Origin of the sequence: Priestia aryabhattai (assembly GCF_023715685.1) — a bacterium.
GTDB classification, from domain to species: Bacteria; Bacillota; Bacilli; order Bacillales; family Bacillaceae_H; genus Priestia; species Priestia aryabhattai_B.
In genome coordinates this window covers 519,045-749,730 of the sequence record NZ_JAMBOQ010000001.1, presented here as the reverse complement: position 1 = coordinate 749,730, position 230,686 = coordinate 519,045, and the positions used below count along the sequence as shown (strand labels likewise).

237 protein-coding genes, 2 pseudogenes and 1 other annotated feature (2 of these 240 only partly in view) are annotated in these 230,686 nt (G+C 38.8%); of the genes and pseudogenes, 221 read left to right on the top strand and 18 right to left on the bottom strand.

What is annotated here, in order from left to right:
* From M3225_RS03845 to M3225_RS03810, 8 genes are all read left to right on the top strand, one after another.
* Window positions 1-122, top strand: the final stretch of a protein-coding gene (locus M3225_RS03845) for a CPBP family intramembrane glutamic endopeptidase (RefSeq protein WP_251391234.1). The gene continues 484 nt to the left of window position 1, outside the view; 122 of the gene's 606 nt are visible here — the last part of the coding sequence; the start codon falls outside the window, past its left edge; its stop codon occupies window positions 120-122.
* A gap of 92 nt (window positions 123-214) precedes the next feature.
* Window positions 215-667, top strand: coding sequence for a DUF2663 family protein (locus tag M3225_RS03840; RefSeq protein ID WP_251391232.1), 453 nt, complete (start codon window positions 215-217; stop codon window positions 665-667).
* Between the two features lie 54 nt (window positions 668-721).
* A complete protein-coding gene (locus M3225_RS03835) occupies window positions 722-1,096 on the top strand; it encodes a hypothetical protein (protein ID WP_251391230.1) in 375 nt (124 codons plus the stop codon).
* A gap of 20 nt (window positions 1,097-1,116) precedes the next feature.
* Window positions 1,117-1,884 carry a metallophosphoesterase gene (locus tag M3225_RS03830; RefSeq protein WP_251391227.1) on the top strand — a complete coding sequence of 256 codons (768 nt, stop codon included), beginning with the start codon at window positions 1,117-1,119 and terminating at the stop codon, window positions 1,882-1,884.
* Between the two features lie 107 nt (window positions 1,885-1,991).
* On the top strand, window positions 1,992-2,903 hold the full coding sequence (locus M3225_RS03825; RefSeq protein ID WP_251391226.1) for a MerR family transcriptional regulator: 912 nt from the start codon (window positions 1,992-1,994) through the stop codon (window positions 2,901-2,903).
* A gap of 127 nt (window positions 2,904-3,030) precedes the next feature.
* Window positions 3,031-3,633, top strand: coding sequence for a genetic competence negative regulator (locus M3225_RS03820; protein WP_251391225.1), 603 nt, complete (start codon window positions 3,031-3,033; stop codon window positions 3,631-3,633).
* A gap of 356 nt (window positions 3,634-3,989) precedes the next feature.
* A complete protein-coding gene (locus M3225_RS03815; protein ID WP_373921271.1) occupies window positions 3,990-5,255 on the top strand; it encodes a Glu/Leu/Phe/Val family dehydrogenase in 1,266 nt (421 codons plus the stop codon).
* Window positions 5,256-5,379: 124 nt separating this feature from the next.
* Window positions 5,380-6,351, top strand: coding sequence for a YpdA family putative bacillithiol disulfide reductase (locus M3225_RS03810; protein WP_251391224.1), 972 nt, complete (start codon window positions 5,380-5,382; stop codon window positions 6,349-6,351).
* Window positions 6,352-6,370: 19 nt separating this feature from the next.
* Here M3225_RS03810 and M3225_RS03805 read toward each other — a convergent pair whose 3' ends face one another.
* The gene (locus M3225_RS03805; protein ID WP_251391223.1) at window positions 6,371-7,342 is read right to left on the bottom strand and encodes an asparaginase; all 972 of its coding nucleotides are present in this window, start codon (window positions 7,340-7,342) and stop codon (window positions 6,371-6,373) included.
* A gap of 198 nt (window positions 7,343-7,540) precedes the next feature.
* Between M3225_RS03805 and prsW the strand changes: the two genes are divergently transcribed.
* From prsW to M3225_RS03750, 11 genes are all read left to right on the top strand, one after another.
* Window positions 7,541-8,191 (top strand): glutamic-type intramembrane protease PrsW, encoded by a 651-nt coding sequence (prsW, locus tag M3225_RS03800; RefSeq protein ID WP_116073497.1) that lies wholly within the window; start codon window positions 7,541-7,543, stop codon window positions 8,189-8,191.
* Between the two features lie 146 nt (window positions 8,192-8,337).
* On the top strand, window positions 8,338-9,270 hold the full coding sequence (gene sleB / locus M3225_RS03795) for a spore cortex-lytic enzyme (RefSeq protein WP_251391222.1): 933 nt from the start codon (window positions 8,338-8,340) through the stop codon (window positions 9,268-9,270).
* Window positions 9,271-9,287: 17 nt separating this feature from the next.
* Entirely contained in the window at window positions 9,288-10,637 is a 1,350-nt protein-coding gene (gene ypeB / locus M3225_RS03790; protein ID WP_251391221.1) for a germination protein YpeB, read from the top strand.
* 155 nt (window positions 10,638-10,792) lie between these two features.
* Entirely contained in the window at window positions 10,793-10,948 is a 156-nt protein-coding gene (locus M3225_RS03785) for a flagellar brake domain-containing protein (protein WP_251391219.1), read from the top strand.
* A gap of 11 nt (window positions 10,949-10,959) precedes the next feature.
* Window positions 10,960-11,457, top strand: coding sequence for a flagellar brake protein (locus M3225_RS03780; protein WP_251391217.1), 498 nt, complete (start codon window positions 10,960-10,962; stop codon window positions 11,455-11,457).
* Between the two features lie 69 nt (window positions 11,458-11,526).
* Window positions 11,527-11,703 carry a YpfB family protein gene (locus M3225_RS03775; RefSeq protein ID WP_013059030.1) on the top strand — a complete coding sequence of 59 codons (177 nt, stop codon included), beginning with the start codon at window positions 11,527-11,529 and terminating at the stop codon, window positions 11,701-11,703.
* 162 nt (window positions 11,704-11,865) lie between these two features.
* Window positions 11,866-12,540, top strand: coding sequence for a (d)CMP kinase (gene cmk, locus M3225_RS03770; RefSeq protein ID WP_013059029.1), 675 nt, complete (start codon window positions 11,866-11,868; stop codon window positions 12,538-12,540).
* Window positions 12,537-13,124, top strand: a complete 588-nt coding sequence (locus M3225_RS03765; RefSeq protein WP_251391215.1) for a lysophospholipid acyltransferase family protein — start codon at window positions 12,537-12,539, stop codon at window positions 13,122-13,124. Before cmk ends, M3225_RS03765 begins: the two co-directional genes overlap by 4 nt.
* A 162-nt stretch (window positions 13,125-13,286) precedes the next feature.
* On the top strand, window positions 13,287-14,423 hold the full coding sequence (rpsA, locus tag M3225_RS03760; protein ID WP_251391213.1) for a 30S ribosomal protein S1: 1,137 nt from the start codon (window positions 13,287-13,289) through the stop codon (window positions 14,421-14,423).
* Between the two features lie 16 nt (window positions 14,424-14,439).
* Window positions 14,440-15,489: a type 2 isopentenyl-diphosphate Delta-isomerase gene (gene fni / locus M3225_RS03755; protein ID WP_251391211.1), complete on the top strand. Its 1,050-nt coding sequence runs from the start codon at window positions 14,440-14,442 to the stop codon at window positions 15,487-15,489.
* 178 nt (window positions 15,490-15,667) lie between these two features.
* Window positions 15,668-16,882 (top strand): MFS transporter, encoded by a 1,215-nt coding sequence (locus M3225_RS03750; RefSeq protein ID WP_251391209.1) that lies wholly within the window; start codon window positions 15,668-15,670, stop codon window positions 16,880-16,882.
* A 30-nt stretch (window positions 16,883-16,912) separates the two neighbouring features.
* Here M3225_RS03750 and M3225_RS03745 read toward each other — a convergent pair whose 3' ends face one another.
* On the bottom strand, window positions 16,913-17,050 hold the full coding sequence (locus M3225_RS03745; protein ID WP_013059024.1) for a YpzI family protein: 138 nt from the start codon (window positions 17,048-17,050) through the stop codon (window positions 16,913-16,915).
* Between the two features lie 119 nt (window positions 17,051-17,169).
* On the opposite strand from M3225_RS03745, the gene M3225_RS03740 reads away from it, so the two are divergent.
* The 7 genes from M3225_RS03740 (at window position 17,170) to M3225_RS03710 (ending at window position 24,051) form a co-directional block, all read left to right on the top strand.
* A complete protein-coding gene (locus tag M3225_RS03740) occupies window positions 17,170-17,775 on the top strand; it encodes a YphA family membrane protein (protein ID WP_251391207.1) in 606 nt (201 codons plus the stop codon).
* Between the two features lie 297 nt (window positions 17,776-18,072).
* Window positions 18,073-19,383: a ribosome biogenesis GTPase Der gene (gene der / locus M3225_RS03735; RefSeq protein ID WP_251391205.1), complete on the top strand. Its 1,311-nt coding sequence runs from the start codon at window positions 18,073-18,075 to the stop codon at window positions 19,381-19,383.
* 17 nt (window positions 19,384-19,400) lie between these two features.
* The gene (locus M3225_RS03730) at window positions 19,401-20,432 is read left to right on the top strand and encodes an NAD(P)H-dependent glycerol-3-phosphate dehydrogenase (protein WP_251391203.1); all 1,032 of its coding nucleotides are present in this window, start codon (window positions 19,401-19,403) and stop codon (window positions 20,430-20,432) included.
* A gap of 314 nt (window positions 20,433-20,746) precedes the next feature.
* Window positions 20,747-20,950: a DUF2768 domain-containing protein gene (locus M3225_RS03725; protein ID WP_251391201.1), complete on the top strand. Its 204-nt coding sequence runs from the start codon at window positions 20,747-20,749 to the stop codon at window positions 20,948-20,950.
* Between the two features lie 24 nt (window positions 20,951-20,974).
* Entirely contained in the window at window positions 20,975-21,697 is a 723-nt protein-coding gene (locus M3225_RS03720; protein WP_251391199.1) for a hypothetical protein, read from the top strand.
* 228 nt (window positions 21,698-21,925) lie between these two features.
* Window positions 21,926-23,404 (top strand): stage IV sporulation protein A, encoded by a 1,479-nt coding sequence (gene spoIVA / locus M3225_RS03715; RefSeq protein ID WP_013059017.1) that lies wholly within the window; start codon window positions 21,926-21,928, stop codon window positions 23,402-23,404.
* 374 nt (window positions 23,405-23,778) lie between these two features.
* Window positions 23,779-24,051, top strand: a complete 273-nt coding sequence (locus tag M3225_RS03710) for an HU family DNA-binding protein (RefSeq protein ID WP_013059016.1) — start codon at window positions 23,779-23,781, stop codon at window positions 24,049-24,051.
* A gap of 179 nt (window positions 24,052-24,230) precedes the next feature.
* Here the strand turns inward: M3225_RS03710 and M3225_RS03705 are convergent, their stop codons facing one another.
* From M3225_RS03705 to M3225_RS03685, 5 genes are read right to left on the bottom strand one after another with little or no spacing between them, the layout of a single operon-like run.
* Window positions 24,231-24,680 carry a hypothetical protein gene (locus tag M3225_RS03705; RefSeq protein ID WP_251391197.1) on the bottom strand — a complete coding sequence of 150 codons (450 nt, stop codon included), beginning with the start codon at window positions 24,678-24,680 and terminating at the stop codon, window positions 24,231-24,233.
* Complete coding sequence (locus tag M3225_RS03700; RefSeq protein WP_251391195.1) at window positions 24,673-26,988, bottom strand: site-specific integrase; 2,316 nt, start codon at window positions 26,986-26,988, stop codon at window positions 24,673-24,675. The genes M3225_RS03705 and M3225_RS03700 overlap by 8 nt, the downstream gene beginning before the upstream one ends.
* Window positions 26,989-27,005: 17 nt before the next feature.
* Entirely contained in the window at window positions 27,006-29,024 is a 2,019-nt protein-coding gene (locus M3225_RS03695) for a hypothetical protein (protein WP_251391193.1), read from the bottom strand.
* 4 nt (window positions 29,025-29,028) lie between these two features.
* Entirely contained in the window at window positions 29,029-30,534 is a 1,506-nt protein-coding gene (locus M3225_RS03690) for a tyrosine-type recombinase/integrase (protein ID WP_251391191.1), read from the bottom strand.
* A gap of 4 nt (window positions 30,535-30,538) precedes the next feature.
* Complete coding sequence (locus tag M3225_RS03685; RefSeq protein WP_251391189.1) at window positions 30,539-30,874, bottom strand: hypothetical protein; 336 nt, start codon at window positions 30,872-30,874, stop codon at window positions 30,539-30,541.
* Between the two features lie 297 nt (window positions 30,875-31,171).
* On the opposite strand from M3225_RS03685, the gene M3225_RS03680 reads away from it, so the two are divergent.
* Both M3225_RS03680 and M3225_RS03675 read left to right on the top strand, forming a co-directional pair.
* On the top strand, window positions 31,172-31,624 hold the full coding sequence (locus tag M3225_RS03680) for a hypothetical protein (RefSeq protein ID WP_251391187.1): 453 nt from the start codon (window positions 31,172-31,174) through the stop codon (window positions 31,622-31,624).
* 71 nt (window positions 31,625-31,695) lie between these two features.
* On the top strand, window positions 31,696-32,130 hold the full coding sequence (locus tag M3225_RS03675; protein ID WP_251391185.1) for a DUF3888 domain-containing protein: 435 nt from the start codon (window positions 31,696-31,698) through the stop codon (window positions 32,128-32,130).
* Window positions 32,131-32,258: 128 nt separating this feature from the next.
* Here the strand turns inward: M3225_RS03675 and M3225_RS03670 are convergent, their stop codons facing one another.
* Window positions 32,259-32,636, bottom strand: coding sequence for a hypothetical protein (locus M3225_RS03670; protein ID WP_251391183.1), 378 nt, complete (start codon window positions 32,634-32,636; stop codon window positions 32,259-32,261).
* Window positions 32,637-32,788: 152 nt separating this feature from the next.
* A complete protein-coding gene (locus M3225_RS03665; protein ID WP_251391181.1) occupies window positions 32,789-33,208 on the bottom strand; it encodes a hypothetical protein in 420 nt (139 codons plus the stop codon).
* A 131-nt stretch (window positions 33,209-33,339) separates the two neighbouring features.
* Between M3225_RS03665 and M3225_RS03660 the strand changes: the two genes are divergently transcribed.
* Window positions 33,340-33,963: a hypothetical protein gene (locus tag M3225_RS03660; RefSeq protein WP_251391180.1), complete on the top strand. Its 624-nt coding sequence runs from the start codon at window positions 33,340-33,342 to the stop codon at window positions 33,961-33,963.
* Window positions 33,964-33,969: 6 nt separating this feature from the next.
* Window positions 33,970-34,677 carry a cytochrome c biogenesis CcdA family protein gene (locus M3225_RS03655; RefSeq protein WP_251391179.1) on the top strand — a complete coding sequence of 236 codons (708 nt, stop codon included), beginning with the start codon at window positions 33,970-33,972 and terminating at the stop codon, window positions 34,675-34,677.
* Window positions 34,678-34,742: 65 nt separating this feature from the next.
* Here M3225_RS03655 and M3225_RS03650 read toward each other — a convergent pair whose 3' ends face one another.
* Together M3225_RS03650 and M3225_RS03645 are read right to left on the bottom strand one after the other, a co-directional pair.
* A complete protein-coding gene (locus M3225_RS03650) occupies window positions 34,743-35,198 on the bottom strand; it encodes a hypothetical protein (RefSeq protein WP_251391178.1) in 456 nt (151 codons plus the stop codon).
* Between the two features lie 125 nt (window positions 35,199-35,323).
* The gene (locus M3225_RS03645) at window positions 35,324-35,905 is read right to left on the bottom strand and encodes a hypothetical protein (protein ID WP_251391177.1); all 582 of its coding nucleotides are present in this window, start codon (window positions 35,903-35,905) and stop codon (window positions 35,324-35,326) included.
* Window positions 35,906-36,482: 577 nt separating this feature from the next.
* Here M3225_RS03645 and folE point away from each other — a divergent pair.
* The 29 genes from folE (at window position 36,483) to M3225_RS03500 (ending at window position 61,319) form a co-directional block, all read left to right on the top strand.
* The gene (folE, locus tag M3225_RS03640) at window positions 36,483-37,049 is read left to right on the top strand and encodes a GTP cyclohydrolase I FolE (protein ID WP_013059015.1); all 567 of its coding nucleotides are present in this window, start codon (window positions 36,483-36,485) and stop codon (window positions 37,047-37,049) included.
* A 25-nt stretch (window positions 37,050-37,074) separates the two neighbouring features.
* Window positions 37,075-37,305 carry a trp RNA-binding attenuation protein MtrB gene (mtrB, locus tag M3225_RS03635; protein WP_013059014.1) on the top strand — a complete coding sequence of 77 codons (231 nt, stop codon included), beginning with the start codon at window positions 37,075-37,077 and terminating at the stop codon, window positions 37,303-37,305.
* A gap of 281 nt (window positions 37,306-37,586) precedes the next feature.
* Window positions 37,587-38,378 carry a heptaprenyl diphosphate synthase component 1 gene (locus M3225_RS03630; protein ID WP_251391176.1) on the top strand — a complete coding sequence of 264 codons (792 nt, stop codon included), beginning with the start codon at window positions 37,587-37,589 and terminating at the stop codon, window positions 38,376-38,378.
* A 4-nt stretch (window positions 38,379-38,382) separates the two neighbouring features.
* On the top strand, window positions 38,383-39,087 hold the full coding sequence (locus tag M3225_RS03625) for a demethylmenaquinone methyltransferase (RefSeq protein ID WP_114896687.1): 705 nt from the start codon (window positions 38,383-38,385) through the stop codon (window positions 39,085-39,087).
* An 81-nt stretch (window positions 39,088-39,168) separates the two neighbouring features.
* Window positions 39,169-40,134: a heptaprenyl diphosphate synthase component II gene (hepT, locus tag M3225_RS03620; RefSeq protein WP_251391175.1), complete on the top strand. Its 966-nt coding sequence runs from the start codon at window positions 39,169-39,171 to the stop codon at window positions 40,132-40,134.
* A gap of 115 nt (window positions 40,135-40,249) precedes the next feature.
* Entirely contained in the window at window positions 40,250-40,699 is a 450-nt protein-coding gene (gene ndk / locus M3225_RS03615; protein ID WP_251391174.1) for a nucleoside-diphosphate kinase, read from the top strand.
* Between the two features lie 211 nt (window positions 40,700-40,910).
* Window positions 40,911-41,693: a CheR family methyltransferase gene (locus M3225_RS03610; RefSeq protein ID WP_251391172.1), complete on the top strand. Its 783-nt coding sequence runs from the start codon at window positions 40,911-40,913 to the stop codon at window positions 41,691-41,693.
* Window positions 41,694-41,827: 134 nt separating this feature from the next.
* Complete coding sequence (aroC, locus tag M3225_RS03605) at window positions 41,828-43,000, top strand: chorismate synthase (protein WP_251391171.1); 1,173 nt, start codon at window positions 41,828-41,830, stop codon at window positions 42,998-43,000.
* Window positions 43,000-44,082 carry a 3-dehydroquinate synthase gene (gene aroB, locus M3225_RS03600; RefSeq protein ID WP_251391169.1) on the top strand — a complete coding sequence of 361 codons (1,083 nt, stop codon included), beginning with the start codon at window positions 43,000-43,002 and terminating at the stop codon, window positions 44,080-44,082. Before aroC ends, aroB begins: the two co-directional genes overlap by 1 nt.
* Before the next feature lie 283 nt (window positions 44,083-44,365).
* Entirely contained in the window at window positions 44,366-45,880 is a 1,515-nt protein-coding gene (trpE, locus tag M3225_RS03595; protein ID WP_251391167.1) for an anthranilate synthase component I, read from the top strand.
* Window positions 45,873-46,898 (top strand): anthranilate phosphoribosyltransferase, encoded by a 1,026-nt coding sequence (trpD, locus tag M3225_RS03590; RefSeq protein WP_251391166.1) that lies wholly within the window; start codon window positions 45,873-45,875, stop codon window positions 46,896-46,898. Before trpE ends, trpD begins: the two co-directional genes overlap by 8 nt.
* Window positions 46,888-47,655, top strand: a complete 768-nt coding sequence (gene trpC, locus M3225_RS03585; RefSeq protein ID WP_251391165.1) for an indole-3-glycerol phosphate synthase TrpC — start codon at window positions 46,888-46,890, stop codon at window positions 47,653-47,655. The genes trpD and trpC overlap by 11 nt, the downstream gene beginning before the upstream one ends.
* A complete protein-coding gene (locus tag M3225_RS03580) occupies window positions 47,645-48,271 on the top strand; it encodes a phosphoribosylanthranilate isomerase (protein WP_251391164.1) in 627 nt (208 codons plus the stop codon). The genes trpC and M3225_RS03580 overlap by 11 nt, the downstream gene beginning before the upstream one ends.
* Window positions 48,268-49,482, top strand: coding sequence for a tryptophan synthase subunit beta (trpB, locus tag M3225_RS03575; protein ID WP_045292887.1), 1,215 nt, complete (start codon window positions 48,268-48,270; stop codon window positions 49,480-49,482). The genes M3225_RS03580 and trpB overlap by 4 nt, the downstream gene beginning before the upstream one ends.
* Window positions 49,469-50,284, top strand: a complete 816-nt coding sequence (trpA, locus tag M3225_RS03570; protein ID WP_251391163.1) for a tryptophan synthase subunit alpha — start codon at window positions 49,469-49,471, stop codon at window positions 50,282-50,284. The genes trpB and trpA overlap by 14 nt, the downstream gene beginning before the upstream one ends.
* 4 nt (window positions 50,285-50,288) lie before the next feature.
* Window positions 50,289-51,392, top strand: a complete 1,104-nt coding sequence (hisC, locus tag M3225_RS03565; protein WP_251391162.1) for a histidinol-phosphate transaminase — start codon at window positions 50,289-50,291, stop codon at window positions 51,390-51,392.
* Between the two features lie 72 nt (window positions 51,393-51,464).
* Window positions 51,465-52,565: a prephenate dehydrogenase gene (locus M3225_RS03560; protein WP_251391161.1), complete on the top strand. Its 1,101-nt coding sequence runs from the start codon at window positions 51,465-51,467 to the stop codon at window positions 52,563-52,565.
* Window positions 52,566-52,593: 28 nt separating this feature from the next.
* Window positions 52,594-53,883: a 3-phosphoshikimate 1-carboxyvinyltransferase gene (gene aroA / locus M3225_RS03555; RefSeq protein ID WP_251391160.1), complete on the top strand. Its 1,290-nt coding sequence runs from the start codon at window positions 52,594-52,596 to the stop codon at window positions 53,881-53,883.
* 192 nt (window positions 53,884-54,075) lie between these two features.
* Window positions 54,076-55,338, top strand: coding sequence for a tetratricopeptide repeat protein (locus M3225_RS03550; RefSeq protein ID WP_285885222.1), 1,263 nt, complete (start codon window positions 54,076-54,078; stop codon window positions 55,336-55,338).
* A gap of 97 nt (window positions 55,339-55,435) precedes the next feature.
* The gene (locus tag M3225_RS03545; RefSeq protein WP_013058996.1) at window positions 55,436-55,981 is read left to right on the top strand and encodes a ReoY family proteolytic degradation factor; all 546 of its coding nucleotides are present in this window, start codon (window positions 55,436-55,438) and stop codon (window positions 55,979-55,981) included.
* 117 nt (window positions 55,982-56,098) lie between these two features.
* Window positions 56,099-56,557: a YpiF family protein gene (locus tag M3225_RS03540; protein ID WP_251391158.1), complete on the top strand. Its 459-nt coding sequence runs from the start codon at window positions 56,099-56,101 to the stop codon at window positions 56,555-56,557.
* Window positions 56,558-56,762: 205 nt separating this feature from the next.
* On the top strand, window positions 56,763-57,263 hold the full coding sequence (locus tag M3225_RS03535; RefSeq protein ID WP_013058993.1) for a QcrA and Rieske domain-containing protein: 501 nt from the start codon (window positions 56,763-56,765) through the stop codon (window positions 57,261-57,263).
* A 3-nt stretch (window positions 57,264-57,266) separates the two neighbouring features.
* Window positions 57,267-57,941, top strand: a complete 675-nt coding sequence (gene qcrB / locus M3225_RS03530; RefSeq protein WP_013058992.1) for a menaquinol-cytochrome c reductase cytochrome b subunit — start codon at window positions 57,267-57,269, stop codon at window positions 57,939-57,941.
* A gap of 110 nt (window positions 57,942-58,051) precedes the next feature.
* Window positions 58,052-58,819 carry a menaquinol-cytochrome c reductase cytochrome b/c subunit gene (locus M3225_RS03525; protein ID WP_251391156.1) on the top strand — a complete coding sequence of 256 codons (768 nt, stop codon included), beginning with the start codon at window positions 58,052-58,054 and terminating at the stop codon, window positions 58,817-58,819.
* 135 nt (window positions 58,820-58,954) lie between these two features.
* Entirely contained in the window at window positions 58,955-59,542 is a 588-nt protein-coding gene (locus M3225_RS03520; protein ID WP_251391155.1) for a DUF1405 domain-containing protein, read from the top strand.
* 82 nt (window positions 59,543-59,624) lie between these two features.
* Complete coding sequence (locus M3225_RS03515) at window positions 59,625-60,044, top strand: YlbD family protein (protein WP_251391153.1); 420 nt, start codon at window positions 59,625-59,627, stop codon at window positions 60,042-60,044.
* A 5-nt stretch (window positions 60,045-60,049) separates the two neighbouring features.
* Window positions 60,050-60,286, top strand: a complete 237-nt coding sequence (locus tag M3225_RS03510) for a YlbE-like family protein (protein WP_013058988.1) — start codon at window positions 60,050-60,052, stop codon at window positions 60,284-60,286.
* 99 nt (window positions 60,287-60,385) lie between these two features.
* Entirely contained in the window at window positions 60,386-60,772 is a 387-nt protein-coding gene (locus M3225_RS03505; RefSeq protein ID WP_251391151.1) for a hypothetical protein, read from the top strand.
* Between the two features lie 100 nt (window positions 60,773-60,872).
* Window positions 60,873-61,319: a YlbF family regulator gene (locus M3225_RS03500; RefSeq protein ID WP_251391149.1), complete on the top strand. Its 447-nt coding sequence runs from the start codon at window positions 60,873-60,875 to the stop codon at window positions 61,317-61,319.
* Between the two features lie 5 nt (window positions 61,320-61,324).
* Here M3225_RS03500 and M3225_RS03495 read toward each other — a convergent pair whose 3' ends face one another.
* Window positions 61,325-61,639, bottom strand: a complete 315-nt coding sequence (locus M3225_RS03495) for a hypothetical protein (protein ID WP_251391147.1) — start codon at window positions 61,637-61,639, stop codon at window positions 61,325-61,327.
* Window positions 61,640-61,716: 77 nt separating this feature from the next.
* Between M3225_RS03495 and M3225_RS03490 the strand changes: the two genes are divergently transcribed.
* Entirely contained in the window at window positions 61,717-61,992 is a 276-nt protein-coding gene (locus M3225_RS03490) for a YlbG family protein (RefSeq protein ID WP_013058985.1), read from the top strand.
* Between the two features lie 79 nt (window positions 61,993-62,071).
* Here M3225_RS03490 and M3225_RS03485 read toward each other — a convergent pair whose 3' ends face one another.
* Window positions 62,072-62,458: a DUF7147 family protein gene (locus M3225_RS03485; RefSeq protein ID WP_251391145.1), complete on the bottom strand. Its 387-nt coding sequence runs from the start codon at window positions 62,456-62,458 to the stop codon at window positions 62,072-62,074.
* Between the two features lie 612 nt (window positions 62,459-63,070).
* On the opposite strand from M3225_RS03485, the gene rsmD reads away from it, so the two are divergent.
* Entirely contained in the window at window positions 63,071-63,640 is a 570-nt protein-coding gene (gene rsmD, locus M3225_RS03480) for a 16S rRNA (guanine(966)-N(2))-methyltransferase RsmD (protein ID WP_251391143.1), read from the top strand.
* A gap of 35 nt (window positions 63,641-63,675) precedes the next feature.
* Complete coding sequence (gene coaD, locus M3225_RS03475) at window positions 63,676-64,170, top strand: pantetheine-phosphate adenylyltransferase (protein WP_251391140.1); 495 nt, start codon at window positions 63,676-63,678, stop codon at window positions 64,168-64,170.
* Window positions 64,171-64,229: 59 nt separating this feature from the next.
* Here the strand turns inward: coaD and ylbJ are convergent, their stop codons facing one another.
* Window positions 64,230-65,438: a sporulation integral membrane protein YlbJ gene (gene ylbJ / locus M3225_RS03470; RefSeq protein WP_251391138.1), complete on the bottom strand. Its 1,209-nt coding sequence runs from the start codon at window positions 65,436-65,438 to the stop codon at window positions 64,230-64,232.
* A 443-nt stretch (window positions 65,439-65,881) separates the two neighbouring features.
* Here ylbJ and M3225_RS03465 point away from each other — a divergent pair, with 443 nt between their 5' ends.
* Both M3225_RS03465 and M3225_RS03460 read left to right on the top strand, forming a co-directional pair.
* Window positions 65,882-66,679: a patatin-like phospholipase family protein gene (locus tag M3225_RS03465; RefSeq protein WP_251391136.1), complete on the top strand. Its 798-nt coding sequence runs from the start codon at window positions 65,882-65,884 to the stop codon at window positions 66,677-66,679.
* On the top strand, window positions 66,669-67,685 hold the full coding sequence (locus M3225_RS03460) for a SepM family pheromone-processing serine protease (protein ID WP_308215716.1): 1,017 nt from the start codon (window positions 66,669-66,671) through the stop codon (window positions 67,683-67,685). The genes M3225_RS03465 and M3225_RS03460 overlap by 11 nt, the downstream gene beginning before the upstream one ends.
* A 27-nt stretch (window positions 67,686-67,712) precedes the next feature.
* On the opposite strand, the gene M3225_RS03455 is transcribed toward M3225_RS03460, so the two are convergent.
* Complete coding sequence (locus tag M3225_RS03455) at window positions 67,713-68,912, bottom strand: nucleotidyltransferase (RefSeq protein WP_251391134.1); 1,200 nt, start codon at window positions 68,910-68,912, stop codon at window positions 67,713-67,715.
* Between the two features lie 179 nt (window positions 68,913-69,091).
* Between M3225_RS03455 and M3225_RS03450 the strand changes: the two genes are divergently transcribed.
* The 4 genes from M3225_RS03450 to M3225_RS03435 all read left to right on the top strand — a co-directional run bounded on the left by M3225_RS03450 (window position 69,092) and on the right by M3225_RS03435 (window position 71,566).
* Window positions 69,092-69,610: a YceD family protein gene (locus tag M3225_RS03450; protein ID WP_045290236.1), complete on the top strand. Its 519-nt coding sequence runs from the start codon at window positions 69,092-69,094 to the stop codon at window positions 69,608-69,610.
* Window positions 69,611-69,675: 65 nt separating this feature from the next.
* A complete protein-coding gene (rpmF, locus tag M3225_RS03445; protein ID WP_013058976.1) occupies window positions 69,676-69,849 on the top strand; it encodes a 50S ribosomal protein L32 in 174 nt (57 codons plus the stop codon).
* Window positions 69,850-70,017: 168 nt separating this feature from the next.
* Window positions 70,018-70,785, top strand: coding sequence for an enoyl-CoA hydratase/isomerase family protein (locus tag M3225_RS03440; RefSeq protein ID WP_251391131.1), 768 nt, complete (start codon window positions 70,018-70,020; stop codon window positions 70,783-70,785).
* A 178-nt stretch (window positions 70,786-70,963) separates the two neighbouring features.
* A complete protein-coding gene (locus tag M3225_RS03435; protein ID WP_251391129.1) occupies window positions 70,964-71,566 on the top strand; it encodes an RsfA family transcriptional regulator in 603 nt (200 codons plus the stop codon).
* 81 nt (window positions 71,567-71,647) lie between these two features.
* Here the strand turns inward: M3225_RS03435 and M3225_RS03430 are convergent, their stop codons facing one another.
* Entirely contained in the window at window positions 71,648-72,118 is a 471-nt protein-coding gene (locus tag M3225_RS03430) for an N-acetyltransferase (protein ID WP_013058973.1), read from the bottom strand.
* 313 nt (window positions 72,119-72,431) lie between these two features.
* On the opposite strand from M3225_RS03430, the gene M3225_RS03425 reads away from it, so the two are divergent.
* From M3225_RS03425 to pyrE, 42 genes are all read left to right on the top strand, one after another.
* On the top strand, window positions 72,432-73,784 hold the full coding sequence (locus M3225_RS03425) for an acetyl-CoA carboxylase biotin carboxylase subunit (RefSeq protein ID WP_251391127.1): 1,353 nt from the start codon (window positions 72,432-72,434) through the stop codon (window positions 73,782-73,784).
* The gene (locus M3225_RS03420) at window positions 73,781-73,993 is read left to right on the top strand and encodes a biotin/lipoyl-containing protein (protein WP_013058971.1); all 213 of its coding nucleotides are present in this window, start codon (window positions 73,781-73,783) and stop codon (window positions 73,991-73,993) included. The genes M3225_RS03425 and M3225_RS03420 overlap by 4 nt, the downstream gene beginning before the upstream one ends.
* 19 nt (window positions 73,994-74,012) lie before the next feature.
* The gene (locus M3225_RS03415; RefSeq protein ID WP_251391125.1) at window positions 74,013-75,554 is read left to right on the top strand and encodes an acyl-CoA carboxylase subunit beta; all 1,542 of its coding nucleotides are present in this window, start codon (window positions 74,013-74,015) and stop codon (window positions 75,552-75,554) included.
* 157 nt (window positions 75,555-75,711) lie between these two features.
* Window positions 75,712-76,593, top strand: coding sequence for a 2-dehydropantoate 2-reductase (locus tag M3225_RS03410; protein ID WP_251391123.1), 882 nt, complete (start codon window positions 75,712-75,714; stop codon window positions 76,591-76,593).
* Window position 76,594: 1 nt separating this feature from the next.
* The gene (locus tag M3225_RS03405) at window positions 76,595-76,978 is read left to right on the top strand and encodes a DUF3397 domain-containing protein (RefSeq protein WP_013058968.1); all 384 of its coding nucleotides are present in this window, start codon (window positions 76,595-76,597) and stop codon (window positions 76,976-76,978) included.
* Between the two features lie 90 nt (window positions 76,979-77,068).
* Window positions 77,069-78,694, top strand: coding sequence for a bacillithiol biosynthesis cysteine-adding enzyme BshC (gene bshC, locus M3225_RS03400; RefSeq protein ID WP_251391121.1), 1,626 nt, complete (start codon window positions 77,069-77,071; stop codon window positions 78,692-78,694).
* A gap of 334 nt (window positions 78,695-79,028) precedes the next feature.
* Window positions 79,029-79,964, top strand: a complete 936-nt coding sequence (gene rsmH / locus M3225_RS03395) for a 16S rRNA (cytosine(1402)-N(4))-methyltransferase RsmH (protein WP_251391119.1) — start codon at window positions 79,029-79,031, stop codon at window positions 79,962-79,964.
* A 33-nt stretch (window positions 79,965-79,997) separates the two neighbouring features.
* Complete coding sequence (gene ftsL / locus M3225_RS03390) at window positions 79,998-80,357, top strand: cell division protein FtsL (RefSeq protein ID WP_013058965.1); 360 nt, start codon at window positions 79,998-80,000, stop codon at window positions 80,355-80,357.
* Between the two features lie 5 nt (window positions 80,358-80,362).
* Window positions 80,363-82,621: a penicillin-binding protein gene (locus M3225_RS03385; protein ID WP_251391118.1), complete on the top strand. Its 2,259-nt coding sequence runs from the start codon at window positions 80,363-80,365 to the stop codon at window positions 82,619-82,621.
* A 69-nt stretch (window positions 82,622-82,690) separates the two neighbouring features.
* Window positions 82,691-84,607 carry a stage V sporulation protein D gene (locus M3225_RS03380; RefSeq protein WP_251391117.1) on the top strand — a complete coding sequence of 639 codons (1,917 nt, stop codon included), beginning with the start codon at window positions 82,691-82,693 and terminating at the stop codon, window positions 84,605-84,607.
* 211 nt (window positions 84,608-84,818) lie between these two features.
* On the top strand, window positions 84,819-86,282 hold the full coding sequence (locus M3225_RS03375) for a UDP-N-acetylmuramoyl-L-alanyl-D-glutamate--2,6-diaminopimelate ligase (protein ID WP_251391116.1): 1,464 nt from the start codon (window positions 84,819-84,821) through the stop codon (window positions 86,280-86,282).
* 61 nt (window positions 86,283-86,343) lie between these two features.
* Window positions 86,344-87,318 (top strand): phospho-N-acetylmuramoyl-pentapeptide-transferase, encoded by a 975-nt coding sequence (gene mraY, locus M3225_RS03370; RefSeq protein ID WP_013058961.1) that lies wholly within the window; start codon window positions 86,344-86,346, stop codon window positions 87,316-87,318.
* Window positions 87,319-88,668, top strand: coding sequence for a UDP-N-acetylmuramoyl-L-alanine--D-glutamate ligase (gene murD / locus M3225_RS03365; RefSeq protein ID WP_251391115.1), 1,350 nt, complete (start codon window positions 87,319-87,321; stop codon window positions 88,666-88,668). It begins immediately after the preceding gene.
* 61 nt (window positions 88,669-88,729) lie between these two features.
* On the top strand, window positions 88,730-89,830 hold the full coding sequence (gene spoVE / locus M3225_RS03360; protein ID WP_251391114.1) for a stage V sporulation protein E: 1,101 nt from the start codon (window positions 88,730-88,732) through the stop codon (window positions 89,828-89,830).
* Window positions 89,831-90,371: 541 nt separating this feature from the next.
* Window positions 90,372-91,277, top strand: a complete 906-nt coding sequence (gene murB / locus M3225_RS03355; RefSeq protein ID WP_013058958.1) for a UDP-N-acetylmuramate dehydrogenase — start codon at window positions 90,372-90,374, stop codon at window positions 91,275-91,277.
* Window positions 91,278-91,430: 153 nt separating this feature from the next.
* Entirely contained in the window at window positions 91,431-92,189 is a 759-nt protein-coding gene (locus tag M3225_RS03350) for a cell division protein FtsQ/DivIB (RefSeq protein ID WP_251391113.1), read from the top strand.
* Between the two features lie 425 nt (window positions 92,190-92,614).
* Complete coding sequence (gene ftsA, locus M3225_RS03345; protein ID WP_251391112.1) at window positions 92,615-93,910, top strand: cell division protein FtsA; 1,296 nt, start codon at window positions 92,615-92,617, stop codon at window positions 93,908-93,910.
* Window positions 93,911-93,951: 41 nt separating this feature from the next.
* Entirely contained in the window at window positions 93,952-95,109 is a 1,158-nt protein-coding gene (gene ftsZ, locus M3225_RS03340) for a cell division protein FtsZ (RefSeq protein ID WP_013058955.1), read from the top strand.
* A gap of 276 nt (window positions 95,110-95,385) precedes the next feature.
* Window positions 95,386-96,309, top strand: coding sequence for a sigma-E processing peptidase SpoIIGA (gene spoIIGA, locus M3225_RS03335; protein ID WP_251391110.1), 924 nt, complete (start codon window positions 95,386-95,388; stop codon window positions 96,307-96,309).
* Between the two features lie 30 nt (window positions 96,310-96,339).
* Window positions 96,340-97,059, top strand: a complete 720-nt coding sequence (gene sigE, locus M3225_RS03330; RefSeq protein ID WP_013058953.1) for an RNA polymerase sporulation sigma factor SigE — start codon at window positions 96,340-96,342, stop codon at window positions 97,057-97,059.
* A 148-nt stretch (window positions 97,060-97,207) separates the two neighbouring features.
* Complete coding sequence (gene sigG / locus M3225_RS03325) at window positions 97,208-97,987, top strand: RNA polymerase sporulation sigma factor SigG (RefSeq protein WP_013058952.1); 780 nt, start codon at window positions 97,208-97,210, stop codon at window positions 97,985-97,987.
* 348 nt (window positions 97,988-98,335) lie between these two features.
* On the top strand, window positions 98,336-98,590 hold the full coding sequence (locus tag M3225_RS03320) for a YlmC/YmxH family sporulation protein (RefSeq protein WP_013058951.1): 255 nt from the start codon (window positions 98,336-98,338) through the stop codon (window positions 98,588-98,590).
* Between the two features lie 74 nt (window positions 98,591-98,664).
* Complete coding sequence (gene pgeF / locus M3225_RS03315; RefSeq protein WP_251391108.1) at window positions 98,665-99,486, top strand: peptidoglycan editing factor PgeF; 822 nt, start codon at window positions 98,665-98,667, stop codon at window positions 99,484-99,486.
* A gap of 7 nt (window positions 99,487-99,493) precedes the next feature.
* Window positions 99,494-100,177, top strand: coding sequence for a YggS family pyridoxal phosphate-dependent enzyme (locus M3225_RS03310; RefSeq protein WP_251391106.1), 684 nt, complete (start codon window positions 99,494-99,496; stop codon window positions 100,175-100,177).
* A 16-nt stretch (window positions 100,178-100,193) separates the two neighbouring features.
* Window positions 100,194-100,658: a cell division protein SepF gene (locus M3225_RS03305; RefSeq protein ID WP_251391105.1), complete on the top strand. Its 465-nt coding sequence runs from the start codon at window positions 100,194-100,196 to the stop codon at window positions 100,656-100,658.
* A gap of 3 nt (window positions 100,659-100,661) precedes the next feature.
* Window positions 100,662-100,931 (top strand): YggT family protein, encoded by a 270-nt coding sequence (locus M3225_RS03300; protein ID WP_251391103.1) that lies wholly within the window; start codon window positions 100,662-100,664, stop codon window positions 100,929-100,931.
* A gap of 51 nt (window positions 100,932-100,982) precedes the next feature.
* Window positions 100,983-101,756 carry a YlmH family RNA-binding protein gene (locus M3225_RS03295; RefSeq protein ID WP_251391102.1) on the top strand — a complete coding sequence of 258 codons (774 nt, stop codon included), beginning with the start codon at window positions 100,983-100,985 and terminating at the stop codon, window positions 101,754-101,756.
* Between the two features lie 83 nt (window positions 101,757-101,839).
* Complete coding sequence (locus M3225_RS03290; RefSeq protein WP_013058945.1) at window positions 101,840-102,334, top strand: DivIVA domain-containing protein; 495 nt, start codon at window positions 101,840-101,842, stop codon at window positions 102,332-102,334.
* 69 nt (window positions 102,335-102,403) lie between these two features.
* Window positions 102,404-102,624: a binding site (T-box leader), on the top strand.
* A 71-nt stretch (window positions 102,625-102,695) separates the two neighbouring features.
* Window positions 102,696-105,461 carry an isoleucine--tRNA ligase gene (ileS, locus tag M3225_RS03285; RefSeq protein WP_251391100.1) on the top strand — a complete coding sequence of 922 codons (2,766 nt, stop codon included), beginning with the start codon at window positions 102,696-102,698 and terminating at the stop codon, window positions 105,459-105,461.
* A 171-nt stretch (window positions 105,462-105,632) separates the two neighbouring features.
* A complete protein-coding gene (locus tag M3225_RS03280; RefSeq protein ID WP_013058943.1) occupies window positions 105,633-105,920 on the top strand; it encodes a conjugal transfer protein TraR in 288 nt (95 codons plus the stop codon).
* A gap of 80 nt (window positions 105,921-106,000) precedes the next feature.
* Window positions 106,001-106,468 carry a signal peptidase II gene (gene lspA, locus M3225_RS03275; RefSeq protein WP_013084844.1) on the top strand — a complete coding sequence of 156 codons (468 nt, stop codon included), beginning with the start codon at window positions 106,001-106,003 and terminating at the stop codon, window positions 106,466-106,468.
* The gene (locus M3225_RS03270) at window positions 106,465-107,379 is read left to right on the top strand and encodes an RluA family pseudouridine synthase (RefSeq protein WP_013058941.1); all 915 of its coding nucleotides are present in this window, start codon (window positions 106,465-106,467) and stop codon (window positions 107,377-107,379) included. The genes lspA and M3225_RS03270 overlap by 4 nt, the downstream gene beginning before the upstream one ends.
* Before the next feature lie 191 nt (window positions 107,380-107,570).
* Window positions 107,571-108,113 (top strand): bifunctional pyr operon transcriptional regulator/uracil phosphoribosyltransferase PyrR, encoded by a 543-nt coding sequence (gene pyrR, locus M3225_RS03265; RefSeq protein WP_013058940.1) that lies wholly within the window; start codon window positions 107,571-107,573, stop codon window positions 108,111-108,113.
* A 156-nt stretch (window positions 108,114-108,269) separates the two neighbouring features.
* Window positions 108,270-109,577 (top strand): uracil-xanthine permease family protein, encoded by a 1,308-nt coding sequence (locus tag M3225_RS03260; RefSeq protein ID WP_251391098.1) that lies wholly within the window; start codon window positions 108,270-108,272, stop codon window positions 109,575-109,577.
* 148 nt (window positions 109,578-109,725) lie between these two features.
* Window positions 109,726-110,664, top strand: coding sequence for an aspartate carbamoyltransferase catalytic subunit (locus tag M3225_RS03255; RefSeq protein ID WP_251391095.1), 939 nt, complete (start codon window positions 109,726-109,728; stop codon window positions 110,662-110,664).
* Window positions 110,627-111,916, top strand: a complete 1,290-nt coding sequence (locus M3225_RS03250; protein WP_251391092.1) for a dihydroorotase — start codon at window positions 110,627-110,629, stop codon at window positions 111,914-111,916. Before M3225_RS03255 ends, M3225_RS03250 begins: the two co-directional genes overlap by 38 nt.
* Window positions 111,901-112,986 (top strand): carbamoyl phosphate synthase small subunit, encoded by a 1,086-nt coding sequence (locus M3225_RS03245; protein WP_251391090.1) that lies wholly within the window; start codon window positions 111,901-111,903, stop codon window positions 112,984-112,986. Before M3225_RS03250 ends, M3225_RS03245 begins: the two co-directional genes overlap by 16 nt.
* The gene (gene carB, locus M3225_RS03240) at window positions 112,986-116,198 is read left to right on the top strand and encodes a carbamoyl-phosphate synthase large subunit (protein WP_251391087.1); all 3,213 of its coding nucleotides are present in this window, start codon (window positions 112,986-112,988) and stop codon (window positions 116,196-116,198) included. Before M3225_RS03245 ends, carB begins: the two co-directional genes overlap by 1 nt.
* Window positions 116,195-116,968, top strand: a complete 774-nt coding sequence (locus M3225_RS03235) for a dihydroorotate dehydrogenase electron transfer subunit (protein ID WP_251391078.1) — start codon at window positions 116,195-116,197, stop codon at window positions 116,966-116,968. Before carB ends, M3225_RS03235 begins: the two co-directional genes overlap by 4 nt.
* Window positions 116,965-117,906, top strand: coding sequence for a dihydroorotate dehydrogenase (locus M3225_RS03230; RefSeq protein WP_251391075.1), 942 nt, complete (start codon window positions 116,965-116,967; stop codon window positions 117,904-117,906). The genes M3225_RS03235 and M3225_RS03230 overlap by 4 nt, the downstream gene beginning before the upstream one ends.
* Window positions 117,878-118,600 (top strand): orotidine-5'-phosphate decarboxylase, encoded by a 723-nt coding sequence (pyrF, locus tag M3225_RS03225; RefSeq protein WP_251391073.1) that lies wholly within the window; start codon window positions 117,878-117,880, stop codon window positions 118,598-118,600. Before M3225_RS03230 ends, pyrF begins: the two co-directional genes overlap by 29 nt.
* Window positions 118,597-119,235, top strand: a complete 639-nt coding sequence (pyrE, locus tag M3225_RS03220) for an orotate phosphoribosyltransferase (protein WP_013058931.1) — start codon at window positions 118,597-118,599, stop codon at window positions 119,233-119,235. Before pyrF ends, pyrE begins: the two co-directional genes overlap by 4 nt.
* A gap of 39 nt (window positions 119,236-119,274) precedes the next feature.
* Here pyrE and M3225_RS03215 read toward each other — a convergent pair whose 3' ends face one another.
* Window positions 119,275-120,987 carry an Rqc2 family fibronectin-binding protein gene (locus tag M3225_RS03215; protein WP_251391071.1) on the bottom strand — a complete coding sequence of 571 codons (1,713 nt, stop codon included), beginning with the start codon at window positions 120,985-120,987 and terminating at the stop codon, window positions 119,275-119,277.
* A 141-nt stretch (window positions 120,988-121,128) separates the two neighbouring features.
* Here M3225_RS03215 and M3225_RS03210 point away from each other — a divergent pair, with 141 nt between their 5' ends.
* The 17 genes from M3225_RS03210 to spoVM all read left to right on the top strand — a co-directional run bounded on the left by M3225_RS03210 (window position 121,129) and on the right by spoVM (window position 139,001).
* On the top strand, window positions 121,129-123,807 hold the full coding sequence (locus tag M3225_RS03210) for a cation-translocating P-type ATPase (protein ID WP_251391070.1): 2,679 nt from the start codon (window positions 121,129-121,131) through the stop codon (window positions 123,805-123,807).
* Window positions 123,808-123,960: 153 nt separating this feature from the next.
* Window positions 123,961-124,836 (top strand): YicC/YloC family endoribonuclease, encoded by an 876-nt coding sequence (locus M3225_RS03205; RefSeq protein WP_251391068.1) that lies wholly within the window; start codon window positions 123,961-123,963, stop codon window positions 124,834-124,836.
* Window positions 124,837-124,882: 46 nt separating this feature from the next.
* Window positions 124,883-125,143, top strand: coding sequence for a DUF370 domain-containing protein (locus M3225_RS03200; protein ID WP_013084831.1), 261 nt, complete (start codon window positions 124,883-124,885; stop codon window positions 125,141-125,143).
* A 13-nt stretch (window positions 125,144-125,156) separates the two neighbouring features.
* Window positions 125,157-125,771, top strand: a complete 615-nt coding sequence (gene gmk / locus M3225_RS03195) for a guanylate kinase (RefSeq protein ID WP_251391067.1) — start codon at window positions 125,157-125,159, stop codon at window positions 125,769-125,771.
* 2 nt (window positions 125,772-125,773) lie between these two features.
* A complete protein-coding gene (gene rpoZ / locus M3225_RS03190; protein WP_013058926.1) occupies window positions 125,774-125,995 on the top strand; it encodes a DNA-directed RNA polymerase subunit omega in 222 nt (73 codons plus the stop codon).
* Between the two features lie 180 nt (window positions 125,996-126,175).
* On the top strand, window positions 126,176-127,393 hold the full coding sequence (gene coaBC / locus M3225_RS03185; RefSeq protein ID WP_251391066.1) for a bifunctional phosphopantothenoylcysteine decarboxylase/phosphopantothenate--cysteine ligase CoaBC: 1,218 nt from the start codon (window positions 126,176-126,178) through the stop codon (window positions 127,391-127,393).
* The gene (gene priA, locus M3225_RS03180) at window positions 127,390-129,804 is read left to right on the top strand and encodes a primosomal protein N' (RefSeq protein ID WP_251391065.1); all 2,415 of its coding nucleotides are present in this window, start codon (window positions 127,390-127,392) and stop codon (window positions 129,802-129,804) included. Before coaBC ends, priA begins: the two co-directional genes overlap by 4 nt.
* Before the next feature lie 70 nt (window positions 129,805-129,874).
* The gene (def, locus tag M3225_RS03175) at window positions 129,875-130,348 is read left to right on the top strand and encodes a peptide deformylase (protein WP_251391064.1); all 474 of its coding nucleotides are present in this window, start codon (window positions 129,875-129,877) and stop codon (window positions 130,346-130,348) included.
* Between the two features lie 10 nt (window positions 130,349-130,358).
* On the top strand, window positions 130,359-131,297 hold the full coding sequence (gene fmt / locus M3225_RS03170; RefSeq protein WP_251391063.1) for a methionyl-tRNA formyltransferase: 939 nt from the start codon (window positions 130,359-130,361) through the stop codon (window positions 131,295-131,297).
* On the top strand, window positions 131,290-132,630 hold the full coding sequence (gene rsmB / locus M3225_RS03165; protein ID WP_251391062.1) for a 16S rRNA (cytosine(967)-C(5))-methyltransferase RsmB: 1,341 nt from the start codon (window positions 131,290-131,292) through the stop codon (window positions 132,628-132,630). Before fmt ends, rsmB begins: the two co-directional genes overlap by 8 nt.
* Window positions 132,631-132,632: 2 nt before the next feature.
* On the top strand, window positions 132,633-133,724 hold the full coding sequence (gene rlmN / locus M3225_RS03160; RefSeq protein WP_251391061.1) for a 23S rRNA (adenine(2503)-C(2))-methyltransferase RlmN: 1,092 nt from the start codon (window positions 132,633-132,635) through the stop codon (window positions 133,722-133,724).
* 4 nt (window positions 133,725-133,728) lie between these two features.
* A complete protein-coding gene (locus M3225_RS03155; RefSeq protein WP_251391059.1) occupies window positions 133,729-134,472 on the top strand; it encodes a Stp1/IreP family PP2C-type Ser/Thr phosphatase in 744 nt (247 codons plus the stop codon).
* 5 nt (window positions 134,473-134,477) lie between these two features.
* Complete coding sequence (pknB, locus tag M3225_RS03150; protein ID WP_251391853.1) at window positions 134,478-136,523, top strand: Stk1 family PASTA domain-containing Ser/Thr kinase; 2,046 nt, start codon at window positions 134,478-134,480, stop codon at window positions 136,521-136,523.
* Between the two features lie 13 nt (window positions 136,524-136,536).
* Window positions 136,537-137,418, top strand: a complete 882-nt coding sequence (gene rsgA, locus M3225_RS03145; protein WP_013058917.1) for a ribosome small subunit-dependent GTPase A — start codon at window positions 136,537-136,539, stop codon at window positions 137,416-137,418.
* Window positions 137,419-137,420: 2 nt separating this feature from the next.
* On the top strand, window positions 137,421-138,077 hold the full coding sequence (gene rpe / locus M3225_RS03140) for a ribulose-phosphate 3-epimerase (protein WP_251391058.1): 657 nt from the start codon (window positions 137,421-137,423) through the stop codon (window positions 138,075-138,077).
* A gap of 116 nt (window positions 138,078-138,193) precedes the next feature.
* On the top strand, window positions 138,194-138,841 hold the full coding sequence (locus M3225_RS03135) for a thiamine diphosphokinase (RefSeq protein ID WP_251391056.1): 648 nt from the start codon (window positions 138,194-138,196) through the stop codon (window positions 138,839-138,841).
* A 79-nt stretch (window positions 138,842-138,920) separates the two neighbouring features.
* On the top strand, window positions 138,921-139,001 hold the full coding sequence (gene spoVM / locus M3225_RS03130) for a stage V sporulation protein SpoVM (RefSeq protein ID WP_016765421.1): 81 nt from the start codon (window positions 138,921-138,923) through the stop codon (window positions 138,999-139,001).
* Between the two features lie 57 nt (window positions 139,002-139,058).
* On the opposite strand, the gene rpmB is transcribed toward spoVM, so the two are convergent.
* A complete protein-coding gene (gene rpmB, locus M3225_RS03125; RefSeq protein ID WP_013058914.1) occupies window positions 139,059-139,247 on the bottom strand; it encodes a 50S ribosomal protein L28 in 189 nt (62 codons plus the stop codon).
* A 314-nt stretch (window positions 139,248-139,561) separates the two neighbouring features.
* Between rpmB and M3225_RS03120 the strand changes: the two genes are divergently transcribed.
* The 94 genes and pseudogenes from M3225_RS03120 to dapG form a co-directional block, all read left to right on the top strand.
* A complete protein-coding gene (locus M3225_RS03120; RefSeq protein WP_013058913.1) occupies window positions 139,562-139,924 on the top strand; it encodes an Asp23/Gls24 family envelope stress response protein in 363 nt (120 codons plus the stop codon).
* Between the two features lie 16 nt (window positions 139,925-139,940).
* Complete coding sequence (locus M3225_RS03115) at window positions 139,941-141,608, top strand: DAK2 domain-containing protein (RefSeq protein WP_251391054.1); 1,668 nt, start codon at window positions 139,941-139,943, stop codon at window positions 141,606-141,608.
* Window positions 141,609-141,803: 195 nt separating this feature from the next.
* Entirely contained in the window at window positions 141,804-142,832 is a 1,029-nt protein-coding gene (locus M3225_RS03110) for a PTS sugar transporter subunit IIC (protein ID WP_251391053.1), read from the top strand.
* A 212-nt stretch (window positions 142,833-143,044) separates the two neighbouring features.
* The gene (sdaAB, locus tag M3225_RS03105; protein ID WP_251391051.1) at window positions 143,045-143,707 is read left to right on the top strand and encodes an L-serine ammonia-lyase, iron-sulfur-dependent subunit beta; all 663 of its coding nucleotides are present in this window, start codon (window positions 143,045-143,047) and stop codon (window positions 143,705-143,707) included.
* Window positions 143,708-143,805: 98 nt separating this feature from the next.
* Complete coding sequence (gene sdaAA / locus M3225_RS03100; RefSeq protein ID WP_053487702.1) at window positions 143,806-144,693, top strand: L-serine ammonia-lyase, iron-sulfur-dependent, subunit alpha; 888 nt, start codon at window positions 143,806-143,808, stop codon at window positions 144,691-144,693.
* Window positions 144,686-146,734, top strand: a complete 2,049-nt coding sequence (gene recG, locus M3225_RS03095; RefSeq protein ID WP_251391049.1) for an ATP-dependent DNA helicase RecG — start codon at window positions 144,686-144,688, stop codon at window positions 146,732-146,734. Before sdaAA ends, recG begins: the two co-directional genes overlap by 8 nt.
* Before the next feature lie 201 nt (window positions 146,735-146,935).
* A complete protein-coding gene (gene fapR / locus M3225_RS03090; RefSeq protein WP_251391047.1) occupies window positions 146,936-147,499 on the top strand; it encodes a transcription factor FapR in 564 nt (187 codons plus the stop codon).
* A gap of 20 nt (window positions 147,500-147,519) precedes the next feature.
* On the top strand, window positions 147,520-148,524 hold the full coding sequence (plsX, locus tag M3225_RS03085) for a phosphate acyltransferase PlsX (protein WP_251391045.1): 1,005 nt from the start codon (window positions 147,520-147,522) through the stop codon (window positions 148,522-148,524).
* A gap of 3 nt (window positions 148,525-148,527) precedes the next feature.
* The gene (fabD, locus tag M3225_RS03080; protein WP_251391043.1) at window positions 148,528-149,472 is read left to right on the top strand and encodes an ACP S-malonyltransferase; all 945 of its coding nucleotides are present in this window, start codon (window positions 148,528-148,530) and stop codon (window positions 149,470-149,472) included.
* 1 nt (window position 149,473) lies between these two features.
* Window positions 149,474-150,214, top strand: a complete 741-nt coding sequence (gene fabG / locus M3225_RS03075) for a 3-oxoacyl-[acyl-carrier-protein] reductase (RefSeq protein ID WP_013058906.1) — start codon at window positions 149,474-149,476, stop codon at window positions 150,212-150,214.
* A 138-nt stretch (window positions 150,215-150,352) separates the two neighbouring features.
* Window positions 150,353-150,586 (top strand): acyl carrier protein, encoded by a 234-nt coding sequence (gene acpP / locus M3225_RS03070; RefSeq protein WP_013058905.1) that lies wholly within the window; start codon window positions 150,353-150,355, stop codon window positions 150,584-150,586.
* Window positions 150,587-150,766: 180 nt separating this feature from the next.
* A complete protein-coding gene (gene rnc, locus M3225_RS03065; protein WP_013058904.1) occupies window positions 150,767-151,513 on the top strand; it encodes a ribonuclease III in 747 nt (248 codons plus the stop codon).
* A 77-nt stretch (window positions 151,514-151,590) separates the two neighbouring features.
* Window positions 151,591-155,151: a chromosome segregation protein SMC gene (gene smc / locus M3225_RS03060; protein ID WP_251391042.1), complete on the top strand. Its 3,561-nt coding sequence runs from the start codon at window positions 151,591-151,593 to the stop codon at window positions 155,149-155,151.
* Between the two features lie 25 nt (window positions 155,152-155,176).
* Window positions 155,177-156,175 carry a signal recognition particle-docking protein FtsY gene (gene ftsY, locus M3225_RS03055; RefSeq protein ID WP_251391041.1) on the top strand — a complete coding sequence of 333 codons (999 nt, stop codon included), beginning with the start codon at window positions 155,177-155,179 and terminating at the stop codon, window positions 156,173-156,175.
* Window positions 156,176-156,320: 145 nt separating this feature from the next.
* A complete protein-coding gene (locus M3225_RS29435; RefSeq protein WP_285885212.1) occupies window positions 156,321-156,455 on the top strand; it encodes a hypothetical protein in 135 nt (44 codons plus the stop codon).
* Window positions 156,456-156,659: 204 nt separating this feature from the next.
* Entirely contained in the window at window positions 156,660-156,992 is a 333-nt protein-coding gene (locus M3225_RS03050) for a putative DNA-binding protein (protein WP_013058901.1), read from the top strand.
* 12 nt (window positions 156,993-157,004) lie between these two features.
* Window positions 157,005-158,348, top strand: a complete 1,344-nt coding sequence (ffh, locus tag M3225_RS03045; protein ID WP_013058900.1) for a signal recognition particle protein — start codon at window positions 157,005-157,007, stop codon at window positions 158,346-158,348.
* A 136-nt stretch (window positions 158,349-158,484) separates the two neighbouring features.
* Complete coding sequence (gene rpsP / locus M3225_RS03040) at window positions 158,485-158,757, top strand: 30S ribosomal protein S16 (protein WP_013058899.1); 273 nt, start codon at window positions 158,485-158,487, stop codon at window positions 158,755-158,757.
* An 11-nt stretch (window positions 158,758-158,768) separates the two neighbouring features.
* A complete protein-coding gene (locus M3225_RS03035; RefSeq protein ID WP_047930789.1) occupies window positions 158,769-158,999 on the top strand; it encodes a KH domain-containing protein in 231 nt (76 codons plus the stop codon).
* A 150-nt stretch (window positions 159,000-159,149) separates the two neighbouring features.
* Window positions 159,150-159,533, top strand: coding sequence for a YlqD family protein (locus M3225_RS03030; RefSeq protein WP_014458417.1), 384 nt, complete (start codon window positions 159,150-159,152; stop codon window positions 159,531-159,533).
* A gap of 12 nt (window positions 159,534-159,545) precedes the next feature.
* Window positions 159,546-160,058, top strand: a complete 513-nt coding sequence (gene rimM, locus M3225_RS03025) for a ribosome maturation factor RimM (protein WP_251391040.1) — start codon at window positions 159,546-159,548, stop codon at window positions 160,056-160,058.
* A complete protein-coding gene (gene trmD / locus M3225_RS03020) occupies window positions 160,058-160,798 on the top strand; it encodes a tRNA (guanosine(37)-N1)-methyltransferase TrmD (RefSeq protein WP_057243091.1) in 741 nt (246 codons plus the stop codon). The genes rimM and trmD overlap by 1 nt, the downstream gene beginning before the upstream one ends.
* Before the next feature lie 161 nt (window positions 160,799-160,959).
* Window positions 160,960-161,304: a 50S ribosomal protein L19 gene (rplS, locus tag M3225_RS03015; RefSeq protein WP_013084808.1), complete on the top strand. Its 345-nt coding sequence runs from the start codon at window positions 160,960-160,962 to the stop codon at window positions 161,302-161,304.
* 180 nt (window positions 161,305-161,484) lie between these two features.
* Complete coding sequence (lepB, locus tag M3225_RS03010; protein ID WP_014458421.1) at window positions 161,485-162,036, top strand: signal peptidase I; 552 nt, start codon at window positions 161,485-161,487, stop codon at window positions 162,034-162,036.
* 21 nt (window positions 162,037-162,057) lie between these two features.
* Window positions 162,058-162,924 (top strand): ribosome biogenesis GTPase YlqF, encoded by an 867-nt coding sequence (ylqF, locus tag M3225_RS03005; RefSeq protein WP_251391039.1) that lies wholly within the window; start codon window positions 162,058-162,060, stop codon window positions 162,922-162,924.
* Window positions 162,925-163,031: 107 nt separating this feature from the next.
* Complete coding sequence (locus tag M3225_RS03000; RefSeq protein WP_251391038.1) at window positions 163,032-163,799, top strand: ribonuclease HII; 768 nt, start codon at window positions 163,032-163,034, stop codon at window positions 163,797-163,799.
* A 369-nt stretch (window positions 163,800-164,168) separates the two neighbouring features.
* Complete coding sequence (sucC, locus tag M3225_RS02995) at window positions 164,169-165,329, top strand: ADP-forming succinate--CoA ligase subunit beta (RefSeq protein ID WP_251391036.1); 1,161 nt, start codon at window positions 164,169-164,171, stop codon at window positions 165,327-165,329.
* A gap of 18 nt (window positions 165,330-165,347) precedes the next feature.
* Window positions 165,348-166,250 carry a succinate--CoA ligase subunit alpha gene (sucD, locus tag M3225_RS02990; protein ID WP_013058889.1) on the top strand — a complete coding sequence of 301 codons (903 nt, stop codon included), beginning with the start codon at window positions 165,348-165,350 and terminating at the stop codon, window positions 166,248-166,250.
* Between the two features lie 63 nt (window positions 166,251-166,313).
* Window positions 166,314-167,195 carry a DNA-processing protein DprA gene (gene dprA, locus M3225_RS02985; RefSeq protein WP_251391034.1) on the top strand — a complete coding sequence of 294 codons (882 nt, stop codon included), beginning with the start codon at window positions 166,314-166,316 and terminating at the stop codon, window positions 167,193-167,195.
* Between the two features lie 154 nt (window positions 167,196-167,349).
* Window positions 167,350-169,425 carry a type I DNA topoisomerase gene (gene topA / locus M3225_RS02980; protein ID WP_013058887.1) on the top strand — a complete coding sequence of 692 codons (2,076 nt, stop codon included), beginning with the start codon at window positions 167,350-167,352 and terminating at the stop codon, window positions 169,423-169,425.
* Between the two features lie 206 nt (window positions 169,426-169,631).
* Window positions 169,632-170,936 (top strand): FADH(2)-oxidizing methylenetetrahydrofolate--tRNA-(uracil(54)-C(5))-methyltransferase TrmFO, encoded by a 1,305-nt coding sequence (gene trmFO / locus M3225_RS02975; RefSeq protein ID WP_107918103.1) that lies wholly within the window; start codon window positions 169,632-169,634, stop codon window positions 170,934-170,936.
* A 65-nt stretch (window positions 170,937-171,001) separates the two neighbouring features.
* Entirely contained in the window at window positions 171,002-171,904 is a 903-nt protein-coding gene (gene xerC / locus M3225_RS02970; RefSeq protein WP_057243087.1) for a tyrosine recombinase XerC, read from the top strand.
* 14 nt (window positions 171,905-171,918) lie between these two features.
* On the top strand, window positions 171,919-172,461 hold the full coding sequence (gene hslV / locus M3225_RS02965; RefSeq protein WP_013058884.1) for an ATP-dependent protease subunit HslV: 543 nt from the start codon (window positions 171,919-171,921) through the stop codon (window positions 172,459-172,461).
* A gap of 16 nt (window positions 172,462-172,477) precedes the next feature.
* Window positions 172,478-173,878 (top strand): HslU--HslV peptidase ATPase subunit, encoded by a 1,401-nt coding sequence (gene hslU, locus M3225_RS02960; protein WP_251391032.1) that lies wholly within the window; start codon window positions 172,478-172,480, stop codon window positions 173,876-173,878.
* Window positions 173,879-173,906: 28 nt separating this feature from the next.
* A complete protein-coding gene (gene codY / locus M3225_RS02955) occupies window positions 173,907-174,686 on the top strand; it encodes a GTP-sensing pleiotropic transcriptional regulator CodY (RefSeq protein WP_013058882.1) in 780 nt (259 codons plus the stop codon).
* A gap of 436 nt (window positions 174,687-175,122) precedes the next feature.
* Entirely contained in the window at window positions 175,123-175,512 is a 390-nt protein-coding gene (flgB, locus tag M3225_RS02950) for a flagellar basal body rod protein FlgB (RefSeq protein WP_251391031.1), read from the top strand.
* Window positions 175,513-175,514: 2 nt separating this feature from the next.
* On the top strand, window positions 175,515-175,964 hold the full coding sequence (gene flgC / locus M3225_RS02945; RefSeq protein WP_154973144.1) for a flagellar basal body rod protein FlgC: 450 nt from the start codon (window positions 175,515-175,517) through the stop codon (window positions 175,962-175,964).
* 12 nt (window positions 175,965-175,976) lie between these two features.
* Complete coding sequence (fliE, locus tag M3225_RS02940) at window positions 175,977-176,267, top strand: flagellar hook-basal body complex protein FliE (protein WP_251391030.1); 291 nt, start codon at window positions 175,977-175,979, stop codon at window positions 176,265-176,267.
* A gap of 49 nt (window positions 176,268-176,316) precedes the next feature.
* Complete coding sequence (gene fliF, locus M3225_RS02935; protein ID WP_251391029.1) at window positions 176,317-177,897, top strand: flagellar basal-body MS-ring/collar protein FliF; 1,581 nt, start codon at window positions 176,317-176,319, stop codon at window positions 177,895-177,897.
* Between the two features lie 11 nt (window positions 177,898-177,908).
* A complete protein-coding gene (fliG, locus tag M3225_RS02930; RefSeq protein ID WP_251391028.1) occupies window positions 177,909-178,928 on the top strand; it encodes a flagellar motor switch protein FliG in 1,020 nt (339 codons plus the stop codon).
* On the top strand, window positions 178,921-179,709 hold the full coding sequence (gene fliH / locus M3225_RS02925) for a flagellar assembly protein FliH (protein WP_251391027.1): 789 nt from the start codon (window positions 178,921-178,923) through the stop codon (window positions 179,707-179,709). The genes fliG and fliH overlap by 8 nt, the downstream gene beginning before the upstream one ends.
* Window positions 179,684-180,997 carry a flagellar protein export ATPase FliI gene (gene fliI, locus M3225_RS02920; RefSeq protein ID WP_251391026.1) on the top strand — a complete coding sequence of 438 codons (1,314 nt, stop codon included), beginning with the start codon at window positions 179,684-179,686 and terminating at the stop codon, window positions 180,995-180,997. Before fliH ends, fliI begins: the two co-directional genes overlap by 26 nt.
* 2 nt (window positions 180,998-180,999) lie before the next feature.
* Entirely contained in the window at window positions 181,000-181,443 is a 444-nt protein-coding gene (fliJ, locus tag M3225_RS02915) for a flagellar export protein FliJ (protein WP_251391024.1), read from the top strand.
* Between the two features lie 9 nt (window positions 181,444-181,452).
* Complete coding sequence (locus M3225_RS02910) at window positions 181,453-182,070, top strand: MotE family protein (RefSeq protein WP_251391022.1); 618 nt, start codon at window positions 181,453-181,455, stop codon at window positions 182,068-182,070.
* Between the two features lie 17 nt (window positions 182,071-182,087).
* Entirely contained in the window at window positions 182,088-183,968 is a 1,881-nt protein-coding gene (locus tag M3225_RS29790; RefSeq protein ID WP_251391020.1) for a flagellar hook-length control protein FliK, read from the top strand.
* A gap of 9 nt (window positions 183,969-183,977) precedes the next feature.
* Entirely contained in the window at window positions 183,978-184,406 is a 429-nt protein-coding gene (flgD, locus tag M3225_RS02900) for a flagellar hook assembly protein FlgD (RefSeq protein WP_251391018.1), read from the top strand.
* 25 nt (window positions 184,407-184,431) lie between these two features.
* The gene (gene flgG / locus M3225_RS02895; RefSeq protein WP_251391016.1) at window positions 184,432-185,232 is read left to right on the top strand and encodes a flagellar basal body rod protein FlgG; all 801 of its coding nucleotides are present in this window, start codon (window positions 184,432-184,434) and stop codon (window positions 185,230-185,232) included.
* Window positions 185,233-185,267: 35 nt separating this feature from the next.
* Window positions 185,268-185,477, top strand: a complete 210-nt coding sequence (locus M3225_RS02890) for a flagellar FlbD family protein (RefSeq protein WP_221779301.1) — start codon at window positions 185,268-185,270, stop codon at window positions 185,475-185,477.
* Window positions 185,478-185,480: 3 nt separating this feature from the next.
* Complete coding sequence (gene fliL, locus M3225_RS02885; RefSeq protein WP_251391014.1) at window positions 185,481-185,912, top strand: flagellar basal body-associated protein FliL; 432 nt, start codon at window positions 185,481-185,483, stop codon at window positions 185,910-185,912.
* 20 nt (window positions 185,913-185,932) lie between these two features.
* Window positions 185,933-186,919 carry a flagellar motor switch protein FliM gene (gene fliM / locus M3225_RS02880; RefSeq protein ID WP_251391012.1) on the top strand — a complete coding sequence of 329 codons (987 nt, stop codon included), beginning with the start codon at window positions 185,933-185,935 and terminating at the stop codon, window positions 186,917-186,919.
* Between the two features lie 4 nt (window positions 186,920-186,923).
* Window positions 186,924-188,054 (top strand): flagellar motor switch phosphatase FliY, encoded by a 1,131-nt coding sequence (gene fliY, locus M3225_RS02875; protein ID WP_251391010.1) that lies wholly within the window; start codon window positions 186,924-186,926, stop codon window positions 188,052-188,054.
* A gap of 21 nt (window positions 188,055-188,075) precedes the next feature.
* A complete protein-coding gene (locus M3225_RS02870; protein WP_251391008.1) occupies window positions 188,076-188,438 on the top strand; it encodes a response regulator in 363 nt (120 codons plus the stop codon).
* A gap of 63 nt (window positions 188,439-188,501) precedes the next feature.
* Complete coding sequence (locus tag M3225_RS02865; protein WP_251391006.1) at window positions 188,502-189,143, top strand: flagellar biosynthetic protein FliO; 642 nt, start codon at window positions 188,502-188,504, stop codon at window positions 189,141-189,143.
* Window positions 189,136-189,804 carry a flagellar type III secretion system pore protein FliP gene (fliP, locus tag M3225_RS02860; RefSeq protein ID WP_014458448.1) on the top strand — a complete coding sequence of 223 codons (669 nt, stop codon included), beginning with the start codon at window positions 189,136-189,138 and terminating at the stop codon, window positions 189,802-189,804. The genes M3225_RS02865 and fliP overlap by 8 nt, the downstream gene beginning before the upstream one ends.
* A 10-nt stretch (window positions 189,805-189,814) precedes the next feature.
* Window positions 189,815-190,084 carry a flagellar biosynthesis protein FliQ gene (fliQ, locus tag M3225_RS02855; protein ID WP_016765390.1) on the top strand — a complete coding sequence of 90 codons (270 nt, stop codon included), beginning with the start codon at window positions 189,815-189,817 and terminating at the stop codon, window positions 190,082-190,084.
* A 2-nt stretch (window positions 190,085-190,086) separates the two neighbouring features.
* Window positions 190,087-190,863: a flagellar biosynthetic protein FliR gene (fliR, locus tag M3225_RS02850; RefSeq protein ID WP_251391004.1), complete on the top strand. Its 777-nt coding sequence runs from the start codon at window positions 190,087-190,089 to the stop codon at window positions 190,861-190,863.
* A gap of 2 nt (window positions 190,864-190,865) precedes the next feature.
* Window positions 190,866-191,947 (top strand): annotated as a pseudogene (gene flhB / locus M3225_RS02845) (flagellar biosynthesis protein FlhB).
* A 30-nt stretch (window positions 191,948-191,977) separates the two neighbouring features.
* Window positions 191,978-194,014 carry a flagellar biosynthesis protein FlhA gene (gene flhA, locus M3225_RS02840; protein WP_251391002.1) on the top strand — a complete coding sequence of 679 codons (2,037 nt, stop codon included), beginning with the start codon at window positions 191,978-191,980 and terminating at the stop codon, window positions 194,012-194,014.
* Window positions 194,014-195,111, top strand: a complete 1,098-nt coding sequence (gene flhF / locus M3225_RS02835; RefSeq protein ID WP_251391000.1) for a flagellar biosynthesis protein FlhF — start codon at window positions 194,014-194,016, stop codon at window positions 195,109-195,111. The genes flhA and flhF overlap by 1 nt, the downstream gene beginning before the upstream one ends.
* Window positions 195,104-195,973 carry a MinD/ParA family protein gene (locus M3225_RS02830; protein WP_251390999.1) on the top strand — a complete coding sequence of 290 codons (870 nt, stop codon included), beginning with the start codon at window positions 195,104-195,106 and terminating at the stop codon, window positions 195,971-195,973. The genes flhF and M3225_RS02830 overlap by 8 nt, the downstream gene beginning before the upstream one ends.
* A 9-nt stretch (window positions 195,974-195,982) precedes the next feature.
* Window positions 195,983-197,026, top strand: a complete 1,044-nt coding sequence (locus M3225_RS02825; RefSeq protein WP_251390997.1) for a protein-glutamate methylesterase/protein-glutamine glutaminase — start codon at window positions 195,983-195,985, stop codon at window positions 197,024-197,026.
* A 14-nt stretch (window positions 197,027-197,040) separates the two neighbouring features.
* Entirely contained in the window at window positions 197,041-199,020 is a 1,980-nt protein-coding gene (locus tag M3225_RS02820) for a chemotaxis protein CheA (RefSeq protein ID WP_251390995.1), read from the top strand.
* Between the two features lie 31 nt (window positions 199,021-199,051).
* Window positions 199,052-199,480 carry a chemotaxis protein CheW gene (locus M3225_RS02815; RefSeq protein ID WP_251390993.1) on the top strand — a complete coding sequence of 143 codons (429 nt, stop codon included), beginning with the start codon at window positions 199,052-199,054 and terminating at the stop codon, window positions 199,478-199,480.
* Between the two features lie 50 nt (window positions 199,481-199,530).
* Window positions 199,531-200,025: a chemotaxis protein CheD gene (locus M3225_RS02810; protein ID WP_308215715.1), complete on the top strand. Its 495-nt coding sequence runs from the start codon at window positions 199,531-199,533 to the stop codon at window positions 200,023-200,025.
* 49 nt (window positions 200,026-200,074) lie between these two features.
* Window positions 200,075-200,836 (top strand): FliA/WhiG family RNA polymerase sigma factor, encoded by a 762-nt coding sequence (locus tag M3225_RS02805; protein ID WP_251390991.1) that lies wholly within the window; start codon window positions 200,075-200,077, stop codon window positions 200,834-200,836.
* A gap of 15 nt (window positions 200,837-200,851) precedes the next feature.
* Window positions 200,852-201,379 carry a hypothetical protein gene (locus M3225_RS02800; protein WP_251390990.1) on the top strand — a complete coding sequence of 176 codons (528 nt, stop codon included), beginning with the start codon at window positions 200,852-200,854 and terminating at the stop codon, window positions 201,377-201,379.
* A gap of 158 nt (window positions 201,380-201,537) precedes the next feature.
* A complete protein-coding gene (gene rpsB / locus M3225_RS02795; protein WP_013058850.1) occupies window positions 201,538-202,257 on the top strand; it encodes a 30S ribosomal protein S2 in 720 nt (239 codons plus the stop codon).
* Window positions 202,258-202,364: 107 nt separating this feature from the next.
* Window positions 202,365-203,246, top strand: coding sequence for a translation elongation factor Ts (gene tsf, locus M3225_RS02790; RefSeq protein ID WP_013058849.1), 882 nt, complete (start codon window positions 202,365-202,367; stop codon window positions 203,244-203,246).
* A 76-nt stretch (window positions 203,247-203,322) separates the two neighbouring features.
* The gene (pyrH, locus tag M3225_RS02785; RefSeq protein ID WP_028411409.1) at window positions 203,323-204,045 is read left to right on the top strand and encodes a UMP kinase; all 723 of its coding nucleotides are present in this window, start codon (window positions 203,323-203,325) and stop codon (window positions 204,043-204,045) included.
* 2 nt (window positions 204,046-204,047) lie between these two features.
* Window positions 204,048-204,605 (top strand): ribosome recycling factor, encoded by a 558-nt coding sequence (gene frr, locus M3225_RS02780; RefSeq protein WP_013058847.1) that lies wholly within the window; start codon window positions 204,048-204,050, stop codon window positions 204,603-204,605.
* Between the two features lie 134 nt (window positions 204,606-204,739).
* Window positions 204,740-205,522 (top strand): isoprenyl transferase, encoded by a 783-nt coding sequence (locus M3225_RS02775; protein WP_028410833.1) that lies wholly within the window; start codon window positions 204,740-204,742, stop codon window positions 205,520-205,522.
* Window positions 205,523-205,540: 18 nt separating this feature from the next.
* Entirely contained in the window at window positions 205,541-206,332 is a 792-nt protein-coding gene (locus M3225_RS02770) for a phosphatidate cytidylyltransferase (RefSeq protein ID WP_251390989.1), read from the top strand.
* A gap of 35 nt (window positions 206,333-206,367) precedes the next feature.
* Window positions 206,368-207,516: a 1-deoxy-D-xylulose-5-phosphate reductoisomerase gene (gene dxr / locus M3225_RS02765; RefSeq protein WP_251390988.1), complete on the top strand. Its 1,149-nt coding sequence runs from the start codon at window positions 206,368-206,370 to the stop codon at window positions 207,514-207,516.
* 78 nt (window positions 207,517-207,594) lie between these two features.
* Window positions 207,595-208,854: an RIP metalloprotease RseP gene (gene rseP, locus M3225_RS02760; RefSeq protein ID WP_251390987.1), complete on the top strand. Its 1,260-nt coding sequence runs from the start codon at window positions 207,595-207,597 to the stop codon at window positions 208,852-208,854.
* A 104-nt stretch (window positions 208,855-208,958) separates the two neighbouring features.
* Complete coding sequence (locus tag M3225_RS02755; RefSeq protein ID WP_251390986.1) at window positions 208,959-210,656, top strand: proline--tRNA ligase; 1,698 nt, start codon at window positions 208,959-208,961, stop codon at window positions 210,654-210,656.
* 118 nt (window positions 210,657-210,774) lie between these two features.
* Window positions 210,775-215,085, top strand: coding sequence for a PolC-type DNA polymerase III (locus M3225_RS02750; RefSeq protein ID WP_251390985.1), 4,311 nt, complete (start codon window positions 210,775-210,777; stop codon window positions 215,083-215,085).
* A 365-nt stretch (window positions 215,086-215,450) separates the two neighbouring features.
* Window positions 215,451-215,921: a ribosome maturation factor RimP gene (rimP, locus tag M3225_RS02745; protein ID WP_013084764.1), complete on the top strand. Its 471-nt coding sequence runs from the start codon at window positions 215,451-215,453 to the stop codon at window positions 215,919-215,921.
* 37 nt (window positions 215,922-215,958) lie between these two features.
* A complete protein-coding gene (nusA, locus tag M3225_RS02740; RefSeq protein ID WP_251390983.1) occupies window positions 215,959-217,071 on the top strand; it encodes a transcription termination factor NusA in 1,113 nt (370 codons plus the stop codon).
* A gap of 13 nt (window positions 217,072-217,084) precedes the next feature.
* Complete coding sequence (rnpM, locus tag M3225_RS02735) at window positions 217,085-217,366, top strand: RNase P modulator RnpM (protein WP_013058838.1); 282 nt, start codon at window positions 217,085-217,087, stop codon at window positions 217,364-217,366.
* The gene (locus tag M3225_RS02730) at window positions 217,366-217,665 is read left to right on the top strand and encodes a YlxQ family RNA-binding protein (RefSeq protein ID WP_028411400.1); all 300 of its coding nucleotides are present in this window, start codon (window positions 217,366-217,368) and stop codon (window positions 217,663-217,665) included. The genes rnpM and M3225_RS02730 overlap by 1 nt, the downstream gene beginning before the upstream one ends.
* 22 nt (window positions 217,666-217,687) lie before the next feature.
* Window positions 217,688-219,556 (top strand): annotated as a pseudogene (infB, locus tag M3225_RS02725) (translation initiation factor IF-2); the annotation flags it as partial.
* Window positions 219,553-219,831, top strand: coding sequence for a DUF503 domain-containing protein (locus M3225_RS02720; RefSeq protein ID WP_251390982.1), 279 nt, complete (start codon window positions 219,553-219,555; stop codon window positions 219,829-219,831). The pseudogene infB and the gene M3225_RS02720, both read left to right, overlap by 4 nt.
* A gap of 14 nt (window positions 219,832-219,845) precedes the next feature.
* Window positions 219,846-220,211 (top strand): 30S ribosome-binding factor RbfA, encoded by a 366-nt coding sequence (gene rbfA, locus M3225_RS02715; RefSeq protein WP_013058834.1) that lies wholly within the window; start codon window positions 219,846-219,848, stop codon window positions 220,209-220,211.
* A 92-nt stretch (window positions 220,212-220,303) separates the two neighbouring features.
* Window positions 220,304-221,221 (top strand): tRNA pseudouridine(55) synthase TruB, encoded by a 918-nt coding sequence (gene truB, locus M3225_RS02710; protein ID WP_251390980.1) that lies wholly within the window; start codon window positions 220,304-220,306, stop codon window positions 221,219-221,221.
* A gap of 28 nt (window positions 221,222-221,249) precedes the next feature.
* Entirely contained in the window at window positions 221,250-222,206 is a 957-nt protein-coding gene (gene ribF, locus M3225_RS02705) for a bifunctional riboflavin kinase/FAD synthetase (protein ID WP_251390978.1), read from the top strand.
* A 149-nt stretch (window positions 222,207-222,355) separates the two neighbouring features.
* Window positions 222,356-222,625: a 30S ribosomal protein S15 gene (gene rpsO, locus M3225_RS02700; RefSeq protein WP_013058831.1), complete on the top strand. Its 270-nt coding sequence runs from the start codon at window positions 222,356-222,358 to the stop codon at window positions 222,623-222,625.
* Window positions 222,626-222,793: 168 nt separating this feature from the next.
* Window positions 222,794-224,920 (top strand): polyribonucleotide nucleotidyltransferase, encoded by a 2,127-nt coding sequence (gene pnp, locus M3225_RS02695; protein ID WP_251390975.1) that lies wholly within the window; start codon window positions 222,794-222,796, stop codon window positions 224,918-224,920.
* 142 nt (window positions 224,921-225,062) lie between these two features.
* Window positions 225,063-226,043 (top strand): polysaccharide deacetylase family protein, encoded by a 981-nt coding sequence (locus M3225_RS02690; RefSeq protein ID WP_251390972.1) that lies wholly within the window; start codon window positions 225,063-225,065, stop codon window positions 226,041-226,043.
* Window positions 226,044-226,071: 28 nt separating this feature from the next.
* Complete coding sequence (locus M3225_RS02685) at window positions 226,072-227,316, top strand: M16 family metallopeptidase (RefSeq protein WP_028411394.1); 1,245 nt, start codon at window positions 226,072-226,074, stop codon at window positions 227,314-227,316.
* A gap of 98 nt (window positions 227,317-227,414) precedes the next feature.
* The gene (locus M3225_RS02680; RefSeq protein WP_251390970.1) at window positions 227,415-227,681 is read left to right on the top strand and encodes a YlmC/YmxH family sporulation protein; all 267 of its coding nucleotides are present in this window, start codon (window positions 227,415-227,417) and stop codon (window positions 227,679-227,681) included.
* A gap of 188 nt (window positions 227,682-227,869) precedes the next feature.
* Window positions 227,870-228,769 carry a dipicolinic acid synthetase subunit A gene (gene dpaA / locus M3225_RS02675; protein ID WP_251390968.1) on the top strand — a complete coding sequence of 300 codons (900 nt, stop codon included), beginning with the start codon at window positions 227,870-227,872 and terminating at the stop codon, window positions 228,767-228,769.
* Window positions 228,769-229,374 carry a dipicolinate synthase subunit B gene (locus M3225_RS02670; RefSeq protein ID WP_013058825.1) on the top strand — a complete coding sequence of 202 codons (606 nt, stop codon included), beginning with the start codon at window positions 228,769-228,771 and terminating at the stop codon, window positions 229,372-229,374. The genes dpaA and M3225_RS02670 overlap by 1 nt, the downstream gene beginning before the upstream one ends.
* 191 nt (window positions 229,375-229,565) lie before the next feature.
* Complete coding sequence (gene asd / locus M3225_RS02665) at window positions 229,566-230,609, top strand: aspartate-semialdehyde dehydrogenase (RefSeq protein ID WP_028410847.1); 1,044 nt, start codon at window positions 229,566-229,568, stop codon at window positions 230,607-230,609.
* A gap of 39 nt (window positions 230,610-230,648) precedes the next feature.
* A protein-coding gene (gene dapG / locus M3225_RS02660; RefSeq protein ID WP_251390966.1) for an aspartate kinase crosses the window boundary here: on the top strand, window positions 230,649-230,686 show its 5' portion. It continues 1,195 nt past the right edge of the window; only the first 38 of its 1,233 coding nucleotides appear in the window; the start codon lies at window positions 230,649-230,651; the stop codon falls past the right edge of the window.

Below are 230,686 nucleotides of genomic sequence, written 5' to 3'. Positions count from 1 at the left end.
TTTGGTGGACTGAAAATTTGTATGTCACTATTTTTACTCATTTTCTCATTGATTTTTTATTAGGCCTACAGATACGAAAGTCAAAAGGGAAATCTGCACAGCCAGAAGAAATAATGCAGTAAAAGTGAAGGGAACAGCCATTATTTTCAGTGCTACCCACATAATCTTTTATGTTCACTCATATGTTGTACTAGCATATGAGGGGGGTGGAATGATGAAAAACAAGGTGATAGACTTTGAAAGCGACGAGCCACTTCAATATATATTAGCGAGCGTTATTAAAAGAAAAGAAGCGGTTAATAAGCTGAGAGCTAAAGAGAAAAAATGGAAGCTTTTGTTTTTAGCCAGTGTAACGGCTGTCATTAGCTACTTTTTTTTCATTTTTCAAAGCGGTTTTTTTAGTACATTTAGCGAATTTTTTTCCTTTTTGTTAGGCAGCATAGGGCATTTGATGTTTTTATTGCTTACCGTCTCACTTTATTTTTATACTGTACAGCTGCAGAAAAAAAGCGAGAAAGCAGAAAAGACTTTTCAAGATTTGCGCTGTGAGATTATTAAAAGAAGCAAAGAGCTATGGGCGACGCCTGAAACATGGGAGCACCGAAAAGAAACGTTCCGCTGGATGCAGTCAACTTATGGAATTAATTTATATCATGAAAATAAATAGAATCGCATGAAAAAGCCTCTTTTTACATAGAAGTTTAGTGAAGGGGGTTTTTTTGTGAGGGATTGGTTTAACTTGCTGGCTGCGTGGTTATGCAGTTATTATATCAGCAGTTTAACGGCTGTAGGCTCAAAAGCTTCGTTAACATATTTACTTATTCGAATGATTTTACATCCGTTAGATGTGTTTGGTATTATAATCTTATTTTTCACCGCTCTTTTTTGTCTGTCGGCGGCAGTTCGTAAAGTGTTTCTGCAAAGTCGGTTGTTTCTAAAAGGCTATAAGGTAAAATGGCATGAATATCTTGTTTCATGTCTGTGTGTGATAGGAATTTTATCGTTAAGTACAATTGCGCTTTATCAAGTAGTAGGTTTGTTAACAATTGCGACAATTTATGCCCTTTCTTCTTTAACAGAAACACACCGTGTATAAAATGAAAAGAAGGAGAATATATGGTTATTCTTTTAATTATTTTAGCGTTAGGCATAGGCTTGCTGATTTTTATGTTTTCAGAAGCCCATCGTACGTATGTAGAAGAAAGAACGATTCATTTATCAACATTTCCCGAAAATCAGCAGCCTTTGCGCCTGTTTTTTATATCGGATATACATAAGCGAACAATTTCGTCGAAGCTGTTGAAAAAAATACCTGGTGAAGTAGATTTTGTGATCATAGGCGGTGATTTACTGGAAGGGGGAGTGCCTTTATTGCGTGCTCGTCAAAATATTCAAAAGCTTAAAACGCTAGGACCCGTCTATTTTGTATGGGGAAATAATGATTACGAAGTAAGTCAAATGCAATTGAAGCAGATGCTTAAAGATGAAGGAGTCATTGCCCTTAAAAACGAGCATGTTTTTGCAGTTTCTCAACATGGTACTACATGCAATTTTGTGGGAGTAGATGATTTATCAGAAGGTCAGGTGAATCTAAAGAGAGCTGTTTCTTCAATTGAACCTGAACAGCTTACCATTCTTCTAAGCCACAACCCTGATATTATCTATTATGTAGATGAAGAATCAAAAGTAGATTTAATTTTGAGCGGACATACACACGGAGGACAGATACGCTTATTTAATTTTGGTATGTATGAATTAGGAGGGCTGAAGGAGAAAAAACAGGTTCCTCTTTTTGTCAGTAACGGATATGGTACAACCTCCTTGCCTCTCCGTTTACAAGCTCGTGCACAGACGCATTATATCACTTTAAAAAGGAAAGAATAGCCTTGAACAAACTCTTTACATAGCATATACAAATTTTACACACAGGATAACTTATCCTATAATTCAATTAATAGATACAGTTCACGAAGAGTAGTTGGAGGTTACGTATGGCTCACGAAGGGAAGTATAATATTAAAGCCATCTCAAATATGGTCGGAATCCAGCCGGGAACTTTGCGCGCATGGGAACGACGCTATCAAATTTTAAATCCTGTCCGCAATGAATCGGGGCATCGGTTATATACAGAGGAAGATTTGCGGAAATTAAAATGGCTCACGGAAAAAGTGAGCGGAGGTTTTACTATTAGTCAAGCGGTTTCGTTAATAGAAACGGAAAGTAGTACAGTAGGATCGTTTGAAGAAGAAGGAGAAGTAGATTCCCCTCAAAAAATTAGGGATGAGCTGTTAACTATGCTTTTATCTTTTGAAGAAGGAAAAGCACAGGATTTAATTAATCATGCTTTTAGCCTGTATTCGGTAGAAAAAGTGGTTATTGATATTTTGGGTTCTCTACTCGTGACGGTTGGGGATATGTGGGGAAAAGGGCAAATTACAAGTGCTCATGAGCATTATACGACTCAAGTATTAAAAACACGTATCAGCATGATTTTTTATTCGCTGCCTTCAAATGGCTTGTTGCCTAAAACGATTACTGTATGCGGGCCTAATGAGACACATGAAGTGGGACTCCTAGTCTTTACGCTATTTTTACGCCGTAAAGGGTTTGAGGTTATTTATTTAGGAAGCAGCATTGAAGATAAAGATGTTGAGTTAATTGTTAAAGAAGTAGACCCAACGTTTTTATTTATGTCATGCACAATGATGGAAAATGCCGAGAAAACACTAAATTTGACGAACCAAATGATAAAGAAATTCCCGCATCTTAAAGTAGGATTAGGCGGTTATGTATTTGATGGTTTAGATAGCAAAAGAAAAGGCGAGGCCCAGCCGTTTATTTTAGGAAATACAAAAGAAGAGTGGAACAGCTGGCTAACAAAAAAATTAGCAGAAATTGATTGAGAATAGCTTGTCTTTCCTATCATAAACCTGTAAACTCGTAAGTAAATATCACGAACCGTTTTCCAAAAAATACATATACTGCATTATCGAACCATGTGGTTATGAGTGCAAGCGGGGAGGGACGCTAATGAGGCTTGAACGATTAAACTATAATAAGCTAAAAGTTTTTTTGACCTACGATGATTTAAAAGAAAGAGGGTTAACAAAAGAAGACCTATGGACAGATACATTCAAAGTAAAACAGCTCTTTCGTGAGATGATAGAGCAAGCTTCTCAAGAACTGAACTTTGAACCCACAAATTCTCTTTCGGTAGAAGTTTTTTCACTTCAAGCACAGGGAATGGTTGTATTTGTGACAAAGCAGTATGAAGAAGAAACCAGCTATGGTGAGTTCGATGAAGACGAGTTCGAGGACTTCATTGAAATGCAGGTCATGCTAGATGAAAGCGAAGACATGTTTTTTGAGTTTGATTCATTTGAAGATATCATTCAGCTGACCAAACGCATGTCAAACTTTTACGATACGGATAGTGTGCTCTATTCATTCGAAAAACGTTTTTACGTGCTGTTAGATTATCACATGCTGTCACCAGCTGAAGTTGGGAATATGATTGCGGTTTTGGCGGAGTATGGAAATCCCTCTACAATTACAAAGCACCGCGTAAATGAATATGGGAAAATGTTAGTAGAAAAGAGAGCTTTGGAGTATATTAACTCTATCTTTTCTTAACTGTTTAATTAAAATAATTACACCCGTGAAGGATAAAGCACTTTTATTAAAATAAGAGTGGCTGCACTTTCAGCTTGTACAAAGTTGTTGAAAGTGCTCTTTATCACCGGGTGTTTTTTATTTTTTAAGACGATTAAAGCATACTAGAAAAGAGGCAGACTTAAAACATTGTAGCATAACTTGTAAAGTTAATGGAAGCGTTTTCTTGGGAGAGCACAAAAAATACTAAAAGTTCGATATTTTCCTTTGCAATGTAAAACTAAGGGTGTATACTATGTCATGAAAGAAGCACCATTCAATTAAAAACGAATAATTTTCGATACATTTTAGGAGGTTTACAGATGGTAGCCGACAAGATGCAAGACAGTAAAAATAGTCAAGAAGAAAAGCATGATGTTTTAAAATCTACACAAACAGTGATACATAAAGCGTTAGAAAAACTAGGCTATCCTGATGAAGTGTATGAACTATTAAAAGAGCCATTACGAATGATGACAGTAAAAATTCCTGTTCGTATGGATGACGGATCAGTTAAGATTTTTACAGGTCACCGAGCGCAGCATAACGATGCAGTTGGTCCTACGAAAGGTGGAATTCGTTTTCACCCAAACGTAACTGAAAAAGAAGTAAAAGCTCTATCTATATGGATGAGTTTAAAATGTGGAATCGTTGACCTTCCTTACGGTGGAGGAAAAGGTGGAATTGTTTGTGATCCTCGAAATATGTCTTTTGGAGAATTAGAACGTTTAAGCCGCGGATATGTTCGGGCGATTAGCCAAATTGTTGGACCAACAAAGGATATTCCAGCGCCGGATGTGTTTACAAATTCACAAATTATGGCTTGGATGATGGATGAATACAGCCGTATTGATGAATTTAATTCACCGGGCTTTATTACTGGAAAGCCACTTGTCTTAGGTGGTTCGCATGGCCGTGAAACAGCGACTGCAAAAGGAGTAACTATTTGTATTCGTGAAGCAGCGAAAAAACGAGGCATTGAATTACAAGGTGCACGGGTAGTAGTACAAGGGTTTGGAAATGCAGGAAGCTTTTTAGCTAAGTTCATGCACGATGCTGGCGCTAAAATTGTAGGGATATCCGATGCATACGGAGCGCTGCATGATCCTAATGGTTTAGACATTGATTATTTATTAGATCGACGTGATAGCTTTGGCACAGTAACGAAATTATTCAATAATACAATTAGCAACAAAGAACTGCTGGAACTTGACTGTGACATCCTAGTCCCAGCTGCGATTGAAAATCAAATTACAGAAGAAAATGCCCATAACATTCAAGCGAATATTGTTGTAGAAGCAGCAAATGGACCAACAACTCTTGAAGCAACGCGCATCTTGTCAGAGAGAGGAATTTTATTAGTTCCAGACGTTTTGGCAAGTGCTGGCGGTGTAACAGTATCTTATTTTGAATGGGTGCAAAATAATCAAGGTTATTATTGGACGGAAGAAGAAGTAGAAGAAAAGCTTGAAAAAGTAATGGTTAAATCATTTAATAACATCTATGAAACCTCTACAACTCGAAAAGTCGACATGCGTCTAGCTGCTTATATGATAGGCGTAAGAAAAATGGCAGAAGGCTCTCGTTTCAGAGGCTGGATTTAAAAACAGAACAGCAGAACAATTGCGTAAATAGAAAAAATCTCCTATCATTAATGAGGAGATTTTTTTGTTTTACACTGCGTTAAAATAGAAAAAAGGTGCGTTTACAACTGAAGGAGTGACAGGCATGAAGAAAGAAAAAGTAATTATTGTTGGCGGAGGACCATGCGGCCTTTCAGCAGCTATTGAGCTTCAACATACAGGTATTGATGCCCTTGTAATTGAAAAAGGGAATATCGTGAATGCAATTTATAACTATCCGACACACCAAACGTTTTTTAGTTCCAGTGAAAAACTAGAAATTGGGGATGTCCCTTTCATTACAGAAAATCGTAAGCCTGTGCGCAATCAAGCTCTCGCTTACTACCGAGAAGTGGTGAAGCGCAAGCAAGTTCGAATTCAGCCGTTTGAACGTGTCTTGCAAGTAGACAAACAAGCGAAAAATCAATTTATTGTCACAACATCTAAAGAGACATACGAAGCGGAGAATGTCATTATAGCTACGGGCTATTACGATCATCCTAATTACATGAATGTTCCTGGTGAGGATTTATCAAAGGTATTTCATTATTTCAAAGAAGCTCATCCGTACTTTGATAAAGATGTAGTCGTCATAGGCGGAAAAAACTCTAGCGTCGATGCAGCTCTAGAATTAGTGAAATGTGATGCAAGGGTGACGGTTATTTATCGTGGCTCAGATTACTCCCCTAGCGTAAAACCTTGGATATTGCCTGAATTTGAAGCGCTGGTGCGAAATGGAACGATTCAGATGCATTTTAATGCTCATGTAACAAAGATAACCGATGAAACGGTAACATATGAGCAGGCAGGGAAAGAATCTACGATTAGTAACGATTTCGTTTTTGCTATGACGGGCTATCACCCTGATCACTCGTTTTTAACAAAAATGGGGGTGGAATTAGATGATGAAACAGGCCGCCCTTCTTTTAACGAAGAGACGATGGAAACAAACGTGGAAGGAATTTATATCGCCGGTGTGATTGCTGCAGGAAATAATGCTAATGAAATCTTTATTGAAAATGGACGGTTTCATGGAAAATCAATAGCTTCTCATATTATCAACAAAAACAACGCATAGGCTTCTATGCGTTGTTTTACTAATGATTAAATAGCTGCTGCAATTCATCATGATTCGTTGTTACTTGTAGAGCAACTAACAGTTTAATGCGTGCTTTAGGACCATTGAGGCCATTTGAAAAAATAACGCCCATCTCTTTTAACTGCTTGCCACCGCCTTCATATCCATATACATCTTGAGCAATTCCATTAAAACAGCGAGAAACGAGCACGATGGGTATCTTTCGCTGTAAAAGCAATTGAATTCCCGGAAGTGTAAGGGGAGGGAGATTTCCTTGGCCAAGGGCTTCAATTACAAGTCCATCAACATTCATTGAAGCCGCTGCCTGAAATAACTGATCGTCCATTCCTGCATAAGCTTTTAATAAAGTGATTTGTTTATCTATCTGATTGACAGGATAAAATTCGTGTTCTGTAGGCATGTGGTGAAAAGATACGCCGCGTTTTGTGATTAATCCTATTGGACCGTACTGAGGGCTTTGAAATGTTGCCACGTTGCTTGTGTGGGTCTTAGTCACATTTTCTGCTGTATGAATTTCATCGTTCATCACAACTAAGACGCCTTTTCCTTTTGTACCGTCACTAATAGCTACCCGAACCGCAGATATAAAATTATAAGGACCGTCTGAACCAATCTCATTGCTTGATCTCATGGCTCCAGTTAAGACAATTGGAATATCTGTATGCACTGTTAAATCTAAAAAATAAGCGGTTTCTTCCAGCGTGTCCGTACCGTGGGTTAACACGACTGCATCAATTTTGCCCTCATTAATTTTATCGCGTATTTTTTTTGAAAGTATAAGCATTTCATTAGGAGTAATGTGAGGAGAAGGCAGATGAAATGCTTCTTCTACGATTACATTGGCCATACCTGAAACAGATGATGTTGAGCGGTGAAGCGGATTTTGAATATCTGGTGTTACCGATCCAGTTGCCATGTCTTCTTTCATAGAGATTGTGCCGCCGGTGTGAAGAATATAAACAGTTTTCATAGAGAGCTCCTTTCAATTTTTCATATAAGTATGATACATTTTTTGGTATACTTGTTTAAGGTCTTTGTTAGGCTTTGTAAATCGACAGCAAGTTATGTGAGCATTTACATATAAAGATAAGGACATTATAGACGGAGATTTTCATCCTAAAGATAACATGTTACTATTAAAAAAAATAGAGGAGATGAGGCGCTATTTATGTTGGCGATTGTATCTGCAGGCATTGCGCCAGGATTGGCATTGTTAAGTTTTTTTTATTTGAAAGATGAATACGAAACTGAGCCGATTTCAATGGTATTAAAAACATTTATTTTTGGAGCCATGCTTGTTTTGCCAATTATGTTTATTCAATATGTATTTGGTGAAGAACACGTTTTTCAATCACCTTTTCTTGAAGCATTTTTTACGACAAGCTTTTTAGAAGAATTTTTCAAATGGTTCATTTTATATTTCACGATTTATCAGCATGTGGAATTTGATGAGCATTATGATGGAATTGTTTACGGGGCAGCTGTTTCATTAGGTTTTGCTACCGTTGAAAATATTTTATATTTATTTGCAAATGGTTTAGAATCAGCGCTAGGAAGAGCCTTTTTACCCGTATCTAGTCATGCTTTATTCGGTGTTATTATGGGGTATTATTTAGGGAAAGCAAAGTTTTCTGAAGGAAAAGAAAAAACGAAGTGGACGCTGTATTCCGTATTTGCGCCGCTCATTTTACATGGAACATATGATTATATTTTAAAAACAATGGATCATTGGGTATTTATTATTATTCCATTCATGATTTATTTATGGTGGCTGGCGTTAAGAAAAGTAAAAAAGGCCAAACAGCCATCGATTGTCTAGGCTCAGCTTGTAAATCTTTTTTGAAAGATTTACGAGCTGAGTTTTTTTCATTTCGGTAAATTTTGCGCATCTTGTATAAAAAAACAACCTTTACAAAAAATACTCCTATCATCTTATCAGTTACATACGATGTAGGAGGTTTTGTCATGTTATCATTTCGATGTTTTAAAAAATATGCATGTCTCATATGCATATGTTCATTTATTGCAGCATCCGTTGTGAGTCCAAAGGCCGCTCACGCGTTTTCAAATCAAGTCATTCAACACGGAGCAGTTGGAGATGACGTTATTGAGCTGCAGTCGAGACTTCAGTATTTAGGTTATTATAATGGGAAAATTGACGGTGTATTTGGATGGAGCACATACTGGGCACTGCGAAATTTCCAATATGAATTTGGCATTAAAAAGATTGACGGTTTAGCAGGCTGGCAAACAAAGATTAAATTAGCCAATGCAACAAAATATCACGAAAACTATGTGAAGAATCAAATTAGAAAAGGGAGTAAGTTTACGCATTATGGCGGTCAGCCTCTTGATCAACAGTCTAAAGGAAACGGTAGTAGTGGAAAAAGCAGCGGGAACAATGGTCAGCAAAAAGCACAAAACGGATCTTCTCAAGCAAAAAAACCTGCCAGTCAACCGCAGCGTAATACTTCTAAAGGAAGTTCTGAACAACAGAAAGAAAAAGTACAAAAGCCAACAGCTGTGAACGTACCGAGCGGTTTTTCACAAAATGATATTCAGCTCATGGCGAATGCCGTACATGGTGAAGCACGGGGTGAACCATATAATGGCCAAGTAGCCGTAGCGGCCGTTATTTTAAACAGAGTTAACAGTCCATCATTTCCAAATACAGTTGCTGGGGTTATTTTTGAACCGCGTGCATTTACTGCCGTAGCAGATGGGCAAATTTGGCTTGAGCCTAATCCGACATCTAAAAAAGCGGTTATGGATGCTATTAACGGATGGGATCCTACTGGGAATGCTATTTATTACTTTAATCCGGATACAGCAACAAGCGCATGGATTTGGTCACGTCCTCAAATTAAGCAAATCGGGAAACACATTTTCTGTCGATAAAGAGAGGTGAAGGAAACATGATTCGAACAATTTTAATTGTATTATTAGCTATTGGTGTTGTAGGTGTAGGGTATTGGGGGTACAGTGAACATCAAGAGAAAGATGCTGTGCTGCTTCAAGCAGAGAATACGTATCAACGAGCATTTCATGATTTGTCATATCAACTAGATTTATTAAATGATAAAATCGGTGGCACGCTCGCCATGAGTTCGAGAGATCAGCTTTCGCCCGCGCTTGCAGAGGTATGGCGTTTAACTTCTGAAGCTCATAACAATGTAGGACAACTGCCTTTATCGCTTTTACCGTTCAATAAAACAGAAGAGTTTCTTTCAGATGTTGGTGACTTTACGTATAAAGTGGCAGTAAGGGATTTAAGCAAATCACCTTTAACAGATAAAGAGTATAAAACGTTAAATTCGCTTTATGATCAGTCAGGCGAAATTCAAAATGAAATGCGCCAAGTACAGCATTTAGTCATTGATAATAACTTGCGCTGGATGGATGTTGAGCTAGCCCTAGCTACAAAAGAAAAGCAAGGGGACAATACGATTATTGACGGATTAAAAACCGTTGAAAAAAGTATGGATTCTTTTGCCGAAACAGATTTAGGCGTTATGAATGCAACGAATGAACAGGAAAAAAATGCTTTTCACCAATTAAAAGGTAGAGAAGTTAGTGAAGATGTTGCAAAACAAGTGGCGCGCTCGTTTTTAGATTTAAAAGGAAATGAAAAAATTCATATTGTAAAGAGCGGAAAAGATGCCGATTATGAGGTTTACAGCTTAACTATTACAGATCCAAAGACTAAACAAGAGACGTATATGGATATTACACAAAAAGGTGGATATCCGCTTTGGGTGCTCGAAGATCGAGATATTAAAAAACAAAATATTAGTTTAAACGATGCTATGAACAAAGCGAATAAGTTTTTAAAAGATCATCGTTTTGAAAGTCTAGTGATGGCTGAAAGCGCTCAATACGATAATATGGGAGTCTTTACATTCGTAGAGCAAACGGAAAGTGGAGTTCGGATTTATCCGGATTCAGTTAAAATGAAAATGTCCTTAGAAGATGGATCTGTTATTGGGTTCTCAGCTAAAGACTTCTTATTAAAACATCGTACAAGAGATATTCCAAAACCTAAAATTTCGAAAGAACAGGCGAAAACCAAGCTGAACTCGAATGTAAAAGTGATGGAAGACCGCTTAGCAATTATTACGAATGATTTAAACGAAGAAGTGCTATGCTATGAGTTTTTAGGGACAATAAAAAATGATACGTATCGTATTTTCATCAATGCCGATACGGGGTTTGAAGAAAAAGTCGAAAAACTGCAAAACTCAGAACCTTTATATAATGAAGTATAAAGTTGATAAAAACCGGTGTCTATAGACACCGTTTTTTTTAGATTGAACAAGTTTTTTGAGTCTAAATAACTAATTTTTATTTACAAAATAAACATATTTGACTTTGTTTAAATAAAGGGAAAAAGTGTATATAGTGAAACTGAAGGAGAGAGCAGATGATAAAGGTGGGAATGAGGTTGACGTTAGAGAGCGAGCACAGAGATTCTACATTACAACAAACATATCGATGTAAGGTAGTTGAGTTTACGGAAGACGTGATTTATATTAGATATCCGCTAAATGAAGAAACGCCGCGAAGTACTTTTTACTAAAAGGTACAAAATTGCTTGCTACGTTTATTGGATATGATCAAAATGTATATACCTTTCCAACTGAAGTAACAGGGCGTGAAATAAAAGGCATGCCTGTTGTGAAGCTCTTTTACCCGAGCGATAAAAAGTTAAAATCCATTCAAAGAAGAAATTTTTTCCGTGTGCCGCTTACAGTGAAGGCGGTGATAGGAAGTGAACAAGAACAGCAGGAAGTAATGGAAATCATGACTAAAAACATCAGTGCAGGTGGAATAGCCGGCTTATTCCATCACTCGTTGCTTTTTAATGAGAAAGATTCGGTTGTTGTACGATTAAGTCTTCCTAATAGTGAGGGTACTTTGCAGCATCTTGAATTAAAAGGGGAAGTTGTACGAATTACCGCCTCGACTTCTTGTAAAGTAGGTCAGCTATCTATTAAATTTATTGATATGGAAAAACAAACGAAAGAAATGATGATTCGTTATACATTAAAGCGTCAGCTCGACCTAAGGAGAAAAGGTCTTCTTTAGCGTATAAAAAAAACTTCTCTTTCCTAAACTGTAAGCAAAGGTATCACTTCTTACAAAAGGAGAAAAAAGATGAATCGGATAGAGCGGATTTTAATTAAATTAGTGGTTATTCAATTTGTGTTTTTAATAATTGCCCAATGTATTTTACTATCTAGTAGTCACAGTACATATTTCTCAAAGGTTATTCAGTATGAGGGAGTTAGCAAAAATAATTTTAATAAAATTATTGAAACATTCGACCAGTAGTCGGACGTATGGTAGAATAACTAGGAAAGAAACATGCAGTGAACACCAGGCAGGAGAAGACCCCCTGCTCTTTTTTTCGTTTATAAACGTTTCATATAAAATGGCTCATTGTATAAAAGATGAAAGTGGTTTGTTCCTGTTTTGAAATTAAGGGAGGCACTTATGGAAAAACAAATTTCAATTGCGATTGACGGTCCTGCAGCTGCTGGGAAAAGCACAGTGGCAAAGATTATAGCAGAAACCTTATCATATATTTATGTTGATACAGGAGCGATGTATCGTGCTCTAACGTATCAAGCGCAGAAAAACCAGGTAGATTTACAAAATGAAGAAGAGCTATTGCATTTGCTTAACGAAACAGTAATCGATTTAAAACCCTCTGAATCTGGACAGGTAGTAATCTTAAATGGACAGAATGTTACAAGTGAAATTCGTTCCGCAGAAGTAACCAACTCTGTATCCATCGTGGCGAAACATCGTGCAGTTCGTGAAGAGATGGTAGCGAGACAGCAGGGCCTTGCTAAAGATGGAGGCGTTGTAATGGATGGACGTGATATCGGTACACATGTGCTTCCTCACGCAGAAGTCAAAATCTTTTTGTTAGCATCTGTGGATGAAAGAGCACAAAGACGCCATGACGAAAACATAAAAAAAGGTTTTGAATCAAATTTAGAGCGTTTAAAAGAAGAAATTGCCCGCAGAGACAAGCTGGATTCTGAGCGCGAAGTAGCACCTCTTAAAAAAGCTGAAGATGCAATTGAAATCGATACAACTTCCTTATCGATTGAAGGAGTTGTAGAAAAAATACTTTCTATTACAAAAGAAAGGATTGGATGATTTTGAGCTTTTATACGTTTGCACGTGCCATTGTAAAAGGTATTTTAACACCAGTTTATCGTTATGAAGTAATCGGTGCAGAAAATATCCCTTCAGAAGGCGGAGTTTTGCTTTGTTCAAATCATATTGACAACTTAGATCCGCCTACTGTAGGTGTGACATGTCCAAGGCCTATTTCGTTTATGGCAAAAGCAGAGTTGTTTAAAGCACCTTTTCTGAAGACGGTCCTGCCAAAGTTAGAAACATTCCCTGTAAAGCGCGGGATGGCAGATCGTGAAGCTTTGCGCCAAGGGTTAAAGATTTTAAAAGAAGGAAAAGTGCTTGGGTTATTTCCAGAAGGAACAAGAAGCAAAGATGGGAAATTAGGAAAAGGAATGGCTGGAGTAGGCTTTTTTGCTTTGCGTTCAAAAGCAGCTGTTGTGCCTTGCGCTGTTATTGGTCCATATAAGCGCTTTGCAAGGTTAAAAGTAGTGTACGGACCGCCAATTCAGATGGATGAGCTTCGCGAACGAAAGGCATCAGCCGAAGAAGTAACCGACGTTATTATGAAAAGCATTGCTGAATTAATTGAAAAATATCAATAGTTTGTAACCTTATGACTTGACAAAAGATTCTATTTATTAGAAGTTAGTAACAAAGAGAGTTTTTTCTATACAGAGCTATATACAATAATGATGAGCTAAAAGAGTGAAGAACTCTTACAAGGGAATACATATTGTAGATGGATATTGGAGGAGGAAAAGACGATGACAGAAGATATGAATCAAGTAGAGGTAACATCATTAGAAGTAGGAGAAACAGTAAAAGGTACTATTACGAAAGTAGAAGAAAAGCAAGTGTATGTAGATGTACCTAACAGCAAACTAGACGGTATTATTCCAATTAGTGAATTAGCGAGCTTACATATTGAAAAAGCAGGCGATGTAATCCAAGAAGGTGCCGAAGTCGAAGCGAAAGTAATTAAAGTGGAAGACGATTTACTTGTGTTATCTAAGCGGGCTGTAGATGCTGAAAAAGCATGGGAAGGTTTAGAAGCAAAACTTTCTTCAGGTGAAGTGTTTGAAGCAGTAGTCAAAGAAATTGTCAAAGGCGGATTAGTTGTAGATATTGGTGTAAGAGGGTTCATTCCAGCTTCTCTTGTTGAAACTCATTTCGTCGATGATTTTGCAGAGTATCAAGATCAAACTCTTACAGTCAAAGTAGTGGAATTAGATAAAGAAAAAAATCGCGTAATCCTTTCGCATCGTGCAGTTGTAGAAGAAGAGCTTGTACAACAAAAAGAAAATGTTCTTGAGTCATTAAAAGAAGGTCAGGTTTTAGAAGGAACCGTTCAGCGCTTAACAGACTTTGGGGCGTTTGTAGATGTAGGCGGAGTCGATGGGTTAGTGCATATTTCTCAGCTTTCACATACGCGTGTAGAAAAACCTTCAGATGTAGTAGCTGAGGGAGATACTGTGAAAGTCAAAGTATTATCTGTTGACAAATCAACTGGGCGTGTTTCATTATCTATTAAAGATACGTTAGAAGGTCCATGGTCCAACATTTCTACGAAGCTTCGCCAAGGTGATGTAGTAGATGGAACCGTTAAAAGACTTGTATCTTTTGGAGCTTTTGTGGAAGTTCTACCTGGAGTAGAAGGACTTGTACACATCTCTCAAATTTCACATAAGCATATCGGAACACCGCATGAAGTACTTTCTGAAGGTGAAAAAGTGACGGTAAAAGTACTTGATGTGAATGAACAAGAACGACGCGTTTCGTTAAGCATTCGTGATCTTGAGGAAGAAGAACAAGAAGATTACGGTGACTATGAATTACAAGAAGAGTCAAAAGGTTTCCAATTAGGTGATATGATTGGAGATCAATTAAAAAAATTAAGATAAGTAATGGTGATGATTCGTGAGCAGAGCAAAACGTAAAATTGATCACATTCATCATGCGATTCAAACGGGACAGCATCGGCTGCACGGGCTAGATGATATTCGCTTCGTTCATAATAGCTTACCAAATACAGGCGTGCACGATGTTCATATTGATACAAAAATTGGCGAACTTTTGTTAAGTTCGCCAATTTTTATAAATGCTATGACGGGTGGAGGGGGACAAGAAACGGAACGGATTAATCGTTCGTTTGCCCAAATTGCTCATCATGGTCAATTAGCAATGGCCGTTGGATCGCAGATGGCTGCGATTAAAGATAAAAATGAAGAACAATCATACAGAGTAGTGCGTCAAGAAAACCCTAAAGGAATTATTTTTGCCAACCTAGGCAGTGAAGCTACAGTTGAACAAGCCAAAAAAGCGGTTGATATGCTTGAAGCGAATGGACTTCAAATTCATTTAAATGTCATACAAGAACTGGTCATGCCAGAAGGAGATCGTGATTTTACCGATGCATTACATCGTATTGAACGAATCGTCCGAGAGGTAACCGTTCCTTTAATTGTTAAAGAAGTAGGTTTTGGGATGAGCGCTCAAGCAGTTCAAAAACTTAAAGATGTGGGTGTTGAAATCGTTGATATTGGTGGGTACGGTGGTACTAATTTTTCGAAAATCGAAAATGAAAGACGAGCAAAACATTTTCATTTCTTTAATGATTGGGGAATTTCCACAGCAGCTTCTTTAGCAGAAGTATCTCAGCATGTAGAAGGTGTGTCCATTATCGGTTCAGGAGGTATTCAAACCTCTATGGATATTGCTAAGTCTATTGCGTTAGGAGCTTCTGCAACAGGAATGGCAGGATATTTTTTATCCATTTTAATGAAGTCTGGTTTAGAAGCAGTTGTAGAAGAGATAACCGAGCTGCATGAGGAGTTAACGTTCATCATGGCTGCGTTAGGAGCAACTTCTATTGCCGAGCTTCAGCAAATGCCTCTAGTTATTACAGGGGATACTCATAGCTGGTTGACCCAGCGAAATGTATCTATAGAAATATTTAATAACAGGTAATAAAAAAGCATGCAGTTGACTGCGTGCTTTTTTATTTCTTTAGAGAGGTAATGATCTCGTTTTCATTTTAAAAAACAAAAAATAATGGCAGAAGAAATGACAAAAAGCATGAAATCCCAAACGTTTGTCTCTTATAATAAGTTAAATAAACAGAAAAATCAGAAAAAGAGGTGGCGTAATGAAAAAGGGACATCCTATATTTACAATTTTTCTTTTCTTTTTAGGCTGGGTTTTCATGTATGCAGATCGTAATATTTTATCTCCGGTTATGGGAGATATCGGTGCACAGTGGGATCTTAATAAAGCGGAACTTGGGTTAATGTCTACCGTGTTTTTTGTAGCGTATGCAGCTATGCAGATTCCAACGGGTTTTTTGGCCGATCGATTTGGTCGCGTTAAGATTTTAGTAGCTGGATACATCCTGTTTGGAGTTTCCACATTCTTTACAGGACTTACGACTACTTTCGGTATGTTTTTACTCATACGAGCGCTGACAGGCCTTGGAGAAGGAACGTATTATGGTTCACAATACGGAATTTCTTCGAGCATCACGTCCGAACGATACCGGGGTTTAGTGTCTGCGCTCATCAATAGTGGAATGGCTTTTGGTATATCACTTGGTTTTATCGGTTCTACATACATTACATATACGTTAGAAAAAGACTGGCAGTTTACTTTTTACTTATTTGCTATTCCAACTGTAGTAATTGCCATTTTAATAGCTTTCTTTGTAAAAGATAAGCAGAGGGAGCAAGGAAAAAATTCGCTAAATAAAGGAACACAGCAGTCGCTAAAAGTATTATTTACAAGAAATCATATTTTTGTATACGTTTTAATCTTCTGCTCTCTTTACGGATTTTTTGGCATGCTGACGTGGCTTCCTTACTATTTACAGCATTCACGAGGATTAGAAGGGTCGCAAACAGGCATTATAGCATCTCTAGTACCTTGGGCGTCTATTCCAGGAGCAATCTTCTTTGGTTATATATCTGATCGAATTTTAAATAAAAAAGCATTAATTGTCAGTTTGTCAGTAGCGGGTGCTTTCTGTCAATTTTTTATCCCTTACACAGAGAGTTATTCTTGGCTATTAATCGGCTTAATTGTGTACGGTCTGATAGGGAAATTAGCATTAGATCCTATTTTGATTTCGTATATGGCGGATATTACCCCCTCTTCCATGTATTCTAAAGTGTACGGTTTTTTCAACTTTAGCGGCATGCTGTCATCTATCTTTGCACCTTACATTACCGGATATTTTGCAGATAAACTCGGAAGTATGGAATTCGGGTTTTATCTGTCAGGAGCACTATTATTAGTGGGAGGAGTTCTCTTTTTATTTACAGTACAGAAAGAACGTTCTTATCCTGTTTCACATCCAGTTTTAAAATAAAAAATGCGCTGACTTAGTCAGCGCATTTTTTTATTTATGTTCATTTAACTCTCGCGCTTCTTCAGGACTTTGCAAACTAGTTGCTCCCGGATAGTGAAGTCCTTGATCACGGTCAGATTCAACTCGTTTTGATTCCTTTAATTTTTTCTCTTGACGATCTTTTCCCATTCTAGATTCCCTCCTTTTTTCTGATAGGTTGTCCCAAATAACCGCTTCTATTCTAAAATCCCGATTAAGTTTTACAAAATTGATACATACTGATGACAGATAGGGAGGTGCCATATTCAGTGGACGGAATTTTCTTTTATTGGCTTTCGTGGATGGGATGGATTATCACGACATTTTTTATGCCCAAAACATCTAGGCGTTGGAAGGTAACAGCCATTATATTAATCAGTATACTCCTAAGCGGAATGAACATGCATATGACTCAGTTTTCATGTAGTTACACAGCTTTGTTTTTAGTGGGGGTAGCGTGTGTTTATGCTTCAGGCTACAGTAGAATTCAGCAGTTATATTATGTTATTGTATGCGGCATTATAATAATTGCCTATGCTAGTTTTTGTTTACTGGAGCTCTATGATCCTGTATGGATTTTTATTGATCGTAAGTGGATTTTGACTGGACTTATCTTATATATTTGCTTTATGGTGGTTAAAGATGCTGAAAAAAGATTCGCAGCGATCATTTTAGGTGTAGTGGGAGGAGATTTTTTATATGCAGTTGTCATTCGAGATATCGCATCTTATGAAGTAGGGTCTCTTCGTACACTCGACGTTTTAGCAACAGCAGTAGGAGCTATGTTTATTTGGGAGATGCTGGTTTATTTCTCTGCTTATTTAGATTTGTACGTGCTGAAGTCTCATAGGCAAAAGCAAAGTACTTACAAATAGAAGAAGAGATTTCGTAAAATTATATTGTTGTTACCGGTGATTTTTGATAAAATTGTTTGATTGAAAGAGTAATGCTTATTCAGCGGATAGGCAGTTAATCAGCTCAGTGTAAGATAGGGCTGATAAAAAGCCTGCTTTATCGCTTATGATCGATTAGTAGAGGTCATGCCACGCTGCATGGCCTCGATTTTTGAAAAAAGAATGATCTTATTTATTTGTACATGTAGATAAATACCTTTAGTCGATTAAAGACTGGTTGCCGATACATAAAAAAGATCAAGGAAAGGGAAGAATCGTATGCCAAAACCAATTATTGCGATTGTTGGTCGTCCCAACGTAGGAAAATCAACAATTTTCAACCGAATTGTAGGAGAGCGAGTATCTATTGTAGAAGATATTCCGGGTGTAACTCGTGATCGTATCTATAGTTCAGGTGAGTGGCTGAATATGGACTTTAACATTATTGATACTGGCGGTATTGACATTGGAGATGAGCCATTTTTAGAACAGATCAAACAGCAGGCAGAAATTGCAATTGATGAAGCGGACGTAATCATTTTTCTAGTGAATGGACGCGATGGAATTACTGCAGCTGATGAAGAAGTGGCGAAAATTTTATACAAATCCAAAAAGCCCGTCGTCCTAGCCGTTAATAAAGTAGATAATCCTGAAATGAGAGAATTAATCTATGATTTCTACGCACTAGGATATGGAGAACCGTTCCCAATCTCAGGAACGCATGGTTTAGGTTTAGGTGACCTGCTAGACGAGGCAGCTAAGCACTTTCCAAAAGAAAAAGACGAAGATTACGGAGAAGAAGTGATTAAATTTTCATTAATTGGTCGTCCTAACGTAGGGAAATCTTCATTAGTTAATGCTCTTCTAGGTGAAGACCGTGTTATTGTCAGTGATCTAGCCGGTACGACACGCGATGCCATTGATACAAAGTTTACAAAAGAAGATCAAGAATATGTTGTAATCGATACAGCTGGAATGAGAAAGCGTGGAAAAGTGTACGAGAGTACTGAAAAATACAGCGTACTTCGTGCATTAAAGGCAATTGAACGCTCAGATGTTGTCTTAATTGTATTAAATGCTGAAGAGGGTATTATTGAACAAGATAAGAAAATTGCTGGCTATGCGCAAGAAGCTGGAAAAGCTGTTGTAATCGTTGTGAACAAATGGGATACAGTAGAAAAAGATGAAAAAACAATGAAAAAGTTTGAAGAAAATATACGTGAGCATTTTCAGTTTTTAACATATGCTCCAATTGTATTCCTTTCAGCTAAAACGAAAAAACGTACGCATACGCTATTGCCAATGATTGATCTTGCAAGCGAAAGCCATGCGGTACGTGTAGAAACAAGCATCTTAAATGATGTGATTATGGATGCAGTAGCGATGAACCCGACGCCTACTCACAACGGAAACCGCTTAAAAATCTATTACACAACTCAAGTAGCAATTAAGCCACCAACTTTTGTTGTGTTTGTAAATGATCCTGAGTTAATGCATTTTTCATATAAACGTTTCTTAGAAAATAAGCTTCGTGAAGCTTTTGGATTCGAAGGAACTCCAATTAAAATTATTGCAAGACCAAGAAAATAACAGAGGATGTGATCGGCGTGGAAAGAATAGCTGTACTAGGAGCAGGGAGCTGGGGAACTGCATTAGCTTTCGTATTGGCGGAAAATGGACACGATGTTCGCATTTGGGGACATAGACAACAAGTCATTGATCAAATCAACGAGATGCATCAGAATGAAAAATATCTGCCTGATGTAGAGCTTCCTCATCAGATTAAAGGTTTTACGTCATTAGAAAAGGCAATAGAGGGTGTTGAAACCCTTATTTTAGCTGTTCCAACGAAGGCCATTCGGGAAGTGTTGCAGCAGCTAAAAGCCCTTACCGATGAACTGTTTACAATTGTTCACGTAAGTAAAGGAATTGAACCGGATTCTCTTTTACGTATATCTCAAATGATTCAACAGGAAATTGACACAAAAGACATTGTTGTCTTATCAGGCCCGAGTCATGCTGAAGAAGTAAGTAGAAGGCAGCCGACAACCGTGACGTCAGCTTCAACAAATATACAAGCAGCAGAAAAAGTGCAGGATTTATTTAATAATCAACAGTACTTCCGTGTATATACAAATCCTGATGTTATTGGTGTGGAAATTGGGGGAGCGTTAAAAAATATTATTGCTCTTGCAGCTGGTATCACGGATGGGCTTGGATATGGAGACAATGCGAAGGCCGCTCTTATGACTCGTGGCCTAGCTGAAATCGCTCGTTTAGGTACTGTGCTTGGCGCCAATCCTCTGACGTTCTCAGGTTTAGCAGGGATTGGAGACTTGATTGTAACGTGTACAAGCGTTCATTCTCGAAATTGGCGCGCTGGTAATCTTCTTGGAAAAGGCAAAAATTTAGACGAAGTATTAGAAAATATGGGAATGGTTGTAGAAGGTGTACGCACGACGAAAGCAGCTTACCAGCTATCTCAAAAATATGACGTAAAAATGCCGATTGCTGATGCTTTATATAATGTACTCTTTAATGATGTGAAGGCAAAAGATGCAGTAGACGCGCTTATGTCTCGTACTAAAACACATGAAATGGAAGATTTAGCGAATGTTTTAGGAGAAAAATTAAATTAAGTGCAAAGAAATATGAAAAAATAGGCAATTGGTGATACCCAAAACCATTTACTTGCATAAAATAACGTGTAAATAAAGATGAGTAGAACTGTTAGTATGGGAATATTTAGTTATAGTCGAAGCGAAGAGCCCCCTTCGCTTCGATTTTTTTATGTGAAAAAGCAGGAATTTGTCAATTTAATAGGAAAGTAATTACTATAGAACATGAATCACTGGAGGGTAAATAAATAGTTAATTTAGAAAGTTCTATCAATATTCGTTTTAACTATAAGTCCTTATGTTATAATAGCGGTGAAAAAAGGAGTGGATGCAATTTGTCGCCAGGTTTGTTAAAGATGTGGATTTCATTGGGTTCCATTGTATTTATGTTTATTTCGGTATTTTCTATTTACTTTAGTCGTTATAAAATCACGAACCGCCTTGGTAAAATTGTACTCGCTTTCATTGCCTATTCGCTCATGATTGTAGCAGGTCTTATTATGGTAATTGTTGTATTGAGCGGTCCGACAGATGCTTAATGTACATATGGTAGGGTGAGATAAATGAAAAAATTCATGCTGACGTCTATTGTTGGGGTAACCATTTTTGTATTATCCGGTTGTTTGTACCCGGAGGAAAGAATGTCTCAAAATCAAGTTCCTTATAAAGACCAAGTTGCTTCCGTGCAAACGGCGGTTGATCAATTTAAACAAGAAAGCGGAGGCTTATTGCCGATAAAAACGAAAGATATGGACACGCCTATTTATCAAAAATATCCGATTGATTTTACGAAAATTGTTCCTAGATACATGCAAGACGCACCTGGGAATTCGTATGAAAGCGGAGGGATATTTGCGTACGTGCTTGTGGATGCAGAAACAAAGCCTACGGTTAAATTATTAGACTTACGAATGGCGGATACGATTCAAGATGTTAATGTACATTTGAATATATACCGTCAAAATCATAAAGGGTACGTACCGTTTAAAGATGTTATCGCTCCCGGCGTATTCTCTATTAATTATAAAAAATTGAATATGAAAGAACCTCCTGTAGTTACTAGTCCGTATACAGGGAATAGTCTTTCTTTAATTGTTAATGGACAGGGAGAGGTATTTGTGGATTATCGTCCTGATTTGTATGATGCCATTCAAAAGCATAAAAGCTCCTACAAACCGGGTGAAGATATACGAAAGCTCCTTGTGAAAAACAGTGATTTTGTACCAGCTTACTCTCTTCCTTATACAGTTAACGATAAGAATGAACCAATATTTTTTAAAAAATAAGTCATGAACCCCTTCTCCTTGAATAATATTCAGAGAGAAGGGGTTTTCTCTTTCTTGTACACCAATAATGATAATCAGAATGACTAAGTCAGCATGTGCATGAAAAAATCATAAATTTTTCTATCAAAAGTCATATTTTAATAGGACAACGTCATAACTATATAGTGTCCTAATTTACTCTCGCAATGGATGTCATATTCCATGAACTCATAGATCGGAGGGGATCTTTTGGAAAAGGTGGATGTATTTAAAGATATCGCTGAACGTACAGGAGGCGATATATATTTAGGTGTGGTGGGAGCAGTTCGAACAGGGAAATCTACATTTATTAAAAAATTTATGGAGCTGGTGGTCCTGCCTCACATCGAGAACGAGGCAGAAAGAGCTCGCACACAAGATGAACTACCACAAAGTGCAGCTGGAAAAACGATTATGACAACTGAGCCGAAATTCGTACCGAATCAAGCAGTTAATGTTTTGGTAGATGACGGGCTAGAAGTTAACATACGGTTAGTAGATTGTGTAGGATATACGGTGCCAGGAGCTAAAGGGTACGAAGATGAAAACGGACCTCGAATGATCAATACACCTTGGTATGAAGAACCAATTCCATTTCACGAAGCAGCTGAAATTGGAACGAGAAAGGTAATTCAAGAACACTCAACGATTGGTGTCGTCATTACAACAGATGGCTCAATTGGAGATATACCTCGTCAAGATTATGTAGAAGCAGAAGAGCGCGTCATTAATGAGCTAAAAGAAGTAGGCAAACCATTTATCATGGTTATTAATACCGTACAGCCATATCATCCTGATACAGAAAAGCTTCGTGCAAAGCTTAATGAAAAATATGATATTCCAGTATTAGCGATGAGTGTGGAAAGCATGCGCGATACTGATGTAATGAACGTATTAAGAGAAGCACTATATGAGTTCCCTGTATTAGAAGTCAACGTTAATCTACCAAGCTGGGTAATGGTTTTAAAAGATAAACATTGGCTGCGTGAAAGCTATCAAGAAGCCGTTAAAGAAACGGTAAAAGATATTAAGAGGCTGAGAGACGTTGAACGGGTAGTAGAGCAATTTAGCCAATTTGAGTTTATCGATCAGGCTCGATTAGCCGGAATTGAGATGGGGCAGGGAATTGCTGAAATTGACTTATACGCTCCAGATGACTTATATGATCAGATTTTGAAAGAAATCGTAGGAGTAGAAATTCGCGGAAGAGATCATTTGCTGCAGTTAATGCAAGACTTTGTGCATGCAAAAACCGAGTATGACCAAGTCTCTGATGCACTTCGTATGGTTAAACAAACAGGTTATGGTGTAGCTGCACCTTCGCTTTCAGATATGAGCCTTGATGAACCTGAAATTATTCGCCAAGGATCGCGTTTTGGAGTTCGTTTAAAAGCAGTGGCACCTTCTATTCACATGATTAAAGTAGATGTAGAATCAGAATTTGCGCCGATTATCGGGACGGAGAAGCAAAGCGAAGAATTAGTTCGTTATTTGATGCAAGACTTTGAAGATGATCCGCTTTCAATTTGGAATTCAGATATATTTGGCCGCTCTCTAAGTTCAATCGTAAGAGAAGGGATCCAAGGAAAGCTGTCTCTGATGCCTGAAAATGCGCGATATAAGTTAAAAGAAACGCTAGAACGGATTATTAACGAAGGATCTGGAGGTTTAATCGCGATTATTTTATAAGAATATAACGTTAGGCTCCTCATAAAGGAGCCTTTTCTTTTTTGGATAGATCATACAAAACTTTACATATATTGTGATAGATCGCGTGGTTATCCTATTCCTGCGTTATTTTCTGCTTGCTATGCCTTGTTCAATATGTTAATCTTTTAACAGAAATCGATCGATCATAGTGTTTTCACTACATACACCCGGCAGATGAATGAAAAACATTGAATTATTTAGTTCAATCGTTTATGATTAGGCTTGTCGATACATAGGCTATGTATAATATCCATTTGTTTTGTTAAAGAATGAGATATAACGAATTACTAGATTCCTTTTCTAACAAGGTTTTTAGTTATTATATGATCCGATTTTGGGAGGAGGTGAATGGCATGAACAAGACAGAATTAATTAATGCTGTTGCAGAAGCAAGTGAGCTTTCAAAAAAGGATGCTACAAAAGCAGTTGATGCTGTTTTCGATACAATTTTAGAAGCTTTAAAAGCTGAGGACAAAGTTCAACTTATCGGTTTTGGTAACTTCGAAGTACGTGAACGTGCTGCTCGTAAAGGACGCAATCCACAAACTGGCGAAGAAATCGAAATTCCTGCTAGCAAAGTTCCTGCATTCAAACCAGGTAAAGCATTGAAAGACGCGGTCAAATAAGGGCTTCGCGCCTTACATACCAAGGTTTGTAGCGATTTCAAAGTTCACTAAGGTATTAGTGTCCAGAAAAATCATAAAAAAAAGCTCATTAGAATCTCTTCTAGTGAGCTTTTTTTTAATACTTAAGGAAAAAGAATTAACGACCATTTTTAAGGAATTAAAAAATTAAAAAAATAAATTCAGAATGGAAACTCAGTCTTCTTTTCTAAATCTATCTTTGTATATTTTCCCATGTAAGCAATGCGCAGTTCTTCATTTTCATTAGATAATTCCTTAATCCGTTCTTCGAGTAGAGAAATATATTTTTCTTTTTGTTCAAGTGCTCTCGCGAAATCCTCAACTTTTTTATTTCGTTGCTTAGCGTAAAGTTCTTCAAACCTCTCAGATTCTTTTTTAAGCTCTTTTACTTCCTCTTCGAGCTGAGAATACCATGTGTTTAAGTAATCAATGTAGGGGCTTTTCCAAAGGCTTCTGCGGCTAGATAAACCCAGTTTAGGGTAAATCATATCAAAAACTTCGTTTTTGGTGATTTTTGAACGGCTACCTTTACTAAATTGATTCCTTAAGGTTCTTTTCACTATACGAGCTACTTGATACAGGTCATCTTTTGTGTATTTGTTGTTAGCCATTTATGACTCCTTCCTTAAGAAAGATAAGGGCTTCTAGAAACGTGAGGGTAGGTTTGGTTTTTTTGTATTTACGATAGTAAGTCTTAGCCTTGGAATATAGTTGCTTTTCAATGTTTTTTGTTGCTTTCGCATCTATTTCAAATTTTTTAAAAAGGTGTTGGAAGGTCTCATTTAAAAGTTCTTTAATATCTTCTGAACGATAGGTAATAACTTCTCGTTCTAACTTGTTCTTTTTTGCTAAATCATCATTATGAGATAAGAGGAGTATATACCGTAATATTTCAGCTTTGTGCTCTTCGAGCTTATCGCTATCAGGCATATACTTTTGGCAACTAAAACAATGAAGTTCAGTATGACCACAATTTACAATCTCCGTTGCCAAGCAATTATGGGTTCTTATTGGGAAACCTGTCGATAAGGGTTGTTTTCCTGTATTGTTAGGTAATTTCCCTTTTTGTTTCTCCACCTTACTAATTATGTTTTCTAAGAACAGTTTTGTACTTTCTTTTCCTTCTGAGGTCAAGCTTTGTTTTTGTGCCCGTTTCAATGTTTGCTCCAAAGGAGTTCCGTCGGCAGGTTGCTGAGATTCTGGGAGTTCTACTAAATGACTCCAAATTCCTTTTTCAGCTATTTTCTTATAGTAAGCCTGTATCTCAGGTGGTTTGGTTTCCAAATAGGGCAACTGCGAGTCAATGTTTAGTTGCCCTAGTTGTTCTTGTATATCTTCGGTGCTTTTTCCTTTTATTTTCATGTAAACAGCATTCATTCTTCTTAAGTCGTGACTAGTGTAGTATCTAGAGGCACTGACATTACTCCATAACTTCTCTTGAACATGTCTTAAAAAATTATTAATACTTGATACTAAAAGAGGTCCATCATCATAAATATTCGCAAATAAGCGATAATCTGTTTCATCATCACCATAATAATACTCTTCGCTTGATATTTTAATTTTTGAACTTGGTGCCATTGTTTGAAGCTGTTGGACCCATTGAACCAAATCTTTTGTAGCAGGCAGGGTATGCGGTTCACCGTTTTTAGTTTTATGGAAGTGTATAAAAACGTTGCCTTCCGCATCTCTCGGTAGGCAATTCTTTTTTAAAAGTAAGACCTCTGCCAAACGTTTTCCAGTTACTAGCTGAATTAAACAAGCTCTTCTAGCTCTTAAATGGAATAATTTATTTTCGTCAAACGTATCAGACTGGTCTTCTAGGAGAGTGGAGATAAGAGCGTGAACCGAACCAAAATTAAGTAACTTACCGTATGTTCTTTCTTTATTAGAAACACTTATGGGAATAATTCGGTTGATATTTATTTTCAAACTGTTTATGTTAGAGTAACATTCTAACCAAATTCTCAACGAAGTTTTTATATTGCCTTTATCGTTCTTAGGAAGTGTTTGGAAAGGTTCTGATGAAAGGGTGTCTATGATGCCGCCCGAGAGGGCTTGTTCCATTGAAAGTATGTACCCGTTTTGAATCATAAGCGTCGCAAATTTTCTTAGAGCACTGGAATAAGCTCGAAACGTTCCCCATCTGATGGAAGATAGAGCTTGTCGTTGCGTTGTGCCATCTTCAAGATGAAAAGTTAAAAGGTAGCCACCTTCAGCCTTGCCTTTTAAAATTTCAAATGTGAAATGGTAAAGATGCTGAGCAATTTCACATGCATTCTCTTTTGTCAAGATATCCCATTTTGCTTTTTCAGATTCTAGGATAGTAATTCTATCTTGGGTGTTAGGGACAAGGGTAATATGCGAAAGGGGTTCGTCTTTTAAAATCATCGCTACAAATCTAGCCACTTTCTTGTTTCTTGTCATTAAATATTCAATTTCAGTGTCGCTAATAGTTCGTAACGTATAACCTTGTAACAGCCCATATCCGCATAGCCATAGTTTGAACACAGTTTGAGTAACTCGTTTTTTAAAATTGGCTCTAGCCTTTGGAACGTTCGCATTTATTTTATCAAAGGAATCGTAATTTTTTTCAAAAAGCTCATCGAGCTTTGTAAAATTGTCCAGTTGTTCAATTGGGTAATGAACGTAGCTAACAGGAGACTGGAAAGCGTCGCTTAAATTAAACTGTATACGCTGGAAAAACGCGAGTTTTAGAGCGTAACCAGCCTCACCTTTGGTTAATGATTTTAGTTCTGTAAAATAGTCAATTGGTGTATCAAAAAACGATTGAGACACAGTTTTCTCGTTTAGCGTATTTCTTTCAAAGTGGTTGAAATGTCTTTTTACACCAAGCTCTACAGGTACATTTGTAATTACTATAGAGCGTTGTTTCAGGGGGAGGAGATTATTGTTCATTTTGTGCTCCTTTCCAATTAATTAAAAACCATAGAAGTAATTTCTTCTTCTGATATCTTTAAATCCATTAATCTTTCCTTGATTAATCCTATGGCTGTTAATTTATTTTGAGCAATAGTATTCTCATAACTAAAGTCTACACTTTCATCCTTAAACTCAATGAACTGGAATGTTAACTCCTTCAAAAGCTTTACAGCACCTTCAATTTCTTCTCGTGTCATCATAAAGCTAGGACAACTCCAACATTTCAAGTAGTGTCTACAAGTACCATCTTCATCAAAACAAAATCCCATTTCAGTTCTACGTCCGTGTTTCTTGATGAATTCTTCCATAGTCAGCTCTTTTGTTAAGTCATAAAGTAATTCACTTGTAGGTTCATTAGTAGTTAACGCTTCAATAAGCCTTAAGTAGAACTTGCCAGTTATCTCACCTTGTTCGTATTTGTCAATAGCTCTGTATAATAATGCTTTCTTTGCATGAGCGCTTTTAATATAAGTTTTGGTCATGGTAGAATTTGAGTGTCCAGCTGCAACTTGTGTAGCTTCTAAACTTCCAGTTTGCTTGAGTATCTCTGTTAAGATATGATGACGGAACCCATGCGCTCCACCTAAAGACGACTCTTCGAGTTTTAAAATAGAGGATACTTTAGGCTTAATTTTATTATTGAAAAACTCCCAAACAATGTGTCTATTAAGTACCCACGGAGATTCCGAAAGTTGGAATAAATGGACATACCTATCTTTTGTTTCATCATTATAGAGCGTAGGGAAATTCGCTACTTTTGCTCTTGTTTGCAAAGCGCTAACCGCATCAATTCCTAATCTATCTACAAAAGGAAATTGACCGCCCTTGTTTCCTGCTTTATCTGCATTCCGTGAATAAATTCCATAAGCATTTGGCTCGTTAGGAAGGCGTTGTAAGGCATCTTCAGCTTGAAGGTTAAGCACAAAGCTGAAGCGCGCAGGACAAGAAACTATAATCCTCCAAAAAAATAGGCATAGCTGTTCTAGTTCATTTTCAGGTTGGTATTTTGTAAGAATCTTAACAATCTCATCAGCAATATTTTCATCTGTGAACGCACGACCATTTCCTTTTCTACTGCGTTCTTTTGCCTGTTTGCTTAAGCTTTTCCAAAAGCTCTCAGGAAACTCTAATTTTTTTGGAAAGGAACCATTTTCATTGGCTCCCCATAAAAAAAATTTCTTATATTTAGCAATCATTACATTAGCGCTACTGACTTCTCTATTGTCACTTAATAGAAAATTAGTGAGAGATTCAAAATCCTCCCATGTAAATTGAGAGCAGTCTTTTAAGGAATGAAGTTCTAGATAATCCATTAGAATTTTTAAGCATTGACCAACTCTGATAATATAAATTGGCTTGGCATTAGCCCGAACAAGATAATTATGATATTCTCTAAACATTTCACCCCAAGAGGGGTGGGTAAAGAGGATGGTTGTCCAATGGCTAGGTCGAGATTTTCTTACAATCTTATGAGTGTAGCCTAGCTTCAGCCTCAGGTCGTTAACCATCTTTTTACTCATAAGCCTTTCGTAAACTAAAGGCGTTTTATCTAAGTCATCGTCTGTTAATTCAGCAAAGGGTTTCATTGAGAAAAGAATTAAAAATACAACTGCTTTTATAACTTTTCTCTTTGTTTTAGATGTCGCCTTTATAACTTCCCATTCATTATCTGTGAGTAGAGGAGATTCTCTGACCCATTTTTTAATACGATTGGCTGACCCTGCGACACCATAACGTTGAATTAAATAGTTATACAGAAGGTGTCTGTACTCTAAGTTTAAATATATCTTTTTTTGCCACGCCCAAAATAGGATATAACCTAGTTCAGATGTGTCTCCAAATTGAATGCTTTTTTCTTCAAGTGGTGATGAGAGCCATTCTTTACCTGAAGGATATCGCTCTTGGAGCTGTCCTACAACTACTCTGTTATTTGCTATACGTTCTCTTGTTACAGATTTTCTAGTGGATTTGTGTATTTGTTCCTCAAACTCCTCGAATGGTATCCATTCCATCTTTTCACCCCTTAGATGCAACACGGAAAGTGTCACTTATGTCCCTTGCTTTTTCTTCTAATTCGTTGTTGTTATCGTGTAAATAATGTGAATATATCCCTAAAGTAACTTCTTTATCTGAATGACCTAGGCGACGTTGTACATCTTCAACAGAGTGCTTTAGTACTCTTAGGCAGTATGTTGCATAATAATGTCTGAAAGTATGTGGCGTTATTTCTTGCAAAACGGATTCTTTATCTAAGTAATTAGATAAGGTGTTTTTTAATTTGTCATAGACCGTTCTTCCAGTGATACGCTTGCCCATACGAGAAGGTGCCCTAGATACAAATAAGTAAGGGTGTTCACTTCCTGCTCTTTTCATTACTAATTCTCTTTCTTTCAGTGCATCAAGTAAGAGTGATGAAAATTCATCCTGGGAGAAGAAAAGGGGTATTGTTCTATCTTCGGACGATTTATTTCTTGACTGGAAATGACCGATTGCATCATTTCTATTAACGACGTTACATACCCACTTATCAATGTTAGGAACAAATTCAACATCACCACGTAAGTGGTCTTTCAAATGTTCGATTGCTTCAAAGTAATTTAAACGAAGTAATTTTTTTGGTAAAGTTGATGTGTCTATCATTAGGTTCGCAGCTTCCGATTCTCTTAGTCCAAAACATTTTAAAATGTGAAACAAGAAGGTGTTTTGTCTTTTGTTTGTAGGCAAAGATGAAAAGAACACATTCATTTCTGTGACTGTAGGAATTCTTTCCTTGAGTGCTGTATATCTTTTTGTAGAGCCAGTTATCCCGATTCCAGCTCTGTCCATAATGTATTTAATATCGAATACTGAAACTTGAACATTGCCTAAGGTTCCTGAGAGAAATGTTTCTTTGTATTTTTTCTTTACAGGAATCTCTCCGAGATTAAGGTAACTGTATTTATGCGTTCGTCTCTTTAAGAAAATAAAATATTTAATAGCAAGGGATACGATATTTGAAACATAAGATGAAGGTAATTTTCCCCATGGAACCTTCTCTCTGCCACCGTACTCGTCCATTTGAATTGTTAGTACCTTTCCTGCTGTTCTCGCTTCTCTGTGAAGAGGTACATATTCCAAAGCAGCCCATTCAATGGCTTTATCGGGTAAAGGATAGTCAGCAGTTCCTTTGGTTTCAACTAGTCGTAAATAGTCAACGAAACCAGTTAGGATTATCATTAAATCTCCATCTAATATGTCCATGTCCCAAAGCATTAGAAAGTCCAGTAACTTTTTCATTTGGTATCCATAGTTACGAATTGTGTTTATTGAGTAATTTTCATTTTTACATTGTAATAGAAATGATGTTGCTTCATGGTGGGTTGAATGGTTAGGGGTGCAAATGGAAATAACATTAGTTTCGGCAAAGAAATTCGTATAATGTAAACCATTTATTCTTAGTTTGTTGTAGTATTCAGCGAAGGCTTTCAATCTCTTATCGTTATCTAATATATCGGCAATTACAAAGAAATCAGCGAAACTCATTCAGTTATTCCTCCAGCCAATTATATATTTCAATATCTGATGGTTTACTCGAAGAGTAAGTGTTTCTTCTTGCCACTTTCTTATCCTTTTTCACGGCTATGTCTGAAGGTTTGTATCCCTCTTGTATAGCTCTTCTAAACCAAGCTAGTGGATTTCTTACATGTTTAGACTGTTTGTAACAGCATAGGACTTCAGCAGTTCGTTGAATCCCAATGTAGGTGAATAACCCAATAAGCTCTTCGTAAGGTTCAAACCCAGTAGCAGCATAGAACATGTTAATGATAATTCCTCTTACTTCATCTTTCGAATAGTGTTCCGATTGTCGATTTGATTGATTCATTGTTTATCTCCCTTCTATTTATATAGATGTTATTGAGGTAGGTACTACAATTGAACTTTCAAATATATTCCAACAACTTATAATTTGAATTATAATACATTGTTCACTCAAATTACACTAAAAATTCTGAATTATTAGTGTACTTTGGCTGATTTTTAATAGGTAATATAAACATTTTAGAGTTCTTAGGTATATTTACAGTAGATTACACATACACCGTTAGCACGTACATATAAAGAATGTTATAAGTTAGCTCCGTATAGGGAAACATAACAAAAAATTAAGGAGCTATACTACATGAAAACTTTTGTTTTTGTCTTATTTACACTCGTAAGTACAGTTACTTATCCACTTCAAACACATGCTGATAAAATGCCCTGTACGATTGCATTAGACCCTATCAATAAGGGACTAAAAAACGCTAAGGGGTCAGCTTTAATTTACGAAGTTCAATTAAAAACATCTAGTATCGCTAGAACAAATATCAGTATTCTAGGAGCTCATCTCCCAACACCATCGTCTTACGGTCAATATGATAGTTATGAAGGATATGCAACCATACCAAATGAAATTAGTTGGCGATTTCGTATGTATCCAACGCCAGAAGAGGATGGTCCTACGTGGGCGGGACGCTTTGATTTAATCACGGCAGATATAAAAAATGTGAAAGTACAGGTTCGTCTTTCGAATTCGAAAACTGAAAAGCTTGGACCTCCTGTATTGCAAGGAGTAATAAAAACGTGCAATTAATCGTTTTAAAATGGTGATTATGATGGTTCTGAACCTAATTCTTGAATCAAATATGAAAGGAATTTAATGGAATGAAAAACCGTCTATGGACTTTATCTATAATCATGACATTTGTCTTCATAACTCTTTCAGCAGCCCCTGTAGGGGCAAATCTTCCAACTAAAACAAAAGCAACACGAGAAAATATTTTAGAGGATGCTGTGATAGATTTATTAGATACCCAAATGACACAGGCAGCAGAAAAATATTACGGTGCAAAAAATAGTAAGGGAGTACGGTTTGATTGTCGGCGGGTGTTATCTATAAAAAAATTGGACCATCCAGGCTCCATGATGTTTGAAGCAACACTTGAAGGGATGTCTTATTTTGGTCCTCATAATCCACCTTCTCATATTTTCACAGTGACTATTAGAAGTGATTATCACACCAACGGTTGGGAGATGAAGTCATTTAAAGTAAGAAAGTTGAAACCTCATGAAGTGTATGAATGCAGAGACCCAGCTTAGAATTCTTCGTTATAAGTAGTTCGAAATATGGATAGTAACGTAAAAGGACGTGGAAATAACTTTCCGCGCCCTTTTTTTATTATGTAACAGTTTATGGATATGAGGAACTTCCTACCATTTCATATCATCTATTTGTATGTGTACCAAACGTTCCATTCATTATTGGAATTTTTTGCGATAAACATAATTCCAGTAGATGCGCTTACTCCTTGCGAGATTTTTGGGAAGTGTAATTTTATGAACCAAGAATTTTTGGCAACACCTGTCCCGCATAAGTTTTTTGCTAAGTTGTAGTATGGTCGAAATGTTTGTGGTGATGATAGTGGTCTTGCTTCTTCTACTTTCCATATGCTGTTTTCCTTGTAGGGATAAGCTTTTGGTACTAATTTGTTCAATGCAAGAAGTACCTCTTCTTTTTCCCTTTCGTTAACTTTAACCGTAGAAGAAGCATCTGGACATTTTGGTTCCAAGTAAGGTAAAGGGGTATCGTCCAAACTTGCTTTCACTACATTACACATGCTTAAAGAAAGTGGAATACACAAAATAATGAATCCAAACCTCAGATTTGTTTTTATAAACCTACACCTCAGTCCATATATTGCTTGGTTTGTTTTTACACATAATCACTGTTGTTCTAAAATTAAGTATATTAGTCGCCTTACCTATCAACGAACTTGCTGAGATTGCTAAATTCATCAGGCGTAATATTTCTATGTGTATACTGTATGACGCTATGTTTTGTATAATTTTCTCCAGGAAACCGAAAGGTGATACGTATTAATTTGTAGGGAGGATTAATGGGTCCTTCATATCCTACTACTCTTATTGTTACATCATAAAAGTCATTCTGTTTATTTCTTATTATTTTCTCCATACGCCCAGAAGTGAAAAGTTGTGGGTCACCATGTTTTTCCATGGTATTCAATATAATAGGTCCGAGCTCTCTAAGAAAAGCTAATTCCATTATTGTGGGTGGCTTATTTTGAGGTACGTATTCAGTTTCAGCACTAACTTCTACAACTTCCTTAAAAGCAATTAAGCATAAAATAAAACTTAAACTGACCATGATTTTTTTCAAGGTGAGTCTCCTTTTCGTATAGATAATACTTAGTTTGTGTTAATTTACTATTAATATTAGTTTCCTTCTTTGAATAAAAATTAAGGACAAACCTTATTAGTTGTCATACTAAGAAAAAGAGGGTGAACAGTGTGATAATTAGTTTTTTCACGATTGCTATTATTTTTATGTGGCTCTTTGTTTTGGTTCTGAGACGTACTGTTGCTTTGAAGAATGTTCTTATCTTTCAAGTACTTTACCTTCTTTTTCTACTTCCTGAACCTTTTTCATTAGAGTATGTCTCCATGTATCTATGGCTGCCTTTTGTAGAAATTGGGTTACTTCTTTTAATCTGTTTCATTCTGTCTAAATATGAAATACCCATTAATTTAAAAAATAAAAGACATTTATCTTTAATCGGTTGCTTACTTTTAACCATTATTTATGCTGAATGGTTCAATGGAGCAATTTCTTTTGGTAGTCATTTTGATGAGTTTGCTCATTATCGAGATAGACTGAAGCCTTATTACCACGGTATTCCAATAAAAATAGTAATGCCAAATGAGCGTGGTATGTTCCCTTTCGGAACTGAAGAAAGAGGTGTCTACGTTTACACAGGAAATCCTCTTTACCCTACGGCTGTAACCGAAATTGATGGAAACCTTTATTATTATAATCCTGGAGGATTTGGAGAGCGAGGCAATTGGTTTCAATACGGTATTCCCGAAGGATTACAAGTTTCATCGAAATCAATACACTATACAATGAGTAGGTGATGTTTTATGAATTCGTTAAATGTTTTCGTCGCGTTTGGAGCAGGTATATTGTCTTTTATATCACCTTGCTGTTTACCGTTATACCCTGCCTTTTTATCCTATATAACAGGTGTATCAGTCCAAGATTTAAAAAGTGGGCAAAATAAGTTTAACAAAATAGCTTTGTTGCATACTTTTTGTTTCGTAATAGGTTTTTCTAGTATTTTTATCGTTCTAGGATTATCAACTACATATCTTTATCGCCTTTTTTTCGAGTATAGCGATTTGATACGCCAATTCGTCGCAGTTTTGCTACTATTTTTTGGGCTAGTTATGGTAGGAATACTGAAACCAAGGTTTTTAATGGCTGATAGAAGACTGACATTTAAAAATCGACCATCAGGCTATCTAGGCACAACTTTGATTGGTGTAGGATATGCAGCTGGCTGGACCCCCTGTGTAGGACCGATATTAGGAACAGTGATGAGCTTAGGTTTATATACTGGACAAGGTTTTTTGTACATGTGTGCCTATGCGCTTGGTTTTTCTTTACCCTTTATTATCATGTCTTTTTTTATAGGGAAAGCAGGGTGGATAAAAAAATATGCAAGTAGGATAGCAAAAATGAGTGGTTATCTAACAATAACTATGAGTCTCATTTTATTCTTTGATTGGATGACGAACATAACAGCATTTCTAACCACGCACTTATTTAGAGGGTTTACAGGATTCTAGAATAAGCCACCTAATGATACGTTGATTTATTTGCGTTAAAATAGAGCCTCATTAATTCTGAGGCTCTATTTTTGATGAAACGTAAACGTTTCTTGGTATTCTCTTTCTTCACCTTGTTCTTTCCACGTTATTACAATGTTTAAATCGGTTGCTTTTTCAGATAAACCGAAATTAGAAATACGATAAGGGTGTCCACCTTTTTGAGAAAGTTGTGGTGGTTCCGTAGTTGGCAAAAGTCCGTATTTTGTAATCGAATTGGCTTCATTGCGAAATAATTGAACTTTTACATCACGCACGTCTTTTCCTATGTTTTCCACGTCTAGACTATAGGTGTGATAAACACCTTTTTTTGCTTTTGCTAAGTTAGGGTCTTCAGTATTTGGCTTTGTAACCTCAACACTCCACTGTTTAGATGTTTCTTTCGTTGGTAATTCAGGAAAAGCAAGTGCCTTAGCGTCTATGCTAGTGCTTACGAGTAAGAGAATAGATGCAATCAGTGTAATAAGAGTTATTTTTTTCATAAGAATACACACCTCCTAATAAATAGTGTGCTCTTATCAAAAGAAATTATTTAAACTGTTATACGTACTTACTCCGCAAATATATAAATTAATATGGATAAATAAAAAAGAATGCGTTAATGGGGCTATCTTGCGCATTCACCCCATGTCATCTCTTGATGAGATTGATTAAAGCAGTTTAGTTTAGTTGGGTACGCATCCTTCATTTTGAAACGTGAGGGTAACTGTTGATAATGAACAAAATAAGGGGCATCTACAACATCAATAGAATATTTAAATGGATTATTCAGCAATTCAGCATTAATTGAACCAATGCGTTTGTCCTTATTTTCTCCATAAATAACGTTGTAGAGTTTGTTGTTTACAGTTATGGTTGTTTGTTCTACTTTATCTGTTGCAAAGCTAAATGCACCGACTTGCTTAAACTTGCCATTTTCTTTGATAAATGACGCATCACCTAAATATTGCATCGACTTAGTTTTTAACTCAAATAAAGCAGTGTAATAATTATGCTTCGGCACCTTTGTTACCTTTACTACTTTTAGTGGTCCTGATACATCAATATTTCTTACTGACTCAACTAGACTTGCCCTAATTTGTTGTTTTATTGTTTTGGGATAGGATACCTCCTTCGCTAAAGTGGATGAACAAGCGATTAAATTTAACAGTAAAGCAATGGTAAATAAACAAATGATACATTTACGCATCTACATTCCTCCTGAAATTATGGTTTATACATACCTTTATAATTAGGATGTCCCATATTGATATGTATAATAGCGAAGGAATATGAGGGTTCAACTATTTATTCTTTTCTAACGTAGTTGCATTCAAATATAGTGATACCTTTTTAATTTTTGTTATAAGTCCCTAAGTCTGTATCTCTCCACTATGTTAGAACTTAATGGTTGTTGTTGTTGTAAGAGTCTACAAAGAGCCTGTTAAGAGCCTGTTAAAAACTAATGTCATTTCCTATACTGTATGTATTACTCATTCTTTAAATAAGGTTCACTGAACATTTAGATTAGTTAGTGAACTTTGAATACTATTTACCTGTTGATACCCTTGTGTTTTTTTAGTATTATATTTTTAATAGTAGATTACCAGGTAAAGCTCTTAAAGATGCTGTAAAATAATATCTACATAAAATGGCTTTATTCATAGCCGTTGATGAAGAGCTTTGAAAGGTCGCACATTTGCGACCTTTCTTTTTTGCCTTTGGTATATACATATGCTAGAATTTTTTTCATAAAGTCGTAATGCAACGAATTGGAGGGCAACAACATGTCATCTGTAAATAAACCACAGATCGAACAAGCTGTGAGACTAATTTTAGAAGCGATTGGCGAAGATCCAAACCGTGAAGGGTTACTAGATACACCAAAGCGAGTAGCTAAAATGTATGAAGAAGTCTTTTCAGGGTTGAATGAAGATCCAAAAGAGCATTTTAAAACCGTTTTTGGAGAAGATCATGAAGAGCTAGTGCTTGTAAAAGATATTCCTTTTTACTCTATGTGTGAACACCATTTAGTTCCTTTTTACGGAAAAGCTCATGTTGCGTATATTCCGAAAGGCGGACGAGTGACCGGTTTAAGTAAGCTGGCAAGAGCGGTAGAAGCTGTTGCGAAACGTCCTCAGCTGCAGGAGAGAATTACATCTACAGTGGCGGATTCTATTGTGGAAACATTAGAGCCGCACGGGGTAATGGTAGTAGTCGAAGCAGAGCACATGTGCATGACCATGCGAGGCATTAAAAAGCCTGGGGCTATGACAATCACTTCTGCTGTGCGTGGAGTGTTAGAACACGATGCAAGTTCTAGAGCTGAAGTTTTATCACTGATTAAATCATAATGTGGATGATGAAGGAGAAGAGAATATGACACAAAAAGGAACGCCAGAGTATATTGTCATTAAAGCGGTCGAAGATGGAGTTAACGTAATTGGCTTAACGCGAGGAGCAGATACGCGATTTCATCATTCAGAAAAACTAGATAAAGGCGAAGTAATGATTGCGCAGTTTACTGAGCATACATCTGCAATTAAAATTCGTGGCAAAGCTGTCATTCAGACTGTTCACGGAGAAATTGAATCCGATACGAAAAAATAAGCAGGGATTTTCCTGCTTTTATTTATATTTAAAATAAATGAATAAGAACAGGAAAAACATGGTGAAACTAAAAGCAATATCTTAAATTACTGTCTAAGAAATGAAGATGGTATGTAGATGAACGGTATTCAAGCGGATGAGCAGCTAAAAGATTTAAACCGTTAAAAAGCTTCAAAAGAATTTAAAGGATATTTTATAATGTAATTATGTTATAATTGACACTATCGATTTGGAGTTAAAAGAACTTTAAACAAATAGTGATGGAAAGGGAGACAAGGATGATGAGCGTAAAAACCATCTATGATATTGTGGCCAACATGAAAGAACAGCTTCATGTTGAATTAAGTCATCCATATGTAAAAAAATATATTCATCATCCGCGTATTGATGAAAATAGATTACTGTACATGTGTTCGTTCTTAGACACTCTTTCAATGGAAGAAGAAAAAAAGAACAGCTCTGTGCTATCTGTGATGCTCGTTCAAACCGCACTTGATACCCACGATCTAGTCTCCACTCAAAATGTTAGCGGAAATGAAGGGAAGCTGCATGAGCGGCAGCTGGTAGTTTTGGCAGGAGATTATTACAGCGGCCTGTACTATTACTATCTAGCTCAAAGCAGCCAGCTGAATTTAATGAAAGTTATAGCATCTGCTATTAAAGAAATTAATATCGCTAAGATACACATTTATAACAATCGCTCTACTAATCCACACGACGTTATGAATAGTTTTTTAGCAGCAGAATCATCGTTTGTAAGATGCTTATGTGACTATTTTGAACGTGAAGAGTGGAAAGAACTTTTAAAACATGCAGCGTATTTGAACGGGATATTAAAGCAATTAAAGTCATTACAGCAAAAAGAGCCTACTCTCTTGCTAAACTATTGCAAACAAATTGGCATGAATCAAGAACAAATAAAAGAATACCTTTATTCGTATACTCAACAGTCTGTAAATATTGTTAGAGGATACTTGCGAAGTAAATTTGCAATGAATGAGTTTTTAAGAGAGCACTTAGATGAACTTACATCTAGCTTAGAAGTGCTGAAAAATGTCGTAGGAGAAGGATAGAGATATGCAGCAATCAAAAGAACAGCGTGTCCATGGCGTATTTGAAAAAATATACAAAAATTATGATCAAATGAATTCTGTTATTAGTTTTCAGCGTCATAAGGCATGGCGCAAAGATACGATGAAGCGAATGAATGTTCAAAAAGGAACAAAAGCTTTAGATGTTTGTTGCGGAACTGCAGATTGGACGCTGGCCATGGCTGAAGCAGTTGGAGAAACAGGAGAGGCAGTTGGCCTGGATTTTAGTCAAAATATGCTAAAGATTGGTGAAGAGAAAGTAAAAAGCTCACCTTTTTCAAATATTACCTTACTACATGGCAATGCAATGGAACTTCCTTTTGAAGATAATTCATTTGACTATGTAACGATTGGATTCGGACTGCGCAACGTGCCCGATTACCTTCAAGTTTTAAAGGAAATGCAGCGCGTCGTGAAACCTGGTGGAAAAGTGGTCTGCCTTGAAACGTCTCAGCCCACGATGATTGGCTACCGACAAATGTACTTGCTTTATTTTAAGTATATTATGCCCGCGCTTGGAAAGATGGTTGCTAAAAGCTATGATGAATATTCATGGCTTCAAGAGTCAGCTAGGGACTTTCCAGGTCAAAAGCAATTGGCTGACATGTTCCGTGAAGCCGGTTTGACAGATGTTGAAGTGAAATCTTACACAGGTGGAGTAGCAGCGATGCATCTAGGGTACAAACGATAAAAAAGAAAAAGCTTGTCCTACAGGTGCAACAGCCTGTAGGATAAGGAGTAAAGAATGAATATATAATGCAAGGTGAGTCCAATGAAACTAAAAATGATGTACGCTTTTTTGAATACGGATATTACCCTTATTGAGAAAGAACTTGAACAAACTGTTCATACCGATGAAACACTTATCACAGATGCTTCTCTTCACCTTTTACAAGCAGGGGGGAAACGAATTCGCCCTGTATTTGTTTTGTTGGCAGCTAAATTTGGGCATTACAACATCGACCAAATCAAACATGTGGCAGTAGCGCTTGAGCTGATTCATATGGCGTCTCTTGTTCATGATGATGTTATTGATGACGCTGATAAGCGACGCGGAAAACCAACAATTAAGGCAAAATGGGACAATCGTATTGCTATGTATACAGGGGATTACATCTTTGCTCGTGCACTTGAAGTTATGAGTGAGGTTAAAGATGTAGAAGCACATAAAATTTTATCTAATACGATGGTGGAATTAACGCTCGGTGAAATTGAACAGATTAAGGACAAATACAACCTAAACCAAAACTTACGCGTGTATCTGCGTAGAATTAAACGTAAAACGGCACTGCTAATTGCTGCAAGCTGTCAGTTAGGCGCAATTGCAGCGGGAGCTCATGAAGATATACATAAACGTTTATTTTGGTTTGGATATTACGTGGGAATGTCATTTCAAATTACCGATGACATTTTAGATTTTATCTCATCAGAAGAACAGCTTGGGAAACCAGTTGGCAGCGACTTACTACAAGGAAATATTACGCTGCCAGTTTTGTATGCCATTGAAAATGCTGAGTTTCGAGATAAAGTAGAACAGCTTTTCGAGAAGGAATATGAGCAAGAGCTGATCAATGAAATTATTTCTGATATTAAATCTTCTAACGCCATTGAACGTTCATTTGAGATGAGCGATCGTTATCTGCAAAAAGCGATGAGCATTTTAGAAGAACTGCCGCCAAACAAGGCGAAAAAAACGCTACATCAAATTGCGAAATACATTGGAAAACGGAAATTTTGATTTATTTACTTTCATAAGTTGTAAACTGCTCGAAACAATGTTAATATCTTCATGAGGTGTGATTGCGCTTTCAAAACTTGTTTACATATCATAAACTTCAGGGGTGGAGAGTAAAATGATACAAAAAACGTTTTTAATGGTCAAACCAGACGGGGTACAAAGAAGCATTATTGGTGAGGTTGTTTCTCGCTTTGAGAAAAAAGGTTTTCAATTAGTTGGAGCTAAGCTTATGCATATTTCGCAGGAATTAGCTGAAACACACTACGGTGAACATAAAGAGAAACCTTTCTTCGGAGAGTTAGTGAAATTTATCACATCAGGTCCAGTTTTTGCTATGGTATGGGAAGGTGAAAACGTGATTTCAGTATCACGTCAAATGATGGGGAAAACCAACCCTCAAGAAGCGCTTCCTGGAACTATTCGAGGTGATTATGGACTGATTGTCGATAAGAATGTTATTCACGGCTCGGATTCACCAGAAAGTGCGGAGCGTGAAATCAGCTTATTCTTTGAAAGTGAAGAGCTGACTTTCTATAAAAAAGACGCAGACGCTTGGATTTACTAATTTAGATAGCGCAACGAGACGAATGAATTTTCATTCGTCTTTTTTATTGTGTTTATAAATAGGTTTTTAGGCTACTGATTGTGAAGACTCCCTACATAAACATTTTCATAATGTATTCCGATATATTAATTAAGAAGATAAGCGTACATAAAGGTTTTATTTCTTTATACGTCTAACATAAACGTATAGAAATGAGAAAGGAGAGTCAAAAATGATAGATGAATACGACGCGTTTGTGGAGAAAATAAAAATAAAAACAGGCATTGATTTATCACTATATAAGCAGTCGCAAATGCAACGACGCCTCACCTCCCTGTATGAAAAAAAGGGTTTTTCTAGTTTTTTTGAATATTATCGAGCAATGAATAGTAACAACGAACTGCTTGAGGAGTTTTTGGATCGGATGACGATTAACGTGTCAGAGTTTTATCGCAACTATCAGCGATGGGATATATTGGAGCAAAAAATTTTACCGACTCTTGTAAAAGGAAAAACAGAGCTGAAAGTGTGGAGCGCTGCCTGTTCGACAGGTGAAGAGCCGTATACGCTAGCGATGGTTTTATCAACATTTTTTCCCCTTTCGCGTATTTCTATATTGGCGACCGATTTGGATGAAAAAGTGATAGAAAAAGCAAAAATAGGCTTTTATGACGAACGTTCACTTCAAGAAATGCCTGTTTCGATGAAAAATAAGTACTTTCAACAAAGAGGAACCGGGTACTTACTAGATGAAAAAATCAAAAATACAGTTGCTTTTCAAAAACATAATTTACTGTCAGACTCTTTTCCGAAAAACGTTGACTTGATTGTTTGTCGAAATGTGCTTATTTATTTTACAGATGAAGCAAAGCATGCTTTATACGAAAAATTTAGCAGAGCTTTAGCACCTGGCGGTATCTTATTTGTAGGGAGCACAGAACAGGTTTTTACTCCACAAAAGTATGGATTTGAAACGGCTGATACGTTTTTTTACAGAAAAGTAAAGACCATTTAACCGAGATAACCTGAAGCGATTTCTTAAAAGCTGAGGTGAAACTTTTTGTACATTCTTATGTTATAGTATGGTATAGTCATATTTAAAAATGGAAAAATTCTGACGAATAATACATATTAAGCGGAGGTACAATTATGCGATATTTAACAGCAGGAGAATCACATGGTCCACAGTTGACTACTATTTTAGAGGGTGTTCCGGCAGGACTTCCTTTAACAGCCGAAGATATCAATACAGATTTAGCGCGAAGACAAAAAGGGCATGGCCGCGGACGACGTATGCAAATTGAAAAAGATCAAGCGGAAATTTTAAGCGGTGTTCGTCACGGATATACGTTAGGCTCTCCTATTACGTTAGCGGTAGAAAATAACGACTGGAAACACTGGACAAAAATTATGGGCATCGAGCCAATTTCTGAAGAAGAATCAGAAGAAGTAAAGCGTAAAATCTCAAGACCAAGACCAGGGCATGCCGATTTAAACGGCGCTATTAAATATGGTCATCGCGATATGAGAAATGTATTAGAACGTTCTTCAGCTCGTGAAACAACTGTAAGGGTAGCAGCAGGTGCTGTGGCTCGTCAAATCCTTGCTCAGTTCGGGATTTCTGTAGCTGGACATGTATTAGAAATTGGAGGCGTACAGGCAAATCCGCCTCAATACAAAAGCTTAGAGGAACTTCAAGAAGCGACTGAAGCTTCTCCAGTAAGATGTTTTGACTCAGCTGTTGAGAAAGACATGATGCAAGCAATCGATGACGCTAAGAAAAACGGCGATTCTATCGGAGGCGTAGTAGAAGTTATTATTGAAGGCGTGCCAGCAGGAGTAGGCAGCTATGTTCATTACGATCGTAAATTAGATGCGAAGATTGCTGCAGCTGTTATGAGCATTAATGCATTTAAAGGCGTTGAGTTTGGGATTGGGTTTGAAGCGGCTCGCAGACCAGGAAGCGAAGTTCATGACGAAATTCTATGGGATGAAGAGAATGGGTATACCCGCAAAACAAATAACTTAGGCGGCTTTGAAGGTGGTATGACAACAGGTATGCCTATTGTAGTACGCGGTGTAATGAAACCTATTCCAACGCTTTACAAGCCATTAAAAAGTGTTGATATTGAAACGAAAGAAGCCTTCGAGGCAAGCATCGAACGTTCAGATAGCTGCGCTGTACCGGCAGCAAGTGTTGTAGCAGAAGCCGTTGTAGCTTGGGAATTGGCTGATGCACTAATCGAACAGTTTGGACAAGACCGAATTGATTTAATTGCTGAAAATATTGAGAAAATGCGTGCACATGCGAGGGAGTTTTAATGTTGCAAATTGATATTCAAACTTTATCCAAAACATATCCTCTTTATTTAGGAAGTGGATTAATTGAAAAGCTGCCTTCTATTATTGAGAGTGTAAAACCTAATCTGTCGTCCGTGTTAATAATCACTGATTTAGCTGTAGATTCATATTATGGAGAAGCGGTTGTAAAAGCGATTGAGACGCAGTTTAAAGTGGCTAAATACGTAGTACCAAGCGGTGAACATGCAAAGTCATTCCAACATTACTACGATTGTCAGACATTTGCGCTCGAACAGCAGCTTGATCGCAATGCGCTAGTTATTGCTTTTGGCGGAGGAGTAGTTGGTGATTTAGCTGGATTTGTAGCAGCTACATACATGAGAGGAGTTTCTTTTATTCAAGTACCAACGACGCTTCTTGCTCACGATAGTGCTGTAGGCGGTAAAGTAGCCATTAATCATGAGCTTGGAAAAAATATGATTGGTGCTTTTTATCAGCCTGAAGCGGTTGTCTATGACATTGATCTTCTTAAAACGCTTCCTCAAAGAGAATGGCGTTCCGGCTTTGCAGAAGTGATTAAACACGCTTTTATTCACGATGAAGCATTTTATGAATGGCTTCAGCAAAATATACAATCGTTGACTGATTTACAAGATGAAAAATTAATTTATGCTATTCAAAGCGGTATTTTAGTCAAAGCATCTGTTGTAAAAGAAGATGAGACAGAAGCTGGCGTTCGCGCTCATCTGAACTTTGGACATACGCTAGGTCATGCGATCGAAGCAGAGTGCGGCTATGGACAAATCAGCCATGGAGAAGGCGTAGCGATTGGTATGCTGTTTGCTATGAAAGTCAGCAATATGCTTGGGAAAAGCCAGTTCTCTGTGGAGGACATTGCGAAATGGTTTGAAAAATTTGGCTACGAGACGTCTGTCCCAAACCATCTTTCAGCTGAAAAACTGCTCGTGAGAATGAAAGCAGACAAGAAGTCTAAATCAAGCAATGTTCATATGGTACTGCTTGAAGGCATAGGCAAACCTTTTGTTCAACAAGTAGAAGATGAAGTTCTTCTTAAGCTGCTGAATGAAGAGCTTAAAGCTTAGTTTAGTTTAAAGCAAAGTAGATAGTAGTTGACAAATGAATTTGAAACGTACTACAATTGGTAACAAGTTAGTTTAGAAATTTTAGTTATGAGAAAACAATAGACAGTTTAGTTGAGATTAGGGTAGACGAGAATGAGACAGTTGAGCAGAGTTTAGTTGAGTGAATTTTACCATTCGTATACCCAAAGGCCCATTTTTGATGTGTCTTTGGGTTTATTTATTATATCCTCTTTTATATAACCTCATCTATTCTCATTCTCCATGAAATGGAGGATTGAAAGATATGACGAACACGTATACTTCTTTTTTAGAAGACTCTACAAAGTATTTAACCATTCCAATTATAAAAAAAATATTTATCGATAGCATGACACCTGTTGATCTTTTTCAACAAGTAAAAGATGAAGCGGTATATTTGCTTGAAAGTAATGATGAATCATCACCATGGTCCAATTATTCTTTTATTGGCTTGAATCCATTTTTGTATGTAGAAGAAGAAAACGGAACCTATCTAGCAAAAAACAAGCAGCTCCAACCTATGCTGCACGGAGGCAGCTTTAAAGAGGTATTTTGTAAAATTCAGCAAGAGCTGAAAGTGAAAGTACCAGACCTTGCACTTCCTTTTAAAGGAGGAGCAGTAGGGTTTATCAGCTACGACGCAGTATCGCAAATTGAAAAAGTAAACGTACATGCCCAAAACGATTTGAACATGCCTACTTTTCACTTTATCTATTGTCAAACGATGCTTGCTTATAATCATCAAACAAAAGAGCTTATGGTGATTCACTACATTCAGCTTAATGAACAAGATAAAGAACAGCAGAAAAAAGAAAAATACGGTGAAGCTCTAGCAGAGATCAATCGATATGTTGAAAGAATAGCGCAGACGGTGAAAGAAAAGCCAATGATGTTTGAAAGCGAGCAGCGCGAAGTTAGCTTTGAAGGCGTGACATCGTCATACCAAAAAGATAAATTTGTGCAAGATGTGGAAAAAATTAAGGAATACATTAAAAGCGGAGATGTTTTTCAAGCCGTATTGTCGCAGAGATTTCAAATTGATACGACAGTAGCTGGATTTGATATTTACAGAGTATTGCGATTAGTTAATCCGTCTCCTTATTTATTTTACGTGAAAGTAAAGGGTGTGGAACTAATTGGAAGTTCTCCCGAGCGGTTGATTCAAATTGAAAACGGCCATTTAGAGATTCATCCAATTGCAGGAACGAGAAGACGAGGCAGGGATGCAGAAGAAGATGCGCGCTTGTATGAAGACTTAATTAACGATGAAAAAGAGCGGGCAGAACACTATATGCTCGTGGACTTAGCAAGAAATGACATCGGCCGAGTTGCACAGTATGGAACGGTCCAAACACCGGTATTAATGCAGCAGGTTAACTTTTCGCACGTCATGCACTTGATTTCTAAGGTGACAGGACGCCTTGACGAAAAAGTACATCCTATTGATGCGCTGCTTTCTGCATTTCCAGCGGGTACCGTATCTGGCGCTCCAAAAGTGCGGGCGATGCAAATCTTAAATGAAATTGAACCAGTTGCGCGAAATGTATATGCAGGAACCGTAGCATATCTCGGATTTGATGGAAACATTGATTCGTGCATTGCGATTCGGACAATTCTTTTGAAAGACCAGACCGCTTATATCCAGGCCGGAGCAGGAGTGGTTGCTGACTCAAAACCGGAGCTTGAGTGGAAAGAAACCCGCAATAAAGCTAGCGCTTTAATTAAAACAATTCAATTAGCTCAAGACATCTACGATAAAAAGGAGGATGTATATGTTTAAAGAATTGTTAAAAAAGTGTTTGCGCGGCGAGTCACTTTCAGCGGAAGAAGCAGAAAAAATTATGAATGATATTATGAACGGTAAAGTCCCGGCAGCTCAAATTGCTAGCGTACTAACCATCTTAACGTACCGAGGAGAAACGGTAGATGAAATTGTTGGTTTTGTCCGAGGTATGAAAAATAATATGAATGCTATTTCTCTAGAAGAATTAAAAGTAGTAGATACATGCGGTACGGGAGGAGATGGGGCCTCTACTTTTAATATCTCGACGGCTAGTGCGATTGTGGCATCTGCTGCTGGAGTAAAGGTTGCGAAACACGGGAATCGCGCCGTGTCCTCTAAAAGCGGAAGTGCAGACGTGTTAGAACATCTGGATATATGGATTCAAGGAAATGAAAAAGAAGTGAAAAATGCGGTGGCTGACCTCAACATGTCCTTTTTATTTGCGCCGCTTTATCACCCGGCTATGAAGCACGTTGCTGCTACTAGAAAGGAATTAGGGTTTAGAACCGTTTTTAATGCATTAGGTCCGTTAGCAAACCCTACTAACTGCACAAAGCAAGTAATTGGCGTTTATTCCATTGAGCTTGCACGAAAATTAGCAGAAGCGCTTGTTGTACTGGGAGCTAACCATGTCCTGCTTGTTGCGGGCAGAGACGGTTTGGATGAAATTAGTGCCACGGATGTAACAGATATTGTAGAAGTGCAAGGCAATGTCATTACAGAATATACGCTTGCACCAGAGGATGTACACTTAAAGAGAGGGAAGCTTGAGGACTTGGTGGTAGAAGACGCGAAATCAAGTGCAGAGCTTATTGAAGCGCTATTTTTAAATAAAAGTAATTTAACTGCTAAAAATGCAGTCGTGTTGAACTCTGCTGCAGCTATTTACGTTAGCGGAAACGTTTCTACTTTTGAAGAAGGAGTAGCTGTAGCTTTAGAAACAATTGAATCAGGTGCTGCATACACGCAATTACAACGATTGAAATCGAAAAAGGTGGTTGAACATGCTCAATAAAATTATTGAAACAAAAAAAGAAGAAATTCAAAACTTACAGTTACCCGAGCAGCAAAATGTTACAAAACGATCATTTATAGAAGCTTTATCAAATCCCAATCGAGAGCTGGCTCTTATTGCAGAAGTGAAAAAAGCCTCTCCTTCCAAAGGATTAATAAAAGAGAATTTTCAGCCTGTGGAAATTGCTAAAGCCTACGAAGAAGGAAAAGCAGATGCTCTGTCTGTGTTAACGGATGAGCACTATTTTCAAGGACATCGAACGTTTTTAAGTGATATTAAACAGCATGTCTCTATCCCTGTGCTTCGCAAGGATTTCATCATTGATTCCATTCAAGTGGAAGAAAGTGCAAGAATCGGTGCCGATGCTATTTTACTCATTGGAGAAGCACTTGAACCCTTAAAATTGCAAGAGCTTTATCTTCAAGCTGCTGAAAAAGAGTTAGATTGTTTAGTAGAAGTGCATTCTTTAGAAACGCTCGAACAGCTGTTAGCTGTATTTACGCCGAAGATTATCGGAATTAATAACCGAAACCTTCATACGTTTGAAACCAGCGTGGAGCAGACAAAAGAAATCGCCAAGCACGTTCCGAAAGAACAGCTGTTAGTGAGTGAAAGCGGCATTTACTTATACGATGATGTTTCTTACGTAAAAGAAGCGGGAGCAAAAGCTATTTTAGTAGGAGAATCGCTTATGAGACAGGATAATCAAACCAAAGCGATTGAAAAGCTGTTTGGGGAAAGTGAATATGCTTATTAAGTATTGCGGCATTCGGTCAAAAGAAGATATAGCTTTAATTGAAAAGTCGGCTGCTACTCACATTGGCTTTATTTTCTATCCTAAAAGTAAACGATATGTAAAGCCTGAACGAGTAAATGAGTTTGTAACGGATGAAATTAAAAAACAAGTCTCATTAGTAGGTGTATTCGTAAATACACCGGTAGATCAAATACTTGAAATTGCCTCTGCGACAAATTTAGATGTTATTCAGTGCCACGGGCAAGAAACAGCTGAGGAAGTACGTCAGTTAAAGCAGCATGGATATGAAGTGTGGAAAGCACTCCCGCACAATAAAGAGACGCTGCAGCAAATGTATGTATATGAAGAAGCTGACGGTTATGTAATTGATAGCAAGGTCAAAGAACAATTCGGAGGAACGGGAGTCGCTTTTGATTGGAGCTTCGTTCCTCAGTATGAATCAGCTGCCCAAAAGTTAGGTAAAAAATGCTTTATTGCTGGAGGAATCAATGCTTTTAACATTGAGAACTTGTTACCCTACAAGCCTGGAGCGATTGATATTTCTGGCGGTATTGAAACAAATGGAACGAAGGACTATACAAAAATTATAGAGATTGAAAGGAAGATCATACTATGACATACAATCATCCTGATGAATTTGGCCGCTTTGGTGAATTTGGCGGAAAGTACGTACCTGAAACATTAATGAAACCACTTGAAGAAGTAGAAGCAGCTTTGAATGAAGCAATGAAAGATCCGGCATTTAAAGATGAGTATCTATCCTTACTCGTCAACTACTCAGGGCGACCAACGGCTTTAACATATGCTGACAATATTACAGAAACACTCGGCGGGGCAAAAATTTATTTGAAACGTGAAGACTTAAATCATACGGGTGCTCACAAAATCAATAATGCCATTGGACAGATTTTACTTGCTAAACGTATGGGAAAAACAAAAATTATTGCTGAAACAGGAGCGGGTCAGCACGGAGTAGCCACAGCTACAGTAGCTGCAAAGTTCGGAATGGAATGTAAAGTATTCATGGGAGAAGAAGATATTGAACGTCAGGCTTTAAACGTCTTTCGCATGAAGCTTCTAGGAGCGGAAGTCATTCCTGCAACTTCTGGAACAAAAACGTTAAAAGATGCAACAAATGAAGCAATTCGCTACTGGGTTCAACATTGTGAAGATCATTTTTACTTAATTGGTTCGGCAATTGGACCGCATCCTTATCCTAAAATGGTTCGGGATTTCCAAAAAATTATTGGAGAAGAAGCAAAAGAACAATTTACAGCGGTAGAAGGCAAGCTTCCGAATGCTGTCGTGGCATGCGTCGGAGGCGGCAGTAATGCAATCGGCATGTTTTATGATTTTATTAAAGAAGAAAATGTACGCTTGATCGGCGTAGAAGCAGGAGGGAAAGGACTAAATACAGCCCTTCATGCTGCTAAAATGGCTAAAGGCACAAAAGGTGTTATTCACGGAACGCTCACGTATTTACTTCAAGATGAAAATGGTCAAATTACAGAGCCTTATTCTATTTCAGCAGGTTTGGATTATCCGGGTATCGGTCCAGAGCATTCTCACCTTTCATCTATTGGACGAGTAGAATATGAAAGTGTAACGGATGATGAGTCAATCGAAGCTCTTCAGCTGCTGGCGAAAACAGAGGGAATCATCCCGGCTATTGAATCCGCCCATGCGTTAGCAAAAGCATTTGAACTGGCTAAAAGCATGACGAAAGAAGAGACGATTTTAATTTGCTTGTCAGGTCGAGGAGATAAGGACGTTCATACATTAGTAAACTTGCTAGAAGGGAAGGAAGAAGAACATGAATACGTTTGAAGCGAGACTACCTAAACATGAAACATTATTTATTCCATTTATTACAGCAGGAGATCCTCATGAAGATGCAACGGTGGATATTGCTTTGTCTTTGCAAAAGCAAGGTGCTTCTATTTTAGAGTTGGGCGTACCGTATTCCGATCCTTTAGCAGATGGTCCGATTATTCAAGAGGCGTCTAAAAGAGCTTTATCTGGCGGTATGTCTATTTTAAAAGCCATTAAGCTTGTATCAGTGATGAGAAAAAAAGGTGTGAAAATACCGGTAATTCTCTTTACCTATTTTAATCCTGTGTTACAATTAGGTTTAGAATCCTTTTTCGCGTTAATGCGAGAAAATGAAATAGATGGAGTGCTAATTCCGGATTTACCGTACGAAGAGAGTGGCCGTATCCGGGAGCTTGCTGCTGAAAATGAAGTTGCGTACATTTCAATGGTTGCTCCTACATCTAAAGAGCGTATCAAAAAAATCGCTGCAGATGCAACGGGCTTCTTATACTGCGTGTCGTCTTTAGGCGTTACTGGGGTTCGCTCTACGTTGCCAGCTGATATTGGCACCTTTTTAGAAGATGTGAAAGCAGCAGCTTCTATACCCGTTGCCGTCGGTTTTGGGATTTCAACAAGCGAACAAGTAGAGGTGTTAAAAGAACATAGCGACGGCATTGTAATTGGGAGTGCAATTGTTAATAAAATTGGCCAGCTTGAAGAAGTTCTTTTAAATAAGGATACACGCCGAGACGGATTAAATCAAATTGAGGAGTATGTTGCATCCATCGTTTCGCCTATACAAAAATGCGAGGTGTAACACGTTGAAGGTAAAAGAACAATTACTAACTTTATCTCCATATAAACCAGGTAAGCCAATTGAAGAAGTGAAGCGTGAATTTAATTTAGATCGCGTCGTAAAATTAGCATCCAATGAAAATCCTTACGGCAGTTCTGCTTTAGTAAAAGAGGCCATTGCTGCAGAAATCGAAAATATGGCGCTTTATCCAGACGGTTATGCAGCTGAACTGCGTGCAGCCGTAGCAAAACACGTAGGTGTAGAGCAAGATCAGCTGATTTTTGGAAATGGGTCTGATGAAGTCATTCAAATTATTTGCCGAGCTTTGCTATCAGCTGATACTAATACTGTCATGCCGACGCCATCATTTCCTCAATATAAGCACAATGCCGTAATTGAAGGTGCAGAAATTCGTGAAGTACCGCTGCGCGGCGGAGATCATGATTTAGATGCTATGCTTCGTGCAATTGATGAAAATACGACAATTGTATGGGTATGCAGTCCTAATAACCCAACGGGAACGTATGTGAAGGGCGATGAGTTAATTTCCTTTATGAAACAAGTTCCTAAGCATACGTTAATCGTTATGGATGAAGCGTATTTTGAGTATGCAGCAGATCAAGCCGACTACCCGAATACGGTAGAGTTTTTGAATGAATACGAAAACTTAATTGTACTTCGCACATTTTCAAAAGCATACGGCTTAGCTTCTTTGCGTATTGGTTACGGTATTGCAAACGAATCATTGCTACAAAAAATTGAGCCGGCTCGTGAACCTTTTAATACAAGCCGCATGGCTCAAAAAGCAGCAATTGTTGCTCTTGAAGACCAAGCGTTCATTGAAGAGTGTAAAAAGAAAAATGAAGCAGGTTTGCAGCAATACTATGCTTTCTGTGATAAGAATGGCTTAAACTACTATCCTTCTTTCACTAATTTTGTTCTAATTGATTTTGGTCGTCAAGGCGATGAAGTGTTTCAATTTTTATTGCAGCGCGGATTTATCGTTCGTTCCGGGAATGCATTAGGCTTCCCAACTTCGGTTCGTATTACGGTGGGAACAAAAGAACAAAATGAACAAATCATTGAATTGCTTCAGCAGTTTGTTAACCAAGCAACGGCAAAAGCTTAATACCTAATATAGTAAAAGATGAGAGTGTGATTTCACACTCTCATCTTCATATGTACAATGAGGTGAAGGAAAGTGAAAGAAAATGTTTTTGTTATAGGCCTGGGGTTAATTGGAGGATCACTGGCACTTAATATAAAAAAGACGCATCACCATCTTGATGTAATAGGTTTTGACATTAACCAAGAGCAGCTGGAGCTTGCTAAAACCCTAGGTGTAATTGACCAAGCGGCTTCTTCTCTGCAACAAGGCGCTGAGCAAGCAGATTATATTGTTATTGCAATTCCGGTCACCCAAGCAGCGGAAGTGCTAAAACAGTTAGAACATTTTACGCTCAAACAGTCTGTCATCGTCACAGACGTAGGAAGTACAAAAGAAGAAGTAGTGAAGACAGCGGAGACTCTTATTGCTAAAGGCATTGAGTTTATCGGTGGTCACCCAATGGCTGGGTCTCATAAAAGCGGAGTAGCTGCTTCTAAAGCTCATTTATTTGAAAATGCAATGTATGTATTAACACCTTCATCTTCTACTTCTTCGGAGGCTTTAGACAGCTTAAAGGAATTGCTAAGTGGTACAAAAGCTAAAATTATTGTGATGTCACCAAAAGAACATGATAAATTAGCAGGTGTCATTAGCCATTTTCCTCATATTATTGCTGCAAGCCTTGTTCATCAAGCAGAATATTACCAACAAGATAATCAGCTAGTTTCGCAGCTTGCAGCTGGAGGGTTTCGTGATATTACACGTATTGCTTCAAGCAGTCCAGCGATGTGGAGAGATATTTTGCTTCATAACCAAGATGCGCTTCTTTCGATGTTTGACCACTGGCTCGAAGAGATGAACGACGTGCGAAATATGATCGAACGAAAAGACGCGAACGATATCTATACATATTTTTCACAAGCGAAACAATTTAGAGACCAGCTTCCTGTACGAACCAAAGGAGCGATTCCATCCTTTTATGATCTCTATGTAGATGTTCCTGACTATCCGGGTATTATCTCAGAAGTAACGAGTTATTTAGCAGAAGATGAAATCAGTATTACAAACATTCGAATTTTAGAAACACGAGAAGACATATACGGAGTATTACGTTTAAGCTTTCAAACAGAGGAAGATAGAAAGCGAGCAAGAGCGTGTCTCCATCAGCATCAATATCAGACGTTTATTTCTTAATGTACTAATGTTGAAAGGTGTGAATTAAATGAGTGGAAAACAATTAAAAACTAATCTTTCATCTCTTCAAGGAGAAATTTCTATTCCTGGGGATAAGTCGATTTCTCACAGAGCTGTGATGTTCGGAGCGATGGCAGAAGGGAAAACAACGATTAATCATTTTTTAGCAGGTGAAGATTGCTTAAGTACTATTTCTTGTTTTGAAAAGATGGGCGTATCGATTAAAAGAGAAGGCGAGTATGTCGAAGTGGAAGGTAAAGGTATCGAAGGATTAAGTGAACCTGTCTCAATCCTAGATGTAGGAAATTCAGGAACGACTACTCGTTTAATGCTGGGGATTCTTGCAGGTGTGGCATTTCATACGTCTCTAATTGGAGATGAGTCGATTGCCAAGCGTCCAATGAGCCGCGTTACGGTGCCCCTGCGTTCGATGGGGGCAAAGATTGATGGGCGTGAGCATGGCCAATATACGCCTTTATCCACTAGAGGAGGAGCTTTAAAAGCAATTCATTACCACTCTCCTGTAGCAAGTGCACAAGTAAAATCAGCAATTTTACTAGCGGGACTTCATGCGGAAGGCACAACAAAAGTAACCGAGCCTTTTACATCACGTGACCATACAGAGCGTATGCTTCGTGCATTTGGAGTAGACGTAGAAGCAGATGGAACGACTGTAAGTATTGAAGGAGGACAATCCCTTCGTGGAACGGATGTATACGTACCTGGCGACATTTCTTCAGCTGCGTTCTTTCTTGTTGCAGGAGCCATTGTTCCAAACAGCCGAATTGTTTTGCAAAACGTCGGACTGAACCCTACAAGAACAGGTATTATTGATGTGCTTCAGCAAATGGGTGCACGCCTTACAATTTCCAATGAACGTATTCAAAATGGAGAGCCTATTGGCGATTTGACGATTGAAACGTCTCAGTTGAAAGGGATTGAAATTGGGGGCGATTTAATTCCTCGTTTAATTGATGAAATTCCAGTGATCGCTCTTTTGGCGACTCAGGCGAATGGGAAAACGGTTATTAAAGATGCCGAAGAGCTAAAAGTAAAAGAAACCAACCGTATCGATACGGTTGCAACGGAGTTAAGCAAGCTCGGTGCCTCTGTTACTCCAACAGCTGATGGCCTCATTATTGAAGGCAAGACGGCCTTACAAAGCGGTGAAGTAGACAGCTACGGAGATCATCGAATTGGAATGATGCTTGCGGTAGCAGCAGCCATTGCAACAGGGGATGTAACACTAAAGAGAAGTGAAGCCATTCACGTCTCCTATCCTACTTTCTTTGAAGATCTTGATAAACTAAGCGAATAAGAAAAGGAGAGTTTTCTTCTCCTTTTTTTATCAGAAAAAATGTAAGCGTATTCAAATTGATTTGTTGAACAAACGCTCAAACTATTTTATCATGGTGTATAGAAGCATGTGTTCTTGCTTTGAGTTTGGAAAAAATAGAAAATTAATTCGTTTTATTTTTATATAAAAAGTGAATGTAATAATAAAGGAGAATTGTGTGTGAAAGAACTAGACCGCGCGATAGGTTACGTAGAATCCAATGAAATTGAAAAAGGTCTTGCCCTTATTCATGAATTAAAAGATAAAGCTACAGACGAAGAAAAATTTTTAATGGCTGAACAGCTGCAGGAGTGGGGATTAGTAAATGATGCGCTGCCTTTAATAGACGAGCTCATCACTAAATACCCAGAAGAAGGTGAGCTGTATTTATTAAAAGCTGAAATGCTTATTGATTTAGAAGAAGAAGAAGAAGCAATTCATATTTTAAATCAAATTAGCAGCGAAGATGATAACTACGTGCCAGCTCTGCTTCTTGTAGCTGATTTATATCAAATGCAAGGCCTTAGTGAAGTAAGTGAGCAAAAGTTAATGGAAGCGAAAAAAATGCTTCCAAATGAACCGGTTATTGATTTTGGGCTCGGTGAATTTTACAGCAGTCAAGGAATTTACCAAAAGGCAATCCCTTTTTATCAAGCACTGTTAAAAACAGAAAAAGAATTTAACGGCACGGATCTTCGTCAGCGATTAGCTGAAAGTTTAGCAGGTATCGGCCAGTTCGAAGAAGCGCTTCCTTACTTTGATCAAGCGCTAAAAGATAAGCTTGAGATTAACACACTATTTGAATATGCGATTTCAGCGTATCAAGCAGGTCATTATCAGACCGCTATTGAAAAGTTCACAGAACTAAAGGAGCTAGATCGTGAGTACCATTCTCTTTATTTATATTTAGCGAAATCATATGAACATGAAGAGATGCTAGAAGAGGCTGCGGTGGCTGTCAATGAAGGTCTTGCGCAGGATGAATTTCAAAAAGAACTCTACTTTTTTAAAGGTAAAATTGCATTAAAGCGCGGTCTAGAAGAAGAGGCTGAAGCGGCATTTCAACAAGCGATTGCATTAGATCCAGGGTACATTGAAGCTATTTTAACTCTTTCTAAACTTTATATGAGTCAAGAGAGATACGAAGATGTAGTAGAGAATATCGAGCACGCCAAAGAATATAATGAGCATGACCCTCATTTTGAATGGGATTTAGCAAAAGCTCACCAAGAATTGGAAAATTATGAAGAAGCGCTAAAATACTATGAATCTGCATACACTGTTTTTAAAGAAGAGTACGCGTTTTTAGAAGAGTATGGCTACTTCTTATTAGAAGAAGGACAGCGCTCGAAAGCGAAGAGAATTTTCCAAGCCTTATTAGCAATGGATCCAACAGCTGTTGAAATTCAAGACATATTATTTCAATTAGAAGAATAAATAATAGTTCAGAGGATTTTATTGCTGCCGTGTGGAATAAATAATTGTAAAAGGTGTTTTAACTGAGAGTTTAAACACAGAGGAGGGAAGTGAGAATATGACGACCCCTGTTACTGTCAACGAGAAAAAAGAATTTGTTCGCTGGTTTTTAACGAATTATCAGCTAAAGCGAAGAGAATGTGTATGGATTTTAAATTATTTGATGAGCCATGATCAATTGATGAAACGAGTTCACTTCGTTGAGCAAGCACAGTTTTGTCCTCGCGGGATGGTGATGTCTACGCACTGTGTGGAAGACCCTCCATTTCGTTTTTATAAAGAAAATATCATGACAACCGATGCAGAAAAATCATTTCATGATATTCGTTTGAATCGAGAAGAAGATATTTATATTCAATTAAACTTCCGATCGTTGTATTCATCGCCTCAATATGTTGCTGTACTGGAAGACAATCCGTATATGCCAAAGGCTAATCAAACAAATGAAAAAGACAGAGTATTAGCTGAGCAAATATTAGAAGAATCTATTCAGAAATTTCAACGATCAAAAATCATGGAACTAATTGATAAAGCATTAGATGAAAATGATAAAGAGGAATTTCAGCGCTTAAGCGAATATTTAAATAACCATTATGTACAGTAGATAAACGAGAGATTGGCTAGCTTCTTAGAAAAAGGTCAATCTCTTTTTTTATCTCCTTATTCATTTTGGAAAATAAATAAGACAAGCCTTAGCAAGCTTGCTGAGAGGAGAAGAAAGTTGAAGCTTCAGGCCAAGGAAATGGATGTGTATCTACAATCCAAAAGTTATGTTGATACCGTATTGGTTCCACTCATTCCGATTGATTTTGGAGAAGATTTAAAGCTTACTGCATCTATGAGTGAATATACGACTGCTCTTGCTGAAGAATTAGAGAGGCAATTTAAAGGGAGAGTGATTTTAACACCTAGTTTTACATACTTAAAAAAAGATGGAGTAGCTGCTGTTTATGAAACATTACTTCGTTGGAATGAGCATATAAATGACAATGAAGTAAAACACCTTTTTGTGCTTACCAGCGACCGAGACTGGCTGCAGTATGAAAAAGAAATAGGGGCTTACTGCATTTGGATACCTGCTTTACCGCTTGAGCATATAGATGAGTCGCATAAGTATACGCTCATACATGAACAAGTTCAACAGCTCTTGCCGATTTTTGTAGAGAAATGGAGTGTTTAAAAAAGGCTGTAGAATAAGTAATGAAAGCGCAAACAAAATAATGACAAAAAATTTAGAAAAATAAAGATTATTTCCATGTTTTAGGTTTTTATTGTATTGACCTTCCAGAAATATTAATATATCATGATTATGTCCTAGTTTAATAGAATGGTCCATCATGTGTCCAAAATTCTCTGGACTGAACTTTTTTAAAGGGGGGAAAAGCATGGGTGATCGGGTATCAAGACGACAGTTTTTAAACTATACGCTCACTGGTGTAGGGGGATTCATGGCTGCTGGAATGTTAATGCCAATGGTGCGCTTTGCAGTAGATCCAATTTTGGAAAAAGAAGCGGGTCAGGATTTAGTAGCTGTAGCGCAGGTTAAAGACATTACGAAAGAGCCGAAACGTGTCGATTTTAAAATCAAGCAAGTTGATGCGTGGCATAAATCAGAAGAACCAAGATCGGCTTGGGTGTACAAAACTGATAAAGGTGAAATCGTCGCGCTGTCACCAATTTGTAAGCATTTAGGCTGTACGGTTAACTGGGCTGGTGACAAAAACTATCCACATCGTTTCTACTGCCCTTGTCATGGGGGAATGTATGAAAAAAGCGGTAAAAATGTACCGGGGACACCACCGATGGGACCGTTAGATGTATACGTTCAAAAAGTAAAAGGCGGTACGTTATATCTAGGAAAAGCCAAACCACAAGGAGGGGCATAGAAGATGTTGAATAAAATCTATGACTGGGTGGATGAACGGCTAGATATTACTCCTTTATGGCGAGATGTGGCCGATCATGAAGTGCCAGAGCACGTAAATCCTGCACATCATTTTTCAGCATTTGTGTATTGTTTTGGTGGATTGACGTTTTTTGTTACCGTTATTCAAATTTTATCAGGCATGTTTTTAACCATGTATTATGTACCAGATATAAAAAATGCATGGGAATCCGTTTATTATCTGCAAAATGAAGTCGCTTTCGGACAAATTGTTCGAGGTATGCATCACTGGGGAGCAAGTTTGGTTATCGTCATGATGTTTTTACATACACTTCGTGTTTTCTTCCAAGGAGCATACAAAAAACCCCGCGAGTTAAACTGGATTGTGGGTGTGTTAATTTTCTTTGTTATGTTAGGTTTAGGTTTTACAGGTTATTTGTTGCCGTGGGATATGAAAGCGCTATTTGCAACGAAAGTAGGTTTGCAAATTGCTGAATCCACACCAATTATAGGCCAGCAAGTGAAGACATTACTCTCAGGACATCCAGACATCGTTGGTGCGCAAACACTAACTCGCTTTTTCGCCATTCACGTATTCTTTTTACCCGGAGCCCTACTTGGCTTAATGGGTGCCCACTTCTTAATGATTCGTAAACAAGGAATTTCAGGACCTTTATAAAATTTTATACGCTTTATTCAGTTAGTCAATCACACTAGTCATCATATGCATCAAGCACATACTCCGTTGTTAGTGCTTTCACTAGAACAGTGAGAAAAAGGAGGGAGAACATGCATCGTGGTAAAGGGATGAAGTTTGTTGGAGATTCACGTGTTCCTGCAGAACGAAAACCTAATATTCCAAAAGATTACTCTGAATTTCCAGGGAAAACAGAAGCATTCTGGCCAAACTTTTTACTAAAAGAATGGATGGTAGGAGCAGTTTTTTTAATTGGTTATTTATGTTTAACCATTGCTCATCCATCTCCTCTTGAACGTATTGCTGATCCGACTGATACGGGCTATTTGCCTCTTCCTGACTGGTATTTTTTGTTCCTATATCAATTGCTTAAATATTCATTTGCTTCTGGGCCATATAATATTATAGGTGCATTTATTATTCCAGGGATTGCATTTGGCGCATTAATGCTTGCTCCGTTCATTGATCGAGGACCAGAAAGAAGACCAGCTAAGAGACCGTTTGCAACAGGATTCATGCTTTTGGCTATAGCAGCAGTCTTTTTCCTAACGTGGCAGTCAGCGACACAGGTGGATTGGAAAGCACGTGAAGAGCAAGGGAAAATTAGAGAAGAAGTAACGATTGACAAAAATTCAGAAGGCTACAAAATCATGCAAGAGCAAACGTGCTTGACCTGTCATGGTGATAACTTACAGGGAGGCCCTGCGGCTCCGGCTTTAACAGGAATTGATTTATCTCCTGAAGAAATCGCCAATATCGCAAAAAATGGTAAAGGCAATATGCCAAAAGGTGTTTTCAAAGGTTCAGATAAAGAATTGAAAACGCTATCGGAATTTGTCGGCAACTTAGGAAAAGAATAATGAAAATCAGCCAAAGGGCTGGTTTTTTTTTGAATTTATTTAATGTGGTGTTTTACGTCGAGGAGATAGATGCTTGCTATTGTCCAAAAACTGTACATAATAAAGAAGAGAGCAAATGTAAAGGAGGCTTTCTAAATGGCTTGGTTATGGTATACCTTAAAAGATAAGCGTTTTTTAACGCTTTTGCTGATTGTGAATATATTGGGAACAATATATGGATATATTTGGTATGGTAGTCAATTAGCAGAAACACCTAAGAAGTTTTTATTATTTGTGCCTGATAGTCCAACAGCAAGCTTGTTTTTTGTCATTGTACTTATCGGTCTTTTACTTGGAAAACATTTTTCACTATTTGAAGCTTTAGCAATGATCACGCTGTTTAAATACGGTATTTGGGCCGTCGTAATGAATATGTTGGTCTATGTATTAACAGGATACATTGATTGGATGATGCTCATGTTAATGGCTTCTCATGCAGCAATGGCTTTTCAAGGGCTTTTATACGTACCGTTTTATCGGATTAAATTATGGCATTTAGCCGTTGCCGCTGTATGGACTGTGCATAACGATATCATTGATTACGTTTTTTCTATGATGCCAAGATACAGCATGCTCAATGCGTATATGTCTGAGATTGGTTATTTTACATTTTGGCTAAGCATTTTATCTATTTTCATTACATACTGGTTCACAGTTCGTGTCTCTTCAAAAAAACAGCTATAAAATTTTTTTGAAATAGGCGAACCAAACGAGCTCTCTTTTTCTAAGATATAGTAGGCTATATTTAAGTATGAGGTGAGTGACTGTGAAGGAAACCAAACGAGAGCTTCATCCGTCCGTTGTGGAATTTAAACAATTTGTAAAATCACATCCAAAATTAGTGGAACAGGTTCGAAAGCAGCAAAAAACGTGGAAAGAGCTTTATGAAGATTGGTATTTATTCGGTGCAGAAGATCCAATGTGGGAGGCATATCGTTCAGAAGAAAGTGCAAAGGCTGAACCAGCTGCTGCAACAGGGGAGAAAGAGGAGAAAAAAGATATTATGGGTACAATTGTATCCTCGCTGAAAAACATGGACTTGAATCAAATGCAAAATCATATCACAAATGTAAATTCAGCCATTTCGAATATTCAACAAGTACTGCAGCAATTTCAACCATCTAAGCCATCAGGTGGAGGAGCAGCTTCCGGGCCAGGGAATCCATTTGGCTTTAGGAAAGATTAAACGCAATGAGAAAAGATATATATGAGTATATGCAGTCTCGTCCTAAACTCAACGACTTCGTTCGTGAACAGCCAATGTGGTACCGGCGTTTATCTAGAAATCCTGAAGAACTGGAGAAATTTGAATTAGAATCCAAACACTACTATAAACAAACGATTCCTCATAAAGTCGAAAAGTTTTCGAATTCGATTCAAATGGCAAACATGATGTTTCATATGTTTCAATCCATGAAAAATCAATGATCTCTGCATACATAGCGATGCAGAGATTTTTGCACGTCATGAGTAAAAACAAAGAGTTTGTAAACACTATGGAGAAACGAATGATAAAGGAATGGTATTATGCGCTTACTATTAACGACGGCATTATGTGTAGTTTCTCTGCTAGGATGCAACCATGATAAACCAAAACCTGAAACTAAAATTTCCTCTCAACTGCGGGTAGCTGAAACTTTTGGTGCAATGAATGCAAAACCTTCACTGATGGTACATCAGCATGTGAAAGGACAGAATGTATACGTCGAATGTATTCTAAGCGGGTTTTCATTTTCAACAGAGAGTGGATTCCTTCAAATCACAGTAGATGGAAAACCATTTAAAGAAATGAAGCAAGCAGCCTTTGTTTTAAGTGATCTTCCAAAAGGATCTCATACTGTTACGATTGAACTAATGAAATCTAAAGAAGAAAGTTATCAAGTGAGGAATACCTTTACGGTTGAAATTATATAGTTAAAAAGTAGAACTTGTAGGAAATCAGTGTAAGCTGTTTTAGCAAGTTCTTTTTCTTTAGGTCCAAAACGTGATAAGATAAAAACGGAGGTGCACAGCCATGCTGACAACAATGAGAACTGTTGAATTACTCGATGAGTCTGATCACGTAGCTAACATGGTGTTACAATCAGACATAGCCGAGAACTATCGTCAATGTTTATATAGATTAAAAAAAGATTCACATGCACAGGCATTAATTGCTGAATTTATGAAAATAAAGGAACAGTATGAGGATGTTCAGCGATTTGGAAAATATCATCCTGATTATAAAACCATTACGAGACAAGTACGTGATGTAAAGCGTCAAGTTGATTTACACGCGACAATCGCTACGTTCAAAAAAGCAGAAAATGAATTACAAAAGCTGCTTGATGAAATTAGCGTTATCCTTGGTCAAGCTGTTTCAGATCACGTTAAAGTACCGACGGGAAATCCGTTTTTTGATACGGGAAGCAGCTGCGGCGGTGGCTGCGGATCTGGTGGAAGCTGTGGGTGCAGCGCATAAGCCGTTCACTGTATAAATCGAATGCAATCAGCACAGGAATTTCCGCAGCAGGCCATTTTACGCTGTGGAACGTAAAACCTATGTTGATAGACATAAGTAAGATGCTGACTTCTGACAAAAGTCGAGCGCCACGTAGCATTTGTATTGGATATAGCAAAAATAGATGAAGCTTCTAGAAGCTCATCTATTTTTCTACGCTTAATTGATGTGTTTATATACAAAAAGGGTATATTTGTGATTTTTTTGAAAATGACTTGTTCAATAGCTCCGTGCTCGTTAAAATGAGTAAGAAAGAGCATCCAGATATCATCTAAATTCATACATAAAGCACCTACTTCATATAAAAGAATTTATGATAAAGAAAACCAATATAACGTATGCAAAAGGGGAACTAAATATGTTTGTTGAACGTCAAGGAATTGTGGCGTATGTGCATTCTGTTAAGCAAGCAAAAGCATTGCGAAAGTACGGAAATGTACATTACGTATCTAAAGAATTAAAGTATGTTGTCTTATATTGCAACCAAGATGGCATTGAAAAAACAATCCATAAACTTCAGTCTCTACCTTTTGTGAAGAAAGTAGATCCTTCTTATCGGCCGTTTTTAAAAACAGAATTCGAAAATTCAAAGCCTGATAAAGCGAAGGAATATGACTATAAGATAGGAATTTAAACAAAAAAGGAATGTGATGTACATTCCTTTTTTTATTTTACTTGCCCTTAGCAAACGAATAGGTAGGGATAAGATGAGATTATTGCATTGGCGGAATAAAGCGGTTCATTCGCAAAATGCCAATAAGGTGCTGATAGTATAGTGCTGTTTCTGGAAATGTAGTAGATGGTTTGACATCGAGTACCACAATTTCTTTTCCCGCTTCCTCAGCTGCTCGTTTAAATAACTCAACGCGCTTGCTGTCGTTTTGTTTTAAAACAATTCCTTCTCGGCAAATGTAAAGCGGTTGGAAATTCCCTTCAGCTGTTGGATGCAAGACAGCGACAAAAGAAGCTACTTGTCGATCTTCTTTTACTGTTCGCAGCATAATAAGATGAGCAAGACGATGTTTGTTGCTTTTGACAATCTCTAACAGCTCATAAATATCTGAATACCCTTCTCCGAGCTCAATAAAACGCTGAATCATATGTATTTCCCCCTCTATGTATTAAAAAAGCAAACTCACGTAGTTTAATGTATCACTGAATATTTTAAGAGTAAATAAAAAAATCCCTACAACTACTCATTGTAGGGCCCTTCAATAAAGGGGTGTAATCACCTCTGCGATTACAAGCACCTTGATGAAGGCAAAGGGAGAGGAGAAACCGGAGGAAGAACTTATGGGGAAACGTAAGTCTTCTCCGCGGTTGGCAACAACATCGGTTAGATGATGTTGTTACTAGTCAGTATGTCCGTTTTAAACGTTCATATACCTGTCTTGTGAAATTCACTTTTTAAAACATAAAAGACTGATAACATGACAGAGAAAAAGGGTGGATTTACGTTTATTATGACATATTAAAGTAAAGGAAATCTTCTATGAACTAAATGCCGAATGATCTTCATAGGTGTATCTTTTAGAAGGGAATCAGTTTATCTAAGGACACGGTCGTAAAAGTCCACCATAAAAGCAAGCTGCTGGGTTATTGCACAGAATGTATACAGCATTGAATAAATTGAGGATTTTTGCTAGTCTTTGTAATTCAAAATATGTTAGGATAATGAAGAATAAGGAAGTAAAAGTAAGGTAGTGATAAGGATGAGAGTAGTAGCAGGTTCATATAAAGGCCATGCGTTAAAGGCGGTTCCAGGATACTCAACCCGCCCTACAACAGATAAGGTGAAAGAAGCTATTTTTAATATGATTGGACCGTTTTTTGAAGGTGGAACAGCTCTTGATTTGTTCGGTGGAAGCGGTGGCTTGGGAATTGAAGCTCTAAGTCGAGGAATAGATAAAGTCATTTTTGTGGATCGGGATGGCAAAGCGATTCAGACGATTAAAGCAAACTTAGCATCTTGCCGGTTAGAAGAACGCGCTGAAGTGTATCGAAATGATGCAGAACGTGCACTGAAAGCGATAAAGAAAAGGGAGCTGACTGTCGATTTACTTTTGCTTGATCCACCGTATAAAGCACAAAAGTTGAAAGCGCTTATCGAAACGGTAAGTGAAGAAAATCTTCTAGCAAAAACAGGAATTATTGTAGCGGAGCATTCTCATGATGTACATTTAGATAATGAGATTGGTTTATTTAAAAAAATAAAAAACGAAACGTACGGTATCATTGGTGTTTCTATTTATACATACAAAGAAGAAGAATCAGTTGAATAAATCAATGAGCTGTTAGATGTAGAAAGGGGATACGTATGGGCAGTATAGCTGTTTGTCCAGGAAGCTTTGATCCAGTTACAAATGGACATTTTGATATTATTAAACGAGGCGCAAATGTATTTGATACGATTTATGTGGTTGTTTTAAATAACTCTTCAAAAAGTCCTCTATTTACAGGGGAAGAGCGAGTAGCTTTGCTGAAAGAAGTAACAAAATCACTTCCTAATGTGGTAGTAGAGTCGTACAGCGGATTATTAATGGAATATGCAAAAGAAAAGCAGGCAAAGACCATTTTAAGAGGTTTGCGTGCAGTATCGGATTTTGAGTACGAAATGCAAATCACATCTGTAAATCGCGTATTAGATAAAGAAATCGAAACGTTATTTATGATGACAAATAATCAATACTCGTTTTTAAGTTCTAGTATTGTAAAAGAAGTAGCTAAATATGGAGGGAATATTTCTGAATTAGTTCCTCCCCTTGTTAGAGAAGCGCTTGCGGAAAAATTTGAACAGCTGTCTCAAAAATAAGATAAAAAAGAACGTGACGTTTTCTTTGCTGATAAGAAGAGGTGCACGTTCTTTTTTTACTAGGAACGATGAAGAAACGTTCGTTTTGAATATATATAAATATAGCAGCAAAGCGTAAAAATTGTTAAGAGCGGACCGTACACGTTTAGCCACTGCGATAGAATCGTAACAGACTCTAAGTGAGAAAAAACAGGCAGTGCTCCTTCAGATGCTTGAAAAGTAGTAATGGATTCTCGAAGAGGACCCCATAGAAAGATAGTGAATACTACCGCAAAACAGCCGTGAAAAATTCGCGCAATAAAAAACGGGAAAAATCGAATATCTGTTTCGGCGAGTATGCTAGCCACTTGTGCTTGAACGGAGAAACCGCTGAAGCCTAATACAAAGCTAACAATGATAATTTGATGAAAAAGTAGCGTGTCTGGCGCTTCACTTGCTAGACGGCTTCCTAGCGTGATTTCAAAAAGCCCTGACATAAAGGGGAGGCTCAGTTCAGTCCCTATATGACAAAAGGAAAATAAATAAGCTAAACCGCTGCTTAAAATAGCCGTGATATGAGTAACATATAAAAGTTTGTTTAATACAGAAAATAAAATGATAAAACCGCCAATCATTAAGAGAGATTGAACAGCAGAAGTAACCGCATCTCCTAGAAGCTTCCCGATAGGACGCTTATCTTTTAATCGCGTTTTATGCATTTCATGAAAAGCTAACGATAAAGAAGGTTTTTGAGTTACTTGTTCTTTAGGTTTTGCTGATCCATAAAAACGCATCACCAGTCCTACACAAATATTCCCTATGTAATGAGAGAGAGCTAATATGATACCGACAGCTGGATTGTGAAAAAAGCCAACTGCCACGGCTCCAAAAATAAAAATAGGGTTAGATGAGTTAGTAAATGATACGAGTCTTTCAGCTTCAATAGCTGTTAGCTGCTTTTCTTGGCGCAGCCGGGAAGTAATTTTTGCACCTGAAGGAAACCCAGAAGCCATACCCATTGCTAAAGCAAAACCCCCTACTCCAGGTACTCGGAATAAAGGCCTCATAAACGGCTCTAATAAGATTCCAATGAACTTTACTACGCCAAACCCAATAAGCATTTCTGAAACAATAAAAAAGGGCAGCAGAGAAGGGAAGACGACCTTCCACCATGTGTTGAGACCTCTTACTGAACCTTCTAGCGCTTCTTTTGGATATACAATAAGCGCAATAGCGAGAAGTGTTACGCTCGTCCCGAGCAGAAGTGTTTTCACCATCGATTTATTCAACGAACGATTCATCTCCTTTTCTAAGCTCACGTCATTTTGATATGAATGAAATGAGGAGTTTTAGGCAAATGTACAAGTTCTTCTATATATCAATATACGAAGCTATGCATCGACTTTATGCCTACGAGTAAGGAGAAAATAAATTCATACTGAATAAAAAGGCGTCTTGTCACATTTGAAAATACAATTCATATACATAAATCAATACACTTCTAGTGTACGCAGTAAGAGAAGAGTAAGAATTTCTTAAAACAACCTTCAGTATAGTATAATGCTTAATAACCACCGTGGATTGAGCAAAACATATCTTTAGCTTCATACTAAATGAACAAATAGAAAATGAAGAATAGTCCTACCGAAGACAGGGCAACAATGATAGAGAAGCTCATCAAATGTTTTTACATTTTTAGAAGTCTATAAGGTAAAACGAGGGGGCAGGTAAAGTGGAAAGCCCAAAAATAGGAGTTGCGTTAGGCTCAGGTGGAGCTAGAGGTTTTGCACATTTAGGAGTAATTAAAACGCTAACAGAAAATAATATTCCTATTGATTTTCTAGCTGGCAGCAGCATGGGAGCTTTAGTTGGTGCACTATATGCGTCAGGTATTGAACTAGCAACTCTTTATAAAATGGCGCTAACGTTCAAACGAAAGTATTATTTGGATTTTACCGTGCCTAAAATGGGATTTATTACGGGCAAAAGAGTAAAATCGTTAGTTCGCACTTTTACGCAAAATAGAAACATTGAACAGTTATCTATACCGTTTGCCATTGTAGCAACAGATTTGAAAACAGGAGAGAAAGTGGTGTTTAAAAAAGGCCCTATCGCTGAAGCGGTGAGAGCAAGTATTTCAATTCCAGGAATCTTTGCTCCCGAAGTAATTGATGGGCGATTGCTTGTAGACGGCGGGGTAGTGGACCGTATTCCTGTATCGGTTGTAAAAGAAATGGGATCTGATATTGTCATTGGAGTCGATGTATCAAAAGCGAAAGTGAATGCAGAAATCAGCTCCATTTTTGATGTCATTATGCAAAGTTTAGATATTTTGCAAGATGAGTTAGTAGCTCATCGGTCCATTGTTTCAGACATTATGATTCGTCCTAATCTCGATACTTTTAGTTCCAGAGCGTTTACAAACATTCAAGAAATGATTTCAATTGGTGAACAAGCAGCACATGAGCAGTTGCCTTCTATTCTACAAGCAATTGATCACTGGAAGGAGAACAAAAAAAGTGAAATCTAGAATTAGAATTTTGGTATATTTGGCTGTTATTGCAGTGGTGGCAATGCTTTGTTTTTATCCATTGCCATACTACATTACAAAGCCTGGAATGGCAGAAGAACTTGCGCCTATTATTAAAGTAGAAGATGGATACCATGAAAAAGGGACGTTTATGCTTACAACTGTAAGAATGGGTAGAGCAACTCCTCTTTCATATGGTCTTGCGAAAATACAGGACTTTCATGAAATTTTCCCTACAAAGCAAATTTTGCAGCAAGGTGAAAGCGATGAAGATTACTCGACAAGGCAATTACATATGATGGATACGTCAAAAAATGCCGCTATTTCAGTAGCGTATGAAGCAGCTGGAAAGAGCGTTTCCTATCACAATAAAGGCGTTTATGTTACATATGTTGTAGAAAGTATGCCTGCACATGGAAAACTTCATGTTGGAGATGTAGTGACGAAAGTAGACGAGAAAAAAATTCAAACTGCTGAGGACTTAATCAACTACGTATCGACTAAAAAAGCAGGAGATTCAGTATCAATTTATGTAAAAAGAGATGGCAAAGAAAGCAAACATACTCTAAAAGTTAAAGCATTTCCTGATGAGCCTAAACGAGTAGGTCTAGGAATTGCCTTAGAAACGAATCAAGAATTAAAAGTTAAGCCCGATATACATATTGATACTGAAAAAATAGGAGGGCCTTCAGCAGGACTGATGTTCTCGCTTGAAATCTATAATCAGCTTGTTAAAGAGGACATGACAAAAGGCCACCGCGTTGCAGGTACAGGGACTATAAATGATAAAGGAGAGGTAGGACCAATCGGAGGTATTTCGCAAAAAATTGTAGCCGCAGATAAAGAAGGAGCAGAGATTTTCTTTGCACCAAATGAAAAAGGGGCCGCGGGCTCTAACTACCGAGAAGCAGTGAAGACAGCTAAAAAAATAAACAGTGATATGAAAATTGTACCCGTAGATTCATTTTCGGATGCCGTAATATATTTAGAAAAGCTGAAACCATAAAAAAATCGTCTGCAAGAGACGATTTTTTTATGGCCAAATGATAGGGGGCTGCGTATATTCTTGTTTCATAAACTGAGAGCGCAGAGGCTCCTGAAACGGCATACTATAAACATGTGTCGCTTTAATATCGGTATCAATTTCTTTTAGTTTACATTGTGATACAGTGGATACAATAGGAAGGGACAGCTTTTTCTTAACTGTTTTTAAATAGGCTTGTCCCGTCTTTGACATTCCCAATAAGCGAATATAAGGATCAGCTTGTTGCATCTCACTTTTTGTTGTATTGGTTAAAAGGTGAACGCACATGCGCTGTAAACGGGTTCTCGTATATCGCTTCGTTTTAACATTTGTTAAAAAATCTTCAAATGAAGTAGATGAAGAAATATAAGATAGCAGCCGATGTTCAATACCTTCTTCTATTTCATAAATACGCTGTAAGTCATAAAGAGGAGTAGTTAATAATTTATATTTCAAAAATGGGAAATAATGCTCCCAATGATGAAACTGTCCGTGTGCTTGTTTGTAAGCTGCTAATTCATTTGCCGTACTAACTGGCATATGCTTGCTCAGGTCCCCATGGCCGCTGCTGTCAAAAATAGCTTTACGTATGCTTGTAGCACTTGAAATAAAAGAGGAAGACAGGGAATCATCGTGATAATGTGATTGAATTCGAGTGATCGTATATGGTTTAATAGATGCATGCTGTTTTTTAATGGCAGCTACATAGCTCATTCCAAGCACATTATTTGGCTGAGATAGATCAATAGGAGCCTCCGTGAAAAGCTGTAAAAAAGCATTGGAAGTTGCTTTTGGATAACTGTTTCCTTTTTTCATCTCTTGTTGAATTAAAATGGATAGTTCTGATTCATGAGCTTCGAGCAAATCAACGGTGCGGGCAAATGAGTCAATATTGCCATTTTCGCTGCCAAAGCATACAAAGTCAGCGTGAAGGGATTCTAAAATAGAAATAGCGCCGCTTGCGAATGTTTCAGCTTTTTGAGTAGAAAAAGCATAGGGTAATTCAACGACTAAGTCTGCACCAACGGCTAAAGCCATTCTTGTGCGGGACCATTTCGATACAAGAGCAGGTTCTCCGCGCTGCAAAAAGTGCCCGCTCATCACAGCAATCACACAATCTGCTCCGGTTTGTTGTTTCGCTTGCTGCAAATGATAAGCGTGTCCGTTATGAAAAGGATTATATTCGACAATTATTCCAACTGCTTGCATAATGTCTCCTTTTAATTTATTATTTTTAGTCTAGCTCTTTGTTTTAAAAACATTTTTTTATGAAAGTAAGAAATTTTTACAAAAAAGCATATTTAAGTACATTATAGTGTAAAGAAAAAATATTGACAAATAATCTTGTGAAAGCTATAATAACCTTTGTTGCCTTGAGGTGATTAACAATGAAATGGACAATACATCAATTGTATCAGTTGCAAAATAAAGGTCTAACATTTGACGAAGTGATTGACGGCAAGGAGTTTATGAATGCTGATCCTCAAATTCGTAGAATGTCAGATGTAAACGTGAAAGGAAGAGCCGACATTAGCTCTTCGAAAGTAACGTTTCACCTTAAGATTTCAGGAGAAATGACGTTGCCTTGTGCTCGTACATTAGTTGACGTTCCGTATCCGTTTGAAATTAACGCAACTGAAACGTTTTTATTGAATGTGAATGCTGATTATGAAGAAGATGCTGAAGTACGCGTTGTAGAGGGAGAAACGGTTGATTTACAACCTTTGATTCAAGAGTTAATTATTGTTGAAATTCCTCTGCAGGTATTTAGTGAAAATCAGCAAGCGGCAGGAGCAGCTCCACAGTCAGGAAAAGACTGGGAAGTTGTTACCGAAGAAGAACAGCAGGAAAAAGTAGACCCCCGCTTAGCCGTACTCGAAAATTTCTTTAAAGACAAAAAGAAATAAAAATGCGAAGATCCGGCTTTCGGGCCTTCATATGATTTTAAAATTCTTTTAAGGAGGTGGGAATAATGGCTGTACCTTTTAGAAGAACATCTAAAATGAAGAAAAGAACGCGTCGTACGCACTTTAAATTACAAGTTCCTGGTATGGTAGAGTGCCCAAATTGTGGTGAAATGAAACTATCACACCGCGTATGTAAAGCTTGTGGTACTTACAAAGGAAATGACGTAGTAAGCAAATAATTGCTTATTTAAATAAAAGACCCTCTTAAAGGGTCTTTTATTTTTTTGCCTTTTTTCCTTCTCTGCCCTTTGGAAGAGAAGGATTTTCCTTATAGAACAAGAACTCTTTTTAAATAAACAATTACTGTTGTAAAAGGATTCATACCTTGTCTATAAGGAGGAAAAAAGATGAAAAAAAGCGAGCTGTTCACTACAAGCCAAGGCATTGCTACGTTTGTGATTAATCGTCCTGAAAAGCGTAATGCCATTGATTATGATGTTATGAATGAACTGCAGCAAGCTGTAGATTATGTGAAACATAATCAGTTAGTAAAAGCTTTTGTAATTACAGGTGCTGGTTCAGACGCATTTTGCAGTGGAGGAGATTTAAGCGTATTTCATGAGCTAAAGACTTCTAAAGAGGCGTCTCAAATGTTAACGAAAATGGGGGAAATTCTTTATGATATCTTAACACTCCCAAAACCAACAGTTGCCCTTCTGAATGGAACATCAGTTGGAGGAGGATGTGAGCTTGCGATTGCATGTGACTTCCGTATAAGTGCAACACATAGCGAAATGGGCTTTATTCAAGGGAATTTAGGAATTACAACAGGCTGGGGAGGAGGAACTATTCTTCTTGAAAAGCTGCGTTATCAAGAAGCGATGGAAATGATCTACAGTGCTCAGCTGTATGGAGTAGAACGAGCAAAGCAAATTGGATTTCTTTCCTATGTTACGTCGTTTAAAGAGCTAACTATGAGGTGCGAGGAGTGGTTAGCGCCTATTACTCATAAATCGACCCAGGTATTGCAAGCTTACAAAGAAGTCGCTATTGAGAAATGGGAGCAAAGCCAGGTTTGGAATCGAATGGAACAAGAAATTCATCGCTGTTCGATTTTGTGGGAGTCGCCTGAGCATGAAGAAGCGGTTCAAAAGGTCATGGTTAAAAAAACATAGTTATGAACTGCATTTCCATAGGAATATAGTTAATAAGCGAAAGATGAAAGAATCACGGGTTTCCCATTCTGCTTCAAAGTATATGAAAGATTTTCTTGATTGAGAAGAGGAACAATAGTCTATCTTATCTAGTAGGTGCATATTCATTTAATAAGTACGGATAAGGAGGGATAGAAAAATGACTTCTTCTCGTCAAGATGCATGGACTCAAGATGAAGATTTATTACTCGCAGAAATTGTACTGCGTCATATACGTGAAGGTGGCACTCAGCTAGCTGCATTTGAAGAAGTGGGGAAGAAACTTACACGAACATCAGCAGCTTGTGGCTTCCGCTGGAATTCTTTTGTGCGCAAACAATACAAGACTGGTATTGATCTTGCGAAAAAACAGAGAAAAGAATTAAAAGCAAGAACTGTTTCAAAAGATGACGAGCAGCCTGCACGCTTATCATATATGGAAGCAGAGAAACATATTTCGCTTAACGAGGTAATTAAGTATTTAGAAAATGTAGATCAAGGGCAAAAACACTCGTCGGAGCTTCTCGAAGCTAATGAAGAACTGCAGCAAAAGATTGAACGTTTACAAGAGAAAGTAACGATTTTGGAAAAAGAAAAAAAAGCTTTGCAAAACAACTTGTTAATTGTGGAAGATGACTATAAAGCTCTTATTGAAATTATGGAGAGGGCTCGTAAAATGGTTGTATTAAAAGAGGATGAAAAAAGTAGAAAAGTGAAATTTCAAGTGGATAAAAATTTAAATTTAGAAAAAGTTCAAAAGTAAAGCGATAGTTTGAATGCTCCCTACTTCATGTTGATCATATATACCACATAGATATAAAATAAACAGCTGGAAATCAGCTGTTTATTTTTGTTCGCTTACACCGTTTGGTAGCCAAATAAGAGGGTTTTCTCCCAAATCACGATCGATATCATACGTTACAGGTACGAACCCCATTTTTGACCAAAAATCACTCGATTTTACTCGTGGGCTTGTTTTGATAGGTAATTGAAAAGATTTCGCATATTCAACGAGCGTTTGACCTAATCCTTTGCGCTGAAAATCGCTGAGCACTTCAAGTTTCCACACTTCAATATACGTTTGAGGCGGCTCGAAATATTGATCGTACTGTTTGTTTCGCTTATAGAGACTCATGCGAGCCACTAAGCTATTTCCAAAATAAATGCCGTAAAACGGAGAATTTATTTCATTATCGGAAATCTTGGCATGTAATTCTTCTAGCATTGAAAGTTCTTGAATGCCATATTCTTTGAATTTCTTGAACTCTTCTAGCGTTTTAAAGTTAATTTTTAAATGCTTCACTTCGTAATTCATCCCATATCCCCCTTGTTTTATCTCCTTGCTAGATGAACGAACTGGCTTGTTTCGTTCATCTAATATTATATAACAAAAATACAAAATATTCTGTTTTCGTGATTGGTGAACGAATATTCAATGCGCATAAAGAAAAATGAATTCTTTCAGTTAAATACGAAGAATACATTACTATAAGTATCAATTTTTAGAAAGGAAGCAAAAGGGAAGGGGAATTCAATCGGAAAGCGTTTTCAAAAAATGCAGAGGAGTTTTAAAATTATTGTAGAATTATATGGGTGAAAGTAGAAATTTGAGGAAAGGGGAGAGAAAGGTGAAAAAAATACTGATTGCAAATCGAGGAGAAATTGCTCTTCGTATTATTCATACATGCAAACAAATGGGCATTGAAACGGTGGCTGTCTATTCCGATGCAGATGCAGAACTTCCTTATGTTCAAGCGGCTACGAAAGCACGTCGAATTGGAGAGCCTCCTGTGCAAAAGTCATATTTGAATGTGGAAGAACTGCTGCGAATTAGTCATGAAGAAAAAGTAGACGCTATTCACCCTGGATATGGGTTTTTATCGGAAAATAGTGCATTTGCTAAAAGAGCGATTGATGAAGGTTTTTGTTTTATCGGTCCTTCTCCCGAAATCATTTCGATGATGGGCGACAAAATTGCTGCTCGTGCTGCGATGAAAGAAGCGGGTGTACCTGTTGTCCCCGGCAGCGAAGGCGATGTGACGTCAGTTGAAGAGGCTTGTAAAGTAGCAGGCATAATTGGATATCCCGTTATGTTAAAAGCAAGCGGAGGAGGCGGCGGAATTGGGATGGTGCGCTGCGATAACGAAGAAGCAGTAAAACAAGTTTATGCCTCAACAAAAGCAAGAGCAAAAGCATATTTTGGTCATGAAGGAATGTTTATTGAAAAGCTTATCACAAACGCAAGACATATCGAAGTACAGGTGTTTGGAGATCAGCATGGTAATGTCGTTCATCTTTTTGAACGCGATTGTTCCGTACAAAGAAGAAATCAAAAAGTGATTGAAGAAGCCCCTGCGCTTTCTTTAAAAGAAAGTACGCGACAAGCCATGCAAAACCAAGCCGTTCAAGCGGCTAAAGCGATCGGTTATTATAATGCAGGTACGGTAGAATTTATTGTGGATGAAGATGAAAATTTTTATTTTCTTGAAATGAATACACGGCTGCAAGTTGAGCATCCGATCACCGAGCAAATTGCAGGGGTCGATTTAGTTAAGTGGCAAATTTTAGCTGCGCGCGGTGAAAAGCTTCCTCGTGTGCAAGAAGAAATAGCAGCAAATAACTACGCCATTGAATTTCGAATTTATGCAGAAGATCCGTTTACTTTTTTACCGGCTCCTGGAAAAATTACGGCTTATCACTTACCGGAGCGAACTTATGCACGCGTAGATAGCGGCTACAGTGATATGAATGCGGTTACACCTTTTTATGATCCAATGATTGCAAAAGTTATTATTACTGGTCGTACGCGTGCAAATGCAATTGAACTAGCTAAATCATATTTTACAGAAGCTGTCGTAGAGGGAATCAAAACGAATATTCCTCTATTTAAGCAGCTGTTAAATGAAGAGTTATATGAAAAAGGCACCTATAACACATCGTTATTATCAACAGTATTAAATAAAGGAGGAGCACCACAATGAGTGAAATCAAAGCGACGATGGCAGGCATGGTATTTAATGTGTTTGTTCAGCAAGGAGCAAGTGTAGCCAAAGGAGAAGTTGTTGTTGTATTAGAATCTATGAAAATGGAAATTCCTATTGAAAGCGATCAAGCCGGTATTGCAGAGACTGTCCATATAGCCGTGGGGGATTTTGTTAACGAAGGTGACGTTTTGGTGACTATTTCATAACTCATAAAGGAGAGATATCATGATACATACAGGTGAATCTCAGAAAAAATATGATGAAAATCGTCAAAAAGTAGAGCGTGGCAACGCTGAAAAGTACAAAGAGAAACTTGCAAAACAACAGAAGCTTTTTGTAAGAGAACGTTTAGCCCTTTTATTTGATGACGGGAAATATGAAGAAGACGGCATGTTTGCGAATAATAAGGCCGAAGGGTTGCCAGCAGACGGTGTTGTAACCGCAATTGGAAAAGTAAACGGTGAAACGGTTTGTGTAATGGCCAATGACTCTACTGTAAAAGCAGGATCTTGGGGGGCCAGAACAGTAGAGAAAATTATTCGGATTCAAGAAGTAGCAGAAAAACTACATGTGCCTTTGCTGTACCTAGTGGATTCTGCTGGAGCGCGTATTACGGATCAATTAGATATGTTTCCAAACCGCAGAGGGGCTGGACGGATCTTTCACAACCAAGTAAAACTTTCCGGCGTCATTCCTCAAATTTGTTTGCTCTTCGGTCCGTCAGCAGCTGGAGGGGCTTATATCCCTGCATTTTGTGATATTGTTGTGATGGTAGAGGGAAATGCTTCTATGTACTTAGGTTCGCCGCGTATGGCAGAAGCTGTTATTGGAGAAAAGGTTACGCTAGAAGAAATGGGAGGAGCACATATGCACTGCAGCGTTAGCGGGTGTGGAGATGTGTTAGCTTATTCTGAAGAAGAAGCTATTTCGTATGCCAAATCTTATTTAACGTACTTTCCACAAAACTATCAAGAGAAGCCTAAAGTACAAGAAGCTAAAGAGCCTAAGCAGACAAAGGATTTAGTAGAACTAATTCCGGAGAATCAAAATGTTCCGTTTGATATCTATGAAGCAATTGATACCCTTATTGACGAAGGGAGCTTCTTTGAAGTGAAAAAACTGTTTGCCGCCGAATTGGTAACAGGGCTTGCACGAATAGATGGAAAAGTAGTAGGGATTATTGCCAATCAGCCGAAGGTCAAAGGAGGAGTGCTGTTTGTAGATTCAGCAGATAAAGGAGCAAAATTTATTCAACTGTGCGATGCATTCCATATTCCTTTGCTATTTTTAGCTGATGTGCCTGGATTTATGATTGGAACCAAAGTAGAAAGAGCAGGCATCATTAGACATGGAGCAAAATTGATTGCAGCGATGAGTTCAGCTACAGTTCCAAAAATTTCCGTAGTCATGCGTAAAGCTTATGGCGCAGGACTTTACGCTATGGCTGGTCCAGCTTTTGAACCGGATTGCTGCATTGCATTGCCTACTGCTCAAATTGCCGTAATGGGTCCTGAAGCTGCAGTAAATGCTGTCTATTCTAATAAAATTAATGAAATTGAAGATCCGAAAGAGCGGTTTATGTTTGTTAAACAGAAACAGCAGGAGTATAAAGAACACATCGATATTTATACGCTGGCTTCTGAACTTATTATTGACGACATCGTTCCTGCTAACGAACTGCGTCGAACTTTAATTGACCGCTTTCGATTATATGAAACAAAGAATGTGACCTTTAGCCGTCGTAAACATCCGGTGTATCCCGTATAATAGAAAAAAACGGGATCACTCTAAATAATTTACAATAAGCCCGGTGATTTTAATCACACGGGCTATATGAATAGGTAAAATTTAAAGAATGCATTTAATTCAAAGCATTTTTTTGCTAAAATGAAACTCAATAATAGAAAGAGGCACAAAAAATACAATGAAAACTATAGGTATTATTGGAGGCGGATCATTAGGTCTGTTGTTTAGCGCGTATTTATCAGATTGTTATGATGTAACCTTGTACACGAAAACACAAACTCAAGCAGAGTGTATCAACAAAAATGGAATTACCTTACATAGACAAGGGGAACATCACCCTAAAAAAGTCAGTGCTATCCCTCTGGAAAAAAACATAAAAGAAGCAGATTTAATCATTATTACTGTAAAACAGTATCATTTAAAAGAGATTATTCCTAATATAAAAACCCTTACTATACATACTCCCCTTTTGTTTATCCAAAACGGTATGAGCCATATTGAAGTTCTCAAAAACCTTCCGCAACGCAATCTCTATTTGGGTACAGTTGAACATGGGGCAATGCGTACAAATATGTGCAGCGTCCATCATACAGGAATAGGAACAACCCGTATTGCTTCGTACAGAGGAGAAATGGAGTCTATCTTACCAATTGTGAATTTTCCTTGGGTGATTGAAACAGATTGGTATGCGATGCTGGTGAAGAAATTAGTTGTAAATGCGCTCATCAATCCTCTTACGGCGCTGTATCGCGTGAAAAATGGGCAGCTGATTCACAACAGCTACTTTTATAAAACGATGCGTCTATTGTTTGAAGAGATTGCGGATGTATTAGAACTAGGTTCAGCTTTTAATTATTGGGAAAATGCGCTGGGGGTTTGTTCGCGCACAAGTACAAATCAATCTTCTATGCTAAAAGATATACAGGAGGGGCGGCAAACAGAAATTGATGCTATTTTAGGTTATATCCAAACACAAGCTGCTGAAAAAAGAACGTCGACACCTATTGTTGACTTTTTATATGGGTCAATAAAAGGAATCGAAGAAGAAAAGGGTGATTAACATGGGAAGTTTTATTGCTGGAGTTTTTGCGACGTTTGTCACTCTGCCGCTCGTCGGTTTTTTTATTCTATACATGCTTTTACGCAAACTGACGAAAAATAAAAGGAAATCTGTCCACATAGCAACATACATTACTACGGTTTTTCTTATTTTGTCCGTGCATTATGCAGCTGTGGAAATTTTCGGGCACTCTTTTTTGTGGTTGATTGCGTTAGTCCTTTTAGTTGTAGCAATGATTATGATGTTTGTACATTGGAAAGTCAAACATGACTTAGAAATGAAGCTCATTGCGAAAGGGTTCTTTCGGATGAATTTCGTTTTGTTTCTTATTGCACATATTGTGTTAAATATAGGTGGGATCGCTTTTCGTATTTCCTCTCTGTGAAGCATGTTACTAGACGTGAGCAGTTACATTATGGATAATGAAGCTATATGTAGAGAATATAAGTATTAGGAAAAGAAAGGAAGTTCTTTCATGGAGATTACAGACGTCTCTTTAAAGGCGGGAAACAAACTAACGAACGATTACATAAAAGGTGAAAAGCAAGCACTTTCCTTTTTTCATTATAATATACACGAAAAAGACGTATATGAAAAACGTTTAACAGATGTTCAAAAGCAGTCTTATCCAAGAGAACAACTTGCTGAGTATCTGCTTGATTTTAATAAGCGCTACGGAGCATCTTCTAAGACGATTGAAAATATTGAAAAGCTAAAAGAGCCTAACAGCGTAGTGGTCGTTGGAGGTCAGCAAGCGGGGCTGCTTACGGGTCCTTTGTACACAATTCATAAAGTGATTTCGATTGTGCTGCTAGCTAAACAACAAGAAGAAGCTTTAAACGTGCCCGTGCTTCCGGTATTTTGGATTGCTGGAGAAGATCATGATTTTGCTGAGATCAATCATGTATACACAGAGCATAAAAATCAGCTTTTAAAGAAAACGTTAAAGCATTCTTTAAAGAAAAAGCAAATGGTTTCCCAAATCGAACTAGATCATGAGGCCTGTAGAAGCTGGGTTCGTGATGTTTTTCAAACGTTTAACGAAACGGCGCATACAAATCAGGTGTTACACTTTGTTTTAGAGGCCTTAGATAAATCACGTACCTATGTCGATTTCTTTGCTCATTTGGTTACCACAATGTTCGCAGAGTCAGGTCTTATTTTAATGGATGCAGCTTCTAAAGAAGTGCGTAGCATTGAATCTTCTTTCTTTGTGACGTTAATTGAACAAAATGACAAATTATCGTCAGCCGTTATGAAGCAGCAAACAGAGATCCAAAAACAATACGGACGAATGATTGAAGTGGGAGAAGAAACTGCCCATCTCTTTTATTCACACAACGAAAACAGAGTACTTTTAGAAAGAGATGCAGAACAAAAGCAGTTTGTTGGAAAGCAAAATGAACTCGCGCTGTCTAAAGAAGAGCTGGTTCAAATTGCTAAACAAACGCCCGAGCTTCTTAGTAATAACGTTGTGACTAGGCCTCTTATGCAGGAGTACTTACTTCCTACCCTTGCGTTTATTGCAGGTCCCGGGGAAGTAGCGTATTGGGCAGAGCTTGAAAAAGCATTTTCTTTATTTAGCTTTAAAATGCCTCCCGTGGTCCCGAGGTTATCCTATGCAATCGTAGAAAGACATATCGAGAAGTATATGGATGAACTTCAGTTAGACCTTTCGAACGTAATTAACGAAGGCGTAGATGCAGAGAGGGAGCACTGGCTTAAGACAGAAGTTCACAACCCGTACGAAATGTATTTTGAAAAAGCGAAAGAAGATTTCGAAAAAATTCATAAAACTCTTCGTGAAAATATTCAAAAAGAAGACAAAACATTTGATGAAGTAATGCTTAAAAATCGAGCGATTATTCAAAAGCAGTTTGAAACCATTCAAAAGATTGTCGAATCCAAACAGCTAATTAAGCACGATGTGAAGCATTCAAAATATGCTCAAATTGAACTTGCTCTTCGTCCCTACAATGCTCCACAAGAACGCATGTGGAATATTATGTATTATTTAAACGGCTATGGTATGCAATTTGTGTCAGATTTACTAAGTGCTGAAGTCGAATTAAATCACCAGTTAAAAGTCTGTTATGTCTAATAAAATCCTGCTGAAAAGCAGGATTTTTATTTTGGAAAAGAGAACAAGTCTACAAGGTGAATATAAACCAATTGGATCCTCATAAGGTATTTATTTCTAATTACACAAAAAAACCTTATATTCCTGACATTTTATTCTACGAATATGTCCTACTTTTAACAAAATGACACTATTTGTGACAAAAAGACAAAATTCTACTTAATTCTTATATAAATAGCTGAAATAATGTTGAACTTTGATATATAATATAAACGTGTATATATATCAAAGAAAAACACCGTTTTTTGCTTTTTGTATACATAACTAAGTAGTTTAGAAAGAAGTAGGTGTCATAATGTTTAATCACACAACTGTTTTGCTTAAAGAAGCAGCGGAAGGCTTAAATATTAAGCCGGATGGAGTATATGTCGACTGCACGCTTGGCGGAGCAGGTCATAGTGAATATATCGTAAAACAGCTATCAGAAAAAGGGAAATTAATTGCGTTTGATCAAGATGATGTCGCTCTTGAAAATGCAAAACAGAAATTAGCCCCGTATCTAGACAGAGTTATTCTAATTAAAAGTAATTTTCGCTATTTAAAAGAGCAGCTAATGAAACACGGAATTGAAGAAGTAGACGGAGTACTGTTTGACCTCGGCGTCTCGTCTCCTCAGTTGGATACACCAGAGCGAGGGTTCAGCTTTCATCATGATGCCCCGCTTGATATGCGCATGGATCAAAACTCAATGTTTTCTGCGTACAACGTAGTAAATGAGTGGCCTTATGAAAAGCTTGTGAAAATCTTTTTCCAATATGGAGAAGAAAAATTTTCAAAACAGATTGCCCGCAAAATTGAAGCATATCGAGAGTCTAAACCAATTGAAACGACGCTAGAGCTGGTCGACCTTATTAAAGATGGTATTCCAGCACCAGCTAGACGAACAGGCGGACATCCGGCAAAACGGATTTTCCAGGCTATTCGAATTGCTGTAAATGATGAGCTTCAAGTATTTGAAGATGCAATTGAACAGGCTATGGATGTTATTAAAAAAGGTGGACGTGTAAGTGTTATTACCTTCCATTCACTTGAAGACCGAATTTGTAAAGTAGCGTTTAAAAATGCAAGTACGGTTCCGCAGCTTCCTCATGGACTGCCGGTTATTCCAGAAGAATTTAAACCTAAAATGAAAGTTATTACAAGAAAACCTATTTTACCTTCAGAAGAAGAGGTAGAAGAAAATAAGCGAGCGCGTTCGGCAAAGCTTCGAATTGTTGAGAAATTAGTGTAATCAAAGGGTTTAATCAAAGAGGAGGGGACGAGAATGAACAATGTAGCATACAAAGTGAGAGAGCAAGATCAGCAGCAGAAGCAGCAAAAGACGGTACGTCAAGTTGTTCGAAAGACAAAAAGAAAAATCACGGTTGGTGAAAAAATTGTGTATTCTGGATTTGTCGCACTCATGCTGTTTGGGTCTGTGCAAATCATTTCAAATCAATCTTCGCTTTATAGCATCAGTGAAGAAGTGCAATCACTCGATGGAAAGATTGACAAGCAAGAAGCAAAAAACAATGAGTTAAAATTACAGGTAACAGAGTTAAGTGCATACGATCGTATTTGGACAAAAGCAAAAGAACTTGGACTAAAATTGAATGAAAATAACGTAAAAGTCGTTAACGATTAATTGTGATGACTACGCCAAGAAAAAATAGCAATATTAGTACAGGAGCAGCAATATTAATTTTAATATTTGCATTGCTCTTTTTTGTATTAGCCATCAGGTTCTTTTACATCCAAGCGACGGGCAAAGCAGACGGAGAAGCTTTAGCCGAAATTGCACAAAAACAGCATACGCGAACGTCCAAAATTGAAGGACAGCGCGGTACGATTTACGATCGAAATGGAGAAGCAATCGCACAAGATACGGGTGCTTATACGGTTGTCGCGATTTTGAAGGAATCGCAATCAGAAGATAAAAATCATCCACAGCACGTGGTAGACCCTGAAAAGACGGCTAAAAAGCTAGCGCCGTTATTAAATATGGACGAATCAAAAATTGAAAGCATGTTAACGAGAGGAATTAAAAGGGAAGCATTCCAAGTCGAACTTGGTCCCGGAGGCCGTGACATTGATAACGTGCTAAAGCAAAAAATTGAGAAATTAAATCTCCCAGGTATTACGTTTTTACGTGATTCGAAGCGTTTCTATCCAAACGGTGTATTCGCCTCAAGTATTTTAGGATATGCACAAAAAGATGATACGGGTAAAATCGTAGGGAAAATGGGAATTGAAAAAGTATTTGATAAGCAGCTTTCTGAAGAAGATGGATATGTAAAATACGAAGCTGCTAAAAATGGAATTAAGCTTCCAGATCCAAAAGAGTCGATTGTAGCTCCTAAAAATGGAGACAGCGTCACGCTTACGATTGATGAAAAAATTCAAACGTTTTTAGAGGATGCAATGACAGCTGCTGCTAAAGAATATAAACCGGAAGAGCTAATGGCAACGGTGGTGAATCCGAAAACCGGTGAAATTTTGGCGATGTCAAACCGCCCTTCATTTGACCCAAATATTCGTGATATCACTTCTTATCGTAATCCGTTTGTTGAAAATAGCTATGAACTTGGTTCAACGATGAAAATCTTTACGCTAGCGGCAGCGATTGATGCAGGCGTCTATAACGGCGAAGACCGCTATCAGTCCGGATCTTATAAAGTAACGAAAAACAGCGTTCCGATTAACGATCACAACGGTGGTGTCGGCTGGGGAGCTATTACATTTAATGAAGGAATTCAAAGGTCTTCAAATGTAGCGGTCGCCATTTTAGCCAATGAAAAATTGGGCACCGACCGTTTGTATAAATACTTGGACAAGTTTGGTTTTATGGATAAAACGGGAATTGACTTGCCAAACGAAGCCTCTAGCAAATTGGTAACGAAGTACCCGAGAGATCGAGTAACCACTGCGTTTGGACAGGCGTCTGCTTTTACGCCTATTCAAGAAATTCAAGCGGCTACTGCTATTGCAAATGACGGGAAAATGATGAAGCCTTACGTGATTAAACAAGTAGTCGATGAAACAAATAAAAAAACGATTAAGAAAACGAAACCTACCGTAGTAGGACAACCTATTTCTAAAAAAGCAGCAAACGAAACGCTAGATATTTTAGAAACCGTTGTTTCTTCTGATGACGGAACAGGGAAACCTTACGCGATTGAAGGATACGATGTCGCTGGAAAGACGGGAACAGCTCAAATTCCTGGTCCTAACGGAGGTTACCTGCATGGGCACGGGAAAAATTTCATTTCCTTTATGGGCTTTGCACCTGCTAAAGATCCAAAGCTGCTTGTCTATGTAGCCGTTAAAAATCCAACTCTCACGCCTCAAGAGACGGGTACTGCGCCGCTTACGGCTGTATTTAATCCGGTGATGAAAAACAGCCTGCAGTATTTAGGAGTGGAGCCTCAAAAAACGGATGAAGACGGAAAGGAAACGGAAGAAAAGAAAGTGGATTCAGAAATCACGCTTAAATCTTACGTTAATGAATCAGTTGATAGTGCCGTGAAAGACTTAAAACAAAAAGGACTTGTTCCTGTTGTAATAGGTAAAGGAGATACGGTAGAAAGCCAATCACCGACCTCTGATACTATTGTCACTGGTCAACGCGTGTTCATTAAGACAAACGGAAAAGCCACAATGCCTGATCTAACAGGTTTTTCACATCGTGACGTTATTCGCTTTAGTGAATTTGTCAACGTTCGACCTAGCGCACTTGAAAATGGTTATGTTGTAAGCCAAAGTATTAAAGCAGGAGATCCGCTAAAAGCAGGAACGTACCTGAAAGTGGAACTTGAAACACCTAAAGAATTTTCAAGCACGTTAAACAAGTTAAAAGAAACAGAAAAAAGTGAATCTGACAGTAAAAAAGACGATAAGCAACTTGACTAGAAAATAAGTTCTAGTGAATCCTGTACAAGCATATATTGGAACGAGCCGATTCAGAGGAGGTTCTAATATATGCGGGTATCAGGAGTCACAGTTCGTAAAAGGCTAGCCATTGTTTTGTTTGTCGGTTTTATTGTGTTTTTGATTATTGATACAAGGCTTGGATATGTACAGTTGCTGACTGGGGATACGCTAACTGAAAAAGCCAAAGACTTATGGAGTCGGAATATTCCTTTTGAACCAGAAAGAGGAAAGATACTAGATCGCAATGATGTGGCACTTGCTACAAATAAAAGTGCACCGACCGTTTTAGTTATGCCAAGACAAGTTGAAAATCCAGCTGTTACGGCTGAAAAGTTAGCAAAAGTACTGGGAGCATCAAAAGAAAAAGTATATGAACAAATAACAAAAGCTTCTTCTAGCGTATATTTACGCCCTGAAGGAAGAAAGATTTCACATGCGAAAGCAAATGAAGTGCGAAATTTAAATTTAAAAGGCGTATACATAGCTGAGGATTCTAAGCGGTACTATCCGTTTGGAAGTTATTTGTCGCATGTATTAGGCTTTGCGGGAGTAGATAATCAAGGTTTAACAGGCCTTGAATTATATTATGATAAAGAGCTAAAAGGACAAAAAGGTTCAGTTAAATTATATTCTGATGCTAAAGGTAAAAAGATGCCCAATATAGCTGATGACTACACAGCACCTGTGGACGGGTTGGATTTGAGGTTGACCATTGATTCACGTGTGCAAACGATCATGGAGCGTGAGTTGGATAATGCTCAGACAGCTTATAACCCAGATGGTATGATTGCCATTGCCATGAATCCTAAAAACGGTGAAATTTTAGGTATGTCAAGTCGTCCAGGCTTTGATCCGACGGATTTTAAAAATGTGAAGCCAGAAGTGTATAATCGCAACCTTCCAATCTGGAGCATATATGAGCCCGGATCAACGTTTAAAATTATTACACTGGCAGCTGCTCTTGAAGAAAAGAAAGTGGATTTACTAAAAGACCAATTTTACGATGATGGAGCCGCGGAAGTTGGGGGAGCGAGACTTCGCTGCTGGAAAAAAGGCGGACATGGACAGCAGTCTTTTTTAGAAGTTGTACAGAACTCATGTAACCCTGGTTTTGTGGAGCTTGGGGAACGTTTGGGAAAAGATAAATTGTTCAAATACATTAAAGAATTTGGTTTTGGTCAAAAAACAGGTATTGATTTACAAGGGGAAGCAAAAGGGATTTTGTTCCCGCTTGATCGAGTAGGACCGGTTGAACAAGCTACAACAGCTTTTGGGCAAGGGGTTGCTGTTACGCCTATTCAACAAGTAGCTGCTGTTTCCGCAGCCGTAAACGGGGGAACGCTTTATGAACCTTATATCGCAAAAGAGTGGGTGGATCCAACTACTGGAAAAGTTGTAAGCAGTCATAAGCCGGTGGCTAAGCGAAAAGTTATTTCCGAGGAAACGTCTAAGCAAGTGCGTTTTGCGCTTGAAAGTGTAGTAGCACAAGGAAGCGGAAAAGGAGCTTTTGTGGAAGGATACCGCGTTGGTGGAAAGACGGGTACAGCCCAGAAAGCTCAAAATGGAAAGTATTTAAAAAATAATCACATCGTTTCTTTTATTGGTGTTGCACCAGCAGATAACCCTGAAATTGTCGTGTATGTTGCGGTTGATAATCCAAAGGGCACCATTCAGTTTGGTGGAGTTGTAGCAGCTCCGATTGTAGGTAAAATGATTGAAGACAGTTTGCGCGTGATGGATGTTAAGCCGCGTAAAGGACAAATTGAAAAAGAGTTAACGTGGCTGGACACACCAATGATAAAAGTACCAAATGTCGTAGGAATGTCAAAAAAAGAGTTACAAGAACAGCTACTTAATTTAAAATTAGATGTGAGTGGCGAAGGAGATAAGGTGGTCAAGCAGTCTCCTGCAGCCGGAACGAAAGTTAAAGAAGGCGAAACGGTTAGAATTTATATGGGAAAATAAAAATCTATATAAACCATTATTCTTCCTTGCATGATAATCAGCAGGTTTCTCTGCTCGTGAACATGAAATCAACAAATAAGCCTTGGGGGTGTTCCCTCCGGGCTTCTTTTTCTGTAAAATGTAATAGGTTAGGTGCTAGAAAAAGAGGGATAGTTGCCATAGCGTCTTATAACAAACGTTTCACTTTACAAATAGAGAGGACATGGTAGGAATGGATTTACGAGAACTACTAACACATTTACATGATTTTGTTCAGCTTCCTGAACAGAATATTGATATTACATCAATTGAAATGGATTCAAGAGAAGTTAAGCCCGGAGCATTGTTTATTTGTATAGACGGCTATACGGTTGATGGCCATAGCTTTGCACAGATGGCTGTGGAAAAAGGGGCAGTAGCAATTTTAGCAGAAAAGCCTGTGGATGTAGAAGTGCCTGTTGTACGTGTGAAAAGTACAAAGCGAGCAATGGCAGTACTAGCAGATGCTTTTTACAATCAGCCCACACAAAAAATGCATTTAATTGGTGTAACAGGAACAAATGGAAAAACAACGATTACACATTTAATTGAGCATATCTTTAAATCACAACATAAAAAGACGGGTCTAATTGGAACGATTGAAATTCGTATTGGTAATACGTCGTACGATGTGAAAAACACAACTCCTGAATCGCTGACGCTTCAAAAAACATTTCATCAAATGGCCGAGGAGAATGTAGAAGTAGCGATGATGGAAGTATCATCTCACGCGCTTGACTTAGGACGCGTACACGGGTGCGATTTTGACGTGGCGGTATTTAGTAACTTAACGCAAGATCACCTGGACTATCATCATACAATGGAAGATTATCGTCGTGCGAAAGGGTTGCTATTTGCACAACTAGGAAATGCTTATAACCATAATCGTCCTAAATTTGCTGTTCTTAATGCCGATGATGCGGCAACTGAAGAATATATTAAAAACACGGCTGCTACAGTGATTACCTATGGTATTGACCGTGAAAGTGATATTCGTGCAACAAATATTCAAATTACAAACAGTGGCACAACGTTCGACTTGACAACACCGACAGAAACGGTTCGTGTAGAAATGAAGCTTATTGGGAAATTCAGCGTCTACAACGTATTAGCCGCTACGGCTGCATGTTTAGTATCAGGTATCCCTCTGTCAGTTATTGTCGAGGAAATAAAAGTGCTAGAAGGCGTATCTGGCCGTTTTGAAGTGGTTGATGCGGAGCAAGATTTTACGGTTATCGTTGATTATGCCCACACGCCGGACAGTTTAGAGAATGTGTTAAAAACTGTAAAAGAATTCGCAAAACGCAATATATATGTTATTGTTGGTTGTGGCGGAGATCGAGATCGTACAAAACGACCAATCATGGCTCGGATTGCAGCTGAATACAGTTCACAAGCTATTTTGACATCTGATAATCCACGAAGTGAAGATCCATTAGCTATTTTGAAAGATATGGAAGAAGGCTTGGAGACAGATAACTATGTGACAATTGCTGATCGTGCAGAAGCTATTCGCTATGCAGTTGAAGCAGCGCATGCAGATGATGTTATTGTCATTGCTGGAAAAGGGCACGAGACCTATCAAATTATTGGTAAAAAAGTATTCGATTTTGACGATCGAGAAGTAGCACGCAAAATGATTGAGGAGCGAAAGTAGTAATGAAATGGGTAGAGAAAAAAATGAGTCGGTATGAGTTGGAAGTTAAGGAGGGAACATCGTGCTAGAACAATCAATTTTATTGACAATCGGCGTAGCCTTTTTGATTACGGTTGTATTGTCGCCGATTTTTATTCCCTTCTTAAGAAGATTAAAGTTTGGTCAAAGTATTCGTGATGAAGGCCCGAAATCTCACCAGAAAAAATCAGGTACACCTACAATGGGCGGTATCATGATTTTATTATCTATTATTGTGGCAACTCTTATTATGGTCAATCAATATGCAGAACTTACATATAAGACGTTTCTATTATTATTTGTCACAATCGGATTTGGTTTATTAGGATTTTTAGATGATTTTATAAAAGTAGTGTTAAAGCGTAACCTTGGATTAACATCTAAACAAAAGTTTTTAGGGCAGGTTGTCATTTCAATTATTTTTTACTTTATTGCAAGACAGTTTGAGTTTTCAACTGAAGTGACGATTCCAGGAATTAAAGACCCAATCGATTTAGGTTGGTTTTATGTTGTTTTCCTCATCATCTGGCTTGTTGGTTTTTCAAACGCGGTCAACTTAACGGATGGATTAGACGGACTTGTCTCTGGTACAAGTGCGATTGCTTTTGGTGCATTTGCAGTTCTTGCTTGGAATGCTGAGCAGTTTGAACTATCTATTTTCTCAGTTGCTGTAGTAGGAGCTGTGTTAGGATTTTTAGTTTTTAATGCCCATCCTGCAAAAGTATTTATGGGGGATACGGGTTCTTTAGCGCTAGGAGGAGCTATCGCTACGGTGGCTGTCTTAATGAAAATGGAATTCTTGCTTGTCATTATCGGTGGTGTATTTGTCATTGAAACACTATCGGTTATTATTCAAGTCGCATCTTTCAAAACAACAGGAAAACGTGTGTTTAAAATGAGCCCGCTTCATCATCATTACGAGCTAAGCGGCTGGTCAGAATGGCGCGTAGTTATGACTTTTTGGGCTGTAGGACTATTATTTGCAATGCTTGGAATTTATATCGAGGTGTGGATTTAAATGAAATCAGTCAATACGTATCAAGGTAAACAAGTACTTATTCTAGGATTAGCCAAGAGCGGTTTAGCAGCTGCTCAGCTAGTTAAACAGCTTGGTGCTAAAGTAGTCGTTAATGATCAAAAACCGTACGAAGAGAACGTAGCAGCACAGGAATTAGAAAAAACGGGCATTGAAGTTGTCTGTGGACATCATCCGCTTGAGCTTTTAAACAGAGCGGATGTTATTGTAAAAAACCCTGGGATTCCGTATTCAAATGTTCTGTTGCAAGAAGCATTAAAGCGAAATATTCCGATTTTAACAGAAGTAGAATTAGCTTATGAAATTAGCGAAGCTCCTTTTATCGGAATTACGGGAAGCAATGGGAAGACAACAACAACAACGCTAATTTATAAAATGTTAGAAGAAGATCAAAAGCAGCCGTTGATTGCTGGAAATATTGGAACAGTAGCTTGTGAAGTAGCGCAAAAAGCAACAAAGGACAATGTAATTGTAACGGAGCTTTCTTCTTTTCAGCTGATGGGAATTGAAAAATTCCGTCCGAAAATCTCTTTATTATTGAATTTGTTTGATGCTCATTTAGACTATCATGGCACAAAAGAGGAATATATCAAAGCGAAAGCAAATCTCTTTAACAATCAAACAAGTGAAGACTTTGCCGTTATTAATGCGGATGATGAGCTAGTGATGAAAGCTAGTGCAGATGTTAAAGCGACAAAAGTACCTTTTTCTGTTACAGCTCAAACGACAGAAGGAGCGTATATTAAAAACGAAACAATTTTCTTTAAAGATGAAGAAGTGATGTCGTTAAAAGATGTGGTGCTACCAGGCAAACACAATCAAGAAAACATTTTAGCAGCTGTATCCGTTGTGAAGCTGTACGGCTGTTCAAATGAAGCTATCTACCGCGTGCTCACAACGTTTGCTGGTGTTAAACACCGCGTTCAATACGTGACGACGATCAACAAACGTAAGTTTTATAATGACTCTAAAGCTACGAATATGCTTGCTACAAAAGTAGCTCTTTCCGCTTTTTCGCAGCCGACGATTCTACTTGCAGGTGGACTCGATCGCGGCAATGAATTTGATGATTTAAAAGAAGAGTTTAAAAATGTGAAAGCTGTTATTACGTTTGGTGAAACGGCTCCTAAAATTGAACGCGTAGCAAAAGAAGTGGGAATACAAATTGTAAAACGTGTCGATAATGTTAAACAAGCAGTTTCAGAAGCATATGCTTGTTCAGATGAAGAAGATGTTATTTTATTATCTCCTGCTTGTGCAAGCTGGGATCAATTTAAAACTTTTGAAGAACGTGGTGACATCTTTATTGAATCTGTGCATAAACTGAAATAAGGGCTTGTCTAAACACCTAGAAAATACACTAGCCCTAATCTATTTTTAGAGGTGTGTGACAGTGTCGACAAAAAGGTCTACCCCAGATTTTTTTCTCATAATCGTTACGCTTTCCTTGCTAACCATCGGCCTTATCATGGTATACAGCGCAAGTGCGGTATGGGCTACATACAAGTTTGATGATTCTTTTTTCTTTGCTAAACGCCAGCTCTTATTTGCAGGGCTTGGAGTATGCGCTATGTTTGTCATCATGAATATTGATTATTGGATGTGGCGTACATGGGCGAAGCCAATTGTAATCATTTGCTTTGTTATGCTGGTACTTGTATTGATTCCGGGAGTAGGGCTAGTACGGAATGGGTCGCAAAGTTGGATAGGAGTTGGAGCGTTTTCGATTCAGCCTTCAGAATTTATGAAGTTTGCTATGATTATATTTTTAGCGAAATATTTATCAGAAAACCAGAAGAAAATTACATCCTTTAGAAAAGGAATGTTACCGGCGTTATTACTGGTTTTCTTACCGTTTGGCATTATTATGATGCAGCCGGATTTAGGAACGGGAACGGTGCTTGTTGGAACTTGTTTAGTAATGATTTTTGTTTCAGGAGCAAAAGTAAGTCACTTTGCAGGCCTGGGGTTGCTTGGTGTTGCCGGTTTTGTAGGGCTTGTTTTATCGGCTCCTTATAGGATTAAACGCATCACCTCATTTTTAAATCCTTGGGAAGATCCGCTTGGAAGCGGGTTTCAAATCATTCAATCTCTTTATGCAATTGGGCCGGGGGGATTGCTTGGATTAGGGTTAGGGCAAAGTAGACAAAAGTTCTTTTATCTGCCGGAGCCGCAAACTGATTTTATTTTTGCCATTCTAGCAGAAGAGCTCGGGTTCATCGGTGGAACACTCGTTCTACTTTTGTTTAGCTTATTGCTTTGGAGAGGAATTAAAGTAGCGCTCGGAGCACCTGATCTTTACGGAACATTTTTAGCCTTAGGAATTATTTCAATGGTTGCGATTCAAGTCATGATTAATATAGGCGTGGTAACAGGTCTTATGCCTGTTACGGGAATTACGCTTCCATTTTTAAGTTACGGGGGATCATCGCTGACGCTCATGCTGGCAGCAGTTGGAGTTTTGTTAAATGTTAGTAGATATTCTCGCTATTAATTGAAAAAAATTGTATAATGTCAAGTAGGCAATGGTCTACTGAAGTAAACCGTCATCTTAAATCCAAGTGCACGCCGGATTTTGTTGGCGGTTTATTTTCGATTTTTTACAGGTAGATGATATTTTTGTATGAAATGTTTTTAAAATGTAATGTTGTGATAACCAAATTTGAGTCCAACTATGGTATGATGTGTAAGGTTAAATATTTTATCTTAGTGATTAGGTGAACGTATGTGCACTTATGAGCGTAGCGTTTTTTTATGACTGTCAGCATGTGTTTAACTTCTAAATGAAAAACGATAAAAAAACAATCAAAAATTACTTTATATAGCAGATGAACGTACATTCTATGGGTGAATGTCATACGATAAATAAAAATGATGAAATTGACAACAGAATAGAGTGCCTTCGTAGAAAAAAGGTATCTTACAAGGTGCTGCTGCTTAGTTATGAATCTGTTCTTATTATTCTTATGCATTAGAAGTAAGAGCGCATTGACATGAAAGTTTTATAACAGCAAAGAGGGTTTTAGGAGGTTCTTATGGAAGCGTTAGTAAAAGAGTTAGTCGAAGCGAATATTGGAAAGGTTCGTGAAAATGAACCGCTAGCAAAACATACAACAATGAAAATTGGTGGTCCAGCAGATGTGCTTGTAGAACCTGATTCTGTTGATCACTTAAAAGTTACAATGGATATTATTAAAAAACACGGCGTAAAATGGAGAGCGATTGGTCGAGGTTCTAATCTTCTTGTTTCTGATAAGGGAATCGAAGGTGTGGTTATTAAGCTCGGAGCCGGATTAGATGATTTAACAGTAGATGGAGAGACGGTTACTGTAGGTGGGGGATACCCTAGCATCAAGCTTGCAACAGTTATTACAAAACAAGGTCTGTCTGGATTGGAGTTTTCAAGTGGAATTCCTGGATCTGTGGGAGGCGCTGTCTATATGAATGCAGGCGCCCATGGTTCTGATATGTCTCACGTAGTTGAAAAAGCGCTGATTTTATTTGAAGATGGCACTCTTGAGTGGCTGACAAATGAAGAGCTTCAATTTTCGTATCGTCATTCAATTCTACAAAAAGATCGTCCTGGAGTATGTGTGGAAGCCGTGCTGCGTTTGAAAAAGGGAACGAAAGATGATATTGTGGCGGTCATGCAGAAAAATAAAGACTATCGCCGCGAAACACAGCCTTGGAATTTCCCTTGTGCAGGAAGTATTTTTAGAAATCCGCTTCCAAATTATGCAGGAGACTTAATTGAAAAGTCCAACTTAAAAGGTTTTTCCGTGGGCGGTGCGCAAATTAGTGAGCAGCATGCGAACTTCATTGTCAATACAGGAGATGCAACGGCTTCAGACGTGCTGAATTTAATTGCTCACGTTAAGAAGACAATTAAAGAGAAATTCGATATTGATATTCATACAGAAGTTGAGATTATCGGTCGCTAATTACTCAGCCCGTCGCTGTATGGTTATGCGTGAAAAGGTAGCTTTTATGTGTTTATTCTATGCTATAATGGGGATATTCTCATGAAGCAAAGATTGGAAATAAATAGATGGTAATTCCTCGTTTATTTTCTCAAATGGATAAGGGTGAAAAAAATGGAAAAAGGTAAGTTAATTGTTTTAGAAGATCGTGTACCGAAGCTGCAAGAACAGCGAAAGCAAAAAGCAAATAGACGGCTTATTTTGTATTTATCACTCTTTTTCATCCTTATTTTATTTATTGTATATTCTCAATCTTCTCTGAGCAATGTTTCTAACATTGAAGTACAAGGGAATAAACATGTAAGTAATAAGGATATTGTCAAAGCAAGTGGTCTGTCCAAAAAAACCAGCTACTGGAAAGCTGATGCTGATCAAATTCAAGAAAAAGTCGAAAAAAACCCTGAGGTAAAGGAAGCTGTCGTTCACAAAACATTTCCTAATAAGGTCGTAATCGACGTAAAAGAGTACGCAAGAATTGCATATGTAACCTCGGGGAATAAATATTTCCCTGTGAATGAAAATGGAAAAGTTTTAAAAGAAGTAAGCGCTAAGAAAGTGTCATCTGACGCTCCGTTGCTAATTGACTGGAAAGACGGAGACGCTATACAAAGCATGGTTCAAGAATTAGCTAAAACGCCGAAGAGTATAAAAGGGGCTATTTCTGAGATTTACTATGCGCCGACAAAATCAGAACCTCTTCACATCGAGGTATTTATGAATGATACGCGTGAAGTAAGCGGGAAAATTAGCAACTTCTCTGATAAAATTGTTCATTACCCAGCTATTGCAAGTAAATTGAGTGATGATCAAAAAGGTATTATTGATTTAGAAGAAGGATATGCATTTAAACCTTATAAAAAGAGCAAGCAGTAATTATTTTTTATAAGTGTTAATTAAAGAAAATAGATGAGCTGAGACTGGCAAACTAGCCCTTGTACATTGTATAATCACATGCAAGTATTCTGCATACATATGATTTTCTTCTCCGGTGCTGTGAAATGGAAATGTAATATTTGTTCTAGGTAAGTTTCGCTTTTCTCAGTGTACATCTTAGTGTAGACTTGTAGTTAAATAGCTTTTTTCAGTGAATTTTAGGCTTAAATCTAAAAAAAAGTCAAAACCAGAACGTTTTGTTCTTTCAAAGAGATAAAGTCTGTGAAAAACTTGAAAAAAATTGATTTTACAAAAGGGAAACAGATGTATTTGTTGAATATTTTCATATAATAAAAAATTAATATTGTTGTTCTTCTTAATTTATTAAGATGACATGTGCAGAAAGAAAAAGGAGGTGCCAAAGAATGAACAGCAATGAAATATACGTTAGTTTAGACATCGGTACATCCAGTGTGAAAGTGATCATCGGAGAGATGAGTAACGATTCATTGAATATCATTGGTGTAGGGAATGTTAAATCACACGGACTAAAAAAAGGTTCTATCGTTGATATAGATGCAACAGTTCAATCTATTAGAAAAGCAGTAGAACAAGCTGAACGAATGGTAGGCATTACAATTAAAAAGGTTGTAGTGGGCATAAGCGGAAATCATGTATTTTTACAGGATTGTCACGGAGTAGTAGCCGTATCAAGCGAGAATCGTGAAATTACAAACGAAGATATTCATCGAGTAATTGATGCTGCTCAAGTCATGTCTATCCCGCCAGATCGTGAAATCATTGATGTTATTCCAAAGCAATTTATTGTAGATGGCTTAGAAGGTATTAACGATCCTAGAGGTATGATTGGGGTACGTTTAGAAATGGAAGGCACAATCATAACAGGATCTAGAACGGTTTTACATAACTTATTACGCTGTGTAGAAAGAGCTGGTTTAGAAATCAGCGATATTTGTTTACAGCCTCTAGCCGCTGGTTCAATTGCATTATCTCGTGATGAAAAAAACTTAGGTGTCGCACTGGTAGATATCGGTGGAGGTTCAACAACTGTTGCGATCTTTGACCAAGGACATTTGAAAGTAACAAATGTACTAGCTGTTGGCGGAGAGCACATTACCAAGGATTTATCGATTGGCCTTCGCACATCGACTGAAGATGCGGAAAATATTAAGATAAAGCATGGACATGCTTTCTATGATCATGCTTCTGAAGAAGAAGTATTTAGTGTACCGATCATTGGAAGCGATCAGCATCAGCAGTTTAACCAGCTCGAAATCTCTGATATTATTGAAGCTAGATTAGAAGAGATTTTAGATATGATTACGCAAGAGGTGAATCGCCTAGGATACAAAGATATTCCAGGAGGATTTGTTTTAACAGGCGGAGTAGTAGCGATGCCTGGTATTCTTGAGCTAGCTCAAGAAATTTTAAAGAATAACGTGCGCATAGCAGTGCCTGATTATATCGGAGTACGTGAGCCGCATTATACAACAGGTGTAGGATTAATAAAATTTGCATACAAAAATGCTAAAATACAAGGCCGGGAAATTGGAGCGCCAGTTGTGGAAGAAGAGCCGATTGAGCAAGAAATGATCAAACCTAGCCCGAAACCACAGCAGCCGCAACAATCAGCTGAGCAGCCGAAAAAGAAAAATGACCAAAATTTAATGAAGAAGTTTTTTGGATACTTCTTTGATTAACGTTACGGATTGGTAATTTCGAAGAATTAGGAGGAACTATCATGTTGGAGTTTGATACAAGTGTAGACCAATTAGCGACGATTAAAGTAATCGGTGTCGGAGGCGGCGGTAACAACGCGGTTAACCGAATGATTGAACATGGCGTCCAAGGTGTAGAATTTATTGCAGTTAATACAGATGCACAAGCATTAAATTTATCAAAAGCTGAAACAAAAATGCAAATCGGCGCTAAATTAACAAGAGGATTAGGTGCAGGTGCTAATCCAGAAGTTGGAAAAAAAGCAGCTGAAGAAAGTAAGGAACAAATCCAAGAAGCACTAAAAGGTGCAGATATGGTTTTCGTAACAGCTGGTATGGGTGGAGGAACTGGAACTGGTGCAGCTCCAGTCATTGCCCAAATTGCTCGTGAACTAGGAGCACTAACGGTAGGTGTTGTTACTCGTCCGTTTACGTTTGAAGGCCGTAAGCGTTCTACTCAAGCGGCAGGCGGCATTGCGTCAATGAAAGAAGCAGTGGATACGCTGATTGTTATTCCAAATGATCGCTTATTAGAAATCGTTGATAAAAACACGCCAATGCTAGAAGCGTTCCGTGAAGCGGATAACGTATTACGACAAGGTGTGCAAGGTATTTCAGATTTAATCGCAGTTCCTGGATTAATTAACTTAGACTTCGCTGACGTAAAAACAATTATGTCTAACAAAGGATCGGCACTTATGGGTATCGGTATTGCGACTGGTGAAAACCGTGCTGCTGAAGCGGCTAAAAAAGCTATTTCAAGTCCACTTCTTGAAACATCTATCGATGGAGCTCAAGGTGTATTAATGAATATCACAGGCGGTACAAACCTAAGTCTTTACGAAGTACAAGAAGCTGCAGATATCGTTGCTTCGGCTTCTGACCAAGAAGTAAACATGATCTTTGGATCTGTTATTAACGAAAACCTAAAAGACGAGATTGTTGTTACAGTTATTGCAACTGGCTTTAGTGATCAGGATTTATCACAGCCAAAACCAGGCCGTCCTTCATTATCGGCGAATCGTATGCAGCAATCGACACAGCAACCGGCTCCGCAGCCGAAGCGTGAAGTAAAGCGTGAAGAACCTGTACAGCAAGAATATACGCGTCCATCACAGCCACAGTCTGAAGATGCGCTAGATATTCCAACATTCTTACGAAACCGTAATCGTAGACGCTAAGAGAATAAAAAGCCAAGACCTCTGTTTTATACAGAGGTCTTTTTTTATGCGATGAATCTAGAAAACTCGAAAAGAATATAAAAAACATTCGACATGGTCAATATGATGTCTTCAAAGGGTTTGTGTTTTTTTTCTAAAAGTGGTGTGACAAATATCGAATGATTTCCTCAAAAATACTGCTTGTTTCTCGGCATGAACTGACAGACTTTCTAATAGGATGTACTATATACTAATTTTTAACAGAAAAATTCAGAAAGAATGGAGAGGTTATAAACATTGCCAATCTATTTAGATTTAATATGGATGCTGAATTTTGGGTTAGATACGATCTTGCTAATGTTATGTGCAGTTGTACTTAAACGGAATTACAAGTGGTGGCGGCTTTTGCTTGGCGGCTTTATCGGTTCATTGATTGTCCTTCTCATGTTTACGCCTTTTTCTCATCTTATGGTTCACCCTGCTATTAAAATTTTATTCTCTTTTTTTATGGTATTGGTGACGTTTGGTTATAAACGACTGCGCTTTTTCTTTGAGAATTTATTAACGTTTTATTTTGCAACCTTTGTTGTTGGTGGAGGGTTAATGGGCGTTCACTTTTTATTTCAAGATCAGTTCCTTGTTCTTAATCAAATGGTTGATACGAAGTCTCCACAGTTTGGTGATCCTATTAGCTGGATATTTGTTCTTATTGGTTTTCCGCTATTATCTTATTTTTCAAAGGCACGAGTTGATGATTTGCGAATGAAAAATATTACATTTGATCAGCTGGTAGATGTAGAAGTAATTTTAAACGAACAGACGCTGTCGATGAAAGGACTTATTGATAGTGGAAACCAGCTTGTAGATCCGCTGACGAAAACCCCGGTTATGATTGTTACAGCAGATTCTTTAAAAGAAATATTGCCTGAAGGCTTAATGGAATTAAGCAAAAATGTCCAATCCTTTTCACACAGCGAAGATATTGATCAAGAGTGGTATTCAAGAGTCCGCTTTGTCCCTTATCGAAGCGTGGGCCAAGCCAATCAGCTGCTGCTTGCTCTAAAGCCAGATATGGTAAGGCTGGTGCATCAGTCCAACACGATTGAAATCACTAAAGTATTAGTAGGTATTAGTCATACAACGCTTTCAGTGGAGAAGCAATATGAATGTATTGTTCATCCGAAGCTTATTGTTATTGGAGAAGTAAGTTCCGCATCGTAAAAGGTGTGAACAAATAAAGGAGGATATAGAATGGCTACATATCGAATTCGATTTCAATTATGGTGGTACAAATTATTAATTAAACTTAAGCTGAAAACAGATGAAGTGTACTATATAGGAGGAAGTGAAGCTCTTCCACCACCTTTAACAAAAGATGAAGAAGAAGTTCTCTTGAAAAAACTTCCATCAGGGGATGAAGCAGCACGTTCACTGTTGATTGAGCGTAATTTGCGACTTGTTGTTTATATTGCCCGCAAGTTTGAAAATACAGGAATCAATATTGAGGATTTAATTAGCATCGGCACCATCGGTTTAATTAAAGCAGTAAACACGTTTAATCCTGAAAAGAAAATTAAGCTAGCGACGTACGCCTCTCGCTGTATTGAAAATGAAATTTTAATGTATTTGCGCCGCAACAATAAAATTCGATCTGAAGTTTCATTTGATGAGCCGTTAAATATTGATTGGGATGGAAATGAACTGTTATTATCTGACGTGATGGGAACCGAAGAAGATATCATTACAAAAGACCTAGAAGCGAATGTAGATCGAAAACTTTTGTTGAAAGCATTGCATCAATTAAATGACCGTGAAAAGCAAATTATGGAGCTGCGCTTTGGGCTAGCCGGCGGAGAAGAAAAAACGCAAAAAGATGTAGCTGATATGCTAGGCATTTCTCAGTCTTATATTTCAAGGCTTGAAAAACGAATTATTAAACGGCTGCGAAAAGAATTTAATAAAATGGTTTAAGTAAAAAAGCTGATTGCATAAGGGCTGAGAGGCATCTTATGCAATCAGCTTTTTTAGTAGAGAATTGTCAGAATTGTAAAAGTGCATATTTTTTCCTTCGGAGGAGATACTGAATTCAGAACATCATCTCCTGTTAGGAGGGAAAGAGTTGACAAGAAATAAAGTAGAAATTTGTGGAGTAGATACTTCGAAACTTCCTGTATTAAAAAATGAAGAGATGCGAAAGTTGTTTAAACAAATGCAGGCTGGAGATGGAACAGCAAGAGAAAAGCTAGTAAGCGGAAATTTACGTCTCGTACTCAGCGTGATCCAACGTTTTAACAATCGTGGAGAATTTGTTGATGACTTATTTCAGGTTGGGTGTATTGGATTAATGAAATCCATTGACAATTTTGATTTAAGTCAAAACGTGAAGTTTTCTACATATGCTGTCCCAATGATTATAGGGGAAATTCGCCGCTATTTACGTGACAATAATCCAATCCGTGTTTCTCGTTCCCTTCGTGATATTGCTTATAAAGCTCTTCAAGTTCGTGAAAGGCTTATGAGTGAAACATCCAAGGAACCTACAGCTGAGGAAATTTCAAAAGTCCTAGAAGTGCCGCATGAAGAAATTGTGTTTGCTTTAGATGCTATCCAAGATCCGGTTTCTCTATTTGAACCTATTTACAATGATGGGGGAGACCCAATCTATGTCATGGATCAGCTAAGCGATGAACGCAACCGTGATTCAACTTGGATTGAAGAAATTGCTTTGCAAGAAGGTATGAGAAGATTGAACGAGCGAGAAAAACTAATTTTACGAAAGCGCTTCTTTCAAGGTAAAACACAGATGGAAGTTGCTGAAGAAATTGGTATTTCTCAAGCGCAGGTTTCTCGTTTAGAAAAAGCTGCTATTAAACAGATGAATAAAAATATTCAAAGTTAACAAAGGCTATCTAAACTGGCAGCTGCTCGCGTTCATACAATTAATACCATTCACTTTATTTGATGTTCAACTTAATAAGCATCGTGTCTATAAAAACAGACACGGTGCTTATTTTGTGTGTATCAATGTATAACACATGGCCAAAAGATGTTTATATCAGATTTTCTAGTGCTGTGAGGACTTCTAGCTACCGGTTGAGAATGCCCCTTGACGAAAAAATATGTAATTAGTAAACAAAATGCCTATAGAAAGAGAATGGCAGAGAAAAAATAAGCTTTTCCTTCATGAAATGAAAATTTGAAAATATATATAGGCTAAGGAGTGAAGTTGGCTATAGGAGGAGAGAGCATGTTAAAGATTTCAGAATTTCAGCTGAAAGATGTAGTGAATGTAGCTGATGGCAAAAAACTTGGAAATGTAGGGGATATTGATATTGACTTAACAACGGGAAAAATACAGGCCGTCATTATCGGAGGCTCTCGTGTATTAGGCTTCTTTGGAAAAGATGATGAAATTGTGATTCCATGGAAAAATATTGTGAAAATTGGTTCTGATGTCATTTTAGTACGTTATAAAGACGCATTTCAGCCTGAAGAGAATTAGTTTTTTGTCAACAGCACCTAGCAATCTGTGGTACAATATGTGAGAACAAATGAAACAAGGGATGTGTCACATACATGAATCCTGAGCCATTAAAAAAAAGCCATCACGAGTCGTTTATGTGGCTGAGCCCTTGGGTAGAAAAGAATGATATGCTTGTTGCTGGTTTCACCACAAAAAATGGTGGCGTGAGTAAGCCTCCATTTGTTTCTTTTAACCTAGGGCTTCACGTAAACGATAACGTAGAAGATGTTATTACAAATAGAAAAATTTTAGCAGCCGAACTAGACATGTCTTTTGAAAGCTTTGTATGTGCCGAACAAGTACATGAAGCAACTGTTCAAAAAGTAACAAAAGCCGACTGTGCAAAAGGACTCTACAAGTATGAAGAGGGCATAGAAGCAACGGATGGCATTTATACAAATGAATCTGATATTTTGTTAGCTTTATGTTATGCAGATTGTGTTCCGCTGTACTTCTATGCGCCTGATCACCATTTAGTTGGTCTTGCTCATGCTGGGTGGAAGGGAACAGTGAAAGATATTGCAGGAAATATGATTCGACGTTGGGTAGAACAAGAAAATGTTCCGGTTGAAGATATTTACGTGGCGATTGGCCCTTCGATTGAAGATTGCTGTTATGTTGTCGATAACCGCGTCATTACACAAGTAAACGAAGTAGTTGGCCAAAATGGATATCAAGAAGTAAGCCCGGGTCAATACGCGCTTAATTTAAAAAAAGTCAATAAGCTGCTGATTCAAAACGCAGGCGTATTGCCGGAACGAATTTTAACATCGTCGTATTGTACAAGCTGTGAAGATGACCTGTTCTTCTCACATCGCCGCGACCAAGGGAAAACAGGGCGCATGTTTAACTTCATCGGCTTTAAGGAGGAGTAATTACATAGTGACAGCTAGCGTAAGTGAAAATCTAGAAGCAGTTCAACAAACAATTGCTGAAGCGTGTAAAAAAGTCAATCGAACTCGAGAAGATGTAGAGCTGATTGCTGTAACAAAATACGTTTCCACAACACGAGCAGCAGAAGCAGTGGATGCCGGCATTTTACATCTCGGAGAAAACAGGGATGAAGGTCTTCTAGAAAAGTATGAATCAATCGGTGAGAAAGCGACCTGGCATTTTATCGGGAGCTTACAAACAAGAAAAGTAAAAAATGTGATTGATAAAGTTGACTATATTCATTCACTAGACCGATTATCTTTAGCAAAAGAAATTGATAAACGTGCAGGACATCGTATAAAATGTTTTGTACAAGTTAATGTTGCCGAAGAACAATCCAAGCATGGCCTTACTGTAGAAGACGTGATTCCATTCATTCAATCCCTTGAAGCATTTACAAATATCCAAGTGGTTGGATTAATGACCATGGCTCCTCACACAGATGACGAGTTCTTGCTTCGCAGCTGTTTTCAGGGTCTAAAGAAATTGCAGGATCGTATACAAGAACTAAACCTCCCATATGCACCGTGTACAGAGCTGTCAATGGGAATGTCAAACGATTATGCAATTGCAATTGAAGAAGGAGCAACATTCATTCGACTAGGAACCACGTTAGTTGGGAATGAACGTTAAGGAGGTGTAATTCAAGATGAGTATGAAAAATCGCTTTAGAAGTTTTTTTGCTCTTGATGACGATACTGAATATGTAGAAGAACAATACGAACAAGAAGAGTCGGTAGAAGAGCCTGTACAGCAGTCGAGACCAGTGAAAACTAGTCAGCAGCCAAATCAGCAGCAAAACGTGATTAGTTTACAAAGCGTTCAAAAATCATCCAAAATGATGCTTTGCGAACCTCGCGTCTATGCCGAAGCACAAGAAATTACGGATCATTTAAAAAATCGTAAAGTCGTAGTTGTTAATTTACAGCGCATTCAACGAGATCAAGCAGTAAGAATTGTCGACTTTTTAAGTGGTACAGTTTATGCTTTAGGCGGGGACATTCAAAAAATTGGAACCGACATCTTTTTATGTACACCTGATAATGTAGACGTAAGCGGAAGCATTTCAGATATGATGGGAGAACATGATACAACAAACGTAAAGAGGTGGTAGTTTTTGAGTATCGTTTTTGGGATTCTCGCACAATTGATTGGGCTTTACTCATGGGCATTAATTATTTACATTTTGATGTCTTGGGTACCCGATGTAAGAGCATCTAAGTTTGGTCAGCTGCTTGGCAGTATTTGTGAGCCTTACTTAGAGCCTTTTCGTAAAATCATTCCGCCTATTGGGATGATTGATATTTCACCTCTTGTCGCAATCTTTTTATTGCGATTTGCAGAAAGAGGTGTACTGTCACTTAATAATGTGGTGGGGTTTATTTAAAAAAGGAATCGCTGGATTCCTTTTTTACATACCAATAGTAGGAGTAATAATATGTCTGTTTATGAACATTTTAGGCAAGAAGAACATGGGTTTATTGACCAAGTTCTTCAGTGGAAAGAAGATGTCCTACATCAATACAGCCCAAAGCTAACGGACTTTTTAGATCCAAGGGAGCAGCAGATTGTGACGGCTATTGTTGGGACTGAAGAAGAGGTTCAAGTTTCATTTGATGGTGGACAACCGTTTGCTGAACGCAAACGTGCGCTGCTCTATCCGGATTACTATGTGCCTGAAAGCGGAGATTTTCAGTTACATATGTACGAGCTGAATTATCCTAAAAAGTTTGTGACGATTGAACATCCTCAAGTTCTTGGTTCGGCGATGTCCTTAGGGCTGCGTCGTTCAAAATTTGGCGATATTTTGGTAGCGGGAGATAGTATTCAGCTTGTAGCTGCAGAGGAAATCTCTTCTTATATTGAGATGAATTTAACATCAATTGGAAAAGCAAAAGTTTCACTTTCTTCTATTCAAAGAGAGCAGCTTCATGTGGTAAAAGAAGAGCTGATTGAACAAGTTTATACAGTTTCTTCAATGAGGCTTGATGTGTTGCTGTCGACCATTCATAATTTATCAAGACAAAAAGTCCAGCCGTTTATTGCAAACGGAGCGGTGAAAGTAAATTTTAAAGTCATTGAACAGCCTTCTTTTGAATGTCATGAAGGTGATATTTTGTCGCTTCGTGGTCATGGCAGAAGTCGCATCGTTTCACTTGAAGGCAAAACCAAAAAAGAAAAATGGCGAATTGTTGTAGGAAAGCAGAAATAAAGAGATCTACTAGCAGGAAATTTTAAAAATATGTCGAATAAACCATTACTAATGAGTAATGAGACAACACGGAGGTGGCCTAGATGCCTTTAACCCCTTTGGATATTCATAACAAAGAGTTTAATCGCGGGTTTCGCGGATATGATGAAGATGAAGTGAATGAGTTTCTTGACCAAGTAATTAAAGATTATGAGCTGGTAATGCGTGATAAAAAGGAGTTAGAAGGAAGAGTATCTGAATTAACAGATCGTCTTGGACATTTTACTAACATCGAAGAAACGTTAAATAAATCGATTTTAATTGCTCAAGAAGCAGCAGAAGATGTAAAGCGAAACGCTGAAAAAGAAGCGAAGCTCATTATAAAAGAAGCAGAAAAAAATGCGGACCGTATTATTAATGAAGCACTGTCTAAGTCTCGTAAAATTGCGATGGACATTGAGGAGACGAAAAAGCAGTCTAAAGTATTTAGAACTCGTTTCAAAATGTTAATCGAAGCACAGCTTGAAATGTTAAACAGCGACGACTGGGATCAGTTAATGGATTATGAGATGCCAGCGTTAGAAGAAAAAATTGACTAGTCAAGACATCATCTTGACTTCTCACGTTTTGTTGTCATATAATTTGGTAACAGATGAAATTTCATATCCAACAGTACGGAGACAGGGACAGTAGCTTTTTTAGTTTGTCAAAGCGAATCGAGGATGGTGCGAGCTCGATAACAGACAAAAAAGTGAAAATCACCCTAGAGTACCATTGCTGAACTGATGATAGTAAGCAGTGGCGGTTTATTCACGTTACGAATGCAAAGAGGATTTGCATGCAGCAAATCTACTAGGGTGGTACCGCGGGAGGCCTTCTCGTCCCTTTTTTGGGATGAGGAGGTCTTTTTGTTATGGTGCAAAAAGATATGAAAATTACGTTTTTTTTGGAGGGTAAAACATGGAATATAAAGATACATTATTGATGCCAAAAACTGAGTTTCCAATGCGTGGAAATTTACCGAATCGCGAGCCTAAAATGCAAGAACAGTGGGCTGAAATGAATATTTATGAAAAAGTGCAAAAACGTACGGAAGGTCGTCCGCTATTTGTCCTGCATGATGGACCTCCATATGCGAATGGCGATATTCACATGGGACATGCATTAAATAAAATTTTAAAAGATTTTATCGTTCGCTACAAGTCGATGTCAGGCTTCTGCGCACCTTATGTACCAGGCTGGGATACACACGGCTTGCCAATTGAAACAGCTTTAACAAAAAATAAAAAAGTAAACCGCAAAGAAATGACGGTAGCTGAGTTCCGTAAGCTTTGCGAACAGTATGCTTGGGAACAAGTAAACGGCCAGCGTGAGCAGTTCAAGCGTTTAGGCGTACGCGGAGATTGGGATAATCCATATGTAACGCTTCAGCCACAGTACGAAGCGCAGCAAATCAAAGTATTTGGTGACATGGCGAAAAAAGGCTATATCTACAAAGGATTAAAACCTGTGTACTGGTCCCCTTCAAGTGAATCTGCTTTAGCAGAAGCGGAAATTGAATATTATGACAAGCGTTCAGCTTCTATTTACGTAGCGTTTAATGTAAAAGATGGTAAAGGTGTGCTTGAACAAGATGAAAAATTCATCATTTGGACGACAACACCATGGACAATGCCAGCTAACCAAGGGATTGCTGTCAATCCTGAGCTTCAGTACAGCGTAGTTGAAGCAGATGGAGCAAAATATGTAGTGGCAACTGAACTTATTGAAACAGTTGCTAAAGAAATTGAATGGGCTGACTATAAGACACTTCGTACGGTAAAAGGTTCAGAACTTGAGCGCGTGGTAGCTGAACATCCAATCTACAAGCGTGATTCTTTAGTTGTTCTTGGCGATCACGTAACAACTGATGCTGGTACTGGCTGTGTTCATACAGCACCGGGACACGGGGAAGACGACTTTATCGTTGGTCAAAAATACGGTTTGGAAGTTCTTTGTCCAGTTGATAGTAAGGGTCATATGACGAATGAAGCACCAGGGTTTGAAGGATTATTCTATGATAAAGCGAATAAGCCGATTACAGACAAACTAGAAGAAGAAGGCGCGCTGTTAAAATTAAGTTTCATTACCCACTCATACCCACATGACTGGCGTACAAAGAAACCAACAATTTTCCGTGCAACAGCACAGTGGTTTGCGTCTATTAAAGATTTCCGTGAAGATTTATTAAAAGCAGTAGAAAAAACAGAATGGGTGCCTACTTGGGGTGAAACGCGACTTTATAACATGGTGCGTGACCGCGGAGACTGGTGTATTTCTCGTCAACGTGCATGGGGCGTTCCGATTCCGGTATTTTATGCTGAAAATGATGAGCCAATCATTACGGACGAGACAATTGAACACGTATCAAATCTATTTAGAGAACATGGATCAAACGTATGGTTTGAGCGTGAAGCAAAAGACTTGCTTCCAGAAGGCTTTACTCATGAAGGAAGCCCAAATGGCCGTTTCACAAAAGAAACAGACATCATGGACGTATGGTTTGACTCTGGTTCTTCACATCAAGCTGTTCTTGAAGAGCGTGAAGACTTACAGCGTCCGGCTGATTTATACTTAGAAGGTTCTGACCAATACCGCGGCTGGTTTAATTCAAGTCTTTCTACAAGCGTAGCTGTAACAGGTGAAGCACCTTATAAAGGGGTACTTAGCCACGGATTTGCTTTAGATGGTGAAGGTCGCAAAATGAGTAAGTCATTAGGAAACGTTGTAATTCCAGAAAAAGTAATGAAACAACTGGGTGCAGACATTTTACGTCTATGGGTAGCTTCTGTAGATTACCAAGCGGACGTTCGTGTATCTGATAACATCTTAAAACAAGTAGCAGAAGTATATCGTAAAATCCGCAACACGTTCCGTTTCTTACTAGGAAACCTAGCGGACTTTAATCCAACAACTGATGCTGTAGCTGTTGAAGACCTTCGTGAAGTAGACCGCTACATGCTTGTGAAGCTGAACAAATTAGTTGATAAAGTGAAAAAATCTTATGATTCATATGAGTTTTCAAGCATTTATCACGCAGTTCATAATTTCTGCACAATTGATATGAGTTCATTCTACTTAGACTTTGCAAAAGATGTATTGTACATTGAAGCAGAAAATAATGTAGAGCGTCGCAGCATTCAAACGGTCCTTTATGAAACGTTATTATCGTTAACAAAATTAGTGTCTCCAATTCTTTCTCATACAGCAGACGAAGTATGGGTTCACATTCCAAATGTAACGGAAGAAAGCGTGCAGCTAGTTGATATGCCAGGGGTTCAAGAAATTGAAGGAGCAAATCAATTAGTAGAGAAATGGGATGCGTTCATGGAGCTTCGTGATGAAGTATTAAAAGCGCTAGAACAAGCTCGTAATGAAAAAGTAATCGGTAAGTCTTTAGAAGCAAAATTAACGCTGTATCCAACAGCAGATACGAAAGAGCTGTTAGCATCTATTTCTGAAAATGTAGGTCAACTCTTCATCGTTTCAGATCTTGAGGTAGCAGAAGGTGAAGCGCCTGCTGAAGCACAGAAATTTAGCTATGCTTCAATTGTTGTAAGTAAAGCAGAAGGTGAGAAGTGTGAACGCTGCTGGGTTGTATCACCAACAGTCGGCGAAGATCAAGATCACCCGACTTTATGTACACGCTGTGCGGATGTTGTAAAAAATCACTACGTTCAGCAGTAATTAACAAAAACACGTCCTTTTTGGACGTGTTTTTTTGCTGTACGAAATTCCCAAATACAATGGTATAAAGCATTTAAAGCCTTAGGAAAAACTTGTGTTGTAGATTCAATGGAAAACTCGGTAAACCTAACATCATTAATACTTCATCTTATCAGCACAGGAGGCGTTTGCATGTATGAAAATTATCTTTCCATTGGACAGGAATTAGCTCTTATTAAAGAAGAATTACAAGATCGCCTAGTGAGATATGCTACAGAACAATCTGGTTATATAGATGAAAAGGAACGTTACGTAATAGAAATGATTAAAGCGGATTTAAAAGATGTAGAACACGCGTTAGCAAAGCTTGACGTTGGTGCGTTTGGAATTGATGAACTAACTGGCGAAGTGATGTCTATCCATAAATTAAAAGTAATGCCGACGGCCCGCACAAATGAAGATTTATTTGTTTTATGGTGAGAAGCGAGAAAAAAAATGAATTATGTGCTAAAATGCTTTAGTATGGATTCGTTTGATTTTATTGCGGGAGGAAAACGTTTGTGTTTTATTATCTTATCGCTTTAGCTGTTATACTTATTGATCAGGTAACAAAATGGATGATTGTAAAAGAAATGTATTATGGACAAAGCATCACCGTAATTGAAAACTTTCTTTATATTACCTCTCATCGTAACAGAGGAGCCGCGTGGGGGATTTTACAAGGACAGATGTGGTTCTTTTATCTCATTACGGTGGTTGTGGTAGTCGGTTTAATAATTTATATTCAAAAGCTCAAAAAACAAGATAAATGGTTCGGTATTGCGCTAGCATTAATGTTAGGCGGCGCCATTGGAAACTTTATTGATCGAGTGGTCCGTAAAGAAGTAGTTGATTTCGTAAATACATACATCTTTACGTATGATTTTCCGATTTTTAACGTAGCTGATTCGGCACTTGTCGTCGGAGTAATCATCATGTTTATTATGACGCTGTTTGAAGGGAAAATGAAGAAGGAGCATAAAGAATGAATGTAATTGAAACAGTTATAAATGAAGAACAAGCGGGAGAACGTATTGATAAAGTACTTTCAACTGTAAATGCAGAATGGTCACGTTCACAAGTGCAGCAGTGGATTAAAGAAGGTCACGCAAAAGTGAACGATAAAACCGTTAAAGGAAACTATAAATGTAAAACAGGAGACGCTATTATTATCGAAGTGCCGGAACTAGAAGAGCTCGATGTAGTAGCGGAAGAAATGGATTTAGATATTTATTATGAAGATCAAGATGTGCTTGTTGTCAATAAACCTCGCGGCATGGTTGTACATCCAGCTCCAGGTCATCATAGCGGCACGCTTGTAAACGGCTTAATGGCTCACTGTAAAGACTTATCCGGTATTAACGGCGTTATGCGCCCTGGTATCGTTCATCGAATTGATAAAGATACATCAGGTTTACTTATGGTTGCAAAAAATGATTTAGCTCATGAATCACTAGTTAGTCAGCTTGTAGCTAAAACAGTGACGCGTCGCTATAAAGCTATCGTTCACGGAGTAATTGCGCACGATCACGGTACAATTGATGCGCCAATCGGCCGCGATAAGCAAGATCGTCAAAGCATGACGGTCACTGATGAAAACAGTCGTGATGCAGTGACGCATTTTACTGTATTACAGCGTTTTAAAGATTTTTCACTTGTCGAATGTAAGCTAGAAACGGGGCGAACACACCAGATTCGCGTTCATATGAAGTATATTGGCTTTCCGCTTGCTGGGGATCCGAAATACGGACCGAAAAAAACGCTTCCTATTGATGGACAAGCGCTTCATGCAGGTGTATTAGGCTTTATTCACCCTCGTACAAATGAATATATGGAATTTGAAGCACCGGCTCCGAAAGAGTTTAATGAGATGCTAGAGCTTATTGAAAAAAGAAGTTGACAACTGCCATAAGTGATGGCATACTTGTATTAACTTAATAAGAACCTTTAAGAACAGTCCAGAGAGGCTGAGAAGGAAACGGTGCAGAAAAGGCATACTTGTAGCCTTTTTGAAGAAATATGTCTAAAACCAAATCCTCTTGCCTCAAGGCAAGAGGATTTTTTTATGTCAACAACTTGAGGTGAAAAACAGTGAACGTAAAAGCTACCGTACTTGACGAACAGGCTATCCGCCGCGCTTTAACTCGAATTGCACATGAGATTATTGAAAAGAATAAAGGAATCGAAAATTGTGTGCTAGTGGGTATTAAAACGCGAGGTATTTATATCGCAAAACGTTTAGCAGAACGAATTGCACAAATTGAAGGAAACACATTGCCAGTCGGAGAACTAGACATCACGCTTTACCGAGATGATTTATCGAAAGTGACAAGCAATGACGAGCCTCTCGTAAAAGGATCAGATATTCCGACAGATATTGCAAATAAGAACGTCATCTTAGTAGACGATGTGTTATATACAGGCCGTACGGTTCGAGCAGCACTTGATGCACTGATTGATATCGGCCGACCTGAACTCATTCAGCTGGCTGTTTTAGTGGATAGAGGACACCGCGAGCTGCCGATTCGAGCAGACTATGTTGGTAAAAACGTACCGACAGCTAAAAGTGAAAAAATTGCGGTGCATTTAATGGAAGTAGACGAAAAAGACCACGTGTCTATTTACGAAAAATAAATTATATACCCTTTTAAATGGTAGTCCCGTGAGGCTGCAAAAGGGGGGTCACTATATAAGGAAAACTATACTACAGTATAGCGTCTTCCTTGTATGCTGAAAACCTCTTTGCCTCTGCGTAAAGAGGTTTTTTAATAGTGATAGGAGGAAAAACATATGAGTCAACAACGAGATTTTGTACTTGATATACATGATAAACCAAAAGCAGTAAATTGGTTAACATTGAGTCTGCAGCATTTGTTTGCAATGTTTGGGTCGACGGTGTTAGTGCCGTTCCTAGTCGGGTTCAGCCCGGCAATTGCTTTGATTTCAAGCGGGGTAGGAACGCTTGCTTTCCTGCTCATTACAAGAGGTCAAATTCCTTCTTATCTTGGTTCATCGTTCGCGTTCATCACGCCAATCATTTTCGCAAAAGCTTCGTTTGGACCTGAAGAAACGATGGTTGGCTGTTTCTTAGCCGGACTTGTGTATGGAATCGTTGCTTTGATTATAAAAGGAACAGGAATTAATTGGATTATGAGGTTACTTCCTCCGGTTGTAGTAGGACCAGTTATTATGGTTATAGGCTTAGGGTTAGCTAATACAGCAGTAAGCATGGCTATGAACGATGCAAAAGGAAATTACAGCTTAACTTATCTGATGGTTGCGCTTGTGACGCTAGCTATAACAGTTGCTTGCTCAATCTTCTTTAAAAACATTATCAGTCTGATTCCGGTACTGATGGGAATTATCGGCGGATACATCTTTGCTTATACACAAGGGTTAGTAGACTTTTCAAAGGTAGTGAAAGCAGAATGGATTGAAGTACCTCACTTCTACGTGCCGTTTGTCACATACACGCCGTCCATTTCATTAGGGATTGTGCTTATCATGGTACCTGTAGCAGTCGTAACACTCTCAGAACATATCGGACACATTCTCGTCTTAAATAAGATTGTGGACCGAAACTATATTGAAAAGCCAGGGCTGCACAGGTCGATTTTAGGAGACGGAGTAGCCACTATGCTTGCTGCACTGATCGGCGGCCCGCCAAATACAACATACGGTGAGAACATCGGAGTGTTAGCCATTACAAAGGTGCTTAGCGTATTTGTGATAGCAGGAGCAGCAGTCTTCGCGATTTTATTCGGGTTTATCGGCAAAATCAACGCTCTTATTTCAAGTATACCAACGCCGGTCATGGGCGGGATTTCAATTCTCTTATTCGGAATCATTGCTTCATCAGGTTTGCGCATGATGGTGGATGCAAAGGTAGACCTTGGATCAAAACGAAACTTAATGATTGCTTCGATTATCTTAGTGTTAGGAATCGGAGGAGCACACTTAGATATCTCAGAACATGTAAAGATTGATAGCATGGCGCTGTCTGCTATCATGGGAGTTCTGCTAAATCTAGTTCTGCCGAAAGAGAAGATAAAAGAAGCAGAAAAAGTTCAACAAACGTCAGCACGAAAAATTTCATAGAACGCCTTTTAATTGAAATCCAGAGAGGTTTCTAAGGGTGTGTGAAAAGCGCGTTATAGACGAAGCTTGTTTTCTTACACCCTTTCTAAGTTAGAAAGGGTGTTTTTTATAAAGAAATGCGAGGAAAGCAAAAATGGAGGGAATCGATATGAAACATTTAGTGACAGTCTCAACACTAGAAACAAATGAAATTCTAGAGATTTTAGACAGCGCTGAAAACTATCGAACGAATAAACAAGGATGGAAACCGGAAGAGAAAATGTTTGTTGCCAACTTATTTTTTGAAGCGAGCACGCGTACTCGATGCAGCTTTGAAATGGCAGAACAGCAGCTAGGATTAACAACAATTCCGTTTGAAGTAACAACTTCAAGCGTCCAAAAAGGAGAAACGCTTTATGACACGATTGAAACATTAGCTTCAATCGGTGTTCAGTCAGTTGTTATTCGCCACCCGCAAGATCGTTATTATGAAGAACTGCAGGAAAAAGTATCGATTCCCATCATTAATGCAGGAGACGGATGCGGTCAGCATCCAACTCAGTGTCTGCTTGACTTACTGACGATTCGCCAAGAGTTCGGCTCGTTTAAAGGATTAAAAGTCGCAATAGTCGGAGATTTGCGACATAGCCGCGTAGCGAGATCGAATGCTGAAATGCTGACAAAACTAGGGGCGACCGTATATTTTGCGGGACCTGAAGAATGGAAAGATGAAGAGAATAGACACGGTACATATCTTGATATCGATGAAGCAATCGAAACGGTCGATGTTGTGATGCTGCTGCGTATTCAATTTGAAAGGCATGAAGAGAACACTTCAGAGCTTGCACAGAACTACCACAGCCGCTTCGGATTAACCGTTGAACGAGAGCGGAAAATGAAATCACATAGCATTATTCTTCATCCAGCTCCTGTGAACAGAGGAGTCGAAATTGCAGATGAGCTCGTTGAATGTGAACGCTCAAGAATTTTTAAACAAATGCAAAATGGCGTGTACATTCGCATGGCAGTATTAGCAAGAGCGCTACAACCAATTGAAAGGGGACTTAATAATGACAACAATTATCAAAAATGCTACATGGTTAAATGAAGGAAAAATTGAAAAAGTCGAACTGAAAATTGAAAATGGTGTAATTGCTGAAATAGCTTCACACATTGACGTCCAGAATGAAGAAGTCATTGATGCAGGCGGGAACTTCTTATCACCGGGTTTAATCGATGTTCACGTTCACTTACGCGAGCCAGGGGGAGAAAAGAAAGAAACGATTGAAACAGGTACTCTAGCAGCGGCAAAGGGCGGTTTTACAGCAATCGCTGCAATGCCCAACACGCGTCCAGTTCCTGATACTGTTGAACAAATGGAGTGGGTAAACAAGCGTATTGAAGAAACAGCACATGTGCGCGTATTGCCGTACGCATCGATTACCACTCGTCAATTAGGAAAAGAACTAACGGACTTTGAAGGCTTAAAAGAAGCGGGAGCATTTGCTTTTACAGATGATGGAGTAGGCGTTCAGTCAACAGGAATGATGCTAGAAGCGATGAAAAAAGCCGCTTCATTAGATAAAGCAATCGTTGCACACTGTGAAGATAATGATTTAATTAACAAAGGCTGCGTACACGACGGGAAATTCGCAAAAGAACATGGACTAAACGGTATTCCTTCTATCTGCGAAGCAGTTCAAATTGCACGAGATGTCCTGCTTGCTGAAGCAGCAAACTGCCACTACCATGTGTGTCACGTAAGTACAAAAGAATCCATTCGCGCCATTCGTGATGCGAAAAAAGCAGGCATTCGCGTAACCGCAGAAGTAACGCCTCATCATCTATTACTAAATGAGGAAGATATCCCGGGACTTGATTCGAATTTTAAAATGAATCCGCCGCTTCGAGGAAAAGATGATCAACAGGCATTAATTGAAGCTTTATTAGACGGAACGCTTGATTTTATCGCTACTGATCATGCACCGCACACAGCGGACGAAAAAGCAGAAGGAATGGAGCTTGCGCCGTTTGGTATTGTGGGACTTGAAACAGCTTTCCCGCTTCTTTATACAAACTTAGTATTAAAAGAGGTAATGACGCTAGAGCAGCTAGTATCGTATTTAACAAACAAGCCCGCTCAAACGTTCAATCTTCCTTATGGAACGATTGAAGTAGGAAAAACAGCGGATTTAACCATCATTGATCTTGAAACAGAAAAAGCAATTAATCCAGAAGAATTCGTATCAAAAGGTAAAAACACGCCGTTTGCTAACTGGGTATGCAAAGGTTGGCCGGTAATGACATTAGTAGAAGGTAAACGAGTATGGGAGGATGTTAAAGCATGCAACGTCAACTAATTTTAGAAGATGGAACAGTATTTATCGGAAAAGGATTCGGCAGCGACAAAGAAATGACAGGTGAAGTTGTTTTCAACACTGGAATGACAGGATATCAAGAAATTCTATCTGATCCATCATACTGTGCACAAATTGTGACATTAACATATCCTTTAATCGGAAACTACGGTATTAACCGCGATGACTTTGAGTCGATTGAACCAGCTGTACACGGTTTGATTGTAAAAGAAATTTGTGATGCTCCTTCAAACTTCAGAAGTGAACTATCAGTAGATGAATTTTTAAAACAAAAAGACATTCCAGGATTAGCTGGAATCGACACGCGAAAATTAACGCGAAAAATTCGTCAGCACGGTGCGCTTCGTGGACGCGTGTGCAACATGGAAGTCAATGTAGAAGAAGTGGTAGCTCAGCTTCAAAATCATGAGCTTCCAACTGATTCCGTTAAAAAAGTATCAACGGTGCAGTCTTACCCAAGCCCAGGCAGAGGTAAAAAAGTGGTACTCGTTGACTTTGGAATGAAACACGGAATTTTACGTGAATTAACAGCTCGTCAATGCGACGTGATTGTGGTTCCTTATAACGTAACTGCGCAAGAGATTCTTCAATTAAATCCAGATGGCATCATGCTAAGCAACGGACCTGGAGACCCGAAAGATGTACCTGAAGCAATCGAGATGATTCAAGGGGTTTTAGGAAAGGTTCCGCTGTTCGGAATTTGCTTAGGACATCAGCTGTTTGCGCTAGCATGCGGAGCAGATACAGAAAAAATGAAATTTGGTCATCGTGGATCCAACCATCCTGTAAAGGATCTAAAAACCAATAAAGTAGCCCTTACATCTCAAAACCACGGCTATACAGTGTGTGAGCCATCTCTTGTCAACACGCCATTAGAAGTTACGCATGTTGCGCTTAACGATGGAACAGTTGAAGGAGTAAAGCATAAAGAATATCCGGCATTTACGGTTCAATATCATCCTGAGGCATCACCGGGACCTGAAGATGCAAACGGATTGTTCAACGAATTTATGAATCTTATGAAAAACAATCAGAAAGTAGGTAATTGCTAATGCCAAAACGTCAAGATATTAACACAATTCTCGTAATCGGATCAGGACCAATTGTCATCGGACAGGCGGCAGAGTTTGACTATGCAGGAGCCCAAGCATGTATTGCGTTAAAAGAAGAAGGATACAAAGTTATTCTTGTGAACTCCAATCCCGCAACAATCATGACAGATTCAGAAATGGCAGATAAAGTATATATTGAACCTCTAACGGTTGAATTTGTAAGCTCCATTATTCGTAAAGAACGCCCGGATGCATTACTTCCAACGCTCGGCGGTCAAACGGGACTGAACTTAGCGGTAGAATTACACGAAACAGGCATTTTAGATGAATTTAACGTAGAAATTCTTGGGACAAAATTATCGGCTATTGAACAAGCTGAAGACCGTGAGCAGTTCCGTTCATTAATGAATGAACTAAATCAGCCTGTTCCAGCAAGTGAAATCATTCATACGCTAGACGAAGCGTATGCGTTTGTTGAACAAGTAAACTATCCGGTAATCGTGCGTCCTGCTTATACGCTTGGCGGTACGGGAGGCGGAATTTGTAATAATGAGCAAGAGTTGATTGAAATTGTAACAAGTGGATTAAAACACAGTCCTGTAACACAGTGCTTACTTGAGAAAAGCATTGCAGGCTTTAAAGAAATTGAATATGAAGTAATGCGCGATGCAAACGATAATGCGATCGTAGTATGTAATATGGAAAACTTTGATCCGGTCGGTATTCATACAGGGGATTCAATTGTTGTAGCACCAAGCCAAACGCTAAGCGACCGTGAGTACCAGCTGCTTAGAAATGCGTCACTAACAATTATCCGAGCGCTTAAAATCGAAGGCGGATGTAACGTTCAGCTAGCACTAGACCCAGAGAGCTTCCAGTATTATGTAATTGAAGTAAACCCTCGTGTAAGCCGCTCATCGGCCTTAGCATCAAAAGCAACAGGGTATCCAATTGCAAAATTAGCAGCAAAAATTGCAGTAGGGTTAACATTAGATGAGATGATGAACCCGGTAACTGGTAAGACATACGCATGTTTCGAACCGGCACTAGATTACATCGTATCTAAAATTCCACGCTGGCCGTTTGATAAATTTGAATCAGCTAACCGTAAATTAGGTACACAGATGAAAGCAACGGGTGAAGTAATGGCAATTGGCCGTACGTTCGAAGAGTCAATTTTAAAAGCTGTGCGCTCACTTGAGTCAAACGTTCATCACTTAGAGCTAAAAGATGCGCATGAATTTGATGATGCAATTATTGAAAAGCGTATTCGCAAAGCTGGCGATGAGCGATTATTCTATGTCGCAGAAGCCATTCGCCGCGGCGTAACGATTCAGCAAATTCATGAGTGGAGCAAAATCGATCTTTTCTTCTTAGTAAAACTTGAAAAAGTGATTGCTTTTGAAAATGTATTAAAAGAAGAGATTCATAACGTAGAAGTTTTACAGGAAGCAAAAGAAATGGGATTTGCAGACTGCACGATTGCTAAGCTATGGAATCAAACAGAGCGTGAAGTATATGACTTCCGCAAACAAAATGGCGTCATGCCAGTATACAAAACGGTAGATACATGTGCAGCAGAATTTGAATCTACAACACCATATTTCTACGGTACGTTTGAAGATGAAAACGAATCGATTGTTACAGATCGTAAAAGCGTTGTGGTGTTAGGCTCGGGTCCAATTCGCATCGGGCAAGGAATTGAGTTTGATTATGCAACGGTTCACTCCGTGTGGGCGATTAAAGAAGCTGGATATGAAGCGATTATTGTGAATAACAATCCAGAAACAGTATCAACTGACTTCAGTATTTCAGATAAATTATACTTCGAGCCGCTGACGATTGAAGATGTAATGCATATCATCGATTTAGAAAAACCAGAAGGTGTGGTTGTACAGTTCGGTGGTCAGACAGCAATTAACTTAGCAGACGAGCTAGAAGCAAGAGGCGTCAAGATTTTAGGAACGTCCCTTGAAAGCTTAGATGCAGCAGAAGATCGTAAAAAGTTCGAAGCGACGCTAGCACGTTTAGAAGTACCTCAGCCGCTTGGAAAGACGGTTACTTCAGTTGAAGAAGCCGTGGTTGTCGCAAAAGAAATTGGTTATCCGGTGCTTGTACGTCCTTCATATGTACTAGGCGGACGCGCAATGGAAATTGTGTATAAAGAAGAAGAACTGCTTCACTATATGAAACACGCCGTAAAAGTACACGATGATCATCCTGTATTAATCGACCGCTACTTAACTGGAAAAGAAATTGAAGTAGATGCAATTTCAGACGGTGAAACAGTGGTTATTCCAGGGATCATGGAACATGTAGAGCGCGCGGGTGTACACTCAGGTGACTCCATCGCTGTATATCCACCGCAAACTCTGTCACAGGATGTAAAAGATACAATCATTGATTACACAACACGAATTGCAAAAGGCTTAAACATTATTGGACTGCTTAACATTCAGTTCGTCTTATCAAAAGGAGAAGTGTTTGTTCTTGAAGTAAATCCTCGTTCAAGCCGTACGGTGCCGTTCTTAAGTAAAATCACGCGTATTCCGATGGCCAATGTGGCAACAAAAGTTATTTTAGGAACAAGTTTGCGAGAGCTTGGCTATGAATCAGGCATGCACCCTGAAGAAGAAGGTGTCTACGTAAAAGTGCCGGTCTTCTCATTTGCAAAACTACGCCGTGTAGATATTACGCTTGGACCTGAAATGAAATCTACTGGAGAAGTAATGGGGCAAGATTCAACGTACGAAAAAGCATTATATAAAGGACTAATTGCGTCAGGTATGTCCATTAAGCCGTACGGTTCAGTACTTATGACAGTAGCGGATAAAGATAAAGAAGAGGCAACAGCGTTAGCAAAGCGTTTTGCTAACATCGGCTACCAGGTGATTGCAACGGAAGGAACAGCTTCAACGTTTACAAAAGAAGACATTCGCGTAAAAATAGTAAATAAAATTCATCATGAAGATCACAATCTTTTAGATGTGATACGAAAAGGTGAAGCGCAGCTTGTCATCAACACGCTAACAAAAGGAAAACAGCCTGCGCGTGACGGATTTAAAATTCGCCGTGAAGCAGTTGAGAATGGCGTACCTTGCTTAACATCACTTGATACAGCAGAAGCGATTTTACGAGTGCTTGAAACGATCAGCTTCCATACAACGCCAATGAAAAAAGTGCGTCCAACCAAAGAGGTGACAACCGTATGATCAAACATGAAATGATGCAAGTCGTCAGTCAGCGACCGTTAACACACAATGTATATGAATTAACCCTTCAAGGCGAGCTTGTTCGTTTCATGAATGAGCCGGGGCAGTTTGTGCATATCCGCGTCAACAACGACTATTTGCCACTGCTTCGCAGACCAATCAGTATTGCAGAAATTGACCAAACGCACGAACAATTTACGATGATTTACCGTGCAGAAGGGGCGGGAACATCACTGCTGGCCGAAAAACAAGCCGGACAGTCGATTGACGTGTTAGGTCCGCTTGGCCACGGTTTTCCATTAGATGCGATAGAGTCAGATCAAACAGCTTTATTAGTAGGGGGAGGCATTGGAGTGCCTCCGCTCTATGAGCTTTCAAAAAGACTTCGTGAAAAAGGCGTGCAGGTTATTCACGTTCTGGGTTTTCAATCAAAAGCAGACGTATTTTATGAACGAGAGTTTTTAGCTTTAGGAGAAACATATATTGCAACGGTAGACGGCTCTTACGGAACAAAAGGTTTTGTCACAACGGTGATTGACGAGCAGCAGTTTTCATATGACATTATGTTTTCATGCGGTCCAACTCCGATGTTAAAAGCACTAGAAAATAATTATACTAACAAGCCGCTTTACATTTCTTTAGAAGAAAGAATGGGCTGTGGAATCGGTGCTTGCTTTGCATGTGTATGCAAGCAACGTGAAGATTCTACGGCGTATAAAAAAATCTGCAGCGACGGTCCCGTCTTTCAAGCAGGGGAGGTGCTTCTATGAGTATGCTAAAAACGACATTGCCAGGATTAGATTTGAAAAATCCAATTATGCCAGCATCCGGCTGTTTTGGATTTGGGCGTGAGTATGCTCAATTTTATTCACTTGATGCACTTGGAGCCATTATGATTAAAGCGACTACTGCTGAAACTCGTTTTGGCAATCCAACTCCTCGCGTAGCGGAAACATCTGCAGGAATGTTAAATGCGATTGGATTACAAAATCCTGGGTTAGAAAAAGTAATGAATGAAGAGCTCGTTTGGCTTCAGCAATATGATGTGCCGATTATCGCGAACGTAGCCGGTGCTTCAATTGAAGAATATGTGCACGTGGCAAAAGAAATTTCAACCGTATCAAATGTGAAAGCACTTGAATTGAATATTTCATGCCCTAATGTAAAGGAAGGCGGAATTGCGTTTGGCGTAGATCCTGTCATTGCTGCTCGTTTAACAAAAGCGGTAAAAGATGTTTCAAATGTTCCAGTTTATGTTAAACTATCACCAAACGTATCCAATATTGTAGACATGGCGATGGCTGTTGAAGAAGCTGGCGCGGATGGCTTAACGATGATCAACACGCTTTTAGGGATGCGTCTGGATTTGAAAACAGCTCAGCCGGTTTTAGCGAACGGCACAGGCGGACTGTCAGGCCCATCAATTAAACCGGTAGCAATTCGAATGGTATATGAAGTGAGCCAAAAAGTGAACATTCCAATTATCGGTATGGGCGGAGTGACGACTGCTGAAGATGCACTTGAGTTCCTATATGCAGGTGCAAGTGCAGTAGCGGTTGGTACAGCAAACTTTGTTGATCCGTATGTATGTCCAACCATCATTGACGAACTGCCAAGGCTATTAACATCATTAGGATATGAGCATGTTTCAGAATGTATCGGAAGGAGCTGGAAAAAACGTGAAGCAACCGCTAATCATTGCTCTTGACTTTTCATCAATTAACGATGTACAGCAGTTTTTAATGCCTTTTCAACAAGAGTCATTATTTGTGAAAGTAGGCATGGAACTGTTTTATAAAGAAGGGCTATCCATTATTTCTGCATTAAAAGAGCAAAACCACCAGATCTTTTTAGACTTAAAGCTTCATGATATTCCCAATACAGTAAAGCAAGGGATGAAGTCTTTGGCTTCTCTTGAAGTGGATTTGGTTAACGTTCACGCTGCCGGCGGAACGAACATGATGCAAGCAGCCATTGAAGGACTTGACTTAGGAACCGCTGCTGGCAAAAAGCGCCCGGATTGTATTGCGGTTACTCAGCTAACGAGTACATCTGATGAAATGCTAAAAGAGCAGCAGCTCATTACACATTCGATGCAAGAAGTGGTTACGCATTATGCAACGCTTGCTAAAAAAAGTGGACTAGACGGCGTTGTATGTTCTACTCATGAAGTGCCTTCGATTCGAAATGCAGCAGGAGAGGACTTTTTGACCGTAACGCCGGGTATTCGTATGGGCACAGATTCGGTAGATGATCAAGTCCGCGTAGCAACGCCTCAGCTAGCGAGAGAATATGGATCGAGTGCCATTGTCGTTGGACGTTCTATTACTAAAGCAAAAGACCCGCTTAAAGCATATTATGAGATGTTACAGCAGTGGAAAGGGGAGCGTATTACGCCATGACAAAACTACGAAAAGAAATTGCAAAACAATTAATTGATATTGAGGCAGTAAGCCTTCAACCAAACGAGCCGTTTACGTGGGCCTCTGGAATTAAGTCACCTATTTATTGTGACAACCGTCTAACGCTTAGCTACCCAAAAGTGCGAAAAGAAATTGCAAAAGGTCTGCAGCATTTAATTAAAACGTATTTTGCCAATGCAGAAGTGATTGCTGGTACAGCTACAGCTGGTATTCCTCATGCAGCATGGGTAAGTGAAGCGCTAGAGCTTCCAATGTGCTATGTGCGAAGCAAAGCAAAAGAACATGGCCAAGGAAATCAAATCGAAGGAAAAGTAACAAAAGGTCAAAAAGTAGTTGTAATTGAAGATTTGATTTCAACTGGCGGAAGTGTGTTTACTGCAGTCGATGCATTAAAAGCGCAGGGTTGTGAAGTGTTGGGAGTTGTGTCTATCTTTACATATGAGCTGGAAAAAGCGCGTCAGCTGTTTAAAGAAAAAGAACTTCAAGTTTATTCGCTAACAGACTACTCTACGCTAGTAGAAGCGGCAAACGAAGCGGGATACATTGAAGAAGAAGCGATGGACAAGCTATTTAAATGGCGTGAAAATCCTTCAGACCCTTCATGGATGAACTAAACTAAAAAACCCCCTTTCTATATAGAAAGGGGGTTTTTATTATGACTGACGCAGCTTCAGTACAAGTTCTTCGCTAGGCGTTACATACACCGTTTGCTGGTTATCGTACGTCACAAAACCAGGTTTAGCACCGCTTGGTTTTTTTACGTGGCGAATTTTTGTATAGTCGACGGGTACCGAACTTGAATTCTTGGCTTTACTAAAGTAAGCAGCAAGGTGAGCCGCTTCTAAAATTGTTTCTTCTGAAGGCTCTTGGCTGCGGATAACAACGTGAGAACCCGGTATATCTTTCGTATGAAACCAAACGTCATCACGAGCAGCAAGGCGATTTGTTAAATACTCATTTTGCTTATTGTTTTTTCCAACTAAAATCGTCGTGCCGTCGCTTGAAACGTATTGTTCAAGTGTAGGCGTGGTGTTTTTTTGTTTTTTCGCTTGTTTTTGCTGACGGTTGCGCAAATATCCTTCTTCCACAAGCTCTTCACGAATCTCTGCAATGTCTTTGTGAGTAGCAGTATCCATTTGTTGAATAAGTGATTCAAAATACTGTACTTCTTCATTTGCTTTTTCAATTTGTTCGATTACAATCGAAACGGAATTTTTCGCTTTTTGATACTTTGTAAAATAGCTTTGAGCATTTTGAGACGGTGATTTTTGTGGATCTAATGAAATCGTAAGTGTACCGCTATTTTCATCATAATAATTAATAACATCCACTTTCGCATCTCCTTTTTTGACAAGGTGTAAATTTGCGGTAAGGAGTTCACCGGCTAGCTGATAATCAGATGCTTTTTCTGCATTTTGCAGCGTTTGCTCAAGTTTTTTTATTTTCTTCTCGTTTTTCTTTTTCTCAGTGGAAATAAACTGTACTAAATCATGCGCTTGCTGCTTTACACGGTCTCGCTCTGCTTTCCCGTAGTAGTAGCGGTCAAGAAGCTCGCTGATGGTTGCATACGTTTTTTTCGTACCCTCTAAATGCGTTAATTCTAGTAAATAAAAATAGTCTTTTTGATTAACGGTTGTCATGGTCGGTGTAAACTGACCTTCTTTAATCAGCGTCATAGTTTCGACGAATGATTTTGGAAGGGTAGAACGATTCGCTAAGCCAGAGCGAAAAACCACTTCATTTGCAATTAAAGGAGAAAGCCCCGAGAAGGTTTGCACTAGCTGGGTGGCTAACTTTCCGCTATTAAAATCAATTTTTTTAACCACGGTTTCTTCATCCGCTTCAAACGGATGAAGCTTATCTTGGCTAGGAGGCAGTACGTAAGGAGCTCCGGGTAGAAGCGTACGGTGCCTGTTCAAGGCCATTGGAACGTGCTTAATACTGTCGATAATCGTTTGTTTTTCTTTATCTACAAGTACAACGTTACTATGTCTTCCCATGATTTCAATAATAAGCTGCTTGTACGTCACGTCGCCAATTTCATTTCGTCCTTTTGTTTCAATGACTAAAATACGGTCTAATCCAAGCTGATACACTTGTTCAATAATACTTCCTTCTAAATGCTTGCGAAGAAGCATACAAAACATAGGAGGCTCAGATGGGTTTTCATAGGGCTCGTTTGTAAAATGAACGCGTGAATAGTTAGGGTGAGCTGAGATTAAAAGTTTGCGGTTTTTACCTTTAGCGCGTACTTGTAAAATCAACTCGTTTGGAAACGGCTGATATATTTTTGAAATTCGTCCTGAAACCAAGGTCTCAGATAATTCTTGTAAAATGCCATATGTAAAAATACCATCAAATGACATAGTGCTCACATCCTTAAGTAATTGAAAATTGTCCTATAGAAAAGTATAGCATTTTTTAGGACGAGTCTGAATAAGCATACGATATAAGATTGTAACAATCTAATAGGTGCATTTACAAATAAAAGGGTGTGAAAAGATGCAATGAAATGGTATGAATTAGGTGAAAAAGCAATAGTAGAAGTAACAAAAACAGACAGGCAGCATGGTCTTACACACAAAGAAGTAAAAGCACGTCAGCAGCAACAAGGGTTTAATGAATTGACTGAAGGAGAGAAAAAACCAGCCATTCTTGTGTTTCTAGAGCAGTTTAAAGATTTTATGGTGCTGGTTTTACTAGCTGCCACGCTTATTTCAGGGCTTTTAGGAGAATACATCGATGCGATTGCTATTATTGCCATTGTAGTAATTAATGGATTTCTAGGTTTTTTTCAAGAAAGAAAAGCAGAGAAATCTCTTCATGCATTAAAAGAGCTTTCTGCTCCTCAAGTAGCAGCTATGCGTGAAGGGAAATGGGTTAAGTTACCATCTAAAGAGCTGGTAGTAGGAGACGTTGTAAAGTTTTCGAGCGGAGACCGTATCGGAGCTGACCTTCGGATTATGGAAGGCAAAAGTCTAGAAATTGAAGAATCAGCGCTTACGGGAGAGTCTTTGCCTGTTGCCAAGCAAATAAAAGCATTGTCAGGAGATGAAGTGCCGCTTGGAGATCAGGATAATATGGCGTTCATGGGTACGCTTGTGACGCGAGGAAGCGGAACAGGTATCGTTGTAGGGATTGGAATGAAAACAGCAATGGGACAAATTGCTGATTTGCTTCAAAATGCTGAAGCCATGATTACTCCTCTTCAACGGAAGTTAGAGCAATTAGGTAAAATTTTAATCGTTGTAGCTCTTGCACTTACTGTATTAGTTGTCGGGATTGGCGTGCTGCAAGGCCATGATTTATACAGTATGTTCTTAGCGGGAGTTTCCTTAGCTGTTGCTGCCATACCCGAAGGTCTTCCTGCCATCGTAACCGTTGCGTTATCTCTTGGTGTACAGCGCATGATTAAGCAAAGATCCATTGTTCGCAAACTTCCTGCTGTTGAGACACTAGGATGCGCGTCAGTCATTTGCTCAGACAAAACAGGCACATTAACGCAAAATAAAATGACGGTTACTCACCTCTGGTCGGGAGGAATGACATGGAGGGTATCAGGGACAGGGTATGAACCTAAGGGCGTATTTTCACGAGAGGAAAGAGAAGTTGATACACTGAGTGAAAAACCGCTTCAGCAGCTTTTAGTGTTTGGTCTGCTTTGCAATCAAACGTCCATTTCGAGAAAAGATAAAGAATATGTCATCGACGGGGATCCTACTGAAGCGGCTTTGCTTGTTGCCGCGATGAAAGCTGGGCTGACAAAAGAAAACATTCAAAAGCAGTTTACGATTATTGAAGAGTTTCCATTTGATTCAACGCGTAAAATGATGAGCGTAGTAATTGAAGACGCATCTCATAAGCGCTATGTCATAACAAAAGGTGCTCCGGATGTGTTGCTTATAAACAGCAAAAATATTTTGTGGGAAAGCAGACAACAAACGCTGTCGGTAACGGTTCATAATGAAGTAAAAGGAGCGATTGATCAGTTAGCTAGCCAAGCGCTTCGAACCATTGCTATTGCTTATCGGCCATTAGGAGATCATGAGAGCGTTCATACAGAGAACGAAGCGGAAAAAGACCTGACCTTCCTAGGGCTTCAAGGAATGATTGATCCACCAAGACCAGAGGTCAAGCAAGCGGTCAAAGAATGCCGAGACGCAGGCATCAAAACAATTATGATTACAGGTGACCACGTCATTACAGCACAGGCGATTGCAAAACAGCTCGGCATTTTACCGAAAAACGGTCAAGTCTTGGAAGGAACGGATTTATCCAAAATGACGCAGGAAGAGCTAGAACAAGTAGTGGATGATGTTTACGTATATGCGAGGGTATCACCTGAACATAAGCTTAAAATTGTTAAAGCCCTTCAAGCAAAAGATCACATTGTAGCCATGACGGGCGACGGCGTAAATGATGCACCAGCTATTAAAGCAGCAGACATAGGCATTGCGATGGGCATCACCGGGACAGACGTAGCAAAAGAAGCGTCTTCACTCGTTTTGCTTGATGATAATTTTGCTACCATCAAATCAGCGATCAAAGAAGGACGGAACATCTATGAAAATATTCGAAAGTTTATCCGTTACTTGCTTGCATCAAATGTAGGAGAAATTTTAGTTATGCTTTTTGCGATGATTTTAGCACTTCCGCTTCCGCTAGTGCCAATTCAAATATTATGGGTAAACTTAGTAACAGACGGTTTGCCTGCGATGGCTCTTGGCTTAGATCAGCCAGAAGATAACGTGATGAAGCGCCATCCAAGGCATCCGCGCGAAGGTATTTTTGCAAGAGGATTAGGGTGGAAAGTAGTCAGCCGTGGATTTTTAATTGGAGCTGCTACACTTGCTGCGTTCATGATTGTCTACGACAATGACCCAGATCGGTTGCAGTATGCTCAGACGATTGCATTTGCCACGCTTGTCATGGCACAGCTTATTCACGTATTTGACTGCCGAAGTGAAAAATCAATTTTTGATCGCAATCCATTTCAGAACTTATATCTTGTAGGAGCTGTTATTTCATCTATTATCCTTATGCTGGTGGCCATCTACTATCCGCCGCTGCAGCCTATTTTTCATACAATGGCTATTGCACCACGGGAATGGCTCGTTATTTTAGGACTTGCAAGCCTTCCAACTTTTTTACTTGCCGGTTCACTTTTAACAAGAAAACCTTCATAAATTGTGTTATACTTTAATACAGGCTGTCCCAAATGAGAAAACTCATGAAGACAGCCTTTACAAGTTGAATAGAGAAGAGAGATTTCTTTTTTTTGCTAACACTTTCTTTTATGATACTTTTTATGTAAGATGTACATAGTGGATGTGATGATAATGATAAAAAGTATGACTGGTTTTGGCCGCGGAAAAGCGGAAGTGGAAAATCGATCAGTAACAGTCGAAATGAAGTCTGTTAATCATCGTTTTTGTGAAATTGTTATTCGTATGCCAAGACAATTAATTGAAATTGAAGATAAAATAAAAAAAATCGTTCAAACATACATAAAACGTGGTAGAGTAGAATTATTTGTTACTATTTCAGGTGAAGAAATGGCAAAAAAGAAACTGCAGACGGATTGGCAGCTGCTTGATGAATACATGAATGCTTTGCAGCAAGTAAAAGAAAAGCATAGGCTATCACAATCTGTTCAAATTCAAGACATTCTACACATGCCTGAAGTGATGACAACTTATGAAGAAGAAGCTGATCAGACGAGTATTCATGGTGCAATCTTTGAAGCAGTGGAAGCTGCTGTTCATCAGTTAGTGGATATGCGAAAACGAGAGGGATCAGAGCTGTATCACGATTTAATGGGATACTTACAGGACATTCAAGACATTCGCGGAAAAATTACACAGCTTGCTCCTGAAGTTGCTGAACAATATCGCGAGCGTATTAAAAGAAAGCTGAGCGACTATTTAGAAGGTACTTTCGATGAGCAGCGAGTGATGACTGAAGTAGCTATTTTTGCTGAAAAAGCAGATATTAGCGAAGAACTTACGCGAATTCAAAGTCATGTTTCACAATTTATTCAAGCATTAAATACACCTGATTCAGTAGGACGTAAGCTAGATTTTCTTGTTCAAGAGCTGAATCGTGAAATGAATACAATCGGTGCGAAGGCAAACAATGGTACTATTGCTCAGTATGTTATTAGTATGAAAGCACAATTAGAACGAATAAAAGAGCAAGTTCAAAATATTGAATAGCCTTCGTGTAAGATAAAGATTATATTGGTATAGCAGGAGGCTTCTTATGAGCGGTAAATTAGTGAACGTTGGATTTGGAAATTTTATTTCTTCTAATCGTATAATCTCTGTCGTTCATCCTGAATCAGCTCCAATCAAACGCATTATTCAAGATGCAAAAGATCGAGGCTCTTTAATAGATGCAACGCAAGGACGTAAAACACGATCTGTTATTGTTATGGATAGCGATCATGTTATTTTAGCTCCTGTACAGCCAGAAACTGTGTCACAGCGACTTATAAACAAAGAAGAATTATTAGAAGGGTAGGTCACTTGAACCGATGATTGAAAGAGGTTTATTAATTGTTCTTTCCGGACCATCAGGTGTTGGAAAAGGAACGGTACGAAAAGCATTGTTTGAGCAAGAAGACATTAAATTGCAGTATTCTATTTCTGCAACAACAAGGAAGCCTCGCGAAGGTGAAGTAGACGGTGTTGACTATTTCTTTAAACCACGCGAAGAGTTTGAGCGCATGATTGAAAATAATAAATTATTAGAGTGGGCTGAATACGTAGGTAACTACTACGGTACCCCGGTTGATTATGTAGAACAAACGTTATCTGAAGGAAAAGACGTATTTCTAGAAATTGAAGTGCAAGGAGCTCTTCAAGTGAAAGAAGCGTTTCCAGAAGGTTTGTTCATCTTTTTGGCGCCGCCGAGTTTATCAGAGCTTAAAAGTCGTATCGTAAACCGCGGTACTGAAACAGAAGACTTAATCAATAACCGTATGCGCGTGGCAAAAGAAGAAATTGAACTTATGGACGCCTACGATTATGTTGTAGAAAATGACAAAGTAGAAAATGCTTGTGCTCGCATCCGTGCTATCGTAACGGCTGAACACTGCCGTCGTGATCGTATTTCTGCGCGCTATAAAAGAATGCTGGAGGTAGAATAAACATGCTTTATCCATCAATTGATTCCCTAATGGAAAAATTAGATTCTAAGTACACGCTTGTGACAGTAGCTGCAAAACGTGCACGTCAATTACAGCTTCACAATGATACGCCGATTGAAAAGCCGGTTTCTTATAAGTTTGTAGGCTGTGCTTTAGAAGAAATTAATGCTGAACAATTAAGCTATAAGCAAGGTGTAGCAGAAGAAGATTCTAAACATCAGTAAGTGAAAAAATAACAACCTACTTTATAGGTTGTTATTTTTTTGATGCTTTTGTCCGTGTTCAAGCAGGATAGTGAATGTCTCACTACAAAAATGGTATAATAATTGAATTGAAAAGCTTTAGATAGTTACCCGAGTAAACAAGCGGATGCTGGTTGAGCGGGATAAATAGATGGGGGCATAATGATGAAGGGAAAACGAATTTTATTATGTGTTAGCGGCGGAATCGCCGTATATAAAGCCGCAGCTTTAACAAGTAAATTAGTACAAGCGGGAGCGGAAGTTAAAGTAATGATGACTACTTCAGCACGCGAGTTCGTAACGCCGCTTACGTTTCAAGCTCTATCTCGAAACCCAGTTTATACAGATACGTTTGATGAAAAAGATCCATCTGTGATTGCACATATTGATTTAGCAGATTGGCCTGATTTAATTTTAGTGGCTCCTGCTACGGCTAATATGATAGGTAAAATAGCAAATGGTCTTGCGGATGATATGATTTCTACAACGCTGCTGGCTGCTACTGGACCTGTTTGGATTGCGCCTGCAATGAATGTTCATATGTACGATCATCCAGCTGTGAAAAAAAATATGAGCACTCTTTCATCATTTGGTTATTCTTTTGTAGAACCTGGAGAAGGGTATTTGGCATGCGGTTATGTAGGGAAAGGTCGTCTTGAAGAGCCAGAAACAATTGTTTCACTAATCGACTCTTATTTTTCACAAGTATCAGATACACAAAAGATCCTTGAAGGGATTAATGTATTGGTTACAGCAGGACCTACAGTAGAACGCATTGATCCCGTCCGATTTTTCACCAATCGCTCTACCGGGAAAATGGGCTATGCCCTTGCAGAACAAGCTGCTAAGTTAGGCGCATCAGTAACACTTGTAACGGGACCGACGAATTTAGAGTATCCAAAAGGGGTGCAGGTTGTTCAAATTGAAAGTGCGCAGCAGATGCTTGAAGCTGTTATGCAGCGCTATCATGAAGTAGATGTTGTCATTAAATCAGCCGCAGTGGCAGATTACCGACCAAAGCATGTGTTTGATCAAAAGATGAAAAAGCAACCTGGTGAAGCAGTATTAGAGCTAGAGAGAACAACAGATATTTTACGCACGCTTGGAGAGCGAAAAGAACACCAGCTTTTAGTCGGCTTTGCAGCAGAAACAGAACAAGTGGATGAATATGCACAAAAGAAACTTGCATCTAAAAACTTGGATATGATTGTAGCCAATAACGTGACGACAGAAGGAGCAGGTTTTGGAACGGACACAAATATTGTAACGCTCTATAAGCGAAGCGGAGAGTCTAAGGAACTTCCCATTCTTTCAAAACACGATGTAGCTACCGAGGTGTTAAAAGAAGTGAAGGAAATGTTAGAAGGACTGAAAAAATGAGTGTAGCTAGTGTAATTGTGGACGTGGCTGCTAAACAAACAGATCGTGCTTTTGACTACGCTATTCCTGACAAATGGAAAGGAATTATTATTCCGGGTATGCGAGTTGTCGTTCCGTTTGGTCCTAGAAAAGTTCAAGGGTTTGTGGTGGCTCTTAAAGAAGAGGCCGAAGTGAAGCGTGTTAAACCAATCACTGACCTGCTTGATTTAACGCCGGTTCTGACTCCTGAACTGTTAGAAATTGGGCACTGGCTAACCGAAAAAACGCTTTGTTTTATGATATCCGCTTTTCAAGTCATGCTGCCTGCGGCGATGAAAGCAAAATATGATAAAGAACTGTCACTCCTTTCAAAAGAGACATACGAACAGCTTCATGAGCAAGTAAAGCCGTTTTTTCAGTCAAGATCCTCACTGAAGTGGAGTGAAGTAGAAAAAACAGCCGCTACGCCTGCTTTTCACCGTGATATTCAAAAAGGTCTAATTGAAGTCGTCTACGTCGTGAAAAACAAAGGAAACAAAAAAACGGCAAAAGGCGTAAAACTCAATCAAAGCCTTGAAACAATTCAGCAATTTATAAGCGAGTTAAATAAGCAGGCAGAAAAACAAAAACAAGTGCTGTCTTTTATGCTGGATAGAAATGAAGAAGTGGCAATAAAAGAAATAGCGGAAGATTTGCAGATTACCTCCGCTCCTATAAAGGCGCTGATTAACAAAGGACTATTAGCGGAAACGGAAATTGAAATATACCGTGATCCTTATCAAGATCGATACTTTACACCGTCAAAGCCATTTCAATTGACGGATGAACAAGCTGGGGCAATCGCACCGATTCTGCATGACATCGAAGAAAACCTTCACGATGTGTTTTTAATGTACGGAGTAACCGGCAGCGGAAAAACTGAAGTGTATCTCCAATCAATTGATCAAGTGCTAAAAAAAGGGAAAGAAGCGATTATGCTTGTTCCAGAGATTTCACTTACGCCTCAGATGGTCAAGCGTTTTAAAGAGCGGTTCGGCTCGAAGGTTGCTGTGCTCCATAGCGGCTTGTCTACTGGAGAAAAATACGATGAATGGCGAAAAATTCAGCGAAAAGAAGTATCCGTTGTGGTAGGCGCCCGTTCTGCTGTATTTGCTCCATTTGAAAACCTGGGCCTTCTTATTATTGATGAAGAACATGAAACCAGTTATAAACAAGAAGAAAACCCCCGTTATCATGCAAGAGATGTAGCCATTTATCGGGGGCAGCATCATCAGTGTCCAGTCATTTTAGGAAGTGCAACGCCAACGCTTGAATCATTTGCAAGAGCACAAAAAGGTGTGTATAAGCTACTGACGTTAAAGCAAAGAATGAATAAGTCATCAATGCCGTCGGTGGATATCGTTGATATGAGAGAAGAGCTTCGCAGCGGCAATCGCTCTATGTTTTCAACTATGCTGTTTGAAAAGATGAAAGACCGTTTGGAAAAAGGAGAGCAAATTGTTTTATTTTTAAATAAAAGAGGTCATTCTTCTTTTGTCATGTGCAGGGACTGCGGTTACGTTCCGACATGTGAGCATTGTGAAATTTCACTGACGTATCACCGCTATCAAAATAAATTAAAATGCCATTACTGCGGACACGAAGAATATGTTCACACTGAGTGCCCAGAATGCCACAGCGAACATATCCGCTTTTTCGGGTCCGGTACACAAAAGGTGGAAGAAGAATTAACAAAAGTGCTGCCTGAAGCTAGGGTAGTTCGAATGGATGTTGATACCACAAGCCGGAAAGGCGCGCATGAAAAGCTCCTGAACAAGTTTGCAAGTGGAGAAGCGCAAATTTTACTAGGGACGCAGATGATTGCTAAAGGACTGGACTTTCCAAACGTCACGCTTGTAGGAGTTTTAACAGCAGATACGATGCTGAATTTACCTGATTTTCGTGCATCTGAAAAAACGTTTCAGCTTTTAACCCAAGTAAGCGGAAGAGCAGGGCGCCACAAACTTCCAGGAGAAGTAGTGATTCAAACGTACACGCCTGAACACTACAGCATTCAACTTGCGAGCCAGCATGATTACGATGCGTTTTATAAGCAGGAGATGGAAATTCGTAAAATGCATAAATATCCGCCTTTCTTTTACTTGGCGCTCGTAACGGTATCTCATGAAAATATTGCGAAAGTGGTGTCTGTTACAGACAAAATTTCGCAGTATCTGCGTCAGAAACTTTCTCCGCAAACAACGATCTTAGGACCTGTTGCATCTCCGATTGCTAAGATAAAAGATAGATATCGCTATCAATGCATGTTAAAATACAAGCTGGAACCAAGCCTGATTCCGCTGTTGAAATATATATTAGAACGTTATCAAGCGGAAATGCAGAAGGAGAATTTAACAATTACAATTGATTTGAATCCATATTCGATGATGTAACTAGTCGTCTTGATGGCGTTAAAGAAGAAGCTTTTTGGATATAAATAGAAAGAATAAAGGAGGTGCCTATATGGCTAAGCTTAAGCTTGTTTACCATCCTAATGAAGTACTTGAACAAGAGTGTGAAATCGTTAAAAACTTTGATAATAAATTAGCGAAATTACTAAACGGCATGTATGATTTAATGCTCGAAGCAGACGGTGTGGGTCTAGCTGCTCCTCAAGTAGGAGTTCTGCAGCAAGTAGCAGTGGTAGACGTGGGCGACCGACACGGTAAAATTGAGTTAATTAATCCGGTAATTATTGAGCAACGAGGCGAACAAATCGGTCCAGAAGGCTGCCTAAGTTTTCCGGGCCTTTTTGGTGACGTAGCTCGAGCTGATTATGTGAAAGTACGTTCGCAAAATCGTAAAGGAAAACCTTATTTTATAGAAGCAAAAGGGTTTTTAGCACGAGCAATTCAACATGAAATTGATCATTTACACGGTGTATTGTTCACGGAAAAGGTAACAAAGTATTACGAAGAGGATGAACTAGAAGGGTAGGTTTTACACGATGAAAGTCGTATTTATGGGAACGCCGGATTTTTCAGTGCCGGTTTTACAAACATTACTTAAAGATGGATATGAAGTGGTCGCAGTGGTTACACAGCCGGACCGACCAAAAGGACGCAAGCGCGTATTAACACCTCCTCCTGTAAAAGTTGAGGCGTTAAAGCATGAAATACCTGTACTGCAACCAGAAAAGATTCGTTTAGAAGAAGAATATAAGCAAGTGTTAGCGTATGAGCCTGACCTAATTGTAACAGCGGCTTTTGGTCAAATTTTACCAACTCCTATTTTAGAAGCGCCTAAATACGGCTGTATTAACGTGCATGCTTCTTTGTTACCTGAACTGCGCGGAGGCGCGCCAATTCATTATTCAATTCTACAAGGTAAGCCGAAAACTGGTGTTACAATTATGTATATGGTAGAAAAATTAGACGCAGGTGATATCTTAACGCAGGTAGAAGTTCCGGTTGAAGAACGTGATCACGTTGGCACACTTCATGATAAACTCAGTGCTGCTGGTGCAAAATTGCTTTCAGAAACCATTCCTTCTCTTGTAAAAGGTGAAATTACGCCGGTTAAACAAAACGATGACGAAGCAACATTTGCTTCTAACATTAAGCGTGAACAGGAGAAAATTGATTGGGCCCGTACAGGAGAAGAAATTTATAACCATATCCGCGGACTTCATCCTTGGCCCGTTGCTTATACAATAGCAGAAGGTCAGGTTATGAAAATTTGGTGGGGAGAGAAAGTATCCGCATCAGGCAAACCAGGTACCGTTTTATCACTCGAAGCAGATGGATTTGTAGTGGCAACGGGAAATAAAACAGCTATTAAAGTGACAGAACTTCAGCCAGCTGGAAAAAAACGTATGGATGCAGCGCAGTATTTACGAGGTACATCTGTTGAAGTCGGAACGGTATTAGGGGATGTCAATGAGTAAGTACAACGTTCGAGACATAGCTTTAGATATTCTACTAGCTATTGAAAAAAATCAAGCATTCAGCAATCTATTGTTAAATAACAGTATACAAAAACGTGGTATTCAAGGAAAAGATGCAGGGCTGTTAACGGAAATTGTATATGGAACGATTCAAAGACGTGATACGTTAGATTACGGGTTAGCGCCTTTCTTAAAAAATCCCAAAAAGCTTCAGCCTTGGGTGCGAGTGCTGCTTCGCTTATCTCTTTATCAAATGGTGTATTTAGACCGAGTACCTGACCGGGCAATCCTTCATGAAGCAGTAGAAATTGCCAAAAAACGTGGTCATAAAGGAATTGCCTCAATGGTAAACGGCGTTTTACGAAACATTCAGCGCAGCGGCACGCCTTCTTTAGAAGAAATACAAAATCCTGTGGAGCGCTTGGCGATTGAAACGAGTCATCCATTATGGCTTGTAAAACGCTGGGTGGAACAATATGGATTGGACAAAACACGCCGAATCTGTTTAGCTAATTTAATGGCCCCTAAACAAACAATCCGAGTAAACAGTGCACGCTTTACGCAAAATGAAGTAAAAGAAGCGCTTGAAAAAGAAGGTATTGTTGTAGAACCAGGCCATTTTGTAGAAGAAGCGTTAGAAGTTCAAAAAGGAAATGCAGCTCATACACAAGCATTTCGTGAAGGAATGTTTACCGTTCAAGATGAAAGCTCTATGTTAGTGGCTCATGCGCTAGGTGCAGAGGCAGAAGAGCTGATTTTAGATAGCTGTGCTGCACCTGGAGGAAAATCAACTCATATTGCAGAGCAGCTTAAAAACAGTGGTAAAGTTATTTCCTTGGACATTCATGATCATAAAGTAAAGCTGATTGCCCAGCAGGCAGAGCGTCTGCATCTTACCAATATTGAGCCGACGGTTCAAGACAGCCGCAAAGCGGGCGAACAATTTGATAAAGAAATGTTTGACCGCATTTTAGTAGATGCCCCGTGCTCAGGTTTTGGTGTAATGAGACGTAAACCTGATTTGAAATATACAAAAACTGAGCAAGATGTAAAACAGCTGGCGCGTATTCAACAAGATATCTTAAATGCGGTTGCGCCTTTATTAAAAAAAGGTGGGACCCTTGTATATAGTACATGTACAATTGACCGAGACGAAAATGGTGATGTTGTAGCAGCATTTTTAGCAGATCATGCTGATTTTCAAAAAGACGAAACGCTTGCTACACGCATGCCGCAAAAGCTTAAACAAAACGTAAAACATGGTGAAATTCAATTGCTGCCAGATGCACAAAGCGATGGATTTTATATTGCATGTTTACAGAAGAAGGTGTAAAAATGGAAGAAGTAGCTAAAAGAAAAGCAAAAGCAGAAGAAAAACCGCAAAAACCATCTATTTATTCATTAGAAATGCAAGACCTAGAAAATTGGTTAGTGGAACATGGAGATAAGAAGTTCCGCGCTAAACAAATTTTTGACTGGTTATATGTTAAACGCGTAACGGACTTTGACGATATGTCAAACTTATCTAAAGGGTTACGTGAACAATTAAAAGACAAATTTGCATTAACGACATTAAAAACAGTCGTTCAGCAAACGTCTGGAGACGGCACGATGAAGTTTTTATTCGAACTTCATGATGGTTATACGATTGAAACAGTGCTTATGCGTCATGAATACGGAAATTCTGTCTGCGTAACGACTCAAGTTGGATGTCGCATCGGCTGTACGTTCTGTGCGTCTACTCTTGGAGGTTTAAAGCGTAACTTAGAAGCTGGAGAAATCGTAGCACAAGTAGTAAAAGTACAAAAAGCGTTAGATGAACAAGGAGAACGCGTGAGCTCTGTCGTAATTATGGGTATTGGGGAGCCGTTTGATAACTATGATGAAATGATGCGCTTCTTAAAAACAATTAACAGTGATCATGGATTAAATATTGGTGCACGTCATATCACGGTATCAACAAGTGGAATCATTCCGAAAATCTATAAGTTTGCTGATGAAAAAATGCAAATCAATTTCGCGATTTCACTTCACGCTCCAAACAATGACATTCGCTCACGCTTAATGCCGATTAACCGTGCGTATAAACTTCCTGATTTGATGGAAGCCATTAAATATTATACGGATAAAACGGGAAGACGTATTAGCTTTGAGTATGGTCTATTCGGAGGAGTAAACGATCAAGTAGAGCATGCCGAGGAATTAGCGGATTTGATTAAAGACGTTAAATGTCACGTGAACTTGATTCCGGTAAACTATGTGCCTGAGCGTGATTATGTTCGTACACCACGTGAGCAGATTTTTGCATTTGAACGTACGCTTAAAAAGCGTGGCGTTAATGTGACTATTCGACGTGAGCAAGGTCATGATATCGATGCAGCTTGTGGCCAATTACGTGCGAAGGAGCGTAAAGAAGAGACGAGGTGATTGTATGGCAACTGTCTTCATGACAGACCGTGGGAGAGTTAGACAACACAATGAAGATAACGGAGGGGTATTTTTGAACCAACATAATCAGCTGCTTGCAATTGTGGCTGATGGTATGGGAGGTCATCGAGCTGGCGACGTCGCCAGTGAGATGGCGGTTCAAAAATTGCAAATAGCGTGGGAAGAAGCGGACAAAGTAAGGTCTCCTGATGAGGCGACGCAGTGGATTCGTACGCATGTTTCGCAAATTAATCAAGATATTTATCAGTATGCTCAGGAGCACGAAGATTGTAAAGGCATGGGCACGACGGTTGTACTTGCATTATGCGCCGATACGTTTTGTGCGATTGGTAATATAGGAGACAGCAGATGCTATATTTCAAATGAATATGGATTTCAACAAGTGACAGAAGACCATTCTCTTGTAAATGAACTCGTAAAAAACGGTCAAATTACAAAAGAAGATGCTGAGCATCATCCACGAAAAAATATCTTATTGCGAGCACTAGGTACCGAAGAAAATGTTAGTTTAGATGTAAAAACAATTGAAGTGGAAAAAGAAGATCGATTATTATTATGTTCAGATGGACTGACAAATAAGGTAACGGAACAGAAGCTGAACGAAACGTTATCAACAAGTTCATCACTTCACGAAAAGGGTACGAGCCTGATTCAATTAGCAAATGAGCTTGGTGGAGAAGACAATATTACACTTGCAATTGTGGACTTTACATCTGAAAGTGGGTGAGAGTGTTGCTAATAGGTAGACGGCTAAACGACCGTTATAAGGTATTGCAAGTAATTGGTGGAGGCGGAATGGCAAACGTCTATTTAGGTCGCGACATGATTTTAGATCGTGATGTGGCAATTAAAGTGCTTCGTTTAGACTTTGCAAGTGACGATGCGTTTATAAAGCGTTTCCATCGAGAAGCACAATCTGCTACGAGTATTGCTCATCCTAATATTGTCAGCATTTATGATGTTGGAGAAGAAGAAGATATTTACTATATCATCATGGAATATGTACCGGGTATGACATTAAAGCAATACATTCTGCAAGAATCACCATTATCTCTTGATAAAGCCATACATATTATGACGCAGATTACATCAGCTATTGCCCATGCTCATCAGTACGGAATTATTCACCGGGATATTAAGCCTCAAAATATTTTAATTGATCATGATGATACCATTAAAGTTACTGACTTCGGCATTGCCGTAGCATTAAGTTCTACAACCATTACGCATACCAATTCTGTTTTGGGCTCTGTTCATTATTTATCTCCTGAACAGGCAAGGGGAGGGCTTGCGAATAAGCGTTCTGATATTTATTCGCTTGGCATCGTCCTATTTGAATTGCTAACGGGTCGAGTCCCTTTTTCTGGGGAATCGGCTGTGTCAATTGCATTAAAACATTTACAGACAGAAACACCTTCTCCAAAAAGGTGGAATCCATCTATCCCTCAAAGCGTGGAGAATGTTGTATTAAAAGCAACAACTAAAGATCCATTTTACCGATACAGTTCCGTCGAAGAACTCGAAGCGGATTTACAGTCTGCTGTTCATCCAAATCGTTATAATGAACAAAGGTTTACGGTGCCTGATGACGAAGAAGTGACAAAAGCCATTCCAGTTATTAAGGAGGATTTTGTTGAAACCGAAGAAACGCACGTACCTGTGAGAAAACCACCTCACTTAGAGCGCGAAGAACAAGAGGAAGAAGAATTAAAGCCGAAGAAAAAAAAGAAGAAAAAGAAAAAAGGCAAAAGCAAGCTGATTGTAACGCTTGTTTTAATTTTTTTGCTGCTGGCAGCTGCTAGCGTAGCCGCCGTTACATTTATTCCGGCTTTATTACTGCCAAAAGACGTAAAGGTTCCTGATTTACATAATCAAGATTATGAATCAGCAGTAACCGATTTAGTTTCTTTAGGATTTAAAGTGAAGAATCCTAAAGATATATCCGATAATGAGGTGGAAGAAGGCGACGTGGTTAAAACGATGCCAGAAGCGGGAGATGTTATCAAAGAAGGATCTAACGTCATTATTTATCGAAGTACGGGAAAGAAAAAAGAAGCATTTAACCGGTACATTGGAAGAAGCTTTACGGAAGTAAAAAGCCTGTTAGAAAAGCAGAATTATAAAGATATCCAATCCATCGAAGTTGAAAGCACAGAACCAAAAGGCAATATTACAGATCAGACGCCTAAAGAAACCGAACAAGTTGTGCCGGAAGATACAACGGTTACGCTGTGGGTAAGTAAGGGCCCGCCGAAGATTACATTAAAGGATTTCTCGGGCTGGACGGAAAAAAGCGTAAAAGATTATGCATCAGACGAAGATATTGAAGTGGATGTGAAAACAGCGTATTCCGACACTGTTGAAAAAGGTCTTGTGATGTCTCAAAAGCCTGCAGCGGATGAGAGTATCGAGCAAGGTGATAAGCTCACCATTACGGTCTCAATGGGCAAAGAGCCAAAAGCTCCTCAAACGGTGTCAGTGGATGTTACCATTCCGTATAAAGAAAAAACTGACACGGAAACAAGCATGGAACAAGGCGACGCAAAGGAAACAGGCGATGCCACTGAAACAGAAGAGGAAAAGCCAAAGCCGCAAAAAGTACAAATTTATATCGAAGATGCAGATAACGATATGTCGGTTCCTGCTAAAGAACTAACGATTACTGAAACAACAAAAGAATCGTTCGAGGTCTTAGTCGATGAAAATGAAAAAGCGTCTTATAAAATTGTCCGAGACGGGGAAGTTATTGAAGAAAAAGACGTTGAATATCCAGAGTGATAGGAGTGAGGTTATGCCAGAAGGAAGAATTATTAAATCCCTTAGCGGATTTTATTATGTTCTTCATGACGGACAAGTAACGCAATGTCGAGGACGAGGTGTTTTTCGTAAAAAGAAGGTAACGCCTTTAGTCGGTGACAATGTAGTATTTCAGGCGGAAAATAAGCTTGAAGGATATATACTTGAAATTAAAGAACGTAAAAATGAATTAGTTCGTCCCCCTATTTCAAATGTTGATCAGGCGCTGCTTGTTTTTTCAGCGATTGAACCTGATTTTAGCACAATGCTTCTTGACCGATTTTTAGTGTTAGTGGAGTCTAATCATATTGAACCTATTATTTGTATTTCAAAAGTAGATCTTTTATCACAGCAGCAAAAGCAAGAAATCGAGCAATATGCCGAAGAATATCGTAAAATAGGATATGAGGTCATTTTAACGTCGACAGTCACAGAAAAAGGCATGGAACAAATTCAGCCGTTATTTGAAGATCGCGTAACGGTTATTGCCGGACAGTCAGGTGTAGGTAAATCTTCACTGTTAAATACACTTAAACCAGAGCTTGAGTTAAAGACAAATGATATTTCAATGTCACTTGGAAGAGGAAAGCATACAACACGTCATGTAGAACTTATTTCGTTTGGTGAAGGTTTAGTAGCCGATACGCCAGGCTTTAGCTCACTGGAATTTTTAACGTTAGAAGTAGAAGAATTAACCGATTGTTTCCCTGAAATGTCGCGTTTGAGTGAACAGTGTAAATTTCGAGGTTGTTTGCATGTGAAAGAACCAAAATGTGCGGTAAAAGAAGCATACGAACAAAAAGAAATTCCGAGTTATCGCTACGAACATTACTTGCAATTTATTGAGGAAATTAAGCAAAGAAAGCCGAGGTATTAAAAATGACAAAAATCGCACCTTCCATTTTATCTGCCAATTTTTCAAAGCTTGCTGAAGAAATTCGTGAAGTTGAAGCAGGTGGAGCAGACTACATCCATATAGACGTTATGGATGGTCATTTTGTTCCTAATATTACAATTGGACCGCTTATCGTTGAGGCTGTACGCCCTGTCACAACCCTGCCACTAGATGTGCATTTGATGATTGAAAATCCAGATCAATACGTTCCAATGTTTGCAAAGGCAGGTGCCGATATTTTAACGGTACATGCTGAAGCGTGTACTCATTTGCACCGCACCATTCAATTAATTAAAGAGCACGGCATGAAAGCAGGCGTTGCTTTAAATCCTGCCACGCCGATTGACGTAGTGAAGCATATCTTAGAAGATATCGATCTTATTTTATTAATGACGGTGAATCCAGGCTTTGGAGGACAGACATTCATTCCAAATGTACTGCCGAAAATTGAGCAAATCTCTCAGCTTATTGAAATTCGTCACCTTTCTATTGAAGTAGAGGTTGATGGAGGAATTAATGAAGAAACAGCAAGAAAATGTGTGGAAGCAGGAGCAAATGTCTTAGTAGCTGGCTCAGCTATTTATAATCAAGAAGATCGAGCTGGCGCAATTAGTCAAATTCGCACAACTGTTCAAGCGTAAGTAATAAAAGCTGCTGTGTACAACGAGTAGAACTTGTACACGGCAGCTTTTTCTTTTAGGATAAAGAAAACATATTTATTTCGTTCATTTTTTAATAGAAAAGGAGCATATACATAATGAAAATTCATATTCTAGCAGGGGGACCGGATGAACATATGCCCCCCCTGCACCAATCAAATGATATAAAGTGGGTAGGAGTAGACCGCGGCGTATTCCTTCTTCTTCAACAAGACATTTTGCCGGTGAAAGCATTTGGAGATTTTGATTCCATTACAAATGCTCAGCTTAAGCTAGTGAGAGAAGCATTACAAGATGTTGAATTGTATCCTGCGGAAAAAGATGCAACGGATTTGGAACTTGCTTTTGAGTGGGCGATAGAGCAAAAACCTGACAGTATTTGTATCTTTGGAGCAACAGGTGGAAGGCTTGACCACATGTTTGGAAGCATTCAGCTCCTATACAAAGGGTTAAAAAAGAAAGCGAGTGTACAAATGATTGACAATCAAAATATCATTCAATTGTTTGAAGCAGGTACTTATCATGTTGATCGTTTAAAAGAGTTTCACTATATTTCGTTCGTTCCTTTTGCAGGCGGTGTAAAAGAGCTTACGCTAGAAGGTTTCAAATATCCGCTCAATAAGCATGAAGTAGAACTCGGCTCAACTTTATGTATTAGCAATGAACTTATTCAACAAAGAGGTACTTTTTCATTTACAAAAGGCATATTAATGATGGTAAGAAGCAATGATAAACGTTGCTTGTGATGAAGTATGGAAAATGAGAGCAGGAAATAGGGCTTTCTTTAAAAGGAGATAAAGTGTGGAGACGGTTAGGAGGGACAGTATGAAATTCTATACAATCAAACTTCCAAAGTTTTTAGGTGGCATCGTAAAGGTCATGCTTAATTCGTTCAAAAAAGATTAACAACGCCGAAATAATAAAAGAAGCACCATAAAATATGGTGCTTTTTCATTATAAAGATTAAACGCGTTGAACTTTACCAGACTTAAGGGCTCTAGCTGAAACGTACACACGTTTTGGTTTACCGTTCACTAAGATACGTACTTTTTGAACGTTAGCACCCCATTTACGCTTAGTAGCGTTCATTGCGTGAGAACGTGCGTTACCTGAACGAGCTTTTCTACCAGTTACTACACATTTGCGTGCCATGATTTTCCCTCCTAACACCAAAAAAACTACTCAATTCTGTTTTGAGAAATACTATATTAATTTATCACAGCCTTAAAGAGAATGCAATAGTTCTGGAGAAAAGCTTTCAAGAAATTTTCCTTGACATATAAAATGAATCTATGTTCAATAATATAGAGAGTAGAAATAGGTGTAACTTGGGCTATTACTTATTTTGAGACAAGTTGATACCAAGTACTGTCATATTTAAAAGGGACAAGCTGGACGCCTCTTTTAAAACGAGATTGATTATAGTAGAATATTTATAACCTATGAAAGTAGAAAGGGGAACGAGTATGTCCATCGAAATGAAAACGAAGTATGGTCAAATTGATATCTCTACAGATGTAATTGCAACAATTGCTGGAGGAGCAGCTGTTGATTGTTATGGGATTGTCGGAATGGCTTCAAAAAATCAGCTTAAAGATGGTCTTACAGAAATTCTTCGCAAAGAAAACTTTACACGAGGTATTGTGGTAAGACAAGAAGAGGATGACGTGCATATCGACATGTACATTATCGTAAGCTATGGAACTAAAATTTCTGAAATTGCTCATAATGTGCAAACAAAAGTAAAATACACGCTGGAACAAACGGTTGGTTTAACAGTTGATTCAGTAAATATTTATGTGCAGGGTGTTCGTGTAACGAACGTTTAATTAAGGAGGAAGATTCGTGTCAATGACAACGTTGGACGGAAAGCGGTTTAGAGAAATGGTGCTTCAAGGAGCCCAGCATCTATCTAACAATGCAGATTATGTGGATGCGCTGAACGTTTTTCCTGTACCAGATGGTGATACTGGAACAAATATGAACTTATCGATTACCTCTGGTGCTAAAGAAGTAAAAAATAAACTATCTGATCACATCGGCCAAGTGAGTCAAGCTTTGTCTAAGGGCTTATTGATGGGGGCGCGCGGTAATTCAGGAGTTATTTTATCTCAATTATTCCGCGGTTTTGCGAAATCGGTTGAGCAAAAGTCAGCGATTACAACAGTTGAGTTTGCTGAAGCTCTTGAGCTTGGGGTAGAAACTGCTTATAAAGCTGTTATGAAACCAATCGAAGGAACCATTTTAACAGTAGCTAAGGATACTGCTAAAAAAGCATCGGCTGTTGCTAAAAAGCAATCTGATATGATTCTGTTCATGGAAGAAGTACTTAAGGAAGCTAATGCTTCGTTAAATCGCACGCCAGATCTTTTACCCGTGTTAAAAGAAGTAGGCGTAGTGGATAGCGGAGGTCAAGGGCTTGTTTTAATTTATGAAGGGTTTTTAGCTGAATTAAAAGGTGAAAAACTTCCGGGTGTACCCATGTCAGCTCCTTCGATGAATGAACTCGTAAATGCTGAGCATCATAAGCATGCGCAAAGCTATATGAATACAGAAGATATTGAATTTGGCTATTGTACAGAATTTATGGTAAGGCTGGAAGAGGATAAGCCTGCAGCTAAAACATTTTCTGAAGAAACGTTTCGTCAAGATTTAAGTAAATGGGGCGACTCATTGCTTGTAGTATCTGATGATGAAATTGTGAAAGTTCATATTCACGCCGAGCATCCTGGGGAAGTGTTAAACTATGGGCAGCAATATGGAAGTTTAATTAAAATGAAGATTGAAAACATGAGAGAACAGCATAGCAGCATTGTTTCAGATGAAGAAAAGCCTGCAGTAAAAAAGGCTGAAAAACAGCCCTTTGGCATTGTTACTGTATCAATGGGAAAAGGAATTGCTGAATTGTTCAAGAGCCTTGGTGCAACGGTTGTCATTGAAGGTGGACAAACAATGAATCCGAGTACAGAGGATATTGTCAAAGCGATTGAAGAAACAAATGCTGAACAGGTACTGATTTTACCTAATAATGGAAATGTTGTGATGGCTGCTAACCAAGCGGCTGCTGTTGTCGACAGTCACGTTTCGGTTGTCCCGTCTAAAACGGTTCCTCAAGGAATGACAGCGCTGCTATCATTTAATCCTCAGCAAAGCTTAAAAGAAAACGAGGAAGCAATGACAGAAGCTCTACAGCACGTGAAAACAGGACAAGTAACGTATGCAGTTCGCGATACAAATATTGATGGTCTTGAATTAGCTAAAGGCGATTTTATGGGTATTGTCGAAAAGAAAATCGTCGTAAAAGATTCAGAGAAATTAGAAGCAGCGAAAAAGCTATTGACTTATATGATTGATGAAGAAGCGGAAATCCTTACGATTCTTCAAGGAGAGGATGTCTCAGACGATGAAGCTGAAGCGCTAACATCGTTTGTAGAAGAAACGTTTGAAGAAGTTGAGGTAGAGCTTCATAAAGGAGATCAACCTTTATATTCTTACATTTTTGCAATTGAATAACAAAAAAAGCAGCATCCCTCCCGAGGGGTGCTGCTTTTTTTGTGTTTTTTAAGCTGAATACGAACTATTTTATTTTTTATGTTATAATTGTTCGGTATATTAGGTATATTAGTTGAAAAGAACCCGTTTGTATGGTAGTTTTGAAAACTGATTGAGTCAAATGTGAAAGAAAACAGCATGAGAGGAGAGACAACAGTGGATATTTTAAAAGGAACAGGTTTATTGTTATTAGTTTTATTTTTATTCTGGTTGTTTAGCAACAAAGCACCTTATGGCATGAAAGCAATGGGGGCGTTGGCAAGCGGAGCGGTAGCTGCGTTTCTCGTAGAGGCCTTTCAGTCATATGTAGGAGGAGATTTACTAGGTATTTCATTCTTAGGTGAAGTTGGAAAGGCTGCAGGAGGAATGGGAGGAGTTGCAGCAGCAGCACTAGTTGCTTTGGCGTTAGGAGTATCCCCTGTATATGCTCTTATGATGGGGGTGGTGTGTTCAGGGCTAGGCTTGCTCCCTGGATTTTTTGCGGGATACCTCATGGCGTTTGTAGTGAAATTTATTGAGAAAAAGGCACCTGCTGGTCTAGACTTATTAGGCAACATCTTAATTGCAGCACCTTTAACAAGATTAATTGGTAATGCATTCTCACCTATTGTAGATGCGACGCTTTTAAATATCGGAGGAATTATCAAAGATACAACAAGTGCTAGCCCTATTTTAATGGGAATTATTTTAGGGGGAGTTATTACAGTGGTAGCAACGGCTCCGCTTAGCTCAATGGCTTTAACGGCTATGCTAGGGTTAACGGGATTGCCTATGGCGATTGGAGCTCTTGCTGTATTTGGTTCTTCTTTCATGAACTATGTGCTGTTTGATCGATTAAAAATTGGGGATCGTCGTACAACCATTTCAGTTGCAGTTGAACCTTTAACACAAGCGAATATTATTTCAGCGAATCCGATTCCTATCTACATTACAAACTTTATTGGAGGTGCACTAGCCGGTGTGGTTGTGGCTCTGTTCGGATTGGTAAATGATGCTGCAGGCACGGCAACACCAATCGCAGGACTTGCAGTAATGTTTGGGTTTAATGACCCTATGAAGGTCACAATTTGTGCAGTACTTTGCGCACTAGCGGGAGCATTAGCTGGATTTATAGGTTCAGTTGTTTTTAAAAACTTTAAAATTAAAACAGTAGACGATGTAGCTTCTGAGCAAGAAGCAGCTTAAATAATTCATCTTTTCCTGCATAACATAGCAAAAAAAGTGGTGTAATTATCCTATTTTTATGGATAAATACACCGCTTTTTTTGTGTGTGAATTCCTAATAAAAATGAGAATTTTTAAATTTTTTTAGAGCGTGAAACAAAGCTTCCAAAAAGTCGAAAGCTCAAGTAACATATAAGTAATAACAATGTTTAAATAGCGGGGGGAAAATCCTTATGAAATACAAATCTGTCTTTGATATTATTGGTCCGGTAATGATTGGACCATCTAGTTCACATACAGCTGGTGCAGCGCGTATTGGACGCGTTGCACGAACACTTTTTGGTAAGCAGCCCACAAAAGTTGTGGTTTCATTATACGGTTCTTTTGCTCAAACGTATAAAGGACACGGAACAGACGTAGCGTTGATTGGCGGTATTTTAGATTTTGATACATTCGATCAGCGCATTCCGCAATCTTTGGACTTAGCTGAAAAAGAGGGAATCGATGTCACGTTTGTTGAAGAAGCGGCCATTACAGATCACCCAAATACAGCTCGTATCAAAATGAGCGACGGATTAAAGGAAATTGAGGTTGTTGGAATTTCAATTGGCGGAGGGAAAATTCAAATTACGGAGCTGAACGGATTTGAATTAAATTTATCAGGTATGAATCCAGCTATTCTCGTTGTGCATAATGACCGATTTGGTGCCATTGCGACCGTTACGAATATTTTGATGAAACATTCAATTAATATCGGACATATGGAAGTATCTCGCAAAGAGCGCGGAGAAGTAGCGCTCATGGCAATTGAAATGGATACGAATATTGAAGATGATGTAATTGAAGAGTTAAAAACATTGCCTCACATTATTCAAGTAACAAGAATGGTTGAATAGGATAGAGCGAATAGGAACGGCCTGCGAGAATAACAAGGGTCGAATGATTATATATGATTCTAAAGTGAAAATAAGACAGAATGATAGCGGAGGTTACTATGTTTCGAAACGTAGCAGAACTAGTAGAATTAGCAGAAAGTCAAAATGTAAAAATTGCAGAGATTATGATTCAACAAGAAATAGATATCACGGGAGTTACTCGTGAAGAAATCATGGGAAAAATGGACCGGAACTTAACGGTTATGGAAGAGGCGGTTGAACGTGGTTTAAAAGGGGTACAGTCTGTTACAGGTTTAACAGGCGGCGATGCAGTGCTGCTTCAAAACTATATTCAAAGTGGAAAATCTTTATCTGGAAATTTAATTTTAGATGCAGTCAGCAAAGCTGTAGCGACAAACGAAGTAAATGCGGCAATGGGGACAATCTGTGCAACGCCTACTGCTGGATCTGCGGGGGTAGTGCCAGGAACGCTGTTTGCAGTGCAAAATAAGCTAAATCCAACTCGCAAAGAAATGATTGAATTTTTATTTACATCAGGTGCTTTTGGGTTTGTTGTAGCCAATAATGCGTCTATTTCAGGAGCAGCAGGCGGATGTCAAGCAGAAGTGGGTTCAGCTTCAGGTATGGCAGCTGCAGCGATTGTTGAAATGGCAGGAGGTACACCGAGTCAGGCAGCTGAAGCAATGGCAATTACGCTCAAAAATATGCTAGGATTAGTATGTGACCCAGTAGCGGGGCTAGTAGAAGTTCCATGTGTGAAACGAAACGCAATGGGAGCGGCGAATGCAATGATTGCAGCAGATATGGCCTTAGCAGGTATTACAAGTCGTATTCCATGTGATGAAGTCATTGATGCTATGTATAAAATTGGTCAAACAATGCCGGTTGCATTACGAGAAACTGCACAAGGAGGCTTAGCGGCAACACCAACAGGTCGCGAGCTTGAAGCGAAGATCTTTGGTATTGCATTAAACAAAAGTGAATGAACTAACAACTATTTCAATTAAAACCATTAAAGGTATCGGAGATGAAACAGCACAAGCACTAGAGGATATGCATATTCACAGTGTGCATGACTTGTTAGAACATTTCCCATACCGCTATGAAGATTATGAGTTAAAAGATTTGGCTGAAGCAAAGCACGATGAAAAGGTCACCGTAGAAGGAAAAGTTCACAGCGTCCCCTCGCTTACGTATTACGGAAAAAAACGTTCGCGCCTTACGTTTCGGCTGCTGGTAAACCGCTATTTGATTACGGTTACTTGTTTTAATCGCCCTTACTATAAATCAAAGTTAGAAATCGATCAAACTGTTACGGTTACGGGGAAATGGGATCAGCATCGGCAAACGATTAATTTGCAGGAGCTTCAATTTTCTCCATTTGTTAAAAATCAAACGATTGAGCCTGTTTACTCAGTTAAAGGCAGCTTAACGGTCAAAGGAATGCGGAAGTTCGTCTCTCTTGCGTTGAAGAATTATGGCAGTAGCATTCAGGATATGCTCCCGGCCTCTATTCGTTCTAGGTACAAACTAGTAACGCGTGAAGAAGCAGTTAGAAGTATTCACTTACCTCGTGATCATGAAGATTTAAAACAAGCAAGACGTCGATTTGTCTATGAAGAATTTCTACTTTTTCAATTAAAAATGCAGGCGCTTAGAAAGCGCGAAAGAGAAGAAACGCCTGGAATGAAGCAAGCATTTGATTCAACCGAACTGGTAAATTTCACGAACTTGCTGCCGTTTCCGTTAACAAACGCTCAAAAACGTGTAGTAAACGAAATTACGCACGATATGAAATCGTCTTATCGCATGAATCGCTTGCTGCAAGGTGATGTAGGGTCAGGTAAAACAGTCGTAGCAGCGGTTGCTTTATACGCCACTGTTTTAGCAGGACATCAAGGTGCTTTAATGGTACCGACTGAAATTTTAGCTGAACAGCATGCTGAGTCATTAACTGCGATGCTTGAAAAGGTAGGAATCAGCGTAGGCTTGCTAACAGGGTCTGTTAAAGGAAAAGCGAGAAGAGAGCTGCTTCAGCGAGTGAAAGACGGAGATGTTCATGTATTAGTAGGTACCCATGCCTTAATTCAAGACGAAGTTATATATAATAGTTTAGGACTCGTCATTACGGATGAACAGCACCGCTTTGGAGTTGGGCAGCGCCGGGTTTTACGTGAAAAAGGAGAGAGTCCGGATGTATTGTTTATGACGGCGACGCCTATTCCAAGAACCCTTGCTATTACGGTGTTTGGAGAAATGGATGTGTCCATTATTGATGAAATGCCAGCAGGACGTAAGGCAATCGAAACGTACTGGGTAAAACATGATATGCTTGAACGCATTTTACATTTTGTTGAAAAAGAAATACATGACGGCAGACAAGCTTACGTTATTTGTCCGTTGATTGAAGAATCGGACAAGCTAGATGTTCAAAATGCAATTGATGTGCATGCAACACTCACTCACTATTTTAATGGAAAAGCAAGCGTTGGTCTCATGCACGGAAGATTGTCACCTGATGAAAAAGAAGAAGTGATGAAACAGTTTAGCGTAAATGGCGTGCAGATTTTAGTATCGACAACGGTTGTAGAAGTAGGAGTGAACGTTCCGAATGCAACCGTGATGGTCATTTATGATGCAGAGCGCTTTGGGTTATCTCAGCTTCATCAGCTAAGAGGACGCGTAGGGCGAGGAGATGCACAGTCGTATTGTATTCTGCTCGCGGATCCGAAATCAGAAGTTGGAAAAGAACGAATGACCATTATGACCGAAACAAACGATGGGTTTGTATTATCGGAAAGAGACTTAGAGCTTCGTGGGCCGGGTGATTTCTTTGGTAGAAAACAAAGCGGGATGCCTGAGTTTAAAGTAGCCGATATGGTGCACGATTACCGTGCGCTTGAAGTGGCTCGAGAAGATGCTGCTAAACTTGTAAATTCCGAAAGCTTTTGGACAGAAGATCAGTTTAAACTGCTGAGAATACAATTAGAAGCAACGGGCGTATTAACTGGAGAAAAATTTGATTAGTAAAAAAGCAATAGGCCGTGGTCTATTGCTTTTTCGTTCATAAAGATAAAAAGCAGCTAGGAATGAAAAAGTTAGCGGCTGTTAGCCATTAATATACATATTACACTGCAAAGAATGCATCATGTGAAAAATGTTGCAATTAGAAGGTAATGATTATATACTGCTATTAGTACCTAGTATTAAAAGTTCGGATGGTGGAGAATGAAGCGCAGTAAAAAAGAAAGACAGCAGCTATTAAAAACGACAATTGAAGAAAACCCATTTATTACGGATGAAGAACTAGCAGACCGTTTTTCAGTGAGCGTTCAAACAATTCGATTAGACCGCCTAGAGTTGTCGATTCCTGAACTGCGAGAACGTATTAAGCATGTAGCTTCAAAACAACTAGACGAGGAAGTGCGTTCGCTTCCGATTGAAGAAGTAATTGGAGAAGTTATCGACATTGAACTAGATCAATCAGCGATATCTATTTTTGATGTGAAAACAGAGCATGTGTTTCAGCGTAATCAAATTGCTCGTGGTCACCACCTTTTTGCGCAAGCTAATTCGTTAGCTGTCGCTGTTATTAACAACGAACTAGCGCTCACAGCAGATGCGTCGATCCGTTATCATCGCCCTGTTAAGCTTCATGAACGAGTGATAGCAAAAGCGAAAGTTCTGTCAACTAGTGAAGTGCGAACCACCGTTGAGGTAAACAGCTATGTAGGGCAAGAGCAAGTGTTCTCTGGCATTTTTAAAATGTATCGTTCTACAAAGGATAAATAATAAAAAGGATGAGACGCAACATGAAACTAGCTATTGATGCAATGGGCGGAGATCATGCACCGAAAGCCATTATCGAAGGTGTAGAAAAAGCTACTGCTCAATTTAAAGAATTACATATTACGTTGATTGGAAACGAATCAGAAATTAAAAAGTATTTAACAAATCCTGATCGTATTTCGATTATTCATACAGAAGAAACCATTGATGCAACTGATGAGCCAGTACGAGCTGTGCGCCGTAAAAAACAAGCATCTATGGTATTAATGGCAAATGAAGTAGCCGAAGGTCGTGCTGATGCTTGTATTTCAGCAGGAAACACAGGTGCGTTAATGACAGCGGGACTTTTTATTGTAGGTCGCATTAAAGGCATTGAACGTCCAGCACTTGCTCCGACGCTTCCGACCCTAGATGGAAAAGGCTTTTTAATGCTAGACGTCGGTGCAAACGTTGATGCCAAGCCTGAACATTTGCTGCAGTACGCCGTGATGGGGTCGGTGTATGCCGAAAAAGTACGCGGCATTCAAGCTCCTAGAGTGGGACTGTTGAACATTGGAACTGAGGATAAAAAAGGAAATGACTTAACAAAGCAAGCCTTTCAGCTACTAAAAAACGCTGATCTCAATTTTGTAGGCAACGTGGAATCTCGTGATTTGCTAAACGGCGCAGCGGATGTGGTTGTAACCGATGGTTTTACAGGGAATATGACTCTTAAGAGCATTGAGGGAACGGCGCTTTCATTGTTTTCTATGATTAAACAAGAATTAATGAGCACGTTAAAAAGCAAGTTAGCCGCAGCGGTGCTAAAGCCTCAACTGCAGGGTTTAAAAGCGAAAATGGATTACAGTGAATATGGAGGAGCAGGGCTTTTTGGGTTGCATGCGCCTGTTATCAAAGCGCACGGTTCGTCGGATGCGAATGCGGTATTTAGCGCGATTAAGCAAGCTGTAAATATGGTGGAAAACAATGTGTCTTCCACTATTCAAAAAGCAATCGAACAAACTGCTAATGAAGAAAAGGAGAGGTAAGAAATGGGTCAAATTGCTTTTATCTTTCCAGGCCAAGGGTCACAAACTGTTGGTATGGGAAAAGATTTATATGACGGAACAGAGGAAGCGAAAAAGCTGATTCATACAGCTGACGAAGCTTTAGGCTTCAGTCTTTCAAACATTATTTTTGAAGGGCCTCAAGAAGAACTGACTTTAACTTATCACGCTCAACCTGCTCTTTTAACAACGAGTACAATGCTGCTTGAAGCATTTAAAACGAGCGGAATTAAACCTGATTTTGTTGCGGGTCACAGTCTAGGAGAATACAGTGCGCTTGTGGCTGCTGATGTTTTATCGTTTAAAGATGCCGTTGTTGCTGTTCACAAAAGAGGTCGCTATATGGACGAAGCTGTACCAGCAGGTCAAGGCACAATGGCAGCAGTGCTTGGCATGTCAGCGGAAGATCTAGAAGCCGTTACCGCTCAAATTACAAGCGAAGGCGACGCTGTTCAGCTTGCAAATATTAACTGTCCGGGTCAAATTGTTATTTCAGGTACGGTAAATGGGGTAGAAAAAGCAGGAGCTCTTGCCAAAGAAAAAGGTGCAAAACGCGTGATTCCTCTAGTGGTAAGCGGTCCGTTCCACTCTAGCTTAATGAAGCCAGCTGCTGAAAAACTACGTGATACGCTAGAAACAGTGGGCTTTAGCGATGCGAAAGTTCCAGTCATAGCAAACGTAACAGCAAAGCCGGTTACTGACAGTCAAGATATTCAAAACAAGCTAGTGGAACAACTATATTCTCCAGTGAGATGGGAAGAAACAGTTGAGACACTTCTTGCAAAAGGTGTAGATACCTTTGTTGAAATTGGACCAGGAAAAGTATTATCAGGTCTTGTGAAAAAAGTAAATCGCCGTGCGACTGTTTATGCTGTTAATGATCTTACATCATTAAAATCAACGATTGACGCACTAAAAGGGGGAGAATAAGATGTTACAAGGGAAAGTTGCGGTTGTAACAGGCGCTTCTCGCGGAATTGGTCGTGCCGTTGCAATTGAGCTTGGAAAGCTTGGTGCTAAAGTAGTTGTAAACTATTCTGGCAGTGAAGCGAAAGCTCTTGAAGTTGTGGATGAAATTAAAGGATTAGGAACGGATGCAATTGCTGTACAAGCAAATGTGGCAGAAAGTGATTCTGTACAAGCAATGATAAAAGAAGCGATTTCTACATTTGGTTCAGTAGACATTTTAGTAAACAACGCGGGCATCACACGTGATAATCTTCTTATGCGTATGAAAGAAGACGAATGGGATGATGTTATTAATACAAACTTAAAAGGCGTATTTTTGTGCACAAAAGCGGTTACTCGTCAAATGATGAAGCAGCGCGCAGGACGCATCATTAATATTTCATCAATTGTCGGCGTCAGCGGTAATGCTGGACAAGCAAATTATGTAGCAGCAAAATCAGGCGTGATTGGTTTAACAAAAACAACTGCCAAAGAATTAGCAAGCCGCAATATTACAGTGAATGCAGTTGCCCCTGGTTTCATTGCAACAGACATGACGGATAAATTGAATGAAGAAGTGCAGGCGGAAATGTTAAAGCAAATTCCTCTTGCAAGCTTCGGCCAGCCTGAGGATGTTGCGAACGCAGTTGCGTTTTTAGCATCAGATGCAAGCCGTTATATTACGGGTCAAACGATTCACGTTGACGGCGGAATGGTGATGTAAAAAATGCACTTTGCGAAAAGTGTAATTTGGTGATAAAGTACAAAGGGACGTTTACTAGGCGACCGATAAACTTTATTATTCAACCATAGTATTTTAGATGGAAATCATCTATAATGACTTGAGGGGAGGTGAAGAACAATGGCAGAGGTACTAGAACGCGTAACAACAATCATTGTTGATCGTCTTGGTGTAGACAAAAGTGAAGTGAAACTAGAATCTAGTTTCAAAGAAGACTTAGGTGCTGACTCTCTAGACGTAGTTGAATTTGTAATGGAGCTTGAAGAGGAATTCGATATCGAAATTTCTGACGAAGAAGCTGAAAAAATTTCAACTGTAGGAGATGCAGTTAATTACATACAGAGCCAAATTTAATCTGTAGTATATGTATGAAAAGCCCCGTTAAACAGCGGGGCTTTCTCTTCTTTTTAAGAATTTCAAAAAAAGACATCTTTTTTTGAAAAGGTAGTGTATCTTTTAGGATACCTCGTTTTATAATGAGAGATGTTAGGAAAAAACTACGAAACAATTGAAGCAGGTAAGCGGAGGTATTTTATGCCTAAACAATATTCAAATCGAGATCGAAAGATGAACGTGAAATTCAAGCAAAATTTTGCAGAGTTTCAAAAGGAAATTGGTATTCAGTTTACAAATGAAGCGCTTCTTTTTCAAGCATTTACACATTCATCCTATGTGAATGAGCATCGCAGAAGACCGTATGAAGACAACGAGCGTCTTGAGTTTTTGGGAGATGCCGTATTAGAGCTAACCGTATCACAATTTTTATTTAAAAAGTATCCAACGATGAGTGAAGGTGAGTTAACGAAGCTTCGTGCAGCAGTTGTGTGCGAACCGTCGCTTGTTACTTTTGCAAATGAAATGGATTTTGGTAAACTAGTGTTACTTGGAAAAGGTGAAGAGATGACAGGCGGCCGATCTAGACCGGCTTTACTGGCCGATGTGTTTGAAGCATTTATCGGAGCTCTTTATTTAGACCAAGGGCTTGATACGGTAGTGACGATTCTAAAAAAAGTTGTCTTTCCAAAAATTAATGAAGGTGCTTTTTCTCATGTGATGGATTTCAAAAGCCAGCTTCAAGAAGTGATTCAACGTGATGGAGTTGGACAATTAGAATACAAAGTTTTGCAAGAAAAAGGTCCAGCGCATAATCGCGAATTCTTATCTCGCGTATCGTTAAATGGTGAAGAGCTCGGCGTTGGTGTAGGCCGTTCGAAAAAAGAAGCAGAGCAAAAAGCGGCTCAAGTAGCTATTACGAAAATTAGAGCAAGTCAAACGAAATAAAATGATCCCCCTCTTAACGTATTCGTTATAAAGGGGGATTTGCTATGAAAAGATTACATGTGTGAGGAGGGATTTCTATGTTCCTCAAACGATTAGATATTGCAGGGTTCAAATCGTTTGCAGAAAAAGTATCGATAGATTTTGTGCCAGGTGTAACGGCGGTAGTAGGACCGAATGGAAGCGGAAAAAGCAACATTACGGATGCCATACGCTGGGTGCTTGGAGAACAGTCAGCCAAATCGCTTCGTGGAGGGAAAATGGAGGACATTATTTTTGCAGGAAGCGAATCACGCCGTGCGGTAAACGTGGCTGACGTAACGCTGACTTTGGAAAATGATGACCAGTTTCTCCCGCTTGATTATCATGAAGTTAGTATTACAAGGCGCGTGTACCGCTCAGGAGACAGTGAGTTTTTTATTAACAACCAGCCGTGCCGCTTGAAAGATATTGTCGATTTATTTATGGATTCAGGACTTGGAAGAGAAGCTTTTTCGATTATCAGTCAAGGAAAAGTAGAAGAAGTACTAAGCAGTAAATCTGACGAGCGCCGTAAAATTTTTGAAGAAGCAGCAGGTGTATTAAAATACAAAACGCGTAAACGAAAAGCGGAGCTTCGACTTCTCGAAACGCAAGAAAATTTAAATCGAGTGGTAGATATTCTTCATGAAATTGAAGGTCAGTTAGAGCCTTTACAGATTCAATCGTCTATTGCAAAAGATTATTTGCAGAAAAAAGAAGAATTAGAGCAGATTGATGTGGCTGTTACGGTATTTGAAGTTGAAGATCTTCATCAGAAATGGGAAAAATTAAAAGCTGAAATGGCTCAACACGAGCAGCTTGAAGAATCTCTCGCGACGAATATTCGCACGCGTGAAGGAGAAATCCAGACTCTTCGTTTGCACATTCAGCAAATAGATGAACAACTAGACTCTTTACATAAAAAACTACTATATGTAAGTGAAGAAGTAGAAAAGCTAGAAGGCAAAAAAGAAGTATTAAAAGAGCGTAAGAAAAATGCCTTTCAAAATAAAGAACAGCTGGAACGTTTAGTAAAAGAGTATACTCATAAGCATCAAGAATTAAGTAAAGCAAAAGACAGCGAAGGAAAAGATCTTGAGCAATCTCAAAAAGAAGTACAAGAGATACGTCTGAAGCTTACTGAGCAGGAACAGTTGTTCAGACAGTACAGCGAGAATTTAGAAGAAAAACTTGAACAGATGAAAAGCGAGTATTTTGAATTAGCGAACGCTCAAACATCTGCTCGAAATGAAATTTCATTTTTAGAACAGCAAAAAATGCAAACGTTTGAAAAAGAGCAGCGCTTAACAAAATCCAACGAGCAATACGTAGAACAGCGCCGTGAATTAACACAGCGAAAAGAAGCGGCGATCAAAAGGCTCGCTCAGTTTCGTCAAGAGCTTCAGCAAGCTGTACAAGTGTATAAGCAACAAGTAGAGCAGCTTGAGTCATTAAGACAAGCCTATCGTAAACAGGAGTCTACGCTTTATCAAGCTTATCAGTATGTCCAGCAGACAAAATCACGAAAAGAAATGCTTGAAGAGATGCAAGAAGACTATGAAGGTTATTTTCACGGTGTAAAAGAAGTGTTAAAAGCGCGTGATGGGAAGCTTACGGGCATTAAAGGAGCGATTGCTGAGTTAATTAATGTCCCAAAAGAGTATGAAACAGCGCTTGAAATTGCGCTTGGAGGAGCAGCTCAGCATATCGTCGTTCAAGACGAACAAAGTGCGCGGCAGGCAATTGGCTTTTTGAAACAACATGGTTACGGGAGAGCTACATTTTTACCACTGACGTCTGTAAAAGACCGTTATATTCCTGCCCAAACTATTTCCATGCTAGAGAGTCACGAAGCGTATGTAGGAATCGCTTCATCTCTTGTTAAATACGAAGGTACGTACGACCGAGTTATTAAAAATTTACTTGGAACCGTTATTGTTGTCGATGATTTGAAAGGTGCGAATGAACTTGCACGTCTTGTACAGCATCGCTATCGTTTTGTGACCGTTAAAGGAGATGTTGTCAACCCCGGTGGTTCGATGACAGGTGGTTCAATGAAGCAAAAGTCCAACTCTTTGTTAGGTCGTCAGCGTGAAGTGGAAGCCATTACGGCAAAAATACAAGAGATGGAACAAAAGACGCTTGTGCTTGAGCGAGATGTGAAAGAGAAAAAGTCACAGATTGAAATGCTTCAACAGGAAATTAATAAACAGCAGGCATTTGTGGAACGCTTGAAAGACAAAGAGCAGGAATCTGACCGAGAAGTAAAGCAAATTGACATCGAAGAAAAAGCAGTGAATGACCGCTTAACCATGTACGATCATGATATTGCTAGCTTTAGACAAGATCAAACAAGCTTGTCCGCTCGAATTGATGAGCTGCATACGAGTTTGCAAGGAAATCAGCAGCAAGCAAACGTATTAGAGAAAAACATTGAAGAGTTAGCTGCACGCAAGCATACACAGCAAACGTCTAAAGAAACCGTTCAACATGAGCTTACAGAAGTAAAAGTGCTTCTTGCGAAAAAAGAACAGTTTTTGACAAATCAGCAAGAAAAATATGAAAGAGTGTGCTTTGAGCTTAATCAAACCATTCAGCGTTTGTCTGAAGCTACAGATGATCTTTCTCTTTTAACCAGCGAAATCACGAGCAACGACTCGGGTGAACTTCAGCTCGAAGAAGCGGCGCATGAGCGAATAAAAGAAAAGACAGAAACGTTAAAATTAATGGATGACTGCAGATCAGAGCGGTTAAAAGCTCAGAATAAACTTGAAGACGAAGAGAGGATTATAAAAGAGCTGCAGCGTCAGTACAAACAAATTGCGGATGCTTTAAAAGATGAAGAAGTCAAAATCAATCGAATTGACGTAGAGCTAGACAGCCGTCTGCAGCAGCTGACAGAAGAGTACGAAATTAGCTTTGAAGCAGCGAAAGAAAAGTATCCTTTAACATTAGATATTCAAGAAGCGAGAAAAAAAATCAAGCTGATAAAGTTGGCAATTGATGAATTAGGAACCGTAAACTTAGGTTCTATTGAACAATATGAACGCGTTTCAGAGCGCTATGAATTTTTAAATACGCAGCGAGCGGACCTTGACGAAGCGAAAAATACTCTGTATCAAGTGATTGAAGAAATGGACGAGGAAATGAAGAAACGTTTTTCTGATACCTTCTCTCGTATCCGCAATGAATTTGGTACAGTGTTCTCTTCACTATTCGGGGGAGGAAAAGCGGATTTGAAATTAACAGATCCAAAAGATTTATTAAATACAGGGGTGGAAATTGTTGCCCAGCCTCCTGGGAAAAAACTGCAGAATCTAGGGTTGCTGTCAGGCGGCGAGCGTTCGTTAACAGCCATTGCCCTCCTGTTTTCTATTTTGAAAGTACGTCCAGTGCCGTTTTGTGTGCTAGATGAAGTGGAAGCGGCGCTTGATGAAGCAAACGTTCATCGTTTTGCTACGTATTTACGCAAGTTTAGTAATCAAACACAGTTCATTGTTATTACTCACCGAAAAGGTACAATGGAAGAAGCTGATGTACTGTACGGTGTGACGATGCAAGAATCTGGCGTATCTAAATTAGTCTCTGTTCGTTTAGAAGAATCAAAGCAATATGTTTAACTCATAGAATGAAAGGGTGGTACGAATGAGTTTTTTTAAGAAACTAAAAGAAAAAATTACAATGCAAACGGATTCTGTTACACAAAAATTTAAAGATGGACTATCAAAAACGCGCAATTCTTTTTCAGAACGCGTGAATGATCTAGTGTCTCGCTATCGTCAAGTAGACGAAGAGTTTTTTGAGGAATTAGAAGAAATTTTAATTAGTGCTGACGTCGGTGTGGCTACCGTGTTGGATTTAATTGATGACTTAAAATCGGAAGTGAAACGCCGTAACATTAAGGACCCTCAAGATGTACAGGCTGTCATCTCTGAGAAATTAATTGATATTTATGAATCTGGTGAAGAGCAGATTGGTGAACTGAATATGCAGCAAAATGATTTAACGGTTATTTTGTTTGTAGGGGTAAACGGCGTTGGAAAAACAACAACAATTGGGAAAATTGCGCATAAATTTAAACAAGAGGACAAAAAAGTAGTAATGGCCGCAGGAGATACGTTCCGTGCCGGTGCGATTGAGCAGTTAGAAGTATGGGGAGAACGCGTTGGTGTTGATGTTATTAAGCAATCTGCAGGTTCTGACCCTGCCGCTGTCATGTATGACGCTGTTCAGTCAGCCAAGGCTCGAAAAGCAGATGTTTTATTATGTGATACAGCAGGGCGCCTTCAAAACAAAGTGAATTTAATGAAAGAATTAGAGAAAGTAAAGCGTGTTATTGAGCGAGAAATTCCTGGTGCTCCTCATGAAGTACTCCTTGTACTTGATGCGACGACGGGTCAAAACGCTTTAAGTCAGGCTAAAACATTCTCAGAAGCGACGAACGTGACGGGGATTGTGTTAACAAAACTAGATGGTACGGCTAAAGGCGGAATTGTTCTTGCCATTCGAAACGAACTGAAGCTTCCCGTTAAATTCGTTGGACTTGGAGAAAAAGTAGACGATCTTCAGCCGTTTGACACGGAGCAATATATCTATGGATTATTTGCCAATGCTGTAGAGGAAGAAACAGAAAAAGAGACATAATCTCAAAAGAGGCTGGGACAAAAGTATTTTAGTTGAAGGAAGATCCGAACGATGAATCGAGATTCTTGATGGAGAATCAAATTCGTTCGGATTTTTTCATGGGTATGGTGAACGTAGGTTTCATGTATGTAGTTACTTCTAGCTGTTGATTGGAGGGCAAGGCGAAGACTCCTGCGGGAAAAGCGGAATAGATGAGACCCCGCAGAAGCGTAAGCGACGAGGAGGCTCATCGCCCGCCCGCGGAAAGCGAAGTCTTGCACGGAAATCAACAGCGGTGTAACAAGTGATCCATACTAGCTCATTTATTCTATTTGTTCGTCTTTAGATTGAATTGATTTAGTTAGGTCTCCATCTCTTTTAAATGGGAAAATGTCAGGTGTTAAGGAAAAAACTTGACATTCAAACCTAGCCTAGTTAAACTAATAACATGTAAAGGCTTTTCACTTAACAAGGGGGCGGTCAAATGGTTGAAAAGAGCGTGCATATGCTCGAAAAAACAACAAGAATGAATTACTTATTTGACTTCTATCAGGCGCTGTTGACGCCCAAACAAAGAAGTTATATGTCACTTTATTACTTGGATGATTATTCCCTCGGTGAAATAGCGGAAGAATTTGATGTGAGTCGTCAAGCAGTTTATGATAATATAAAACGTACAGAGCAAATGCTTGAACAATATGAGGAAAAGCTATTGTTATTTCAACGGTTTCAAGAGCGTCAATCAATTGTTCAACAACTGAAAGACGAACTTGCAGCTGACTTAAACAAGAACAGTAAGCTTTCTTCTCTTCTTGATTCGCTCGAGAAATTAGATTAGGGGGCGGCGTATATGGCATTTGAAGGATTAGCCGACCGTTTGCAAAGCACACTGCAAAAGTTAAAAGGAAAAGGAAAAGTTAACGAAGCTGATGTTAAAGAAATGATGCGTGAAGTTAGACTTGCCCTTTTAGAAGCCGATGTAAACTTTAAAGTAGTAAAAGACTTTGTTAAGCGCGTAAGCGAACGTGCTGTAGGTCAAGACGTTCTTAAGAGCTTAACGCCTGGACAACAAGTTATTAAGGTTGTACAAGAAGAATTAACTGCACTTATGGGCGGAGAGCAAAGCAAGATTGCAGTAGCTCCAAAAGCTCCAACTGTAATTATGATGGTTGGACTTCAAGGTGCAGGTAAAACAACGACAACTGGTAAACTTGCCAATTTATTACGTAAAAAATATAACCGTAATCCATTGCTTGTAGCAGCAGATATTTATCGTCCGGCAGCTATTAAACAGCTTGAAACACTAGGGAAACAGCTTAGCATGTCTGTTTTTTCATTAGGTGATCAAGTAAGTCCTGTGGAGATTGCAAAACAAGCGATTGCTCATGCGAAAGAAGAGCATCACGATTATGTATTAATTGATACAGCGGGACGTTTGCATGTTGATGAAAATCTAATGGAGGAGTTAGAACAGATCAAAGAGCTTTCTAACCCAGACGAAATTTTCCTTGTTGTCGATGCGATGACGGGTCAAGATGCAGTAAACGTTGCGGATAGCTTTAATAAGCAATTAGGATTAACTGGAGTTGTATTAACGAAACTAGACGGCGATACTCGCGGTGGTGCAGCGCTTTCTATTCGTGCAGTAACCGATACACCAATTAAGTTTGTCGGTCTTGGAGAAAAGATGGATGCTATTGAAGCATTCCACCCAGAGCGTATGGCTTCCCGTATCTTAGGTATGGGTGATGTGCTGACGCTTATCGAAAAGGCTCAGGCAAATGTAGATGCTGAAAAAGCAAAGGAGCTTGAAGCTAAGCTTCGCACACAGTCATTTACATTTGATGACTTTTTAGATCAACTTGCTCAAGTGCGTCAAATGGGACCGCTTGATGAGCTAATTGGTATGCTTCCGGGCGCCAATAAAGTAAAGGGGCTCAAAAACCTGCAGGTTGATGAAAAGCAAATTAATCATGTAGAAGCAATTATTCGTTCTATGACGAAAGCGGAAAAAACAAACCCTGAAATCATTAATGCAAGTCGAAGAAAGCGTATTGCAAAAGGAAGCGGACGTTCTGTACAAGAAGTCAACCGTTTGCTTAAGCAATTTGAAGACATGAAAAAAATGATGAAACAAATGACAAATATGTCAAAAGGCAAGAAAAAGGGTATGAAACTTCCATTCTTTTCATGATAAAACGCTTGATTTGGACTGAAAAACCAAAAGAAATAAAATATTTTTCTAGTGTTAAGAAAAAAACCTTTACAAACATTTTACCTATTTGATATTATATTATCTTGTTGAAACATATTCGGAGGTGCTTTATAAAATGGCAGTAAAAATTCGTTTAAAACGTATGGGAGCTAAAAAATCTCCTTTCTATCGTATCGTAGCAGCAGACTCTCGTTCACCACGTGATGGACGTTACATCGAAGTAGTTGGAACTTACAATCCTGTAGTTCAACCAGCTGAAGTTAAAATCGATGAAGAGCTAGCTCTTAAATGGTTACAAAATGGTGCTAAACCATCTGATACAGTTCGTAACCTTTTCTCTAACGAAGGCATCATGGAAAAATTCCATAATGCTAAATTAGGAAAATAATTTCACTCGAGATGACATCACTAATCGAAACAATTGTAAAGCCGCTTGTTGATTATCCAGCTGATGTTAAAGTGGAAGAACAAGAAGATGAACGTCAAGTGACGTACACCCTTACTGTTCACCAAGAAGATGTCGGCAAAGTAATCGGCAAACAAGGCCGCGTTGCAAAAGCGATTCGAACTGTTGTGAATGCAGCAGCATCACAGCAAGGTAAAAAAGTGTATGTGAAAATTCAAGAGTAATCAAAAAGGGAGAGGGATAACCTCGCCCTTTTTTTATGTTATGATAAGATGAACCTTTTGATCACAGTAAGTCTTTTGCGAGCAAGAAGCAGCTATTCAATATGCATGCAAAAAGCACAAGGTCACTATCTTGAGGGCGGAGGGAACGTTTTGAACATTATTCAAAAAGTGGTTGTGAAACAAGTGTTAACTGAAGCAAGCAAACAAGATCTTGAAAATCGTTTTGTAAACCGCAAGCAGGCGCTTGAAAAGGAAATGGAACAGCTGAAATTTCAGTTAAAGCACATGGAAAAAGCCAATAAAGGTTCTTCTTTATTACATAGTCAATTTGAAAAAGAAAAATCCGCTCGCCTTGAAAAAATTGAAGTGTTGAACTTTCAGCTGACGCAATTAGAAAAGCTTCCTTTAGGGAGCGAACTCGTTGAAACTGAACTGGATGCCTTAGTAGAGGTAAAAATCGGCGATGATTGGGAAAAGATAAAAGAAAGTAAAACAATTATTATAAAAGATAGCAAAGTTGTTGAGATTAGATAGAGGTGAAGAAGCATGAAATGGTTTAAGGTTGGAAAAATTGTGAATACCCATGGTGTAAAAGGAGAAGTTCGTATTGTATCAACTACGGATTTTGCTGATGAGCGCTATGAAAAAGGAAATAAGCTTTATATCTTCAAAGAAAAGCAAAGCGAGCCGGTGGAAGTAACGGTAGCAAGCCACCGCAGGCATAAAAATTTTGATCTGCTTACATTCGAAGGCTACCACAACGTAAATGATGTTGAGCAGTACAAAAACTGCGAAGTGAAAATTCCTGAAGAGCAGCTAACGGATTTAGAAGAAGGTGAATTCTATTTCCATGAAATTATTGGCTGTACAGTAAAAACAGAAGACGGAGTAGAGGTAGGAACGGTCAAAGAAATTTTAACGCCGGGAGCTAATGATGTGTGGGTTGTTAAAAAAGGCGGAAAAGAAGTTCTCATTCCTTATATCGACGACGTGGTACAATCTATTGATATAGATGAAAAAGAGATTGTTATTACAGTAATGGAAGGGTTATTGGACTAATGAAAATTGATGTACTGTCGTTATTTCCTTCTATGTTTGACGGTGTTTTTGGCGAATCAATTTTGAAAAAAGCACAGGAAAAAAATGCGGTTGAACTGAATGTGGTTAATTTCCGAGAATATTCTACGAACAAACATCAAAACGTAGACGATTATCCTTACGGCGGAGGTGCTGGAATGGTATTGACGCCGCAGCCTATTTTTGACGCCGTAGAAAAGCTCACTGAAACAGCAAAAAAGCCCCGGGTGATTTTGCTTTGTCCGCAAGGGGAACGCTATACGCAGGCAAAAGCAGAAGAACTAGCAGCAGAAGAGCATCTAATTTTCATTTGCGGCCATTACGAAGGGTATGATGAACGAATTCGTGAGCAGCTGGTAACCGATGAAATTTCAATTGGTGACTATGTATTAACCGGAGGAGAGCTTGGTGCAATGGTTGTGATCGATAGCGTTGTTCGCCTGCTTCCTGATGTGCTTGGCAACAATCATTCAGCTGTACAGGACTCACATAGCACCGGTTTACTAGAGCACCCGCACTATACGCGTCCTGCTGATTTTAGAGGCTTAACAGTTCCTGAAGTACTTATGTCAGGAAATCATAAAAAAATTGAACAGTGGCGCCAAAAAGAGTCTTTAAAGCGCACGTTGCTTCGAAGACCGGATATGCTTGAAAAAATGGAGCTAACAGAAGAGCAAAAGAAACTAGTAGCTCAATTAAAAGAAGAAAATCAGCTTTCATAAATCCATGAAATTTATGCATAAACTCTGTTGCATACGGTATAAGAGTGTGCTAAGATAGATTTTGTGGCTTGGGCAGATGTCTGGTCACCTATAACGATGTTCCGCTGCAATGATTGAGAAGCATTGGTATGAGCGTCTGTTGGAAGGAGTTGAAACACGCGATGCAAAAATTAATCGAAGAGATTACAAAAGAACAATTAAAAACAGATCTTCCTACGTTCCGTCCTGGTGATACTGTACGTGTACACGTAAATATCGTTGAGGGTACTCGTGAACGTGTTCAGGTATTTGAAGGTGTTGTTATTAAGCGTCGTGGCGGTGGTATCAGCGAAACATTTACAGTACGTAAGATTTCTTACGGTGTAGGTGTAGAGCGTACATTCCCACTTCATACGCCAAAAATTGCAAAAATCGAAGTAATGCGCCGCGGTAAAGTACGCCGTGCGAAACTTTATTACCTACGTGAATTACGTGGTAAAGCTGCGCGTATTAAAGAAATTCGATAATAGTAAAGGGGAGCTTGTTCATACAAGCTCCTTTTTTCAAATGTTTTTTTAGAACGATTCGTTCTCTGACAGTAAAAAATAGACGCACAAGTCATCATTTTTTTATTCTATTTATTTATTAGGCGTTTCAAACATTATCGTTTAAAATAAAGGTATGACATAAGAGTTGGAGGACTGAAGATGGCTCGAAAGAAAAATGAACTATGGGAATGGATAAAAGCAATCGCCATTGCCGTACTGTTAGCTGTTGTAATTCGCTATTTTTTGTTTGCACCGATTGTAGTAGATGGACTTTCTATGATGCCTACGCTGCATGATCAAAATCGAATGATTGTAAATAAGTTCTCCTATAAGATTGGTGATCCTGATCGCTTTGATATTATTGTTTTTCATGCTACAGAGGAAAAAGATTACATAAAACGTATTATCGGACTGCCGGGTGATCATATTGAGTATCGAAATGATACGCTGTATGTAAATGGAAAAGCTTATAAAGAGCCCTATTTAGATCAGTATAAAAAAGAAGTGATTGACGGTAATTTAACCGAAGATTTTAAACTAGAAGACGTAACGGGTAAAAAAACCGTGCCAGAAGGTTATTTGTTCGTGATGGGAGACAATCGACGCTACAGTAAAGACAGCCGTCAGATTGGCTTTGTGAGCATGGACAAGGTGCTTGGTAAAACGAGTGCCGTATACTGGCCAATTAAAGAAGCGCGTTTTGCAAAGTAAAAAATAAAAGGTGAGTAAAATATGACAATTCAATGGTTCCCTGGTCATATGGCCAAGGCCAGAAGACAAGTAACTGAAAAGCTAAAATTGATTGATATTGTATACGAACTGGTTGATGCACGTATTCCGCAATCATCGCGAAATCCGATGATTGATGAGATTATCGTGAACAAACCGAGAATCGTATTGCTGAATAAAGTGGACAAAGCTGATCCGCGCGTTACTCAGCAGTGGCTAGATTATTATAAAGAACAAGGTATTTATGCCTTGGCTATTGATGCACAAGCAGGTAAAGGAATGAAACAAATTGTTTCGTCTTCCAAAGAACTTCTTCAAGAGAAGTTTGACCGTATGCGCGCAAAAGGAGTCAAAAAACCCCGCGCCATTCGAGCGATGATTGTAGGAATTCCTAACGTTGGTAAATCGACGCTGATTAATCGCCTTGCAAGCAAAAAAATTGCCAAGACCGGAGATCGTCCAGGTGTGACGCAGGCACAGCAGTGGATTAAGGTAGGAAATGAGCTGGAGCTGCTTGATACACCCGGTATTTTGTGGCCTAAGTTTGAAGATGAAACAGTTGGATATAAGCTTGCGACAACGGGTGCTATCAAAGATACCATTTTAAATATGCAAGATGTCGCTGTTTATGCTCTGCGATTCTTATCTAGCCATTACCCAGAACAGTTAAAGCAGCGTTATGATTTAATCGAAATCCCTGAAGATATTGTAGAACTGTTTGATGCAATTGGGTCGCGCCGCGGCTGTTTAATGGGTGGCGGCATGGTGGATTACGATAAAACAGCTGAGCTTGTTCTTCGAGAAATTCGAACGGATAAAATTGGTACCTTTACATTTGATGATCCAAATGAAGCTGAACGACAGCTGTAAGCAACACATTGCGAACTGAAACAAAAAACGCCTCTGCCTTTTCAGCATGAGGCGTTTTTTATATAAAGGTGCAGTGCGAAAAAGTTGATATAAAGAAGGTGGAGCTAATGAAAAAGAGTATTAAGGAAATAAAAGAGGATCTAAAGCAAGTGAGAAGCTCAGAAGATGCTTTATTTAAGACATATGCACAAGATGAGCGTAAAGGTGTGCAGCAGGTTATTATTCAAAAACAAAGGCAATTTGAAGCTGCTGAGCGCTTGAAGAAACAGTTTGATGAAATGATGAGATATGAAAACGAATTATATAGCCAAGGAGCAACCTATATTGCCGGAGTAGACGAAGTAGGAAGAGGACCGTTAGCAGGACCGGTAGTAGCGGCTGCTGTTATTTTGCCTCCTAATTTTTTTCTCCCTGGTCTCACAGATTCAAAAAAGTTATCAGAGGCAAAGCGAGAAGAGTTTTATGAAGAAATTTGCGAAAAAGCTGTCGCTATCGGTATAGGGATTATAGGCGCAGAGGTAATTGATTCTATTAATATTTATGAAGCAACAAAAAAGGCAATGACTGAAGCAATTGAATTGCTAGCTGTTCAGCCTGATGAACTGCTTATTGATGCGATGAAGCTGCCGGTGCCTATTTCGCAGCAGTCAATCATCAAAGGCGATGCTACAAGCATTTCGGTTGCTGCAAGCTCTGTTATTGCAAAAGTGACGCGAGATCGAATGATGAAAGAACTTGGTAAACGCTATCCTGCATACGGATTCGAAAAACATATGGGATATGGAACAAAACAACATTTAGAAGCAATCGAACAATATGGGATTTTGCCAGAACATCGCCGATCTTTTGCGCCGATAAAAAACCAAGTAAAATAGAACATGATACCCGAGCATATCTCTGTTTTTTAGCGTATGCTTCACGGGCGGGATTTTAGGCTCAAAAAGAATATAGCCTATTTAAGTGGAGATATTGCAGCGGGTGAAGTTCGTAAATTATTTTCCTCTCAGTTTGCTTTAGTTATGAAGGTTGGTTTACATGATAAACCCAACGTTTTACGTCCGCAGAGTCTCACCACCTTCATAAGGTATGGTTAAGTACTATCTCCATAAAAATATCAATTTTCTTATTATTTCAATATTTTTCACTAGAATAGTAGACAATTAGACAATTATTTTTATACAATGAAAGCGCAGTCTATTTTGTGCAGTATAGTTTTGTGGTTGATTATGTTAGGAGGATGGGAAATGAATATCCATGAGTATCAAGGAAAAGAACTACTCAGAAAATATGGGGTTGCAGTACCAAACGGTCGAGTAGCTTTTACTGTTGAAGAAGCAGTTGAAGCAGCAAAGGAATTAGGTTCACAAGTATCAGTGGTGAAAGCACAAATCCATGCTGGTGGACGCGGTAAAGCGGGCGGTGTCAAAGTAGCAAAAAACTTAGATGAAGTTCGTACATATGCACAAGATATTTTAGGAAAGACCCTCGTAACGCACCAAACAGGCCCTGAAGGAAAAGAAGTTAAGCGCTTGTTAATTGAAGAGGGATGCGATATTAAGAAAGAATACTACATCGGTTTAGTTCTTGATCGTGCAACGTCTCAAGTTGTATTGATGGGTTCTGAAGAAGGTGGAACTGAAATTGAAGAAGTGGCGGAAAAAACGCCTGAAAAAATCTTTAAAGAATATGTAGATCCTGCGATTGGTTTACAAGCATTCCAAGCTCGCAGACTTGCATTTAATATTAATATTCCAAAAGAATTAGTTGGAAAAGCAGTTAAATTCATGACAGGTTTATATACAGTATTTGTTGAAAAAGACTGCTCAATCGCAGAGATTAATCCTCTAGTTGTAACAGGTGACGGGGACGTTATGGCATTGGATGCGAAGTTAAACTTCGATTCAAATGCGCTGTATCGTCAAAAAGATATTCTTGAATATCGTGACCTTGAAGAAGAAGATGCTAAAGAAATTGAAGCATCTAAATACGACTTAAGCTACATTTCACTAGATGGTAATATCGGTTGTATGGTAAACGGTGCAGGTTTAGCGATGGCAACGATGGATATTATTAAGCATTACGGAGGCGACCCTGCTAACTTCCTGGATGTTGGGGGCGGCGCAACTGCTGAAAAAGTAACAGAAGCATTCAAAATTATTTTATCTGACCAAAATGTAAAAGGTATTTTCGTTAATATTTTCGGCGGGATTATGAAATGTGATGTTATTGCAACAGGTGTTGTTGAAGCAACTAAACAAGTTGGATTAAGCCTTCCATTAGTTGTTCGCTTAGAAGGAACAAACGTTGAACTTGGAAAAGAAATTTTACAAAAATCAGGCTTAAATATCACAGCTGCTGAATCTATGGCAGACGGCGCACAAAAAATCGTTTCACTAGTGAAATAGAAAGGCTGGGGGATAGGAATGAGCGTATTTATTAATCAAGATACAAAAGTAATTGTACAAGGAATTACAGGCGGAGTTGGCCTTTTTCATACACAACAAATGTTAGAATATGGAACAAAAATTGTTGGTGGCGTAACGCCGGGTAAAGGCGGCTTAGAAGTAGAAGGTGTTCCGGTATTTAATACGGTTGCCGAGGCAAAAGAAAAAACAGGCGCAACAGCCTCTGTTGTATATGTTCCGCCAGCATTCGCAGCTGACTCCATTATTGAAGCAGTTGACGCAGATTTAGATTTAGTTATTTGTATTACGGAAGGTATTCCAGTATTAGATATGGTAAAAGTAAAGCGTTATATGGAAGGAAAACGTACGCGCCTTGTAGGACCTAACTGCCCAGGTGTTATTACACCGGAAGAATGTAAAATTGGAATTATGCCAGGATACATTCACAAAAAAGGTCATGTAGGTGTAGTTTCGCGTTCTGGTACATTAACATATGAAGCTGTTCATCAACTTTCTGAGGCTGGTATTGGTCAATCAACTGCTGTTGGTATCGGCGGAGACCCAGTGAATGGCACGAACTTTATCGATGTACTAAAAGCATTTAATGAAGATGAAGATACGTATGCAGTAATTATGATTGGGGAAATTGGCGGTACGGCAGAAGAAGAGGCGGCAGAATGGGTAAAAGCAAATATGACAAAACCTGTTGTCGGCTTCATTGGCGGTCAAACAGCACCTCCAGGAAAACGTATGGGCCATGCTGGTGCTATTATTTCAGGTGGTAAAGGGACAGCGTCTGAAAAAATTAAAACAATGAATGAGTGCGGTATCCAGGTAGCTGAAACACCATCTGTTATGGGAGAAACACTTATTAAAGTGTTAAAAGAACAAGGCATTTACGAGCAGTGTAAGACTCATTAATAGAAGACATATAGCCTCCTTTGCCCGGGGGCTATTTTGTCCATTTAAAAAGGAGATTGTAGAATGTCTGGTTTACGGGAAAAATTAATTCATTTAGCACATTGTCCATCTGTTAATTGGAAACAAATTTTTACGCTACTTCAACAGAATTCTTCATTACAAAATCTCTACGAGTACTCTCCATCACAGCTTCAAAAACTATTGACTCTCTCGATTGAACGTGCTAATCAAATAAAAAAAGATTTGCAAACTATTCCAATACGAGATATTCTAGATAAATATGACGCTGAGAATATTCAATGTGTCACCGTCCTAGATGATGAATATCCTGAACTTTTGCGCCATATTTATGATCCGCCTTGGGTGTTATTTGCAAGAGGAAACGTGTCTCTTCTACATGCTCCGGCAAGCTTAAGCGTTGTAGGAACAAGGAATCCTACTTCATATGGAACTGCAGCTCTAACTCATATTGTTAAGCCGATGCTGCATGAAGAATTTGTCGTTGTAAGTGGACTAGCCTTAGGCATTGACCAGGCTGCTCATGAACTCGCTATCGCTGAAAAAGCTAAAACGATTGCAGTTTTAGGCGGAGGGTTTTATAATATTTACCCAAGAGGAAACCAATATTTAGCAAGAGAAATTGCGCAGCATCATTTGCTGCTTTCTGAATATGCCCCGTTTATGAAGCCGACGAAATGGTTTTTCCCTCGCAGAAACAGAATCATTAGCGGATTAACAGGAGGCACTTTGGTGGTGCAAGCAAAAGAAAGAAGTGGATCTTTTATTACCGCCGACCAGGCGCTTCAGCAAGGAAGAGAAGTATTTGCCATACCGGGTTCTATTTTTGAAGAAACATCATGTGGAACGAATAAGTTAATCCAATTAGGGGCAAAACTTGTGCAAAGCGCTGCTGATATTACAGATGAAATGATGTATATAAGATGAATGTTTCAAAGTAGTCATATTCTTGGATGGTATGAAATACTAGTGAGATACGTAGTAAAATCGTATGACTTATCTTTTTGACATTTGACAAACAAGAACCAAATATTTAATAATAATGAAGATTTTATTCTACCTCTTGAGGAGGAACAAATAGATGTCTGACTACCTAGTAATTGTAGAATCGCCTGCAAAGGCTAAAACAATTGAACGTTATTTAGGAAAGAAATATAAAGTAAAAGCATCAATGGGACATGTTCGCGATCTACCTAAAAGTCAAATGGGAATTGATATTGAACAGGATTACAATCCGAAATATATTACAATTCGCGGGAAAGGCCCAGTTTTAAAAGAACTAAAAACAGCGGCTAAAAAAGCAAAAAAGATTTACCTAGCAGCCGATCCAGACCGTGAAGGAGAAGCGATTGCATGGCACTTAGCACACAGTTTGGATGTAGATATTGCATCGGATTGTCGCGTAGTATTTAACGAGATTACAAAAGAAGCGATTAAAGAATCTTTTAAACATCCACGAGCAATTAATATGGATTTAGTAGATGCTCAACAAGCCCGCCGTATTCTTGACAGGCTGGTTGGCTACAACATCAGTCCATTGCTGTGGAAAAAAGTGAAAAAAGGATTAAGTGCCGGAAGGGTTCAATCAATTGCAGTGCGGTTAATTATTGATCGTGAAAAAGAAATTGCAAAGTTTATCCCAGAAGAATACTGGACGGTAAAAGCTACTTTTCAAAAAGGGAACGACCAATTTGAAGGCCAGTTAATCGAATATCAAGGAAAAAAAGTAGAGCTATCGAATGAAAATGATGTAACCAACATTGTTAAGCAATTAGATGGTAATGAATTTTCAATTTCTAAAGTAACAAAACGTGAGCGAAAGCGTAATGCAGCTCCTTCTTTTACCACGTCTTCATTGCAACAAGAGGCAGCGCGGAAACTGAACTTCCGAGCGAAAAAAACAATGATGATTGCACAGCAGTTGTATGAAGGAATTGATTTAGGAAAAGAAGGTACAGTAGGTCTTATCACGTATATGCGTACCGATTCTACTCGTATTTCAGAAACAGCTCAAACAGAAGCTAGAGATTACATTACTAACGCATACGGAAATCAGTTTGTAGCAACGGAAAAGCGTAAAGAAAAGAAAAACTCGAACGCGCAAGATGCCCACGAAGCGATTCGTCCAACCTCAGCTCTTCGTAAACCAGGAGAGGTAAAAGAGTTTCTATCGCGTGATCAGTATCGACTGTATAAGTTAGTATGGGAGCGCTTCGTTGCTAGTCAAATGGCACCTGCTATTATGGATACAATGGCTGTAGATTTAAAAAATGGAGACGTAACATTTAGAGCGAACGGCTCAAAAGTTAAATTTCCAGGCTTTATGAAAGTGTATGTTGAAGGCAATGATGATCAAGTGGAGGAAAAAGAAAATCTTCTTCCAGACTTAGAAGAAGGAGAAGTAGCTTATTCTAAGGACATCGATGAAAAGCAGCACTTCACACAGCCGCCGCCAAGATACACAGAAGCTCGTTTAGTCAAGACATTAGAAGAGCTAGGCATTGGCCGACCGTCTACATATGCTCCAACACTTGACACCATTCAAAAGCGCGGATACGTAGCGCTCGATAACAAGCGTTTTGTACCAACAGAACTTGGAGAAATTGTACTAGAGCTTGTATTGGAGTTTTTTCCGGAAATTTTAGATGTAGAGTTTACAGCTAAAATGGAAAATGATTTGGATGAAGTGGAAGATGGTAATGTTCAATGGGTGCGTGTTATTGACGAATTTTACAGTGACTTTGAAAAACGCTTAGAACATGCTGAAAAAGAAATGCGCGAAGTGGAGATTAAAGATGAACCTGCCGGAGAAGATTGTGAAGAATGCGGTTCACCTATGGTATACAAAATGGGCCGCTACGGAAAATTTATGGCATGCTCTAATTTCCCTGACTGTCGCAACACGAAGCCAATTGTAAAAGAAATTGGTGTAAAGTGTCCGAAATGTGAAGAAGGAAATATCGTTGAGCGAAAATCGAAGAAAAAGCGTACATTTTATGGCTGTGATCGATTCCCGGGCTGTGACTTTGTATCTTGGGATAAGCCGATTGCAAGAAAATGTCCGAAATGTGAAAATCTGCTTGTGGAGAAAAAACAGAAAAAAGGAACTCAAGTCGTCTGCACAAGTTGTGATTATAAAGAGGAAGCTCAGCAGTAAAAGAGAATGGGATGAATTCCCACACTTTAAATTTAAAAATAGCAGTTATATAAGATGCGGCGACATTGCTTCATGTGCTAAAATGGAAACGTTATTAGCGACATTAAGTAATGTCGCATTTTCTTTGTCCCGTCAAAAAATAAAAAGACAAGTGAATGAATAAGGAAAATGATAGAAAAGATAGAAATGAAGTTGGAGGATTTACAATGAATGAACAAGTAATTAATGTTATCGGAGCAGGCCTTGCTGGAAGTGAAGCCGCTTGGCAAATCGCAAAGCGCGGTTTGAAAGTCCGCCTTTATGAGATGAGACCAGTGAAGCAAACACCTGCTCATCATACGGACAAATTTGCTGAATTAGTATGTAGTAATTCACTGCGTGCGAATACATTAACAAATGCAGTTGGTGTTTTAAAAGAAGAAATGCGATTATTAGACTCTGTTATTATTCGTTCAGCAGACGAGTGTGCAGTTCCAGCAGGTGGAGCACTGGCTGTTGACCGTCACGAATTTGCCGCTCGTGTGACGGAAAGTGTTAAAAATCATCCGAACGTAACGGTTGTTAATGAAGAGATTACGGAAATTCCACAAGGACCAACTGTTATTGCAACAGGTCCGTTAACGTCAAAAGATTTATCGGAAAAGCTGCGCGCGTTAACAAGTGAAGATTATTTATATTTTTACGATGCGGCTGCACCTATTATTGAAAAAGACAGCATTGATATGAATAAGGTATATCTTAAATCTCGCTATGACAAAGGGGAAGCTGCCTATTTAAACTGTCCAATGACAAAAGAAGAATTCCAACGTTTTCATGAAGCATTAATCAATGCAGAGACGGTTCCTTTAAAAGAATTTGAGAAAGAAATTTATTTTGAAGGATGTATGCCAATTGAAGTAATGGCTTCACGCGGAGAAAAAACAATGCTCTTTGGACCAATGAAACCAGTTGGATTAGAAGATCCGAAAACAGGAAAGCGACCTTATGCAGTTGTTCAGCTTCGTCAAGATGATGCGGCAGGTACACTTTATAATATCGTAGGTTTCCAAACACATTTAAAATGGGGAGCACAAAAAGAAGTATTAAGCTTAATCCCAGGTTTAGAAAATGCAGAAGTAGTACGCTACGGAGTTATGCATAGAAATACGTTTATTAATTCTCCTAAATTGTTAAAACCTACGTATCAATATCGTGAGCGTGATGACTTATTCTTTGCTGGACAAATGACGGGAGTAGAAGGATATGTAGAATCAGCAGCGAGCGGATTAATGGCAGGAATGAACGCAGCTCGACTTGTGCTTGGTGAAGAATTGGTTGTATTGCCGCAGGAAACGGCGATTGGCAGTATGGCTCACTATATCACACATACAAGCGCTAAAAACTTCCAGCCGATGAATGCCAATTTTGGCTTATTCAAAGAATTGGAAGTGCGAATCAAAAACAAACAAGAACGAAATGAAACGCTTGCTAAAAGAGCATTGGAAACTATTCAGAATTTTACAACTAAATAATCAAAATTGTTTGCAAGGGCTACTTAATTGTGATAATATTTAGTAGCCCTTGTGAGGTGATAACATTGGAATTTGTTAAAGATGTATTAAATTCCTTTCTAGAATATTTACAAATTGAGAAAAACTATTCAAAATATACAGTTGACTGCTATGAAAAAGACATAGGTATCTTCATGTCTTTTATGCAAGAAGAGCAAATACAAAACCTACAAAGTGTTACATATGCTGATGCAAGGCTGTTTTTAACACGTCTATATGAAAAGCAGTATTCAAAAAGATCGATGTCACGCAAGATTTCTTGTTTGAGAACGTTTTATCGGTACTTAAATAGAGAAGAATTAGTAGAAGATAATCCATTTGCGCTCGTTACCCTTCCTAAAAAGGAAGAGCGAAATCCTCGCTTCCTGTATGAAGAGGAGATTGTGAAATTATTTCAAATGAATGACTTAACAACTCCGTTAGGACAGCGTAATCAGTCTCTATTAGAATTGCTGTATGCCACCGGAATACGAGTGAGTGAATGTGCATCTATTAAGCTTAGCGATATAGATTTTTCACTTCAAACTTTGCTCGTATATGGCAAAGGGAAAAAACAACGGTACGTGCCATTTGGCTGTTATGCCAAGGACGCTCTTAGAGTATATATAGATAAGGGAAGAAAGCTTCTTTTAAAAAAGGCTCCTTCTGATACTCATTCGCTCTTTTTAAATTATAAGGGGACACCGTTGACAGACCGTGGCATACGCTTAGTCATTGATCAGTTAGTAAAGAAGACCGCTGAGAATATACATATTAGTCCACACGTTTTGCGGCATACTTTTGCGACTCATATGTTAAATGAAGGGGCAGATTTACGTACAGTTCAAGAAATGCTAGGTCATGAACATTTATCAACCACTCAAATATACACACATGTGACGAAGGATCGTTTAAAGGCAGTTTATATGAATCACCATCCTCGCGCATAAAAGGAGGAGTTAATTTGTCTACTTTCCATGCTACTACGATTTTTGCGGTTCAGCATAACGGTCAATGTGCCATGTCTGGGGACGGACAAGTAACGTTCGGAAATGCTGTTGTGATGAAACATACTGCTCGAAAAGTGAGACGTCTATTTCAAGGGCAAGTTCTTGCCGGCTTTGCAGGTTCAGTAGCTGATGCATTCACTCTTTTTGAATTATTTGAAACGAAGCTTGAAGAGTATAACGGAAATCTTCAGCGTGCAGCCGTTGAGCTTGCTAAACAATGGAGAAGTGACAAAGTATTGCGAAAGTTAGAAGCAATGCTTATTGTTATGAACAAAGATAACTTACTGTTAGTATCAGGAACGGGTGAAGTTATTGAACCGGACGACGGTATTTTAGCAATTGGATCAGGCGGAAATTATGCTTTATCAGCGGGACGTGCATTAAAACAACACGCAGGCGAACATTTAACGGCTAAAGAAATTGCAAAAGCAGCTTTAGATGTAGCAAGTGAGATATGTGTTTATACAAATGATCATATTATTGTAGAAGAACTGTAGGAAAGGGGATTTTTTTATGAATTCTCATTTAACACCTCGACAAATTGTAGAAAAGCTCGATCAGTATATTATTGGTCAAACGAAGGCAAAGAAAGCGGTCGCTGTTGCGCTGCGAAATCGCTATCGACGCGGTCTGCTAGACGAATCTTTACGTGATGAAGTTGTGCCGAAAAACATTTTAATGATTGGTCCTACAGGTGTGGGTAAAACCGAGATTGCACGCCGCTTAGCTAAGCTTGTCGGTGCACCTTTTATTAAGGTTGAGGCAACAAAATTTACGGAAGTTGGATATGTAGGACGCGATGTAGAGTCAATGGTTCGTGATTTAGTGGAAACGTCAGTTCGACTTGTGAAAGAAGAAAAAATGAACGGCGTGCGTGATCGCGCAGAAGAAAATGCAAACAAGCGCATAGTAGAGCTTCTTGTTCCAAGCAAAAAGAAGCAGCAATCGTTTAAAAATCCGTTTGAAATGATTTTTTCAAACGGTACACAGCCAAGTGATACGGATCCTGATCAAGATGAGGAAACGAATATTGCAACGAAGCGCAAACAGATTGCTCATCAGCTTGCTTTAGGAGAGCTTGAAAATCATTATGTCACAATTGAAGTAGAAGAGCAACAGCCTTCTATGTTTGATATGTTACAAGGTTCGGGTATGGAACAAATGGGCATGAACATGCAGGATGCCTTAAGCAATTTTATGCCTAAAAAACAAAAAAAGCGCAAGCTTACTGTTAAAGATGCACGAAAAGTATTAACAAATGAAGAAGCGCAAAAATTGATTGATATGGATGAAGTGACGCAAGAAGCTGTGAATCGTGCAGAACAATACGGAATTATTTTCATTGACGAAATTGATAAAATTGCTCAGAAAAGTGGTAATTCATCTTCAGCTGATGTTTCACGTGAAGGCGTGCAGCGAGATATTTTACCAATTGTAGAAGGGTCAACGATTGTTACAAAATATGGCGCAGTCAAAACTGATCATGTTTTATTTGTAGCAGCCGGTGCTTTCCATGTATCAAAACCGTCGGATTTAATTCCAGAATTGCAAGGTCGATTCCCAATTCGCGTTGAATTAACGAAGCTAACCGTTGAAGATTTTATAAACATTTTAGTAGAGCCAGATAATGCGTTATTAAAGCAATATGCGGCATTATTGGAAACTGAAGGTATACAAATTGAATTTTCTGACGATGCTATACGTAAGATTGCAGAAATTGCATATCAGGTAAATCAAGATACAGACAATATTGGTGCAAGAAGGCTTCATACGATCTTAGAACGTTTGCTAGAGGATTTATCGTTTGAAGCACCAGAAGTGACATTAGAGAAAATTGTGATTACTCCGCAGTACGTGGAAGAAAAATTAGAAAAAATCGCTAAAAACAAAGATTTGAGTCAATTTATTTTATAGAACTGAAATCGCAGGAGGAAGAGTACTAATGGATTTATTAGGGAAAACTAGAAAGATTAATGCAATGCTACAAAAAGCAGCTGGTAAACCAGTAAACTTTAAAGAAATGGCTGAAACACTTTGCGAAGTGATCGAATCAAACGTATTCGTAGTAAGCCGTCGCGGTAAATTATTAGGAATCGCTGTTAAACAGCAAATTGAGAATGCGCGAATGAAAGATATGTTAGAAGCACGCCAGTTCCCAGAAGAATATACTCAAAGCCTATTTAACATTCAAGAAACATCTTCTAACTTAAACATTGAAAGTCAATATACAGCTTTCCCAGTTGAAAATAAAGACTTATTTGATGCAGGACTAACAACAATCGTTCCAATTATCGGAGGCGGAGAGCGTCTAGGTACGCTTGTACTATCTCGTTTAGACCGTCAGTTCGAAGATGATGATTTAATCCTTGCTGAATACGGTGCAACGGTAGTAGGTATGGAAATTCTTCGTGAAAAAGCAGAAGAGATCGAAGAAGAAGCACGTAGCAAAGCTGTTGTACAAATGGCAATTAGCTCATTATCATACAGTGAGTTAGAAGCTATTGAGCACATCTTTGAAGAGTTAAATGGAAATGAAGGACTATTAGTAGCAAGTAAAATTGCTGACCGCGTTGGAATTACACGTTCAGTAATCGTAAATGCGCTACGTAAATTAGAAAGTGCTGGCGTTATCGAATCACGTTCTTTAGGAATGAAAGGAACTTACATTAAAGTTCTTAACAACAAATTCTTAGTAGAGCTTGAAAAATTAAAATCTAACTAAGTTTATGAACCAAAAAGCACACGGGCTTTGCCTGTGTGCTTTTTTTTGTATGCTCTCAGTACAAAAAGATTAAGGCGGTTCGTTCACCGTTTTTATAAATCTTTAATAAACTTCATATAAAAATCTAAAAATTATATTATAGAATCTTTAAAAGTAAAAAGATACTAGTTGATTACAAATCGTTACTTTTATTACATATTATTCAGGACTTATGGTATATATTTTTACTTTAAATTTAAAAAATAGAGCTAAAGTATAGTGTTGGCGTTAAAATATGTTGGGAAAATGAACGAAAAATTTGGTTTATAGTCCAAAAGTTCTTAAAAAAGGATAGACATTGCATGAAGTTTTTTTTACAATAAGTTCTATGGTACTAAAGTCGAGATTTGTCATCAATTTTTTTGAGGAAAATAGAATAGGTAAGCAGGTGTAGGAATTGAGTTTATTTTCAACTACTTTTCAAACAATTGAAAATGGAATCAGCTATGCGTCACAAAAGCAGCAGACGATTGCACAAAATATCGCAAACGTTGATACTCCAAATTATAAATCGAAAACAGTAGTGCGTACGAGTGAGTTTCGAGATTTATTACATAACGAGTTAGAAGCATATCGGACTGATTCACAACATGTTCCATTTTCTAATTTATCCCAGAGAGTGATTGCTCAGCAAGGAAACACTTCCTATCAAGCAAATGGAAACAATGTGGATATGGATAAAGAGATGGCGGATATGGCTGAAAATCAAATTTATTATGAAGCGCTGGTAGATCGTTTAAATGGAAAATTTAATTCTCTTCAAACAGTCATTAGAGGAGGTAAATAAGTTTGACTATTTTTCAAAATATGAATATTACATCTTCAGCTTTAACTGCCAATCGTTTAAGAATGGACGTTGTTTCATCTAATATGGCGAATGCTGAAACGACAAGAGGGACGTACGTTAATGGTGAGTGGCAGCCTTATAAAAGAAAAATGGTTGTCATGCAGTCTGACCGTTCGCCTTCTTTTTCGTCTCTCTTACACTCCGAAATCAATAAAAGTCAAAACAATGGTGTAAAAGTCACAGATATCGTAGAAGATAATACTCCTTTTAATTTAGTATATAACCCCACGCATCCAGATGCGAATGACCAAGGGTACGTGCAGATGCCAAACGTAGATCCTTTAAAGGAAATGACGGATTTGATTAGTGCCACTCGATCCTATGAAGCAAACGTGACGGTCTTTAATACAAACAAAAGCATGTTAACAAAGGTGTTAGAAATTGGAAAATAAAGGAGAAATAAAATGATTAATGGTATCAGCAATCAAGTAGCGATGGCAAAAACAGCAGCTTCTACTAGTACTGGACAAACAACTCAACAGTTTTCAACGTTTTTAAAAGACTCAATCAATGAATTAAACAATACTCAACGCGCTTCGGATATAGCGACTGAAAAGCTTGCTAAAGGAGAAAATGTCGAACTTCAAGATGTAATGATTACTGCTCAGAAAGCAAGTATTACGATGCAAACGGCTCTTGAAATACGCAATAAAGCTGTTGAAGCCTATCAGGAAATGATGAGAATGCAAATGTAATTGAGCGGTTATTAAAGGAAATGAAAATAGTAATAACCGGAGGAATACCATGAACGAAAGAATAGCTTTTTATCGAGATAAGATGAAAGTCTTTTGGAATAACCGCAAAAAAGGACAGAAAATAGCCCTTATCGCTGTTCCTCTTGCGGCTATTCTAGTGATTAGTTTAGCATCTGTTTTCTTAAATAAGGATAAATTTGTCCCTCTTTATAGCAATCTATCAGCTCAAGAAACAGGACAAATTAAAGCAGAGCTTGATGCTAGAAGTGTTCCTTCAGAAATCTCTGATAACGGAACAATCATTTCAGTGCCTGAGCAAAGCGTTGACTCGCTAAAAGTTGATTTAGCTGCACAAGGAATTCCTGACAGCGGAAGTATCGACTATTCGTTTTTTGGGAAAAATGCGAGCTTTGGTATGACAGATAATGAATTTGATGTGTTAAAGCTTGATGCGATGCAAACTGAATTGGCTAACTTAATGAAAAACATTCAAGGAGTCAACGATGCAAAAGTAATGATTACCCTTCCCAATGAAAGCGTATGGGCGAATGAAAAGCAGGGAGAAGCATCTGCATCGATTGTGCTCAATACAAAGGCAGGTTATAAGTTTGACGATCAGCAAATTAAATCTCTTTATCATTTAGTGTCAAAAAGTGTTCCAAACCTTCCTACAGATAATATTGTTATTATGAACCAATATTTTGAGTATTTTGATTTAAAAGGAAACGAAACTAATTCAGCTTCTAACTCATTTGCTTCGCAGAACGAAGCGAAAAAAGAAGTGGAGCGAGATATTCAGCGTCAAGTACAGCAAATGCTAGGAAGACTGGTCGGTCAAGACAAAGTAATGGTCTCTGTTACAGCAGATCTTGATTTTACGCAGGAAAATCGCGAAGAAAAACTAGTAGAGCCTGTTGATAAAGATAATATGCAAGGAATTGCCGTTAGCGCTGAAAAAATTAATGAAACATTTTCTGGTAAAAATGCTCAAGATGGAGGCGTTGCTGGAACAGGGGAAGAAGATACAACAAACTACTCATCTAGCACAACAAGTGGAGACGGAGACTACGAAAAAAATGAAGAACGAATTAATTATGAAGTAAATCGAATTCATAAAGAAATCGTCGAAAGTCCATACAAAATTCAAGATCTTGGCATTCAAGTAATGATAGATCCGTCCAATGCAAAAGGGAAATCACAAGTTTCGGATACGCTTGAATCAGACGTTCAAAAAATGCTAGGTACAATTGTTCGCACTTCTATTTCAAAAGATGCAAATACGAAAGCTCTCTCGGATAACGCGGTCAGTGATAAGATCACTGTTTCTGTTCAGCCGTTTAATGGACAAGAAACAGCTGATAGCACAGCAAGGTCTATTCCATTGTGGATGTATATAACCGGAGGAGCACTGCTGCTTGTTATTGTTGTTCTTATTGTGCTGTTAGTTAGAAAAAGACGTCAAGACTTAGATGAAGATGAATATGATGAAACATTTGAAGCATATGAAGCGGCACAAAAAGCTCCTGCTTTAAGTGCCGAACAGCAAACAAGAAGCAATCTTGAAACGTTAGCGAAGCAAGATCCGGAAGAATTTGCAAAACTGCTGCGAACATGGATTAGTGAAGATTAGGAGGGAAGCTAATGGTAAAGGCTATGCAAAAAAATGAGTTAACTGGAAAGCAAAAAGCAGCCATTTTGTTGATTTCTCTCGGCCCGGATGTATCAGCTTCTATCTATAAACATCTCAGTGAAGATGAAATTGAGCAGTTAACGCTTGAAATATCTTCGGTGAGAAAAGTGGAACCTTCTCTAAAAGAAGCTGTGCTTAATGAGTTTGAACAAATAACGCTTGCTCAAAACTACCTTGAAAAAGGAGGAGTAAGCTATGCGAAACAGGTGTTAGAAAAAGCACTCGGATCAGAGCAGGCTATGATGATTATCAATCGACTAACTTCTTCTCTGCAAGTTCGTCCGTTTGACTTTGCCAGAAAAGCTGATCCTATGCAGCTGTTGAATTTTATTCAGCATGAGCATCCTCAGACGATTGCCCTTATTTTATCTTACTTAGAGCCCATACAGGCAGGACAAATCTTATCATCACTGCCTCAGGAAAGGCAAGCGGATATTGCAAGACGGATTGCAACGATGGGAAGTACGTCTCCGGAAGTCATTAATGAAGTAGAGCAAATTTTAGAGAGAAAGCTTTCTGCTACTGTGACCCAAGACTATACCCAAACAGGTGGTTTAGAAGCAGTAGTTGAAGTATTAAATGGAGTAGACCGAGCGACTGAAAAAATCATTATTGATACGCTTGAAATTCAAGATCCGGCACTAGCAGAAGAAATTAAACAGCGAATGTTTGTATTCGAGGATATTGTAACGCTCGATAACCGTTCTATTCAGCGTGTGATACGAGATGCAGAAAATGATGATTTATTGTTGAGCTTAAAAGTAGCAAGTGAAGAAGTGAAATCTATTATTTTTAAAAATATGTCTAGTCGTATGGTGGAAACTTTTAAAGAGGAAATGGAATTTATGGGTCCTGTACGTTTGAAAGATGTAGAGGAAGCTCAGTCACGTATCGTTGCTGCAATTAGACGTTTAGAAGATGCTGGTGAAATTGTAATAGCTCGAGGTGGAGGAGAAGATATTATTGTCTAATATCATTAAATCAACTTATACGAACAAACTTTCAGACGAAAATGCTAAGCACATTCAAGTCATTCCATTTGGTTTTCCGATACAAGATGAGCTGACAGAAGAACATCTTCAGCAAGAAAATGCACAGCACGTTATTGAGCAAGCGCACAGTGAAGCTGAAATGATAAAGGCCAAGGCAGACGCTTACCATAAACAAGTTCAAAATGAAGTCGAACGTTTGAAAAAGCAGTGGGAAGAAGAGAAGGTGCTGCTGTTTCAACAAGAACAAAAGCGGGGCTATGAAAAAGGATACGAAGAAGGGCTGCTTCAAGGAAAACAAGAGTACGAACATGTATTAGCGATGTCGCGAAACATTGTGGACGAAACGAAGAACCAGTACTACGAATATATAAATCAATCTGAAGAAGTCATTTTTGAATTAGGTTTCACCCTAGCAGAAACGATTTTAAATGAACAGCTTCAAAGGAATGAATCATTTTTATCACTTGTTGCGAGATCTTTAAAAGAAGTTAGAGAACATAAAGAAATCCAGCTTTTTGTTTCTCCGAAAAAATATGCATACGTATGTGAACATAAACGAGAACTGTTCGATTTATTAAACGGAGAAACCGGGTTGTTTATTTATGTAGATGAAAATCTTCAGGAAATGGATTGTGTCATCGAATCCTCTTATGGGCGTCTTGTTGCTTCTTTTGATAGTCAGTTAACGGAAATGAAGAAAAAATTAAAAGAACGTTTGTTGGAGGAGAGTAAACATGAAAGTCGCACGACTCATTTATGAAATCCCGCGCACTGCTTCTTTTAAACGGTATGGGAAAGTCAGTCGAGTAGTAGGAATGATGATTGAATCTAAAGGACCTAGAACGTCAATAGGAGATGTTTGCTTCATCCATCTTAGTGAACGAGGAGATAAAATCCGTGCAGAAGTTGTTGGTTTTAACGGTGAGCACGTTGTCTTAATGCCTTATACGTCTGTTCGATATATCGGACCTGGCTGCCTAGTGGAAACCACAGAAAAACCTTTGCAGGTAAGCGTAGGGAAAGAGTTAATAGGTCAAGTGCTTGATTCGTTAGGTAACCCTTTAGATGGGTCTGAACTTTCTCATTACTTGCCTTCCGTTTTAACGGATCAAGACCCCCCTAATCCCCTAGAGCGCCCGCCTATTGAACAGCCGATTGAAGTAGGTGTACGAACGATTGATAGTTTGCTAACAGTAGGTCAAGGGCAGCGCATAGGTATTTTTGCAGGAAGCGGTGTGGGGAAAAGTACGTTGCTCGGGATGATTGCTCGCAATACAAAAGCAGATATCAATGTCATTGCTCTTGTAGGTGAGCGAGGAAGAGAAGTCAGGGAATTCATTGAACGAGACCTTGGAGAAGAAGGGTTAAAGCGCTCCGTTGTAGTAGTTGCTACCTCTGATCAACCTGCTCTACTTCGAATGAAAGCGGCATACACAGCTACCTCTATTGCTGAATACTTTCGAGATGAGGGTCTGAGCGTCATGATGATGATGGATTCTGTTACCCGTGTAGCAATGGCACAGCGAGAAATTGGATTAGCTGTAGGTGAGCCTCCCACTACTAAAGGTTATACACCATCTGTTTTTGCTAGCTTGCCAAGGTTACTGGAACGTACTGGGACTAATCAACATGGATCTATTACTGCCTTTTACACTGTACTAGTAGACGGAGATGATATGAATGAACCTATTTCTGATACGGTGCGAGGCATTATAGACGGACATATTGTACTAGATCGGGAGCTGGCCAATAAAGGTCAATATCCGGCCATCAATGTCTTAAAAAGCGTTAGTCGCGTGATGAATCATATCGTAAATGAAAGACATAGAGAAGCAGCTGAAAAACTGCGTTCATTAATGGCTACCTATGCTAATTCTGAAGACTTAATTAACATAGGTGCTTACAAAAGAGGATCTTCTGCTTACATTGATGAGGCGATCGACTACCACCCTGTCATTGATGCATTTTTAAAACAAAAAACGAACGAACATCCATCATTTGAAACAAGTGTAACAAAGCTCTGTGAACTGTTTGTGAAAGGTGAGTAAATATGGCATATGAATTTAGGTTATCTAAAATAATGGTAATCAAGTCAAATGAAAAAGATGAACTGCTATCTCAATATAATCAATCTTTACAGCAGTTTGAAACAGCGGGTGAAAAGCTTTATAAAAAGTTAAAAGAAAAAGAAAAGCTGATTGAACAGCATACGGACAAAATGAAGCAAGGGCTTTCTATTTTAGAAATTAAATCATTTCAGCAGTTTTTAACAAGTGCCGAACGAGTGATTGAAAGGCTACAACAAGAGGTCATGCTTACAAGACAGCAAATGAACTTAAAGAAACTTAAGTTAGAAGAAAAGAACATAGAAGTAAAAAAGTATGAAAAGTTAAAAAAGAGAGACTACGATTCTTATATAACAGCGGAAAAACAGTTAGAGGCTAAGCAAATGGATGAGCTGTCGCTACAGCAGTACATGCTGCATAGAAATTAGGTGAAAAACATGGCTAAACAAAAAGAATTAAGAGAAGAGTACGAAAAAGAAAAGTCTTATAGTAAAAGCCAATTGTTTTTATTTTTAATCTTTATTCCAGCGGGGTTCCTCATCTTGGCAGCTTATATTGTCCTGACACTTTTAGGCGTTAATGTAAATGATAAAGTTTCAGCTGTTACACACGCTATTCCGTTTGTATCAAGTGAGCAGTCACAAAAAAATGAAAATATTCAAGAAAGCAATGAAGAAATACAAAAGCAGGTTGAGAGCCTTCAAAAGAAGCTGAGTGCTAAAGAAAAGCAAATTGCAGCTTATGAAAAAATGATCAGTACAAAAGATCGCCAAATGGATGAACTAAAAATTGAAATGCGTGATATGGAAGAAAAAGCCGATGATGAAGCGAAAAAACAAAAAAACAATCAGATAGCAAGGAAAGATGTCATTACTACCTATGAACACATGTCTCCTAAAAATGCAGCGCTCATTTTTGCCGAGTTAAAAGAAGACAAAGCCGTTGCGATGTTTAAGCAGTTCAAAGCAAGTACAAGAACGGCAATTTTAGAAAAAATGGACCCGAAAGTAGCTGCACGCTATACGACATTGTTAACGGATCAGATTGATGAATAAAAGCAGAGGTGAAAACAGTGGAAATTTCACTACGTCCAGCAGCTCCATTAAAGGTAAACTTCGATGAAAAAGCAGCTGTTATTCAGACTCAAGGTTTTTTTGAAGAAATCGTTCAGCAGCTTCAGCAGTTAGAGGCGCAGCCTTCAGCGGATAAGGAGAAATCATCGGACGAACAAGAGGTAGATCAAGCCGTCTTAAAGGCGGTCGGGTTAATTACGATTCAGTTAAGCGAAGCAGAAGATGAAGAAGCTGAATCGTCTGTTTTATACGAACACCTAGCCGAAATGATAAATAGGATTCCAAGTAGTCGCGATTTTGAGCAGCCGCTCCTAAAGATGCAGAATGTTTTAACAGAAATGGAGCAGGAGCCAGTTTCGTCCAAAACAGACAGTCAAGAACAGTATTTATCTTCTATTTCTACTTTGTTGACCATATGTAAAAATACATCGTCTGCTTTTCAAACAGAGTTTACTCAGCTGATGGAAGAACTCCTAAAACCGCAGCTGCAGTCAGTGAAGCTTTCGGATTCGCAGCTTGAGGATTTACGGAAAGCTGCTACTGAAAAAATAGAGAAAATTTATAAACAACCAGGTGTATTGACCGATACCTTACATGAAAAGCGCTCAGCTGGCTTTTCGGCGATTGTTCATTCAGCACCAAAAGATTCTGTAAGAGATGTGGCCCCTTTTCGTAAAGAGGAAAAAGTGCCCCTTTTAAATCAAATCTCTTGGAAAAAAGATGTGATTTTAAATAACGAAAGCACGGATTCAAATAGTTCAAGCAAGAATAGTGAAAGTTTTTTCGGTACAAACACAGCCGAGGCGACATTAGAAAATAATCCATCATCTTTTGGGGCTGGAGAAATGCTCAAGGTCCAAGAGTTTTCTATTGATTTAGGACAAGCACAATCTGAGCATCAACAGTCTGACAATCTGTTAAACGAGCTGCAAAAAGTATGGAGTAAAGCTTCGTTGAGTACTGAAGAGGGAACATCAAAGCTTCTCTTTAAGTTATTCCCAAAACAGTTAGGTAATATTTCAATTGAAGTGATTCAGCAAGGCAATGAAACGATTGCGCAGGCTGTCGTATCGTCAGCGAAAGCAAAAGAGCTGTTAGAATCCAACCTTTCGACTTTACGACAAGTTCTCACGTCTCAGCGTGTATCCGCTGATAAAGTCGATGCGGCGGTTGTTCATTCAGCACCATCAGAGTCTGCAAGAGATATGTATGCTTTTCGTAAAGAGGAAAAAGTGCCGTTTTTTAATCAACTCCCTTGGAAAAAAGATGTGATTTTACGTAGCGAAAGTATGGATACAGATAGCTCCCAAAAAAATAGCGAAAGTTCGTTTGGTACAAACCCAACCGGGGCGACAGTAGAGAACCATCCATCAACCTTTGGAACCGGAGAAATGCCTAAGATTCAGCAGTTTTCTATTCATCTAGGGCAAGCAAAATCTGACTATCAACAGTCTAGCAATTTGTTAAACGAGCTGCAAAAAATATGGAGTAAAGCTTCGTTGAGTACTGGAGAGGGAACATCCAAGCTTTTCATTAAGTTATTTCCAAAACAGCTCGGTGCGATTTCAATTGAAATGCTTCAGCAAGACAATGAAACGGTTGCGCGAATTGTCGTATCGTCAGTAAAAACAAAAGAGCTATTAGAATCCAACCTTTCGACTTTGCGGCACGGTCTAGCGTCTCAGCATGTATCAATTGATAAAATCGATGTGCTACTTTCAGAACAAGCGATGTCGTATAACAATGAAAATGACCAGCAAAAAGAAAGACAGGAAAAAGAGACATTTAGGAAAGAAGAAGATCAAGATTCACAACAATTGGAAGAATCGGCTTCCTTTCTATCTTCTTTTGAAGCAGCGCTCATTAATTACAACGTATAGGTGATAACAATGACAAATGAAATTACGTCTGACTTGTATCTAGGTAATAAAGAAACACAAGTGAAGCAGACGGGAAACAGCTCGCTTGGCAAAGATGATTTTTTGAAGCTTTTGATTGCTCAGCTTCAAAATCAAGATCCAATGAATCCAATGGAAGACAAAGACTTTATTGCTCAAATGGCTCAGTTTTCATTTCTTGAACAAATGACAAATATGAGCACATCGCTCAATACGTTTTTAACGCAGTCTCAGGCTTCTCCTATTTTAAAAGGAAGCGAATTAATTGGCAAAACCGCTGCATGGGTAGATGAACAAGGAAATAAAAAGCAAGGAGTCATTTCAACAGCATCTGTCAAAAACAATGAGATATCGTTTAGGATCAATGATGAAAATCATACGGTACTTTCGCTAAACGATATCCTAGAAGTAAGCAGTTAACCAACCAAATTTAAGGAGTGATTTTATGTTACGTTCGATGTATTCAGGAATCAGCGGCATGAAGAATTTTCAAACTAAATTAGATGTCCTAGGAAATAACATTGCCAATGTTAATACATACGGCTATAAAAAAGGACGTACAACGTTTCAAGATTTAGTGAGTCAGCAAGTAGCAGGAGCCACAGCACCGGCAGGAAACCGTGGAGGTGTCAATGCTAAACAAGTCGGTTTAGGTTCACAAATTGGCACGATCGATACAATCCAAACGGCAGGAAGCATTCAGTCAACGGGTCGTCCGCTGGATGTAGCTATTTCTGGAGACGGCTATTTTGTTGTAAATGATGGAGCATCAGACTATTACACAAGAGCAGGGAATTTCTATTTGGATAGTCAAGGTGATTTAGTAACTGGAGATGGATTATATGTACAGGGCACTAATGGAAATATTAGAATTGATCCAACTACAGCTAAAAGCTACAGCATTGGAGCGAATGGAACGGTTAATTATGTAGACAATAATGGTGCAACTCAGGTTGCAGGTACTATCAAACTTGCAAAGTTTGCTAACAATGAAGGACTTCAAAAAACAGGAGGAAACTTGTTTGCAGATACTCCAAACGCAGGGCTGGTTACAACTCCTGCAAACATTACTCCTGGAAACAACGGCACAGGAACTCTAGTCTCAAGCGCCCTTGAAATGTCCAACGTTGATTTATCGGAAGAATTCACGGAAATGATCGTTGCACAGCGTGGATTTCAAGCGAACACAAGAATTATCACAACATCCGATGAGATCCTACAAGAATTAGTGAATCTAAAACGATAGGCAGGAGGAAGGAGTGACTTTTACTCCGGTAGGTCATGATTACTTTAACAAAGCTAAACGGTAAAACATTTACGTTAAATGCTCTATACATCGAGCAGGTTGAAGCATTTCCTGATACGACCATTACGCTAACGAATAATAAAAAGCTAGTGGTAAAGGATTCAGTTGAAGAAGTGAATGAGAAAGTGACGCGTTATTATCAGCGAATTAACGTATTAGGACTGCAGCAAACGACGGAGGAATAAAGCGTGTTTAAAAATAAGTTAATTAGTAAGAGGATTATTATCCTACTTTCTCTTACTTTAATAGGAAGCATTGCGGTTATTGTCACGTTAAAGTATACAGAGCAGGCAAGTATTCAAAAAGGTCCATCTATCGACGATGTGATTAAAACCTCTGTAGATGTAACAGATATTAAAACAAATTTAAAAAGCAATAACTATATCAGTATCTCCTTTAAAATTCAAATGGATAGTAAAAAAGCAGCGGAAGAGCTTCAAAAAAGAGATTTTCAAGTAAAAGATATTATCATTAACGAGCTGTCAAATATGAGTGTGCAAGATTTTGAAGGAACGCAAGGGCTCAGCACGTTAGAAACAGATATTGCAAAGCAAATTGATCAGCTAATGGAAAACGGACATGTTGTTAGAATTTATACAACGTCTAAAGTGTTGCAGTAAAGAAACAGGGAGGGAAGCTAGTGGCTGGGGATGTATTATCACAAAATGAAATTGATGCGCTATTATCCGCGTTATCAACTGGAGAGATGAATGCGGATGAATTAAAAAATGAAAATAAAAAACAGCGTATTCGTACATATGATTTTAAACGGGCGCTGCGTTTTTCAAAAGATCAGATTCGCAGTTTGACGCGAATTCATGAAAATTATGCACGCATGCTGACCACTGTTTTTTCGGCGCAGCTTCGTAACGTTGTGCAAGTGTCCGTTGTATCGGTGGATCAAATTCCGTATGAGGAGTTTATCCGTTCTGTTCCTAAAGTAACCATCTTAAATGTGATAGCCGTCCCTCCTTTAGAAGGGCATATCATTATGGAAGTCAATCCGAACATTGCCTATGCGATGCTTGACCGCTTGCTTGGAGGACAAGGCGAGAGCGGTGAAAAAATTAGTAACTTAACGGAAATTGAAATGAGCTTGCTTCGAAACTTGTTAGATAAAACGTTAGAAAGTATGAGAGAAGCTTGGAGTTCCATTGCGGAAATTGAACCTGAAACATCAGAGTTTGAAGTGAATCCTCAGTTTTTGCAGGTGATTTCGCCAAATGAAATTGTCATTGTCATTTCATTGAACGTTCAAATTGGAGATGAAACGGGCATGATCAATCTATGTATTCCGCACGTTACGCTTGAACCTATCGTGTCCAAACTATCCGTTCATTACTGGATGCAATCTTCGAAAAAAGAACCTAATGTAGAAGAGATTGAGCAGCTAAAGAAACAAATTAATGATGCGGAATTGCAGGTTGTAGCTGAGCTAGGAAAAGCGGATATTTCAATTGAAGATTTCTTAGCATTAGATGCAGGAGATGTCATTCGACTGCAAACAAGCGTTCATAATCCGTTAACTATTTACGTCGGAGAGCAACCTAAATTTATTGCACAGCCTGGAAAAGTCAGTCGAAAAGTAGCTGTGCAAATTCTAGATGATGTTAAGAGGAGGAACTAAAGGAATGAACGATGACATGCTTTCGCAAGATGAAATTGATGCGTTGTTAAAAGGAACTTCTTCACTTGACGAGTTTTCGGAGCCGAACAAGTCAAGTCAAGTAGACGATTACTTTACGGAAATGGAAAAAGACGCGCTTGGCGAAATTGGAAACATTTCGTTTGGAAGCTCAGCAACGGCGCTCTCGGCTTTATTAAATCAAAAAGTCGATATTACAACACCGTTTGTATCGCTCATACATAAAGAAGAGCTAACGGGTGAATTTCCAAATCCTCATGTCGCTGTGCAAGTTCAGTATACAGAAGGCTTTTCTGGTACGAACTTGTTGGTCATTAAACATGAAGATGCAGCTGTTATTTCAGATTTGATGCTTGGGGGAACGGGAGAGAATCCGGCGGAAATCATGGATGAAATTAAGCTGAGTGCAGTGCAGGAAGCGATGAATCAAATGATGGGTTCTGCAGCAACGTCTATGTCTACAGTATTTCAAAAGAAAATTGATATCTCTCCACCGAGCTTAGATATTTTAAATATTCAAAAAGGGGAAGGTACAAAGCTGATTCCGCAAGATGACGTCTTTGTAAAAGTCTCTTTTAATTTGAAGGTGGGCACATTAATTGATTCGAATATTATGCAGCTTTTATCTATGCCGTTCGCAAAAAGTTTGGTTGAAGAGCTCTTAGTTCCAAGCGCAGAAGATACAGCTGGTTCTATTGAAAAAGAACCAGATTTTAATGAAAAGCAAACAGAATCGCAAGCAGCTGAATACATACAGCATGAAGAAACACAGCGGGCAGAATCTGTTCATGTACCAGTTGATGTTCAGCCCGCATCGTTTTCAGAGTTCGAGCACGTGTCTTCTCCTCAAGGAGATTCTCGAAATTTAGAAATGCTGCTTGATATACCGCTTCAAGTTACCGTGGAGCTTGGAAGGACAAAGCGAACGGTGCAAGAGATTTTAGCATTATCTTCTGGTGCAATCATTGAACTTGATAAACTAGCAGGTGAACCGGTAGATATCTTGATTAATAGCAAATTAATTGCAAAAGGTGAAGTGGTCGTTATTGACGAGAATTTTGGCGTTCGCGTAACCGATATTATTAGTCAAAGAGACCGTATTAATAAACTAAAATAATAATTTTTAGGAGGAGTAGAGATGGGAAACCGAATTTTAATTGTAGATGATGCTGCATTCATGCGCATGATGATTAAAGATATTTTAACGAAAAATGGATATGAAGTAGTAGCGGAAGCGGCAGATGGTCAGCAGGCTGTAGAGTTATTTAAAGAGCATGAACCAGATCTTGTCACAATGGATATTACCATGCCTGAAATGGATGGAATTACGGCCTTAAAAGAAATTAAAAACATAAAAAGTGATGCTAAGGTGATTATGTGTTCAGCCATGGGACAGCAGGCAATGGTGATTGATGCAATTCAAGCGGGGGCAAAAGATTTTATCGTTAAGCCGTTTCAAGCAGATCGTGTATTAGAGGCAATTTCAAAAGCAATTGGATAAACAACAGATTGGCGGGGTTTTCCCGCTAATCTTACACTATGTTGAAGTAAGAGGTGGCAGACATTGCTGCGAAAGTTCGTAATTGCTGTGCTGTTAGCAAGCGTATTAGCAGGATCAAATCAAATCGTCTATGCAGAAAGTGGATCTACATCGGTAAAAGAATGTTTGGAAAAAACGGAGAAGTGTTCGGAAAGTGAGAGTACTAATTCAAAAGAAAAAACTGAACTTCAGGGGACGCCTACGCTTTCAGCTGGAGATATCGTGAAGATGATATTCGCGTTTTTACTTGTAATTGGGCTGCTTTTTGCGCTCTTAAAATTTGCAAATAAAAAAGGAAGGCTGCTACAAAAAAATAAAGTAGTACAAAACTTGGGCGGTACAAATGTTGGAAGCAGCAAGTCTGTACAAGTAGTCAAAGTTGGAAATCAGCTTTTTGTCATTGGAGTTGGTGAAAATGTGCAGCTTCTTTCAGAAATTACAGGACAAGAGAAACAGCAGCTGCTTACGCAGTATGAAGAACAACAGAAAAACGAGGGTGAATATAAAGTCGTACTACCGGCGTTTTTAGAAAAATTAACTTCTAAAAAAGAAGAGAAGTCTAGTCATTCTTTTCAGCAGCTTTTTCAGCGAGAAATGAATGAAATGAAAATGAAAAGACAAAACGTACTGAAAGAGTTAGAAAGGAACAAAAAGAACGATGAATGAAGTGATGAATCTCTTTAACTCGAGCAGTCCTACAAATATTTCAACGTCTGTCCAGCTTTTGTTGCTGCTGACGGTGTTTTCGGTAGCTCCTGGAATTTTAATCATGATGACTTGTTTTACACGAATTGTCATTGTGCTTTCATTTGTGCGTACATCGCTCGGGACCCAGCAAATGCCTCCTAATCAAGTATTAGTTGGTCTATCGCTGTTTTTAACGTTTTTTATTATGGCGCCAACTTTTTCTCAAGTAAATGAACAGGCGCTTCAGCCGCTTTTAAAAGAAAAAATCACGTTGAATCAAGCCTATGAAAAAGCAGCCGAACCGATGAAAGAATTTATGAGTGCTCATACAAGACAAAAAGATTTAGCTCTTTTTTTAGAATATGCGGATATAGATAAACCATCATCTGTTCAAGATATTCCCTTAACTGCGCTCGTTCCAGCCTATGCGATCAGTGAGCTAAAGACGGCATTTCAAATTGGATTTATGATTTTTATTCCTTTTCTCATTATCGATATGATTATAGCAAGCGTGCTGATGTCTATGGGAATGATGATGCTTCCTCCCGTTATGATTTCGCTCCCGTTTAAAATTTTACTGTTTGTACTGGTTGACGGCTGGAATTTAGTTATTAAATCATTATTAATAAGTTTTCAATAGGTGGTAGACAATGAATGGAGAATTTGTCATTTCGTTAGCAGAAAAAGGCGTGTATACGATCTTAATTGTATCTGGTCCTTTATTACTGCTGGCCCTTGTAGTTGGGCTCATTATTAGTATTTTTCAAGCAACTACCCAAATCCAAGAGCAAACTCTTGCTTTTGTTCCTAAGATTGTAGCGGTCTTAGTAGGGATTGTATTTTTTGGTCCGTGGATGTTATCAAAAATGATTTCATTTACATATGAAATTTTTTCAAATCTGTATCGGTACGTAGGATAGCTATGAGTCAGTTGATCTTATCCTATCCCGCGTTTTTACTAGTGCTAGTGCGGGTAACGTCTTTTTTTATCACGGTTCCGCTATTTTCATACAAAACTATTCCCGCAGTTCATAAGGTAGGTTTGTCTGCCTTGCTATCCGTCATTATTGCGACAACGATTGATTTACCCGTCGTTTCGTTAGATGCACAGTTTGTATTTTTAGTATTAAAAGAATGTGCTGTTGGCTTGTTTATTGGTTTGACTGCGTATGTATTTATTATAGCTATTCAAATTGCAGGAGGTCTTATCGATTTTCAAATTGGTTTTGCCATTGCCAACGTAATAGATCCACAGACAGGGGCACAAAGCCCGATACTAGGTCAATATTTATATGTATTTGCTCTTCTATTTTTATTATCGACCAATGGACATCATTTATTAATAGACGGCATTTATAATAGTTATTTAATTATTCCGTTAGACAAAGTAGCTTTTCCTGTGGGAAGCCAAGCATTTGCTACACACATCATGACTGTTTTTTCATCGATGTTTTTAGTAGCTGTTCAAATGTCTTTGCCTTTGGTTGGTTCATTATTTTTAGTCGATATCGCGCTTGGAATCGTCGCGAGAACCGTTCCGCAGTTAAATATTTTCGTAGTGGGATTTCCGGTGAAAATTATTGTCGCTTTTATTTTGCTGATTGTAGTGATGGGGAGCATGTTTTATATGATGCAAATCATATTCGAACAAATGATAGAAGCGATGCGCGCGATGATCCGCATATTAGGAGGGGTGTAGCTTTGTTTTTAGTAAAAGTTGATTTGCAATTTTTTGCAGGAGAAAAAACGGAAAAAGCTACACCTAAAAAAAAGCAAGACTCTAGAAAAAAAGGACAAGTAGCTAAAAGTCAAGACGTTACAACTGCGCTCATCCTTTTAATGGTTTTTCTTTATTTTTTGTTTGGAGCCAAACAATTTTTACAGCAAATAATGAAGTTGTTAAGAGAAGCATTTCAAACGTATATGCTTGAGGAAGTGACGGCAGAGCGTGTATTTGCGATGTTTAAGCATCTTCTTCCTTCAATAGCCCTTGCAGCAGGTCCTGTTATGCTCGCAGCTTTTATTGCTGCGCTCGGAGCGAATTATATGCAGGTTGGCATTCTTTTTTCCACGGAGGCTCTTCATCCTAAGTTAGAAAAGATTAACCCTATTAGCGGAGCCAAACGAATTTTTGCCATGAGAGCGCTGGTAGAACTAATCAAGTCAACGCTGAAAATTATGTGTATCGGAGCCGTCACGTTTTTTATCTTATGGATTCACATAGAAGATGTATTAAATTTATCTCAAAAAGTATAGGGGACTCGCTGGTTGTTCTGTCTAAACTTGTTTTTCAAATGGGACTTGCAGCCTCGCTTATGCTTTTATTTTTATCGCAGCTTGATTATTTGTACCAAAAGTTTGATTTCGAAAAAAATATTCGAATGTCAAAGCAAGATATCAAAGATGAGCATAAAAACATTGAAGGAGATCCTCTAATCAAATCAAAAATAAAGCAAAAGCAACGGGAAATGGCAATGTCTCGCATGATGCAAGAAGTTCCAAAAGCAGATGTCGTCATTACAAACCCTACTCATTATGCCATTGCTCTAAAATATGATGAAGAAAAAATGGATGCTCCCTATGTTGTAGCCAGCGGCGTAGATTTTATTGCTCAAAAGATTAAAGGAATTGCCAAAAGTCATGAAATCATCATGGTAGAGAACCGCCCGCTGGCAAGAGCGCTTTTTGATCAAACCAAAGTAGGAGATGCGGTACCAGAAGAATTTTTTAAAGCGGTGGCTGAAATATTAGCTTACGTATACCGCATTCAAAATAAAATGTAACGTTACGCTATTGTAAGGAGAGAAAAATTAATGTCTGCAAGAGAACTGCCAGTTGTTATAGGTGTTGTACTCATTATCGTCATGCTTGTTATTCCGTTGCCTTCATGGTTATTAAGTATTTTAATCATGATTAACATTTCTCTTGCGCTGCTTGTACTGCTCGTTTCCATGAATATGAAAGAACCTTTAGAGCTATCGGTATTTCCGTCTTTGCTGTTGGTTCTTACGCTGTTTCGATTAGGTTTGAACGTATCGACGACACGTTCAATTTTAGGAACAGGAGAGGCAGGCGGAGTGGTTGAAACATTTGGACACTTCGTTATTGGAGGAAACCCATTAGTGGGTTTTGTTGTCTTCGCTATTTTAATTATCATTCAGTTTATCGTTATTACAAAAGGAGCGGAGCGTGTTTCTGAAGTAGCCGCACGTTTTACTTTGGATGCTATGCCGGGTAAGCAAATGAGCATTGATGCAGATTTAAATGCAGGTATGATTTCAGAAAAACAAGCGATTGACCGCCGTGAAAAAATTCAGCGCGAAGCAGATTTTTATGGAGCAATGGATGGAGCTAGTAAATTCGTCAAAGGTGATGCCATTGCAGGGATAGTCATTACCCTTATTAATATCTTGTTTGGAATTATTATCGGCATGCTGCAAATGGGAATGTCCATCACTGAAGCATCCCAAACCTTTACTTTGTTAACAGTAGGCGATGGGTTAGTGAGTCAAATTCCAGCCCTCATGATTTCAACAGCGACAGGTATTATCGTCACTAGAGCTGCTTCAACAGGCAATTTGAGCGAAGATATTACACAGCAGCTGTTTGCTTTTCCCGTTATGCTTTATGTAACTGGAGGAACGATTGCGGCTCTTGGTTTAATTACGCCAATTAATGATGTTATTACAATGCCTATTGCTATTTTGCTAGGAGTGGGAGGCTATTATTTGTCTCGGGCTAAGCATCAGGCGGTGCGTGAAGAAATGGCGCCTACTGAAGAAGAGCTGGAAGACAATGAATTGAAAAGTCCGGAGAGTGTTGTCAATCTATTAACCGTTGATCCAATTGAATTTGAATTTGGTTATGCATTAATTCCGCTTGCTGATACGAATCAAGGCGGCGATTTGCTCGATCGAATTGTCATGATTAGGCGCCAGCTGGCACTTGAGCTAGGGTTAGTAATTCCGGTTGTTCGCATCAGAGATAACATCCAGCTTCAGCCCAACGAATACTGTCTTAAAATAAAGGGCAATGAAGTGGCAAAAGGAGAGCTGCTGCTCGATCACTACTTAGCAATCAGCCCGGGAATGGATGATGATTTGATTGAAGGAATTGATACGTTGGAACCAGCTTTTAAAATGCTTGCAAAATGGATTAGCGAGTCGGTGAAGGAGCAGGCTGAGATGTTCGGGTATACGGTTGTTGACCCACCGTCGGTTGTGTCTACTCACATAACAGAAGTTATAAAGTCTTATGCGCATGAGCTGATTGGAAGGCAGGAGACAAAGCAACTAATCGATCACACAAAAGAAACCTATCCTATTTTAATAGAGGAAGTCACGCCAAATCCGCTTTCTGTTGGAGACGTTCAACATGTGCTGGCAAAACTTTTAAAAGAAAGCGTCTCAATTCGAAATTTACCTATTATTTTTGAGGTGTTGGCCGACTATGGAAAAATAACGTCAGACACTGATTTGTTAACTGAATATGTCCGGCAAGGTCTCGCAAGACAAATTACCAGTCAATACACGGTGCAAGAAGGTCTGCTTCGAGTTCTTACCCTTTCAGGGAAAGTGGAGAAAACGATGGCTGAAGCTGTTCAACAAACAGAGCACGGCAATTATTTATCACTAGACCCTAGTGTTTCACAAGCTATTGTAGAAAGTATAGTCAAACAAACAGAAACACTTTCTTTTCAAGAGCAGTCTCCAATTGTGTTATGTTCTCCCGCGGTGAGGATGTATGTGCGTCAAATCACTGAGCGGTATTTTCCCCATATGGCGGTTTTATCATATAACGAGCTAGAAGCAAATGTTGAAGTTCAAAGTGTTGGAGTGGTGGATATCTGATGAAAGTAAAAAAATACGTAGTAGCATCTATGCCGCAAGCCATGAAAGCCATTCGTTCAGATTTAGGTGAAGAAGCGGTTATTTTACATTCAAAACAATTTCGAACAGGAGGATTTTTTGGCTTATTTACTAAGACAAAAATGGAAGTATTGGCAGCTGTCGATTCGGTCGAAAAACTGAATGTAAAGAAGAAATCAGCGCCGGCAGAACCCGGTATGGAAGATAATACATCTTTTATGAAGCAGCAGCTCAGTGAGCTAAATGCTCTTGTCTCACAAATGAGTCAAATGCAAAAGGTTTCTTCAAGTTCATACCCACAAGCAGTGGAGAATGTGCTTGCTTATTTGCGTTTGCAAGAAATAGACGAAGCTATTTTAGAAAACGTAGAGACTCCTATGCTAGAGTACTATTATTTACATCGCCCTAACTCAAACCAACTCATGAAATGGACGCAGAGCTGGTTTGTCAATCAGTTTAAAGCAAGTGAATGGAGCGGTTCTTTCAAAAAATATGTAAGTGTAGTAGGGCCAACAGGTGTCGGCAAAACAACAACACTTGCTAAATTGGCCGCAAAGTGTGTGCTTGAACATAATCAAAAAATAGCATTTATCACAACCGATACGTATAGAATTTCAGCGATTGAGCAGCTCAAGACGTACGCTTCTATCTTGAATGCGCCTTTAACGATTTGTTATAACAGAGCGGATTTTAAAAAAGCTTTGGTAGAAAAAGAAGCATATGATGTAATCTTTATTGATACAGCGGGGCGTAACTTTTTAGAAGAGCAATATGTAAGTGATTTAAAGAAAATTATTACATTTCAAGAAAATTTGCAAACGTTTCTTGTTTTAGCTCTAACGTCAAAAGTATCAGATATGAAAGCTGTATATGAACGTTTTGCTAGTCTGCCTGTTGATCAATTAATTTTTACGAAGCGAGATGAAACAACCCAGAAAGGCTCGCTTTTAAATATGTTGTATCATTACGGCCAGCGAGCTGCTTTTACAACATACGGGCAGGATGTACCAGAAGATATTTCGCCTTTTAAAATAGAAGTGTTTATCGACGATGTGTTTGGAGATTGGAAAGATGAATGATCAAGCAGCAGTTTTAAGAGAAAAAGTGTTAAAAAAGCATCAAAACTCTTTAAGAGATTGCAAAACAATAGCCGTGTTAAGCGGAAAAGGAGGAGTTGGAAAGTCAAATCTATCGTTAAACTTATCTCTTGCGTTAACGAAGCAAAAGCAAAGAGTTCTTCTTTTTGACATGGATTTAGGGATGGGGAATATTGATATTTTGATTGGGCAAACGGCTTCATATACGATGGTTGATTTGCTAGAAAAAAAGCTTTCAATTGAGAAAATTATTAAAAAAGGGCCTCAAAACTTAGCTTACGTGGCTGGAGGGACGGGAATTTCCTCCGTATTTGAATGGTCTCCTTCAGCCCTTGGTTATTTAATAGAAAAGTTGAGTACGTTAACAAATCAGTACGATTATATGATTTTTGATATGGGAGCAGGAATGTCAGAGAGTGTCCTTAGGTTTTTAAAAGCCGTAGATGAAATGATTGTGGTCACAACACCTGAACCTACATCTATAACGGATGCTTACGCTGCTGTTAAACTAGCAGCTTCATATTCTGTATCAGCACCGGTTCGTCTTATTATCAATAAAACGCTTTCTGACACAGAAGGAAATCAGACGTATGAACGATTTAACCGAGCTGTTCAGCAGTTTTTGAACGTATCCATTTCTCTATTAGGTATTGTGCCAAACGATCAAGCTGTCCAAAAAGCGGTCAATCGCCAAATGCCTTTTTTGCTTCAAAATCCAACATGTAAAGCAAGTATATCCCTAGTAGAAATGGTGAATATTCTTATTCCTCAAGACGATAGGACAACGGCTAAAACAGAGGGAATGTTTATTCGGCGCCTCAAACGATTTTTTCTTGAAAGGTAGGAAATCAGAGTGAATGAAATAAAGGTGCTTATTGTAGATGATTCTGCATTTATGCGAAAGCTAATCGGCGATTTTTTAGCACTTGACAGTCGTTTTCACGTTGTGGGTACAGCACGTAACGGTGAAGAAGGGTTAAAAAAAGCGCTCGAGCTGTTGCCAGACATTGTGACACTTGATATCGAAATGCCCAAAATGAATGGCTTAGATATGTTAAAACAGCTCATGCGCGTGAATCCCCTTCCTGTTGTCATGTTATCGAGCACAACAGTAGAAGGCGCTGAAAATACGCTGACGGCTATGCAGTACGGCGCAGTTGATTTTGTTGCTAAACCTTCTGGAGCTATTTCGCTGGACTTACATAAAGTGAAAGATGAGCTTATTTCTAAGCTATTGCTGGCTAGTAAAGCCAATCTATCTTCAAGCAGTCATCAGCACGTGCAAAAAAGCAGTGTATATAACCTCCCGATGCAATCGAAAGTTAACAAGCTTATTTGTATTGGCACTTCTACTGGAGGACCTCATGCGCTGCAAGAAGTATTATCAACTGTTTCAAAAGATATAAGTGCACCCATTTTTATTGTGCAGCATATGCCTCCAAATTTTACAAAATCGTTAGCAGCTAGACTAAATCAGCTAGCTGATATTGAAGTGAAAGAAGCAAAAGACAATGAAATCGTTCGCTCAGGATGTGCTTATATTGCTCCTGGAGGCTTTCATATGACGGTCGTAGAGAAAAATGGACAGCTCAGCATTTGTTTAGACACCTCTTTACCTGTAAAAGGACATCGCCCCTCAGTGGATCGTTTGTTTCAGTCCATTAGTAAGATTTCAGGTTATCAAAAGCTTGCCGTTGTGTTGACGGGAATGGGATCGGATGGAACGGAAGGTGTTATTGATTTAAAGAAAAATAAAGACGCGATTATATTGGCTGAATCTGAAGAAACAGCTGTCATTTATGGGATGCCCAAATCAGCCGTTTCTACAAAACTTGTTGATTATATTGAACCGCTGCGAAACGTTGGAAGCTTTATTTCTCGCTACGCACAGAAATAGGAGGGAAAATTACGATGGATATGAATCAATATTTAGAAGTATTTATTGAAGAAAGCAAAGAACACTTACAAAACGTTAATGATCAGCTAATGCTTTTTGAAAAAAATACGAATGATCTTAGCTATGTAAACGAAATTTTTCGATCTGCTCATACGTTAAAAGGGATGTCTGCAACGATGGGGTTTGATGATTTAGCACAATTAACTCACAAAATGGAGAACGTGTTAGATGCCGTTCGAAATCACCAGCTCGACGCTCACACGGAAATTGTCGATGTTTTGTTTGAATCAGTCGATGCGCTAGAAATAATGGTTCAATCTATTTCTGAAGGCGGCGATGGTCAGCTTGATGTCAAATTGCTTGTTCAAAAGCTGCAGCGTATTGTAGCAGAAGAACCTGTAGCGCAGTCTGCAGCTTCTTTTATTGAATACGATGAACTTGTACAAACGTTGCTCAGTCAAACAGCAGACCAAGGGGTAAACGCGTTTGAAATAACCGTACAGCTTGAAAGCACCTGCTTATTAAAAGCTGCCCGTGCATATATGGTATTTGATGTGTTAGAGCAAGCGGGAGACGTAATTAAGTCAGCGCCAACTGTTCAAGATATCGAACAAGAAAAATTTGAATCATCTTTTATCGTTATATTAGTAACAAATGAATCGCAAGAAAAGCTACAGGCGAGCATTATGGAAGTCTCTGAAGTAGAAAGCGTGAAAATTGCTGTGGTCCCCGTAAAAAAGGAGACAGAAATGGAGGAGTCTGTTTCACAAGAAGTAGCAGCAGCCATACAGGAAGTTACTGTGTCAGCATCTTCTAAATCGTCTGTTGAAGAAAAAAAACAACCGTCAATTAACAAAACAATTCGAGTCAATATTGACCGTTTGGACAGTCTCATGAACTTGTTTGAAGAACTAGTTATTGATAGAGGCCGGTTAGAACAAATATCAAAAGAATTGAATAATAGCGAGTTAGACGAAACGGTAGAACGAATGTCTCGTATTTCGGGAGATTTGCAAACGATTATTTTAAATATGCGTATGGTACCTGTGGAAACCGTTTTTAATCGTTTTCCCCGTATGGTGAGACAGCTTTCGAAAGATTTAGGGAAACAAATTGAGCTTCAAATTGTCGGAGCTGACACAGAGCTGGACCGGACCGTCATCGATGAAATTGGAGATCCGCTTGTTCACTTATTAAGAAATGCGGTTGACCATGGGATTGAAATGCCTCAAGCGCGCTTAACGAAAGGAAAGAATGAAACTGGGATGATTCGCCTTAAAGCTTATCATAGTGGAAATCATGTCTTTATTGATTTAGAAGATGACGGGGCGGGCATCAATCGTGAGAAGGTACTGCAAAAAGCGTTAAATCGAGGAATTATCGATGAAAAGACAGCTGAAACGCTAACGGACAAACAAGTATACGAACTCATTTTCGCTTCGGGCTTTTCGACTGCTGAGCAAATTTCAGATGTTTCCGGACGAGGGGTAGGTTTAGATGTTGTGAAAAATACGATTGAATCGTTAGGTGGTTCTGTAACGATTGATTCCAGCGAAGGATACGGTTCGCGGTTTTCTATTCAACTGCCGCTCACTCTGTCTATCATTTCTGCTTTACTCGTGCAAATGAGTGAAGAGCGCTATGCCTTGCCGCTTTCTTCAATTATTGAAACAGCCATTGTTCAGCCAAAAGATATTATGCATGTACACGGTCAAAAGGTTATTGACTTCCGAGGAGCAATTATTCCTCTTATCGATTTAAAGAAACTATTTAATGTACCTAACTCGGTACAAGGCAATTATTATTCAGTAGTCATTGTTAAAAAAGGTGAAAAGACTGCCGGGCTAATTGTTGATTCTTTTATCGGTCAGCAGGAAATTGTTTTAAAATCTTTAGGTCATTATCTGCCGGCTGTATTTGCTATTTCAGGAGCCACGATTTTAGGCGATGGACAAGTAGCGCTTATCATTGATTGCAACGCGTTGATTAAGTGATAAATGTTGCAAAAAGAAAGGGGATAAAGGCATGAAAATTATTGTGTTTCAATTGGGAGACGAGGAGTACGGAATTTCAGTAGAAGAAGTGCAATCGATTGAAAAGATTCAGCACATAACACGCGTTCCTGGAGTAAAAGAATACGTAAAAGGTGTTATTAATCTTCGTGGTGTCATTACACCGATTATTGATTTGCGCACTCGTTTTAAATTACAAGAACAGCTTAACCATGAGCTGACACGTATTATTATGGTTCGCCTTAATGATATAGAAGCTGGTTTGATTGTCGATGCGGCAAATGATGTAGTGGATATTGATGAAAAAACGATTGCTTCAGTACCTGAAACAATTGAAGGAATAGCTGTAGAATATTTGAGCGGGGTCGTTAAAGTAGATGGGCGTTTAATTGTTCTTCTAAATTTACCTAAAGTGCTCTCATTAGAAGACCCCCTCCAGTGAGACGAACGAATAATGGATATCACGCTGAAGTTTCTAGGAGTTGAAGAATCGTGAGAGATGATAAACAAGTGATTAAGGTAGGAATTGCCGAGATGAATGTTACGCATGCACCCGCAGTGCTTCGAACAGCGGGATTAGGGTCATGCGTAGGAGTTGTAGTTTATGACTCTGTTCACTCAGTAGCTGGGCTCGCTCATGTGATGCTTCCGGATTCAAGCGGGGCTAAATGTCCTTTTAATAGAGCTAAATATGCAGATACAGCCATTTTTGATTTGATAAATATGTTGATTAAACAAGGCGCACATAGAAAATTGTTAAAAGCAAAAATAGCAGGAGGCGCGCAGATGTTTAATTTTGAATCAAGAAATGATGTGATGCGAATTGGCTTTCGAAATGTTCAAGCTGTGGAGAGAGAGCTGCATAGAAACAGTGTAGAAATTGCAGCGAAAGCTACAGGAGGACACAACGGACGAACAATTGAATTTGATCCTCAAACGGCTATTTTAAAGATTCGTACAATTAACGAAGGGATAAAAACAATATAAAGTGTGCCTTGAACGATTACTAGCGCTATAAAAAGGAGTTGAAAGACCCTTGAAAAGTATACAAGAAGTTGAAGAACATAAAATTTGGCAGGAATGGATAGAGACGAGAGACTCACATGCGGGAAATATGCTTGTTAAAAAGTATATGCCGCTTGTTAACTATCACGTTCAGCGGATTAGTGTAGGGCTGCCGAAAAATATTCATAAAGAAGAGCTACAGAGCTTAGGATTGATCGGTCTTTACGATGCGTTGGAAAAATTTGATTACGGTAGAGACTTAAAATTTGATACGTATGCGTCTTTTCGAATTCGAGGGGCGATAATAGACGGGCTTCGTAAAGAAGATTGGTTATCAAGAAGCGCAAGGGAAAAGACGAAAAGGATTGAACAAGCAACAGAAGCGCTTGAACAAAGATACTTGCGCAGAGTTGCACCAAGTGAGGTTGCAAAAGAAATAGGTATGACAGAAGCAGATGTTGTTCATACAATGAATGAAGGATTTTTAGCTAACGTTTTATCAATGGAAGAACAGCCAAAAGAGTATGAAGATGGAGAGCAAAAGTATACGATTAGAGATGAAAAAACGCTCTCTCCTGAAGATGAGCTAATTAACGACGAACGATATCAAGAGCTTGCTGAAGTCATTGAGCAGCTAAATGAAAAAGAGCAGCTCGTTGTTTCATTATTCTATAAAGAAGAGTTGACTTTCACAGAAATCGCCCAGCTGTTAGGTCTATCTACTTCACGCATCTCTCAAATTCATTCTAAAGCGCTGTTTAAAATGCGTACGAGTTTAAGCAAAATAATTTAACAAAGAGGTAAAAGGATGGGGTTTTTACTTACAGTTAGTTTTTTAATTCATGGTCTATCACTGTTTTGCATTATTCTTTTATATATGCAAGTGACCAAAGTGAAAAGGATTGAACGCTGGCACCAGCAAAATATAAATAAAATGGAAGCTGCGATGGGTTCATATCTCGCTGAATTTCAGGAACAAAACGAGCAGTTTTTACGGCAGCTTCGAGAGCGGTCAACTTCGCTTTCTTCGGAAATGGGAAAAAACAGCGCAAAATCACCTTTTTTAGATGAAGAAGACGTGCCTGTTCAAAGAGTGGATCTAAAAAGTGAGCCTTCTGAGTCGCTGCATGAACTTCTGTCTATAGAAGAAAGTCAGAAACCTATAAGCACATCTTTTGATGAATTAACTACAGACCAAATTCAAGGTTTGTCAGGTGAAGAGATAAAAGAATTTTCCGTTTATTTAAAGGGAAAAGGTTTAACAATTGAAGAAATTGCAAAACATTTACACAGAGGGAAAACTGAAATTGAATTATTATTGAAATTTCATCAATAAACTTAATGAAACGCTTGCTTGTGAAAAAGGAGTGTGCTATATTTGTTTTTGGTGTTATTACACACGCTTGTTGATTCGGTTGATGGTGCTACTTTTTGTAGTTTCGGCTGAAGATGAAATGAGCGGAGGAGACTTAAAACCATTAGGAGGAAAAACACATGTCAGTAATTTCAATGAAACAATTACTAGAAGCTGGTGTACATTTCGGTCACCAAACTCGCCGTTGGAACCCAAAGATGAAGAAATACATCTTCACTGAGCGTAACGGCATCTACATTATTGATCTTCAAAAAACAGTTAAGAAAGTAGAAGAAGCGTACAAATTCGTTAAAGAATTAGCTGCAGACGGCGGTACTGTTTTATTCGTAGGTACGAAAAAACAAGCTCAAGATTCTGTTAAAGAAGAAGCAGCTCGCGCTGGTATGTACTTCGTTAACCAACGTTGGTTAGGTGGTACATTAACTAACTTCTCAACTATTCAAAAACGTATCAAACGTTTAAAAGATATCGAAAAAATGCAAGAAGACGGTACTTTCGAAGTACTACCTAAGAAAGAAGTAGTTCAACTTAAAAAAGAGTTAGAGCGTCTTGAAAAATTCTTAGGCGGCATTAAAGATATGAAACAACTTCCAGATGCATTATTCATCATTGACCCTCGTAAAGAGCGTATTGCAGTAGCGGAAGCTAAAAAATTACACATTCCAATCGTTGGTATCGTAGACACTAACTGTGATCCAGACGAAATTGACTATGTAATCCCTGCAAACGATGATGCAATTCGTGCTGTTAAACTTTTAACTTCTAAAGTTGCTGATGCTATTCTAGAAGCTAAACAAGGTGAAGAAACAGCAGTTGAAACTGAAACAACTACTGCTTAATTCCGTGAAAGGTGATAAGAGGGAATAGCCTTTTATCACCTTTTTTTGAAAAGATTTAACCCATTTATATACATTAATTACATACCCAAACAAGGAGGCTACACATTATGGCAATTACTGCTCAAATGGTAAAAGAATTACGTGAAAAAACTGGCGCTGGTATGATGGATTGTAAAAAAGCGTTAACTGAAACTAACGGTGACATGGAGCAAGCAATCGATTTCTTACGTGAAAAAGGTATTGCAAAAGCTGCTAAAAAATCAGACCGTATTGCTGCTGAAGGTCTAACTTACATCGAAACTCAAGGTAACGAAGCTGTTATCTTAGAAGTTAACTCTGAAACTGATTTCGTTGCGAAAAACGAAGGTTTCCAAAAATTAACAAAAGAATTAGCTGCTCACATCTTAGCTAACAAACCAGCTGACGCTGCTGAAGCTGCTACTCAAAAAATGGAAAACGGTGCAACTGTTGAAGAACACATCAACTCTGCAATTGCTACAATCGGAGAAAAATTATCTTTACGTCGTTTTGCTGTAGCAACAAAAACTGATGCTGATGCATTCGGCGCTTACTTACATGCTGGCGGACGTATCGGTGTGTTAACAGTATTGTCTGGTACAACTGAAGAAGCTGTTGCAAAAGACGTTGCTATGCACATTGCTGCAATCAACCCTAAATACATCTCTCGTGACCAAGTTTCTGCTGAAGAAACTGAGCGTGAGCGCGAAGTATTAACTCAACAAGCATTAAACGAAGGCAAACCAGAAAAAATCGTTGCAAAAATGGTTGAAGGTCGCCTTGGCAAATTCTTCGAAGATATTTGCTTACTAGATCAAACATTTGTTAAAAATCCTGATCAAAAAGTACGTCAGTTCGTTGAGAGCAAAGGCGCTACTGTTGAAAGCTTCGTTCGTTTTGAAGTAGGAGAAGGTATTGAGAAACGTCAAGACAACTTCGCTGAAGAAGTAATGAACCAAGTTAAAAAGTAAGGGTTTGACCGTATAGGGAACACTGTGTGTTCCCTTTTTTACAAAAGAGATCTCACCGTTAACGATGGAGGTAAGCATGAGTCAAGCAAAATATAATCGTATCGTATTAAAGTTAAGTGGAGAAGCATTAGCTGGTGAAGATGGTTTTGGTATTAACCCATCAATCATCAAATCTGTTGCTGAACAAGTAAAAGCCGTTTATGAATTAGGTGTTGAAATTGCTGTAGTCGTTGGTGGTGGAAACATTTGGCGTGGTAAAATTGGTAGTGAAATGGGTATGGATCGTGCAGCTGCTGATTATATGGGAATGCTAGCAACAGTAATGAACTCGCTGGCTCTTCAAGATAGCTTAGAAAACATTGGTGTGCAAACACGAGTTCAGACTTCTATTGAGATGAGACAAGTAGCAGAGCCTTATATTAGAAGAAAAGCTGTTCGTCATCTTGAGAAAAAACGCGTTGTTATTTTCGCTGCGGGTACAGGAAACCCTTATTTCTCTACAGATACAACAGCAGCTTTGCGTGCAGCTGAAATCGAAGCTGACGTTATCTTAATGGCTAAAAACAACGTAGATGGCGTTTATAATGCAGATCCTAAGCTTGTACCTGATGCTGTAAAATACGAAACATTAACGTATATTGATGTTTTAAAAGATGGACTAGCTGTTATGGATTCTACAGCTTCTTCATTATGTATGGACAACGATATCCCGCTAATTGTTTTTTCAATTACGGAAGAAGGCAATATTAAACGTGCCGTTACAGGCGAAAACATTGGAACAATTGTAAAGGGGAAATAAACATGCCAAAACAAGTGTTGCAAAACGCAAAAGAAAGAATGGAAAAAGCAATTCAATCATTTAGCCGTGAACTAGCATCAATTCGTGCTGGACGTGCAAGCGCGTCACTTCTTGACCGCGTAACGGTAGAATACTACGGTGCACCAACACCGATTAACCAATTGGCGCAAGTAAGCGTACCAGAAGCTCGTATGCTTGTTATTCAGCCTTATGACAAATCACAAATTGGTGAAGTTGAAAAAGCTATTTTAAAATCTGATTTAGGATTAACACCTACAAGCGACGGAACCATTATCCGTTTATCGATTCCTGCTTTAACGGAAGAGCGTCGTCGTGAGTTAGTGAAAATGGTGAAAAAATATGCTGAAGAAGCAAAAGTTGCGGTTCGTAACGTACGCCGTGATGCAAACGATGATTTCAAAAAGTTAGAGAAAAAAGGTGAAATTACTGAAGACGATTTACGCGGCTACAGTGATGACATTCAAAAACTAACAGATGACCATATCGTAAAAGTGGATAAAGTGGCGAAAGATAAAGAAGAAGAAATTATGGCAGTTTAAGTCATTTCAAGGTAAAATATATTGTAAAAGACCCTCTATTGTTTACAGGGGGTTTTTTTGTTAATAATGTGTAGTAAGAAAAAACTCACATAAGCCACACGTTTATGTGAGAGCGTACAACGGGGGACCTTTGCATGTTAAGAAAATTTCAAGCATGGAAGAAAAGTCAAGATTTAAATACACTGTCTTTGTCAGAACGAAAAGATCAAGTGAAACAGCACCCTGTTCCTGAACATATTGCAATTATTATGGATGGGAACGGTCGTTGGGCGCAAAAACGAGCTCTTCCTCGCATGATGGGCCATCATGAAGGGATGAAGGTAGTGCGTCATGTGACCAGATTGGCCAATGAATTAGGTGTTAAAGTATTAACTTTATATGCATTTTCCACTGAAAATTGGAAGCGCCCCAAAACTGAAGTCGAGTTTTTAATGAAACTGCCAGAGGAATTTTTAACAACCTTTCTGCCTGAGCTAATTGAAAAAAATGTGCAAGTTCGTATTATGGGGGATAAAAGTGAGCTCCCTGCCCATACGATTCGAGCCGTGGATAACGCAATTGAAAAAACAAAGCATAACACGGGGTTGATTTTAAACTTCGCGCTCAATTACGGTAGCCGTCACGAAATCATGGGCGCTATTCAGTCATTGGTAGAAGATGTAGAACAGGGAAAAGTAGCTTCCTCTTCTATTTCAGAAAATTTATTTTCTTCCTATTTAATGAGCAAAAGCCTTCCAGATCCGGATTTGCTTATTCGTACAAGTGGCGAGCTTCGCTTAAGTAATTTTATGCTTTGGCAACTAGCTTACACAGAGTTTTGGTTTACAGAAGTATTATGGCCAGATTTTAAAGAAAATCATTTAATCGAAGCAGTCGAGGCGTTTCAAAAGCGCGGTCGCCGCTTTGGTGGTGTATAAGAAGGTGTGGAAAACAAGATGAAACAGCGCATTATCACCGCGATTGTAGCACTTGCGGTATTTGTGCCGATTGTTTTAATTGGAGGGTTACCTTTTACCCTTATCATGTATGTAATCGGAACAGTTGGTGTAATTGAGCTTTTAAAAATGAAACATTTGAAAGCAATGTCTTTTCCAAGTATCATTAGTTTATTGCTAACCTGGGTGTTTTTATTGCCAAATGGAAGAGATGTTGCATTTCAATTCTTAAGTGAACATAAGATAGAAGTAGCGCTTGCTGCTGTCCTTCTTCTGTTAATGTACACGGTTGTAGTTAAAAATAAATTTACCTTCGATGACGTTGGGTTTATTTTATTAACGACAGTATATGTTGGCTTTGGCTTTCATTATTTTATCGAGGTTCGTCAAGAGTTCGGGTTAGCTTATTTGTTCTTTGCTTTCCTTATTATTTGGGCGACGGATTCCGGAGCTTATTTTATTGGACGAGCAATGGGGAAACGAAAGCTATGGCCGGAAATCAGTCCCAATAAAACAATTGAAGGTTTTGTTGGTGGCGTCGTATGCGCTATTGTAGTAGCCGTTGTATTTAAGCTGTTAGCAAATATTGATCAAACTATGATTGAACTACTGGTAATGGGTATTATCGTATCGTTATTTGGACAGATGGGTGATCTTGTACAATCAGCGTTCAAACGTCACTATGGCGTAAAAGATTCAGGAAAGATTTTACCGGGTCATGGTGGGGTTTTAGACCGCTTTGACAGTTTAATGTTCATCATGCCAATTTTAGCTTTTTTATTGTCTCTATAAAAAAGATGTCTTTGTTTTAATAGGAGTGAATATACTTGAAGAAAATTTCCTTGTTAGGAGCTACAGGTTCAATCGGTACTCAAACCGTTGATATTGTTCGAGCGCATCCTGAGCATTTTGAGCTCTCAGCAATCTCTGTAGGTCGAAATATTAATGAAGCAAGAAAGATTATTCAGCAGTGTAAGCCTGCCCTTGTTTCCGTAATGAAGAAAGAAGATTGTCTGTCGCTGCAAGCGGAATTTCCTTCTATTCGATTTGTTTATGGAGAAGAAGGGCTTGTGGAAGTGGCAACTCATCCGTCTACAGAAGTGTTGGTAAACGCTGTTCTTGGAAGTGTAGGGTTGACTCCTACGCTAGAAGCAATCAAAATGAGAAAAACAATTGCTATTGCAAATAAGGAGACACTTGTTACTGCTGGTCACCTTGTCATGGAAGCAGCCAAGGAATATGGCGCTGATATTTTACCGGTAGACAGTGAGCACTCAGCTATTTTTCAAAGTTTGCAAGGGCAAGATCAAAAAGCAATAGACCGTTTAATTTTAACGGCTTCTGGAGGGAGCTTTCGAGATAAGACGAGAGCAGAACTACAGGGAGTAACGGTTGAAGATGCGTTAAATCATCCAAACTGGTCAATGGGAGCTAAAATTACAATTGATTCGGCAACGATGATGAATAAGGGACTAGAAGTGATTGAAGCACATTGGCTTTTTGATCTTCCCTATGAGAAAATTGATGTATTGTTACATAAGGAAAGCATCATTCATTCTATGGTAGAGTATTCTGATACAAGCGTTATTGCTCAGCTTGGAACGCCTGATATGCGCGTGCCAATTCAATACGCGTTAACGTATCCAAAACGCATGTCTTTGCCTAACACAAAGCGTTTAAGTTTGGCGAATATTGGCCAGCTTCATTTCGCTAAAATGGATGAAGAGCGTTTTCGCTGTTTAGCTTTTGCATTTGAGGCTGGCAAAGCGGGTGGAACACTTCCGACTGTTTTAAATGCAGCTAATGAAGAAGCTGTTCAAGCCTTTCTAGATGGTCACATTACATTTTTACAAATTGAAGATGTGATTGAAAAAGCAATGAATGAACATACTGTAATACAGAAACCTTGTTTATCTACCATTAAAGAAGTAGATTTAGAAGCAAGAGAGTTTGTTAGATCCGCCATCTCTCGATAATGTGCGTGCGAGAGAAGCCATTCACTTATTTCTGGTGGATGGAGGTTTGACTCTATTACATGAAGGGGGTAATACCCATTGAACACAGTCATTGCGTTTGTCGTCATTTTTGGAGCTCTTGTATTCTTTCATGAGCTTGGTCATTTAGTTTTTGCAAAGCGTGCAGGCATCTTATGCCGTGAGTTTGCCATTGGGTTTGGTCCCAAAATCTTTTCATTTAAACGAGATGAAACAGTTTATACCATTCGCTTGCTGCCCTTAGGTGGATTTGTTCGAATGGCTGGAGAAGACCCGGAAATGATCGAAGTTAAGCCTGGTCAAATGGTGGGCCTCATGTTTGATAAAGAAGGCAAAGTAAATAAAGTCATTATTAATAACAAGGAACAGCATCCAAATGCAAAAGTTATTGAAGTAGAGCAAGCAGACTTAGAGCATAATCTATTTATTTCAGGTTATGAAGAAGGTGAAGATGAACGTCTGCAAAAATTCGAGGTAGCAGAAGAATCTTACTTCGTTATGGACGGAGAAGAAATTCAAATTGCACCTTACAGCCGTCAGTTTGCTTCCAAAACTCTTGGTCAGCGTGCGCTAGCCATTTTCGCTGGTCCACTAATGAACTTTATATTAGCCTTTGTTATTTTTATCGTTCTTGGGATTTCTCAAGGATATGTTGTTGACAAACCCATGATGGGCAAATTAACATCAGATGGAGTAGCCGTTGATGCGGGACTCAAACAAGGAGATAAAGTTCAAGCAATTGATGGACAAAGTGTTTCAACGTGGGATGATGTAGTAAAAGTAATTCAAAAACATCCTGAACAGCAAATTACATTCACGGTTCAGCGCGGTGGCAAAACGCTAGATATTCCGATTACACCTGAAAGTCGCAAAGTTGGGGAACAGACAATTGGATTAATTGGCGTATATGCACCGGTTGAAAAGTCATTCATTGGTTCGATTACGCACGGAGCTACTGAGACATATACGTGGATGAAAGAAATCTTAACGGGTCTAGGGAAGCTTGTGACAGGACAGTTCAAACTGGATATGCTTTCTGGTCCTGTAGGTATTTACGCAGCAACCGATCAAGTAGCACAGTCAGGCATTTATTACTTAATGAAATGGGCAGCCGTTTTAAGTATTAACTTAGGGATTGTCAATTTGCTTCCACTTCCTGCTTTAGATGGAGGACGACTATTATTCTTCGCTGTAGAAGGAATTCGCGGTAAGCCAATTGATCGTCAAAAAGAAGGCATTGTTCATTTTATCGGTTTTGCTTTATTAATGCTGCTGATGCTCGTTGTAACGTGGAACGATATTCAAAAGTTCTTTTTATAAGACATACGCTCAGCGAGGGATATTCCCTCGCTGATTATATGAAAATTGCGGCATGGTCCGCCTTAAAAAATAAGATAGAGAAGTAAACAAAGAGGTGCGAGGTTATGAGACAAAGTTCTACATTGATTCCTACATTAAGAGAAGTGCCAGCTGATGCGGATATAAAAAGCCATCAGCTTCTATTGCGCGCAGGTTATATGCGCCAAAATGCAAGCGGCGTGTACAGCTTTTTACCGCTTGGTAAGCGCGTATTGCAAAAAGTTGAACAAATTGTTCGTGAAGAGATGGACCGTGCAGGTTCTGTCGAATTATTGATGCCTGCTTTACAACAAGCTGAATTGTGGCAAGAGTCTGGCCGCTGGTATTCATATGGGCCTGAGTTAATGCGTATGAAAGATCGTCACGGCCGTGAATTTGCTTTGGGAGCAACACACGAAGAAGTTATCACAAGCTTGCTTCGTGACGAAGTGAAGTCATACAAACGTTTACCGCTAAATTTATATCAAATTCAAACGAAGTTCCGCGATGAAAAACGTCCACGCTTTGGATTATTACGCGGTCGTGAATTTATTATGAAAGATGCATATTCGTTCCATGCTTCTCAAGAAAGCTTAGATGAAGTATATGACAAAATGTTTGCTGCCTACAGCCGCATCTTTGAGCGCTGCGGATTAAATTTTCGTGCTGTTATCGCTGATTCAGGTGCAATGGGCGGAAAAGATACGCATGAATTTATGGTCCTTTCTGAAATTGGGGAAGATACAATTGCTTATTCAGATACATCTTCTTATGCAGCAAATGTTGAAATGGCACCGGTTGTAAATACGTATGAAAAATCAACTGAACCCGAAAAAGAATTAACAAAAGTGGAAACACCAAATCAGCATAGCATCGAAGACGTAGCTGCTTTCTTAAATGTTGAAGCGACTTCTTGTATTAAGTCACTTTTATTTAAAGTAGATGATCGTTTTGTGCTTGTACTTGTTCGCGGGGATCACGAAGTAAACGATATTAAAGTGAAAAACTATTTTGAAGCTTCCGTTGTTGAATTGGCAACTCCAGAAGAAACAAAAGAAGTATTAAAATGTGCAGTTGGTTCAGTAGGACCGATTGGCGTAAGTGATTCAGTAGAAGTAGTAGCTGATCATGCTATAAAGGCAATTGTTAACGGTGTATGCGGAGCAAATGAAGAAGGTTATCACTATACAAATGTGAATGAACGTAACTTTAATGCAACTTACGAAGATTTCCGTTTCATCCAAGAAGGAGATCAGTCACCGGATGGACAAGGTGTCATTAAGTTCGCTAAAGGTATTGAAGTCGGACATGTCTTTAAACTAGGAACTCGCTACAGCGAAGCGATGGGAGCAACGTATCTAGATGAGAACGGACGCAGCCAGCCAATGATTATGGGCTGCTATGGTATCGGTGTTTCTCGTACGGTTGCTGCGATTGCAGAACAATTTAACGATGAAAACGGTCTTCTATGGCCAGAAGCTGTTACGCCTTATCAAGTGCATGTTATTCCAGTTAACGTGAAAAATGATGAACAGCGTGAACTAGGCGAGAAATTATATAATGAGTTATTAGATAGTCGCTTTGAAGTGCTGTTAGATGATCGCCAAGAGCGTGCAGGAGTGAAATTTGCAGACTCAGATTTAATTGGTCTTCCTGTTCGAGTAACAGTTGGAAAACGTGCATCTGAAGGGATCGTAGAAGTAAAAGTACGTAAAACTGGAGAGTCATTAGAAGTGTCAGTTGACAATCTTGTTTCAACAGTGAAAGAACTGCTAGCGAAGTAATGAAGCAGCGGGGATTTGTATCCCTGCTGTTTTTATGTTTATAAACAGAACATATGACAGAATAGAAGTCATTTATGTTAAAATAGATTGCACTCATTTATAAAAGGAGGCAGAAAACTTGGAAGCACAAACGCTAGGAAAAAAAGAGCGTTTTAAGTTGCTGCTGCAGCAGTTAGAGCTGACGAGTGATCAAATTGTTCCTTACTTTGAAAACGCAGCGATTGAAAAGCTCGTCATTCAGAAAGAACAAAAAAAATGGCATTTCCATTTTTCTTTAGAAGGGTTATTACCTTTTGAGATCTATGAGTTATTCCATGCTCGCATGTCTTCAGCTTTTTCTCATATTGCGAGTGTTTCTTTTTCTATTCAAACCGTTAATAAAGAATGTACGGAAGAACATGTACAGTCATATTGGAAGCATTGTATTGGAGAAATGCAGGGCATATCTCCGCTTTTACAGTCGCTTTTACAAGATCAAATGCCGAGATTGAACGGTGCCAAATTGATTGTGAACGCACGACATGATGCGGAAGGAACGGCTTTACGTAAAAAGTATAGTCAGTTAATTGCTGATCAGTATGCGTCCTATGGGTTTCCGAACCTTCAGCTAATGACGGAAGTTGTACATTCAGAAGAAGCATTTCAGCAGTTTGTAGAGCAACGAAAACAAGAAGATACAGAAAAAGTATTACAAGCCATCACAGAAATGCAAAATAAAGAAAATGAAAAAAGTGATGGACCAGACCTACCAAAAGGTCCGCTTACAATTGGATATACGATTAAAGACGAGACGGTTCGCCTGGACTCCATTGTGGATGAAGAAAAGCGAATTGCCGTTGAAGGATACGTATTTGATGCAGAAACTAGAGAATTACGAAGCGGGCGTACGCTTCTTATTTTTAAAGTGACAGATTATACAAACTCTATTATGGTTAAAATGTTTTCACGTGACAAAGAAGATATTCCTTTACTTCAAGCGATTAAAAAAGGAATGTGGGTAAAGGTTCGCGGAAGTGTACAAAACGATACATTTGTCCGTGATCTAGTTATGATTGGAAATGATGTCAACGAGATTACCGGTCCCGCTAGACAGGACACAGCGCCTGAAGATGAAAAGCGTGTGGAACTTCACTTGCATACGCCAATGAGTCAAATGGATGCCGTTTCATCTGTTGGAGCTTTAGTCGGACAAGCCAAAAAATGGGGACATCCGGCTGTAGCGATAACTGATCACGCGGTTGCACAGTCGTTTCCTGAAGCATATGGAGCCGGTAAAAAGAACGGCATTAAAATACTGTACGGAGTGGAAGTCAATTTAGTAGACGACGGCGTGCCGATTGCCTATAATCCGCAGCATGTGGATTTGACAGAAGCAACTTACGTAGTATTTGACGTCGAAACAACCGGTTTGTCAGCCGTATACGATACCATTATTGAACTTGCTGCCGTGAAGATGAAAGAAGGAGAAATCATCGATCGATTTGAACGGTTTGCAAATCCTCATCATCCTCTGTCTGCAACAACAATTGAACTGACGGGTATTACAGATGATATGGTCCAAAATGCGCCTGAAATTTCAGAAGTACTTCGGGATTTTCACGAGTGGATGGGCGACAGTATTTTAGTCGCTCATAATGCAAGTTTTGATATGGGATTTTTAAATATGGGACTGCAAAAAATCGGGTTAGAAAAAGCGGCCAACGGCGTTATTGATACGCTTGAACTCGGAAGATTTTTGTATCCGCATATGAAAAACCATCGTTTAAATACTCTTGCTAAAAAATTCGATATTGAACTGGTGCAGCATCACCGCGCGATTTATGATGCGGAAACAACCGGCTATTTGTTAAATAAAATGCTGAAAGATGCATTTGAACGCGAAATTACGATGCACGATCGCTTAAACGATTATATGGGAGAAGGTAATGCATATCAGCGGGCCCGTCCTTATCATGCGACGCTTTTAGCACAAAACGACGTTGGATTAAAAAATCTATTCAAACTCGTTTCGATTTCTCATTTAAATTACTTTTATCGAGTTCCTCGAATTCCAAGATCTCAGCTCGACAAATATCGAGAAGGCATCTTGATTGGAACGGCATGCGACCGAGGCGAAGTATTCGAAGGCATGATGCAAAAAGGAATTGATGAAGTAGAAGGAGCAGCTGAATTTTATGATTACATCGAAGTACAGCCTCCTGACAACTACAAGCACTTAATTGAACTAGATTTAGTGCGAGATGAGAAAGCCTTAAAAGACATTATTAGCAATATTGTGAAGCTCGGTGAAAAGATTGGAAAACCGGTTGTAGCAACAGGAAATGTTCACTACCTCAATCCGGAAGACAAAATTTACCGAAAAATTTTAATCGGTTCACAAGGCGGAGCGAACCCGTTAAACCGTCATCAGCTGCCGGATGTTCACTTTAGATCAACGGATGAGATGCTGAATTGTTTTTCATTTTTAGATGGAGACAAAGCGAAAGAAATTGTTGTTCGTAATACGCAAAAAATAGCGGATATGATTGATGATATTAAACCAATTAAAGATGATTTATATACACCAAAAATTGAAGGTGCAGACGAAGAAATGCGTGAAATGAGCTATGCGATGGCACGCAGCATCTATGGTGAAGAGCTGCCTGAAGTAGTAGAAGCTCGTCTAGAGAAAGAGCTAAAAAGTATTATCGGACACGGGTTTGCCGTTATTTACTTGATCTCGCATAAACTCGTTAAAAAATCATTAAATGATGGTTACTTAGTTGGTTCACGTGGTTCCGTAGGGTCTTCATTTGTTGCGACGATGACCGAAATTACAGAAGTAAACCCACTGCCGCCGCATTATGTTTGTCCAAAGTGTAAAAAATCCGAGTTTTTTAATGACGGATCCGTCGGTTCTGGATTCGACTTGCCGGACAAAAGCTGCGACGATTGTGGCGTACCATTTATTAAAGACGGACACGATATTCCGTTTGAAACGTTCTTAGGATTCAAAGGAGATAAAGTTCCTGATATCGATTTGAACTTCTCAGGAGAGTATCAGCCGCAAGCTCATAACTATACAAAAGTACTGTTTGGAGAAGATAATGTATACCGTGCGGGAACAATCGGTACAGTTGCCGAAAAAACAGCTTATGGCTATGTAAAAGGCTATGCCGGTGACCGTGATTTACATCTACGAAACGCAGAAGTGGATCGTTTAGTAGCAGGATGTACGGGCGTTAAGCGTACAACGGGTCAGCATCCAGGAGGAATTATTGTTGTACCAGACTATATGGATATTTTCGATTTTTCGCCGATCCAGTTTCCAGCCGACGACCGTAACTCCGAATGGAGAACAACTCATTTTGACTTCCATTCGATTCATGATAACTTATTAAAGCTTGATATCCTCGGACACGACGATCCGACCGTGATTCGTATGCTTCAAGATTTAAGTGGAATTGATCCAAAAACGATTCCAACGGATGATCCTGAAGTTATGAAGATTTTTAGCGGAACGGAATCACTTGGGGTAACAGAAGAACAAATTATGTGTAAAACAGGAACGCTTGGTATACCTGAATTTGGAACGCGCTTCGTGCGTCAAATGTTAGAAGATACAAAGCCAACGACGTTTTCAGAGCTTGTTCAAATTTCGGGACTTTCGCACGGTACTGATGTATGGCTTGGTAATGCGCAAGAGCTAATTCGCAATGATATTTGTAACTTAAGCGAAGTAATCGGTTGTCGTGACGACATCATGGTTTATCTGATTTATCAGGGTCTTGAACCTTCACTTGCCTTTAAAATTATGGAGTCTGTGCGTAAAGGGAAAGGGCTAACACCTGAATTTGAAGAAGAAATGATCAAAAATGGTGTTCCGGACTGGTATATTGATTCCTGTAAAAAGATTAAGTATATGTTCCCTAAAGCCCATGCGGCTGCTTATGTATTGATGGCCGTGCGTATTGCTTATTTCAAAGTGCACCACGCGCTTCTTTATTACGCAGCATACTTTACGGTTCGTGCAGATGACTTTGATATTGATACGATGATCAAAGGCTCAACTGCAATTCGAGCAAAGATGGAAGAAATCAATGCCAAAGGCCTGGACGCATCTCCTAAAGAGAAAAACTTATTAACGGTGCTTGAGCTTTCTTTAGAAATGTGCGAACGAGGCTATTCATTTAAAAAAGTAGATTTATATGACTCAAGCGCAGACGAATTTTTAATTGACGGCACGTCTTTGGTGCCGCCGTTTAATGCTATTCCTGGTCTTGGCACAAATGCAGCGCTGAACATTGTAAAAGCTCGTGAGACAGGAGAGTTTTTATCGAAAGAAGACTTGCAGCAGCGAGGCAAAGTATCAAAGACGATTTTAGAGTATCTAGACAACCATGGATGCCTTGAATCATTACCTGATCAGAACCAGCTTTCTCTTTTCTAACATTTGCATAAAATAAGCGGTTATGATATAGTAATTGTGGAAATGCTAAGGATACGGACGAGAAAGAGTGGGGAAACCCGCTCTTTCTTATTGATATGAACTTACTGACATAGTAAGTAGTATGGAGAACGAATCGGCTTCTAGCATGATTCGTTTTTTCTGTAGATTTTTCAATCATCATGATTGATTTATTATGTGACGTTTAAAATCCTGCAACACAAATGACAACATTTCCACTCTAGTAGGTTAGACCTCTTATAGAGTGCAAAATAAAAATAGCAAATAAACCACTCTTTTTTGATATAAGAGACATAAAAAACGCGTAACCTAAACATACCATGCAATGTCTCGAAGGGAGGATTAGAATGAGTAAAAATGTAAAACAAACAGTGGAAGAAATGGTTTCCCCTATCTTGGAGGAAATGAATTTAGAGCTTGTTGAGATTGAATACGTAAAAGAAGGGAAAGATTGGTTTTTACGTGTGTTTATCGACTCTGATACCGGCGTGGATATCGAAGACTGCGGAGCAGTAAGTGAAAAATTAAGTGAGAAAATGGATGCAGTAGATCCAATCCCTCACAACTACTTTTTAGAAGTATCATCGCCTGGTGCGGAACGCCCATTAAAAAAAGATAAAGATTTTGAACGTGCAATTGGTAAGCATGTATACATAAAAACATATGAACCAATTGAAGGTGCAAAAGAATTTGAAGGCGAATTACAATCATTTGACGGAGAAACTGTCACATTATCTATTCGTATCAAAACACGCACAAAAACGGTGGTTTTACCATATGACAAAGTCGCTTTTGCCCGATTAGCGATTGTATTTTAATGTATAGCGGCCAATATTAAAGGGGGATTATCCAACAATGAGCAGTGAGTTATTTGATGCCTTAGTCATTCTTGAAAAAGAGAAAGGCATTAGCAAAGATGTAATTATTGAAGCAATTGAAGCAGCGCTAATTTCTGCTTACAAACGCAACTTTAACCAAGCGCAAAATGTACGCGTTGATTTAAATTTAGAAAGAGGTTCAATGCGCGTGTTTGCTCGCAAAGATGTGGTTGATGAAGTATATGATCCACGCCTAGAAATTTCGGTTGAAGAAGCACAAACAATCAACCCTAACTTCCAGCTAGACGATGTTGTTGAAATCGAAGTAACGCCAAAAGACTTTGGACGCATCGCGGCTCAAACAGCAAAACAAGTTGTTACACAGCGTGTTCGTGAGGCGGAACGCGGCGTTATCTACTCAGAGTTCAGCGATCGCGAAGAAGATATTATGACAGGTATTGTTCAGCGTCAAGATTCTCGCTTCATTTATGTGAGCCTGGGCAAAATTGAAGCATTGCTTCCTCAAAGCGAGCAAATGCCAAATGAGCAGTATAAACCTCATGATCGTATTAAAGTGTATATTACGAAAGTAGAAAAAACAACAAAAGGCCCACAAATCTATGTTTCACGTACGCACCCAGGTCTTTTAAAACGTCTTTTCGAAAAAGAAGTACCGGAAATCTATGACGGTACAGTTGAATTAAAATCAGTAGCTCGCGAAGCTGGAGACCGTTCAAAAATCTCTGTTCATTCTGAATATGCTGAAGTAGATCCGGTCGGTTCTTGTGTTGGACCAAAAGGTCAGCGCGTACAGGCTGTTGTGAATGAACTAAAAGGTGAAAAAATTGACATCGTTCGCTGGTCAAATGACCCAGTTGAATTTGTTGCCAATGCTCTAAGTCCATCTAAGGTAGTAGATGTGATTGTAGATGAAAATGAAAAAGCAACAACTGTTATCGTTCCTGACTATCAGCTGTCACTTGCAATTGGTAAACGTGGACAAAATGCACGTCTAGCTGCTAAGCTGACAGGCTGGAAAATTGATATTAAAAGTCAATCAGAAGCTGAGCAAGAAGGTATGGTTGTAAACAGCAGCGATGATATGCTAGTAAGTCAACATGCATTTGATTCAGATGAAGATATGGAATAAGAGGTGAGCCAAGGTGAACAATCGTAAAAAAGTCCCGATGCGAAAATGTGTGGCCACTGGAGAAATGAAGCCTAAAAAAGAGCTAGTACGCGTTGTACGCTCAAAAGAAGGCGACGTTTCAGTTGATGTAACGGGTAAAAAGTCCGGGCGCGGAGCTTATGTAAGCAAGGATAAAGAAGCAATTTTATTGGCAAAAAAGAAAAATGTGCTTTCGACACATTTAGGCGCGTCAATAGATGAAGCGGTTTATGAAGAGTTGCTAGCGCTTGTAGAAAAGGAGAAACAGTCACGCTAATGAATGAACAATGGATCTCCTTTTTAGGGCTTGCAAACCGTGCACGCAAATTGATTTCTGGAGAAGAACTTGTGGTTAGAGAAGTTCGGAAACAAAAAGCAAAGTTAGTACTTTTAGCAAGCGATGCGTCTGAAAACACAAAGAAAAAAGTAACGGATAAATGTTCTTACTACAACGTTTCGGTTAGAATGGTTCCCGATCGCTACACGCTAGGTCAAGCGATTGGTAAAGATGCTCGTGTCGTTGTAGCCGTTATGGACGAGGGATTTGCTAAAAAGCTAGCAACGATGCTCGGTTAATTTTATGGGGGTGAAAGTATTGAATAAAAATACAAAATCAACAGCTAACAAAGGAAACAATAAAGGTAACAAAAAGCCACAGGCACAAAAGTCACAGGCACCAAAAGGTAGACCAGCTCCAGCAGCTGCAAAAGAGTTACCGGAAAAAGTAACGTTTGTTGGAAGCTTAACGGTTTCTGAATTAGCAAAAGAATTAGGCAAAGAGCCTTCTGAAATTATTAAAAAACTATTTATGCTTGGTGTAATGGCAACAATTAACCAAGAGTTAGATAAAGATTCTATTGAACTAATTGCCGGAGAATACGGTGTAGAAGTTGAAGAAGAAGTAGTGGTAGATGACACTGCTTTTGAATCATTAGAAATCATTGATGACGAAAAAGATCTTCAAGTGCGTCCTCCAGTTGTTACAATCATGGGTCACGTTGATCATGGTAAAACGACGCTTCTTGACTCTATCCGTAACACAAAAGTAACGGCTGCAGAAGCAGGCGGTATCACGCAGCATATCGGTGCTTATCAAGTTGTAGTTGACGAGAAGAAAATTACGTTCCTTGATACACCAGGACATGCTGCATTTACCACAATGCGTGCTCGCGGTGCGCAAGTAACGGATATTACAATCCTTGTCGTTGCAGCAGATGATGGTGTAATGCCTCAAACAATTGAAGCGATTAACCATGCAAAAGCGGCAGAAGTGCCAATTATTGTTGCGGTTAACAAAATGGATAAAGAAGCAGCAAATCCGGATCGCGTTATGCAAGAACTAATGGAGCACGGACTTGTAGCTGAGGAGTGGGGCGGAGAAACAATCTTCTGTAAGCTTTCAGCCATTTCAGGTGAAGGTATCGATCAATTGCTTGAAATGATTTTACTTGTAAGTGAAGTAGAAGAGTTAAAAGCAAATCCTAACCGTCGTGCAGCAGGTACAGTTGTAGAAGCACAGCTAGATAAAGGCCGTGGGTCTGTAGCAACGCTTCTTGTTCAAACTGGTACACTACGCGTAGGTGATCCAATCGTAGTCGGAAATACATTTGGCCGCGTTCGTGCAATGGTAAATGATATCGGTCGCCGTGTGAAGGAAGTAGGACCATCTACTCCGGTTGAGATTACTGGCTTAAACGAAGTTCCATTAGCTGGAGATCGTTTCTTGGTGTTTGAAGATGAGAAAACGGCTCGTCAAATCGGAGAAGCTCGTGCTCAAAAGCAGCTTGAACAACAGCGCGGTGAAAAATCTCGCGTAAGCTTAGATGATTTATTTGAAAAAATTAAACAAGGTGAAATGAAAGACTTGAACCTGATCGTAAAAGCAGACGTACAAGGTTCTGTAGAAGCATTGGCTGCTGCTCTTCAAAAGATTGATGTAGAAGGTGTAAATGTTCGTATTATCCATACAGGTGTAGGTGCGATTACAGAATCTGATATCATTCTTGCAACTGCTTCTAACGCAATCGTTATCGGTTTTAACGTGCGTCCGGATGCTGGAGCAAAACGTACAGCTGACGTGGAAAACGTAGACATTCGTCTTCACCGCATTATCTATAAAGTAATTGAAGAAATTGAATCTGCGATGAAAGGAATGCTTGATCCTGAGTTTGCTGAAAAAATCATCGGTCAAGTAGAAGTCCGTCAAACATTCAAAGTATCAAAAGTTGGTACAATCGCAGGAAGTTACGTAACAGACGGTAAAATTACACGTAACAGTGGAATTCGTTTAATCCGTGACGGAATTGTTATCTTTGAAGGTGAAGTAGATGTGCTAAAACGCTTTAAAGACGATGCAAAAGAAGTCGCTCAAGGATATGAGTGTGGTATTACAATTAAAAACTTCAATGATATTAAAGAAGGAGATATTATTGAAGCGTATGTAATGGAGCAAATTGATCCTAAATGATTGGACTAGTGGAGTGTGAATGTTTAATTTACGATGCTGCTTCTCTTAAAGAAAAACGTGCCGTGCTTCAGCGCATCTTGATGCGCTTGAAGCAGCGGTTTAACGTATCAGTTTCAGAAACTGATTTTCAAGATGTGTGGCAACGAACAAAAATTAGCATTGTCGCAGTCTCATCTAGCCGTGTCACAACGGAACAAGAACTTCAAAAAGCGTTAAGCATGATTGATTCTTTTCCAGAGATTGAACGTACCATTACAACTTTTGATTGGTTATAAAAGGGGTGACACAGATGAACATAAGAGCAACTAGAGTCGGAGAACAAATGAAAAAAGAGATGGGTGAGATTTTAAATCGTAAAATCAAGGACCCACGCATCGGTTTTGTGACTGTAACAGATGTTCAAGTATCAGGCGATTTACAGCAAGCGAAAGTTTATATCTCTGTTTTAGGAGATGCTGAACAGCGTGAGAATACGTTAAAAGGCCTTGCGAAAGCAAAAGGGTTTATCCGCTCAGAAATCGGTCAGCGTATTCGCTTACGTAAAACACCTGAAATTACGTTTGAGTTTGATGAATCAATTGATTATGGTAATCGAATTGAATCATTGCTTCATGAAATTAAAAAAGAAAGCGATGACCATCAAGAGAACGAATAAGATCAGTGAATGTAGAAACAAAAAAGGGTGTCTCAAAAGTGGTTTTTGCTTCTGAGACACCCTTTTTTAAATGAAAAGGAGATGAAGGAAGAGTGGACGGTGTTTTAGTTTTACATAAACCAGCTGGTCTGACCTCGCACGACTGTGTGTTTAAAGTCCGAAAGCTGCTTCGCACTAAAAAAGTAGGGCATACAGGCACATTAGACCCAGACGTTACAGGGGTATTGCCTATTTGTATCGGTAGAGCTACCAAAATTGTAGAATATCTAACAGGAGCTACTAAAACCTATGAAGGAGAAGTTACACTCGGATTTTCTACGACAACAGAAGATTCTTCCGGAGAGGTTGTAGAAGAAAAGAAAGTAGTGGATTCTTTTTCACGTGCTCAAATTGAAGAAGTGCTGTCTTCGATGACAGGAGAACTTCAGCAAGTGCCTCCAATGTACTCAGCGGTAAAAGTCAAAGGTAAAAAGTTATATGAATATGCAAGACAAGGAATCGAAGTAGAGCGCCCTGTTAGAAACATTCATATTTATAACTTTGAACTGCTGGATGATCGAGACATATTTGAAGGAGAACAAATCTCCTTCAAATTTCGAGTAACGTGCAGCAAAGGTACATATGTGCGAACGCTTGCTGTGATGATTGGAGAAGCTCTTGGCTATCCATCTCATATGTCTTATTTGCAGCGAACGGGCTCAGGGCAGTTTTCACTAGAAGATTGTGTGACATTTGAAGATATTGAACGGGCGGTAGAAGAAGAAACGATTAATGAAAAACTACATTCAATCGAAGAAGCTCTTAATCATTTGCCGAAACTTCAAATTAGTGATACATTAGCAGAGAAAGTGAAAAATGGCGCGGTATTGCCATGTACGGAAGATGAAGAGTTAAAAAAAGAACCATTCTTTTTAATGATAAATTCTGCAGGCAAGTGCTTAGCAATTTATGCTCAGCACCCAACAAAAAAACATTTAATGAAGCCGGTTAAAGTGTTGACAATCGACTAGACCGGTTAGGGAAAAGGTGAACTGTGTTTTGGAAACGATTGAAATTCGACATCCACACCACTTTCAACGAGAAGCTGTTCAACAATCAGTGTTAGCGCTTGGTTATTTTGATGGTGTGCATTTAGGGCATCAGCAAGTGATAAATTCAGCAAAACAGTTAGCCGATGAAAAAGGCATAGCTAGTGCTGTTATGACGTTTACTCCTCACCCTTCTGTGGTGCTCGGGCGCAATGTACAGCACATTGATATGATCACACCACTTCAAGAAAAAAAGAAACTCATTGAGGAAATGGGAATTGACTTTTTATATATCGTTCATTTTGATAAACAGTTTGCAGCACTATTGCCTCAAGAGTTTGTTGATCAGTATATTATTGGACTGAATGTGCAGCATGTGGTAGCTGGATTTGACTATACGTATGGAAAGTTAGGTAAAGGAACAATGGAAATACTACCATTTCATTCTCGATCAAAATTCACTCAAACAACAATTGATAAGTTAACAAATGGCGAAGAAAAAATTAGTTCAACGCTTATTCGTGAAAATTTAGCAAATGGAGACATGCATCGAGTAAAAGAGCTGCTTGGCCGCTACTATGAAGTGTCAGGTACAGTAACTCATGGAGAAAAGCGAGGCAGGCAAATAGGTTTTCCGACTGCTAACATCGCTTTAGACGATGAGTATTTACTTCCACGAATCGGTGTTTATGCTGTTGAGCTTCAGCTCCACGGAAAGTGGTATGCAGGAGTGTGCAACGTGGGCTACAAGCCGACTTTTCACGATAATTTAGAAAAGCCAACAATCGAAGTCCATTTATTATCATTTGACGAGCAAATCTACGATCAGCACGTAACGGTGAAATGGCACCGAATGATTCGTTCAGAAAAAAAGTTCAGTGGCATCGAAGAGCTTGTCGGTCAGATCTCAAAGGACAAAGAAGAAGCCCTTGTTTATTTTGAAGGAATTCAAAAAAATAAGAAATAAAAAAATATATATAAATAGTTGCTACGACTTGCTTTTTGTTCTAATAAGTAGTAACATAACACTTGTATGTAAAACAACCATTGCTTGGCATTACGATTCACCAACGTTTTGCTCGGTAACTGGGGTTTAATAATAAGGAGGTGAATAGGATGGCTATCACACAAGAGCGTAAAAATGAAATCATTAGTGAGTACAAAACTCATGCGAACGACACTGGTTCTCCAGAAGTTCAAATCGCTGTCCTAACAGAGCAAATTAACAATCTAAACGGTCACTTACGTACTCATAAAAAGGATCACCATTCACGTCGTGGTCTTTTAAAAATGGTAGGTCGACGTCGTAACTTACTTAACTACCTACGTAACAAAGACGTTACTCGTTATCGTGAGTTAATCAACAAACTTGGTTTACGTCGATAATAAGAAGAAAGCGGGAGCATTCCCGCTTTTTTAGTATGTACATTTAAGAAACATTAAAGATGCTACATAATGTGAAAAAAGCTATTGTTTTTGGATATTTCGTTTATAATAAAACTATCACATTTGATTACATACATATTTTATATGTAGAGAGGGGTACTCGTCGATATGGAACAAGAAAAACGAGTGTTCTCTGTAGATCTAGCTGGACGAAAGCTAGAAGTTGAAGTTGGCCAGTTGGCAAAACAAGCAAATGGCGCAGCATTAATCCGCTATGGAGACACAGTTGTATTAAGTACAGCAACGGCTTCAAAAGAGCCTAAAAATGTAGATTTCTTCCCGTTAACAGTAAACTATGAAGAGCGTTTATATGCAGTCGGTAAAATCCCAGGTGGATTCATTAAGCGTGAAGGCAGACCAAGTGAAAAAGCAATCTTGGCTAGCCGTTTAATCGACCGTCCGATTCGTCCTTTATTCGCAGATGGTTTCCGAAACGAAGTTCAAGTTGTCAGCGTTGTAATGAGCGTAGATCAAAACTGTTCTTCAGAAATCGCGGCAATGTTCGGTTCTTCATTAGCATTATCAGTATCTGATATTCCATTTGAAGGTCCTATTGCAGGCGTAATCGTAGGCCGTGTAGACAATGAATTTGTTGTAAACCCAACGGTAGATGAGCTTGAAAAAAGCGATATTCATCTGACGGTTGCTGGTACAGAAGACGCGATCAACATGGTTGAAGCAGGTGCTGATGAAGTACCGGAAGAAGTAATGTTAGAAGCAATTATGTTTGGACATGAGCAAATTAAAAAATTAATTGCCTTCCAAGAAGAAATTGTAGCAGCAGTAGGCAAAGAAAAAGTGGAAGTTGAGCTTTATACTGTTGATGCTGACCTTGAGCGTCAAGTTCGCGAAATTGCAGAAGGTGACATGAACCGTGCCGTTCAAGTTCAAGAAAAGCATGCGCGCGAAAATGCGATTAAAGAAGTGAAAAGCGCAGTAGCTGCAAAATTTGAAGAGCAAGATGTAGAAGAAGAAGTACTAAATCAAGTGAATGAAATTTTATCGAAGCTTGTTAAAAGTGAAGTACGTCGCTTGATCACAGAAGAAAAAGTGCGTCCTGATGGCCGTAGTATTGACGAAATTCGTCCACTTTCTTCTGAAACAAACTTGCTTCCTCGTACACACGGATCTGGATTATTTACGCGTGGACAAACTCAAGCGCTTAGCATCTGTACATTAGGTGCACTTGGCGATGTGCAAATTTTAGATGGTTTAAGTGTAGAAGAATCTAAACGCTTCATGCATCACTATAACTTCCCTTCATTTAGTGTTGGTGAGACTAGACCGATGCGCGGACCGGGTCGTCGTGAAATTGGACATGGTGCGCTAGGTGAACGTGCACTTGAGCCGGTTATTCCAAATGAAAAAGATTTCCCTTATACAATTCGTCTTGTATCTGAAGTATTAGAGTCAAACGGTTCTACTTCACAAGCAAGTATTTGTGCAAGTACGCTTGCAATGATGGATGCTGGGGTTCCAATTAAATCACCTGTAGCAGGGATTGCCATGGGTCTGATCAAATCAGGTGAACACTACTCGATTTTAACGGACATTCAAGGAATGGAAGATCACCTAGGAGATATGGACTTTAAAGTAGCAGGTACGGAAAATGGCGTAACTGCGCTTCAAATGGATATTAAAATTGACGGGTTATCTCGTGAAATTTTAGACGAAGCCCTTCAACAAGCAAAAAAAGGCCGTATGCAGATCTTAAATCATATGATGTCAACGATTGCTATGCCTCGTCAAGAGCTTTCTCAATATGCGCCTAAAATCCTTACAATGGCTATTAACCCTGATAAAATTCGTGATGTTATTGGACCAAGCGGCAAGCAAATCAATAAAATCATCGAAGAAACAGGCGTGAAAATTGATATCGAACAAGATGGTACAATCTTCATTTCTTCTATTGATCAGCCGATGAATGAAAAAGCGAAGAAAATCATTGAAGATCTTGTACGCGAAGTTGAAGTCGGTCAAATGTACTTAGGAAAAGTAAAACGAATTGAAAAATTCGGTGCATTTGTAGAAATCTTCAGCGGAAAAGATGGGCTTGTTCATATTTCAGAGCTTGCAGAAGAGCGTATTGGAAAAGTAGAAGACGTTGTATCGATTGGCGACGAGATTTTAGTTAAGGTTATGGAAATTGATAAACAAGGTCGCGTTAACTTATCTCGCAAAGCAATTTTAAAAGAACAAAAAGAAAAAGAAGAAAAAGCAAAAGAAACAAAATAATCTTCTTTTACTACTATATAGACATTGTGAAATCGTCCATACATGAAGAAAATCCATGTGTAGGGCGATTTTATCGTTTGTAGATGTTTGTTCTACCTTGTCCTCTTTATACATATTTTAAATGGTAAAGGGGGAAGGATAAGTGAAGAGAACCATTGTGCAATTTACAGCATTTCTATTTTTACTGGCAATTACATATAAATCTATTTATAATCCTTTTGCTGAAGCGTATATAGAAGCACTTAAATCCGATGTACAACTTGTATCAGCTCAGCATGATGCGTTATATCAAAAGATTGAAGAAAAAGCAAAAGATTATGAAAAGCCAGCAGCGAATGCACGAATCGATCCTGTTTGGAAACGGGTTCCTGGCTATAACGGCATAAAAGTTGATCTTGCTGCTTCTTATAAAAATATGAAACCTGCGGGTAAATTTGATGAAAAAAAACTAGTGTACAAACAGGTTAGACCAAAGGTTCACTTGAGGGATTTACCACAGGAACCTATCTACCGTGGACACGATGAAAAGCCTATGGTATCGTTTACAGTGAACGTAGCATGGGGGAACGAGTATTTGCCTAAAATGTTAGAAGTGCTGAAAAAACACCATGCTAAAGCAACCTTCTTTTTAGAAGGGAAATGGGTTAAAAATAATCCAGACATGGCAAAAATGATTGTAGACGCAGGGCATGAAGTAGGGAACCATTCTTATTCTCATCCCGATATGGCCACATTATCGGCTAGTCAAATCAATCAGCAGCTTAAAAAAACGAATGATATTATTACATCTACTACGGGACAAAAAGTAAAATGGTTTGCTCCTCCGAGCGGCAGTTTTCGCCCCGAAGTAGTAACGCTTGCTTCTCAGTTAAAAATGAGTACAATTATGTGGACAGTTGATACGATCGATTGGCAAAAGCCAAGTCCAGAAGTGTTAATTAATCGAGTAATGAAGAAGATTCATCCAGGGGCTATTGTACTGATGCACCCGACTGAATCAACGGCTGAATCGCTTGACCAATTGTTAACCGATATTGAACGCAAAGGCCTGAAAGTTAGCGATGTGTCAACGATGCTAGATGAAGAAAGAATGATGAAAATACCTTCTTCTACTAAGAAGTAAGTGAGATAAGCAAAAGGGAGGCACTAGCTTGATAAAACGATATACGTGCAAAAATGGTGTAAGAATTGTATTGGAAAATATCCCAACTGTTCGATCTGTGGCTATTGGGGTGTGGATCGGAACAGGTTCTCGAAGTGAACACCCTGAAATTAATGGTGTATCACATTTTCTTGAACATATGTTTTTTAAAGGAACAAAAACAAGATCTGCTCGTGAAATTGCAGAAAGCTTCGACCGCATTGGGGGACAAGTAAATGCATTCACTTCTAAAGAATACACGTGCTACTATGCAAAAGTATTAGACGAACACGCAGATCAAGCGCTAGACGTGCTGGCGGATATGTTCTTTAATTCTTCATTTGATGAAGAGGAATTAGCTCGTGAAAAAAATGTTGTATATGAAGAAATTAAAATGTATGAAGATACACCTGATGATATCGTACACGATCTATTAGGAAAAGCCGTATATGGCAATCATCCATTAGGTTATCCAATTTTAGGAACGGAAGATACGTTAAAAACATTTAATGGGGATTCACTTCGTCAGTATATGGAGCAAATGTATATTCCCGAAAACATCGTTATTTCAGTAGCTGGAAATATTGATGAGAGTTTTATTCAACAGGTGGAAAACTATTTTGGTACATATACGTCAAGCCATTCCGCTCACCAATATGTTCAGCCAGAGTTCCATACAAATCATATTGCGCGCAAAAAGGAGACAGAACAAGCTCATCTTTGCCTTGGCTTTAAAGGTCTCCCAATCGGCGGAGAAGATGTATATAGCTTAATTGTATTAAATAACGTGCTTGGTGGAAGCATGAGCAGTCGTTTGTTCCAAGAAGTTCGCGAACAGCGCGGCTTGGCTTACTCTGTTTTCTCTTATCATTCTTCTTATCGAGACAGCGGTCTTGTAACGATTTATGGAGGGACGGGAAGCCATCAGCTCGACGTATTATATGATACGGTTCAAGAAACACTTTATGATCTGAAAGATAAAGGTATTACGGATAAAGAACTTGCTAACAGCAAAGAGCAGCTGAAAGGAAACTTAATGCTGAGTCTTGAAAGCACAAATAGCCGTATGAGCAGAAATGGAAAAAATGAGTTAATGCTAGGCTATCACCGTTCATTAGATGAAATTTTAGACCTTGTGAATGCTGTGACTAAAGATAGTGTAAATGGTCTTGCACGAGATATTTTCAAAGACGAATTTGCTCTTTCATTAATAAGTCCGAGTGGAGATTTACCTAAGGGCTTTAAAGGAAATTAAACATTAAAAGTAAGGTTGGCTAAAATAATTGAGCCAGCCTTACTTTTTTGTCATTTTTTGTGTGGTTGTTCAATAAATTAGATGAAAGGAGGGATTCCATGAGATTAAGCGAACTGAGTGGAAAAGAAATTGTAGACGTTAAGCGAGCAGAGCGTTTGGGTATTTTAGGGCAAACAGATCTTGAAATTAATGAACATACGGGACAAATTAATGCGCTTATTATTCCATCTGTGAAGTGGTTTGGGTTTCGAAAACAAGGAGATGAAGTGCGAGTGCCGTGGGGAAATATCGAAAAAATTGGTGCAGATATGGTGATTGTAAATGTCCAGCAGCTAGACAACATAAACAATGAGTCAACAAAATAAGAAACGAGATGCTTCTTGCATCTCGTTTCTTTTATTTTCAGGGATAAAGATTCACCGATTCCTGTGTGTTTACATAGTATGTTGAAGAAAAGCAATAGGCATTCTAGGGCGTAATGGTAGCACTTTACATCTCGATGGTTTAAGCGAAGGATACATCTATTTAATGTTAAAGAAGGTGAAAATGAAACATGTTAACGGATTTGCACATAGCTGTAATCGGCGGTGATGCTAGACAGCTTGAAGTCATTCGAAAATTAATTCAATTAGATGCAAAAACCTCTCTTATTGGTTTTGATCAGCTAGATCATGGTTTTACAGGTGCGACGAAATATCAGATAGAGGAGCTGGATTTTTCAGATGTTGACGCCATCATCCTTCCAGTGCCTGGAACAAATCACGAAGGGCAAGTAGATACTATTTTTTCAAATGAAAAAGTAGTGTTAACTGAAGAAGTACTTAAAAAAACGCCTGAGCACTGCATTATTTATTCTGGTATTAGCAATGGGTATTTAAACGAATTAGTCAAAACGACAAATCGTAAACTCGTTCAGCTATTTGAGCGTGATGATGTAGCGATTTATAACTCTATTCCTACTGTTGAAGGTACCATCATGCTTGTTATTCAACATACGGATTTTACCATTCACGGTTCAAATATTTCTGTCCTAGGTTTAGGAAGAGTAGGAATGAGTGTGGCGAGGTCCTTTGCTGCACTCGGTGCCAATGTAAAAGTAGGAGCTAGAAAATCTGAACATTTAGCACGTATTGCTGAAATGGGTTTGCAACCTTTCTATCTTTCTGAACTCGATAAAGAAATTGCTGATAGTGATATATGTATTAACACAATTCCATACCCGATCTTAACGGCTAAGACATTATCTAATGTCCCAACCCACGCGCTCATTATTGATTTAGCTTCAAAGCCTGGAGGGACCGATTTCCGCTATGCAGAAAAACGAGGAATTAAAGCTATTTTAGCACCTGGTCTTCCAGGAATTGTGGCTCCAAAAACAGCAGGCCAGATTGTCGCTAATGTATTAGTAAATTTATTAAAAGACGCGGCGGATGCGAGAGAGGAGAATGAATAATGTCATTAAAAGGTAAAAGAATAGGATTCGGTTTGACTGGATCTCACTGTACGTATGATGCAGTTATGCCAGAAATTGAAAAGCTTGTTAACTTGGGAGCAGAAGTGTTACCGGTTGTTTCTTACACCGTACAATCCACAAATACTCGTTTTGGAGATGGAGAAGACTGGGTGAAAAAAATTGAGGAATTAACAGGTCACGCCGTCATCAATACAATTGTAAAAGCAGAGCCTTTAGGACCAAAAATTCCGCTTGATTGTATGGTAGTCGCCCCAATCACTGGGAATACGATGAGTAAGTTTGCGAATGCAATGACTGAGTCTCCGGTACTGATGGCAGCTAAAGCAACGCTTCGTAATAATAAGCCGGTTGTACTGGGAATTTCGACTAATGACGCACTAGGGCTAAATGGTGTAAACTTAATGAGGCTAATGGCGACTAAAAATATTTATTTTATTCCATTTGGTCAAGATGACCCGGTGCTTAAGCCAAATTCAATGGTAGCGCGTATGACGATGTTATCAGACACGGTGTACGCAGCGCTTGAAGATAAACAGATTCAGCCTGTTATTGTCGAAAGGTTCCGCGACGGTCAAGAGTCATAGGACATATATGCCTCTTGCTGTTGCATGAATCTATTCAATACTGCGGCTGTAAGAGAACTCTCAATCTCAAAGAAGAGAAGATTTTAAAAATCTTCTCTTCTTTGACGCAATGAAGCATAATAATATGTTAAAATAGTCAGTATATGCAGATAAATGTTGAGTAGTTGAAAATTGTTGGAGGCGGTATTAAAATGACAAGAGAATTACATGTAGCAGTAGTAGGAGCAACAGGTGCAGTAGGACAACAAATGATTAAAACCCTACAGGAGCGTAATTTTCCAGTTGGTAAATTAACGTTATTATCTTCAGCTCGTTCAGCTGGTAAAAAAGTGTTGTTTAACGGAGAAGAAGTTGTTGTGCAAGAAGCAACTCCTGATAGCTTTGAAGGCGTAGATATTGCTTTATTCAGTGCAGGTGGCAGCATTTCAAAAGCACTTGCACCAGAGGCAGTGAAACGCGGAGCAATCGTTGTAGATAACACGAGCGCTTATCGAATGGATGAAAATGTCCCGTTAGTTGTGCCGGAAGTGAATGAAGACGCATTACACGCACATAACGGAATCATTGCTAATCCAAACTGCTCTACAATTCAAATGGTAGCAGCATTACAGCCATTACGCGAAACATACGGTTTATCTAAAGTGCTAGTATCAACGTATCAAGCCGTGTCTGGAGCAGGCGCTGCTGCAATTAATGAATTAAAAGAACAAGCTAAAGCTATTTTAGAAGAAAAAGAGTTTACACCGGAAATTTTACCGGTTGGTGGAGATAAAAAACATTATCAAATTGCTTTTAATGCCATTCCGCAAATTGATAAATTTCAAGATAACGGTTTTACATTTGAAGAAATGAAAATGATTAATGAAACGAAGAAAATTATGAGCATGCCTGAATTGCCAGTAGCTGCTACTTGTGTTCGTCTACCGGTTGTAACAGGTCATTCAGAGTCAGTGTACATTGAAATTGAAAAAGACGGTGTAACGGTAGCTGATGTGAAAAATTTATTGGCTGATGCACCTGGTATCGTATTGCAAGATGATCCAGAAAATCAAGTATATCCAATGCCAGCAGATTGTATAGGTAAACGAGATGTGTTTGTCGGCCGTATTCGTAAAGATTTAGATCGCGATAACGGTTTCCATATGTGGATCGTTTCTGATAACTTGTTAAAAGGTGCAGCTTGGAATTCTGTACAAATTGCAGAATCACTTATTAAGCTTAGCTTAGTAAAATAAGCGCAACCAGAGTGTCTCGGAACATGATGAGGTGTAAGTATGAAAATAATCGTCCAAAAATTTGGAGGAACTTCCGT

Bases quoted from the DNA above. Each gene is read 5' to 3' on its own strand.
- M3225_RS03840 (WP_251391232.1), top strand. From the start codon at position 215: ATGAAAAACAAGGTGATAGACTTTGAAAGCGACGAGCCACTTCAATAT.
- M3225_RS03830 (WP_251391227.1), top strand. From the start codon at position 1,117: ATGGTTATTCTTTTAATTATTTTAGCGTTAGGCATAGGCTTGCTGATT.
- M3225_RS03825 (WP_251391226.1), top strand. From the start codon at position 1,992: ATGGCTCACGAAGGGAAGTATAATATTAAAGCCATCTCAAATATGGTC.
- M3225_RS03820 (WP_251391225.1), top strand. From the start codon at position 3,031: ATGAGGCTTGAACGATTAAACTATAATAAGCTAAAAGTTTTTTTGACC.
- M3225_RS03815 (WP_373921271.1), top strand. From the start codon at position 3,990: ATGCAAGACAGTAAAAATAGTCAAGAAGAAAAGCATGATGTTTTAAAA.
- M3225_RS03810 (WP_251391224.1), top strand. From the start codon at position 5,380: ATGAAGAAAGAAAAAGTAATTATTGTTGGCGGAGGACCATGCGGCCTT.
- M3225_RS03805 (WP_251391223.1), bottom strand. From the start codon at position 7,342: ATGAAAACTGTTTATATTCTTCACACCGGCGGCACAATCTCTATGAAA.
- prsW (WP_116073497.1), top strand. From the start codon at position 7,541: ATGTTGGCGATTGTATCTGCAGGCATTGCGCCAGGATTGGCATTGTTA.
- sleB (WP_251391222.1), top strand. From the start codon at position 8,338: ATGTTATCATTTCGATGTTTTAAAAAATATGCATGTCTCATATGCATA.
- ypeB (WP_251391221.1), top strand. From the start codon at position 9,288: ATGATTCGAACAATTTTAATTGTATTATTAGCTATTGGTGTTGTAGGT.
- M3225_RS03785 (WP_251391219.1), top strand. From the start codon at position 10,793: ATGATAAAGGTGGGAATGAGGTTGACGTTAGAGAGCGAGCACAGAGAT.
- M3225_RS03775 (WP_013059030.1), top strand. From the start codon at position 11,527: ATGAATCGGATAGAGCGGATTTTAATTAAATTAGTGGTTATTCAATTT.
- cmk (WP_013059029.1), top strand. From the start codon at position 11,866: ATGGAAAAACAAATTTCAATTGCGATTGACGGTCCTGCAGCTGCTGGG.
- M3225_RS03765 (WP_251391215.1), top strand. From the start codon at position 12,537: ATGATTTTGAGCTTTTATACGTTTGCACGTGCCATTGTAAAAGGTATT.
- rpsA (WP_251391213.1), top strand. From the start codon at position 13,287: ATGACAGAAGATATGAATCAAGTAGAGGTAACATCATTAGAAGTAGGA.
- M3225_RS03750 (WP_251391209.1), top strand. From the start codon at position 15,668: ATGAAAAAGGGACATCCTATATTTACAATTTTTCTTTTCTTTTTAGGC.
- M3225_RS03745 (WP_013059024.1), bottom strand. From the start codon at position 17,050: ATGGGAAAAGATCGTCAAGAGAAAAAATTAAAGGAATCAAAACGAGTT.
- der (WP_251391205.1), top strand. From the start codon at position 18,073: ATGCCAAAACCAATTATTGCGATTGTTGGTCGTCCCAACGTAGGAAAA.
- M3225_RS03720 (WP_251391199.1), top strand. From the start codon at position 20,975: ATGAAAAAATTCATGCTGACGTCTATTGTTGGGGTAACCATTTTTGTA.
- M3225_RS03710 (WP_013059016.1), top strand. From the start codon at position 23,779: ATGAACAAGACAGAATTAATTAATGCTGTTGCAGAAGCAAGTGAGCTT.
- M3225_RS03705 (WP_251391197.1), bottom strand. From the start codon at position 24,680: ATGGCTAACAACAAATACACAAAAGATGACCTGTATCAAGTAGCTCGT.
- M3225_RS03700 (WP_251391195.1), bottom strand. From the start codon at position 26,988: ATGAACAATAATCTCCTCCCCCTGAAACAACGCTCTATAGTAATTACA.
- M3225_RS03695 (WP_251391193.1), bottom strand. From the start codon at position 29,024: ATGGAATGGATACCATTCGAGGAGTTTGAGGAACAAATACACAAATCC.
- M3225_RS03690 (WP_251391191.1), bottom strand. From the start codon at position 30,534: ATGAGTTTCGCTGATTTCTTTGTAATTGCCGATATATTAGATAACGAT.
- M3225_RS03685 (WP_251391189.1), bottom strand. From the start codon at position 30,874: ATGAATCAATCAAATCGACAATCGGAACACTATTCGAAAGATGAAGTA.
- M3225_RS03680 (WP_251391187.1), top strand. From the start codon at position 31,172: ATGAAAACTTTTGTTTTTGTCTTATTTACACTCGTAAGTACAGTTACT.
- M3225_RS03675 (WP_251391185.1), top strand. From the start codon at position 31,696: ATGAAAAACCGTCTATGGACTTTATCTATAATCATGACATTTGTCTTC.
- M3225_RS03655 (WP_251391179.1), top strand. From the start codon at position 33,970: ATGAATTCGTTAAATGTTTTCGTCGCGTTTGGAGCAGGTATATTGTCT.
- M3225_RS03650 (WP_251391178.1), bottom strand. From the start codon at position 35,198: ATGAAAAAAATAACTCTTATTACACTGATTGCATCTATTCTCTTACTC.
- M3225_RS03645 (WP_251391177.1), bottom strand. From the start codon at position 35,905: ATGCGTAAATGTATCATTTGTTTATTTACCATTGCTTTACTGTTAAAT.
- folE (WP_013059015.1), top strand. From the start codon at position 36,483: ATGTCATCTGTAAATAAACCACAGATCGAACAAGCTGTGAGACTAATT.
- mtrB (WP_013059014.1), top strand. From the start codon at position 37,075: ATGACACAAAAAGGAACGCCAGAGTATATTGTCATTAAAGCGGTCGAA.
- M3225_RS03630 (WP_251391176.1), top strand. From the start codon at position 37,587: ATGAGCGTAAAAACCATCTATGATATTGTGGCCAACATGAAAGAACAG.
- M3225_RS03625 (WP_114896687.1), top strand. From the start codon at position 38,383: ATGCAGCAATCAAAAGAACAGCGTGTCCATGGCGTATTTGAAAAAATA.
- hepT (WP_251391175.1), top strand. From the start codon at position 39,169: ATGAAACTAAAAATGATGTACGCTTTTTTGAATACGGATATTACCCTT.
- ndk (WP_251391174.1), top strand. From the start codon at position 40,250: ATGATACAAAAAACGTTTTTAATGGTCAAACCAGACGGGGTACAAAGA.
- M3225_RS03610 (WP_251391172.1), top strand. From the start codon at position 40,911: ATGATAGATGAATACGACGCGTTTGTGGAGAAAATAAAAATAAAAACA.
- aroC (WP_251391171.1), top strand. From the start codon at position 41,828: ATGCGATATTTAACAGCAGGAGAATCACATGGTCCACAGTTGACTACT.
- aroB (WP_251391169.1), top strand. From the start codon at position 43,000: ATGTTGCAAATTGATATTCAAACTTTATCCAAAACATATCCTCTTTAT.
- trpE (WP_251391167.1), top strand. From the start codon at position 44,366: ATGACGAACACGTATACTTCTTTTTTAGAAGACTCTACAAAGTATTTA.
- trpD (WP_251391166.1), top strand. From the start codon at position 45,873: ATGTTTAAAGAATTGTTAAAAAAGTGTTTGCGCGGCGAGTCACTTTCA.
- trpC (WP_251391165.1), top strand. From the start codon at position 46,888: ATGCTCAATAAAATTATTGAAACAAAAAAAGAAGAAATTCAAAACTTA.
- M3225_RS03580 (WP_251391164.1), top strand. From the start codon at position 47,645: ATGCTTATTAAGTATTGCGGCATTCGGTCAAAAGAAGATATAGCTTTA.
- trpB (WP_045292887.1), top strand. From the start codon at position 48,268: ATGACATACAATCATCCTGATGAATTTGGCCGCTTTGGTGAATTTGGC.
- trpA (WP_251391163.1), top strand. From the start codon at position 49,469: ATGAATACGTTTGAAGCGAGACTACCTAAACATGAAACATTATTTATT.
- aroA (WP_251391160.1), top strand. From the start codon at position 52,594: ATGAGTGGAAAACAATTAAAAACTAATCTTTCATCTCTTCAAGGAGAA.
- M3225_RS03545 (WP_013058996.1), top strand. From the start codon at position 55,436: ATGACGACCCCTGTTACTGTCAACGAGAAAAAAGAATTTGTTCGCTGG.
- M3225_RS03535 (WP_013058993.1), top strand. From the start codon at position 56,763: ATGGGTGATCGGGTATCAAGACGACAGTTTTTAAACTATACGCTCACT.
- qcrB (WP_013058992.1), top strand. From the start codon at position 57,267: ATGTTGAATAAAATCTATGACTGGGTGGATGAACGGCTAGATATTACT.
- M3225_RS03525 (WP_251391156.1), top strand. From the start codon at position 58,052: ATGCATCGTGGTAAAGGGATGAAGTTTGTTGGAGATTCACGTGTTCCT.
- M3225_RS03520 (WP_251391155.1), top strand. From the start codon at position 58,955: ATGGCTTGGTTATGGTATACCTTAAAAGATAAGCGTTTTTTAACGCTT.
- M3225_RS03510 (WP_013058988.1), top strand. From the start codon at position 60,050: ATGAGAAAAGATATATATGAGTATATGCAGTCTCGTCCTAAACTCAAC.
- M3225_RS03505 (WP_251391151.1), top strand. From the start codon at position 60,386: ATGCGCTTACTATTAACGACGGCATTATGTGTAGTTTCTCTGCTAGGA.
- M3225_RS03500 (WP_251391149.1), top strand. From the start codon at position 60,873: ATGCTGACAACAATGAGAACTGTTGAATTACTCGATGAGTCTGATCAC.
- M3225_RS03495 (WP_251391147.1), bottom strand. From the start codon at position 61,639: ATGAATTTAGATGATATCTGGATGCTCTTTCTTACTCATTTTAACGAG.
- M3225_RS03490 (WP_013058985.1), top strand. From the start codon at position 61,717: ATGTTTGTTGAACGTCAAGGAATTGTGGCGTATGTGCATTCTGTTAAG.
- M3225_RS03485 (WP_251391145.1), bottom strand. From the start codon at position 62,458: ATGATTCAGCGTTTTATTGAGCTCGGAGAAGGGTATTCAGATATTTAT.
- rsmD (WP_251391143.1), top strand. From the start codon at position 63,071: ATGAGAGTAGTAGCAGGTTCATATAAAGGCCATGCGTTAAAGGCGGTT.
- coaD (WP_251391140.1), top strand. From the start codon at position 63,676: ATGGGCAGTATAGCTGTTTGTCCAGGAAGCTTTGATCCAGTTACAAAT.
- M3225_RS03455 (WP_251391134.1), bottom strand. From the start codon at position 68,912: ATGCAAGCAGTTGGAATAATTGTCGAATATAATCCTTTTCATAACGGA.
- M3225_RS03450 (WP_045290236.1), top strand. From the start codon at position 69,092: ATGAAATGGACAATACATCAATTGTATCAGTTGCAAAATAAAGGTCTA.
- rpmF (WP_013058976.1), top strand. From the start codon at position 69,676: ATGGCTGTACCTTTTAGAAGAACATCTAAAATGAAGAAAAGAACGCGT.
- M3225_RS03440 (WP_251391131.1), top strand. From the start codon at position 70,018: ATGAAAAAAAGCGAGCTGTTCACTACAAGCCAAGGCATTGCTACGTTT.
- M3225_RS03435 (WP_251391129.1), top strand. From the start codon at position 70,964: ATGACTTCTTCTCGTCAAGATGCATGGACTCAAGATGAAGATTTATTA.
- M3225_RS03430 (WP_013058973.1), bottom strand. From the start codon at position 72,118: ATGAATTACGAAGTGAAGCATTTAAAAATTAACTTTAAAACGCTAGAA.
- M3225_RS03420 (WP_013058971.1), top strand. From the start codon at position 73,781: ATGAGTGAAATCAAAGCGACGATGGCAGGCATGGTATTTAATGTGTTT.
- M3225_RS03415 (WP_251391125.1), top strand. From the start codon at position 74,013: ATGATACATACAGGTGAATCTCAGAAAAAATATGATGAAAATCGTCAA.
- M3225_RS03410 (WP_251391123.1), top strand. From the start codon at position 75,712: ATGAAAACTATAGGTATTATTGGAGGCGGATCATTAGGTCTGTTGTTT.
- M3225_RS03405 (WP_013058968.1), top strand. From the start codon at position 76,595: ATGGGAAGTTTTATTGCTGGAGTTTTTGCGACGTTTGTCACTCTGCCG.
- bshC (WP_251391121.1), top strand. From the start codon at position 77,069: ATGGAGATTACAGACGTCTCTTTAAAGGCGGGAAACAAACTAACGAAC.
- rsmH (WP_251391119.1), top strand. From the start codon at position 79,029: ATGTTTAATCACACAACTGTTTTGCTTAAAGAAGCAGCGGAAGGCTTA.
- ftsL (WP_013058965.1), top strand. From the start codon at position 79,998: ATGAACAATGTAGCATACAAAGTGAGAGAGCAAGATCAGCAGCAGAAG.
- M3225_RS03385 (WP_251391118.1), top strand. From the start codon at position 80,363: ATGACTACGCCAAGAAAAAATAGCAATATTAGTACAGGAGCAGCAATA.
- M3225_RS03380 (WP_251391117.1), top strand. From the start codon at position 82,691: ATGCGGGTATCAGGAGTCACAGTTCGTAAAAGGCTAGCCATTGTTTTG.
- M3225_RS03375 (WP_251391116.1), top strand. From the start codon at position 84,819: ATGGATTTACGAGAACTACTAACACATTTACATGATTTTGTTCAGCTT.
- murD (WP_251391115.1), top strand. From the start codon at position 87,319: ATGAAATCAGTCAATACGTATCAAGGTAAACAAGTACTTATTCTAGGA.
- murB (WP_013058958.1), top strand. From the start codon at position 90,372: ATGGAAGCGTTAGTAAAAGAGTTAGTCGAAGCGAATATTGGAAAGGTT.
- M3225_RS03350 (WP_251391113.1), top strand. From the start codon at position 91,431: ATGGAAAAAGGTAAGTTAATTGTTTTAGAAGATCGTGTACCGAAGCTG.
- ftsA (WP_251391112.1), top strand. From the start codon at position 92,615: ATGAACAGCAATGAAATATACGTTAGTTTAGACATCGGTACATCCAGT.
- ftsZ (WP_013058955.1), top strand. From the start codon at position 93,952: ATGTTGGAGTTTGATACAAGTGTAGACCAATTAGCGACGATTAAAGTA.
- sigE (WP_013058953.1), top strand. From the start codon at position 96,340: ATGGCTACATATCGAATTCGATTTCAATTATGGTGGTACAAATTATTA.
- M3225_RS03320 (WP_013058951.1), top strand. From the start codon at position 98,336: ATGTTAAAGATTTCAGAATTTCAGCTGAAAGATGTAGTGAATGTAGCT.
- pgeF (WP_251391108.1), top strand. From the start codon at position 98,665: ATGAATCCTGAGCCATTAAAAAAAAGCCATCACGAGTCGTTTATGTGG.
- M3225_RS03305 (WP_251391105.1), top strand. From the start codon at position 100,194: ATGAGTATGAAAAATCGCTTTAGAAGTTTTTTTGCTCTTGATGACGAT.
- M3225_RS03295 (WP_251391102.1), top strand. From the start codon at position 100,983: ATGTCTGTTTATGAACATTTTAGGCAAGAAGAACATGGGTTTATTGAC.
- M3225_RS03290 (WP_013058945.1), top strand. From the start codon at position 101,840: ATGCCTTTAACCCCTTTGGATATTCATAACAAAGAGTTTAATCGCGGG.
- ileS (WP_251391100.1), top strand. From the start codon at position 102,696: ATGGAATATAAAGATACATTATTGATGCCAAAAACTGAGTTTCCAATG.
- M3225_RS03280 (WP_013058943.1), top strand. From the start codon at position 105,633: ATGTATGAAAATTATCTTTCCATTGGACAGGAATTAGCTCTTATTAAA.
- M3225_RS03270 (WP_013058941.1), top strand. From the start codon at position 106,465: ATGAATGTAATTGAAACAGTTATAAATGAAGAACAAGCGGGAGAACGT.
- M3225_RS03260 (WP_251391098.1), top strand. From the start codon at position 108,270: ATGAGTCAACAACGAGATTTTGTACTTGATATACATGATAAACCAAAA.
- M3225_RS03255 (WP_251391095.1), top strand. From the start codon at position 109,726: ATGAAACATTTAGTGACAGTCTCAACACTAGAAACAAATGAAATTCTA.
- M3225_RS03250 (WP_251391092.1), top strand. From the start codon at position 110,627: ATGACAACAATTATCAAAAATGCTACATGGTTAAATGAAGGAAAAATT.
- M3225_RS03245 (WP_251391090.1), top strand. From the start codon at position 111,901: ATGCAACGTCAACTAATTTTAGAAGATGGAACAGTATTTATCGGAAAA.
- carB (WP_251391087.1), top strand. From the start codon at position 112,986: ATGCCAAAACGTCAAGATATTAACACAATTCTCGTAATCGGATCAGGA.
- M3225_RS03235 (WP_251391078.1), top strand. From the start codon at position 116,195: ATGATCAAACATGAAATGATGCAAGTCGTCAGTCAGCGACCGTTAACA.
- M3225_RS03230 (WP_251391075.1), top strand. From the start codon at position 116,965: ATGAGTATGCTAAAAACGACATTGCCAGGATTAGATTTGAAAAATCCA.
- pyrE (WP_013058931.1), top strand. From the start codon at position 118,597: ATGACAAAACTACGAAAAGAAATTGCAAAACAATTAATTGATATTGAG.
- M3225_RS03215 (WP_251391071.1), bottom strand. From the start codon at position 120,987: ATGTCATTTGATGGTATTTTTACATATGGCATTTTACAAGAATTATCT.
- M3225_RS03210 (WP_251391070.1), top strand. From the start codon at position 121,129: ATGAAATGGTATGAATTAGGTGAAAAAGCAATAGTAGAAGTAACAAAA.
- M3225_RS03205 (WP_251391068.1), top strand. From the start codon at position 123,961: ATGATAAAAAGTATGACTGGTTTTGGCCGCGGAAAAGCGGAAGTGGAA.
- M3225_RS03200 (WP_013084831.1), top strand. From the start codon at position 124,883: ATGAGCGGTAAATTAGTGAACGTTGGATTTGGAAATTTTATTTCTTCT.
- gmk (WP_251391067.1), top strand. From the start codon at position 125,157: ATGATTGAAAGAGGTTTATTAATTGTTCTTTCCGGACCATCAGGTGTT.
- rpoZ (WP_013058926.1), top strand. From the start codon at position 125,774: ATGCTTTATCCATCAATTGATTCCCTAATGGAAAAATTAGATTCTAAG.
- coaBC (WP_251391066.1), top strand. From the start codon at position 126,176: ATGATGAAGGGAAAACGAATTTTATTATGTGTTAGCGGCGGAATCGCC.
- priA (WP_251391065.1), top strand. From the start codon at position 127,390: ATGAGTGTAGCTAGTGTAATTGTGGACGTGGCTGCTAAACAAACAGAT.
- def (WP_251391064.1), top strand. From the start codon at position 129,875: ATGGCTAAGCTTAAGCTTGTTTACCATCCTAATGAAGTACTTGAACAA.
- fmt (WP_251391063.1), top strand. From the start codon at position 130,359: ATGAAAGTCGTATTTATGGGAACGCCGGATTTTTCAGTGCCGGTTTTA.
- rsmB (WP_251391062.1), top strand. From the start codon at position 131,290: ATGAGTAAGTACAACGTTCGAGACATAGCTTTAGATATTCTACTAGCT.
- rlmN (WP_251391061.1), top strand. From the start codon at position 132,633: ATGGAAGAAGTAGCTAAAAGAAAAGCAAAAGCAGAAGAAAAACCGCAA.
- M3225_RS03155 (WP_251391059.1), top strand. From the start codon at position 133,729: ATGGCAACTGTCTTCATGACAGACCGTGGGAGAGTTAGACAACACAAT.
- rsgA (WP_013058917.1), top strand. From the start codon at position 136,537: ATGCCAGAAGGAAGAATTATTAAATCCCTTAGCGGATTTTATTATGTT.
- rpe (WP_251391058.1), top strand. From the start codon at position 137,421: ATGACAAAAATCGCACCTTCCATTTTATCTGCCAATTTTTCAAAGCTT.
- M3225_RS03135 (WP_251391056.1), top strand. From the start codon at position 138,194: ATGAAAATTCATATTCTAGCAGGGGGACCGGATGAACATATGCCCCCC.
- spoVM (WP_016765421.1), top strand. From the start codon at position 138,921: ATGAAATTCTATACAATCAAACTTCCAAAGTTTTTAGGTGGCATCGTA.
- rpmB (WP_013058914.1), bottom strand. From the start codon at position 139,247: ATGGCACGCAAATGTGTAGTAACTGGTAGAAAAGCTCGTTCAGGTAAC.
- M3225_RS03120 (WP_013058913.1), top strand. From the start codon at position 139,562: ATGTCCATCGAAATGAAAACGAAGTATGGTCAAATTGATATCTCTACA.
- sdaAB (WP_251391051.1), top strand. From the start codon at position 143,045: ATGAAATACAAATCTGTCTTTGATATTATTGGTCCGGTAATGATTGGA.
- sdaAA (WP_053487702.1), top strand. From the start codon at position 143,806: ATGTTTCGAAACGTAGCAGAACTAGTAGAATTAGCAGAAAGTCAAAAT.
- fapR (WP_251391047.1), top strand. From the start codon at position 146,936: ATGAAGCGCAGTAAAAAAGAAAGACAGCAGCTATTAAAAACGACAATT.
- plsX (WP_251391045.1), top strand. From the start codon at position 147,520: ATGAAACTAGCTATTGATGCAATGGGCGGAGATCATGCACCGAAAGCC.
- fabD (WP_251391043.1), top strand. From the start codon at position 148,528: ATGGGTCAAATTGCTTTTATCTTTCCAGGCCAAGGGTCACAAACTGTT.
- fabG (WP_013058906.1), top strand. From the start codon at position 149,474: ATGTTACAAGGGAAAGTTGCGGTTGTAACAGGCGCTTCTCGCGGAATT.
- acpP (WP_013058905.1), top strand. From the start codon at position 150,353: ATGGCAGAGGTACTAGAACGCGTAACAACAATCATTGTTGATCGTCTT.
- rnc (WP_013058904.1), top strand. From the start codon at position 150,767: ATGCCTAAACAATATTCAAATCGAGATCGAAAGATGAACGTGAAATTC.
- smc (WP_251391042.1), top strand. From the start codon at position 151,591: ATGTTCCTCAAACGATTAGATATTGCAGGGTTCAAATCGTTTGCAGAA.
- ftsY (WP_251391041.1), top strand. From the start codon at position 155,177: ATGAGTTTTTTTAAGAAACTAAAAGAAAAAATTACAATGCAAACGGAT.
- M3225_RS03050 (WP_013058901.1), top strand. From the start codon at position 156,660: ATGCTCGAAAAAACAACAAGAATGAATTACTTATTTGACTTCTATCAG.
- ffh (WP_013058900.1), top strand. From the start codon at position 157,005: ATGGCATTTGAAGGATTAGCCGACCGTTTGCAAAGCACACTGCAAAAG.
- rpsP (WP_013058899.1), top strand. From the start codon at position 158,485: ATGGCAGTAAAAATTCGTTTAAAACGTATGGGAGCTAAAAAATCTCCT.
- M3225_RS03035 (WP_047930789.1), top strand. From the start codon at position 158,769: ATGACATCACTAATCGAAACAATTGTAAAGCCGCTTGTTGATTATCCA.
- rimM (WP_251391040.1), top strand. From the start codon at position 159,546: ATGAAATGGTTTAAGGTTGGAAAAATTGTGAATACCCATGGTGTAAAA.
- trmD (WP_057243091.1), top strand. From the start codon at position 160,058: ATGAAAATTGATGTACTGTCGTTATTTCCTTCTATGTTTGACGGTGTT.
- rplS (WP_013084808.1), top strand. From the start codon at position 160,960: ATGCAAAAATTAATCGAAGAGATTACAAAAGAACAATTAAAAACAGAT.
- lepB (WP_014458421.1), top strand. From the start codon at position 161,485: ATGGCTCGAAAGAAAAATGAACTATGGGAATGGATAAAAGCAATCGCC.
- ylqF (WP_251391039.1), top strand. From the start codon at position 162,058: ATGACAATTCAATGGTTCCCTGGTCATATGGCCAAGGCCAGAAGACAA.
- M3225_RS03000 (WP_251391038.1), top strand. From the start codon at position 163,032: ATGAAAAAGAGTATTAAGGAAATAAAAGAGGATCTAAAGCAAGTGAGA.
- sucC (WP_251391036.1), top strand. From the start codon at position 164,169: ATGAATATCCATGAGTATCAAGGAAAAGAACTACTCAGAAAATATGGG.
- sucD (WP_013058889.1), top strand. From the start codon at position 165,348: ATGAGCGTATTTATTAATCAAGATACAAAAGTAATTGTACAAGGAATT.
- dprA (WP_251391034.1), top strand. From the start codon at position 166,314: ATGTCTGGTTTACGGGAAAAATTAATTCATTTAGCACATTGTCCATCT.
- topA (WP_013058887.1), top strand. From the start codon at position 167,350: ATGTCTGACTACCTAGTAATTGTAGAATCGCCTGCAAAGGCTAAAACA.
- trmFO (WP_107918103.1), top strand. From the start codon at position 169,632: ATGAATGAACAAGTAATTAATGTTATCGGAGCAGGCCTTGCTGGAAGT.
- hslU (WP_251391032.1), top strand. From the start codon at position 172,478: ATGAATTCTCATTTAACACCTCGACAAATTGTAGAAAAGCTCGATCAG.
- codY (WP_013058882.1), top strand. From the start codon at position 173,907: ATGGATTTATTAGGGAAAACTAGAAAGATTAATGCAATGCTACAAAAA.
- fliE (WP_251391030.1), top strand. From the start codon at position 175,977: ATGATTAATGGTATCAGCAATCAAGTAGCGATGGCAAAAACAGCAGCT.
- fliF (WP_251391029.1), top strand. From the start codon at position 176,317: ATGAACGAAAGAATAGCTTTTTATCGAGATAAGATGAAAGTCTTTTGG.
- fliG (WP_251391028.1), top strand. From the start codon at position 177,909: ATGGTAAAGGCTATGCAAAAAAATGAGTTAACTGGAAAGCAAAAAGCA.
- fliI (WP_251391026.1), top strand. From the start codon at position 179,684: ATGAAAGTCGCACGACTCATTTATGAAATCCCGCGCACTGCTTCTTTT.
- fliJ (WP_251391024.1), top strand. From the start codon at position 181,000: ATGGCATATGAATTTAGGTTATCTAAAATAATGGTAATCAAGTCAAAT.
- M3225_RS02910 (WP_251391022.1), top strand. From the start codon at position 181,453: ATGGCTAAACAAAAAGAATTAAGAGAAGAGTACGAAAAAGAAAAGTCT.
- flgD (WP_251391018.1), top strand. From the start codon at position 183,978: ATGACAAATGAAATTACGTCTGACTTGTATCTAGGTAATAAAGAAACA.
- flgG (WP_251391016.1), top strand. From the start codon at position 184,432: ATGTTACGTTCGATGTATTCAGGAATCAGCGGCATGAAGAATTTTCAA.
- M3225_RS02890 (WP_221779301.1), top strand. From the start codon at position 185,268: ATGATTACTTTAACAAAGCTAAACGGTAAAACATTTACGTTAAATGCT.
- fliY (WP_251391010.1), top strand. From the start codon at position 186,924: ATGAACGATGACATGCTTTCGCAAGATGAAATTGATGCGTTGTTAAAA.
- M3225_RS02870 (WP_251391008.1), top strand. From the start codon at position 188,076: ATGGGAAACCGAATTTTAATTGTAGATGATGCTGCATTCATGCGCATG.
- fliP (WP_014458448.1), top strand. From the start codon at position 189,136: ATGAATGAAGTGATGAATCTCTTTAACTCGAGCAGTCCTACAAATATT.
- fliQ (WP_016765390.1), top strand. From the start codon at position 189,815: ATGAATGGAGAATTTGTCATTTCGTTAGCAGAAAAAGGCGTGTATACG.
- fliR (WP_251391004.1), top strand. From the start codon at position 190,087: ATGAGTCAGTTGATCTTATCCTATCCCGCGTTTTTACTAGTGCTAGTG.
- flhA (WP_251391002.1), top strand. From the start codon at position 191,978: ATGTCTGCAAGAGAACTGCCAGTTGTTATAGGTGTTGTACTCATTATC.
- flhF (WP_251391000.1), top strand. From the start codon at position 194,014: ATGAAAGTAAAAAAATACGTAGTAGCATCTATGCCGCAAGCCATGAAA.
- M3225_RS02830 (WP_251390999.1), top strand. From the start codon at position 195,104: ATGAATGATCAAGCAGCAGTTTTAAGAGAAAAAGTGTTAAAAAAGCAT.
- M3225_RS02820 (WP_251390995.1), top strand. From the start codon at position 197,041: ATGGATATGAATCAATATTTAGAAGTATTTATTGAAGAAAGCAAAGAA.
- M3225_RS02815 (WP_251390993.1), top strand. From the start codon at position 199,052: ATGAAAATTATTGTGTTTCAATTGGGAGACGAGGAGTACGGAATTTCA.
- M3225_RS02800 (WP_251390990.1), top strand. From the start codon at position 200,852: ATGGGGTTTTTACTTACAGTTAGTTTTTTAATTCATGGTCTATCACTG.
- rpsB (WP_013058850.1), top strand. From the start codon at position 201,538: ATGTCAGTAATTTCAATGAAACAATTACTAGAAGCTGGTGTACATTTC.
- tsf (WP_013058849.1), top strand. From the start codon at position 202,365: ATGGCAATTACTGCTCAAATGGTAAAAGAATTACGTGAAAAAACTGGC.
- pyrH (WP_028411409.1), top strand. From the start codon at position 203,323: ATGAGTCAAGCAAAATATAATCGTATCGTATTAAAGTTAAGTGGAGAA.
- frr (WP_013058847.1), top strand. From the start codon at position 204,048: ATGCCAAAACAAGTGTTGCAAAACGCAAAAGAAAGAATGGAAAAAGCA.
- M3225_RS02775 (WP_028410833.1), top strand. From the start codon at position 204,740: ATGTTAAGAAAATTTCAAGCATGGAAGAAAAGTCAAGATTTAAATACA.
- M3225_RS02770 (WP_251390989.1), top strand. From the start codon at position 205,541: ATGAAACAGCGCATTATCACCGCGATTGTAGCACTTGCGGTATTTGTG.
- M3225_RS02755 (WP_251390986.1), top strand. From the start codon at position 208,959: ATGAGACAAAGTTCTACATTGATTCCTACATTAAGAGAAGTGCCAGCT.
- rimP (WP_013084764.1), top strand. From the start codon at position 215,451: ATGAGTAAAAATGTAAAACAAACAGTGGAAGAAATGGTTTCCCCTATC.
- nusA (WP_251390983.1), top strand. From the start codon at position 215,959: ATGAGCAGTGAGTTATTTGATGCCTTAGTCATTCTTGAAAAAGAGAAA.
- M3225_RS02730 (WP_028411400.1), top strand. From the start codon at position 217,366: ATGAATGAACAATGGATCTCCTTTTTAGGGCTTGCAAACCGTGCACGC.
- M3225_RS02720 (WP_251390982.1), top strand. From the start codon at position 219,553: ATGATTGGACTAGTGGAGTGTGAATGTTTAATTTACGATGCTGCTTCT.
- rbfA (WP_013058834.1), top strand. From the start codon at position 219,846: ATGAACATAAGAGCAACTAGAGTCGGAGAACAAATGAAAAAAGAGATG.
- rpsO (WP_013058831.1), top strand. From the start codon at position 222,356: ATGGCTATCACACAAGAGCGTAAAAATGAAATCATTAGTGAGTACAAA.
- pnp (WP_251390975.1), top strand. From the start codon at position 222,794: ATGGAACAAGAAAAACGAGTGTTCTCTGTAGATCTAGCTGGACGAAAG.
- M3225_RS02680 (WP_251390970.1), top strand. From the start codon at position 227,415: ATGAGATTAAGCGAACTGAGTGGAAAAGAAATTGTAGACGTTAAGCGA.
- dpaA (WP_251390968.1), top strand. From the start codon at position 227,870: ATGTTAACGGATTTGCACATAGCTGTAATCGGCGGTGATGCTAGACAG.
- M3225_RS02670 (WP_013058825.1), top strand. From the start codon at position 228,769: ATGTCATTAAAAGGTAAAAGAATAGGATTCGGTTTGACTGGATCTCAC.
- asd (WP_028410847.1), top strand. From the start codon at position 229,566: ATGACAAGAGAATTACATGTAGCAGTAGTAGGAGCAACAGGTGCAGTA.